Source organism: Stenotrophomonas sp. Y6, assembly GCF_022436665.1.
GTDB classification, from domain to species: Bacteria; Pseudomonadota; Gammaproteobacteria; order Xanthomonadales; family Xanthomonadaceae; genus Stenotrophomonas; species Stenotrophomonas acidaminiphila_A.
This window is the reverse complement of record NZ_JAKUKB010000008.1, coordinates 55,358-277,561: the sequence shown is the minus strand read 5'-3', so window position 1 is coordinate 277,561 and position 222,204 is coordinate 55,358. Positions and strand designations below refer to the sequence as shown.

General features: G+C 69.7%; 208 protein-coding genes, 6 tRNA genes and 2 pseudogenes (2 of these 216 only partly in view). 101 read left to right on the top strand and 115 right to left on the bottom strand.

What is annotated here, in order from left to right; all coding sequences use genetic code 11:
• Together MKP15_RS11055 and MKP15_RS11050 are read left to right on the top strand one after the other, a co-directional pair.
• Nucleotides 1-261, top strand: the 3' portion of a protein-coding gene (locus MKP15_RS11055; protein ID WP_161614401.1) for a cytochrome c. Its footprint begins 171 nt before the window's first position; 261 of the gene's 432 nt are visible here — the last part of the coding sequence; its start codon lies off the left edge, out of view; the stop codon is at nt 259-261.
• Between the two features lie 109 nt (nt 262-370).
• Nucleotides 371-859 carry a glycine zipper 2TM domain-containing protein gene (locus MKP15_RS11050; protein ID WP_104938746.1) on the top strand — a complete coding sequence of 163 codons (489 nt, stop codon included), beginning with the start codon at nt 371-373 and terminating at the stop codon, nt 857-859.
• A gap of 79 nt (nt 860-938) precedes the next feature.
• Here the strand turns inward: MKP15_RS11050 and MKP15_RS11045 are convergent, their stop codons facing one another.
• Nucleotides 939-1,148: a cold-shock protein gene (locus tag MKP15_RS11045; RefSeq protein ID WP_054665365.1), complete on the bottom strand. Its 210-nt coding sequence runs from the start codon at nt 1,146-1,148 to the stop codon at nt 939-941.
• Between the two features lie 232 nt (nt 1,149-1,380).
• Here MKP15_RS11045 and MKP15_RS11040 point away from each other — a divergent pair, with 232 nt between their 5' ends.
• From MKP15_RS11040 to MKP15_RS11025, 4 genes are all read left to right on the top strand, one after another.
• Nucleotides 1,381-1,866 (top strand): DUF456 domain-containing protein, encoded by a 486-nt coding sequence (locus MKP15_RS11040; protein WP_240212731.1) that lies wholly within the window; start codon nt 1,381-1,383, stop codon nt 1,864-1,866.
• A gap of 113 nt (nt 1,867-1,979) precedes the next feature.
• Nucleotides 1,980-3,119 (top strand): phospholipase A, encoded by a 1,140-nt coding sequence (locus MKP15_RS11035; RefSeq protein WP_104940185.1) that lies wholly within the window; start codon nt 1,980-1,982, stop codon nt 3,117-3,119.
• 5 nt (nt 3,120-3,124) lie between these two features.
• The gene (arsC, locus tag MKP15_RS11030) at nt 3,125-3,472 is read left to right on the top strand and encodes an arsenate reductase (glutaredoxin) (RefSeq protein WP_104938745.1); all 348 of its coding nucleotides are present in this window, start codon (nt 3,125-3,127) and stop codon (nt 3,470-3,472) included.
• A gap of 158 nt (nt 3,473-3,630) precedes the next feature.
• On the top strand, nt 3,631-4,740 hold the full coding sequence (locus tag MKP15_RS11025; protein ID WP_161614399.1) for a sterol desaturase family protein: 1,110 nt from the start codon (nt 3,631-3,633) through the stop codon (nt 4,738-4,740).
• 66 nt (nt 4,741-4,806) lie between these two features.
• Here MKP15_RS11025 and MKP15_RS11020 read toward each other — a convergent pair whose 3' ends face one another.
• From MKP15_RS11020 to MKP15_RS11010, 3 genes are all read right to left on the bottom strand, one after another.
• Nucleotides 4,807-5,442, bottom strand: coding sequence for a glutathione S-transferase family protein (locus MKP15_RS11020; RefSeq protein ID WP_104938743.1), 636 nt, complete (start codon nt 5,440-5,442; stop codon nt 4,807-4,809).
• 99 nt (nt 5,443-5,541) lie between these two features.
• On the bottom strand, nt 5,542-5,862 hold the full coding sequence (locus MKP15_RS11015) for a hypothetical protein (protein ID WP_240212730.1): 321 nt from the start codon (nt 5,860-5,862) through the stop codon (nt 5,542-5,544).
• 76 nt (nt 5,863-5,938) lie between these two features.
• Nucleotides 5,939-7,456 carry a fumarate hydratase gene (locus MKP15_RS11010; RefSeq protein ID WP_240212729.1) on the bottom strand — a complete coding sequence of 506 codons (1,518 nt, stop codon included), beginning with the start codon at nt 7,454-7,456 and terminating at the stop codon, nt 5,939-5,941.
• Nucleotides 7,457-7,688: 232 nt separating this feature from the next.
• Here MKP15_RS11010 and MKP15_RS11005 point away from each other — a divergent pair, with 232 nt between their 5' ends.
• The 7 genes from MKP15_RS11005 to MKP15_RS10975 all read left to right on the top strand — a co-directional run bounded on the left by MKP15_RS11005 (nt 7,689) and on the right by MKP15_RS10975 (nt 15,544).
• Nucleotides 7,689-8,588, top strand: coding sequence for an RNA polymerase sigma-70 factor (locus tag MKP15_RS11005; protein WP_240212728.1), 900 nt, complete (start codon nt 7,689-7,691; stop codon nt 8,586-8,588).
• A 38-nt stretch (nt 8,589-8,626) separates the two neighbouring features.
• Nucleotides 8,627-9,073, top strand: a complete 447-nt coding sequence (locus MKP15_RS11000; RefSeq protein WP_240212727.1) for a carboxymuconolactone decarboxylase family protein — start codon at nt 8,627-8,629, stop codon at nt 9,071-9,073.
• Nucleotides 9,074-9,166: 93 nt separating this feature from the next.
• Nucleotides 9,167-9,811, top strand: coding sequence for a trimeric intracellular cation channel family protein (locus MKP15_RS10995; RefSeq protein ID WP_240212726.1), 645 nt, complete (start codon nt 9,167-9,169; stop codon nt 9,809-9,811).
• Nucleotides 9,812-9,872: 61 nt separating this feature from the next.
• Nucleotides 9,873-10,190 carry a BON domain-containing protein gene (locus MKP15_RS10990; RefSeq protein ID WP_240212725.1) on the top strand — a complete coding sequence of 106 codons (318 nt, stop codon included), beginning with the start codon at nt 9,873-9,875 and terminating at the stop codon, nt 10,188-10,190.
• 50 nt (nt 10,191-10,240) lie between these two features.
• The gene (locus MKP15_RS10985; RefSeq protein ID WP_240212724.1) at nt 10,241-12,106 is read left to right on the top strand and encodes an ABC transporter ATP-binding protein; all 1,866 of its coding nucleotides are present in this window, start codon (nt 10,241-10,243) and stop codon (nt 12,104-12,106) included.
• A gap of 134 nt (nt 12,107-12,240) precedes the next feature.
• A complete protein-coding gene (locus tag MKP15_RS10980; protein ID WP_161614391.1) occupies nt 12,241-13,023 on the top strand; it encodes a ferredoxin--NADP reductase in 783 nt (260 codons plus the stop codon).
• 109 nt (nt 13,024-13,132) lie between these two features.
• The gene (locus MKP15_RS10975) at nt 13,133-15,544 is read left to right on the top strand and encodes an ATP-binding protein (RefSeq protein WP_240212723.1); all 2,412 of its coding nucleotides are present in this window, start codon (nt 13,133-13,135) and stop codon (nt 15,542-15,544) included.
• Nucleotides 15,545-15,556: 12 nt separating this feature from the next.
• Here MKP15_RS10975 and MKP15_RS10970 read toward each other — a convergent pair whose 3' ends face one another.
• A complete protein-coding gene (locus MKP15_RS10970; RefSeq protein ID WP_345778731.1) occupies nt 15,557-16,039 on the bottom strand; it encodes a glutathione peroxidase in 483 nt (160 codons plus the stop codon).
• Between the two features lie 151 nt (nt 16,040-16,190).
• Between MKP15_RS10970 and MKP15_RS10965 the strand changes: the two genes are divergently transcribed.
• Nucleotides 16,191-18,359 (top strand): M3 family metallopeptidase, encoded by a 2,169-nt coding sequence (locus MKP15_RS10965; protein ID WP_240212722.1) that lies wholly within the window; start codon nt 16,191-16,193, stop codon nt 18,357-18,359.
• A 110-nt stretch (nt 18,360-18,469) separates the two neighbouring features.
• Here the strand turns inward: MKP15_RS10965 and cfa are convergent, their stop codons facing one another.
• Genes cfa through MKP15_RS10950 form a run of 3 tightly spaced genes read right to left on the bottom strand, consistent with a single transcriptional unit; the run spans nt 18,470 to nt 20,786 of the window.
• Nucleotides 18,470-19,585: a cyclopropane fatty acyl phospholipid synthase gene (cfa, locus tag MKP15_RS10960; RefSeq protein WP_240212721.1), complete on the bottom strand. Its 1,116-nt coding sequence runs from the start codon at nt 19,583-19,585 to the stop codon at nt 18,470-18,472.
• 16 nt (nt 19,586-19,601) lie between these two features.
• Nucleotides 19,602-20,435: a DUF3298 and DUF4163 domain-containing protein gene (locus MKP15_RS10955; RefSeq protein WP_104938731.1), complete on the bottom strand. Its 834-nt coding sequence runs from the start codon at nt 20,433-20,435 to the stop codon at nt 19,602-19,604.
• Between the two features lie 57 nt (nt 20,436-20,492).
• The gene (locus MKP15_RS10950) at nt 20,493-20,786 is read right to left on the bottom strand and encodes a GNAT family N-acetyltransferase (RefSeq protein ID WP_240212720.1); all 294 of its coding nucleotides are present in this window, start codon (nt 20,784-20,786) and stop codon (nt 20,493-20,495) included.
• Nucleotides 20,787-20,988: 202 nt separating this feature from the next.
• Between MKP15_RS10950 and MKP15_RS10945 the strand changes: the two genes are divergently transcribed.
• Complete coding sequence (locus MKP15_RS10945) at nt 20,989-21,156, top strand: hypothetical protein (protein ID WP_202626399.1); 168 nt, start codon at nt 20,989-20,991, stop codon at nt 21,154-21,156.
• Between the two features lie 92 nt (nt 21,157-21,248).
• Here MKP15_RS10945 and MKP15_RS10940 read toward each other — a convergent pair whose 3' ends face one another.
• Nucleotides 21,249-21,869 carry a rhomboid family intramembrane serine protease gene (locus tag MKP15_RS10940; RefSeq protein WP_104938730.1) on the bottom strand — a complete coding sequence of 207 codons (621 nt, stop codon included), beginning with the start codon at nt 21,867-21,869 and terminating at the stop codon, nt 21,249-21,251.
• Nucleotides 21,870-21,871: 2 nt separating this feature from the next.
• A complete protein-coding gene (locus tag MKP15_RS10935) occupies nt 21,872-23,467 on the bottom strand; it encodes an oligopeptide:H+ symporter (RefSeq protein WP_104938729.1) in 1,596 nt (531 codons plus the stop codon).
• A gap of 147 nt (nt 23,468-23,614) precedes the next feature.
• Between MKP15_RS10935 and MKP15_RS10930 the strand changes: the two genes are divergently transcribed.
• Nucleotides 23,615-24,424: an endonuclease/exonuclease/phosphatase family protein gene (locus tag MKP15_RS10930; RefSeq protein WP_240212719.1), complete on the top strand. Its 810-nt coding sequence runs from the start codon at nt 23,615-23,617 to the stop codon at nt 24,422-24,424.
• Between the two features lie 90 nt (nt 24,425-24,514).
• Here MKP15_RS10930 and MKP15_RS10925 read toward each other — a convergent pair whose 3' ends face one another.
• A complete protein-coding gene (locus tag MKP15_RS10925) occupies nt 24,515-25,126 on the bottom strand; it encodes a superoxide dismutase (protein WP_161614384.1) in 612 nt (203 codons plus the stop codon).
• Nucleotides 25,127-25,402: 276 nt separating this feature from the next.
• Here MKP15_RS10925 and MKP15_RS10920 point away from each other — a divergent pair, with 276 nt between their 5' ends.
• Together MKP15_RS10920 and MKP15_RS10915 are read left to right on the top strand one after the other, a co-directional pair.
• A complete protein-coding gene (locus MKP15_RS10920) occupies nt 25,403-25,861 on the top strand; it encodes a ribonuclease domain-containing protein (RefSeq protein ID WP_240212718.1) in 459 nt (152 codons plus the stop codon).
• Complete coding sequence (locus MKP15_RS10915; RefSeq protein WP_104938726.1) at nt 25,858-26,301, top strand: barstar family protein; 444 nt, start codon at nt 25,858-25,860, stop codon at nt 26,299-26,301. The genes MKP15_RS10920 and MKP15_RS10915 overlap by 4 nt, the downstream gene beginning before the upstream one ends.
• A 10-nt stretch (nt 26,302-26,311) precedes the next feature.
• Here the strand turns inward: MKP15_RS10915 and MKP15_RS10910 are convergent, their stop codons facing one another.
• From MKP15_RS10910 to MKP15_RS10900, 3 genes are all read right to left on the bottom strand, one after another.
• A complete protein-coding gene (locus tag MKP15_RS10910) occupies nt 26,312-26,737 on the bottom strand; it encodes a VOC family protein (RefSeq protein WP_104940184.1) in 426 nt (141 codons plus the stop codon).
• A 157-nt stretch (nt 26,738-26,894) separates the two neighbouring features.
• The gene (locus MKP15_RS10905) at nt 26,895-28,796 is read right to left on the bottom strand and encodes an ATP-binding cassette domain-containing protein (RefSeq protein ID WP_240212717.1); all 1,902 of its coding nucleotides are present in this window, start codon (nt 28,794-28,796) and stop codon (nt 26,895-26,897) included.
• Nucleotides 28,797-28,820: 24 nt separating this feature from the next.
• Entirely contained in the window at nt 28,821-29,726 is a 906-nt protein-coding gene (locus MKP15_RS10900) for a LysR family transcriptional regulator (RefSeq protein ID WP_104938725.1), read from the bottom strand.
• Between the two features lie 97 nt (nt 29,727-29,823).
• Between MKP15_RS10900 and MKP15_RS10895 the strand changes: the two genes are divergently transcribed.
• The gene (locus tag MKP15_RS10895) at nt 29,824-30,879 is read left to right on the top strand and encodes a YeiH family protein (protein WP_104938724.1); all 1,056 of its coding nucleotides are present in this window, start codon (nt 29,824-29,826) and stop codon (nt 30,877-30,879) included.
• 62 nt (nt 30,880-30,941) lie between these two features.
• On the top strand, nt 30,942-32,318 hold the full coding sequence (gene dbpA, locus MKP15_RS10890; RefSeq protein ID WP_240212716.1) for an ATP-dependent RNA helicase DbpA: 1,377 nt from the start codon (nt 30,942-30,944) through the stop codon (nt 32,316-32,318).
• A gap of 143 nt (nt 32,319-32,461) precedes the next feature.
• On the opposite strand, the gene MKP15_RS10885 is transcribed toward dbpA, so the two are convergent.
• The 3 genes from MKP15_RS10885 to MKP15_RS10875 form a co-directional block, all read right to left on the bottom strand.
• On the bottom strand, nt 32,462-32,992 hold the full coding sequence (locus MKP15_RS10885) for an adenine phosphoribosyltransferase (protein ID WP_161614376.1): 531 nt from the start codon (nt 32,990-32,992) through the stop codon (nt 32,462-32,464).
• A 23-nt stretch (nt 32,993-33,015) separates the two neighbouring features.
• Nucleotides 33,016-34,575 (bottom strand): protein adenylyltransferase SelO, encoded by a 1,560-nt coding sequence (locus tag MKP15_RS10880; protein ID WP_240212715.1) that lies wholly within the window; start codon nt 34,573-34,575, stop codon nt 33,016-33,018.
• A gap of 201 nt (nt 34,576-34,776) precedes the next feature.
• A complete protein-coding gene (locus MKP15_RS10875) occupies nt 34,777-34,986 on the bottom strand; it encodes a cold-shock protein (RefSeq protein ID WP_054665293.1) in 210 nt (69 codons plus the stop codon).
• A gap of 316 nt (nt 34,987-35,302) precedes the next feature.
• Here MKP15_RS10875 and MKP15_RS10870 point away from each other — a divergent pair, with 316 nt between their 5' ends.
• The 4 genes from MKP15_RS10870 to MKP15_RS10855 all read left to right on the top strand — a co-directional run bounded on the left by MKP15_RS10870 (nt 35,303) and on the right by MKP15_RS10855 (nt 39,765).
• Nucleotides 35,303-35,776, top strand: a complete 474-nt coding sequence (locus tag MKP15_RS10870) for a YaiI/YqxD family protein (protein WP_240212714.1) — start codon at nt 35,303-35,305, stop codon at nt 35,774-35,776.
• Between the two features lie 60 nt (nt 35,777-35,836).
• Nucleotides 35,837-36,385, top strand: coding sequence for a YaeQ family protein (locus MKP15_RS10865; RefSeq protein ID WP_104938722.1), 549 nt, complete (start codon nt 35,837-35,839; stop codon nt 36,383-36,385).
• 14 nt (nt 36,386-36,399) lie between these two features.
• The gene (locus MKP15_RS10860; protein ID WP_240212713.1) at nt 36,400-37,596 is read left to right on the top strand and encodes an NAD(P)/FAD-dependent oxidoreductase; all 1,197 of its coding nucleotides are present in this window, start codon (nt 36,400-36,402) and stop codon (nt 37,594-37,596) included.
• Nucleotides 37,597-37,689: 93 nt separating this feature from the next.
• Nucleotides 37,690-39,765, top strand: a complete 2,076-nt coding sequence (locus tag MKP15_RS10855) for an EAL domain-containing protein (protein ID WP_240212712.1) — start codon at nt 37,690-37,692, stop codon at nt 39,763-39,765.
• Nucleotides 39,766-39,835: 70 nt separating this feature from the next.
• On the opposite strand, the gene fabV is transcribed toward MKP15_RS10855, so the two are convergent.
• The 7 genes from fabV to MKP15_RS10820 form a co-directional block, all read right to left on the bottom strand.
• Complete coding sequence (gene fabV, locus MKP15_RS10850; protein ID WP_104938720.1) at nt 39,836-41,098, bottom strand: enoyl-ACP reductase FabV; 1,263 nt, start codon at nt 41,096-41,098, stop codon at nt 39,836-39,838.
• A gap of 205 nt (nt 41,099-41,303) precedes the next feature.
• Nucleotides 41,304-42,272: a protein translocase subunit SecF gene (secF, locus tag MKP15_RS10845; protein ID WP_240212711.1), complete on the bottom strand. Its 969-nt coding sequence runs from the start codon at nt 42,270-42,272 to the stop codon at nt 41,304-41,306.
• 61 nt (nt 42,273-42,333) lie between these two features.
• Nucleotides 42,334-44,175, bottom strand: a complete 1,842-nt coding sequence (secD, locus tag MKP15_RS10840) for a protein translocase subunit SecD (protein WP_104938718.1) — start codon at nt 44,173-44,175, stop codon at nt 42,334-42,336.
• A gap of 60 nt (nt 44,176-44,235) precedes the next feature.
• A complete protein-coding gene (gene yajC / locus MKP15_RS10835; RefSeq protein WP_104938717.1) occupies nt 44,236-44,565 on the bottom strand; it encodes a preprotein translocase subunit YajC in 330 nt (109 codons plus the stop codon).
• A gap of 265 nt (nt 44,566-44,830) precedes the next feature.
• Nucleotides 44,831-45,961, bottom strand: coding sequence for a tRNA guanosine(34) transglycosylase Tgt (gene tgt, locus MKP15_RS10830; RefSeq protein WP_240212710.1), 1,131 nt, complete (start codon nt 45,959-45,961; stop codon nt 44,831-44,833).
• A 67-nt stretch (nt 45,962-46,028) separates the two neighbouring features.
• The gene (queA, locus tag MKP15_RS10825) at nt 46,029-47,063 is read right to left on the bottom strand and encodes a tRNA preQ1(34) S-adenosylmethionine ribosyltransferase-isomerase QueA (protein WP_240212709.1); all 1,035 of its coding nucleotides are present in this window, start codon (nt 47,061-47,063) and stop codon (nt 46,029-46,031) included.
• A 102-nt stretch (nt 47,064-47,165) separates the two neighbouring features.
• A complete protein-coding gene (locus MKP15_RS10820) occupies nt 47,166-47,597 on the bottom strand; it encodes an Lrp/AsnC family transcriptional regulator (RefSeq protein WP_054665268.1) in 432 nt (143 codons plus the stop codon).
• A 116-nt stretch (nt 47,598-47,713) separates the two neighbouring features.
• Here MKP15_RS10820 and MKP15_RS10815 point away from each other — a divergent pair, with 116 nt between their 5' ends.
• Nucleotides 47,714-49,210 (top strand): aminotransferase class III-fold pyridoxal phosphate-dependent enzyme, encoded by a 1,497-nt coding sequence (locus tag MKP15_RS10815; protein ID WP_240212708.1) that lies wholly within the window; start codon nt 47,714-47,716, stop codon nt 49,208-49,210.
• Nucleotides 49,211-49,923: 713 nt separating this feature from the next.
• On the opposite strand, the gene MKP15_RS10810 is transcribed toward MKP15_RS10815, so the two are convergent.
• The 5 genes from MKP15_RS10810 to MKP15_RS10790 form a co-directional block, all read right to left on the bottom strand.
• Nucleotides 49,924-51,354, bottom strand: coding sequence for an efflux transporter outer membrane subunit (locus MKP15_RS10810; RefSeq protein ID WP_240212707.1), 1,431 nt, complete (start codon nt 51,352-51,354; stop codon nt 49,924-49,926).
• Entirely contained in the window at nt 51,348-52,085 is a 738-nt protein-coding gene (locus tag MKP15_RS10805) for an SDR family oxidoreductase (RefSeq protein WP_240212706.1), read from the bottom strand. Before MKP15_RS10805 ends, MKP15_RS10810 begins: the two co-directional genes overlap by 7 nt.
• 63 nt (nt 52,086-52,148) lie before the next feature.
• Nucleotides 52,149-55,319: a multidrug efflux RND transporter permease subunit gene (locus MKP15_RS10800; RefSeq protein ID WP_240212705.1), complete on the bottom strand. Its 3,171-nt coding sequence runs from the start codon at nt 55,317-55,319 to the stop codon at nt 52,149-52,151.
• A 111-nt stretch (nt 55,320-55,430) separates the two neighbouring features.
• On the bottom strand, nt 55,431-56,645 hold the full coding sequence (locus MKP15_RS10795) for an efflux RND transporter periplasmic adaptor subunit (protein WP_240212704.1): 1,215 nt from the start codon (nt 56,643-56,645) through the stop codon (nt 55,431-55,433).
• Between the two features lie 213 nt (nt 56,646-56,858).
• Nucleotides 56,859-57,086 (bottom strand): hypothetical protein, encoded by a 228-nt coding sequence (locus MKP15_RS10790; RefSeq protein ID WP_240212703.1) that lies wholly within the window; start codon nt 57,084-57,086, stop codon nt 56,859-56,861.
• A gap of 125 nt (nt 57,087-57,211) precedes the next feature.
• Between MKP15_RS10790 and MKP15_RS10785 the strand changes: the two are divergent.
• Nucleotides 57,212-58,141 (top strand): annotated as a pseudogene (locus MKP15_RS10785) (LysR substrate-binding domain-containing protein); the annotation flags it as partial.
• 166 nt (nt 58,142-58,307) lie between these two features.
• On the opposite strand, the gene MKP15_RS10780 reads toward MKP15_RS10785, so the two are convergent.
• From MKP15_RS10780 to MKP15_RS10760, 5 genes are all read right to left on the bottom strand, one after another.
• The gene (locus MKP15_RS10780; RefSeq protein ID WP_233996336.1) at nt 58,308-58,769 is read right to left on the bottom strand and encodes a hypothetical protein; all 462 of its coding nucleotides are present in this window, start codon (nt 58,767-58,769) and stop codon (nt 58,308-58,310) included.
• Between the two features lie 447 nt (nt 58,770-59,216).
• The gene (locus MKP15_RS10775; protein ID WP_240212702.1) at nt 59,217-59,831 is read right to left on the bottom strand and encodes an inorganic diphosphatase; all 615 of its coding nucleotides are present in this window, start codon (nt 59,829-59,831) and stop codon (nt 59,217-59,219) included.
• A 10-nt stretch (nt 59,832-59,841) separates the two neighbouring features.
• A complete protein-coding gene (locus MKP15_RS10770) occupies nt 59,842-61,191 on the bottom strand; it encodes a metallophosphoesterase family protein (RefSeq protein ID WP_240212801.1) in 1,350 nt (449 codons plus the stop codon).
• Nucleotides 61,192-61,205: 14 nt separating this feature from the next.
• A complete protein-coding gene (locus MKP15_RS10765; RefSeq protein ID WP_240212701.1) occupies nt 61,206-62,321 on the bottom strand; it encodes a phytase in 1,116 nt (371 codons plus the stop codon).
• Nucleotides 62,321-64,882, bottom strand: a complete 2,562-nt coding sequence (locus MKP15_RS10760; protein WP_240212700.1) for a TonB-dependent receptor — start codon at nt 64,880-64,882, stop codon at nt 62,321-62,323. Before MKP15_RS10760 ends, MKP15_RS10765 begins: the two co-directional genes overlap by 1 nt.
• Nucleotides 64,883-65,032: 150 nt before the next feature.
• Between MKP15_RS10760 and upp the strand changes: the two genes are divergently transcribed.
• Together upp and MKP15_RS10750 are read left to right on the top strand one after the other, a co-directional pair.
• Nucleotides 65,033-65,665 carry a uracil phosphoribosyltransferase gene (gene upp / locus MKP15_RS10755; RefSeq protein WP_240212699.1) on the top strand — a complete coding sequence of 211 codons (633 nt, stop codon included), beginning with the start codon at nt 65,033-65,035 and terminating at the stop codon, nt 65,663-65,665.
• Nucleotides 65,666-65,746: 81 nt separating this feature from the next.
• On the top strand, nt 65,747-66,049 hold the full coding sequence (locus MKP15_RS10750) for a PsiF family protein (RefSeq protein WP_240212698.1): 303 nt from the start codon (nt 65,747-65,749) through the stop codon (nt 66,047-66,049).
• A gap of 59 nt (nt 66,050-66,108) precedes the next feature.
• Here MKP15_RS10750 and MKP15_RS10745 read toward each other — a convergent pair whose 3' ends face one another.
• From MKP15_RS10745 to MKP15_RS10725, 5 genes are all read right to left on the bottom strand, one after another.
• A complete protein-coding gene (locus MKP15_RS10745) occupies nt 66,109-66,954 on the bottom strand; it encodes a lysophospholipase (protein WP_240212697.1) in 846 nt (281 codons plus the stop codon).
• Between the two features lie 165 nt (nt 66,955-67,119).
• Nucleotides 67,120-68,010, bottom strand: coding sequence for an MBL fold metallo-hydrolase (locus tag MKP15_RS10740; protein WP_240212696.1), 891 nt, complete (start codon nt 68,008-68,010; stop codon nt 67,120-67,122).
• A 96-nt stretch (nt 68,011-68,106) separates the two neighbouring features.
• Nucleotides 68,107-69,372 (bottom strand): serine hydroxymethyltransferase, encoded by a 1,266-nt coding sequence (glyA, locus tag MKP15_RS10735; RefSeq protein ID WP_240212695.1) that lies wholly within the window; start codon nt 69,370-69,372, stop codon nt 68,107-68,109.
• Nucleotides 69,373-69,440: 68 nt separating this feature from the next.
• Nucleotides 69,441-70,232 (bottom strand): YggS family pyridoxal phosphate-dependent enzyme, encoded by a 792-nt coding sequence (locus tag MKP15_RS10730; protein ID WP_240212694.1) that lies wholly within the window; start codon nt 70,230-70,232, stop codon nt 69,441-69,443.
• Nucleotides 70,229-71,458: a benzoate/H(+) symporter BenE family transporter gene (locus MKP15_RS10725; RefSeq protein WP_240212693.1), complete on the bottom strand. Its 1,230-nt coding sequence runs from the start codon at nt 71,456-71,458 to the stop codon at nt 70,229-70,231. The genes MKP15_RS10730 and MKP15_RS10725 overlap by 4 nt, the downstream gene beginning before the upstream one ends.
• A 107-nt stretch (nt 71,459-71,565) precedes the next feature.
• Between MKP15_RS10725 and MKP15_RS10720 the strand changes: the two genes are divergently transcribed.
• Nucleotides 71,566-73,041, top strand: a complete 1,476-nt coding sequence (locus MKP15_RS10720) for a PLP-dependent aminotransferase family protein (protein ID WP_240212692.1) — start codon at nt 71,566-71,568, stop codon at nt 73,039-73,041.
• A 75-nt stretch (nt 73,042-73,116) separates the two neighbouring features.
• Here the strand turns inward: MKP15_RS10720 and ggt are convergent, their stop codons facing one another.
• The 5 genes from ggt to rsmD all read right to left on the bottom strand — a co-directional run bounded on the left by ggt (nt 73,117) and on the right by rsmD (nt 76,953).
• Nucleotides 73,117-74,862 (bottom strand): gamma-glutamyltransferase, encoded by a 1,746-nt coding sequence (gene ggt, locus MKP15_RS10715; protein WP_240212691.1) that lies wholly within the window; start codon nt 74,860-74,862, stop codon nt 73,117-73,119.
• Nucleotides 74,859-75,143, bottom strand: coding sequence for a YfhL family 4Fe-4S dicluster ferredoxin (locus tag MKP15_RS10710; RefSeq protein WP_104938690.1), 285 nt, complete (start codon nt 75,141-75,143; stop codon nt 74,859-74,861). The genes ggt and MKP15_RS10710 overlap by 4 nt, the downstream gene beginning before the upstream one ends.
• A gap of 126 nt (nt 75,144-75,269) precedes the next feature.
• Complete coding sequence (locus tag MKP15_RS10705) at nt 75,270-75,761, bottom strand: hypothetical protein (RefSeq protein WP_104938689.1); 492 nt, start codon at nt 75,759-75,761, stop codon at nt 75,270-75,272.
• Between the two features lie 44 nt (nt 75,762-75,805).
• The gene (gene coaD, locus MKP15_RS10700; protein ID WP_104938688.1) at nt 75,806-76,312 is read right to left on the bottom strand and encodes a pantetheine-phosphate adenylyltransferase; all 507 of its coding nucleotides are present in this window, start codon (nt 76,310-76,312) and stop codon (nt 75,806-75,808) included.
• Nucleotides 76,309-76,953, bottom strand: coding sequence for a 16S rRNA (guanine(966)-N(2))-methyltransferase RsmD (gene rsmD, locus MKP15_RS10695; protein ID WP_240212690.1), 645 nt, complete (start codon nt 76,951-76,953; stop codon nt 76,309-76,311). The genes coaD and rsmD overlap by 4 nt, the downstream gene beginning before the upstream one ends.
• A 146-nt stretch (nt 76,954-77,099) precedes the next feature.
• Here rsmD and htpG point away from each other — a divergent pair, with 146 nt between their 5' ends.
• Nucleotides 77,100-78,998, top strand: a complete 1,899-nt coding sequence (htpG, locus tag MKP15_RS10690) for a molecular chaperone HtpG (RefSeq protein WP_104938686.1) — start codon at nt 77,100-77,102, stop codon at nt 78,996-78,998.
• A 114-nt stretch (nt 78,999-79,112) separates the two neighbouring features.
• Here htpG and MKP15_RS10685 read toward each other — a convergent pair whose 3' ends face one another.
• Nucleotides 79,113-79,412, bottom strand: coding sequence for a hypothetical protein (locus MKP15_RS10685; protein ID WP_104938685.1), 300 nt, complete (start codon nt 79,410-79,412; stop codon nt 79,113-79,115).
• Nucleotides 79,413-79,523: 111 nt separating this feature from the next.
• Here MKP15_RS10685 and ftsY point away from each other — a divergent pair, with 111 nt between their 5' ends.
• From ftsY to MKP15_RS10670, 3 genes are all read left to right on the top strand, one after another.
• A complete protein-coding gene (gene ftsY, locus MKP15_RS10680) occupies nt 79,524-80,750 on the top strand; it encodes a signal recognition particle-docking protein FtsY (RefSeq protein ID WP_240212689.1) in 1,227 nt (408 codons plus the stop codon).
• 77 nt (nt 80,751-80,827) lie between these two features.
• Nucleotides 80,828-81,886 (top strand): A/G-specific adenine glycosylase, encoded by a 1,059-nt coding sequence (gene mutY / locus MKP15_RS10675; protein WP_240212688.1) that lies wholly within the window; start codon nt 80,828-80,830, stop codon nt 81,884-81,886.
• Between the two features lie 30 nt (nt 81,887-81,916).
• Nucleotides 81,917-82,192: an oxidative damage protection protein gene (locus tag MKP15_RS10670; protein WP_161615142.1), complete on the top strand. Its 276-nt coding sequence runs from the start codon at nt 81,917-81,919 to the stop codon at nt 82,190-82,192.
• A 50-nt stretch (nt 82,193-82,242) separates the two neighbouring features.
• Here MKP15_RS10670 and MKP15_RS10665 read toward each other — a convergent pair whose 3' ends face one another.
• The 10 genes from MKP15_RS10665 to MKP15_RS10620 form a co-directional block, all read right to left on the bottom strand.
• The gene (locus MKP15_RS10665) at nt 82,243-82,701 is read right to left on the bottom strand and encodes a DUF6491 family protein (RefSeq protein ID WP_161615143.1); all 459 of its coding nucleotides are present in this window, start codon (nt 82,699-82,701) and stop codon (nt 82,243-82,245) included.
• Nucleotides 82,702-82,841: 140 nt separating this feature from the next.
• Nucleotides 82,842-83,552, bottom strand: a complete 711-nt coding sequence (lolD, locus tag MKP15_RS10660; RefSeq protein ID WP_240212687.1) for a lipoprotein-releasing ABC transporter ATP-binding protein LolD — start codon at nt 83,550-83,552, stop codon at nt 82,842-82,844.
• A complete protein-coding gene (locus tag MKP15_RS10655) occupies nt 83,545-84,786 on the bottom strand; it encodes a lipoprotein-releasing ABC transporter permease subunit (RefSeq protein ID WP_161615145.1) in 1,242 nt (413 codons plus the stop codon). Before MKP15_RS10655 ends, lolD begins: the two co-directional genes overlap by 8 nt.
• 44 nt (nt 84,787-84,830) lie before the next feature.
• Complete coding sequence (locus MKP15_RS10650; RefSeq protein ID WP_240212686.1) at nt 84,831-85,259, bottom strand: hypothetical protein; 429 nt, start codon at nt 85,257-85,259, stop codon at nt 84,831-84,833.
• Nucleotides 85,210-85,464, bottom strand: a complete 255-nt coding sequence (locus tag MKP15_RS10645; protein WP_104938677.1) for a succinate dehydrogenase assembly factor 2 — start codon at nt 85,462-85,464, stop codon at nt 85,210-85,212. The genes MKP15_RS10650 and MKP15_RS10645 overlap by 50 nt, the downstream gene beginning before the upstream one ends.
• Nucleotides 85,465-85,576: 112 nt before the next feature.
• Nucleotides 85,577-86,362, bottom strand: coding sequence for a succinate dehydrogenase iron-sulfur subunit (locus tag MKP15_RS10640; RefSeq protein ID WP_104938676.1), 786 nt, complete (start codon nt 86,360-86,362; stop codon nt 85,577-85,579).
• Nucleotides 86,363-86,380: 18 nt separating this feature from the next.
• Nucleotides 86,381-88,171, bottom strand: a complete 1,791-nt coding sequence (gene sdhA / locus MKP15_RS10635; protein WP_104938675.1) for a succinate dehydrogenase flavoprotein subunit — start codon at nt 88,169-88,171, stop codon at nt 86,381-86,383.
• Nucleotides 88,172-88,174: 3 nt separating this feature from the next.
• A complete protein-coding gene (gene sdhD / locus MKP15_RS10630) occupies nt 88,175-88,558 on the bottom strand; it encodes a succinate dehydrogenase, hydrophobic membrane anchor protein (RefSeq protein WP_104938674.1) in 384 nt (127 codons plus the stop codon).
• The gene (sdhC, locus tag MKP15_RS10625) at nt 88,555-88,947 is read right to left on the bottom strand and encodes a succinate dehydrogenase, cytochrome b556 subunit (protein WP_054665183.1); all 393 of its coding nucleotides are present in this window, start codon (nt 88,945-88,947) and stop codon (nt 88,555-88,557) included. Before sdhC ends, sdhD begins: the two co-directional genes overlap by 4 nt.
• A gap of 53 nt (nt 88,948-89,000) precedes the next feature.
• A complete protein-coding gene (locus MKP15_RS10620; protein WP_104938673.1) occupies nt 89,001-89,174 on the bottom strand; it encodes a DUF1674 domain-containing protein in 174 nt (57 codons plus the stop codon).
• Between the two features lie 39 nt (nt 89,175-89,213).
• Between MKP15_RS10620 and MKP15_RS10615 the strand changes: the two genes are divergently transcribed.
• The gene (locus MKP15_RS10615; RefSeq protein ID WP_240212685.1) at nt 89,214-90,074 is read left to right on the top strand and encodes a folate-binding protein; all 861 of its coding nucleotides are present in this window, start codon (nt 89,214-89,216) and stop codon (nt 90,072-90,074) included.
• Here MKP15_RS10615 and ugpC read toward each other — a convergent pair whose 3' ends face one another.
• A complete protein-coding gene (gene ugpC, locus MKP15_RS10610; RefSeq protein WP_240212684.1) occupies nt 90,075-91,175 on the bottom strand; it encodes a sn-glycerol-3-phosphate ABC transporter ATP-binding protein UgpC in 1,101 nt (366 codons plus the stop codon).
• Between the two features lie 348 nt (nt 91,176-91,523).
• Between ugpC and zwf the strand changes: the two genes are divergently transcribed.
• The 6 genes from zwf (at nt 91,524) to MKP15_RS10580 (ending at nt 97,878) form a co-directional block, all read left to right on the top strand.
• Complete coding sequence (gene zwf, locus MKP15_RS10605) at nt 91,524-92,963, top strand: glucose-6-phosphate dehydrogenase (RefSeq protein WP_104938671.1); 1,440 nt, start codon at nt 91,524-91,526, stop codon at nt 92,961-92,963.
• Nucleotides 92,960-93,967 carry a glucokinase gene (gene glk, locus MKP15_RS10600; protein ID WP_240212683.1) on the top strand — a complete coding sequence of 336 codons (1,008 nt, stop codon included), beginning with the start codon at nt 92,960-92,962 and terminating at the stop codon, nt 93,965-93,967. Before zwf ends, glk begins: the two co-directional genes overlap by 4 nt.
• On the top strand, nt 93,964-94,680 hold the full coding sequence (pgl, locus tag MKP15_RS10595) for a 6-phosphogluconolactonase (RefSeq protein WP_240212682.1): 717 nt from the start codon (nt 93,964-93,966) through the stop codon (nt 94,678-94,680). Before glk ends, pgl begins: the two co-directional genes overlap by 4 nt.
• Nucleotides 94,681-94,834: 154 nt before the next feature.
• Nucleotides 94,835-96,751 carry a phosphogluconate dehydratase gene (gene edd, locus MKP15_RS10590; protein ID WP_161615150.1) on the top strand — a complete coding sequence of 639 codons (1,917 nt, stop codon included), beginning with the start codon at nt 94,835-94,837 and terminating at the stop codon, nt 96,749-96,751.
• 42 nt (nt 96,752-96,793) lie between these two features.
• Entirely contained in the window at nt 96,794-97,453 is a 660-nt protein-coding gene (eda, locus tag MKP15_RS10585) for a bifunctional 4-hydroxy-2-oxoglutarate aldolase/2-dehydro-3-deoxy-phosphogluconate aldolase (RefSeq protein ID WP_104938669.1), read from the top strand.
• 167 nt (nt 97,454-97,620) lie between these two features.
• Entirely contained in the window at nt 97,621-97,878 is a 258-nt protein-coding gene (locus MKP15_RS10580) for a DUF2789 domain-containing protein (protein WP_161615152.1), read from the top strand.
• A 48-nt stretch (nt 97,879-97,926) separates the two neighbouring features.
• On the opposite strand, the gene MKP15_RS10575 is transcribed toward MKP15_RS10580, so the two are convergent.
• From MKP15_RS10575 to MKP15_RS10535, 9 genes are all read right to left on the bottom strand, one after another.
• A complete protein-coding gene (locus MKP15_RS10575; protein ID WP_240212681.1) occupies nt 97,927-101,094 on the bottom strand; it encodes a discoidin domain-containing protein in 3,168 nt (1,055 codons plus the stop codon).
• A 191-nt stretch (nt 101,095-101,285) separates the two neighbouring features.
• Nucleotides 101,286-102,122, bottom strand: a complete 837-nt coding sequence (locus tag MKP15_RS10570; protein WP_240212680.1) for a carbohydrate ABC transporter permease — start codon at nt 102,120-102,122, stop codon at nt 101,286-101,288.
• Complete coding sequence (locus MKP15_RS10565; RefSeq protein WP_240212679.1) at nt 102,119-103,000, bottom strand: sugar ABC transporter permease; 882 nt, start codon at nt 102,998-103,000, stop codon at nt 102,119-102,121. Before MKP15_RS10565 ends, MKP15_RS10570 begins: the two co-directional genes overlap by 4 nt.
• A complete protein-coding gene (locus MKP15_RS10560) occupies nt 102,997-104,259 on the bottom strand; it encodes a sugar ABC transporter substrate-binding protein (protein WP_240212800.1) in 1,263 nt (420 codons plus the stop codon). Before MKP15_RS10560 ends, MKP15_RS10565 begins: the two co-directional genes overlap by 4 nt.
• A 21-nt stretch (nt 104,260-104,280) precedes the next feature.
• The gene (locus MKP15_RS10555; protein ID WP_233996367.1) at nt 104,281-105,843 is read right to left on the bottom strand and encodes a glucoamylase family protein; all 1,563 of its coding nucleotides are present in this window, start codon (nt 105,841-105,843) and stop codon (nt 104,281-104,283) included.
• Nucleotides 105,844-105,981: 138 nt separating this feature from the next.
• Nucleotides 105,982-108,945, bottom strand: coding sequence for a TonB-dependent receptor (locus MKP15_RS10550; RefSeq protein WP_240212678.1), 2,964 nt, complete (start codon nt 108,943-108,945; stop codon nt 105,982-105,984).
• An 81-nt stretch (nt 108,946-109,026) separates the two neighbouring features.
• The gene (locus tag MKP15_RS10545) at nt 109,027-110,049 is read right to left on the bottom strand and encodes a LacI family DNA-binding transcriptional regulator (protein WP_240212799.1); all 1,023 of its coding nucleotides are present in this window, start codon (nt 110,047-110,049) and stop codon (nt 109,027-109,029) included.
• Between the two features lie 158 nt (nt 110,050-110,207).
• On the bottom strand, nt 110,208-110,480 hold the full coding sequence (locus MKP15_RS10540) for a BolA family protein (RefSeq protein WP_104938660.1): 273 nt from the start codon (nt 110,478-110,480) through the stop codon (nt 110,208-110,210).
• Entirely contained in the window at nt 110,477-110,776 is a 300-nt protein-coding gene (locus tag MKP15_RS10535) for a YciI family protein (RefSeq protein WP_240212677.1), read from the bottom strand. Before MKP15_RS10535 ends, MKP15_RS10540 begins: the two co-directional genes overlap by 4 nt.
• A 347-nt stretch (nt 110,777-111,123) precedes the next feature.
• Between MKP15_RS10535 and MKP15_RS10530 the strand changes: the two genes are divergently transcribed.
• From MKP15_RS10530 to MKP15_RS10510, 5 genes are all read left to right on the top strand, one after another.
• Nucleotides 111,124-112,038: a ScpA family protein gene (locus MKP15_RS10530; RefSeq protein WP_240212676.1), complete on the top strand. Its 915-nt coding sequence runs from the start codon at nt 111,124-111,126 to the stop codon at nt 112,036-112,038.
• Nucleotides 112,039-112,054: 16 nt separating this feature from the next.
• On the top strand, nt 112,055-112,894 hold the full coding sequence (gene scpB / locus MKP15_RS10525) for an SMC-Scp complex subunit ScpB (protein WP_240212675.1): 840 nt from the start codon (nt 112,055-112,057) through the stop codon (nt 112,892-112,894).
• Nucleotides 112,891-114,477 carry a pseudouridine synthase gene (locus MKP15_RS10520; protein ID WP_240212674.1) on the top strand — a complete coding sequence of 529 codons (1,587 nt, stop codon included), beginning with the start codon at nt 112,891-112,893 and terminating at the stop codon, nt 114,475-114,477. The genes scpB and MKP15_RS10520 overlap by 4 nt, the downstream gene beginning before the upstream one ends.
• Nucleotides 114,478-114,614: 137 nt before the next feature.
• Nucleotides 114,615-114,956: a type II toxin-antitoxin system prevent-host-death family antitoxin gene (locus tag MKP15_RS10515; RefSeq protein ID WP_240212798.1), complete on the top strand. Its 342-nt coding sequence runs from the start codon at nt 114,615-114,617 to the stop codon at nt 114,954-114,956.
• Nucleotides 114,957-114,959: 3 nt separating this feature from the next.
• Nucleotides 114,960-115,610 carry a hypothetical protein gene (locus MKP15_RS10510; RefSeq protein WP_240212673.1) on the top strand — a complete coding sequence of 217 codons (651 nt, stop codon included), beginning with the start codon at nt 114,960-114,962 and terminating at the stop codon, nt 115,608-115,610.
• A 42-nt stretch (nt 115,611-115,652) separates the two neighbouring features.
• On the opposite strand, the gene MKP15_RS10505 is transcribed toward MKP15_RS10510, so the two are convergent.
• The 5 genes from MKP15_RS10505 to MKP15_RS10485 form a co-directional block, all read right to left on the bottom strand.
• The gene (locus MKP15_RS10505; protein WP_240212672.1) at nt 115,653-116,084 is read right to left on the bottom strand and encodes a hypothetical protein; all 432 of its coding nucleotides are present in this window, start codon (nt 116,082-116,084) and stop codon (nt 115,653-115,655) included.
• 106 nt (nt 116,085-116,190) lie between these two features.
• Nucleotides 116,191-116,988 carry an amidohydrolase gene (locus MKP15_RS10500; RefSeq protein WP_240212671.1) on the bottom strand — a complete coding sequence of 266 codons (798 nt, stop codon included), beginning with the start codon at nt 116,986-116,988 and terminating at the stop codon, nt 116,191-116,193.
• On the bottom strand, nt 116,981-117,166 hold the full coding sequence (locus MKP15_RS10495; RefSeq protein ID WP_240212670.1) for a hypothetical protein: 186 nt from the start codon (nt 117,164-117,166) through the stop codon (nt 116,981-116,983). Before MKP15_RS10495 ends, MKP15_RS10500 begins: the two co-directional genes overlap by 8 nt.
• A 5-nt stretch (nt 117,167-117,171) precedes the next feature.
• Nucleotides 117,172-117,318, bottom strand: a complete 147-nt coding sequence (locus MKP15_RS10490) for a hypothetical protein (RefSeq protein WP_240212669.1) — start codon at nt 117,316-117,318, stop codon at nt 117,172-117,174.
• A complete protein-coding gene (locus MKP15_RS10485) occupies nt 117,315-118,463 on the bottom strand; it encodes a pyridoxal phosphate-dependent aminotransferase (protein ID WP_240212668.1) in 1,149 nt (382 codons plus the stop codon). The genes MKP15_RS10490 and MKP15_RS10485 overlap by 4 nt, the downstream gene beginning before the upstream one ends.
• A gap of 161 nt (nt 118,464-118,624) precedes the next feature.
• On the opposite strand from MKP15_RS10485, the gene ccmA reads away from it, so the two are divergent.
• From ccmA to MKP15_RS10395, 17 genes and pseudogenes are all read left to right on the top strand, one after another.
• Nucleotides 118,625-119,281, top strand: a complete 657-nt coding sequence (gene ccmA, locus MKP15_RS10480; RefSeq protein ID WP_104938650.1) for a heme ABC exporter ATP-binding protein CcmA — start codon at nt 118,625-118,627, stop codon at nt 119,279-119,281.
• A complete protein-coding gene (gene ccmB, locus MKP15_RS10475) occupies nt 119,278-119,973 on the top strand; it encodes a heme exporter protein CcmB (RefSeq protein ID WP_104938649.1) in 696 nt (231 codons plus the stop codon). The genes ccmA and ccmB overlap by 4 nt, the downstream gene beginning before the upstream one ends.
• 104 nt (nt 119,974-120,077) lie before the next feature.
• On the top strand, nt 120,078-120,692 hold the full coding sequence (locus tag MKP15_RS10470; protein WP_240212667.1) for a TetR/AcrR family transcriptional regulator: 615 nt from the start codon (nt 120,078-120,080) through the stop codon (nt 120,690-120,692).
• 113 nt (nt 120,693-120,805) lie between these two features.
• Nucleotides 120,806-121,849 carry a DmsE family decaheme c-type cytochrome gene (locus tag MKP15_RS10465; protein ID WP_240212666.1) on the top strand — a complete coding sequence of 348 codons (1,044 nt, stop codon included), beginning with the start codon at nt 120,806-120,808 and terminating at the stop codon, nt 121,847-121,849.
• A gap of 18 nt (nt 121,850-121,867) precedes the next feature.
• Entirely contained in the window at nt 121,868-124,393 is a 2,526-nt protein-coding gene (locus MKP15_RS10460) for an MtrB/PioB family outer membrane beta-barrel protein (protein ID WP_240212665.1), read from the top strand.
• Entirely contained in the window at nt 124,390-125,142 is a 753-nt protein-coding gene (locus MKP15_RS10455) for a c-type cytochrome (RefSeq protein WP_240212664.1), read from the top strand. The genes MKP15_RS10460 and MKP15_RS10455 overlap by 4 nt, the downstream gene beginning before the upstream one ends.
• 131 nt (nt 125,143-125,273) lie before the next feature.
• Nucleotides 125,274-125,729, top strand: coding sequence for an azurin (azu, locus tag MKP15_RS10450; RefSeq protein ID WP_104938644.1), 456 nt, complete (start codon nt 125,274-125,276; stop codon nt 125,727-125,729).
• A gap of 141 nt (nt 125,730-125,870) precedes the next feature.
• Entirely contained in the window at nt 125,871-126,623 is a 753-nt protein-coding gene (locus MKP15_RS10445) for a heme ABC transporter permease (protein WP_240212663.1), read from the top strand.
• 59 nt (nt 126,624-126,682) lie between these two features.
• Nucleotides 126,683-126,799 (top strand): annotated as a pseudogene (locus MKP15_RS10435) (hypothetical protein); the annotation flags it as partial.
• Nucleotides 126,796-127,263, top strand: coding sequence for a cytochrome c maturation protein CcmE (gene ccmE, locus MKP15_RS10430; protein WP_240212662.1), 468 nt, complete (start codon nt 126,796-126,798; stop codon nt 127,261-127,263). The pseudogene MKP15_RS10435 and the gene ccmE, both read left to right, overlap by 4 nt.
• Nucleotides 127,264-129,192, top strand: coding sequence for a heme lyase CcmF/NrfE family subunit (locus MKP15_RS10425; RefSeq protein WP_240212661.1), 1,929 nt, complete (start codon nt 127,264-127,266; stop codon nt 129,190-129,192).
• Nucleotides 129,192-129,794 (top strand): DsbE family thiol:disulfide interchange protein, encoded by a 603-nt coding sequence (locus MKP15_RS10420; RefSeq protein ID WP_240212660.1) that lies wholly within the window; start codon nt 129,192-129,194, stop codon nt 129,792-129,794. The genes MKP15_RS10425 and MKP15_RS10420 overlap by 1 nt, the downstream gene beginning before the upstream one ends.
• Nucleotides 129,791-130,243 carry a cytochrome c-type biogenesis protein gene (locus MKP15_RS10415; RefSeq protein WP_240212659.1) on the top strand — a complete coding sequence of 151 codons (453 nt, stop codon included), beginning with the start codon at nt 129,791-129,793 and terminating at the stop codon, nt 130,241-130,243. The genes MKP15_RS10420 and MKP15_RS10415 overlap by 4 nt, the downstream gene beginning before the upstream one ends.
• Nucleotides 130,237-131,250, top strand: a complete 1,014-nt coding sequence (locus tag MKP15_RS10410; RefSeq protein ID WP_240212658.1) for a tetratricopeptide repeat protein — start codon at nt 130,237-130,239, stop codon at nt 131,248-131,250. Before MKP15_RS10415 ends, MKP15_RS10410 begins: the two co-directional genes overlap by 7 nt.
• A gap of 22 nt (nt 131,251-131,272) precedes the next feature.
• Nucleotides 131,273-131,980, top strand: a complete 708-nt coding sequence (locus tag MKP15_RS10405; RefSeq protein ID WP_104938636.1) for a class I SAM-dependent methyltransferase — start codon at nt 131,273-131,275, stop codon at nt 131,978-131,980.
• A gap of 188 nt (nt 131,981-132,168) precedes the next feature.
• Complete coding sequence (locus tag MKP15_RS10400; protein WP_240212657.1) at nt 132,169-133,290, top strand: homoserine O-acetyltransferase; 1,122 nt, start codon at nt 132,169-132,171, stop codon at nt 133,288-133,290.
• Between the two features lie 107 nt (nt 133,291-133,397).
• Nucleotides 133,398-134,303, top strand: coding sequence for a DNA ligase (locus MKP15_RS10395; RefSeq protein WP_240212656.1), 906 nt, complete (start codon nt 133,398-133,400; stop codon nt 134,301-134,303).
• A 150-nt stretch (nt 134,304-134,453) separates the two neighbouring features.
• Here MKP15_RS10395 and cydC read toward each other — a convergent pair whose 3' ends face one another.
• A complete protein-coding gene (cydC, locus tag MKP15_RS10390; protein WP_240212655.1) occupies nt 134,454-136,142 on the bottom strand; it encodes a thiol reductant ABC exporter subunit CydC in 1,689 nt (562 codons plus the stop codon).
• Nucleotides 136,139-137,854, bottom strand: coding sequence for a thiol reductant ABC exporter subunit CydD (gene cydD / locus MKP15_RS10385; protein ID WP_240212654.1), 1,716 nt, complete (start codon nt 137,852-137,854; stop codon nt 136,139-136,141). The genes cydC and cydD overlap by 4 nt, the downstream gene beginning before the upstream one ends.
• A 186-nt stretch (nt 137,855-138,040) precedes the next feature.
• On the opposite strand from cydD, the gene MKP15_RS10380 reads away from it, so the two are divergent.
• The 6 genes from MKP15_RS10380 (at nt 138,041) to MKP15_RS10355 (ending at nt 142,658) form a co-directional block, all read left to right on the top strand.
• Nucleotides 138,041-139,609 (top strand): cytochrome ubiquinol oxidase subunit I, encoded by a 1,569-nt coding sequence (locus tag MKP15_RS10380; protein ID WP_240212653.1) that lies wholly within the window; start codon nt 138,041-138,043, stop codon nt 139,607-139,609.
• A gap of 15 nt (nt 139,610-139,624) precedes the next feature.
• Nucleotides 139,625-140,776 carry a cytochrome d ubiquinol oxidase subunit II gene (gene cydB / locus MKP15_RS10375; protein ID WP_161614791.1) on the top strand — a complete coding sequence of 384 codons (1,152 nt, stop codon included), beginning with the start codon at nt 139,625-139,627 and terminating at the stop codon, nt 140,774-140,776.
• 25 nt (nt 140,777-140,801) lie between these two features.
• Nucleotides 140,802-140,912 carry a cytochrome bd-I oxidase subunit CydX gene (gene cydX, locus MKP15_RS10370; RefSeq protein ID WP_104938631.1) on the top strand — a complete coding sequence of 37 codons (111 nt, stop codon included), beginning with the start codon at nt 140,802-140,804 and terminating at the stop codon, nt 140,910-140,912.
• A 60-nt stretch (nt 140,913-140,972) separates the two neighbouring features.
• Nucleotides 140,973-141,049 (top strand) — tRNA-Pro (locus MKP15_RS10365).
• 163 nt (nt 141,050-141,212) lie between these two features.
• Nucleotides 141,213-141,289: transfer RNA gene (locus MKP15_RS10360), tRNA-Pro, on the top strand.
• A gap of 154 nt (nt 141,290-141,443) precedes the next feature.
• A complete protein-coding gene (locus MKP15_RS10355) occupies nt 141,444-142,658 on the top strand; it encodes an MFS transporter (protein WP_240212652.1) in 1,215 nt (404 codons plus the stop codon).
• 90 nt (nt 142,659-142,748) lie between these two features.
• Here the strand turns inward: MKP15_RS10355 and MKP15_RS10350 are convergent, their stop codons facing one another.
• From MKP15_RS10350 to MKP15_RS10295, 12 genes are all read right to left on the bottom strand, one after another.
• On the bottom strand, nt 142,749-143,996 hold the full coding sequence (locus tag MKP15_RS10350) for a glutamate-5-semialdehyde dehydrogenase (RefSeq protein WP_240212651.1): 1,248 nt from the start codon (nt 143,994-143,996) through the stop codon (nt 142,749-142,751).
• Nucleotides 143,997-144,057: 61 nt separating this feature from the next.
• Complete coding sequence (proB, locus tag MKP15_RS10345) at nt 144,058-145,209, bottom strand: glutamate 5-kinase (RefSeq protein ID WP_240212650.1); 1,152 nt, start codon at nt 145,207-145,209, stop codon at nt 144,058-144,060.
• Between the two features lie 4 nt (nt 145,210-145,213).
• Nucleotides 145,214-145,483 carry a YciI family protein gene (locus MKP15_RS10340; RefSeq protein WP_240212649.1) on the bottom strand — a complete coding sequence of 90 codons (270 nt, stop codon included), beginning with the start codon at nt 145,481-145,483 and terminating at the stop codon, nt 145,214-145,216.
• Between the two features lie 620 nt (nt 145,484-146,103).
• Nucleotides 146,104-147,402: an argininosuccinate lyase gene (gene argH, locus MKP15_RS10335; protein WP_240212648.1), complete on the bottom strand. Its 1,299-nt coding sequence runs from the start codon at nt 147,400-147,402 to the stop codon at nt 146,104-146,106.
• Nucleotides 147,403-147,433: 31 nt separating this feature from the next.
• Nucleotides 147,434-148,387 carry an N-acetyl-gamma-glutamyl-phosphate reductase gene (gene argC, locus MKP15_RS10330; protein ID WP_161614786.1) on the bottom strand — a complete coding sequence of 318 codons (954 nt, stop codon included), beginning with the start codon at nt 148,385-148,387 and terminating at the stop codon, nt 147,434-147,436.
• Nucleotides 148,384-148,995, bottom strand: coding sequence for a GNAT family protein (locus MKP15_RS10325; protein WP_240212647.1), 612 nt, complete (start codon nt 148,993-148,995; stop codon nt 148,384-148,386). The genes argC and MKP15_RS10325 overlap by 4 nt, the downstream gene beginning before the upstream one ends.
• A 4-nt stretch (nt 148,996-148,999) precedes the next feature.
• Nucleotides 149,000-150,316, bottom strand: a complete 1,317-nt coding sequence (locus MKP15_RS10320; RefSeq protein WP_240212646.1) for an acetylglutamate kinase — start codon at nt 150,314-150,316, stop codon at nt 149,000-149,002.
• Nucleotides 150,317-150,356: 40 nt separating this feature from the next.
• Entirely contained in the window at nt 150,357-151,454 is a 1,098-nt protein-coding gene (locus MKP15_RS10315) for an acetylornithine deacetylase (RefSeq protein WP_240212645.1), read from the bottom strand.
• Nucleotides 151,455-151,496: 42 nt separating this feature from the next.
• Complete coding sequence (locus tag MKP15_RS10310) at nt 151,497-151,916, bottom strand: GNAT family N-acetyltransferase (RefSeq protein ID WP_240212644.1); 420 nt, start codon at nt 151,914-151,916, stop codon at nt 151,497-151,499.
• A gap of 10 nt (nt 151,917-151,926) precedes the next feature.
• Complete coding sequence (locus tag MKP15_RS10305; protein WP_161614783.1) at nt 151,927-153,135, bottom strand: argininosuccinate synthase; 1,209 nt, start codon at nt 153,133-153,135, stop codon at nt 151,927-151,929.
• A gap of 70 nt (nt 153,136-153,205) precedes the next feature.
• A complete protein-coding gene (locus MKP15_RS10300) occupies nt 153,206-154,213 on the bottom strand; it encodes an N-acetylornithine carbamoyltransferase (protein WP_161614782.1) in 1,008 nt (335 codons plus the stop codon).
• A 307-nt stretch (nt 154,214-154,520) separates the two neighbouring features.
• Nucleotides 154,521-155,078 carry a hypothetical protein gene (locus MKP15_RS10295; RefSeq protein ID WP_240212643.1) on the bottom strand — a complete coding sequence of 186 codons (558 nt, stop codon included), beginning with the start codon at nt 155,076-155,078 and terminating at the stop codon, nt 154,521-154,523.
• Nucleotides 155,079-155,248: 170 nt separating this feature from the next.
• Here MKP15_RS10295 and cysS point away from each other — a divergent pair, with 170 nt between their 5' ends.
• The 3 genes from cysS (at nt 155,249) to MKP15_RS10280 (ending at nt 158,419) form a co-directional block, all read left to right on the top strand.
• The gene (cysS, locus tag MKP15_RS10290; RefSeq protein ID WP_240212642.1) at nt 155,249-156,616 is read left to right on the top strand and encodes a cysteine--tRNA ligase; all 1,368 of its coding nucleotides are present in this window, start codon (nt 155,249-155,251) and stop codon (nt 156,614-156,616) included.
• 121 nt (nt 156,617-156,737) lie between these two features.
• Nucleotides 156,738-157,178 (top strand): SufE family protein, encoded by a 441-nt coding sequence (locus MKP15_RS10285; RefSeq protein WP_240212641.1) that lies wholly within the window; start codon nt 156,738-156,740, stop codon nt 157,176-157,178.
• Between the two features lie 23 nt (nt 157,179-157,201).
• The gene (locus MKP15_RS10280) at nt 157,202-158,419 is read left to right on the top strand and encodes an MFS transporter (protein ID WP_240212797.1); all 1,218 of its coding nucleotides are present in this window, start codon (nt 157,202-157,204) and stop codon (nt 158,417-158,419) included.
• A 148-nt stretch (nt 158,420-158,567) separates the two neighbouring features.
• Here MKP15_RS10280 and dksA read toward each other — a convergent pair whose 3' ends face one another.
• Nucleotides 158,568-159,719: an RNA polymerase-binding protein DksA gene (dksA, locus tag MKP15_RS10275; protein ID WP_240212640.1), complete on the bottom strand. Its 1,152-nt coding sequence runs from the start codon at nt 159,717-159,719 to the stop codon at nt 158,568-158,570.
• Nucleotides 159,720-159,979: 260 nt separating this feature from the next.
• Here dksA and yidD point away from each other — a divergent pair, with 260 nt between their 5' ends.
• The 4 genes from yidD to MKP15_RS10255 all read left to right on the top strand — a co-directional run bounded on the left by yidD (nt 159,980) and on the right by MKP15_RS10255 (nt 163,264).
• Nucleotides 159,980-160,252 carry a membrane protein insertion efficiency factor YidD gene (gene yidD / locus MKP15_RS10270; RefSeq protein WP_202626443.1) on the top strand — a complete coding sequence of 91 codons (273 nt, stop codon included), beginning with the start codon at nt 159,980-159,982 and terminating at the stop codon, nt 160,250-160,252.
• A 1-nt stretch (nt 160,253) separates the two neighbouring features.
• Entirely contained in the window at nt 160,254-161,600 is a 1,347-nt protein-coding gene (locus MKP15_RS10265) for a dihydroorotase (protein WP_240212639.1), read from the top strand.
• A complete protein-coding gene (locus MKP15_RS10260) occupies nt 161,600-162,451 on the top strand; it encodes a M23 family metallopeptidase (protein WP_240212638.1) in 852 nt (283 codons plus the stop codon). Before MKP15_RS10265 ends, MKP15_RS10260 begins: the two co-directional genes overlap by 1 nt.
• Nucleotides 162,452-162,715: 264 nt before the next feature.
• Nucleotides 162,716-163,264 (top strand): DUF805 domain-containing protein, encoded by a 549-nt coding sequence (locus MKP15_RS10255; RefSeq protein ID WP_161614775.1) that lies wholly within the window; start codon nt 162,716-162,718, stop codon nt 163,262-163,264.
• An 83-nt stretch (nt 163,265-163,347) separates the two neighbouring features.
• On the opposite strand, the gene MKP15_RS10250 is transcribed toward MKP15_RS10255, so the two are convergent.
• Together MKP15_RS10250 and MKP15_RS10245 are read right to left on the bottom strand one after the other, a co-directional pair.
• Nucleotides 163,348-164,037: a phytoene/squalene synthase family protein gene (locus MKP15_RS10250; protein WP_240212637.1), complete on the bottom strand. Its 690-nt coding sequence runs from the start codon at nt 164,035-164,037 to the stop codon at nt 163,348-163,350.
• Nucleotides 164,038-164,107: 70 nt separating this feature from the next.
• The gene (locus MKP15_RS10245; RefSeq protein ID WP_240212636.1) at nt 164,108-165,007 is read right to left on the bottom strand and encodes an AraC family transcriptional regulator; all 900 of its coding nucleotides are present in this window, start codon (nt 165,005-165,007) and stop codon (nt 164,108-164,110) included.
• Nucleotides 165,008-165,095: 88 nt separating this feature from the next.
• On the opposite strand from MKP15_RS10245, the gene MKP15_RS10240 reads away from it, so the two are divergent.
• Nucleotides 165,096-165,548: a DUF6265 family protein gene (locus tag MKP15_RS10240; RefSeq protein ID WP_240212635.1), complete on the top strand. Its 453-nt coding sequence runs from the start codon at nt 165,096-165,098 to the stop codon at nt 165,546-165,548.
• A gap of 19 nt (nt 165,549-165,567) precedes the next feature.
• On the opposite strand, the gene MKP15_RS10235 is transcribed toward MKP15_RS10240, so the two are convergent.
• From MKP15_RS10235 to efp, 5 genes are read right to left on the bottom strand one after another with little or no spacing between them, the layout of a single operon-like run.
• Nucleotides 165,568-166,254, bottom strand: coding sequence for a phosphoglycolate phosphatase (locus tag MKP15_RS10235; protein ID WP_240212796.1), 687 nt, complete (start codon nt 166,252-166,254; stop codon nt 165,568-165,570).
• The gene (gene ubiG / locus MKP15_RS10230) at nt 166,251-166,973 is read right to left on the bottom strand and encodes a bifunctional 2-polyprenyl-6-hydroxyphenol methylase/3-demethylubiquinol 3-O-methyltransferase UbiG (RefSeq protein ID WP_104938610.1); all 723 of its coding nucleotides are present in this window, start codon (nt 166,971-166,973) and stop codon (nt 166,251-166,253) included. The genes MKP15_RS10235 and ubiG overlap by 4 nt, the downstream gene beginning before the upstream one ends.
• A 27-nt stretch (nt 166,974-167,000) precedes the next feature.
• Nucleotides 167,001-168,344, bottom strand: coding sequence for a TRZ/ATZ family hydrolase (locus tag MKP15_RS10225; RefSeq protein WP_240212634.1), 1,344 nt, complete (start codon nt 168,342-168,344; stop codon nt 167,001-167,003).
• 39 nt (nt 168,345-168,383) lie between these two features.
• Nucleotides 168,384-169,022: a TMEM175 family protein gene (locus tag MKP15_RS10220; protein ID WP_240212633.1), complete on the bottom strand. Its 639-nt coding sequence runs from the start codon at nt 169,020-169,022 to the stop codon at nt 168,384-168,386.
• Between the two features lie 4 nt (nt 169,023-169,026).
• The gene (gene efp / locus MKP15_RS10215) at nt 169,027-169,593 is read right to left on the bottom strand and encodes an elongation factor P (protein WP_054665025.1); all 567 of its coding nucleotides are present in this window, start codon (nt 169,591-169,593) and stop codon (nt 169,027-169,029) included.
• Between the two features lie 101 nt (nt 169,594-169,694).
• On the opposite strand from efp, the gene epmB reads away from it, so the two are divergent.
• Nucleotides 169,695-170,732 carry an EF-P beta-lysylation protein EpmB gene (epmB, locus tag MKP15_RS10210; protein WP_240212632.1) on the top strand — a complete coding sequence of 346 codons (1,038 nt, stop codon included), beginning with the start codon at nt 169,695-169,697 and terminating at the stop codon, nt 170,730-170,732.
• A 660-nt stretch (nt 170,733-171,392) separates the two neighbouring features.
• Here the strand turns inward: epmB and MKP15_RS10205 are convergent.
• The 3 genes from MKP15_RS10205 to MKP15_RS10195 form a co-directional block, all read right to left on the bottom strand.
• A complete protein-coding gene (locus MKP15_RS10205) occupies nt 171,393-173,537 on the bottom strand; it encodes an EAL domain-containing protein (RefSeq protein WP_240212631.1) in 2,145 nt (714 codons plus the stop codon).
• Nucleotides 173,534-174,391: a phosphate/phosphite/phosphonate ABC transporter substrate-binding protein gene (locus MKP15_RS10200; protein WP_240212630.1), complete on the bottom strand. Its 858-nt coding sequence runs from the start codon at nt 174,389-174,391 to the stop codon at nt 173,534-173,536. Before MKP15_RS10200 ends, MKP15_RS10205 begins: the two co-directional genes overlap by 4 nt.
• Before the next feature lie 122 nt (nt 174,392-174,513).
• Nucleotides 174,514-175,269 carry an RNA methyltransferase gene (locus MKP15_RS10195; RefSeq protein ID WP_240212629.1) on the bottom strand — a complete coding sequence of 252 codons (756 nt, stop codon included), beginning with the start codon at nt 175,267-175,269 and terminating at the stop codon, nt 174,514-174,516.
• Between the two features lie 120 nt (nt 175,270-175,389).
• On the opposite strand from MKP15_RS10195, the gene MKP15_RS10190 reads away from it, so the two are divergent.
• Nucleotides 175,390-176,217, top strand: coding sequence for an inositol monophosphatase family protein (locus MKP15_RS10190; RefSeq protein ID WP_104938605.1), 828 nt, complete (start codon nt 175,390-175,392; stop codon nt 176,215-176,217).
• 920 nt (nt 176,218-177,137) lie between these two features.
• Here the strand turns inward: MKP15_RS10190 and htpX are convergent.
• Entirely contained in the window at nt 177,138-178,001 is an 864-nt protein-coding gene (htpX, locus tag MKP15_RS10185) for a protease HtpX (protein ID WP_104938604.1), read from the bottom strand.
• Between the two features lie 94 nt (nt 178,002-178,095).
• Between htpX and gluQRS the strand changes: the two genes are divergently transcribed.
• The 3 genes from gluQRS to phaR all read left to right on the top strand — a co-directional run bounded on the left by gluQRS (nt 178,096) and on the right by phaR (nt 180,481).
• Nucleotides 178,096-178,980: a tRNA glutamyl-Q(34) synthetase GluQRS gene (gene gluQRS / locus MKP15_RS10180; protein WP_240212628.1), complete on the top strand. Its 885-nt coding sequence runs from the start codon at nt 178,096-178,098 to the stop codon at nt 178,978-178,980.
• Nucleotides 178,981-179,039: 59 nt separating this feature from the next.
• Entirely contained in the window at nt 179,040-179,783 is a 744-nt protein-coding gene (locus MKP15_RS10175; RefSeq protein ID WP_104938602.1) for a beta-ketoacyl-ACP reductase, read from the top strand.
• A 176-nt stretch (nt 179,784-179,959) separates the two neighbouring features.
• Nucleotides 179,960-180,481, top strand: coding sequence for a polyhydroxyalkanoate synthesis repressor PhaR (gene phaR, locus MKP15_RS10170; protein WP_054664996.1), 522 nt, complete (start codon nt 179,960-179,962; stop codon nt 180,479-180,481).
• A 78-nt stretch (nt 180,482-180,559) separates the two neighbouring features.
• On the opposite strand, the gene MKP15_RS10165 is transcribed toward phaR, so the two are convergent.
• The 6 genes from MKP15_RS10165 to MKP15_RS10140 form a co-directional block, all read right to left on the bottom strand.
• Nucleotides 180,560-181,522 (bottom strand): TraB/GumN family protein, encoded by a 963-nt coding sequence (locus tag MKP15_RS10165; protein WP_240212795.1) that lies wholly within the window; start codon nt 181,520-181,522, stop codon nt 180,560-180,562.
• Between the two features lie 41 nt (nt 181,523-181,563).
• Nucleotides 181,564-182,505 (bottom strand): DUF1684 domain-containing protein, encoded by a 942-nt coding sequence (locus MKP15_RS10160; protein WP_240212627.1) that lies wholly within the window; start codon nt 182,503-182,505, stop codon nt 181,564-181,566.
• Between the two features lie 2 nt (nt 182,506-182,507).
• Nucleotides 182,508-184,358, bottom strand: coding sequence for a DNA mismatch repair endonuclease MutL (gene mutL / locus MKP15_RS10155; protein ID WP_240212626.1), 1,851 nt, complete (start codon nt 184,356-184,358; stop codon nt 182,508-182,510).
• Between the two features lie 223 nt (nt 184,359-184,581).
• Complete coding sequence (locus MKP15_RS10150) at nt 184,582-186,126, bottom strand: N-acetylmuramoyl-L-alanine amidase (RefSeq protein WP_240212625.1); 1,545 nt, start codon at nt 186,124-186,126, stop codon at nt 184,582-184,584.
• A gap of 80 nt (nt 186,127-186,206) precedes the next feature.
• Nucleotides 186,207-186,686 carry a tRNA (adenosine(37)-N6)-threonylcarbamoyltransferase complex ATPase subunit type 1 TsaE gene (gene tsaE, locus MKP15_RS10145; protein ID WP_104940177.1) on the bottom strand — a complete coding sequence of 160 codons (480 nt, stop codon included), beginning with the start codon at nt 186,684-186,686 and terminating at the stop codon, nt 186,207-186,209.
• An 8-nt stretch (nt 186,687-186,694) separates the two neighbouring features.
• A complete protein-coding gene (locus MKP15_RS10140; protein WP_240212624.1) occupies nt 186,695-188,167 on the bottom strand; it encodes an NAD(P)H-hydrate dehydratase in 1,473 nt (490 codons plus the stop codon).
• Nucleotides 188,168-188,190: 23 nt separating this feature from the next.
• On the opposite strand from MKP15_RS10140, the gene queG reads away from it, so the two are divergent.
• Nucleotides 188,191-189,273 (top strand): tRNA epoxyqueuosine(34) reductase QueG, encoded by a 1,083-nt coding sequence (gene queG / locus MKP15_RS10135; protein WP_240212623.1) that lies wholly within the window; start codon nt 188,191-188,193, stop codon nt 189,271-189,273.
• Nucleotides 189,274-189,354: 81 nt separating this feature from the next.
• Nucleotides 189,355-190,692: an exodeoxyribonuclease VII large subunit gene (gene xseA / locus MKP15_RS10130; protein ID WP_240212622.1), complete on the top strand. Its 1,338-nt coding sequence runs from the start codon at nt 189,355-189,357 to the stop codon at nt 190,690-190,692.
• A gap of 378 nt (nt 190,693-191,070) precedes the next feature.
• Here the strand turns inward: xseA and MKP15_RS10125 are convergent, their stop codons facing one another.
• On the bottom strand, nt 191,071-191,970 hold the full coding sequence (locus MKP15_RS10125) for a M48 family metallopeptidase (RefSeq protein WP_240212621.1): 900 nt from the start codon (nt 191,968-191,970) through the stop codon (nt 191,071-191,073).
• A gap of 386 nt (nt 191,971-192,356) precedes the next feature.
• Nucleotides 192,357-194,213 (bottom strand): formylglycine-generating enzyme family protein, encoded by a 1,857-nt coding sequence (locus tag MKP15_RS10120; protein WP_240212620.1) that lies wholly within the window; start codon nt 194,211-194,213, stop codon nt 192,357-192,359.
• A gap of 94 nt (nt 194,214-194,307) precedes the next feature.
• On the opposite strand from MKP15_RS10120, the gene rnd reads away from it, so the two are divergent.
• Together rnd and MKP15_RS10110 are read left to right on the top strand one after the other, a co-directional pair.
• The gene (rnd, locus tag MKP15_RS10115; protein ID WP_240212619.1) at nt 194,308-195,402 is read left to right on the top strand and encodes a ribonuclease D; all 1,095 of its coding nucleotides are present in this window, start codon (nt 194,308-194,310) and stop codon (nt 195,400-195,402) included.
• Nucleotides 195,403-195,482: 80 nt separating this feature from the next.
• A tRNA-Ala gene (locus MKP15_RS10110) sits at nt 195,483-195,558 on the top strand.
• A 72-nt stretch (nt 195,559-195,630) separates the two neighbouring features.
• On the opposite strand, the gene MKP15_RS10105 is transcribed toward MKP15_RS10110, so the two are convergent.
• A complete protein-coding gene (locus MKP15_RS10105; RefSeq protein WP_240212618.1) occupies nt 195,631-197,181 on the bottom strand; it encodes a sensor domain-containing diguanylate cyclase in 1,551 nt (516 codons plus the stop codon).
• A 151-nt stretch (nt 197,182-197,332) separates the two neighbouring features.
• Nucleotides 197,333-197,408: transfer RNA gene (locus MKP15_RS10100), tRNA-Phe, on the bottom strand.
• Between the two features lie 262 nt (nt 197,409-197,670).
• Between MKP15_RS10100 and MKP15_RS10095 the strand changes: the two genes are divergently transcribed.
• Nucleotides 197,671-198,210: a lipocalin family protein gene (locus tag MKP15_RS10095; protein WP_104938591.1), complete on the top strand. Its 540-nt coding sequence runs from the start codon at nt 197,671-197,673 to the stop codon at nt 198,208-198,210.
• Nucleotides 198,211-198,220: 10 nt separating this feature from the next.
• On the opposite strand, the gene MKP15_RS10090 is transcribed toward MKP15_RS10095, so the two are convergent.
• The 5 genes from MKP15_RS10090 to MKP15_RS10070 form a co-directional block, all read right to left on the bottom strand.
• Nucleotides 198,221-199,675: an amidohydrolase gene (locus tag MKP15_RS10090; RefSeq protein ID WP_240212617.1), complete on the bottom strand. Its 1,455-nt coding sequence runs from the start codon at nt 199,673-199,675 to the stop codon at nt 198,221-198,223.
• Nucleotides 199,676-199,692: 17 nt separating this feature from the next.
• Entirely contained in the window at nt 199,693-201,513 is a 1,821-nt protein-coding gene (locus tag MKP15_RS10085; RefSeq protein ID WP_240212616.1) for an amidohydrolase family protein, read from the bottom strand.
• A gap of 15 nt (nt 201,514-201,528) precedes the next feature.
• The gene (locus tag MKP15_RS10080; RefSeq protein WP_104938590.1) at nt 201,529-202,539 is read right to left on the bottom strand and encodes a FecR domain-containing protein; all 1,011 of its coding nucleotides are present in this window, start codon (nt 202,537-202,539) and stop codon (nt 201,529-201,531) included.
• Nucleotides 202,523-203,110 carry an RNA polymerase sigma factor gene (locus tag MKP15_RS10075; protein WP_104938589.1) on the bottom strand — a complete coding sequence of 196 codons (588 nt, stop codon included), beginning with the start codon at nt 203,108-203,110 and terminating at the stop codon, nt 202,523-202,525. Before MKP15_RS10075 ends, MKP15_RS10080 begins: the two co-directional genes overlap by 17 nt.
• A 61-nt stretch (nt 203,111-203,171) precedes the next feature.
• Complete coding sequence (locus MKP15_RS10070) at nt 203,172-206,531, bottom strand: TonB-dependent receptor (protein WP_240212615.1); 3,360 nt, start codon at nt 206,529-206,531, stop codon at nt 203,172-203,174.
• Nucleotides 206,532-206,705: 174 nt separating this feature from the next.
• Here MKP15_RS10070 and MKP15_RS10065 point away from each other — a divergent pair, with 174 nt between their 5' ends.
• The 4 genes from MKP15_RS10065 to dxs all read left to right on the top strand — a co-directional run bounded on the left by MKP15_RS10065 (nt 206,706) and on the right by dxs (nt 212,203).
• Complete coding sequence (locus tag MKP15_RS10065) at nt 206,706-207,182, top strand: LEA type 2 family protein (RefSeq protein ID WP_104938588.1); 477 nt, start codon at nt 206,706-206,708, stop codon at nt 207,180-207,182.
• Nucleotides 207,183-207,219: 37 nt separating this feature from the next.
• Nucleotides 207,220-209,010, top strand: coding sequence for an acyl-CoA dehydrogenase C-terminal domain-containing protein (locus MKP15_RS10060; RefSeq protein ID WP_240212614.1), 1,791 nt, complete (start codon nt 207,220-207,222; stop codon nt 209,008-209,010).
• 77 nt (nt 209,011-209,087) lie between these two features.
• Nucleotides 209,088-209,753, top strand: coding sequence for an HNH endonuclease (locus MKP15_RS10055; RefSeq protein WP_161614748.1), 666 nt, complete (start codon nt 209,088-209,090; stop codon nt 209,751-209,753).
• Between the two features lie 539 nt (nt 209,754-210,292).
• Complete coding sequence (gene dxs, locus MKP15_RS10050) at nt 210,293-212,203, top strand: 1-deoxy-D-xylulose-5-phosphate synthase (protein WP_240212613.1); 1,911 nt, start codon at nt 210,293-210,295, stop codon at nt 212,201-212,203.
• A 251-nt stretch (nt 212,204-212,454) separates the two neighbouring features.
• On the opposite strand, the gene MKP15_RS10045 is transcribed toward dxs, so the two are convergent.
• The 4 genes from MKP15_RS10045 to MKP15_RS10030 all read right to left on the bottom strand — a co-directional run bounded on the left by MKP15_RS10045 (nt 212,455) and on the right by MKP15_RS10030 (nt 214,154).
• Complete coding sequence (locus tag MKP15_RS10045) at nt 212,455-212,598, bottom strand: hypothetical protein (protein ID WP_158681832.1); 144 nt, start codon at nt 212,596-212,598, stop codon at nt 212,455-212,457.
• Between the two features lie 448 nt (nt 212,599-213,046).
• Nucleotides 213,047-213,120, bottom strand: a tRNA-Cys gene (locus MKP15_RS10040).
• Nucleotides 213,121-213,198: 78 nt separating this feature from the next.
• Nucleotides 213,199-213,274 (bottom strand) — tRNA-Gly (locus MKP15_RS10035).
• A 721-nt stretch (nt 213,275-213,995) separates the two neighbouring features.
• Nucleotides 213,996-214,154: a hypothetical protein gene (locus tag MKP15_RS10030; RefSeq protein WP_167310314.1), complete on the bottom strand. Its 159-nt coding sequence runs from the start codon at nt 214,152-214,154 to the stop codon at nt 213,996-213,998.
• 29 nt (nt 214,155-214,183) lie between these two features.
• Between MKP15_RS10030 and MKP15_RS10025 the strand changes: the two genes are divergently transcribed.
• From MKP15_RS10025 to MKP15_RS09975, 11 genes are all read left to right on the top strand, one after another.
• Entirely contained in the window at nt 214,184-214,939 is a 756-nt protein-coding gene (locus MKP15_RS10025) for a hypothetical protein (RefSeq protein ID WP_011347601.1), read from the top strand.
• A gap of 118 nt (nt 214,940-215,057) precedes the next feature.
• Nucleotides 215,058-215,270, top strand: a complete 213-nt coding sequence (locus MKP15_RS10020; RefSeq protein ID WP_011347600.1) for an AlpA family transcriptional regulator — start codon at nt 215,058-215,060, stop codon at nt 215,268-215,270.
• Nucleotides 215,271-215,312: 42 nt separating this feature from the next.
• Nucleotides 215,313-216,188: a ParA family protein gene (locus tag MKP15_RS10015; protein ID WP_240212612.1), complete on the top strand. Its 876-nt coding sequence runs from the start codon at nt 215,313-215,315 to the stop codon at nt 216,186-216,188.
• Nucleotides 216,172-216,420 (top strand): hypothetical protein, encoded by a 249-nt coding sequence (locus MKP15_RS10010; RefSeq protein ID WP_011347598.1) that lies wholly within the window; start codon nt 216,172-216,174, stop codon nt 216,418-216,420. Before MKP15_RS10015 ends, MKP15_RS10010 begins: the two co-directional genes overlap by 17 nt.
• Nucleotides 216,413-218,068, top strand: coding sequence for a ParB family protein (locus MKP15_RS10005; RefSeq protein ID WP_240212611.1), 1,656 nt, complete (start codon nt 216,413-216,415; stop codon nt 218,066-218,068). Before MKP15_RS10010 ends, MKP15_RS10005 begins: the two co-directional genes overlap by 8 nt.
• Nucleotides 218,069-218,083: 15 nt before the next feature.
• On the top strand, nt 218,084-218,644 hold the full coding sequence (locus MKP15_RS10000) for a DUF2857 domain-containing protein (protein ID WP_240212610.1): 561 nt from the start codon (nt 218,084-218,086) through the stop codon (nt 218,642-218,644).
• A gap of 3 nt (nt 218,645-218,647) precedes the next feature.
• On the top strand, nt 218,648-219,898 hold the full coding sequence (locus MKP15_RS09995; protein WP_240212609.1) for an STY4528 family pathogenicity island replication protein: 1,251 nt from the start codon (nt 218,648-218,650) through the stop codon (nt 219,896-219,898).
• A 184-nt stretch (nt 219,899-220,082) separates the two neighbouring features.
• Nucleotides 220,083-220,865, top strand: coding sequence for a PFL_4669 family integrating conjugative element protein (locus MKP15_RS09990; protein ID WP_011347594.1), 783 nt, complete (start codon nt 220,083-220,085; stop codon nt 220,863-220,865).
• On the top strand, nt 220,862-221,389 hold the full coding sequence (locus tag MKP15_RS09985; RefSeq protein WP_240212608.1) for a DUF3158 family protein: 528 nt from the start codon (nt 220,862-220,864) through the stop codon (nt 221,387-221,389). Before MKP15_RS09990 ends, MKP15_RS09985 begins: the two co-directional genes overlap by 4 nt.
• A 73-nt stretch (nt 221,390-221,462) precedes the next feature.
• A complete protein-coding gene (locus tag MKP15_RS09980) occupies nt 221,463-221,915 on the top strand; it encodes a single-stranded DNA-binding protein (RefSeq protein ID WP_240212607.1) in 453 nt (150 codons plus the stop codon).
• Between the two features lie 273 nt (nt 221,916-222,188).
• Nucleotides 222,189-222,204, top strand: partial view of a DNA topoisomerase III gene (locus tag MKP15_RS09975; RefSeq protein WP_240212606.1) — the beginning only. The gene runs 1,997 nt beyond the window's last position; 16 of the gene's 2,013 nt are visible here — the first part of the coding sequence; its start codon is at nt 222,189-222,191; its stop codon lies beyond the right edge, outside the window.

Below are 222,204 nucleotides of genomic sequence, written 5' to 3'. Positions count from 1 at the left end.
CTGGGCGACAGCCGCAAGCAGAACCGCTGCACGATCAACGACTCGACCCCGCGCCTGCAGACCCTGCGCCTGCTGACCAACGACCTGGACCTGGCCTTCCCCGGCCTGCGCGACGATGCGCGCTTCCAGCAGCATGCAAGCCGCTTCCGCGCGACCTTGAACGACGCCCTGGCCGCGCCCCCGGCCGACTGCACCGCACTGGCCGCGGTCACTGAACAGCTTGGAAACGACTGCAAGGCCTGCCACCAGGATTTCAGGTGATTCGACCCGGGTTTCACGCGTGGTTGGCTCGCCATTCACGCGTGAAAAGGGAGGATTCACCGTGCCGGGTATGGCCATACCCGCTACCCATCTGGCAAGGAGAATCACCATGAAGATCCAGTTGATCGCTGCGGGCGCCATCGCCAGCCTGGCCTTGGCCGGCTGCGCGACCTCCCCGGGCTATGGCGGCAGCTATGGCGGTGGCTACAACAATGGCGGCTACAACAACGGCGGTTACAACACCACCCGCTGCGCCGATTGCGGCATCGTCACCCGCATCGACACGGTGGCCTCGGGCCGCACCGCACCCTCGGCCACCGGCGCCATCCTCGGCGGCATCGTCGGCGCCGTGGCCGGCCATGAAATCTCCAGCCACACCGGCGGCAGCAAGGGCAACCAGAACATCTCCGCGGCGGCCGGCGCGGCGGCCGGTGCGCTGGCCGGCAACAAGATCCAGCAGAACGTCACCGGCAATTCCTACGACATCCAGGTGCGGATGGACGACGGCCGGGTGATCGTGGTCAACCAGAAGGACCTGGGCGGCATCCGCGAGAACACCTACGTGCGCGTGGTCAACGGCCGCGTGGTGCTGCGCTGAGCCCGGCCCACCCGCATGGAGCGCACGGAAAAGGCCCGCATCCGCGGGCCTTTTCCTTTCTGCGGTACCGCGTGTGGTATCAGACCGGCTGCACGGCGTCAGCCTGCAGGCCCTTCTGCCCCTGCACCACGGTGAAGGTGACCTTCTGGCCTTCCTTCAGGCTCTTGAAGCCCTGGGTCTGGATGGCGCGGAAGTGCACAAACACGTCTTCGCCATTCTCGCGGCTGATGAAGCCGAAGCCCTTGGCGTCATTGAACCACTTGACAATGCCGGTTTCGCGATCGGACATCTCGACTGACTCCCTGTTGCTCTCTCGTTTGATGGATACGCCCCGGAAGGCGGCTGACTGCAAGGAGGAAGCGAGGTGCAACGATGCAGCAAATCATGCGATCTACCCATCAGGCCACGATTCACGGTGACCTTGCCAAGCTCAGCGGCTGAAACTTAACCCGACCATAACCAAAAATCAATCGGGGAAAGACAATCTTGTCAACCCCTTTTGGTCCTCCCCCGGAACCTGCATGGACTATTCATTCATATTGTATCTGCTAGCGGCCGTGCTCGTTCTCGTCGGCCTGGCCGGCGTGATCCTGCCCGCGCTGCCCGGGCTGCCGCTGGTTTTCGCCGGCCTGCTGGTGGCGGCCTGGACCGACGGGTTTGCCCACGTCGGCTGGCTGCCGCTGGTGGTGCTGGGCGCCCTGACCGCACTGTCCATCGTGATCGACGTACTCGCCACCACCCTGGGGGCGCAACGGCTCGGCGCCAGCCGGCTGGCGCTGGCCGGGTCGGTGCTGGGCACCGTCGTCGGGCTGTTCTTCATGCCGGTCGGGCTGTTCGCCGGCCCCTTCGTGGGCGCCCTGCTCGGCGAATACCTGCATGGCCGCCGGCTGGGCCAGGCTGCCCGGGTGGGCCTGGGCACCTGGCTGGGCATCGTGCTGGGCGTCGCGCTCAAGCTCGGGCTGGCGGTGGCCATGCTCGGGGTATTCGCCGTCGCCTGGTTCGTCTGAACCGCGGGTACGGCGCCCATGACTCCCGCTGCACACGGGGATGACCGACAATCCCCCTGGATCACGCCCTGGCCGCAGGGCGCCTGCCCTTTGTACCGATGGACCGTTCCCGCATGCACATCTCCCGCGCCCGCCCCGCCCTGCTGCTGGCCCTGTCGGGCTGCTCCGCCGCCGTCCTGGCGCAGGAGTCGATCACCACGCCCGCTTCGCCGCAGGCCTGTTTCGCCCTGGATTCGGACGCTGCCCGCCTGAGCTGCTACGACAGCGCGCTCGGCCGCACCCCGGCCGATACCCGGGCCGCGGACGCCGCGGCCAGCGCCGCGCAGCAGACGCTCAAGGAGGCCAAGGCCAGCGCCCGCGAGGCCGAGCAGCCGCTGCCACGACGCAACGAGCTGTTCGCCCATGACGACCTGGCCTCGGCCGTGGCCAACGCTGGCCGGGGGTCGATGCTGGACAGCCGCTGGGAGCTGGCGAAAGACTCCAAGCTCGGCCTGTTCCAGCTGCGCGCCTACAAGCCGGTGTACCTGCTGCCCGCGTTCTGGAGCAGCAAGCCGAACCGGTTGCCGCACTCGCCCAACCCGGCCAACACCGCGACCGAGGCCGAGGACCTGGACGCCACCGAACTGAAGTTCCAGCTCAGCTTCAAGACCAAGGTCGCCGAGAACCTGTTCGGCGACAACGGCGACATCTGGGTCGGCTATACCCAGAGTTCGCGCTGGCAGGCCTACAACAGCGAGATCTCGCGCCCGTTCCGCGAGACCAACTACGAGCCCGAGGCCATGCTGGTGTTCCGCAACGGCTATTCGCTGTTCGGCTGGAACGGGCGCATGACCGGCATCAGCCTCAACCACCAGTCCAATGGCCGCAGCGACCCGCTGTCGCGCAGCTGGAACCGGGTGATCCTGAACGTCGGCCTGGACCGTGACAACTGGGCGATCATGCTGCGGCCCTGGTATCGCATCCCGGAGAACGGCCGCGACGACAACAACCCGGACATCGAGGATTACATCGGCCGCGGCGACGCCACCGTGGTCTACAACCGCAACGGCCACGAGTTCTCGGTGACCGCGCGCCATTCGCTGCGCGGTGGCGACCGCTCGCACGGTTCGGTACAGCTGGACTATGGCTTCCCGCTCAGCCGGCTGCTGCGCGGCCACGTCCAGGTGTTCGACGGCTATGGCGAAAGCATGATCGACTACAACCACCGCGCCACCTATGTCGGCGTTGGCGTCTCGCTGTTGGAATGGTTCTGAAGGCAATGAAAGCAACGATCTGGCACAACAACCGCTGTTCGAATTCGCGCGGCGCGCTGGCCCTGCTGCAGCAGGCCGGCGCCGACATCGAGGTCATCGACTACCTGGCCACGCCGCCCGACCCGGCCACCCTGCGCCAGCTGCTCGATGAGATGGGCATCCCCGCGCGCGCGCTGCTGCGCAGCAAGGAGCCCGCCTATGCCGAACTGGGGCTGGCCGACCGGCTCGACGACGAGGCGGCGCTGGTCGAGGCGATGGCGATGCACCCGGCGCTGATCAACCGGCCGATCGTGCGCACGCCCAAGGGCACCGCGCTGTGCCGCCCGCCGGAGACGGTGCGCACGCTGCTGTAGTCCTCGCGGGCACGCGCCGGCAACGGCGCAGGCCTCCGCGGCGGCGGGCAATGCCGCCGCCTGCCGCCAGCGCGCGCCCTGCACCCGGCAGGGCCGGGCTTGTGGCCCTTCGCCGGATACAGGCAGAATCGCGCGGCCCCTCGACAGGAAGTCCGCGCATGGCCCGACCGCACCGCTCCTTCTTCGCCCACGCGTCCGCGCTGCTGGGGCTGCTGAGCCTGATGGCGGTGGCCTGCTTCCACTTTCCCGAACTGCTGACCAGCCGCGAGTTCCGCGCCGTCTACAACGAACAGTTCGCCCGCCACCTGCTGCTGGTCGGCCTGGCCGCCGCGTTCGTGCTGGGCACGCTGGCCATCCTGCGCGACCGCAACAAGCGCATCGCCACGATCGGCGTCGGCAGCGCGACCCTCGCGGTGTTGCTGGGCGGCACCAACGTGCAGTTCGACGCGATCGGACAAACCCCTTATTCGCTGGGACTGGACTGGTTCGTGCTGTCGCTGTTCTTCTCGGCGCTGGTGTTCGTGCCGCTGGAGCGTTACCTGGGCAAGCGCATGCTGTCGCCGCTGCGCCCGGGCTGGCGCACCGACGTGGCCTATTTCTTCATGAGCCACGTGCTGGTGCAGTTCATCCTGATCTTGGTCACCGCCTCCACCTCCACCCTCGCCGGGCTGGCCGCGTTCCCGGCGCTGAAGGCGGCGATCCAGTCGCTGCCGGTCTGGGCACAGTTCCTGATCGCGGTGTTCGTGGCCGACATGGCGCAGGCGCTGCTGCACCGCGCGTACCACAACATCCCGTGGCTATGGCGCTTCCACGCCGTGCACCATTCCAGCCGGCACATGGACTGGCTGGCCGGCTCGCGCATCCATATCGTCGAGATCGTGATGACCCGCAGCGCGGTGCTGCTGCCACTGCTGGTGCTGGGCTTCTCGACCCCGGCGGTGAACGCCTACGTGATCCTGGTCGGGCTGCAGGCGGTGCTGGCCCATGCCAACCTCGGGCTCCGCTTCGGCTGGCTGGAATACCTGGTGGTGCTGCCGCGCTATCACCACTGGCACCACGCCCGGCAGCGGGAATACGTGGACGTGAACTACGCCATCCACCTGCCGCTGGTGGACATGCTGATGGGCACCTTCAAGCTGCCGCGCGACCCGGCGCAGTGGCCGCAGGAGTACGGCGTGATGAAACTGGAAACGGTGCCCAAGGGCATCGTGCGCCAGCACCTGATGCCGTTCCAGGGCGGCCGCAAATTCGACGACTACGTGGATTGAGCCGCTCCCGGCAGGCCCGTGCCCGGCAGCGCGCCCACATGGGCGGGCAACGGCCGCGGCGCGGGTTCAGGTCCAGTCGCTGATACCCTCGCGGCGGTAGACCTCGGCCAGCGCGGGGCGGTCCTTCATCCGCCGCGCATGCGCGGCCAGCACCGGCCAGGCGTCGCTCGGGCACGGCATGTTGCGCGACCAGCGCATCAGCATGGTCATCATGAAGTCCACCACCGAGAGCTGCGCGCCGAGCATGTACGGCCCCTCGTCCTGCAGGTGATCGGCCACCTGCTGCCAGGCCGCCTCCAGCTGCACCCGGGCACGCCCCTTCACCGCGTCGATGTTGCCCTCGCCGGCCGGTTCATGCGGATAGAACCACGCCCGGTAGGCCGGCATCAGGGTGTAGACGCAGAAACACATCCAGCGGTAGTACGCGCCGCGCGCCGCGGTGCCGGGGGCCGGCGCCAGGCCCGCCTGCGGGTGCAGGTCGGCCAGGTGCATGGCGATGGCGGCCGACTCGGTCAGCACCTGGCCATCAATCAGCAGCGTCGGCACCCGGCCGGCCGGATTGATCGCCAGGTAACCGGGCGACTTCTGCTCGCGCCGCTCGAAATCGAGCTGGTGCAGCTCATGCTCGATGCCCAGTTCGATCAACAACCAGTGCACCACCAGTGAAGCGGTACTTTGCGATCCATACAGGACGACGGACATGCGGCTCTCCCTGGCAGTGGTGCGCCATCTTAGCGTCGCCGCGGCCGCCGCGCCGCGACTGCCCCCCGCCCGCCCAGGCCCGCGGCGGCGGGTGGCCGCTCAGTTGCAGCCGGCCATGCAGCTGTTCAGCCGCTCGCCGCAGACCGCGGCCGCCGAGCGGTTCTGGCAGAACGCCTGCGAGGTCTGGCAGGCGCCGCGCAGTTCGGGGTTGGTGATCGTGTCGCACTGGTTGTCGCGGCTGGCCTGGCCGCAATCGCCGTAGCCGCGTGGATTGGCGTTGCAGCGCTGATAGGCGCTCTGGCAGTGGTTCACGCATGCGGCCGGGTCGTCGCGCGGTGGATCGCGCCACCCGCCGTCACTGGAGCACCCCGCCATCAGCAGGGTGACGCCCACCCGCACCGCCCACAGCCCTTTACGCATGTCTGCACGCCTCAAAGAGAAACGGCCCGAGCATACGCCCGGGCCGCTTCGAAGACACCGCCGGGGCGGCCGCGCCTTACTCCACGACCACCGGGATCTTGCCGATGCGGGCCTGCCATTCGCGCGGGCCGGTGGTGTGCACCGACTCGCCGGTGGAATCGACCGCCACCGTCACCGGCATGTCCTGCACGGTGAACTCGTAGATCGCCTCCATGCCCAGGTCGGCGAACCCGACCACCTTCGAGGCCTTGATCGCCTTGGACACCAGGTAGGCCGAGCCGCCGACCGCCATCAGGTACGCCGACTTGTTGTCGCGGATCGCGTCGATCGCGGCCGGGCCGCGCTCGGCCTTGCCGACCATGCCCAGCAGGCCGGTCTGCTCCAGGATCTGGCGGGTGAACTTGTCCATGCGGGTCGCCGTGGTCGGGCCGGCCGGGCCCACCACCTCGTCGCGCACCGGATCGACCGGGCCGACGTAGTAGATGAAGCGGCCCTTCAGGTCCACCGGCAGCGGCTCGCCCCTGTTGAGCATGTCGACCATGCGCTTGTGCGCGGCGTCGCGGCCGGTCAGCAATTTGCCATTGAGCAGCAGGGTCTGGCCCGGCTTCCAGCTGGCCACTTCTTCCGCGGTGATGGTGTCCAGGTCGACGCGGGTGCCCTTGGAGGCGTCGTAGGTGATCTGCGGCCAGTCTTCCAGCGACGGCGGATCCAGCATCACCGGGCCGCTGCCGTCCAGGGTGAAGTGCGCGTGGCGGGTGGCGGCGCAGTTCGGGATCATCGCCACCGGCAGGTTGGCGGCGTGGGTCGGGTAGTCCTTGACCTTGATGTCCAGCACCGTGGTCAGGCCGCCCAGGCCCTGCGCGCCAATGCCCAGCGCGTTGACCTTGTCGTACAGCTCCAGGCGCAGCTCCTCGGCACGGTTGGACGGGCCGCGGGCCTTGAGCTCGTTGATGTCGATCGGCTCCATCAGCGCCTCCTTGGCCAGCAGCATCGCCTTCTCGGCGGTGCCGCCGATGCCGATGCCGAGCATGCCCGGCGGGCACCAGCCCGCGCCCATGGTCGGCACGGTCTTGAGCACCCAGTCGACGATGGAGTCGGACGGGTTGAGCATGGCGAACTTGCTCTTGGCCTCCGAACCGCCGCCCTTGGCCGCGACGATCACCTCCACGGTGTCACCAGGCACGACCTTGACGTTGACCACGCCCGGGGTGTTGTCCTTCGTATTGGTGCGCTTGCCGGCCGGGTCGGCCAGCACCGAAGCGCGCAGCTTGTTGTCCGGGTAGGCGTAGGCGCGGCGGATGCCCTCGTTGGCCATGTCCTCCACACCCATGGTGGCGTCGTCCCAGCGCACGTTCATGCCGATTTCCAGGAACACGGTGACGATGCCGGTGTCCTGGCAGATCGGGCGGTGGCCCTCGGCGCACATGCGCGAGTTGATCAGGATCTGCGCCATCGCCTCCTTCGCCGCCGGCGACTCCTCGCGCTCGTAGGCCGCGGCCAGGTTCTTGATGTAGTCGACCGGGTGGTAGTACGAGATGTACTGCAGCGCGTCGGCGATGGACTGGATGAGGTCTTCCTGCTTGATCGATGTCACGGCTTGCTCGAGGCTGGCGGGGGTTGAGCCGGGCATTTTACGCCCTGCCATCCATGGCGGGCGCCCTGCGGGCCATCGCCGCGCGATGTTGGAAACCGCTCCCGGCGGTTTCCTGTCCGCCCTGCGGGCCATGGCGGCTCTGCAACGCACCGTCCGCGGCCGCCGGCCGGCCGGTGAGGCAAAGTAACCGCTCCCGCTGTCACGCCGGCGCGCGCTGCCGCGTCCTTGCCGCATGGACATGACCGACACCTTCCAGCACCACCGCCCGCGCCTGCTGGCGCTGGCCTACCGCCTGCTCGGCAGCCGCGCCGACGCCGAGGACGTGGTCCAGGACGCCTGGCTGCGCTGGGCCGGGGCCGATGCCACCGCCATCGCTGATCCGCAGGCCTGGCTGGTCACCGCCACCACCCGGCTCGGCCTGGACCGGCTGCGCGCGGCCACGCGCCAGCGCCTGGACTACGTGGGGCCCTGGCTTCCCGAACCGCTGCACATCGCCGCCGACCTTCCACCCGCACCCGATCCCGCCCAGGTCCACGCCCTGGCCGAGGACGTGTCGCTGGCCTTCCTGGCCCTGCTCGAGCAGCTTGGCCCGGAGGAGCGCGCTGCCTTCCTGCTCAAGGAGGCGTTCGACCACGACTATGCGGTCATCGCCGGCCTGCTCGGCCACAGCGAAGCCAACTGCCGCCAGTTGGTGCACCGCGCGCGCAGGCGCCTGCAGGAAGGGCGGCCGCGCTTCTGCGCCGATGCCGGCCAGCACCGGCGGCTGCTGGCGCGGTTCATGGAGGCCTCGCAGCAGGGCGACAACGCCGCCATCCAGGCCCTGCTGCACGCCAACGCGCAGCTGATCTCCGACGGCGGCGGGGTGGTCACCGCGGCGATCCGGCCGCTGCTCGGCGCCGAGCGCATCGGCCAGCTGTTCTGGGCCATCGCGCGCCGCGGCAGCGCCCATCCGGCGCGTCTGGGCAGCGTCAACGGCGAGCCGGCGATCCTGCGTTTCGAGGGCGACCACCTGCATTCGGTCACCACCATCGTGGTCGATGGCGACCGCATCGCGCGCATCTACAGCGTGCTCAACCCGCACAAACTGCGCGCCCTTGTCACGGCCGGCGACGCGGGCGCGTCCTTGCAATGAAGGCGGCCACTGCCGACCGCCAACTGGAACCCCTCACGATGAGCAGCACTTCCCCCCGCGTTCCCTACACCCGCCTGGCCGCCGATGCGTTCAAGGCCCTGCTGGCGACCAGCCAGGCCGTGCACTCGGCGTCGCTGGAGCACGACCTGCTGGAACTGGTGTTCCTGCGCGTCTCGCAGATCAACGGCTGCGGCTACTGCATGGACATGCACGCCACCTCGCTGCGCAAGGCCGGGATCGAGCCGCGCAAGCTGGACACCCTGCCGGCCTGGCACGAAAGCCGCTTCTTCGACGAACGCGAGCGCGCCGCGCTGGGCTGGGCCGAAGCCCTGACCCGCCTGCCCGACGGCGCACCGTCGCAGGCTGCGTTCGACGCGCTGGCGCCGCATTTCGATGCCAAGGGCATCAGCGACCTGAGCATGGCCGTGGCCGTCATCAATGCCTGGAACCGTCTCGGCGCCGGCCTGCTGCCGCCGCTGCCCTGACCGGCCCCGGCCGCTTCCCGCGGAGGGGCGGCGCTTCCGCCCGCGCCCCCTGCCGATGGCCGCCGCCGGCGGCAGGCCGCACAATACCGCCGCATGGGAACCCTGGTACTGATCCTCGACCTCATCGGCACCTTCGTCTTCGCCCTGTCCGGGGCGACGATGGGGGTACGCCGGCGGCTGGACATCTTCGGCGTGCTGGTGCTGTCGTTCGCTGCTGCATTGGCCGGTGGCATCACCCGTGACCTGCTGATCGGCGCCACCCCGGTGGCGGCGATCAGCGACTGGCGCTACCCGGCCATCACCCTGGCCGCTGGCATCGTGACCTTTTTCTGGGCGCCGTTGATCGAACGCCTGCAGTACCCGGTGCGCATGTTCGACGCGATGGGCCTGGCGCTGTTCGCGGTGGCCGGCACGCAGAAGGCGCTGGCCTTCGGCATCGCCCCGCCGATGGCCGCAGCGCTGGGCATGCTCACCGGCATCGGCGGCGGCATCGCCCGCGACGTGCTGCTGGCGCAGGTACCGCTGGTGCTGCAGGCCGAGCTGTACGCCGTGGCCGCGCTGGCCGGCGCCGCGGTGGTGGCGCTCGGCTACTGGCTCGGGCTGCCGCCGCTGCCGTGTGCGCTGGCCGGCGCCGGCCTGTGCTTCGGGCTGCGGATGATGGCCATGCACTATGGCTGGCACCTGCCGGTCGCGCTGCAGTCCTCCGACCCGCCGCCGCCGGAAGGCCCACGCCGCTGAGGTGACGGCGCGCTCACGCCGCCTGCGCCATGGTGGAACCCCCTTCCCGCAGGAGACGGCCATGGCCGCGGAACGTTCCGATACGCTGATCGGTGACGAAGTAGTGCGCACGCTGGGTGCCCAGGGCCGTTTTTCGCAGGTGCTGGTACAGGTCAGCGAGGGCCACGTCACGCTCTCCGGCGACGTACCCGACGCGGCGACCAGGCGGCAGGTGGAAGCCACGGTGGCGGCGATCGACGGCGTCCGCGGCGTACGCAGCCACCTCAACATCGACAGCGGCAGCCATTCCTTCGGCCCGCACGGCCGTGCGGTGCGCGACGACCCGGACGGCGATGGTGCCGCGCACGGCGGCGCCACCGGCCAGGACGGGAACGGCTGAACCCCGGCGGCAACGGTTAACCTGAGCCGGCCCCCTCGCACGAGCCCCGCATGCCGCCCGCGTCGCCCGCTTCCGCCTCCGGCAAACGCCCCAGTTTCCGCGAGCGCATGAACGCCATGCGCAACCTGCCGCCGTTCCTGCGGCAGGTATGGCAGACCAGCCCGGGGTTGACCCTGGCCAGCCTGTGCCTGCGCCTGCTGCGCGCGCTGCTGCCGGTGGCGATGCTGTACGTCGGCAAGCTGATCATCGACGAGGCGGTGCGCCTGGCCGGCGCCGGTGCCATGCCGCCACTGGGCGAGGCGCTGGCCAGCGGCCAGCTGGACACGCTGCTGGAGCTGCTGGCACTGGAGCTGGGCATCGCCATCGCCTCGGACCTGTTGGGGCGGGTGGTCAGCTATGCCGACACCCTGTTGTCGGAGCTGTTCACCAACGCCACCAGCGTGCGCCTGATGGAACACGCCGCCGAACTGGACCTGGAGGATTTCGAGGACCCGGAGCTGCAGGACAAGCTCGACCGCGCCCGGCGCCAGACCATGGGCCGCATGAACCTGATGAGCCAGTTGCTCGGGCAGGCGCAGGACATGGTCACCGTGATCAGCTTCGCCGCCGGCCTGGTCGCCTATGCGCCGTGGCTGATCGCCCTGCTGGCGCTGGGGCTGGTGCCGGCGTTCCTGGGCGAGTCGCACTTCAACACGCTGGGCTATTCGCTCAACTACAGCTGGACCCCGGAGCGGCGCCAGCTCGACTACCTGCGCCAGGTCGGCGCCAGCGTGGAAACCGCCAAGGAGGTGAAGATCTTCAACCTCCACCGGTTCCTGATCGACCGCTACAAACTGCTGGCCGGGCGCTTCTACCAGGCCAACCGCAGGCTGGCGCGCAAGCGTGCGCTCTGGGGCACGGTGCTGGCGGCGCTGGGCACGCTGGGCTACTACGCCGCCTATGCCTACATCGCCTGGCGCACGATCCGCGGCGATTTCAGCATCGGCGACCTGACCTTCCTGTCCGGCAGCTTCCTGCGCCTGCGGCAGCTGCTGGAAGGCCTGTTGACCGGCTTTTCGCAGGTCGCCGGGCAGGCGCTGTACCTGGACGACCTGTTCTCGTTCTTCGCCATCGAGCCGGAAATCCGCTCACGCCCGGATGCGCTGCCGGTGCCGCGCCCGATCCGCCAGGGATTCGTGTTCGAGAACGTGGGCTTCCGCTATCCCGATGCCGAGCGCTGGGCGGTGCGGCATCTCGATTTCCAGCTCAGGGCCGGCGAGGTGATCGCCCTGGTCGGCGAGAACGGCGCCGGCAAGACCACCCTGGTCAAGCTGCTGGCACGGCTCTACGACCCGGACGAAGGCCGCATCCTGCTCGACGGGCGCGACCTGCGCGACTACGACCTGGACGACCTGCGCGCCAACATGGGGGTGATCTTCCAGGATTTCGTGCGCTACCACCTGACGGCGGGCGAGAACATCGGCGTCGGCCAGGTCGATGCGATGCCGGACACGGCGCGCATCCGCGATGCCGCGCGGCGGGCGCTGGCCGACGAGGTGATCGATGCCCTGCCCGAAGGGTATGGGCAGTTGATCGGCCGCCGCTTCAAGAACGGCGTGGACCTGTCCGGCGGCCAATGGCAGAAGATCGCCATCGCCCGCGCCTACATGCGCGACGCGCAGGTGATGATCCTGGACGAACCCACCGCGGCGCTGGACGCGCGCGCCGAGTTCGAGGTGTTCCAGCGCTTCAAGGAGCTATCCGAACAGCGCACCGCGGTGCTGATCTCGCACCGCTTTTCCTCCGTGCGCATGGTCGACCGGATCCTGGTGCTGGCCGACGGCCGCATCGAGGCCAGCGGCACCCATGCCGAACTGATGGCCCAGGGCGGGCGCTACGCCGAACTGTTCGAGCTGCAGGCCGCCGGTTACCGCTGAGCGCGCGCAGCGCGCCGGCGCCCCTGCCGGCAGCAGCGCCCCCCGCCGGCAGGGGCGACAAACGGTCGCATTACGGCCGCCCGGGGGCGGTTTGCTAGAATGTGCAGGTTTACATCCCCCCGAAGAATCCCGGCATGTCTTCCGCTTACGGCACCGAAACGGTGCTTGAAGTCCGTCATTGGACGGACGCCTACTTCAGCTTTTCCACCACCCGTGACAATGGCTTCCGCTTCGAGAACGGCCAGTTCGTGATGATCGGCCTGGAAAACGAGGGCGGCCGGCCGTTGATGCGCGCCTACTCCATCGCCAGCGCCAACTGGGAAGAGCAACTGCACTTCTTCAGCATCAAGGTGCAGGACGGCCCGCTCACCTCGCGGCTGCAGCACCTCAAGCCCGGCGACACCATCCTGGTCGGCAAGAAGCCCACCGGCACCCTGCTGATCTCCGACCTGCACCCCGGCAAGCACCTGTACCTGCTGGGTACCGGCACCGGCCTGGCGCCGTGGCTGAGCATCGTCAAGGACCCGGAGACCTACGAGCGCTTCGAGAAGGTCATCGTCTGCCATGGCGTGCGTTACGAGCGCGACCTGGCCTACCGCGAGTACTTCGAGAAGGCGCTGTTCGAGGACGAGATCCTCGGCGACATCGTCCGCGACAAACTGCTGTACTACCCGGCGGTCACGCGCGAGCCGTTCCGCAACCAGGGCCGCCTGACCACGCTGATCGAAACCGGCGAGATGCCGCGCACGCTGGGCCTGCCGGCGTTCGACCCGGCCAACGACCGCTTCATGATCTGCGGCAGCCCGCAGATGCTGGCCGACCTGCGCACGGTGCTGGACGCACGCGGCTTCGAGGTCTCGCCGCGGATCGGTTCGCCGGGGCACTACGTGTTCGAGCGCGCGTTCGTGGAGAAGTGAGGCTGTAGGGAATTCACCGACAGCCGGCGCCTTTGAAGCGTCCTGTCGATCGTTTAACGTACCGGCCGGATCACGAAGATCCGGCCGTTTTCTTTACAGGACACAGTTCATGGATCCAGTCGCTTCACGCAGCAGCTTCATCGACCGACAGCGCACCGTGCTGCTTGAAGAACTGGCCCAGTGCCGGCAACGCCTCGACAGCGCCAAGCAGGCGCTCGGCACTGCCTACCCTGCCGCCTGCCAGGCCGCCCAGGCCATGCGCCCGGCATTCGAGCAGGGCCTGGCGCAGGCCCGCCGCGACGCGCTGCAGGCTGCGCGCAAGGGCACTCTGGGCCCGGCGCTGAGCCTGAAGGCGGCGCTGGGCACCGGTGGCTTCCGGCTGCTGGTTTGGCTGGGCCTGCTCGGCAGCCTGCTGCTGTACTTCCAGCTCAGCCAGATCTTCACTTTGTACAGCTATCGCTTCCCGTTCCCGGTGAGCCTGCTGTTCGGCCTGTGCGCCGTGGTGCCGCCGGCGCTGCCGCTGTACGCCGCGCTGGTGTGGCTGGGCCGGCGCCGGCTGGTACGACGCAACGCCGCCCCGGTGCTGGCCTCGATCGACGAACTGGGCAAGCGCCAGCTGCAGCTGAACGCCTTCGGCAGGAAGCATGAGGACGGCCGCGCGCATCCCTACCCGGTGGTGCGCGCACCGGCACCGTCGGCGGAGAAGCTGGGCATCAGCTGGCAGCTGGCCGACAAGCACGACAATTCCCACGCGGTGATGGTCGGCCTGGGTACCGACATCGCCGCCGACAAGGACCCGGACATCTTCATCCGGTTGCCGCTCAACGGCCATCCGGGCGGTTTCGTACGGGTCCGTGCCGAAGTCGACGGCCACCGTGCCGTCTGGGAGCCGCTGGCCGCCACGCTGGCGCCGCTGCTGGCGCCGTTCGCCCCGGCCATCGTCGAGCTGCAGCAGCTCAGCGCGCCGCACGAACGCGAGCAGCAGGTGCTGCAGTCGCTGCTCACCCGCCTGGGTTCGCTGGACAAGATGGAAGCCAACTGGCAGGACGTGGCCATTCCCGAGGCGACCCTGGAGCAGGTGGTCAAGCTGGTGGACCGGTTCGCCGCCGGCCAGCCGCCGCTGCCCAAGGGCATGCTGCTGTGGGGCCCGCCGGGTACCGGCAAGACCCTGATCGCGCGCAAGCTGGCCCGGCACGTGGACTGCAACTTCGTCGCCGTCACCATCGCCGACCTGAAGGGCGAGCACATCGGCCACACCGGCCCCAAGGTCAAGAAGCTGTGGGAGCAGGCGCGCGCCAAGGGGCCGACGATCCTGTTCGTGGACGAGTGCGAAAGCGCGTTCGCGCGCCGCGGCAGCCGCGACACCGACAATTTCGGCAACGAGCTGGTGCAGACCTTCATCGCCGAATGGGACGGTTTCAACCAGGGCGGTGGCAACGTGCTGGTGATCGGCGCCACCAATCGCCGCGAACTGATCGACGATGCGGTGCTGTCGCGCTTCACCGTGTCCATCGAGCTGCCGGCCCCGGACGCGACCGCGCGCGAGCGCATCCTGCAGGCGGAGTTCGGCAAGGCGCAGCTGGCGCTGCCGGTGACCGAGGCGCTGGTGCGCGAGACCAGCGGCATGTCGGGGCGCGACCTGTCCACGCTGGTGACCAGCGTGGTCTCCACCCACCCGGCCGGGCGCCCGACGGCGGAGGATTTCAGTGCCGCCATCGCGCGCCTGCGCGGCAAGAATTCGACCTCGGTGCAGGCGCTGGGCTGGGACGACGTGATCCTGCCCGCCTCCACCCGCGCCGAGTTCGAAAGCCTGGGCAAGGAGCTGCTGCACGCCGAGGAACTGGCGCGGATGAACATCCCGGTGCCGCGCGGCATCCTGCTCTATGGCCCGCCGGGCACCGGCAAGACCCAGATCGCACGCGTGCTGGCCAGCCAGTCCGGGCTGTCGTTCATCGCCGCGTCCTCCACCGAGGTGAAGGGCCAGTTCCTCGGCGACGGCGGCGCACGGGTCAAGCAGCTGTTCGAGAAAGCGCGCGCGCAGGCACCGTGCATCGTGTTCCTGGACGAAATCGACACCATCGCCCCGCCACGCGGCGGCGAAGGTTCGGACAAGCTCAACGCCGAGATCGTCGCACAGCTGCTGCAGGAGCTGGATGGCGTGGGCACCCGCCAGGGCCAGGTGTTCCTGCTGGCCGCCAGCAACCACCCCGATGCCATCGACAGCGCGCTGCTCTCGCGCCTGGAGCGGAAGATCCGGATCGGCCTGCCCGACGCCGGGGCGCGTGCCGCCATCCTGCGCCTGCAGCTGGCCGGCAAACCGCTGGACTTCGCCGTCGACGAGGTGGTGGATGCGCTGGCCGCGGCCACCGAAGGCCGCTCCGGGCGCGACCTGCAATCGCTGGTCACCGCCGCCACCCGTCGCGCCCTGCAACGGGCGATGGCGCAGGATGGCGACCCGACCCGCACCCGGCTGCAGCACCAGGACCTGCTGGAAGCCGCCGGCGACGCGACGCCGGCCTGAGCGGCCGGCGGCTCAGCCCAGCGCCGCCCGGACATCGCCTTCCAGCGACTCCGGGCGCGCGGTGGGCGCATAGCGGGCGATCACCCGGCCGTCGCGCCCGACCAGGAACTTGCTGAAATTCCACTTGATCGCGGCGATTCCCAGCGCGCCGCGCTTCTCGCGCTGCAGCCAGCGCCACAGCGGGTGCGCGCCGGCGCCGTTGACCTGCAGTTTGGCCGACATCGGGAAGCTGACCCCGTAATCGAGGCTGCAGAACGCCTGGATCGCGGCCGCGTCGCCCGGCTCCTGGTGGCCGAACTGGTCGCAGGGGCAGCCCAGCACCACCAGCCCCTGCGCCGCGTACTGGCGCCACAGCCGCTCCAGCCCCGCGTACTGCGGGGTGAAGCCGCAGCGCGAGGCGGTATTGACCACCAGCAGCACCTTGCCGGCGTAGGCAGACAGCGGCAACGGCGTGCCGTCCAGGGCGGTGAGTTCGAAATCGGTGACAACGGTCACGGCAGGCTCCAGGCGGAGCTCCAGCGTACGCCATTCGCCGGCATGGCTTTGCAGCAGCAGGCATTCCGCCGCAACCCTGCCATTCGACACACCCGCCGGCGGGGCCGCCGGGTTACCCTGAAGGTTCAGCATTTTTCCGGAGTTTCCGACCTTGAACACCCGTCTTGCCCTCGCCCTGGCCGTGTCCCTGGGCGTCGCCCTGCCGGCCTACAGCCTGGCCGCGAACGCCGCCACCGGGCAAACCGCCCAGCAGGCCAACCCGTTCTTCGCCGAGAGTCCGCTGCCCCTGCACTACCCGCAGTTCGACAAGATCAAGGACGCCGATTTCGCCCCCGCCTTCGACGCCGGCATGAAGCAGCAGCTCGAGGAAGTGGAGGCCATCGCCAACAACCCGGCGCCGCCGACCTTCGACAACACCCTGATCGCGCTGGAAAAGAGCGGCGCCATCCTCGACCGCGCCACCACCGTGTTCTTCTCGCTGATCGGCGCCGACACCAATGACGCGCGCAAGCAGCTGCAGGCCGACTACTCGGCCCGCTTCGCCGCCCACAGCGACGCGATCAACCTCAACGGCAAGCTGTTCGCGCGCATCGAGACCCTCTACAACAACCGCGCCAAGCTCGGCCTGGACGCCGAAGGCCTGCGCCTGGTCGAGAAGTACCACGACAACTTCGTGCGTGCCGGCGCCAAGCTGTCCGACGCGGACAAGGCCAAGCTCAAGGACATGAACGCCGAGCTGGCGCGGCTGGGCACCAAGTTCAGCCAGAACGTGCTGGCCGAGGTCAACGCCTCCTACATCGTGGTCGACGATGCCAAGCAGCTCGATGGCCTGTCGGCCGAGCAGATCGCCGCCGCCGCCGAAGCCGCCAAGGCGCGCAAGCTCGACGGCAAGTACGTCATCGCCCTGCTCAACACCACCGGGCAGCCGGCGCTGACCAACCTGACCAACCGCGACCTGCGCCGCCGCATCTACGAGGCGTCGGTGTCGCGCGGCAGCAAGGGCGGCGAATACGACAACACCGCGCTGGTCTCGCGGATCATGACCCTGCGCGCGCAGAAGGCCGCGCTGATGGGCTTCGCCAACTACGCCGCCTATGGCCTGGGCAACCAGACCGCCAAGACCCCGGAAGCGGTCAACGCCATGCTCGGCCAGCTGGCCCCGGCCGCCGTGGCCAACGCCAAGCGCGAAGCCGCCGACCTGCAGGCGATGATCGACGCCGAGCAGAAGGCCGCCGGCAAGCCGGGCTTCGAGCTGCAGCCGTGGGACTGGGCCTTCTACAGCGAGAAGGTGCGCCAGGCCAAGTACAACTTCGACGAATCCCAGCTCAAGCCCTATTTCGAGCTGAAGAACGTGCTGGAGAACGGCGTGTTCTTCGCCGCCGGCAAGGAGTTCGGGCTGAGCTTCAAGCAGCGCACCGACCTGCCGGTGTACCACGACGACGTCACCGTCTATGACGTGTTCGACGCCGACGGCAGCCAGCTGGCGATCTTCATCTTCGACCCATACGCGCGCGAGTCCAAGCGCGGCGGTGCGTGGATGAACGCCTACGTATCGCAGTCGGGCCTGACCGGCGACAAGCCGGTGGTGGCCAACCACCTGAACATCCCCAAGCCGCCGGCCGGCAAGCCCACGCTGCTGACCTGGGACGAGGTGACCACCACGTTCCATGAGTTCGGCCACGCCCTGCACGGCATGTTCTCCAACGTGAAGTACCCCTACTTCTCGGGCACCGCGGTGCCGCGCGACTTCGTCGAGTTCCCGTCGCAGGTGAACGAGATGTGGGCCGACGAACCGACCATCCTGGCCAACTACGCCAAGCACTACCAGAACGGCTCGGCGATGCCGCAGGCGCTTCTGGACAAGGTGATCGCCGCGTCCAAGTTCAACCAGGGCTTCGCCACCACCGAGTACCTCGGCGCGGCCATGCTGGACCAGAGCTGGCACCAGATCGGCGTCGACCAGGTCCCGGCCCCGCAGGACGTGGTCAAGTTCGAGCACGAGGCGCTGGTCAAGGACGGCATCTACTACGCGCCGGTGCCGCCGCGCTACCGCACCACGTACTTCAGCCACATCATGGGCGGCTATTCGGCCGGCTACTACGCCTACATCTGGTCCGAGGTGCTCGACGCCAACACCCAGAAGTGGTTCCGCGACAACGGCGGCCTGTCGCGCGCCAACGGCGATCATTTCCGCAAGACCCTGCTGTCGCGCGGTGGCAGCGTCGATGCGATGGAACTGTTCCGCAACTTCGCCGGCCACGAGCCGCAGATCGGGCCGCTGCTGGAGAAGCGTGGCCTGACCGGCGCCGAAGGCAAGTAAGCCCTCCTGCCGCGCTCCGCGCAAAGCCGCCCGGTCCGCCGGGCGGCTTTGTTTTTGCCGCGCTGCTGGCACGCCGATGACCGCGGCGGCGGGGAGCGCGCCGGGGGCGGCTAGCGTGGGGCGACGTACCCGCCCGCCACCCCGCGCGGCGACAGCACCAGCTGCCACAGCTGCGCATGGCGGGTCCGGAAGCTCGCCATCGAGGCCGCCAGGTAGAAGCGCCACATGCGCCGGAAACGCTCGTCATAGCGCGGATCCAGCTGCTCCCACGCCGCCTCCACGTTGTCCCGCCATGCCTGCAGCGTACGGTCGTAGTCGGTGCCGAAGTTGTGCCAGTCCTCGAGCACGAACAGCCCTTCCATCGCCGCGGTGATCTGCGCGGCCGAGGGCAGCATCGAGTTGGGAAAGATGTAGCGCGCGATCCACGGGTCGGTGCGCTCGCGGCTGACATTGCTGCCGATGCTGTGCAGCAGGAACAGCCCGTCCTCGCGCAGGCAGCGTTGCGCCACCTCGAAGTAGCCGCGGTAGTTCTTGACCCCGACATGCTCGAACATGCCCACCGACAGGATCGCGTCGAACGGTTCGTCCAGCTCGTGGTAGTCCTGCAGGCGGATCTCCAGCGGCAGGCCGGCGCACAGTCCGCGGGCGAACTCGGCCTGTTCCCGGGAGATGGTGATGCCCACGCCTTCCACGCCATGGTGCTGCGCGGCGTATTTCAGCGCTTCGCCCCAGCCGCAGCCGATGTCCAGCACGCGCATCCCGGGGCGCAGGCCGAGCTTGCGGCAGATCAGGTCGAGCTTGGCCGCCTGCGCGTCATCGAGGTTGCCGGCGTCGCGCCAGTAGCCGCAGCTGTAGACCAGGCGCTTGCCGAGCATGGCCCGGTACAGGTCGTTGCCGAGGTCGTAGTGGCGCTTGCCGACCTCATAGCTGCCCTGCCCGGCCTGCAGGTTGAACAGCCGTGCCTTGAGTGCGTCCCAGACCTCGCCGCCACCATGCACGCGCTCGTCCAGCCGCGCCTCCAGCAGGTGGGCCAGGAACGCGTCGAGCGAACGCGCCCGCCACCAGCCGTCCATGTAGCTCTCGCCCAGGCCCAGCGAGCCGTCGGCCAGCACTCGCGCGTGGAAGCGCGGGTCGAGGATGTCGATGTCCTGCGGGCGTCCCCCGCCGGGGGTGATGCCCGCCTCGTGCAGCAGTGCCTCGACGCGTCGTTGCAGCCCTGCATCCATCGCTGGCCTCCACGGTTCAGGGGTGTGCGAACAGCTCCCGGTAACCGGCGGCCACGTGCGGCAACAGCACGGACGCCGGAACGTCCACGGTCTGGGTGCCGTCCGAGTATGGACCGACCTGGTAGGGAGGGAACACGAAGCGCAGCGCGGCGATGCGCCCGGCGGCGTCCATCACCGGTTCGAACTGCGCGAAGTTGGCGGCATCGGCGGTGGTGCCCTGGTCGATCATCTTGGACAGGTTGCGCACCTGCGCCTGCTGCTCTTCCGGGGTCATGTCCTCGCCCTGGGCGCGGACCATCGCCTGCTCCAGCAGCTTGTCGCGGGTGTAGTCGCTGACCGCCTGCCAGCCCCTGGGCGAATCGACCAGCGCCTGCGCGGTCAGCAGTTCCTGCCGTTCCGGCAGCCAGACGAAGCGCGCCACCAGCGGCTGCCCGTGCGCGCCGCCGGTATAGCTGCTGCCTTCGGCCGACACCGCCACCACCTTCGGGGTGTTCACGGCCATATCGAAGGCCAGCGACAGTTCGTAGGGCGCGGTAGGGGTGTCGTTGCCAAGCTCGTCCACCGCCTTGAGCAGCTCGGACCGGGCATGCTCGGCATAGTCGGACAGGGCCTTGGCAAGACCGGGGTAGGCGTTGGCGGCAGGCGGGTAGCTGATGCCCAGCACGTAGCGGGCATTGGTGTCGATCACGTCATGCAGCTCCACCGCCACCGGCGCGGCATCGGCAGGTGCCTCCGCCACCGGCGCCGCGTCCGGCGCGGCCACCGGTGCCTGCGCCTCGTGTTTCCCGCATCCTGCCATCGCCAGTGCGATCAATGCCGCCGCACAGGCTCCCTGTCCCGACCTTTTCATGTCCTTTCCCTTGTGGATGGATCGCGCGGCTCCACCCGGAGCCGCGTCCGCCGCGGATTATCCCAGCAGGTCCGCATATTCTCCATGACGCTGCATGAAGGCCACCGCATAGCTGCACTCGGGGATCACCTTGAGGCCGGCCGCGCGCGCATGCGCCAGTGCCGCCCGGGTCAACCACGCGGCGATGCCGCGGCCGCCGATGGCGCCGGGCACGCCGGTATGGGTGATCACCATCGCGACGCCGCGCCGCAGGTAATCGAGTACCGCCGGGTGGCCGTCGACGACCACGCTGAAGCGGTACGCGGCGGCATCGTGCGCCACCGGCGGAAGCGCGGTGTCATCATGGCTCATGGCAGGGCTCGCTGGACGGGGTAGCCCATTGTGCCGCGGTCACGCGCCGGTGTGACGTGAAAGGCGCGGCGCACCGCCGCGGGACGTCACTTTCCGACCGGCCACCCGGCGCCCAGCGGCCGGTCGCCCTTCGCCACGCGCGGGCGGAGCGGCTGGCACGCGGTTTGCTGCGGGACGTGGACGTTTTTCCGCTCGCCGTCCCATGCCCGTACCGTTCGACGCTTCGCACCCGCTGCCCCCCGACGACCCCGATGCACTGCTGCTTGAAGGCCTGTTCCAACTGGCTTTCAACGGCGAGACCCAGGGCTGGGAGTTCAAGAAGATCGACGAGGAAGTGCACGCCCGCCTGCTGGCGGCCTACGCCGCCTAGTACGGCCGGCCGCGGCCGGTGCTGGCCACGGCCCCGCCTGGGCCCTGCCCCGGTGACGGCGCCGCACCGTCCCGGGCCGGTGGCGCTGCGCGTCAGCGCCCGAAGCGCGGGTTCATCAGCTGCTCCAGGAACACCTGCAGCACCTGCGGTTCCATGAACAGCATGAACATCACCCCGAACGCGGCACCGGCCAGGTGCGCGCTGTGGTTGACGTTGTCGTTGCCGCGCTTGTCCATCCAGATGCTGTAACCGACGTAGAACACCCCGTAGAGGATGGCCGGCGCCGGAATGAAGAACACGAAGATCAGCGACCACGGGGAAATCAGGATGAAGGCGAACAGCACCGCCGACACCGCGCCGGACGCGCCCAGGCTCAGGTAGTTCGGGTTCTTCTGGTTCTTCAGGTAGCTGGGCAGGATCGAGACCACCAGCGCCGCCACGTAGAACAGCGGGTAGGTCCACCAGTTGCCGGTGACGCGCAGCATGATCTGTTCGATCAGCCGCCCGAAGAAGAACAGCGTGACCATGTTGAACAGCAGGTGGGCGAAATCGGCATGGATGAAGCCGTAGGTCACCAGCCGGTCGTACTGGCGATGGCGGTCCACCGCCGGCGGCCACAGGATCAGCCGGTCGGCGAGCTTGCGGTTGCTGAAGGCCAGCCACGAGACCAGGCTGGTGACGGCGATCAGCAACAGGGTTATCGGTCCTTGCATGGTCAGGCTGCCCGGTAGTTGTCGACCATCCTGTAGCGGCGTGCGTACAGGCCGAACGCCAGGGCCGCGACGAACGCGAAGCCGGCGAAGAAGAACATCAGGAACGCCGCCTCGCTCAACCCGGTGCCGGCGATGCGCGCGGTCACCGTGTCGTTGCGCACCGCCGCGTTGGACAGCAGCACCCACAGGTTGCCGATGGTGGTGGTCAGGTTCCAGAAGCTCATGACCACGCCCTTCATCGACGCCGGGGCCTGGCTGTAGGCGAACTCCAGGCCGGTGGCCGACACCAGCACCTCGCCGAAGGTCAGCAGCGCATAGGGCAGGATCTGCCAGAAGATGGACAACGCGTCGCCGCCGTCCATCGCCACCTGCAGGCCGCCCACCACCACCCAGGCCAGGCCGCTGAAGGCGATGCCGGCGGTCATGCGCCGCAGCGCGGTCGGCTCGAAGCCGAAGCGACGCAGCATCGGGTACAGCACCAGGTTGTTGAACGGAATCAGGATCATCACCAGCAGCGGGTTGATCGCCTGCATCTGCGAGGCGGTGAACCAGGCCGGCATGGTCATCTGCTGGCCCTGCAGCACCCAGGTCGAGGCCTTCTGGTCGAACAGCGAGAAGAACGGTGTGGTCAGGGCGAAGATCACCAGCACCTTGAGCACCGAGCGCACGCCTTCCACCGCGCTGTCCGGATGCGCGCCGCGGGCGCGGTCCAGCTGCAGCATGGTGCCGCCGCCGATGCCGGCCAGCAGTGCCACCAGCGCCAGGCACAGGTAGATCACCACGCCCAGCCCGCCTTCATGCAGCCCGCCCAGGGTCAGCGCCGCCAGCACCAGCGCCCACAACGCCAGCGCGATGCCGGCCAGCGCCACCAGCAGCCCGGCATTGCCCTGCCCCGGTGCGCGCGCCAGCAGCGCGGTGCGCACCACGTTGGCGAACGAATGCGGGTCCTTCGGCGGCAACGGCACCAGCACGTAGCGCCTGCGCCCCAGCCAGAACACGAACGTGGCGATGAACATCAGGATGCCGGGGATGCCGAACGCCCACTGCGGACCCAGGTTCTTCAGCGCCAGCGGGATCAGCAGCGAGGCGAACAGCGAACCGAAGTTGATGATCCAGTAGAAGGCATCGAAGACGATCTTGGCCAGGTGCTTGTTGCCCTGGTCGAACTGGTCGCCCATGAACGAGGCCACCAGCGGCTTGATGCCGCCGGCACCGAGCGCGATCAGGCCCAAGCCGAGGAAAAAGCCCTCGCGGCTGTTCTCGAACAGCGCCAGGCACAGGTGGCCGGCGCAGTAGACCAGGCTGAACCAGAGGATGGTGCGGTACTTGCCGAAGAAGCGGTCGGCCAGCCAGCCACCGAGCAGCGGGAAGAAATACACGCCGATCATGAAGCTGTGCATGATGTCCTTGGCCTCGCCGGCACGGCCGTCGGCGGTCAACTCCTGCAGCAGCAGCGAGGTGATCAGGAACTGCACCAGGATGTTGCGCATCCCGTAGAAGCTGAAGCGCTCGCAGGCTTCATTGCCGATGATGTAGGGAATCTGGCGGGGCATGCCGGCCTTGCCGGCGGGGGCTGCTGCCACGTCGTTGCTCGTCATCTGTAAGGCGATCCTGCGAATGCAAAGGGGGCAAGGGTAACGCAAGCGGCCGCCCGCGCGCGCGCGGCAGCGCACGACGCCGCGCCTGCACGGGCCCTCGACAGCGCCGCGCGCTAGCATGGCCGCCAGTCCGTACTGGTCGTCGCAATGAAGCACTGGGGCTGTCTGGCGCTGCTCGCCTTGTCTTTCGCCGTGGCCGCCGAGCCCGCCCCGCCGGTGCTGCGGATCGCCAGCCTGCGGCTGCCCCAGGACAGCGCGCAGTGGGAGCGCCAGCGCGGGCGGATCCTGGACCTGCTGGCGGACCTGCGCGCGGACGTGATCGCGGTGCAGGACGTGCGGCAGTCGCCGGGCGCACCCAACGCCGCCTGTTGGCTGGCCACCCGGCTCAGCTACAGCTGCGACTTCATCACCGCCGACCCGCCCAGCCATGCGCAGCGCCGCGGCAGCGCGCTGCTGGCCGGACTGGACGTGATCGAGGACGGGCTGACCCTGCTGCATGGCCCGGGGCAGCTCACCGCCGCCGGCATGCAGCGTGCGCGCCTGCAGCGGCAGGCGGTCAACATCTACGTCGCGCGCATCGCCCCGGAGGGCAACGACCCGGAGGTGCGGGCGCGGCAGGCGGCGGACCTGCTCGCCTGGATCGGCGCGACCGACGCGGACCAGCCATCGCTGGTCGTGGGCGAGTTCTCCGCGCCCACCGACGAACTGGTCCGGCAACTGCCGGGCTTCCAGCCGGCACGGCGGAACCCGTCGGCGCGGCAGCCGGCCGCCGGCGGCACGTCCGGGGGCCGCCCGCATGGCCTGGACGTGCTCTACCAGGTGCGCAGCTTCGCCGACGTGGCCCAGCAGGCAGTGGCGCTGGCACCCACCGGCGAGGAACCGGCGCCGCTGGTGCTGGGGGTGATGACCACCCTGCGCCTGATCGGCGAAACGCCGGCCGATCCATCGGCGCCGTGAACGGCGAAGCCGGACGTTTCCGCCCGGCTTCGTTGGTCATCCGTGCGCGGGACGGGGCACTGCCCCGCCCGCGTCGATCACCGCAAGCGGTCAGGCCACGGCTTCCTCGTAGCGGCGTTCCACTTCCTTCCAGTTGATCAGGCTGTAGAAGGTCTCGATGAACTCGGCGCGGCGGTTCTGGAACTTCAGGTAGTAGGCGTGTTCCCACACGTCGATGGTCAGCACCGGGGTACGGCCCTCCATCAGCGGGCTTTCCTGGTTGCCGGTCTTCTCCACCACCAGCTTCTTGTCGGCGGTCACGCTCAGCCAGGCCCAACCCGAACCGAACTGGGTCAGCGCGGCCTTGGTGAAGGCCTCCTTGAACTTGTCGAAACCGCCGAGCTGCTCGTCGATCGCCTTGCCCAGCGCGCCACCCGGGGTGCCACCGGCGTTCGGGCCGATCACGTCCCAGAACAGCGAGTGGTTGCCGTGGCCGCCGCCCTGGTTGCGGACGCCCTGCTGCAGGTTCTCCGGCAGGGTCTTGACCTTGCGCAGCAGGTCGTCGATGGGCAGGTCGGCGTACTCGGTGCCCTCGACCAGCGCATTCAGGTTGTTGACGTAGGTCTGGTGGTGCTTGGAGTAGTGGATCTCCACCGTGGCCGCATCCATGTACGGTTCCAGCGCGTCGTAAGCGTAGGGCAGCTTGGGCAGGGTGTAGGCCATGAGGATTCTCCTTGGGTGTGATGCCTGGGTTCGGGGGCCCGGCGCATGCCGGGCAGTGCACCGGCAATGGTAGGCAGGAAGCGGCAACTTACCAAGGTCGATGTAAAGGAAACTTCGTCCTGCCGTGGGTACAAACCTCACGCGCGCCGCGAAATCCGCGTGTTCCACGCGCCGGCACGGCACAGCGCCCGCCGCCGCCGGCCGATGGCCCGCGTTCAAGAAAAAACGCGCGCAGGCGCGATAATCGCCCTTTGCACGCGACACAGGCCCCGCTCCATGCGCAAACCGTTGCTTCTGCTCACCGCCGTGGTCGTGCTGGTGGCCGGCCTGTGGGCCATGCGCACGCTGCAGCAGCCAGCGCCCCCGCAGTTCGCGCCGGCGCTGGGCCAGGCCGTGGCGTCGGAGCGCGCTGGCGAGCCGCGCCGGTCCGGCGCGGGCGACGCACTGCCGGCCTTCCTGCCAGCGGAGGCGCACGACACCATCGCGCTGATCCTGCGCGGCGGCCCGTTCCCGCACCGCCAGGACGGCAGCGTGTTCGGCAACCGCGAACGGCGCCTGCCGCAGCGCCCGCGCGGCTACTACCGCGAGTACACCGTGCGCACGCCCGACCTCGGCCACCGCGGCGCGCGGCGGATCGTCACCGGCGGCGATCCGCCCGACGTCTGGTACTACACCGACGACCACTACGAGACCTTCCGTGATTTCCAGGTCCCGGCCAACGGAGGCGCGCAATGAGCGACAGCGGATTCGACATGGGCCTGGAGGACGTGGGCCAGGCCGGGGTCTATGGCGTGGCCCACGGCGATCTCGGCGGGCTGGCGGCGGCCGCGCGCGATGCCGGGCTCAAGGTGCTGCGCGTGGACCTGGAATCATGCACCGACAAGCGCACCCTGCTGCTGCGCATCGGCACCCAACTGGATTTCCCGGCGGGCCGCGGCCGCAACTGGGATGCGTTGTCCGATGCGCTGCGCGACCTGTCCTGGCTGCCGGCCAGGGGGTATGCGCTGTTGTTCGGCGATGCCGGCGACCTGCGCGACGCCAGCCCGGCGGATTTCGACACCCTGCTGGACGTCCTCTCCGAAGCCGCGGCCAGCTGGGCCGCGGACAACGTGCCGTTCTGGGCGTTCTTCGAATTGCCGCACGGCGGCGAGGCCGCAGCAACGGACGACCTCTGAGCCGGCGCCGTCAGCCCGGCGGCCGCGCGGGGCCCTTGAGCTCGATCACGTTGCCGTCCGGATCACTGAAATACAGCGACAGTCCGTCGCCCTCGGCGCCGAAGTTGACCTCCGCCGCGGCCGGCACGGCGACCCCATGGCGCCCCAGGTGGGCGACGATGCCCGCCTCGTCGAATGGTTCGACCCGCAGGCACAGGTGATCCACGTTGCGCGCGCCCTGCCCCGGCGCGGCACCGCCACGGGCGCCCAGGGCGCCGTCCACGCTGACCAGGTCGATCATCGACGCGCCGGCGCGCAGGTGTACCAGGCCCAGGTGCGCGCGCCGCCTGACCACCTCGCAGCCGAGCACGGCCTGGTAGAAGGCGGTGCTGCGCGACAGGTCGCGCACGCGGAACACCACATGGTCGATGCGCTGCACCGAAAACGGCATTTCCATCGCATGCTCCATGCAGAAACCCGGGAAGCGGGGTCGATGACCGGCGCCCGTGCACGGCGATTGTCACACGGCCGCAACCGCGGTTGGCGCGGCGCTGGAGGAACGCCGCGGCGCTGCGCCCACCCGTGAGCACCGGTGGGCCGGGCGGCAGCCAGGCTCAGCCGTCGAGTTCTTCCCAGCGCGCGTAGGCCGCATCCAGTTCCGCCTGCACCCGGGCCAACTGCTGGGTGTGCGCGCTGACCTCGGCGCTGGAACGGGTGTAGAACGCCGGGTCGTTCATCGCGCCGGTCAGGCCTTCCACGTCGCGCTCCAGCTGTTCGATCTTCGCCGGCAGCTGTTCCAGTTCGCGCGCGTCCTTGAAACTGAGCTTGCGCCTGGCCGGCGCCGGCTCGGCAGCGGCCGCCGGCGTGGTCGCCGGCTTCGCGGCCGGTACCGCCGTGGCCGAGGCCCTGGCCACGGCCATGCCGCTCTGCGCCGGCGCCGGGCGCTGGCGCAGCGAGTCGGTATAGCCGCCGACGTAATCGCCGACCCTGCCCTCGCCTTCCAGCACCAGGGTGGAGGTGACCACGTTGTCGAGGAAATCGCGGTCGTGGCTGACCAGCAGCAGGGTGCCGGTGTAGTCGCCCAGCAGCTCCTCCAGCAGCTCCAGGGTCTCCACGTCCAGGTCGTTGGTCGGTTCGTCCATCACCAGCAGGTTGGACGGCTGCGCGAACAGCTTGGCCAGCAGCAGGCGGTTGCGCTCGCCGCCGGACAGGCGGGTGATCGGCGCCCGCGCGCGCTCGGGGGTGAACAGGAAGTCCTGCAGGTAGGCGTGCACGTGCTTGCGCTTGCCGTTGAGGTCGATGAAGTCCGCGCCCTCGGCCACGTTCTCGATCGCGCTCCAGTCCTCGCGCAGGGTGGCGCGGTACTGGTCGAAATAGGCGATCTGCAGGTTGGTGCCCTGGCGCACCTCGCCGGCATCCGGCTGCAGTTCGCCCAGCAGCAGCTTGAGCAGGGTGGTCTTGCCGCTGCCGTTGGGGCCGATCAGGCCGATGCGGTCGCCGCGCAGGATCGTGGTCGAGAAATCCTTGATCATCACCCGCTCGCCGAACGCGAAGCTGACGTCCCTGACGTCGATGACCTTCTTGCCGGAGTTCTCGCCCGAGGCCGCTTCCAGGCGGACGTTGCCGCCCAGCTCGCGGCGCTGGCTGCGTTCCACGCGCATGGCCTTGAGCCGGCGCACGCGGCCTTCGTCACGGGTGCGGCGCGCCTTGATGCCCTGCCGGATCCACACTTCCTCCTGCGCCAGCAGCTTGTCGAAGCGTGCGTTCTCCTGCGCCTGCGCGTTGAGCCGTTCCTCGCGGCGGCGCGCGTAGTTGTCCCAGTCACCCGGCCAGCTGGTCACCTGGCCGCGGTCGATCTCGACGATGCGGGTGGCCAGCGCACGCAGGAAGCGGCGGTCATGGGTGACGAACACCACGCAGCCGTTCCAGCCCTTGAGGAAGCCTTCCAGCCAGTCGATGGCCTCGATGTCCAGGTGGTTGGTCGGCTCGTCCAGCAGCAGTACGTCGGGCCCGGCGACCAGCGCGCGCGCCAGCAGCACGCGGCGCTTCATGCCGCCGGACAGGCGCCCGAACTCGGCATCGCCGTCCAGCTCCAGCTTGGTCAGGGTTTCGGACACGCGCTGGTCCAGCGCCCAGCCATCGGCGGCGTCGATCCTGGCCTGCACCTTGCCCATGGCATCGCCATCGAACACGTCGGCATGGCTCAGCCGGTGGAACTCGGCCAGCCAGTGGCCGAGTTCACCCAGGCCATCGGCGACCACGTCGAACACGCTGCCGGCGGCGCCATGCGGTACCTCCTGCTCCAGGCGGGTGACGCGCACGCCCTGCTGGACGCGCACTTCGCCGTCGTCCGGCTTCAGTTCGCCGGCCATCAGCTTCATCAGGGTGGATTTGCCGGCGCCGTTGCGGCCGATCAGGGCGATGCGCTCGCCACTTTCGATCGACAGTTCGGCTTTCTCCAGCAACAACGGGCCGCCGACGCTGTAGTCGACGTTCTGCAGGGTGATCAAAGGCATGCGCGCATTGTACGGGAGCCGCGCTCAGGCGTCGGCGAACGTGCCCGGATCCAGCGCCAGCAGCCGCCGCAGGCTGGCCGCCACCGGCCTGCCCGGGTGCCGCAGCACCCACAGCTGCCGCCGCAGCGGCGGCAACGGCGTGGCCAGCACGTGCAGCCGGCCCAGTGCGATGAGATCGGCCACCGCGTGCCGCGACAGGCAGGCCAGGCCCAGCCCGGCGACGGCGCCCTGCTTGATCGCCTCGGTACCGCCGAGCTGCAGTACCTCGGCGAACCGGTGCAGGTGCGGCAGCAGCGCCTGCTCGGCCGCCTCGCGGGTGCCCGAGCCCGGCTCGCGCAGCAACCAGCAGGCACCGCGCAGCCGCGCCATGTCCGCACCGGCCCGCAGTGCCGCCGCGTGCGGGTGGCGATCGCCGAACACGACGACCAGTTCGTCCTCGCGCCAGGGCGCCACGTCCAGCCCCGGCTCGTGACACGGGCCCTCGATCAGGCCGATGTCCACCTCCAGCCGCTGCACCGCAGCGGCGACTTCGCGGGTATTGCCGATCACCAGGTCGACCCGGGCCTGGTCGTTGCGCTCGCGCAGGTCGGCGATGCGCGACGGCATCAGGTAGTTGCCGATGGTAGTGCTGGCGCCGACCCGCCAGCGCACCGGCGCGGCGGCCTCCCCGGCCCGGCCGTAGCGGCGCTCGATATCGTCCACGGCCGCCAGCAGCGCCCGTGCCTCGGGCAGCAGCGCACGGCCGTGGCCGTTGAGCACCAGCCGGCGTCCGACGCGGTCGAACACGGCCAGCCCGAGCAGGCTCTCCAGCTCGCCCAGGGCCGCACTTACCGCCGACTGCGACAGGCCGATGGCCTCGCCCGCGGCGGTGGTCGTGCCGGTCTCGGCGACGGCGGAGAAAATCTGCAGCTGGCGCAGGGAGAGATGCATTACTTACCTGAAATATTGTTTATCCATACGAATATTATCTGTTTTACAGATTATTGGCGCGACGGCAGGATGGGCCATCTCCTCATAACCGTCCGTCATGAACACCGCCCTCCAGGGCCACGCCCCGGCCCACCCACATCGCCTCCCCGGCCTGCTGTTGACCGCCGCCATCGCCATGCTTTCCCTGTGGCTGGGTACCCTGCCGTGGCTGCAGGCCCATGGCATCAGTGCGCTGACGCTGGCGATCCTGCTCGGTATCGCCCTGGGCAACACCGCCTACGGCAGGCTGGCGCCGCGCGCGGCGGCAGGCGTGGGCTTCTCCAAGGCGACCCTGCTGCGTGCCGGCATCGTCCTCTACGGCCTGCGCCTGACCGTGCAGGACATCGGCCAGGTCGGCGTCGCCGGGGTGCTGATCGACGCGCTGGTGCTGTGCTCCACCTTCGCCCTGGCGTGGTGGCTGGGCACCCGCGTGCTTGGGCTGGAGCGCAACACCGCGCTGCTGATCGGCGCCGGCAGCTCCATCTGCGGCGCCGCGGCGGTGATGGCCGCCGAGCCGGTGGTCAAGGGCCGCGCCGAGCAGGTTGCCATCGCCGTGGCCACGGTGGTCGTGTTCGGTACCCTGGCGATGTTCCTGTACCCGCTGCTGTACCAGTGGGGCCTGCATGCCGGCTGGATGCCGCTGGACGAAACCGGCTACGGCGTATTCACCGGCTCCACCGTGCATGAGGTGGCCCAGGTGGTCGCCGCCGGCCGCGCGGTCAGCCAGCCGGCCGCCGACGCGGCGGTCATCGCCAAGATGGTGCGGGTGATGATGCTGGCGCCGTTCCTGGTGTGCCTGTCGGCACTGCTGGCACGCGGCCGCCGCGACCGCCAGGGCACGCGCTCCAGGATCGCCGTGCCCTGGTTCGCGTTCGGCTTCATCGGCATGGTCGGCTTCAACTCGCTGCAGTTGCTGCCCGCCGGGCTGGTCGCCGCCCTGGTCGAGCTGGACACCGCGCTGCTGGCGATGGCGATGGCCGCGCTGGGCCTGACCACCCATGTCTCGGCCCTGCGCCAGGCCGGTCCGCGGCCGATGCTGCTGGCCGCGCTGCTGGCCGCCTGGCTGCTCGGCGGCGGTCTGCTGATCAACCTCGCGGTACGTGCGCTGTCCTGAATCGGGCGCGCCGCGGCGGCCACCAGGGCGGCACGGCCCGCCGGCATCTGCGAAAATACGGCATGACCGATTTCTCCTCGTTGCCGCTGATCCCGGCCCTCGCACCCGGCATCGACGCGCTGGGCTATACCGCCATGACCCCGGTGCAGGCACAGAGCCTGCCGCCCATCCTGGACGGGCGCGACGTGATCGCCCAGGCTCCCACCGGCAGCGGCAAGACCGCCGCCTTCGGCCTGGGCCTGCTGAACCGGCTCGACCCGGCCACCCTGCGTACCCAGGCGCTGGTGCTGTGCCCTACCCGCGAACTGGCCGACCAGGTCGGCCGGCAGCTGCGCAAACTGGCCACCGGCATCCCCAACCTCAAGCTGCTGGTACTGACCGGCGGCGTGCCGCTGGGCCCGCAGCTGGCGTCGCTGGAGGCGCACGACCCGCAGGTGGTGGTGGGCACGCCCGGCCGCGTGCAGGAACTGGCGCGCAAGCGCGCGCTCAACCTCGGCCAGGTGCGCACGTTCGTGCTCGACGAAGCCGACCGCATGCTCGACATGGGCTTCGAGGAGCCCATCCGCGAGATCGCCGGGCGCACCCACAAGGAGCGGCAGAGCCTGCTGTTCTCGGCCACGTTCCCCGACGCCATCCGCGAACTGGCGCGCGCCCTGCTTGATGACCCGGTGGAAGTCACCATCGACGGCCAGCAGGAAGCCCCGGCGATCCAGCACCTGTTCTTCGAGGTCGAGCCGACGCACCGGCAGAAGGCGCTGGCCGGGCTGCTGCTCAGGTACACGCCCGAATCGGCGGTGGTGTTCTGCAACACCCGCAAGGACGTGGACGAGGTGGCCAATTCACTGCGCCAGTTCGGCTTCTCGGCGCTGGCCCTGCATGGCGACATGGAACAGCGCGACCGCGACGAGGTCCTGCTGCAGTTCGCCAACCGCAGCTGCAACGTGCTGGTCGCCAGCGACGTGGCCGCGCGCGGCCTGGACGTGGAAGAGCTCGCCGCGGTGGTCAACTACGAAATGCCCAGCGACCTGGACACCTACCGCCACCGCGTCGGCCGCACCGCCCGCGCCGGCCGCCGCGGCCTGGCGCTGAGCCTGGTCGCCGGCCGCGAGCGCCACCGCGCCGATGCACTGGAAGCCGACCAGGGCAGCGCGCTGGACTGGCAGAAGACCCCGCTGGCCACCGCACGCCCGGCACAGCTGCCACAGGCGGCGATGACCACGCTGCGGATCGATGGCGGCAAGACCGACAAGCTGCGCGCCGGGGACATCCTCGGCGCGCTCACCGGCGATGCCGGGTTGTCGGCCAAGACCATCGGCAAGATCGACATCTTCCCCACCCGCTCCTATGTGGCCATCGCCCGCGAGCACGCCGGCAAGGCGGTGGCACGACTGGAAGCGGGCAAGATCAAGGGCAGGCGCTTCCGCGTGCGCAAGCTGTAAGCCAGAACACGATCCTGCCCCTCCAGCGGACCCGGCTGGCATGAGGCCGCAGGTGCGGGGCTTGCCCCGCACCGAGGCTCCACCGGCAGGTTCCGTGCGGGGCAAGCCCCGCACCTACCGACGCCTCACCACGAAGCCGGGACTCAATACACCAGCGTGGCCTGCAGCGGCAGCCCTGCCGGCCAGCGCGGACGGCCGCCCAGCCCGTCCAGTTCCACCAGCACCGCCGCCCCGAGTACCTCGGCCTCCAGCCGCCGCGCCAGCAGCAGCGCCGCGGCCAGCGTACCGCCGGTGGCGAGCACGTCGTCGATCAGCAGCACCCTAGTGCCGGGGGCGATGGCACCGGCGCAGACCTCGATGCGGTCGCTGCCGTACTCCAGCGCGTACTCCTGGGCCAGGGTGGCGCCGGGCAGCTTGCCCGGCTTGCGCACCGGCACGAAGCCGGCGCCCAGTTCCAGCGCCAGCGCGGCGCCGAGGATGAAGCCGCGCGCCTCCACCCCCAGCACCGCCTGCACGCCGGCCGCGCGCCAGGGCTCGGCCATCGCCGCGATCGCCGCGCGGAAGCCATCGGCATCGGCCAGCAGTGGGGTGATGTCCTTGAAGCGGATACCGGGCCGCGGGAAGTCGGCCACGTCGCGGATCGTGCTGGACCAGTCGGGATAGGGGTTCGTCATCGGGTCATTCGGAAGGGAAGGAATCAGGAACTGCACGACAGCATGGCGCAGCCGGCGCGCGTACGCGCCCAGTCGGGACGCCGCCGGGCGAACGCTTCGCGGCCGGGCTGCTCGTCGCCGGGACGCCGCATCACCTCCAGCAGTTCATCGATGCCGCCGCTGTCGCCCTGCTCGGCGCGGTCGATGGCCTGCTGCACCAGCCAGTTGCGCAGTACGTATTTTGGATTGGCCACCTGCATGACCCGGCGCCGGGCGGCGGCATCCAGGCCGGCCCCGCGCACGCGCGCGGCGTGGCACTGCAGCCAGTCCAGCAGATCCGGCATCACCCGCTCGCGGCGCGCGGGCGAATAGAACGCACCCTCCAGCGCCGCCACGTCCGGCCGCTGCGGGTCGACGTCGAGCAGCGCCCTGAACGCCAGGGTCATGTCCATCTCGCCGGCGTGCAGCAGTGCCTGGAACCGGGCCATCAGCGCCTCGTCGCCCTCGCGGTAGTCGCCCAGGCCGAGCTTGGCGACCAGGTGGCCGCGGGCTTCGGCCGCGTAGCGCGCCTGGAACGCATCCAGCCCCGCCTGCAGCGGCGCCGCCTCCGCGAACAGCGGCGACAGCGCCTGCGCCAGCCGCACCAGGTTCCAGTACGCCACCTGCATCTGCGCACCGAAACGGTAGCGGCGGCCCTGCGCGTCGGTGGTGTTCGGCGTCCAGTCCGGGTCGTAATCCTCGATCCAGCCATACGGGCCGTAGTCCAGGGTCAGGCCCAGCACCGACATGTTGTCGGTGTTCATCACCCCGTGCACGAAGCCCACCCGCATCCACTGCGCCACCAGCACCGCGGTGCGCGTGCAGATCCCGGCGAACCAGTCGGCATGGCGCGAGGGCCCGGGCGGCAACTGCGGAAAGTCGCGGTCGATGCAGAAATCCACCAGCTGCCGCAGCAACGCCCGGTCGCCGCGTGCCGCCGGCAACTCGAAACTGCCGAAGCGCAGGAACGAAGGCGCCACCCGGCACACCACCGCGCCCGGCTCGCCGCGCGGATGGCCGTCGTAGAACATGTCGCGGACCACCGTCTCGCCGGTGGCGACCAGGCTCAGCGCACGCGTGGTCGGCACGCCCAGGTGATGCATGGCCTCCGAACACAGGAATTCGCGGATCGACGAGCGCAGCACCGCACGGCCGTCCGCGCCGCGCGAATAGGGCGTTGGCCCGGCCCCCTTGAGCTGCAGCTCCCAGCGCCGGCCATCGGCCAGCAGCTCGCCGAGCGAAATGGCGCGGCCATCACCCAGTTGCCCGGCCCAGTGCCCGAACTGGTGGCCGCCATAATTCGCCGCCCATGGCTGCATGCCGGGGTACAACGCATTGCCGGCGAACACCGCAGCGAACTCCGGCGCCTGCACGGCCGCGCGGTCGAAACCCAGCATCGCCGCCACCTCCGGCGCATGCGCCAACAGGCGCGGCGCCGCCACCGGAGTGGGCATGACCTGCGACCAGGCCGCGCCCGGCACCTCGCGCCGGCGCGATCCGGTTTCGGCGTCGCCGGGCAGTTCGCGCAGGAAACGGTTGTCGAAATGCAGCACCGGGGTAGTCATCGATAGCAGATGGGGGCTGGGCCCGAGGTCACAAGCACGGCGGCGATGGCAGCCCGGTTTCCGGCACCCCGGCCGAAGGCCCCGGAGAGGCCGCCGTGCAGGGCGGGCGCAAAAACCGGCGGGAGCGCTGGCGCCATAAACAAAAACGCCGGAAGCTTTCGCTTCCGGCGTCGTGGCGACCTTGCGGTTGCGGGGGCTGGATTACAGCGCCTGCACCTGGTCAGCCTGCATGCCCTTCTGGCCCTGCACGGCGACGAAGGTCACCTTCTGGCCTTCCTGCAGCGACTTGAAGCCGGTGCCCTGGATGGCACGGAAGTGCACGAACAGGTCGGGGCCGCTTTCCGGGGTGATGAAACCAAAACCCTTGGCATCGTTGAACCACTTCACCGTGCCGGTCTGACGCTCAGACATTACAAACTCCTGGAACTATTGATTGGAAATCGCAGCCGCCGGGGATCGGGGCCGAGACTGAGTTGCAGGCGTTGGTAAAACGGAACGATGAGCGGATCGGTGAGATCAGCTGCATCAGGCCACGATTCACGGTGACCCTTGCAAGCACAGTGGGGCGAAAGATACGCGGCTTTCCAGCAAAAAGCGACAAATACCGCATTCATCCGCACCGAAACCCCACCTCCCGGCAACAATCCCGCTAAATTCATTGGCTTGGCGCCCCGCATCGGGCGGCTCCGGCCCGTCCCGGGCCCGCGCAGCGGCTAGACTGCGCGCCATGGAATCCACCCTTGCCGCCCCCTCCCCCCGCATCTGGGTGGACGCCGACGCCTGCCCGGCGGTCATCCGCGACATCCTGTACCGCGCCGCCGAGCGCACCCGGATCGAGGTGATCCTGGTCGCCAACCGCTGGCTGCAGACGCCCCCCTCGCGTTTCATCCGCGCCATGCAGGTCGCCGGTGGCCCGGACGTGGCCGACGACGCCATCGCCGAACGCGTGGCCGCCGGCGACCTGGTCGTCACCCAGGACATTCCGCTGGCCGCACGGGTGCTGGCCAGGGGCGCGGCCGCCGTGGACCCGCGCGGCGTGCCGTTCAGCCCCGACAGCATCGCCCAGCGCCTGTCGATACGCGATTTCATGGCCGAACTGCGCGGCGCGGGCGTGCAGACCGGCGGCCCGCCCAGCCTGCACGCGCGCGACCGCCAGGCCTTCGCCGCGCGCCTGGACCAGTGGCTGGCGCGGCAGCGCTGAAGCGCGGCCCGCCGCGGCTGCGCCCGCGCAGTAGAATGGCGGTCTTTGCCCCGTGATCCCATGGCCCTTACCGCCACCATCCGCAAGGCCGAGCTGCAGATCAGCGACATGGACCGCGGCTACTACGCGACCCACCACCTGACCCTGGCCCAGCACCCCTCCGAGACCGACGAGCGCCTGATGGTGCGCCTGCTCGCCTTCGCGCTGAACGCCGACGACCGCCTGGAGTTCGGCCGCGGGCTGAGCACCGACGACGAACCGGACCTGTGGCAGCACGACTACACCGGCGACATCCTGCAGTGGATCGACCTGGGCCACCCCGACGAGTCGCGGGTGCGCAAGGCGTGCAACCGCAGCCGCCAGGTGCAGGTGATCAACTATGGCGGCAACGCCTCGGACATCTGGTGGCAGAAGCAGGGCAAGGGCCTGGCCCGCTTCGGCAACCTCTCGGTGGTGGACCTGGACGCCGGCTTCGTCGAGCGCTGGGGCCAGCAGATCCAGCGGGCGATGCGCTGGAGCGTGCTGATCCAGGACGGCGAGCTGCAGATCCTCAACGACCAGGTCCAGCTCGACGTCACCCCCGCCTGGCGCAAGCGCGCGGCGGCTTGAGTGGCGCGCTTGCGATGAGCCAGGGCACGGCTGCCCAGCACTGCGACGTGCTGGTGATCGGCGCCGGCGCGGCCGGCCTGATGTGCGCGCTTACCGCCGGCCAGCGCGGCCGCGTGGTGCAGGTGATCGACCACGCCAACAAGCCGGGCAAGAAGATCCTGATGTCCGGCGGCGGGCGCTGCAATTTCACCAACACCGGCACCACCGCCGCCAACTTCATTTCGGCCAACCCGCATTTCTGCAAATCGGCGCTGGCCCGCTACACCCCGGCCGATTTCATCGCCATGGTCGAGCGCCACCGCATCGCCTGGCACGAGAAGGAGCTGGGGCAGCTGTTCTGCGACATCTCCTCCAAGCTGATCGTGCGCATGCTGCTGGACGAATGCCAGCAGGCCGCGGTGCGGATCCGCACCGACTGCGCGGTGGAGGGCATCGAGCGTGGCGCCGACGGCTTCCGCGTGCGCACCGGCCACGGCCTGTTCCACTGCGCGTCGCTGGTGATCGCCAGCGGCGGCCTGTCCATTCCCAGCATGGGCGCCAGCGGCTTCGGCTACGAGGTCGCGCGCCAGTTCGGCCACGCGGTGCTGCCCACCCGCGCCGGGCTGGTGCCGCTGACCCTCAGCGGCAGGCACCAGGAACGGCTGGCCGACCTCAGCGGCGTGGCGCTGCCGGTGGAGGCGCGCTGCAACGGGCAGGCGTTCCGCAACTTCATGCTGCTCACCCACCGCGGGATCAGCGGCCCGGCGATCCTGCAGATTTCCTCCTACTGGCAGCCCGGTGACGACCTGCGCCTGGACCTGCTGCCGGACCAGGACGCACTGCAATGGCTGCGCGGCATGAAACGCGAGCGCGGCGCCTCCGAACTGCGCACGGTGCTGGCCGAGGTCATGCCCAAGCGGATGGCGCAGCGCCTGTGCGAGCACTGGCTGCCGGACCGGCCGGTGCGCCAGCTCGACGAGCCGCAGTTGAAACAGGCGGCGGCATTGCTGGCCGATTTCCCGCTGGTGGCCAGCGGCACCGAGGGCTACCGCACCGCGGAAGTGACCCTGGGCGGCGTGGACACGCGCCAGGTGTCGTCCTCCACCTTCGAATCGCGGCAGGTACCGGGGCTGTATTTCGTCGGCGAGGTGCTGGACGTGACCGGCTGGCTGGGGGGCTACAACTTCCAGTGGGCCTGGGCCTCCGGGCACGCGGCCGGCCAGGCGGCCTGAGCCCGGCACAGGAACCGCGTCACAGGCAAGCGATCGGCGCATGGACGGCACCGCGGCCATGTTGTATTAAACCCGGTCAGAGGGGAGTCCTGAATGCAGAACGGCAAAGAATCAACCCTGCGCCTGCTGATCGTCGATGACAGCGCCGAGAACGCAGAGGCGATCGTCAGCACCTTGCGTAACAGCGGCATCGCCGTCCGCCCATACCGGCCGCAGGCACCGGCGGAACTGGCGGACATCGTGTCCAGCCAGGCCATCGACCTGGTGCTGTGCGCGCCGTCGCAGGTGATCCCGCAGCTGCTGCTCAGCCAGCAGATCGCCGCCAGCGGCAAGGACATCCCGGTGATCGCGCTGGCCGAGCAGGTGGACGAGCGGACGCTGGTGGAATCGGGTGCCAATGGCATCCGCGCCATTGCCCTGCGCCACCGGCCCGAGCACCTGCTGGCCGTGGTGCGCGACGAATGGACCGACCTGCAGGCCCGCCGCGGCCTGCGCCGCATCGAGGCGCAGATGCGCGAGACCGAGCGCCGCTGCGACGCGCTGATCGCCTCTTCGCGCGACCCCATCGCCTACATCCACGAAGGCATGCACATCCGCGCCAACGAGGCCTACCTGGAGATGTTCGGCTACGACGCGTTCGAGGACGTGGAAGGCATTTCGCTGCTGGACATGGTCGCGCCGCAGCATGTGGAGGATTTCAAGCAGCTGCTCAAGGCGCTGGGCAAGGGCGAGCCGCCGCCGCCGCAGTACGAGGTGCATGCGCGCAACCAGGATGGCGAGAGCTTCCCGGCGACGATGGAGTTCACCGCCGCCACCTACGAGGGCGAGTCCTGCTTCCAGGTGGTGTTCCGCCGCCGCGAGGAGTTCGACCCCGAACTGGCGCGCGAGGTCGAGGCGCTGCGCCAGCGCGACCAGGTCACCGGCCTGCTCAACCGCCCGACCTTCATGGTGCACCTGGAAAACGCCGTGGCCCAGGTCAGCCGCAGCGACGGCCAGTACGGCTTCCTGCTGGTGGAGCCGGACCACTACGCGCGGCTGCTGCCCGACATCGGGCTGGACTCGGCCGACGCACTGGTTGCCGCGCTCGGCCAGCATCTGGCCGCAACGCTCGGCGACGGCCTGTCGCTGGCGCGTTTCGGCGAGCACAGCTTCGCCATCCTCGCCCAGGGCGACTACGCGCATACCATGGGGCTGGCCGAACGCGTGCGCGGCGCCTTCGCCTCGCATGTATTCAGCATCGGCGCACGCTCGGCGACGGTCACCGTCAGCATCGGCGGCGTGCAGGTCGGCGAGAAGATCGCCAGCGTCGGCCAGGTGCTGGCCCGCGCCAGCGACTGCACCCGCACCGCGACCGAACTGGGCGGCAACACGGTCAAGGTGTTCGACCCGGGGGCCGCCGACCGCGTCGAGGAAGAGCGCATCCAGCGCTGGGTGGAGCTGATGCGCGGCGCGCTCGAGGGCGAGGGCTTCCAGCTGCGCTTCCGCCCGGTCATCAACCTCATGGGCGAGGCGATCCAGCTGTACGACACCTCGCTGCAGCTGCGCAACAACAACGAGATGGTCGGGCCTTCGACCTTCCTGCCGATCGCCGAGGACCAGGGCCTGCTGGCGCCGATCAACCGCTGGGTGGTCGGGCATGCGATCCAGGCGCTGGGCGAACGCCGCCGCGCCGGCCATCGCACCTGCATGATGGTGCGGATCACGCCCGAATCGTTCTCCGATCCGCAGCTGCTGGCGGTGATCCGCGACGGCCTGCAGGCCGAGGGGGTGTCCGGCGACCAGCTGTGGCTGCAGGTCCCCGAGGCCAAGGTGTTCACCCACCTGCGCAATGCCCAGCAGTTCCTGGCCGCGGCCTCGGCGCTGGGTTGCAAGGTCGGGCTGGAGCAGTTCGGTTCCGGGCTCGATTCGTTCCAGCTGCTGGCCCACTTCCAGCCGGGTTTCCTCAAGCTGGACAGCAGCTTCACCGCGGACCCGGCACTGGCCCGCGAGCAGCTGCCCAAGATCCAGGAAATCACCACGCGCGCGCAGTCGCAGGACATCCGCACCATCGCCGAGTTCGTCTCCGATGCGGCGACGATGAGCCTGCTGTTCACCTCCGGCGTGGATTACGTGCAGGGCGACTTCGTCGGCCCCGCCGGCCCGGAGATGAACTTCGAGTTCAACGCGTAAGACCGCGCCGGCCAGCGGCCGGCCCGGGTCGCATGCGAAAAGGCCGGCGTGGACGCCGGCCTTTTGCGTATCAGGTCAGGTCAACCAGGTTCTCGATCTTCACGTCCGGGTTGACGTCGGCGTCATAGTCCACGCCGTCGATGCCGAAACCGAACAGGCGCAGGAAGTCCGCCTTGTAGCCGGCCAGGTCGCTGATCTCGTACAGGTTCTCGTTGGTCACCTGCGGCCACAGCGCGACCACCCTGCCCTGCACCTCCGGCGCCATTTCCTTGTAGTCGGCGCGCAGGCGGCCTTCCTCGTCCACCAGCGCGACGCTGCGGCCCTTGCCGTCGACCAGGTCGCGGCGGATGTGGTCGGCGGCGTTGGCGCCGCCCTGCGGCCCGTTGTAGAGAATGTCGTACAGGGTGTCGAGCTGCTCGATGCAGCCTTCGTGGGTGCCCTCGTCCTTCATCACCTTGAACAGCAGCGACAGGTACAGCGGCATGGTCGGGATCGCCGAGCTGGCCTGGGTGACCACCGCCTTGAGCACCGACACGCGGGCGTCGCCACCGATGCCCTGCAGGCGGGCGCGGATGTCCTTGACCTTGGCGTCCAGGTCCTTCTTGGCGGCGCCGATGGAGCCGTTCCAGTAGATCGCCTGGGTGATTTCCTCGCCGACGTAGGTGAACGCGGTGGTGGTCGCGCCCGGTGCCAGCACCCCGGCTTCCAGCAGCGCGTCGATCCACATCTGCCAGTCTTCGCCGCCCATCACCTGCACGGTGCCGGCGATTTCCTCGGCGCTGGCCGGCTGCAGGGTGGTCTCGGTCAGCACTTCCTTGTCGGTATCCAGGCCGCGCAGCGTGATCGGCGCGCCGATCGGCTTGAGCGTGGAGCTGATCACCTCGCCGGTCTTCGGGTGCTTGCGGCGCGGCGATGCCAGGCTGTAGACCACCTGGTCGACCTGGCCCAGGTCGGCCTTGATGATCTCGATGACCTTGGCCTTGACCTCGTCGGAGAATGCATCACCGTTGACGCTGCGCGCGTACAGGCCGGCCTGGTGCGCGTACTTCTCGAACGCAGCCGAGTTGTACCACCCCGCCGTGCCCGGCTTGCTTTCGCTGCCCGGCCGCTCGAAGAACACGCCCAGCGTGGCGGCGCCGCTGCCGAAGGCGGCCTTGATGCGCGCGGCCAGGCCGTAACCGGTGGACGCACCGATCACCAGCACCTTCTTCGGGCCATGGGCGAGCCTGGGCTGCGCCTTGATGTAGTCGATCTGTTCCTTGACCGCCGCGTCGCAGCCGGCCGGATGGGTGGTGACGCAGATGAAGCCGCGCACACGCGGTTTGATGACCATGGAAACCTCGGTTGGATACGGGAAAACAGCGCCGCGGCACACGCCGAGCAGGCGCCGAACCGCGAGGATCGTAGTGTGCGCCCGCAGCGAAAACAACCGACGCCACCGCATGGAACCGGCACCTCGGCGGCGTCATCGCGGGCAGGCCGCAAACGGAAAGAGCCGCGCGGTGCGCGGCTCTTTCGCGGTCGGGAGGTGGCGGGCCTTACGGGCGGCGCGCCAGTTCCTCGACGTCCTTGGCCTTGGGCAGCAGGTCCTGCTTGGAGACCTTGAACGGCCCGATGCTGAGCAGCGGGACGGCCACGATGACCGACGACACCACCACGATCACCGCGCCGACCATGTGGGTCTCGGCCAGGCCTTCCATCGACTCGCCACCGTACAGGTACAGCGCCAGCGCCGACAGGAAGAACAGCACCGCGGTGATCACCGTGCGCGACAGCGTCTGGTTGATCGAGCGGTTCAGCACTTCCAGCGGCTCCACGCGCAGGCTGCGGAAGTTCTCGCGCACGCGGTCGAACACCACGATGATGTCGTTGATGGCAAAGCCCATCACCGACAGCATGCCGGCCAGCACGGTCAGGTCGAACTCGCGGCCGAGCAGCGACATGTAGGCCACGGTCAGGATCAGGTCGAAGAACGCGGTGATGCTGGCCACCATCGCGAACTTCCACTCGAAGCGCGCGGCGATGTAGATCAGGAAGCCGATCACCATGAACAGCGTCGCGTAGATGCCGTTCATCACCAGGTCCTTGCCGACCTGCGGGCCGACGAACTCGCCCGGCTGCGCGGTAGCGGCGTTGCCGGGCAGGCTGATCGCGGCGCGGACCTTCTCGGCGACCTTCTGCGCGGCGTCGGCGGCGTTGTTGTGCTCGCCATCGGGCGGCAGGCGGATCATCAGGTCGTTGCCGCCGCCCACGCTCTGCACCTGGGCGTTCTCGAAGCCGGCCGCGGCCAGGCGCCCGCGCACCGCTTCGGCGTCGACGCTCTTCTCGAAGTGGGTACGCACCACCGTGCCGCCGGTGAACTCCAGCGCGTAGTTGAAGCCCTTGAAGCCGATGATCGCCAGCGACACCAGCAGCAGCACCACCATCAACGCGAGCACCGGCCTGCGGTGGCGCATGAAGTCGATGTTGGTGTCGTTCGGGACGATGTGGAGCGGGAATAGTTTCATGCAGGGATTTTCCTTAAAAAACCCGCACACGCATGTGCGGGCTTTCGCGAAGGGATTCGCGTCAGATCGCCACGGACTGGAGCTTGTTGCGACGGCCGTAGATCAGCACCGCCAGCGCACGCGACACGGTGATCGCGGTGAACATCGAGGCGAAGATGCCGATGATCATGGTCAGCGCGAAGCCCTTCAGCGGACCGGTGCCGAACGCATACAGCGCCACGCCCACGATCAGGCCGGTGAGGTTGGCGTCGAGGATGGTGCCCGAGGCCTTCTCGTAACCGGCGGCGATGGCGGCCTTGCCCGGCATGCCCAGCCGCAGTTCCTCGCGGATGCGCTCGTTGATCAGCACGTTGGCGTCCACCGACAGGCCGACCGACAGCGCCAGGCCGGCGAAGCCCGGCAGGGTCATGGTCGCGCCGAACAGCGACATCACCGCCACCACGATCAGCAGGTTGAACAGCAGCGCCACCGAGGTGATCGCGCCGAACATGCGGTAGTAGATGGTGAAGAACACCAGGGTGAACACGAACGAGAACACCACCGCCTTGACGCCGCGGGCCACGTTCTCCGCGCCCAGGCTGGGGCCGATCACGTATTCCTCGACGAAGTCCATCGGCGCGGCCAGCGAACCGGCGCGCAGCAGCTTGGCCAGGCTGTCGGCCTCGGTCTTCTCCAGGCCGGTGGTGATGAAGTTCTTGCCCAGCGGGCTGTTGATGTTGGCCACGGAAATGACTTCTTCCTTGACCCGGAAGCTGCGCACTTCCTTGCCATCGACCATGGTCACCTGCGGAATGCGCTCGGTGTAGACCACGGCCATCGGCTTGTTCACGTTGACGCTGGTGACGTCGAACATGCGCTGGCCGCCGACGCTGTTGAGCGTGACCGCGACCGCCGGCAGGCCGTTCTGGTCGGTGGAGACCTCGGCCTTGACCATCTGGTCGCCGGTGACGATGGTGCGCTTGTTCAGCAGCACCGGCATGCCACGACGGTCGCGGTACAGGCGCGCTTCCGGCGGGATGCGGCCGCTGGTCATGGCGTCCTGCGCGTTGCCGTCCACCACCAGGCGGTACTCCAAGGTGGCGGTGGCGCCGATCATGCGCTTGGCTTCGGCGGTGTCCTGCACGCCCGGCAGCTCGACCACGATGCGGTCGTCGCCCTGGCGCTGGATGATCGGCTCGGCCACGCCCAGTTCGTTGACGCGGTTGCGCAGGGTGGTCAGGTTCTGCTCGATGGCGCCGGAGGCGATCTGCAGCATCTCGGCCTGCGGCACGGTCACGGTGATGCGCTCGCCGCTGCCGGAGTAGGTCAGGGTCGGCTGCGCCTTGACCAGCGCGGCACGGGCCTTGTCGGCGTCGGCGGCATTGGCCAGCGTCACCTGGATGTCGCTCTCGCCGCGGCGCTCGACCGCGCGGTAGCCCACGCGGCTGTCGCGCAGCGTGGTGCGGATGTCCTCGGCGAACGCGTCGAAGCGCTTGTCCACCGCGGCCTTCTTGTCCACCTGCAGGGCGAAGTGCACGCCACCGACCAGGTCCAGGCCCAGCACCATCGGCTTGCCGCCGAGCCCGGCCAGCCAGTCCGGCACGGTCGAGGCCAGGTTCAGGGCGACGGTGTAGTTCTCGCCGGCCGTCTCGCGCAGCACGTCGTTGGCGCGGGTCTGGGCATCGAGCGAACCGAGGCGGACGATCAGGCTCTCGCCTTCCTTCTCCACCGACTTGGGCGTGACCCCGGCCTCGCCCAGCGCCGCGCTGACGCGCTGCTTGAGGGCATCGTCGATCTGCCCGCCGCGGTTGGCGGTGATCTGCACGGACGGGTCCTTCTGGTACACGTTGGGCAGCGCATACAGCGCGCTGACCGCCAGGACGACCAGGATCAGGAAGTACTTCCAGCGTGGGAATTCAAGCATTGCGGGTTCCTGCGCGACGCCGGTCCCGGCGCCGCGTCATGACGGAAGGGAAACTCGGGCTCAGGCCGCGGACTTCAGCGTGCCCTTGGGCAGCACGTTGCCGATGGCGCCCTTCTGCACGCGGATGCGGACGTTGTCGGCCACTTCGACGGTGATGAAGTTGTCGCCGATGTCGGTCACCACGCCGGCGATGCCGCCGTTGGTCAGCACCTCGTCGCCCCTGGCGATCTTCTCCAGCATCGCCTTGTGTTCCTTCTGGCGCTTCATCTGCGGGCGGATCATCAGGAAGTACATGACCGCGATCAGGGCGATCGGCAGCAGGAAAGTGCCCATGCCCGGGGCGGCCGGGGCGGCCTGGGCGACGGGAAGCAGGATAGCCATCGGGTTCATCGTGTGTCCTTAACTGTCGGGCGGTGCCTGCCGGGGCCGGCGCCGCGGAACGGATTCAAGCGTGGAAGTATGCCATAGAGGCGGGCCGGTCCAATTGCAAGGCGGAGCCTGCCGCTGACTGCCGAACAGCCCTCCTCCCGGGCGCGGGGAACGCCCGGCCAGCCGGGCGCCCGTGTCGTGCCTGTCCGCCCACCCTGCCCCTGCCGACGGCCTGCCGGCGCGGCGCGGCCCGGCGGCCACCCCCGCTGCGGGGGCAGAAAAAACGCTACAGCGCCGGCGCGCGCGCCCCGCGCGCCGCATAGAAGGACTCGCGGAAGGCCAGGAAGGTTCCCGCCTCGATGGCCGCGCGCATGTCGGCCATCAGCTTCTCGTAGTAATAGAGGTTGTGCAGGGTACCGAGCATCGGCGCCAGCATCTCGTTGCAGCGGTCCAGGTGGCGCAGGTAGGCGCGGGTGTAGCCACTGCTGCAGGCATGGCAGCCGCAGCCCGGCTCGATGGTGTCCATGTCGCGCTCGTAGCGGGCGTTGCGGATGCGCACCGTGCCGGTCGAGGTGAAGTAATGGCCGTTGCGCGCGTTGCGGGTCGGCATCACGCAGTCGAACATGTCCACACCGCGGGCCACGCCCTCGACCAGGTCCTCCGGGCGGCCCACGCCCATCAGGTAGCGCGGGCGGTCGGCCGGCAGGATCGGGTGCATGTGCTCGAGCATGGCGTTGCGCTCGTGCTCGGGCTCGCCCACCGCCAGCCCGCCGATGGCATAGCCGTCGAAGCCGATCTGCTGCAGGCCCTCGGCCGAGCGGCTGCGCAGGTCGGGGTGCACGCCGCCCTGGACGATGCCGAACAGCGCCGCGTCGTTGCCCAGCGCGTCATGCGCATCGCGCGAGCGCCGCGCCCAGCGCAGGCTCAGTTCCATCGAGCGCCGGGCCACGTCCTCGGTGGCCGGGTACGGGGTGCATTCGTCGAAGATCATCACCACGTCCGAATCGAGCACCTTCTGGATCTTCATGCTCTCCTCCGGCCCCAGGAACACGCGGGCGCCATCGGTCGGCGAGGCGAAGGTGACGCCCTGCTCGGTGATCTTGCGGCGGTGCGCCAGCGAGAACACCTGGAAGCCGCCCGAGTCGGTCAGGATCGGCCCGTTCCAGCGGCAGAAGCCGTGCAGGCCGCCATGGTCGCCGATCACCTCCAGACCCGGGCGCAGGTACAGGTGGAAGGTGTTGCCGAGGATGATCTCGGCGCCGAGCGCGCGGATCTGCTCGGGCAGCACGCCCTTCACCGAGCCGTAGGTGCCCACCGGCATGAACGCCGGGGTCTGCACGGTGCCGCGCGGGAAGCAAAGCTGGCCGCGGCGCGCGTTGCCGTCGGTGGCCTGGAGCGTGAACTGCAGTCTGGACATGGGTGTGCTTCGGTCGGTCTGCCGTCCATTGTCGCGGATCGGCGACGCTGGCGCAGGAAAGGCGGGATCAGGCGTCGGGCTGCGGGAACAGCAGCATCGCGTCGCCGTAGCTGAAGAACCGGTAACGCCTGGCGATGGCGTGGGCGTAGGCGTCGAACACCCGCTGCCTGCCGGCGAACGCCGAGATCATCATCAGCAGGGTGCTTTCGGGCAGGTGGAAGTTGGTGACCATCGCGTCCACGCTGCGGATGCGGTAGCCCGGGGTGATGAAGATCTGGGTTTCGCCGGCGAACGGCTGCAGCTCGCCCTCGCGCATCGCACTCTCCAGCGCCCGCACCACGGTGGTGCCGACCCCGATCACGCGGCCGCCAGCGGCGCGGGTCCGCCGCACCTGCTGCACCAGCCCGGCACCGACATTGAGCCATTCGCGATGCATCACGTGTTGCGACAGGTCGTCCACCCGCACCGGCTGGAAGGTGCCGGCACCCACGTGCAGGGTGATATGGCCGAACGCCACGCCGCGCGCACGCAGCCGCTGCAGCAGGGCGTCGTCGAAATGCAGGCCGGCGGTAGGCGCCGCCACCGCGCCCACTTCGCGCGCGAACACGGTCTGGTAGCGCTCGCGGTCGTCGGCGCCGGGCTCGCGCTGGATGTACGGCGGCAGCGGCAGCCGGCCGGCGTGCGCCAGCCAGGCTTCCAGCGGCTCGGGCAGGTCGAAGCGCAGCAGGTAGAACTCGCCGTCGCGGCCGAGCACCTCGGCCTCGCCACCGGCGTCGAGCTGGATGCGGCTGCCGGGCTTGGGCGACTTGCTGGCGCCGACCTGGGCACGGGCCTGCTGGCCACCGAGCAGGCGCTCGATCAGGATCTCCACCCGGCCACCGCTGGCCTTGTGCCCGAACAGCCGCGCCGGGATCACCCGGGTATCGTTGAACACCAGCAGGTCGCCGGGCTGCAGCAGCTCGGGCAGGTCGCGCACGTGGCGGTCGTCGTAGGCGGCCGGCGCCGGCGGCACCACCAGCAGGCGGCTGGCGGAGCGCTCGGCCAGCGGCGCCTGGGCGATCAGTTCCTCGGGCAGGTCGTAGTGGAAATCGGACTTCTTCAAGGCCGGAACATCGAACGGGGGAGCCGGCCATTGTACCGGGCGCGCGCCGCATACCCGTAGCTGCGGGGGCTTGCCCCGCACCTGCGTGGACGCCCGGATGCGTCAGCGCTCGAACTTGGTCGACAGGATGATGGCGCTGGTGGTGCGCTCGACCCCGTCGATCACGCCGATGGCGTCGGTGACCACGTCCATCTCGCCGACCCCGCCCACCACCACCATCGCCACCAGGTCATGGGCGCCGCTGACCGAATGCAGGCTGCGCACCTCGGCGATCTCGCGCAGCGCCTTGACCACCGCCGGCATCTTGCGCGGCGACACGGTGATCAGCACGTGCGCGCGTACCTGGCCCTGCTCGTAATCCTCGTGGGTACGCACCGTGTAGCCGGCGATCACCCCCTGCTGCTCGAGCCGGTCGATGCGGCTCTGCACGGTGGTGCGCGACAGCCCGAGCCGGCGCGCGATCTGCGCGGTGGATGCGCGCGCGTCCTCGCGCAGCACGGACAACAGGCGTTCGTCGGCGGGGGAAATCTTCACATCGCGGCCCGGTTTCGTCGATTCGACGAAATTAACCCGATTTTCGACGGAATGACAGCTGCCATATGACCAGAATCTCCAGATAATGGCTATACAAGACCTTTCTGGAGATGAGCATGACCGTACTCGGCCCCCTCGCCGCGCTCCGCGCGCACGCCGGCGCCCGCCTGACCACGGGGCTGGAGGATGCCGCCGTCGAACGCCTGGCCGCCGCCCATCCCGACCTGGTCGCGGCGATCGCCGCGGCCGCCAGCGAATACGCCCGCATCAAGGACGAGGCGGCCGACCTGCTGGACCTGGACGAGAAGGACCAGATCGCCGCGATGCAGTCCGGGTTCGTCAATTTCTACGCCGATGACGCGGTGGTGCCGTACATCGCGCTGGCCGCCTGCGGCCCGTGGGTGGTCTCGCTCAAGGGCGCGGTGCTGTACGACGCCGGCGGCTACGGCATGCTGGGCTTCGGCCACACCCCGCCCGAGGTGCTGGCCGCCGCGGCCAAGCCGCAGGTGATGGCCAACATCATGACCCCGAGCCTGTCCCAGCGCCGCTTCGTGCAGGCGCTGCGCAAGGAGATCGGCCATACCCGCGGCGGCTGCCCGTTCTCGCACTTCATGTGCCTGAACTCCGGCTCCGAGGCGGTCGGCCTGGCCGCGCGCATCGCCGACATCAATGCCAAGCTGCAGACCGACCCGGGCGCGCCGCACGCCGGCGCCACGATCAAGCGCGTGGTCATCAAGGGCAGCTTCCACGGCCGCACCGACCGCCCGGCGCTGTATTCGGACTCGACCCGCAAGACCTACGACCGCTTCCTGGCCAGCTACCGCGGCGAGGACAGCGTGATCGCGATCGCCCCGTACGACGAGGCGGCGCTGCGCAAGGTGTTCGACGACGCCAAGGCCCACAACTGGTTCATCGAAGCGGTGTTCCTGGAGCCGGTGATGGGTGAAGGCGACCCGGGCCGCGCGGTACCGGTGAGCTTCTACAAGCTGGCCCGCGAACTGACCCGCGCCCACGGCAGCCTGTTGCTGATCGACTCGATCCAGGCCGCGCTGCGCGCCCATGGCACCCTGTCCTTCGTCGATTACCCGGGTTACGAGACCCTGGACCCGCCGGACATGGAGACCTACTCCAAGGCCCTGAACGGCGCGCAGTTCCCGCTGTCGGTGCTGGCCGTCACCGAACACGCCGCGCACCTGTACCGCAAGGGCGTGTACGGCAACACCATGACCACCAACCCGCGCGCGCTGGACGTGGCCTGCGCCACCCTGGCCCGCCTGACCCCGGAGGTGCGCCGCAACATCCGCGAACGCGGCGAACAGGCGGTGCGCAAGCTCGAGGCGCTCAAGGCCAGGCTGGGCGGGCTGATCACCAAGGTCCAGGGCACCGGGCTGCTGTTCTCCTGCGAACTGGCCCCGCAGTTCAAGTGCTACGGCGCCAATTCCACCGAGGAATGGCTGCGCATGCACGGCGTCAACGTGATCCACGGCGGCGAGAACTCGCTGCGCTTCACCCCGCATTTCGGCATGGACGAGGCCGAGCTGGACCTGCTGGTGGACATGGTCGGCCGCGCCCTGGCCGAAGGCCCGCGCCGCGAGCAGGCCGACGCGGCCTGATTGCCGCAAGGGATGGAGAACGGAAAGAGGCGGCCACCTGGCCGCCTTTTCCCATATGGGGAAAGCCATGCGGGGCGAGCCCCGCATCTACGGAAACGCGAAGGCTGCAAGAGCCCACCCGTAGGTGCCGGGCTTGCCCGGCACGGCGCTGGGCCGGCGCCCCAGGCAGATGACAGGCGGAAAGCGGAAAGAGGCGGCCATCTGGCCGCCTCTTTCCATCCGAGGCAAGCCCCATGCGGGGCGAGCCCCGCATCCACGTAAACGCGAAGGCTGCAGGAACCCACCGTAGGTGCCGGGCTTGCCCGGCACGGCGCTCGGCCGACAAGACCTGCACTTACCGGGCAAATGACAGACGAAAAGCGGAAAGAGGCGGCCACCTGGCCGCCTCTTTTCATGGTGAAAGCCGCATGCGGGGCGAGCCCCGCATCCACGGAAACGCGAAGGCTGCTAGAACCTACCCGTAGGTGCCGGGCTTGCCCGGCACGGCGCTCGGCCGGCAAGACCTGCACGCCCCAGGCAGATGACAGGCGGAAAGCGGAAAGAGGCGGCCATCTGGCCGCCTCTTTCCATCCGGGGCAAGCCCATGCGAGGCGAGCCCCGCATCTACGGAAACGCGAAGGCTGCAGGAACCCACCCGTAGGTGCCGGGCTTGCCCGGCACGGCGCTCGGCCGGCAAGGCTTCATGCAGGCAAGCCGCGCATTTGCCGGGCGAGTCAACGCGCTTCGACCACCGCGACCGACGGTGCGGTGGCCGAGGCCTGGCCCCAGCCGCCGAGCGCCTTGTACACCGCCACCACGCTGACGTTGACCCCGGCTTCGGCGTCGGCCAGCGCATCGTCGGCCGCCAATTGGCTGCGCTGCGCGTCGAGCAGCGCCAGGAAATCGGCCGAGCCCTCGCGGTAACGGACCTGCGCCAGCGCCTGCGCGCGACGCGCGGCCTGGGCCTGTTCGGCCACGATCAGCAGTCGCGCCTGCTGCCTGGCGTAGCGTGCCAGCGCGTTCTCGGCATCCTCCAGCGCCAGCAGCACGGTCTTCTCGTACTCGGCCGCCGCGCCGTCGGCCTGGGCACGGCTGGCGCGCAGCCGCGCGCGCACGCTGCCGACGTCGAACGCGCTCCAGCGCAGCGATGGCGCCAGCGACCAGGCCTTGTTGGCGCCATTGACCAGGCCGCCGGCATCGCCGCCGAGGAAACCAACGAAGCCGGTCAGCGACAGCCGCGGAAACAGGTCGGCGGTGGCCACGCCGACCCGCGCGGTGGCCGCGGCCAGGCGGCGCTCGGCGGCGCGCACGTCGGCGCGCCGCTGCAGCAGCACGGTGGTATCGCCCAGCGGCAGCGGCCGGGCGAACGCCTGGACCGGGCGCGGCTGCAACAGCGTATCCAGGGTGCCGGGGCGCTGCCCCAGCAGCACCGCCAGCCGGTGCCGTGACTGGGTCTGCGCCAGTTCCAGCAGCGGGATGTCGGCCTCGATCGCCTTCAGCCGCGCACGGCTGCTCTGCACGTCGAGTTCGCTGCCCGCGCCCAGGGTCCAGCGGGTCTCGGTCAGTGCCTGGGTGTCGCGCAGGTTGACCAGGGTCTGTTCGGCCACCGCGATGCGCTTCTGCGTACCGCGCAGCTCGAAGTAATTGCGCGCGACCTCGGCGGCCACCAGCACCTGTGCGTCGACCAGGTTGGCCCATTCGGCGTCCAGGTCGGCCCGCGCCGCTTCGGCGGCGCGGCGCTGGCGTCCGAACAGGTCAAGCTCCCAGCCGGCATCGAAACCAAGCTGGTACTGCTCGCCGGACACGCGTGCGCCGCCCTGCGCCGGATCCCGTTGCCGATGGCGTTCCTGACTGGCGGCCGCGGTGACGTGCGGCGCCTGGTCGAGCTGGCGCTCGACGAACACCGCCCGCGCCTGCTGCACGCGCGCCAGTGCCAGCGTGAGGTCGAGGTTGTCGGACAACGCCGCATGCATCAGCTGCGCGAGCACCGGATCATCGAACTGCGCCCACCAGCCCGCCACCGGCGACTGCGCGCTGTATACCGGTGCGGCGGCGCCGCGCAGCACCACCGGCGGCTGCGCCGGGGCGTGGTAATCCGGGCCGACACTGACGCAGCCGGCCAGCAGCAGGCCGGACAGCGCCGCGGCCAGTGCCGCCCTCACCATGGCAGCACCTGCCCGAGATGGGTGAAGCTGCCGCTCGGCCCGTCCGCGCCGAGCAGCGCCATCTGCACGCTGGAGCGCGCGCCGTCGGCGACGTCGATCTCGCCCGCGCCCGCGTTCATGTCGGTCCGCACGTAGCCCGGGTGCACGGTGTTGACCTTGATCGGCGTGCCGCGCAGTTCGTACGCCAGCGACAGGGTCCAGTTGTTCACCGCCGCCTTGGACGCGTTGTAGGCCGGCACCTTGAAGTCGTAGATGGGCGAGCCGGGATCGGCATGCAGCGCCTGCGAACCGAGGATGCTCGACACGTTGACGATGCGCCCGGCCGTCGAGCGCCGCAGCAGCGGCAGGAACGCCTGGGTGACGGCCACCAGCGCATGCACGTTGGTGTCGAAGGTCCGGCGCCAGGTATCGAGCGGCTGCGCCGACGGTGGCAGCGACGGGTCTTCCAGCAGCACGCCGGCGTTGTTGACCAGGATGTCGAGCCGGCCGTGGTGCCGTTCGACCTCGCGCACCGCCGCGTCGATGCTGGCGGCATCGGTGACGTCCAGCTGCAGCGCCTCCACCGGCAGCCCTTCGGCCTGCAGTTGCAGTGCCAGCGCCTGCGCGGTGTCGCGCTGGCGGCCGGCGAGCAGCGTATGCACGCCGGCGCGGGCCAGCTGGCGCACCGTTTCCAGGCCGATGCCGCGGGTGGCGCCGGTGACCAGCGCGATCTTGTTGTGTTGGGTAGTCATGGATGCATGTCTCGGTTGGATGGGCCGTCGCCCGAGGATGTCAGGCGACGGCCGAAGGTCGGGTCAGTGGTGCAGGGTCGGTTCGCCATGCCGCACCAGCTGGCCGCCGCCGTTGCGGGTGACGAAGGTGCGCAGCGCGACGTAGAACACCGGGGTCAGGAACAGGCCGAACAGGGTCACCCCCAGCATGCCGGCGAACACGGTGATGCCGGTGACCGAGCGCACCTCGGCGCCCGCGCCATGCGACAGCACCAGCGGCACGGTGCCGGCGATGAAGGCGATGGAGGTCATCACGATCGGGCGCAGGCGCAGGCGGCACGCCTCCAGCGCGGCGTCGACGATGCGCTTGCCGCCCATTTCCAGCTCGCGGGCGAATTCGACGATCAGGATCGCGTTCTTGCACGCCAGGCCCATCAGCACCACCAGCCCGACCTGCACGAACACGTTGTTGTCGCCACCGCTCAGCCATACCCCGAACAGTGCCGACAGCAGCGTCATCGGCACGATCAGGATCACCGCCAGCGGCAGCGACCAGCTCTCGTACAGCGCGGCCAGCACCAGGAATGCGAGCAGGATCGCAACCGGGAACACGATGAAGGCGGCCTTGCCCTGGGTGGCCTGCTGGTAGCTCAGGTCGGTCCATTCGGTGGTCATGCCCACCGGCAGCACCTTGCCGGCGATCTCGGTCAGTCGGTTCATCGCCTCGGCCGAGGACAGCACGCGCGGGTCGGCCTCGCCGGCCAGGTCGGCGGCCGGGTAGCCGTTGAAGCGCAGCACCGGATCGGGGCCGTAGGTTTCCTTGATGGTCACCATCGAACCGATCGGCACCATCTCGCCACGGTCGTTGCGGGTACGCAGCCGGGCGATATCCTCCACGCTCTCGCGGAACGGGCCGTCGGCCTGGGCGATCACCTGCCAGGTGCGGCCGAACTGGTTGAAGTCGTTGACGTAGGCCGAGCCCAGGTAGGTCTGCAGGGTGTCGAACAGTTCGGTCAGCTGCACGCCCTGCGCCTTGGCCTTGACCCGGTCCACCTCCGCGTCCAGCTGCGGCACGTTGGCCTGGTAGCTGGTGATCGGGAAGGCCATGCCCGGGGTCTGCGCCACCGCGCCCTGCATCGCCTGCACCGCGTTCTGCAGCGCGCCGTAGCCCAGGTTGCCGCGGTCCTCGATGAACATCTGGTAGCCGTTGCCATTGCCCAGGCCCAGGATCGGCGGCGGCATCATCGAAAACGCGAAGCCTTCCTGCAGGCCGGCGATCTTCTGGTTGATCTCGGCATTGATCTGCGCGGCGCTGCGGCCGTTGCGTTCGTTGAACGGCTTGAGCGGGATGAACGCCACGCCGGTATTGGGGGTATTAGTGAACTGCAGCGCGTTCAGGCCCGGGAACGAGATGGTGTGGGCCACGCCGTCGGTTTCCTGGGCGATCTTCGCCACCTTGCGCAGCATGGCATCGGTACGCGCGATCGACGCGCCCTCCGGCAGCTTCACCCCGGCGATCAGGTACAGCTTGTCCTGGGTCGGGATGAAGCCCGGCGGCACCAGCTTGAAGATCACGCCGGTACCGACCAGCAGGATCGCGTAGACCACGAACACCGCGCCACGGCGGCCGAGGATGCGGGCCACGCCACGCTCGTACTTTTCCGAGCTGGACCTGAAGAAGCGGTTGAACGGGCGGAACACCCAGCCGAACAGGCGTTCGATCAACCGGCTCGGGCCATCCTTCGGCGCGCCGTGGGGCTTGAGCAGCCGCGCGGCCAGGGCCGGCGACAGGGTCAGCGAATTGATCGCCGAGATCACCGTGGAAATGGCGATGGTCACCGCGAACTGCTTGTAGAACTGGCCGGTGACGCCGGACAGGAAGGCCATCGGCACGAATACCGCGCACAGCACCAGGGCGATGGCGATGATCGGCCCGGACACTTCCTTCATCGCCTGGTGCGCGGCGGCGGTGGGCGACAGGCCCTCCTCGATGTTGCGCTCGACGTTCTCCACCACCACGATCGCGTCGTCGACCACGATGCCGATCGCCAGCACCAGGCCGAACAGGCTCAGCGTGTTGATCGAGAAGCCCAGCAGGTACAGCGCGGCGAACGTGCCCACCACCGACACCGGCACCGCGATCAGCGGGATGATCGAAGCGCGCCAGGTCTGCAGGAACAGGATCACCACCAGCACCACCAGCGCGATCGCCTCCAGCAGCGTGGACACCACCGCCTTGATCGAATCGCGCACGAAAATGGTGGTGTCGTACACCGCCTCGTACTTCACGTCGGCCGGAAAGGTCTTCTGCATGGCGTCCATGCTGGCGATGACCTGGTCGCGGATTTCCAGCGCGTTGGCGCCCGGCGCCTGGAAGATGCCGATGCCCACCGCGTTCTTGCCGTCCAGCTGCGAACGCAGGGTGTAGTCGCCGGCGCCCAGCTCCAGCCGGGCGACGTCGGACAGGCGCACGATCTCGCCGTCGCCGCCGCTCTTGAGCACGATGTCGCCGAACTCCTGCTCGCTCTTCAGCCGGCCCTGGGCGTTGATCAGGGTCAGGAAGCGGCTGTCCGGCAGCGGTTCGGCGCCGAGCTGGCCGGCTGAAACCTGCACGTTCTGTTCGCGCATCGCGCGCACCACGTCACTGGCGGTCAGGCCGCGCGAGGCCACCTTGCCCGGGTCCAGCCAGGCGCGCATGGCGTAGTCGCCGCCGCCGAAGACCTGCGCGTCGCCCACCCCCGGGATGCGCGCCAGCGCGTCCTTGACGTGCAGGCGCGCGTAGTTGCGCAGGTACAGGGTGTCGTACTTGCCGCCCGGCGAGGTCAGGTGCACCACCATCAGGAAGGTCGGCGACTGCTTCTGCGTGGTCACGCCCTGCCGGCGCACGTCCTCGGGCAGGCGCGCCTGCGCCTGCGCCACGCGGTTCTGCACCTTCACCGCGGCCGCATCCGGGTCGGTGCCCGGGCGGAAGGTGACGGTCATCTGCAGCACGCCATCCGAGCCGGCCACCGACTTGAGGTACATCATGCCCTCGACGCCGTTGATCGCCTCCTCCAGCGGGGTAGCGACGGTCTCGGCGATGACCTTGGGGTTGGCGCCCGGGTAGACCGTGCGCACCACCACCGACGGCGGCACCACTTCCGGGTATTCGCCGACCGGCAGGATCGGGATCGCGATCAGGCCGGCGGCGAAGATCACGATCGACAGCACCGCCGCGAAGATCGGCCTGTCGATGAAGAAACGGGAAAAATCCATCTGCGGAATCCTTGCAATGGCCGGGCGCCGGCATGCAGCCCGCCTGCCCCCGCCCATGCGGGCGAAGGCCAGGCGGCCGGCCGCCGGGCCGGCGTCAGGTTGAAACGGGGGTCAGTTCAGCGCGGTGGCGTCATGGCCCACGCCGGACGCCGGCGTGGGCTGCATCGCCACTGCCCTGGCCTGCACCGGCATGCCTGGCATGAACACCTTCTGCACGCCATCGACGATCACCTTGTCGCCCGGCGCCAGCCCGGCCTCGACGATGCGCAGGCCCTCCGCGCTGCGCCCCAGCTGGACATCGCGGCGCTGCGCCTTGCCCTCCTTGTCGACCACGTACACGTACTTGCGGTCCTGGTCGGTCAGCACCGCCCGGTCGTCGATCAGCATGGCCTCGAACGCACCGCTGCCGAGCAGCCGCACGCGCGCGAACAGGCCCGGGGTGAACTGGCGGTCGCGGTTGTCCAGCAGCGCGCGCACGCGGATGGTGCCGGTACTGCGGGTGACCTGGTTGTCGAGGAAATCCACCTTGCCCGCATGCGGGAAGCCCGCCTCGCCGCTCAGCGCCACCTTCACCGGCAGCGCCTGGTCGCGCTCGCTCGGACGCTCGCCACTGCGCGCCATCCGCGCGTAGCGCAGGAACGTGCCCTCGTCGGCGTCGAAGTACACGTGCACGGTGTCCAGCGACACCAGGGTGGTCAGCACGCTGGCGCTGTCGCCGGCGGTGACCAGGTTGCCGGCGGTGACCATGGCGCGGCCGGCGCGGCCATCGATCGGCGCGCGCACCTTGGTGAACTCCAGGTCGAGGCGCGCCGCGTCCACCGCGGCCTGCGCCGCCTGCACCGCGGCGCCGGCCTGCTCGGCGGCGGCACGGCGCTGCTCAGCGGTCTCCGCGGCGATGGCCTGCTGCTCGGCCAGGCGGCGCGCGCGCTCGGACTCGCTGCGCGCCAACGCGGCCTGGGTGCGGGCGCGGGCGAGCTCGGCGCGGGCGCGGTCGTACTCGGCCTGGTAGCTGCGCGCGTCGATGGTGAACAGCACGTCGCCCTTCTTCACCTCCTGGCCTTCGGTGTAGTTGACCCTATCGATGTAGCCGGACACGCGCGGGCGCAGTTCCACGCTCTGCACCGCTTCCACGCGGCCGCTGAATTCGTCCCACTGGCTGACCTGCCTGACCAGCACCGGCGCCGCGCTGACTTCCGGCGCCGGCGGCGCACCGGCTTGCTGGGCGTGGCCGCCGCTGCACGCGGCGAGAACGGCGATGGCCAGCGCCGTCATGCCCGCCAGGGCAATGCGTCGCGGGGTCCGGGAGGGGCTGGAGATACCTTTCATGTCATGCATCCTGGAGGGGGAAGAGGGGCCGCTGGGTGGCAGGGAACGGGGCCGTTGCCGGGTGCGCGGGACAGTGTGCGCAGGCGCTGCTGACAGCCGCTGTCAGCAGCCGCCGATGGCGGCGCGGGAAACCCGGGGTGGCGCGCGGCCTGCGCGCACGCAGCCGGTTGCCGCGCATGCCGGCGCTCGTCAGCGGCATTTCCACTGTCCCGCTCACGGAAATTTTTCTCCCGCTGGCGGGACAAACGCCGCCGCGAAGCATTCGGCCAGGCGCCGACCCAGCGTCCGCGACGGCGCCAAGGACGCCGGCGCGCGCATCCCGCGCAGCGCAGCGAAGTGCTGTGGATTCAAGCCGTTGTCCCGCCAGGCGCGGCGGTCGACCGTGGAAAACGCCGGCAGGCGGCGCGTCGGCTGGAAGGCAGGAAGGTGGCGCAGGCGCATGGCTGCAGGTCCGATCTGGGCGGAGGCCGCCAAGTTACGCCTCTAATTCATACTTGATTAGTACGGATTGAAGGGAATAATCGTCCCGTCGCCGGCACAATCCCGCTGCCGAAGGAACCTCTCCCATGGCCCACGATCTCAACGACACCCTGATCTTCGTCAAGGTGGTCGAACAGGGCAGCTTCACCGCCGCCGCGCGCCTGTTGGGGCAACCCAAGACCACCGTCAGCCGCAAGGTGCAGGAGCTGGAAGAGCGGCTCGGCGCGCGCCTGCTGCACCGGACCACGCGTCGCCTCGGCCTGACCGAGGCCGGCAGCGTCTACTACGAACACTGCCAGCGCATCGCGCGCGAGCTGGAACAGGCGCAGAGCGCGGTCAGCCAGCTGCAGTCCGGGCCGCGCGGCTGGCTGCGCTTCACCGTGCCGTACGCGGTCGGGGTCAACTGGATCGCCCCGCTGCTGGGGCAGTTCCAGGCGCAGTACCCGGAAATCCGCGTGGACATGCACCTGGGCAACGAGATGCTCGACCTGATCTCCGGCGAGACCGACCTGGCGCTGCGCGTCGGCCCGCTGCCCGACTCCAACCTGATCGCACGCAAGCTCGGCAGCCTGCGCACCCAGGTATTCGCCAGCCCCGCCTACCTCCGGCGTCACGGCGAACCGCGGCATCCGGACGAACTGCAGCATCACCGCACGCTGGCGCTGCGCAAGCACCAGCAGGGCCAGAACAACCGTTTCGCCTGGTCGTTGGCCGAAGATGGCGGGCAGATGCGCGAGTTCCCGGTCAATCCTCTGATGGTGGCCAACGACACCGCCGCGTTGAATTCGATGCTGGTCGGTGGCGAAGGGCTGATGCTCAGCAGCGACGTGATGGCCAAGCCATTCATCGAGTCGGGCATGTTGCGCCGGGTACTGGCCGGATGGACCGGCCCGGACTACGACTTCAGCGCGGTGTTCGCCGGCGGCGGCATGGTCTCGCCCAAGGTGCGCGCCTTCGTCGATTTCCTGGTGGAGAAGCTCAACCTGGACGCCAACTACATGTTGCTGCAGTGCCCCAACGCCAAGCACCTGGTCGACCGCGAGCCCGCGTACTGCCAGCGTGGACTGGAGCTACCGGAGCTGCGTGTGCTGGAGGCGCTCAGCGCCTGAGCCGCGCACGCGTCGCGGGACGGAAACGGAAACGGCGGCCGATGGCCGCCGTTGTTGCCTGCGCCAATTGGCGTCAATTGCCGCGGCCGTAGGGCCACAGCGGCACCACCTGCACTTCCTTGCAGCCGTCGTAGCGGCTGCAGCTGCCGAAGTAACCGGGGCCAGAGTAGCGCTGGCGCGCATCGCGGTTGTACGGGCTGTTGTAGAAATCCGGCCGGTACAGATGGCCGGCGCCGTGGTAGCGCATCGGCGTCTGCGGCGCCGCGAACGGCTGCGCGGCGGCGCTCGCCACGGCCGCGCCGTCGCCACCGGTCACATAGCCTTCCTGCGGGTCGTAGCGGACCATGCGGTAGTAAATGGTCTCCCCGTCCTGCCGGCGCGTGCGCAGCGCCTGCATCGCGCCGTCGGCGTACACGTACGGGCGGCCGTTCTCGAACACGACCTCGGACGGATTGACCTGCTCCTCCTCCAGCGGTGGCTGCTGCGCCAGCGCGCTCCCCGCCATGGCCGCCAGCAGCAGCGCTGTCCCTGTCACGATCCTGATCCTGCCTGCGCGCATGTCGTTCCTCCCTGGTGGTTGCGCCGCGCCACTGCGGTGCGGGCGGGCCGGGCCAAGTATAGGCAGCGCGGGCGGCAGCCACACCCGCCCGAACACGGAAAGCCGACGCCGTTCACCGCGCGGCCGTGCGCCCGTTCCCGACCCGCGCAGGCCCCAGCCAACCCGGCGAAGCCCCCGGCAGCCAGCGCAAAATAGATGACGCAAACGGCGCCGGTTCCGTGATTGCTCCCGTATGGGCGATGCATCCGCCCCTTTCCCCCGAACCGGAGTCCAGCGTGAACCATGATCCCTATGCCGCCCCCGCCGTCGACATCGACATCGACATCGACCTACTGGAAGTATCCGAGCGCTGGAAGCGCCATTTCGCGGGCATCCAGCGGTGTCCGGCAAGGCGGACGGGCCGGCCAGCCGCGCCTGCGGGGTCTATCTGCCGTAACGCCGCATCGCCTCGCTGATCAGCACCCGGGCGTCGGCGGCGTTGCCCCAGCCGTTGAGCTGCACCGGGTTGCGACCGGTCGGCAGGTCCTTGTAAACCCGGAAGAACGCCTCGATGCGCTGGCGCTCGACTTCCGGCAGATCCGCCAGGTCGCGGATGCTGGCGTAGGTCGGGTCGACCTTGTCGGTTGGCACGCCGATGATCTTCTCGTCGTGCTCGCCGCCATCAATCATCTTCAGGTAACCGATCGGCCGGAAGCGCACGATCACGCCGGGATGCAGCGGCTCGCGGGTCAGCACCAGCGCATCCAGCGGATCGTTGTCACCGGCCAGCGTGCGCGGCATCGAGCCGTAGTTGGCCGGATAGGCCACCGGCATCGACTGGAAGCGATCCACGTGGACCAGGCCGTCTTCCTTGATCTCGTACTTGGTGAAGCTGCCGGCCGGAATCTCCACCGCCAGATTCACCTCCTGCGGGGCCTGCTTCGGCTGGGCGACCAGGAACGGATGCAGCACGGTATCGGCGGCCGTCACCGCACTGGCCAGCAACAGCAGCGCGGCGCCGATGGCAGCGAGGGGAAGGACGCGTCGGGGCATGGTCATCTGCTTCTCCTCATTCCCAGCAGCGGTCGGCGCGACCCTTGGCGGTCTGCGCACGCGGGCAGTCGCGCGGTGCGATGCGGCCTTGGGTCAACTCCGTGCGTTGCTTCGCGCCCTTGGCATCGCGGCGCAGTTCGAAGGCGTCGTACAGACGACCGGTCACGGTGCGCGCTTCGTAGCGCAGGTGCTGCGGATCGATGTCCAGAACCTGGAACAGCTGGGTGTCCTCGGCTACCGGATCCATCGTCTTCCGTGCCTCGTCGGAAAGGCGATACTGCTTCGGCCCGGCCACGGTCACCACGTACTGCGGCGTCGCAGCCTGCCCTTCGCCACGACGGCCGTAGGTGTGATCGTGGCCCTGCAGCACCAGATCGACGTTGTGGCGGCGCACCACCGGCAGCAGCAGGTCACGCAGCGCGGCGTTCTCGCGCCCTTCGCGCGGCGAGTAGAACGGCTGGTGCAGCAGCACGATGGTCCATGGCTGCGGGTTGCCGGTCAGGACCTTGTCCAGCCACTGTGCCTGCGCCTTGGCCGTGCCGAGGTCGAGTGCGGAGGTACCATCGACCACGGCCACGCGCACGCCCTGTGCATCGAACCAGTAGCTGGCCTGCCGTGCGGCGGTGGCGCCATTGCCCGGCAGCGCGAAGGTCACGGGCCAGTGCCGGCCCAGCACGCGCCGCTCCTGCGGGGTGTCCTCGAATTCCTCGAAGTACTCATGGTTGCCGATCGCCGGGGCCACCAGCGTTTCCTGCGCCAACCAGCCGGTGGCGGCAAACCACTCGCCCCATTCGCTGTCGTCCATGTTGTCGCCGCCGCTGACCAGATCACCGGCGAACAGGCTCATGCGCGCCTGCGGCGCAGCCTTCTGCGCGGCACGCACCACGCGGCTGACATGGCTGACGTTCTTGTTCTGGGTATCACCGAAGTACAGCAGGGTCAGCGGCTGGTCGGCGCCGGCCAGCGTGCGCAGCTGGTTCCAGGCGCTCCAGCTGCCATTGCCCTGCACGCGGTAGACGTACAGGGTGTCCGGCTGCAGGCCACCGATGTCGGCACGATGGTGGTGCGACAGCCCGTTCTCGGTCTGCAGTGCGCGCGTCGTCGCACGCACCTGGCGGATGCCCTCGATGGCCGGCGAATCTGCGGCCAGCGCGATCTCCAGCAGTGGTGCCTGCACGCTGCCATCGGTACGCCAGGCCACGGCAAAACCGTGACTGGGATCCGTCGAGGGCGAGGCGACGATACGGTCCGGCACCGATGTCGCTGCATAGTGGCGGCTACCCTCCGGCACCTGGGTATTCGGTTCGGCCGCCGCGAACGACAGCGACGGCAGCGCCAGCAGAAGGCCCAGCGCCAACGTACGCATCACACACTGCCCACTCATGCGCCACACTCCAGCGGCAGCGCGAGCTGCCTGGCGATGCTCTCCCAGTCGAAGGCCACCACGCCCTGGTCGTCATGCACCGCATACAACGCACCGTGCGGGAAGCGCGCGCTGGGCTGCTGCATCATCCAGATGCCATCGGTGTTGGCCACGGTGTTGCCCTGGAACGCGCCGACCGGCTTCAGCGTGTGCCGGTCGAACAGGTGGAACACGCTGCGTTGCTTGCCCTGCTCGGTGGTGATCCACCAGCCGTCCTTGCCGCAGGTGCGCAGGGTCACGCCTTCGGCCTGGGCCTTGAACACGTCGCGGCCGAAGGTGGTGCCGGTGAAGCGTCCGGCCAGGGTGTAGACCTTGAACTCGCTGGCGTAGCTCTCGTCCTCTTCGGCAATCAGCAGGCGGTCGTTCCCGGGGTCGCCCCAGATCGACTCGACCACGCGCAGCGCTCCCGCCTCGGTGGTATCGCCGATGCTGGCCACCAGCTTCGCGTCGACCTTCTCACCATTGCGGGTCACCTGATACTGGCGCACGCGCTTGTCCAGCTCAGCCAGCGGCGGCAGGATGTCACGCCCCTGCGCATCCTCGCCGTTGTCCCAGGAGTCGGTGACGTAGACGCTGTAGCCATCGGCGCGGCGGTCCACCCACAGCCCGTACGGCTTGCGCAGGTCGTCCGCAGCGAACGTCGCCAGCGGCGTGAAGTCCGGCAGGGCCAGCACCTGCACGCGGTGGTTGTCGCGCTCGACGATCCACAGCAGGTCGTCGGTCACCGCGATGCCGTTTGGGCGGTCGAACTGCCCCGGTGCGGTGCCGCTGCTGCCGACGTCACGCAGATGCTGCCCAGTGCTGCCGTCGTAGACCACCAGTTTGTCGGTGGCCTTGGCGGTAGCGATCAGCCACAGCGCGCCGTCCGGCGCGCGCCAGGCCGCGGGCGAATCAATGTTGTCGGCCGGGGTCATCGGTGACAGGAAGGCTTCGGCGATGGTGGTCACCACGCGCTCGCCGCTGGCGGCCGGCGCGGACACTCCTGCGACCGGATCGTTGCCGGTGGCCGGCGTACAGCCGGCGACCAGCGTGGCCGCCAGCGCGGCGGCCAGGACAGTTACGCTACGCCCCATCACAGCGCCACCTTCAGGCCCAGCGCATAGGTGCGGCCGTACTCTTCCATCTGCAGCGTGCGCGAACGCGCGCCCTGGTACAGCTCCAGCGGCTTGTCCAGCAGGTTCTGCGCTTCGAAATACATGCTCACCCGCGGGCTGAACCGGTAGTCCAGCGAGAAGTCGAGCTGGGTATGCGGCGCCACGTAGATATCGAAGGCACCGCCCTTGCCGATGCTGTCCAGGTATTGGCTGCGGTACACCGCCGCCAGGCGCGTGCTTACACCGTATTTTTCATAGCCGATGTGCGCGCTGTAGACATGCTTGGAGGCGCGCGGCAGGGTGAAGTCCTCGCCCTCCCGATCCTTGATGCCGGCATCGAATTTGGTGTCCAGCCAGGTGCCACTGGCACCGACCAGCAGGCCATCCAGGCCGTCCGGCAGGAAGGCCAGCTGCTGCTGCCAGTTGAACTCGGCACCACGCACGGTGGCCTTGCGGCCATTGATCGGCTGGGTCACGTCGAAACCATCGTAGGCCGGATCATTGGTACGCACGGTTTCCACGATGTAGCCATCGATCGACTTGTGGAACAGGCCCAGCGAAACGATGCCGCTGCTGCCGATGTACTTTTCCACCGACAGGTCGATGTTCCTGGACTCGTACGGATCGAGTTCCGGATTGCCCAGGCGCACCTCCTCGTCACCCCGGCTGTAACCCACGCGCGGCGAGACGTCGCCGAACGAAGGGCGCGAGACGGTCTTGTTGGCCGAGGCGCGCAGCACCCAGTCGTCGGCCGCGTCATAGCGCAGGTGCAGGCCCGGCAGCACATTGGTGTAGCTGCTGTTGGCCGCGCGCGGGGTGACGGTGAAACTGCGGCCGTTCGCAGCCACGTCCACCTGGTTGCCGACCGCCTTGAAGCGGGTGTTCTCCACGCGCACGCCGCCGATGATGCGCAGTGCGCCCACGTCCCAGGTACCCATCGCATAACTGGCGAAGATGTCCTCGCTGGCCACGTAATCCTCTTCCAGCGAGGTCATCGCGTTGTCGCCCACATCCTGCGGGCGGGCGCCGTACTGGCCACCGTTGGCCGCCCAGTAGTCGCGCATCGCATCCGAATCCATGCCATCGCCCATGTTGCCGTGGCGGTGGTCGGGCGAGCCGGTGGTCCAGTCCGACAGCGCCACCTTTGGGCCGACGCGCAGCTCGCGCTCATCGACATTCACGTCGCGGTCGCGCCAGCGGCCCAGCAGGCCAAACTTGATGCTGCTGCCATCGCCATCGAAGCGCACGTTGACCTGTGCGCTGTGCTCCTTGTCGTTGACCTGCTTGGGCGAGATCACGAAACGATCGAAGGCGTAGTTGCCGTTGTCCAGCCACTGCGGGTTGTCGAAGCTGTAGGCCGGCAGGCGGCCGCGCTGGTCCAGCGTGCCGTTGAAATCGGCGCCATCCAGCTTGAAACGCGCCTCCATTTCATCGTTCACCCGCTCTTCGGTGCGGGTATAGCCGACCCTGTAGTCGACCACCGCGTTGGTCAGCCGGTTCTCGCCTCCCAGGCTGGCCGCGAAGGTGTTTTCCTTCTTGGTGCGGTAGCGCATGCGCTTGTCGATGGCATCGCCCGGCATGTCGTCCAGGCGGTACTGGTCGGTACCGGTGCTGACCATGTCCGCGTCGTCGAAGTTGAAGATCACGCGCTGCCGGGTCTCGGCATCGTCGAACTGGCTGTACAGCGTGCGCAGGTAGTACCTGTTGTCCTCGTCCGGGCGCCAGTCGAGGTTGAGGTTGGCACCGATGCGCTTGCGCTCGATCTCGTACTTGCGGTGCTGCAGGTTGATCGCAGTCACGTCACCGGGGGCGGCATCGTCCTCGCCATCGTACTCCACTTCGGTGTTGTCCGACTCGAACTTCCGCTTCTGGTAATTCACGCCCAGCGCTACGCCGAAGGTATCGTTGAACACCTCGCTGTAGTTGAAGGCGGCCTTGGGACTGGTCTGGCCGGACAGCTGCTGGTGGCTGCCCTCGATCTTGCCGCGCAGGCTGCGGCCCTCGCGGTCGAAGGCCGAGGCCGATTCCACCAGCACGGCACCGCCGATGGCATCACCGGGCATGTCCGGGGTCGGCGACTTGACCACGCGCAGGCGCTCGGTGGAGTCGGAGGGAATCACGTCCAGCGGCGCCGCGCGGCTGGAATCTTCCGGGGTACCCACGGCGATGCCATCCACGCTGACGCTGTTGAGGTTGGCATCCAGGCCACGAATGACCACGAACCGGCCCTCGCCCTGGTCGCGGGTCACGCTGACGCCGGGCAGGCGCTGCAGCGATTCGGCCACGTTCTTGTCCGGGTACTGGCCCAGGGCATCGGAGGACACCGCGTCCTCGATGGCATCGCTGCTGCGCTTGAGATCGACCGCGCGGACCTGCGATTCGAGCTGGGCGCGCACTTCGACGCGGTCCAGGTCGATCGCGTCGGCCGTCGCGGTGCCGGCAGCGGTGAGCGCCGGCTGTGCGGCCGCCTGCCGGGGTGCCGTCGCGCCCATCGCCAGGGTCAGGGTGATGGCAACGGCCAACGGAGTCTTGATATGCACTGGTAAGCCCCATTCCTGTTAAGAATGGGTCTGCACGGTATGTCCGTAAGGTTGCATGGCCGTGACACGCGTGCGGTTTCCCCGGCCCGGCTTGGGGTTCGGCCCGGCGATCCGGCAGAATGCGGGCCTCCCCTCTTTGCACGTCCGACCATGAAGATCGTCGAAGTACGCCACCCGCTGGTCCAGCACAAGATCGGCCTGATGCGCCAGGCCTCGCTCAGCACCAAGGAGTTCCGCGAGCTGACCGACGAGCTGGGCAGCCTGCTCGCCTACGAGGCCACCGCCGACCTGGAAACCGAACCCTGCACCATGCAGGGCTGGGCCGGCCCGGTCACGGTGCAGCGCATCGCCGGCGCCAAGATCACCCTGGTGCCGATCCTGCGCGCCGGGCTGGGCATGCTCAACGGCGTGCTGTCGCTGATCCCGGCCGCGCGCGTCAGCGTGGTCGGCCTGCAGCGCGACGAGGAAACCCTGCAGCCGGTGCCCTACTTCGAGCGCCTCACCGGGCGCCTGGAGGAACGCGACGCGCTGATCCTGGACCCGATGCTGGCCACCGGCGGCACCCTCATCGCCACCATCGACATGCTCAAGCGCGCCGGCGCCCGCCGCATCAAGGGTATTTTCCTGGTGGCCGCGCCCGAAGGCCTGCGCGCGGTCGAAGCGGCCCACCCGGACGTGGAGATCTACACCGCGGCCATCGACGAGCGGCTCAACGACAAGGGCTACATCCTGCCCGGCCTGGGCGATGCGGGCGACCGCATTTTCGGCACCCGGGTGCATTAAAAAAACTACATCGCGGCTTCACGACGGCTTGCTCCCCGGCGGGCGGATGCTTGCGCCCGTCACCCACCCCGGAGCCGCGCCATGTACCGTCCCGCCCTGCTTGCCTGCCTGCTGTTGGCCACTGCCGTGCCGTTCGTGGCCGGCGCCGGCACGCCCACCCCGCAACAACAGCGCATGGCCGAATGCTCGGCCAAGAACAAGGGCCTCAAGGGCGATGCCTACAAGGATGCCCAGCGCACCTGCCTCAGCGGCCATCCCGCCGCCGCCACGGCGGCGGTGACCCCGCAGCAGCGCATGACCCGGTGCAATGCCGATGCCTCGGCCAAACACCTGAGCGGGGATGCCCGCAAGACCTTCATGAGCGACTGCCTGCGCAGCCACTGACGACGGATGGGGGGTCGGCGGATCGTCGCCCGTCGTCGACGCCCCGGCAGCGGCGCGCGTCAGCGACGTACCCGCTGTTCGCCCGCCGCGGCCGGCGCCTCGAGCAGTTGCCGCGCCCGCGGGTCGTCCAGCAGCTCGGCCTGCAGGAATGCGGTGCCCAGCTGCAGGGCGCGCTCGAACAGCGCTTCCGGCTCGCCGCCGATGAGGTTGTGCCCGCCGCCGGCCAGTACCACCGCCTGCCTGTCGCCGGCCGGCGCGGTCTGCACCGGGTACAGGTGGTCGGCCGGGTCGCTGACGAAGCCCGGCACGCGGTCCTCGTCGCCGGTCACCAGCAGCAGCGGCACCGCCAGCGATGCATAGGAATCGGGCCCGATCAGCCCCGCGATGCGGCCCGGCGAGGAATAGCCCAGCACCGCCACCACCGTGGGATCGCGCAGCGGCCCGAGTCCGGCCAGAGCGCCGCCCAATACCGCCGAGATCAGCGTGCCCAGGCTGTGCCCGGCCGCGGCCACCGGCACATCCGGCCAATGCGCATGGGCGTAGGCGCTGGTCGCGCGCATGTCGGCCAGGCGCTCGCCGAACCCCTGCTGCAGCGAGAACGCTTCGCGCCCCGGGTACTTGAGCGAGTCCACGTGCAGCGGCGCCAGCACCACGAAACCGGCATCGGCCCAGGCCTGCAACAGGCGCTCGTAGCGTTCCGGCCAGGCACCATGCCCGCTGGAGAACACCACCACCCCGCGCACCTGCGCCGGCTCCCAGATCGCCAGCGTGGTGGCCCGCCCGGGCGACACCTGCAGGGGTCGCGTGGCAGTGGGCGCGGCGACGGCGTGCTGGGCCACGGCCAGCATGGCCAGCACCAGCGCGAGCAGGCCACCAAAGACATGGCGGGTGTTCAGGGCGCGCACCCGCCTGCGCCGGCCGCCGTCCGGCCGCACGGTGCAAGCCGGATGTCCCGCTGTTTCATTCTTCATGATGGATCCCGCGTTGGAAGACGCAGACCAGTGTGCGCAAGCCAGCTACCGGCGGCAGGAGCCGCCGGTCACCCGTGCGCGGTGCCGGAAGTCACTTTCTCACGCCACCAGCGAGCGAGCGCGCAGTTCGGCGACCTCGTGGGCGACGCCGAAGCGGCCCTTGTCGTCGCGGGTCACCCGGGCCATCGCGCACTGCGGGTCGTGGGTGAAGAACAGGTGCACGTTGCGTGCCAGCTTGTCCTCGAGGAAGGCGCGCTTCTCGTCGATCAGCAGTTCCGCGTTGCGGTCGTAGCCCATGGTGATCGGCACGTGCACCCAGGAACGGCCGGGGATCAGGTCGGCGCAGAACACCAGGCCGCCATGCGGCTGGCCGTCGATGCGCTCGGGGCCGACGATTTCGGCCAGCATCAACCCCGGCGTATGCCCGTCACTGAAGCTGAAACGCACCGACTCGCCCAGCGCCTGCGAATGCGCGCCGGAGACGATCTCCAGGCGTCCGCTGGCTTCCAGCAGCCCCGGCAGTTCCGGGATGAAACTGGCACGGTCGCGCGGATGCGGGTGCCGCGCCCGCTCCCAGTGGGTGGCACCGACCACGAAGGTCGCGTTGGGGAACAGCAGTTCCGGCCCGCGGCCTTCCGACCAGGGCGCCAGCAGGCCGCCGGCATGGTCGAAATGCAGGTGGCTGAGCACCACCACGTCGATGTCCTCGTGCTCGAAGCCGGCCTCGCGCAGCGAGTCGATCAGGACATGCCGCGGTTCCTGCACGCCATAGCGTTCGCGCAGCTTCGGCTCGAAGAACGCACCGATGCCGGTTTCGAACAGCACCGTCTTGCCACCCAGCGGGCTGGCCAGCAACGCGCGGCAGGCCAGCTCGATGCGGTTCAGGTCATCGGCCGGCGACCATTTTTCCCACACGGCCTTGGGCGCGTTGCCGAACATCGCGCCACCGTCCAGTTTCTGGCTGTTGCCACGGATCGACCATAGTTTCATATGAAAAATTCTACCGCCGCCGCGTTAAATATTCGCAAGGCGGGGCGCGCCCGCGCGCCGCCCGCGGGGGCCGCTTCCCGGGGCCCCGGGGGCGGCTCAGCGATACACCGGGTGCGCCCGGCACAAGGCCACCACCTGCTCGCGGACGCGTGCGCCGACCTGGGCCTGCGTGCCCTCGCCCAGCGCGTCGAGCACGTCGCACAGCCAGCCGGCCAGCTGCGTGCATTCGGCCACGCCGAAGCCGCGCGTGGTCAGCGCCGGGGTGCCGATGCGCAGGCCCGACGTGACCGACGGCGGGCGCGGATCGCCCGGCACCGTGTTCTTGTTGGTGGTGATGCCGGCCGCGTCCAGTGCCGCGTCGGCGTCCTTGCCGGTATAGCGGCGGTCGCGCAGGTCGATCAGCATCAGGTGGTTGTCGGTACCACCGGACACAATCCGGTAGCCGCGCTGCTGGATCGCCGCCGCCATCGCCCGCGCGTTGGCCAGTACCTGCCGCTGGTAGGCCCTGAACTCCGGCCGCAGGGCCTCCTTGAAGGCCACCGCCTTGGCCGCGATCACGTGCATCAGCGGGCCGCCCTGCACGCCGGGAAACACCGCCGAGTCGAGCTTGCGGTAGAAATCGGCCCCCTGCCCATGGGCCAGGATCAGGCCGCCGCGCGGGCCGCGCAGGGTCTTGTGCGTGGTGCTGGTGACCACGTGCGCATGCGGCAGCGGGTCCGGATACTCGCCCGCCGCGACCAGCCCGGCCACGTGCGCCATGTCCACCCAGAACAGCGCGCCGACGCGGTCGGCGATGGCCCGCATGCGCGCCCAGTCCTTGTGCCGCGAGTAGGCCGAGAAGCCACCGATCAGCAGCCGCGGCCGCGTCTCCAGCGCGATGCGCTCCATCGCGTCGTAGTCGACAAGCCCGGTCTGCGGATCCACCCCGTACGCCACGATGCGGTAATGCCGGCCGGAGAAGTTGGACGGATTGCCATGGGTCAGGTGCCCGCCCTGCGCCAGGTTCATGCCCATCACCGTATCGCCCGGGCTGGCCAGGGCCAGGAACACCGCGGCGTTGGCCTGCGCCCCGGCATGCGGCTGCACGTTGGCGTAGTCGCAGCCGAACAGCTGCCGCGCGCGTTCGATCGCCAGGCGCTCGGCCACATCCACGTTGCCGCAGCCGCTGTAGTAGCGGCGCCCGGGATAGCCCTCGGCGTACTTGTTGGTGAACACCGAATCCTGCACCGCGCGCACCCGCGGGCTGGCGTAGTTCTCCGAGGCGATCAGTTCGACATGGTCCTCCTGCCGGCATTCCTCGGCGTGGATGGCCGCGGCCAGTTCGGGATCGAAATCGGCAAGGCGCGACGATGGGTCATGCATGGGGGCGACTCCTGGGTGTGGATCGGGGCCGGGCCGGTAGGCCCGGCGGGGATTGGCAAACGTGTGGCTCACGGGCCGGCGGCCGGCCAGTAATGGTTGTCTGGCGTATCGCGCGCGCCGAAGATGGCCTGGCCGACGCGCACCACCGTGGCGCCTTCCTCGATGGCGATCTCGAAGTCGCCGGACATGCCCATCGACAGCTCGTCCAGGCCGATGCCGTCCGGCGCCTGCGGGCGCAGGCGGTCGCGCAGTTCGCGCAGGCGCACGAAGCAGGCGCGCACCCGCGCCGCGTCCTCGGAGAACAGCGCCAGGGTCATCAGCCCGCGCACGCGTAGATGCGTGAAGCGCGGCAGTGCGGCGATGAAACCAGCCACGTCGGCCGGCGCCAGCCCGTACTTGCTGTCCTCGCCGGAGGTGTTGACCTGCACAAACACGTCCAGCTGCCGGCCTTCCAGCTGCAGGCGGTGGTCCAGGGTCTGCGCCAGGCGCAGGCTGTCCAGTGCCTGGAACTCGCTGGCGAAACGCGCGACCAGCTTGGCCTTGTTGGTCTGCAGATGGCCGATCACCGACCAGCGCAGGTCGCCCAGGTCCTGCATCGCCTCCCATTTGTGGTGTGCCTCCTGCACCTTGTTCTCGCCCAGCAGGCGGCAGCCCGCGGCGTAGGCCAGGCGCAGGCTCGCCTCTGGCTTGGTCTTGCTCACCGGCAGCAGGCGCACGCCGGCCGGGTCGCGGCCGGCACGCTGGCAGGCGGCGGCGATGCGCGCCTGCACCGCGGCCAGGTTGCGGCGGACATCATCGAACGTGAGCGCCTGCGGGTAGCGGCCATGGCGGTCGTGCGAAGTCGGGGTGGCCGGGTTCATGGACGGGTTGCTCCGGCGTCGGTGACCGATGCCGGGCGCCCGTCCGGCAGCCGGCCGTTGAGCAGCAGGTGCGCCAGCAAGCCGATCACCAGCCCCCAGAATGCGCCGCCGATACCGAACAGCGTGATGTTGGCGGCCGCCGCCAGGAAGGTGATCAGCGCCGCCTCGCGGGTGCGCGCATCGGCTACCGCCGTGGCCAGGCTGCCGCCCAGGGTGCCCAGCAGGGCCAGCCCCGCCAGCGTGGTGATGAAGGTCGCCGGCAGCGCCAGGAACACCGCCGCCAGGGTTACCCCGAACACACCGACGAGGATGTAGAACACACCGGCGGCGATGCCGGCGATCCAGCGCCGGGACGGATCCTCGTGCGCCTCGGGTCCGGTGCAGATCGCCGCCGTGATCGCGGCGATGTTGAAGGCATGGGAACCGAACGGCGCCATCAGCAGCGAGCCGAGCCCGGTCGCGGTGACGATGGGATCGGCGGGTGTGCGGAAGCCGTCGTTGCGCAGCACCAGCATGCCCGGCATGTACTGCCCGGTCAGTGTGATCAGGAACAGCGGCAGCGCCACGCCCAGCAGGGCATTGAGAGTGAACACCGGCATCGTGAACACCGGCGTGGCCAGGCGCAGCTCCAGCCCGTGCAGGTCGAGGCGCCCCTGCACCAGCAGCAGGCCCAGCCCCGCCAGCAGGATGCCGACCACCGCATAGCGCGCGCTCACCCGCCGGAGCACCCCGTAGGCCAGGATCAGCGCCCCGGCCAACAGCGGGTCGACGTCCAGCCCCGCGAACGCCGTGATCCCGAACTGCAGCAGGATGCCCGCCAGCAGGCCGGCGGCCACGCCCGGCGGCACCCGCCGGATCACCCGTTCGAACCGCCCGGACAGGCCGAGCACGACGAAACCCGCGGCCGACAGCACGAACGCCCCGACCGCTTCGGCCCACGGCGTGGTCGCCAGCGCGGTGACCAGGAACGCGGCGGCCGGCGTCGACCACGCGGTGATGACCGGCGCACGGTAGCGCCAGCTCAGCAGCAGCCCGGTCAGGCCCACGCCGATGGACACCGACCAGACCCATGAGGCGGTCAGCTGCGGCCCGAGGCCGGCCACCTTGGCCGCCTGGAACACCAGGATGAAGGTGCCGCCGTAATTGACGATGACCGATACCAACCCGGCCAGGACCGGGTGCGGCAGGTCGCGCAGGCGCAGCGCGGGAACAGGGACCGATGGCATGGGCGGATGCGGGCTCCAGGCAGTTGACGGGGGCGACCCCGGGGCTGTTTTATAGCCGCGCAATGGACTGATTTACCCATCCACTTTCCACATCGGATACCGGCCAATTGTTCCGCCATGCCCAGCTCGAATCGGTAAAGGCCTGGCTGGTCGACCCGGCGCACGCCGGCCTGCCCCTGCACGCACGCATCCAGCGCGCCCTGCGCCAGCTGATCCTCGAGGGCGCGATCGACGTGGGCCGGCCATTGCCGGCGTCGCGCGCGCTGGCCCACTCGCTCGGGGTTTCCCGCGACACGGTGGAGGCCGCCTATGGCCAGTTGCATGCCGAGGGCTTCATCGAACGCCGCGTGGGCAGCGGCAGCTTCGTGTCAGAGCGCGTGCGGCGGCGGCGCAGCGCGGCGCGCCGGGCCGGCCCGGCACCGCTGGCCGCCGCGCTGAGCCGGCGTGGCGCGGCGTTGTTCCGCGACGGCGGGGTGCGCGATTTCCTTGCCCCGCGCGCGTTCGCGCCCGGCCTGCCCGAGACCCGCCATTTCCCGCTGCAGACCTGGGAGCGGCTGCAACGGCAGGTGCTCAGGCAACACGGCAGCGCCGCCCTGCTGCACAGTCCGCCGCAGGGCATGGAAGCGTTGCGCCAGGCCATCGCCGACTACGTCAACCTCGAACGCGGCGCCCGCGCCACGCCCGGGCGCGTGCTGGTGCTGACCAGCTCGCAACAGGCGCTGGCGCTGTGCGCCAGCGTGCTGCTCGACGCCGGCGACCGTATCTTCATCGAGGACCCGGCCTACCATGGCGCGCGGCGCGCGTTCGAGGCCGCCGGCCTGGACTGCGTGCCGGTGCCGGTGGACGCCCACGGCATGCGCGTGGAACGGCTGCACGACGCGGCGCCGGCGCGGGCGGTGTTCCTGACCCCCTCGCACCAGTTCCCGACCGGCGCCACGCTGGCGCTGGACCGGCGCCTGGCCGTGATCGAGTGGGCGCGGCGGCACGGCGCCTGGATCATCGAGGACGACTACGACAGCGAGTTCCACTACGCCGGCAAACCCACCGCCTGCGTGCAGGGACTGGACCCGCACGAGCGCACGATCTACATCGGCACCTTCACCAAGTCGCTGTTCCCGGGCCTGCGCATCGGCTACATGCTGCTGCCGCCGGCGCTGGTGGAACCGATGACCGTGGCGCGCACGCTGCTGGACGGGCACAGCGCACCGGTTCCGCAGCTGACCCTGGCGCGCTTCATCGAAGGCGGCCATTTCGGCGCCCACGTGCGCGCCATGCGCCAGCTCTACGGCGAGCGGCGCGACCTGCTGGCGCGGCTGGTACGGCGCCATCTGGGCGGTTACCTGCAGCCACGGGTGCCGGCCGGCGGCATGCAGATGCCCTGCCTGCTCACCCGCGACATCGCCGAGGCCCGCGCCGTGGACGCCGCACGGCGTGCGGGTATCGACCTGCTGGGGCTGGGCGGGCTTTACGCAGGGGAAGCGGACCAGGCCGGCTTCCTGATGGGTTTCGCCGCGCATGCGCCGGACGAACTGGAAGCGGCGGTACGCGGGCTGGCCAGCGTGCTGCGCAACCTCGAGCGCTGAGCGCGCGGCGGCCCCGAAAACGCGGAACCCCGCCATGCGGCGGGGTTCGGTGTGGCATCCGGATGCGTGGGCGGCTCAGTCGCCCTTGCCCATCCTGCGCACCTCGGCGCTGCCGACCGGGTTGCGCGGGTCGCTGCCACCGCTGAGGGTGTTGCTGCGGCGGTTCCATTCCACCGTCTGCAGGTTGCCCCACACGTGGCTGGAACCACGCCCGCCGTCGGCGTTGTCGCCGGGCAGGTCGACCTTGTGGCCCATGGCCTGCAGCTGCCGCGCCACGTCCGGGGTGAACGCGCCGCTCTCGGCCGAGATCTCGTCCGGCAGCCACTGGTGGTGGTAGCGCGGCAGCGCGGCGACCTGCTGCGCGTCCAGCCCGGCGTCGTAGCCGAGGATGCCCAGCAGCACCATGGTGATGATGCGGCTGCCGCCCGGGGTGCCGATCACGATCACTTTCTCGCCGTTCTCCATGAAGGTCGGCGTCATCGAACTGAGCATGCGCTTGCCCGGTTTCGGCGCGTTGGCCTCGTAGCCCATCACGCCGAACGCGTTGGGCGTACCCGGCTTGAGCGCGAAATCGTCCATCTCGTTGTTGAGCAGCACGCCGGTGCCGGCCGGGATGAAGCCCGAGCCGTACAGCAGGTTGACCGTCTGGGTGCCGCCGACGCGGTTGCCTTCGCCGTCGATGATCGAGAAATGGGTGGTCTCGTCATCCTCCAGCGGGGTCGGGTTGCCCGACAGCAGGTCGCTCGGGGTGGCCTTGTCCGGGTGGATGGTGGCGCGCAGGCCCTGGGCGTAGTCGCGGCTGGTGAGCACCTTCTGCGGGATCTGCACGAAATCCGGGTCGCCGAGGAAGAAGGTGCGGTCGCGGTAGGCACGGCGCATGGCCTCGACCACCAGGTGGGTGCGGTGCGCCTCGTCCAGGGCGGCCAGGTCCCAGCCTTCCAGGATCTGCAGCATCGACGCCAGCGCGATGCCGCCGGAGGACGGCGGCGGTGCGGTGGTGATCTTCCAGCCGCGGTAGTCGAACACGATCGGCTCGCGCGCCTTGACCGTGTAGCCGGCCAGCTCGGCGGCGGTCCATTGGCCACCGGCCTTCTTCACCCCGGCCAGCAGCTTGTTCGCGGTCTCGCCGCGGTAGAAGCCATCGAAGCCCCTGGCGGCCAGCAGCCGCAGGGTATGCGCCAGTTCCGGCTGCTTGAAGATGTCGCCCTCGGCGATGGGACGACCGTTGCGCAGGTACACCTCACGGGTGCCGGGATAGCGCTCCATCACCTCGCGCCGCGCGGCATAGCCACGCGCCATGCGCGCGTACACCGGGAAGCCTTCGCTGGCCACGCGGATCGCCGGCGCCAGCGATTCGGACAGCGGCAGCCGGCCGTGTTCGCGCGCGACCTGCACCAGCAGCGCCGGCAACCCGGGGATGCCGGCCGACCACGGGCCGTTGACCGAACGGTCGCGGTCCAGCTCGCCGTTGGCGTCCAGGAAGCGCTCCGGCGTGGCCGACGCCGGCGAGGTCTCGCGCGCGTCGAGCATCACGTCCTTGCCGGTGCGCGCGTCGTGCAGCATGAACAAGCCACCGCCGCCCAGGCCGGAACTGATCGGCTCGACCACCGCCAGCGTGGATGACACCGCCACCGCGGCGTCGAACGCATTGCCGCCCTTGGCCAGGATCTCCATGCCGGCCTTGGTCGCCAGTTCGTGGCCGCTGGCGATCGCCGCGCCGTCGGGGTGCGCGGCCAGCGCCTGCGGCGGCGTCGGTGCCGCCCACGCCGCCGGTGCCAGCACCAGCGCAAACAACAGGAAGGAACGCGCGAAACGTTTCATGCCGAGGGGGTCTCCGGTTCGTACAGTTCGGGGTGGTCGCGCTGCAGCGCATGCAGCTTGGCCAGCAGCTGGTCGTGGGTTTCGGGAATGTCCGGATCCGGGTCGATGCATTCGACCGGGCACACCACCACGCATTGCGGCTCATCGAAATGGCCCACGCATTCGGTGCAACGGGCCGGATCGATCACGTAGATCGTCTCGCCCATCGAAATGGCCTTGTTCGGGCAGGCTGGCTCGCAGACGTCGCAGTTGACGCAGAGCTCATTGATTTTCAGAGACATGGAACGGCTCCATGCCCGCGCCTGCCGGCGGCAGGCCGGCGGCGCGCGGCGCCACCGGCTCGATGCGGCCCGCTTCCGGGCCGGCAGCGGCCGGACATGCGCAAGGCACGTCCGGCCGGGCACGGGTCACTTGGCTTCAACGAAGATGTAATCGGCGCCGGTCGGCTGCACGATGGTCTGCACGCGGGCGTTGTCGGCGGCATCGCCGATGTACACCACGCGCACGCCCTTCATGGAATCGGCCTGCACGCCCTTGAACGCGGTCTCGATCAGATCGGCCATCTTCGACGAGGCCGACGAACCGAAGGCCAGCATGTTGCCCGGGGACACGCCGCGGCCGATGGCGGCGGTGGCGCTTTCGACCTGACGCTCGTACTTGGCGGCGAACTCCGGGTCGGACTCCGGCACCAGGTAGTACAGGTACGGGTTGTTGGTGATGTTGCCCATGTTCTGCACGGCCACGGCCTGCAGGTACTTGCGCCAGCCGGCATCGTCGTCCTTGGCCGGGGCCACCAGCGCCTGCTGCGCCTCGGCGGCCGGTGCGGCCTCTTCCTTCTTGCAGGCGGTGAAGCCCAGCACCAGCGAAGCGGCCAGCATCACGCGCATCGTGTTCTTCATGGATCGTCTCCCTCTATTGGATTCGTTACGGCTGTTGGGATGGGTCAGGCGCCAGCGCGGGATTCGCGGGCCCTGCGCAGCGCTTCGAGCACCGTGGCCGGCACGAAACCGGACACGTCGCCTCCCAGCCGGGCGATTTCGCGCACCAGCGAGGAAGAAATGAAGCTGTGCTGTTCGGACGGGGTCAGGAACAGGGTCTCGACCTCCGGGATCAGGTGGCGGTTCATGCTCGCCATCTGGAATTCATATTCGAAATCGGACACCGCGCGCAGGCCGCGCAGCAGCACCCCGGCATGCACCGAGCGCACGAAATGCGCCAGCAGGGTGTCGAAACCGACCACCTCGACGTTGTCATGGCGGGCCAGCGCCTCGCGCGCCAGCTCCACGCGCAGCGCCAGCGGCAGCGTCGGCCCCTTGGACGGGCTCTGCGCCACGCCGACCACGATCTTCTCGAACAGCGGCGCGGCCCGGTGCACCAGGTCGATGTGACCATTGGTGATCGGGTCGAACGTGCCCGGATAGACGGCAATGCGCGGGTTGGACGGGGTCATGCGGACGGAGTCGCGTTCAGGTCACCGCGGAGTGTAGCAGCGGCGCGAACGTACAGGGCATAGCCGACATCGCGGGTGGCGCCCTCGCGGTGCAGGCGCCAGTCCGCGGGCGGAAGCGGCGCCGCGGCCGCGGGCGCCTCCACGTACAGCCACGCATCCGCGGCCAGGTGCCGCGGCAGCCGCTCGAACACCTGCGCCCACAGGCCGGCGGCGAACGGCGGATCCATGAACACGATGTCGGCCTGCATCGGCGCGGCGGTTTCCAGCCAGCGCAGCGCATCGCCGGCGGCGACCTGCACCTGCGCAGCGGCGCCCAGCCGCTCGACCACGCCGCGCAGCGCCGCGGCCAGCGCGGGGTCGCGTTCCACCAGCTGCGCCGAAGCGGCGCCGCGCGACACCGCCTCGAGCCCCAGCGCGCCGCTGCCGGCGAACAGATCCAGTACGCGCGCACCGGGCAGTTTCGGCATCAGCCAGTTGAACAGGGTCTCGCGCACCCGGTCGCTGGTCGGGCGCAGGCCGTCCAGCGACGGCACCTGCAGCCGCGTATTGCGCCAGCGGCCGCCGATGATGCGCACCTGCCCGTCCCCGCCATGCGCGGGACGGCGGGAGGTCGGAGCGGGAGATCGCGGGGAACGGGGCATGCGAATGGCGGCGGAAACGGGCCCGCATGATAAGCCGAACCCGCCCTCTTCCCGCGCCCGCGGACTTGAAATCCGCCGCCCGGCCCACATCCGTGAGGCCATCGGCCGCCCGCGCGCGGCCTGGCAACCATGGAGCGAACCCGACGATGACCGCCGAAGCCCACAAGGAAACCCGCGGTTTCCAGACCGAGGTGAAGCAGCTGCTGCACCTGATGATCCACTCGCTGTACTCGAACAAGGAAATCTTCCTGCGCGAGCTGGTCTCCAACGCCGCCGATGCCGCCGACAAGCTGCGTTTCGAGGCGTTGACCCGGCCGGAACTGCTGGAAGGCGACGGCGCGCTGCGCATCCGCATCGAGGCCGACCCGGCCGCGCGCACCCTGACCATCGACGACAACGGCATCGGCCTGAGCCGCGACGAAGCCGTGGCGCACCTGGGCACCATCGCCAAGTCGGGCACCGCCGACTTCCTGAAGAACCTGTCCGGCGACCAGAAGAAGGACGCCAACCTGATCGGCCAGTTCGGCGTGGGCTTCTATTCGGCCTTCATCGTCGCCGACCAGGTCGACGTCTACAGCCGCCGCGCCGGGCTGCCGGCCAGCGAGGGCGTGCACTGGTCCTCGCGCGGCGAAGGCGAGTTCGAGGTCGCCACCATCGACAAGCCCGAACGCGGCACCCGCATCGTGCTGCACCTCAAGGACGGCGAGGAAGGCTTCGCCGATGGCTGGAAGCTGCGCAGCCTGGTCAAGAAGTACTCCGACCACATCGGCCTGCCGATCGAAATGCACAAGCAGGCCACTGGCGACGAGGCGCCGGCGGCGGCGGAGTGGGAAGCGGTCAACAAGGCCAACGCGCTGTGGACCCGGCCCAAGTCCGAGGTCAGCGACGCCGAGTACCAGGAGTTCTACAAGCACATCGCCCATGACTTCACCGACCCGCTGGCGTGGAGCCACAACCGGGTCGAGGGCAAGCTGGAATACACCTCGCTGCTGTACACCCCCGGCCGCGCGCCGTTCGACCTGTACCACCGCGACGCCGCCAAGGGCCTGAAGCTGTACGTGCAGCGCGTCTTCATCATGGACCAGGCCGAGCAGTTCCTGCCGCTGTACCTGCGCTTCATCAAGGGCGTGGTCGACTCCAGCGACCTGCCGCTGAACGTTTCGCGCGAGATCCTGCAGTCCGGGCCGGTGATCGACTCGATGAAGTCGGCGCTGACCAGGCGCGCACTGGACATGCTGGAGAAGCTGGCCAAGGACGCCCCGGCCGATTACCAGCGCTTCTGGAAGGAATTCGGCCAGGTGCTGAAGGAAGGCCCCGCCGAGGACTTCAACAACCGCGAGAAGATCGCCGGGCTGCTGCGCTTCGCCTCCACCCATGGCAGCGACGGCGCGCAGGACGTGGCGCTGGCCGACTACGTCGGCCGCATGGTCCAGGGCCAGGACAAGATCTACTACCTCACCGGCGAGAGCTACCTGCAGGTCAAGGACAGCCCGCACCTGGAGGTGTTCCGCAAGAAGGGCATCGAGGTGCTGTTGATGACCGACCGCATCGACGAGTGGCTGATGAACTACCTGCACGAATTCGACGGCAAGTCGTTCGTGGACGTGGCCCGTGGCGACCTGGACCTGGGCACGCTGGACTCGGAGGAAGAGAAGAAGGCGCAGGAGGAAGCCGCCAAGGCCAAGGAAGGGCTGGCCACGCGCATCAAGACCGCGCTGGGCGAGGACGTGGCCGAGGTGCGCGTCTCCCACCGCCTGACCGATTCGCCGGCGATCCTGGCCATCGGCGAGCAGGACCTGGGCCTGCAGATGCGGCAGATCCTGGAAGCCAGCGGGCAGAAGGTGCCCGAGAGCAGGCCGGTGTTCGAGTTCAACCCGGCGCACCCGCTGATCGAGAAGCTGGACGCCGAGCCGGACATGGACCGCTTCAGCGACCTGGCGCGGGTGCTGTTCGACCAGGCCGCGCTGGCCGCCGGCGACGGCCTGAAGGACCCGGCCGCTTACGTGCGCCGGCTCAACAAGCTGCTGCTGGAACTGTCGGCCTGAGGCCGGGCGCCCCCTCCGCGGCGGAGGGGGCCGGTCGCGGCAGGGCGTCCATCCGCGCCCTGCCCGCGGGCGTGACGCCGGCCGCGCCACCCGCACGCGGCGCAAGCCGGGTGGTCAGGCGAACGCGTCGAACAGCGTCCCCAGCATTTCGCTGTTGCGCCGGATCACCACCGCGTTGGCGGCAAAGGCCACTTCATAGGTCCTGGCCGCCAGCAGGTCGGCGGCCAGGTCCGGCGCCCCCTCGCCCGCGGACACCCGCGCGCTGGCGCCGCCACCGGCAAGGGTCTGCACCGCCAGCACCTGCCGCGGCCCCACCGGCTGCACCGGTTGCACGGCGATATTCTGCGCCGCCACGCGCACGCCCATCACGGCCACGCGCATGCCGGAGGCGGCAATCGAGGGAATCGCGTTCATGCCTTGTCATCGGCCTGCCAGGCGCCGACTTTAGCCCGTTTTCCGCCGCTGCGGACCGGCCGCCGCCAGCGCCGGTGGTAGCATGTGGCCCTGCCCCGGTTTTTCTCATCCATGCTCAGTTTTTTCCGTCGCAAGAAGCCGCAGGACGCCCCCGCGGTCGGCAAGCCCCCGCAATTCAGCGCCGAGGAGCTGGCCTCCGCCCTGCCCGCGCCGGCGGCCGACCCCGCCGACGCGGCGCCCGCCGCTGACCCGGCGCCGGCCCTGGACCCCGTGGCGCCCGCGCCCGCCATCACCGCGCCCGCGCCTGTCGCAGACAGCACCGCACCCTCCGCGGCGGCCGGGACCGCTGCAGCGACGACGGCCGTGGATGCCACCGACGCGGGCCTGATCCCGGCCAACGCCGCCCCGGCCGCCCCGGCGGGCAAGCCCGGCTGGCGTGACCGCCTGCGCAACAGCGCCTTCGCCCGCAGCTTTGGCGGCCTGTTCTCGCGCAACCCGCGGCTGGACGACGACCTGCTCGACGAGATCGAGACCGCGCTGCTGACCGCCGACGTCGGCGTGCCAGCCACCACCGCGCTGGTCGAAGACCTGCGCCGGCGCATGAAATCGCGCGAGTTCGCCGACGCCAACGCGCTGCTCGCCGCGCTGCGCGCCGACCTGATCGCGCTGCTGCAGCCCGTGGCCCGGCCACTGGTCATCGACCGCGACGCCAGGCCGTTCGTGATCCTCACCGTGGGCGTCAACGGCGTCGGCAAGACCACCACCATCGGCAAGCTGGCCAAGCGCTTCAAGGACGAGGGCCACAGCCTGATGCTGGCCGCCGGCGATACCTTCCGCGCCGCCGCGGTGGCGCAGTTGCAGGTGTGGGGCGAGCGCAACGGCGTGGCGGTGATCGCCCAGGGCCAGAACGCCGACGCGGCATCGGTGGCGTTCGACGCACTGCAGGCCGGCAAGGCCCGCGGCACCAGCGTGCTGATCGCCGACACCGCCGGCCGCCTGCACACCCAGGCCGGGCTGATGAACGAGCTGAGCAAGATCCGCCGCGTACTGGGCAAGATCGACCCCAGCGCGCCGCATGAGGTGCTGATGGTGATCGACGGCACCACCGGCCAGAACGCGCTGAACCAGTTGCGCCAGTTCCATGCCGCCGCTGGCGTCACCGGGCTGGTGGTGACCAAGCTCGACGGCACCGCCAAGGGCGGCGTGGTGTTCGCGCTGGCGCGCGAGTTCGGCATTCCGATCCGCTTCGCCGGCATCGGCGAGCGCCCGGAAGACCTGCGCGTATTCGACCCGGAAGCCTTCGTCGATGCACTGCTGCCGGAGGCGCTGGGCAACTGATGGCCCGCGCAGGAGCGGCGTCGGGCATCGTGGCCGGCGCCACCGATGCAACTCCCGGCACGGGTGCGGGTGCGCGCATGCGCCCGTCCACCGATGCCTTTTCCCCGCGCCTGCTCGACTGGTTCGACCGCCACGGCCGCCATGACCTGCCCTGGCAGCATCCGCGCACGCCCTACCGGGTGTGGCTGTCGGAAATCATGCTGCAGCAGACCCAGGTGGCCACGGTCATTCCGTATTTCCAGCGCTTCGTGCAGTCGTTCCCGTCCCTGCCCGACCTCGCCGCGGCGGACGACGACGCGGTGATGGCGCACTGGGCCGGGCTGGGCTACTACGCCCGCGCCCGCAACCTGCACGCCGCGGCCCTTCGCTGCGTGGAGCTGCATGGCGGCGACCTGCCGCGCGATCCGCAAGCGCTGCTGGCGCTGCCGGGCATCGGCCGCAGCACCGCCGGCGCCATCCTCAGCCAGGCCTGGAACGACCCGTTTCCCATCCTCGACGGCAACGTCAAACGCGCGCTCACCCGCTACCACGGCATCGCCGGCCACCCCGGCCTGCCCGCCGTCGAAAAGCAGTTGTGGGTACTGGCCGCGCAGCACGTGGCGCAGGTGCCGCCGGGACGCATGGCCGACTGGACCCAGGCGCAGATGGACTTCGGTGCCACCCTGTGCAGCCGCGCCAACCCCGCCTGCAGCCTGTGCCCGGTGCGGGATGGCTGCGCGGCACATGCGCAGGGACAGGTGGATTCACTGCCGACGCCAAAGCCCGGCAAGGTGTTGCCCGAGCGCGAGGCCAGCGCGCTGCTGCTGGAGGACAGCCAGGGCCGCATCCTGTTGTGCAAGCGGCCGCCCACCGGCATCTGGGCCTCGTTGTGGACGCTGCCGCAGGCCGACACCGATGCCGCGCTGCGCGCCTGGTTCGCCAGCCACATCGACGGCGACTACGACGCCGCCGACGAGCTGCCGCTGATCGTCCATACCTTCAGCCACTACCGGCTGCACCTGCAGCCGCTGCACCTGCGCAGGGTCGCCCCGCGCCCGCGCGTGGGCGACAATGCCGACCTGCGCTGGGTCGCCCGCGCCGAGCTGCCCTCGCTGGGGCTGCCGGCGCCCATCCGCAAGCTGCTCGACCGCCACTGAGGCGGCCCGCTCCACCGACAGGAACCCCGCATGCCACGCTCCGTCTTCTGCCAGTACGAACAACGCGAAACCGAAGGCCTGGACTTCGTGCCCTACCCCGGCGAACTGGGCCAGCGCATCTTCGCCAACGTCGGCAAGCAGGCCTGGGCGGCGTGGCTGGCGCACCAGACCATGCTGATCAACGAGAACCGGCTGTCGCCACGCGACCCGAAGCACCGCGCGTTCCTGGAGGAAGAGCTGGTCAAGTTCCTGTTCGGCGGCGGCGCGGAAAAGCCCGCTGGCTACGTCGCCCCGGACGCCCCCTGATACTGCCCGAGGGGGCTGCTGCCAGCCCCCTCGCTGCTGCCACGGCCGGCTCAGTCGCGGGACGGGTCCTCGGCACGCGCCTCGATCTTGGCCTCGCGCAGCTCCTTCTCCGACGTGCGCAGCGCCTTCACGTCGAGCGGCTGGATGGTATCGATCCGGCACGGCATGCGCGTCAGGCCCGGGCCACCGCCGAGCACGATCACGCGGTCGAACTTGGCCGATACCCGGCCCATCATGTTGGTGACGCTGATCGCCGGGGCATAGGACAGGTCCATGCACGGGCCGCTCAGGTTCAACAGCCAGGCCTCGTTGGGCTTGGTCCATACCGCCAGCGCGCTGTCGCCGAGCTCGGTCCAGCCGTTGAGCGACCCGAAGTACTGGAAATCCTTCACCGGCGCGCCGGCATGGGCGCGGTACAGCTGCAGCCGCTCGCTGCTGGACAGCTTGCCGGTGGTGGCGCAGCCGGCCAGCGCGGCGACGGCGAACAAGACCATTGCCAGACGTTTCATGACACACCTCCTGTTCGGGAATACCTTCGCCATCTTGCACCGCAGCCGGTGACGCGCAAGCGAGCCGACGCGGCCTGTTCAGCCGGCGGCCGGATCAGGCGGCCCGCCCCGCCGCCGGAGGGGGGCGGGCGGGATGGGCCTCAGACGTCGCTGTGCGCCAGCGGATGGAGCCGCGCCTGGCGCAGTTCGAGTACCCGGTCCAGGCGCCGCGCCAGGCCGCGGTCATGGGTGACCAGGACCAGGCTGGTGCGCTGGGCGCGGTTCAATTCCAGCATCAGGTCGAACACCGTGGCCGCGGTCTTGTCGTCCAGGTTGCCGGTGGGCTCGTCGCCGAGCACGCAGGCGGGCCGGTTCACCAGGGCCCGCGCCACCGCCGCGCGCTGGCGTTCGCCGCCGGACAGCTCGCCGGGCTTGTGCTCCAGCCGGTGCCCCAGCCCGACCGATTCCAGCAGTGCACGCGCGCGCTGCTGGGCATCGGCAATATCGGCACCGCCGAGCACCACCGGCATCATCACGTTCTCCAGCGCGGTGAACTCCGGCAGCAGGTGGTGGAACTGGTAGACGAAGCCCAGCGAAGTGTTGCGCAGGCGCCCGCGCTGCGCGTCGGACAGGGCCGACATGCGCTGGCCGGCCACGTACACCTCGCCGGCGGTCGGCACGTCGAGCCCGCCGAGCAGGTGCAGCAGGGTGCTCTTGCCGGCGCCGGAGGCACCGACGATGGCCACCGTCTCGCCCGGCGCCACGTCCAGTTCGAGCCCGTCGAACACCGGCGTGCGCATGCGCCCTTCGGCGTAGGTCTTGGCCAGCCCCTCGGCACGTATCACCGATTCCATGGTCGCGTTCTCATTCATAGCGCAGCGCCTCCGCCGGCTGGGTGCGCGCCGCGCGCCAGGCCGGGTACAGCGTTGCCAGGAAACTCATCAGCAGCGCCACCGCGGTGATCACCACGATGTCGCCGGTCTGCATGTCGGTCGGCAGGCCGGTGATGTAGTACACGTCCTCGGGCAGCAGCTTGATGTCGAAGGTCGATTCGATCAGGCCGAGGATGCGCTCCAGGTTGAGCGTCAGGGTGATGCCGCCGATCACGCCGGCCACCGTGCCCATCAGCCCGATCAGGCTGCCCTGCACCATGAACACCTGCATCACCCCGCGCGGGGTCAGCCCCAGCGTGCGCAGGATCGCGATGTCGGCCTGCTTGTCGGTCACCAGCATCACCTGCGAGGACACCAGGTTGAACGCGCCCATCGCCACGATCAGCGACAGCAGGATGCCCATCACCGTCTTTTCCATGCGCAGCGAGTGGTAGAGGTTGGCGTTCTCCTGGGTCCAGTCGCTGACCCGGTACATGCCCTCCAGGTTCAGCGCCAGGTCGCGCGCCACGGTATAGGCCTGGTCCATGTCGTGCAGCTTCAGGCGCACGCCGGTGACCCCGTCCACCCGCAGCACCCGTTCCAGGTCCTGCATGTTGACGAACGCCACGCCGCGGTCGATCTCGTTGGAGCCGGCCTCGAAGATGCCGCTGACCTTGAAGCGCTTGGTCCGCGCCATCGCCCCGACCGGGGTGCCCTGGATCTCGGCCAGCGTCGCCACCACGCTGTCGCCCACGTCCACGCCCAGCCACAACGCCAGCTCCTTGCCGAGCAGGATGTTGAACCCGCCCGGCTGCAGGCTGTCCAGCGCGCCCTTCTGCATCTTTTCGCCCAGCACCGATACCTTCGGTTCGAGCGCCGGGTCCACGCCCTGCACGATCGCGCCCTGCACCCGCGGGCCGGCCAGCATGCCCTGGATCTCGATGTAGGGCGCGGCACCGGCCACGCGCGGGTCGCGGCTGGCCACGTCCACCGCGTGCTGCCAGTTGCGCATCGGCGCGCCATCGGCGCTGACCGTGGCGTGGGCGGACATCTGCAGCAGACGGTCGCGGATTTCCTTCTGGAAACCGCTCATCACCGCCAGCGTGGTGATCAGCACGGTGACCCCGAGCGCGATGCCGAGGATCGAGGCCATGGAGATGAAGGAGATGAAGCCGTTGCGGCGCTTGGCCCGCAGATAGCGCAATCCGATTGCGACGGGTAAGGGTCTGAACATGCGCGTGTGCCGATGGAGTGGCGCCATGTTGCCATTCCCGCCGGCTAACGGGAAACGGCATGGGCGCGCACGGCCAGTCGCAGTTCACGTCGACCGGCGCGGGGCAGCGTGTCCGGCCAGAACAGCAGCTGCCCGCGTCGCCCGCCACTGCGCCAGCGCAGCACCAGCAGCGGGCCGCGCTCGAGCAGCTCAAGCGCCTGGACCGCGCCGCCGTCGACCTCGGCCGCAGCCGGCGCGAGCGGCACCCGCAGCCGCCGCACCGGCTGGCGCAGCCCGCGCCGCGCCATGCCCAGCCCGTGGCCTACGGCCAGCAGCGCCGCCGGCCATGCAACGGCCCGCGCGAGCCCGCAGTTCAACAGCGCGATGGCGCCCAGCAGGCCCAGCAGGCACATCGCGCCGGCCTGCCAGCGCGAGGGCCGCCACTCACAGCGGAAGGGTGCGGATATAGTCCAGCAGGGCCGCCTGCTGCGCATCGGGACAGGCCTCGTAGCCCATGGACCAGCGCCACAGTTTGTCGTCTTCGGTTTCCAGCAACTGCAGGAAAACAGCGCGCTCGGCTGTCGGCGCCTGCCCCCAGCGCTGGTCAAGATAGCGCCCGAACAGCTGGTCCAGCTCGCGCATGCCGCGTCGGCAGCGCCAGCGCAGCTTCTTCAGTTCGATCTCGTCTTCAGGGCTCATCGCTCACCTGCCGATGCCACGGCCGGACCGTGGCGTAAACGAAGACGGCACCGGCCAGAGGGACCGGTGCCGCCATGGCCGCGATGCGCGGGGCATCGCGCGGGCCGGCGCATCAGGCGCGGCGCGCCATCATCAACTTCTTGATCTCGGCGATCGCCAGCGCCGGGTTCAGCCCCTTCGGGCAGGTCCGGGCGCAGTTCATGATGGTGTGGCAGCGGTACAGCTTGAACGGATCCTCCAGATCGTCCAGGCGTGCACCGGTGTCCTCGTCGCGCGAATCGATGATCCAGCGGTAGGCCTGCAGCAGGATCGCCGGGCCCAGGTAGCGCTCGCCGTTCCACCAGTAGCTCGGGCAGCTGGTCGAGCAGCAGGCGCACAGGATGCACTCGTACAGGCCGTCGAGCTTCTTGCGGTCTTCCGGCGACTGCAGCCGCTCGCGGTCCGACGGCGCCGGGGTCTGGGTGCGGATCCACGGCTTGATCGACGCGTACTGCGCGTAGAAGTGGGTCAGGTCCGGCACCAGGTCCTTGACCACGTCCATGTGCGGCAGCGGGTAGATCGGCACCTCGGCCTTGGTGCAGTCGGCGATGGCGCGGGTGCAGGCCAGCGTGTTGGTGCCGTCGATGTTCATCGCGCACGAACCGCAGATGCCCTCGCGGCAGGACCGGCGGAAGGTCAGGGTCGGGTCGATCTCGTTCTTGATCTTGATCAGCGCGTCCAGGACCATCGGGCCGCACGCGTCGAGGTCGACCTCGTAGGTGTCGGTACGCGGGTTCTGGTCGTCGTCCGGACTCCAGCGGTAGATCTTGAAGGTGCGCACGTTCTTGCCGCCGCTCTTGGCGGGGAAGTGCTTGCCCTGGGTGATCCGGGAGTTCTTCGGGAGTGCAAATTCAGCCATGTTCGTAGGTTCCCCGGATCAGTAGACGCGCGGCTTCGGCGGCACGACGGCGACGTCGTCGGTGAGCGTGTACATGTGCACCGGACGGTAGTCGAAGCTGCACTTGCCCTTCTCGTCGACGGTGACCAGCGTGTGCTTCATCCAGTTGGCGTCGTCGCGCTCCGGATAGTCCTCGTGCGCGTGCGCGCCGCGGCTTTCCTTGCGCTGCTCGGCCGAATTGATGGTGGCCACGGCGTTGAGCAGCAGGTTGTTGAGCTCGTAGGTCTCGATCAGGTCCGAGTTCCAGACCAGCGAGCGGTCGGAAACCTTGACGTCCTGGAACGAATCGAACACCTCGGCCATCTTCGCGCAGCCTTCGGCCAGCGTCTTGCTGGTGCGGAACACCGCGGCGTCGGCCTGCATGGTGCGCTGCATGCGGTCGCGGATCACGGCGGTCGGGGTGTCGCCATTGGCGTGGCGCAGCTTGTCCAGCAGGCCCAGCGCCTTGTCGCAGGCATCCGAACCCAGGGTCTTGTGCGGCGCGCCCGGCTTGATCGTCTCGGCGCAGCGGTTGGCCACCGCGCGGCCGAACACCACCAGGTCCAGCAGCGAGTTGGAGCCCAGGCGGTTGGCGCCGTGCACCGACACGCAGGCCGCCTCGCCGATGGCGTACAGGCCCGGCACCACCGCATCCGGGTTGTCGCCGACCTTGCGCACCACTTCGCCGTGGTAGTTGGTCGGGATGCCACCCATGTTGTAGTGCACGGTCGGGATCACCGGGATCGGCTGCTTGTGCACGTCGACGCCGGCGAAGATCCGCGCGCTCTCGGCGATGCCCGGCAGCTTCTCGTCGATCACGCCCGGGCCCAGGTGGGTCAGGTCGAGCAGGATGTGGTCCTTGTGCTCGCCGACGCCGCGGCCTTCGCGGATCTCGATGGTCATCGAACGGCTGACCACGTCGCGCGAGGCCAGGTCCTTGTAATGCGGTGCGTAGCGTTCCATGAAGCGCTCGCCGCTGCTGTTGCGCAGGATGCCGCCTTCGCCGCGCACGCCCTCGGTGATCAGGCAGCCGGCGCCGTAGATGCCGGTCGGGTGGAACTGCACGAACTCCATGTCCTGCAGCGGCAGCCCGGCACGGGCCACCAGGCCGCCGCCGTCACCGGTACAGGTGTGCGCCGAGGTGGCGCTGAAATAGGCGCGGCCGTAGCCGCCGGTGGCCAGCACCACGCCATGGGCGCGGAACAGGTGCAGGGTGCCCTCGGCCATGTCCAGCGCCAGCACGCCGCGGCACACACCCTCTTCGTCGAAAATCAGGTCGAGCGCGAAGTACTCGATCATGAAGCGCGCGTTGTGCGCCAGCGACTGCTGGTACAGGGTGTGCAGCATGGCGTGGCCGGTACGGTCGGCGGCGGCGCAGGTGCGCTGCGCGGACGGGCCTTCGCCGTACTTGGTGGTCATGCCGCCGAACGGGCGCTGGTAGATCTTGCCGTCCTCGGTGCGGCTGAACGGAACGCCGTAGTGTTCCAGCTCGATGATCGCCGGGATCGCCTCGCGCACCATGTACTCGATCGCATCCTGGTCGCCCAGCCAGTCCGAGCCCTTGATGGTGTCGTAGAAGTGGTAGCGCCAGTCGTCCTCGCCCATGTTGCCCAGCGCGGCGGAAATGCCACCCTGCGCCGCCACGGTGTGCGAGCGGGTCGGGAAGACCTTGGTGATGCACACGGTCTGCAGGCCCTTCTGGGCCAGGCCGAAGGTCGCGCGCAGGCCGGCGCCGCCGGCGCCGACGACCACCATGTCGACCTTGTGTTCAGTGATGTTGTAAGCGGACATGTATCAGTTCCCAAGCGCGACGCGGGCGACCGCGAAGATGCTGACGATCGCGCCGAGCACGGCGACGAACTTGACCGAGGTCTGCAGGGCCAGGGCCAGCAGCGAATTGTGGATGTAGTCTTCGAGCACGACCTGCAGGCCGAGCTGGGCGTGCCAGAACATGGCCACCAGGAAGCCGACCAGGGCGATCGCGTTCCACGGCTTGGCCACGGCGGTGACGGCGGTGACGTAGTCGGCGCCGATCAGGCTCAGCACGAAGCACAGGAACCACAGGGTCAGCGCCACCAGCGCGGTGGCGGTCAGGCGCTGGTGGATGAAGTGCATGGTGCCGGACTTGGCGCTGCCGAGGCCGCGCGCGTTCTTCAGCGGGGTGCGGAAATTGTTCATGCGGCGCCTCCGAAGCAGACGTAGGCCCAGACCAGCGCGGTGATGACCAGCGAGCCGATCACCGACAGCCAGCTGCTGCGGATGAAGGTCGGCTTGCTGTAGCCGATGGCGAAGTCCTGGACGATGTGGCGGATGCCATTGCACAGGTGATAGGCGAAGCACCAGGTCCAGCCGAACAGGATCACCTTGCCGTACCAGGCGCTGGCATGGGTGGTGAAGCAGTTCCAGGACTCGGGGCCCATCATCAGGGCGAGCAGGCCGCCGGCAATGATCAGGGCTCCGACGGACAGAACGATGCCGGTGGCTCGATGCAGGATCGAGGTGGCCATCTGGATCTGCCAGCGATACACCTGCAGGTGCGGAGAAAGGGGGCGGGGTCTGTTCGCCATTCGCTGACTCGTTATCTCGGCTGGGCGGCGGATGCCGCGTTGGCTGACGCTGCTCAGAAATCGATGCAGCGACCGTTTTTCTCCCAATCGCCGTAACGCACCGGATCAAGTCCGCCGCGTCCGCCGATTTCCTGCGGTACCGTTCCGGCATCGGCAAGCGGCTGCTTCTCCGGTTCCGGCGGGGCTGGGGTTCCGTCCTCGGGAGTGGGGGTTGTTTGGCCTATCATGGTCGGTCTCGCAACGCACAAATTTTAGTCCCCGTTCACGTGTCTGACAACCTCGCCCCCCTCTTCAGCGGTACGCGCGCACTGCGCCGGCCCCAGGTGCTGGCCCTTTCCGGCCCGGACGCGGTCGCCTTCGCCCAGGCCCAGTTCGCCAACGACGTACCGTCGCTGGCCGACGGCCACTGGCAGTGGAATGCGTGGCTGACCGCCAAGGGCCGCGTCCTGGCGGTGTTCCAGCTGCTGCGGCTCGATGCCGGACAACTCCTGCTGCTCTGCCACGACGGCGGCGTCGAGGCCATGGCCGAACAGCTGCGGCGCTTCGTATTCAGGCGCAAGGTCACCCTTGCCCACGCCGATGCCTTCGCCGTCGAAGCCGCGTTCCAGGCGCCTGCCCGCGCCCATGGCGCCGCATTCGCCCACCTCGACGGTGGCGCCATCGAACTGGACCTGGGGACCGCGGCCCACCCGCGCACCCTGCGCCTGGTGCCGGCGGGCACCGCCGCGTACGTCGATGCCGCGGAGCTGGCCTGGCGCCAGTGGGACCTGCGCTTCGGGCTGCCACGGCTGGAGGCCTCGCAGCAGGAACAGTGGACGCCGCAGCAACTGGGGCTGGACCGGCTTGCGGCCTACAGCGTGAAGAAGGGCTGCTACCCGGGCCAGGAAATCGTGGCGCGCACCCATTTCCTGGGCAAGGCCAAGCGCTCGCTGGCCCTGCTGCATGGCGACCTCGCCAGCACGCCCGGCGACGCGGTCACCCAGGCGGGCGCGACCATCGGCACCGTCGCCAGCAGCGCCGGCACGCTGGCACTGGCGGTGCTGCCGCTGGACCTGCCGGCGGGCGGCCTGGAGGTGGCGGGCGCGGCGGTCGAGCGCCTGGAGCTGCTCGACGGCCTGGCGCGCTGATCAGGCCGCCTGCGCCGCGTCCAGGCGCAGGCCGCTGTCCACGTCGAAGAAATGCAGCGCCGCCGGAACGACGGCCACGTCGATCCGCGCGCCCGCGGCGGGCAGCACCTGCGGCGGTACCCGCATCACCAGCGGCCGGCCGGCATGGCGCAGGTTGACGAACATTTCGTTGCCGACCGGCTCGATGCCATCGATCAGCGCCGGGAAGGCCGCGTCGCCGCCGCCCGGCTGCAGGTGCTCCGGGCGCACGCCGACCACCACTTCGCGCCCGGACCAGGCAGCCGGCACCGGTGCGCGGCCGAGTGGAATGCGACCGTCCTGGCCCATGTCCAGCGCCACGTCCCCGCCCGCCAGCGCCTGCAACCGCCCCTTGAGCGTGTTCATGGCCGGGCTGCCGAGGAAGCCGGCGACGAACAGGTTGGCCGGGCGCTGGTACAGCGCCATCGGCGTGTCGATCTGCTGCACCATGCCATCGTTGAGCACCACGATGCGCTGGCCCAGGGTCATCGCCTCGACCTGGTCGTGGGTGACGTAGATCATCGTGGTGCCGAGCTTGCGGTGCAGCTGCGCGATCTCGGTGCGCACCGAGTGGCGCAGCTTGGCATCGAGATTGGACAACGGCTCGTCCAGCAGGAACACCGCCGGCTCGCGCACCAGCGCCCGCCCCAGCGCCACGCGCTGGCGCTGCCCGCCGGACATCGCCCGCGGCAGCTTGTCCAGCATTCCGCCCAGGCCCAGCATGTCGGCCGCACCCTGCACCCGGCGCGCGATCTCGGCCTTGTCGTGCCCGCGCAGCTTCAGCCCGAAGGCGAGGTTTTCGGCTACGGTCATGTGCGGGTACAACGCGTAGTTCTGGAACACCATGGCGATGTCGCGGTCCTTGGGCGCGACGTCGTTGACCACGCGCCCGCCGATGGACAGCGTGCCGGCGCTGATCTCTTCCAGCCCCGCGACCATCCGCAACAAGGTCGACTTGCCGCAGCCCGACGGCCCCACCAGCACCATCAGCTCGCCGTCGGCGATGTCGAAACTGGCCCCATGCACGGCGACCTGGCCGTTGTCGTAGACCTTGCGCACTCCGTCAAACCGCACGTCCGCCATCGCCTGCCTCATTCAGTCCGGCCGCGCGCACGGCGACCGGCGAAGTGGATGGCGACGCGCGTCGCCAATGCGGTCGGGGCGACCGCGTTCGAATACGAATACAGTGGAAACATTCTGCCACGCAAGCGTTCTCCCATGGCACCATCCATGGTTCGCGGCGGCGCTGGCGGACGCCCGCACCGGCCGGTTTCGACACCCGCGGACCGCTCCCCCTCCCAGCGCGCTCGCCGCACCCACCCGGACACGGCGCAGGGGCGGCCGACGGCTGCGGGACCCCCACTGGAACAGCAACCAGAACATAGCGAAGGGCGATTGACAACGATGTCACCAGAACACGAAACTCGAGCCATGCACGACACCCTCCTCCTGTTCGGTGCCACAGGCGACCTGGCCCAGCGCTATCTGTTCCCTTCCCTGCTGCGGCTGCTCGGCGATGGCCTGCTCCCCGAGGATTTCCGGGTGCGCGCGATGGCGCTCTCGCCGCACGACACCGACAAGTTCCGCGACATCCTGCGGCCACGCCTGGAACAGGCCCTGCCGCAGGCCAGCCAGGACGACATCAACAACCTGCTGCGGCGCATCGACTACCGCTCGGTCGACCTGCGCGACCCCGGCTCGATCGCCGACGCGGTGCGTGAGTTCAACGACCGCCACTGCGTCAGCTACCTGTCGATCCCGCCCGGGCTGTACATCTCCACCTGCGAGGGCCTGGCCCTGGGCGGCGCGCTGTCCGCGCCGCACCGGCTGATGCTGGAAAAGCCGATCGGCTCGGACAGCGACAGCGCCGAGCAGATCCTGCGGTCGATCGGCGCGCTGATCGACGAGGACCGGGTGTTCCGCATCGACCATTACCTGGGCAAGGCCGCGGTGCAGAACCTGATGGCGCTGCGCTTCGGCAACACCCTGCTGGAAGCGGTGTGGAACCGCAATTACATCGAATCGGTACACATCATGGTGGCCGAGAGCGACGGCGTCGACGGCCGCGACTCGTACTACTCGCGCTCCGGCGCGATGCGCGACATGGTGCAGAGCCACATCCTGCAGCTGCTGTGCCTGGTGGCCATGGAACCGCCGGCCTCGCTGGAAGCGGACCGGATCCGCGACGAGAAGGTCAAGGTGCTGCGCGCACTGCGCCCGCTCGACGCGCGCCATGCGGCCAAGGACAGCGTGCGCGGCCGCTACACCGCCGGCACCATCAATGGCCAGCCGGCACAGGCCTATCAGCCGCCGGAAGGCAGCGAGGCCGAGACCTTCGTCGGCGTCACCGCGCATATCGACAACTGGCGCTGGGCCGGGGTGCCGTTCCACCTGGTCACCGGCAAGCGACTGCCCGAGCGCACCACCCGCATCGAGGTCAACCTCAAGCCGGTCACCCACTGGCTGTTCGAACGCCCCGACCGCCGCCATGCCCAGCCCAACCGGCTGACCTTCCAGCTGCAGCCGCAGGAGAACATCCAGCTGGGGCTGATGAGTTCGCTGGCGGGCCCGGAATGGGGCGCGCTGGAACTGCAGCCGCTGGAGCTGGAACTGTCCGTGCCCACCGGCCTGCATCGCCGCATCGCCTACGAGCGCCTGTTCCTGGATGCCTTCAACGGCAACCACGCGCTGTTCGTGCGCGATGACGAAGTGCGCGCGGCGTGGGCCTGGATCGACAGCGTCGCCGACGCCTGGAAGGCCGCCGACCTGCCGATGGAGCCGTATCCGGCCGGCAGCTGGGGCCCGGCGCAGGCGCACCTGTTCCTGCCCGCGGCGATCGTCGCCGACAACCGCGCGGACGACGCGCTGTGAGCGGCCCGGCCGGACACGTGCTGGTCGCCGACATCGGCGGCACCAACGCGCGCTTCGCGCTGGCCGACACCTCCACCGCCGCCCCGCTGGACCCGGGCAGCATCGGCGAATACCCGGTGGCGCGTTTCGCGTCGCTGGCCGATGCCGCTGCCTGCTACCTGCGCGAGCGCGGTGCCCGGGCCCACAGCGGGGTGTTCGCCGTGGCCGGGCGGGTGGACGGCGACGAGGCGCGCATCACCAACCATCCATGGGTGATCTCGCGCTCGCGCACCGCCGCGCAACTGGGCCTGTCGCGGCTGCACCTGATCAACGACTTCGTCGCCCAGGCGATGTCGGTGGCGCTGCTGCAACCGGCCGACGTGGTCCAAACCGGCGGTGCGCCCTGGCAGCCGGCCGCGCCGTCGCAGCCACGCAACTACTGCGTGATCGGCCCTGGCACCGGCCTGGGGGTGGGCGGGCTGGTGGTCCGTGATGGTCGCTATTACCCGCTGGCGACCGAGGGCGGCCATGCCAGTTTCGCGCCGACCACCCCCGAGCAGATCCGCATCCTGCAGATCCTGGGCCAGCAGTTCGGGCGCGTCTCCAACGAGCGGTTGATCTGCGGCCCGGGCCTGGTCAACCTGCACCGCGCGCTGAGCGAGATCGCCGGCCAGGACCCGGGCCAGCCGCAGCCGGCGCAGGTCAGCGAGCGCGCCGCCGCCGGCGACCCGGTCGCCATGCGCGCGATCGAGGTGTTCATGGACATCTTCGGCGCGGTCGCCGGCGACGCGGTGCTGGTCCAGGGCGCCTGGGACGGCGTGTTCCTTACCGGCGGCCTGGTGCCGCGGCTGCTCGAGTCCCTGCGCCATTCCGGCTTCCGCAGCCATTTCGAGAACAAGGGGCGTTTCAGCGCGACCCTGTCGCAGGTACCGTCGCTGGCCATCGTCCACCCCTGCCCGGGCCTGCTCGGCGCGGCCGCGTACGCGCTGGACCTGGAGCAGGCCCCATCCGGAGCACCCGCATGAGCGCACTCGCCGAACGCCTCACCCTGGTCCGCCACTCCGACGAGGAGGCCTGGACCGAGAACGTCGCCCGCGAGATGGCGACGATCCTCGGCCATGAGATCGGCCAGCGCGGCCGCGCGCGCATGCTGCTGTCCGGCGGCACCACGCCGGCCCCGGTCTACGAACTGCTGGCCGAGCAGCCGCTGGAATGGGCGCGGGTGGAAGTGGGCCTGGCGGACGAGCGCTGGCTGTCGCCGCAGGACCGCGACAGCAACGCCTGGCTGGTGCGCCACAGCTTCCTCAACCGGGTCGAGGGCGCGCATTTCGACCCCCTGGTGCGGGTGGGCAAATCGCTGGCCGAATGCGTCCATGACGCCAACCTGCAGGCCGAGTACTCGCAGCCGGCCTGCCTGGTCGTGCTGGGCATGGGCAACGATGGCCACACCGCCTCGCTGTTCCCGGGCTCGCGCGACCTCGAACGCGCCCTGCAGGGCAGCAAGCCGTATGCGGCGCTGGACGCCAGCGGTTGCCCGGTCGCCCGCGACTGGCACCTGCGCATCACCCTGACCCCGCGCGGGCTGGCGTCCGTCGGCAACCGCCTGCTGTTGCTGCGCGGCAAGCAGAAGCTCGAGGTACTGGAGGCGGCGCTCGCCTCGGGAGACGTGCATCGCTATCCGGTGCTGGCCGCCATCGACGCGCCCGGCCCGAAGCTGCGCGTGCACTGGTGCGGGTGAAGGCGAACCGGGAAAGAACCGGCGGGCGTGCGGGATCACGCGCCCTGCCGCGTGCCGGGGCGATGATCCGGCATGGGCCGCGCCCTCCACTTTCCGCCTTCCGCAGCCTCCTCCCTCCCGCTTCCCCCTCCCCCTTTCCCTGCGTGTAAAAGCCATGAGCCTGCATCCGAAAATCCACGCCATCACCGAACGCATCCGCCAGCGCAGCGCGCCGTCGCGCGCGGCGTACCTGGCGGGCATCGAGGCCGCGCTGCGCTCTGGCCCGTTCCGCTCGCGCCTGAGCTGCGGCAACCTCGCCCATGCCTTCGCCGCCTGCGGCCCGACCGACAAGGGCCGGCTGCGCGGCGACGTGACCCCCAACCTGGGCATAATCACCGCCTACAACGACATGCTGTCGGCGCACCAGCCGTTCGAGCACTACCCGCAGCTGATCCGCGACGCCGCGCGCGAACTCGGCGCCACCGCGCAGGTCGCCGGCGGCGTACCGGCGATGTGCGACGGCGTCACCCAGGGCCGCGGCGGCATGGAACTGTCGCTGTTCTCGCGCGACGTCATCGCCCAGGCCACCGCCGTCGGCCTGAGCCACGACATGTTCGACACCACCGTGCACCTGGGCGTGTGCGACAAGATCGTCCCGGGCCTGCTGATCGGCGCGCTGGCGTTCGGCCACCTGCCGGCGGTGTTCGTGCCGGCCGGGCCGATGACGCCGGGCATCCCCAACAAGAAGAAGGCCGAAGTGCGCGAGCGCTATGCCGCCGGCGAAGCGACCCGCGAGGAACTGCTGCAGGCCGAGGCCGACTCCTATCACGCGCCGGGCACCTGCACGTTCTACGGCACCGCCAATTCCAACCAGGTGCTGCTCGAGGCGATGGGCGTGCAGTTGCCGGGCGCCTCGTTCGTCAACCCGGAACTGCCGCTGCGCGATGCGCTGACCCGTGCCGCCACCGCCCGCGCGCTGGAGATCTGCGCGCTCGGCAGCGATTTCCGGCCGCTGGGGCGGCTGATCGACGAGCGCGCCATCGTCAACGCCATCGTCGCGCTGATGGCCACCGGCGGCTCCACCAACCACACCATCCACTGGATCGCGGTGGCCCGCGCGGCCGGCATCGTGCTGACCTGGGACGACATGGACCAGCTGTCGCAGATCGTGCCGCTGCTGGCGCGCGTCTACCCCAATGGCGAGGCCGACGTGAACCGCTTCGCCGCGGCCGGCGGGCCGGCCTTCGTGTTCCGCGAACTGATGGACGCCGGGCTGATGCATGACGACCTGCCGACCATCGCCGAAGGCGGGATGCGCGCCTATGCGCAGGAACCGCGGCTGATCGACGGCAAGGTCGTCTACGCGCCGGCCGTCGCGCACAGCGCCGATACCGAGGTGGTACGCGCGGCCGCCGCGCCGTTCGAGGCCCAGGGCGGACTGCGCCTGCTGCGCGGCAACATCGGCCGTTCGCTGATCAAGCTGTCGGCGGTGAAGCCGCAGTACCGCACGATCGAGGCGCCGGCGGTGGTGGTGGACGCGCCGCAGGCACTGAACAAGCTGCATGCCGCCGGCGCCCTGCCGCAGGATTTCGTGGCCGTGGTGCGCTACCAGGGACCGCGCGCCAACGGCATGCCGGAGCTGCATTCGCTGGCGCCGCTGCTGGGGCTGCTGCAGAACCAGGGCCGGCGCGTGGCGCTGGTCACCGACGGGCGCCTGTCCGGCGCCTCGGGCAAGATTCCCGCCGCCATCCACGTCACCCCCGAAGCCGCCCGCGGCGGCCCGATCGCGCGCATCCGCGAAGGCGACATCATCCGCCTGGATGGCGAGGCCGGCATCCTGGAAGTACGGGTGGACCCTGCCGAATGGGCGGCGCGCCCGCTTGCCGCCAACACCGCACCGGCCGGCCACGACCTTGGCCGCAACCTGTTCGCGATGAACCGCAGCGTGGTCGGCCCGGCCGACCAGGGCGCCGTTTCCATTTCCTGCGGCCCGGCACGCGCCGACGGCAGCGTGTGGGAGTACGACGCCGAGTACGAACTGGGCCACGATGCCGCCGCGGCTGCCGCCCCGCACGAAGCCAAGGACGCCTGACCCTAACGGGACGCGCCGCGTCCCGCCCCACCGGAACCCGCCATGACCATCGCCCAGCACCAGGACCGCGCCGAACACCTGCTCACCGCCGCCGGCATCCTGCCCGTCGTCACCGTCCACACCCTCGACCAGGCGCGCGCGGTCAGCGCCGCACTGCTCGAAGGCGGCCTGCCCGCCATCGAGCTGACCCTGCGCACGCCGGTGGCGATGGACGCGCTGTCCATGCTCAAGCGCGAGTTGCCCGACGTGGTGGTCGGCGCCGGCACCGTGCTGACCGTCGAACAGATGCGCCAGGCCATCGACGTCGGCGCCGATTTCCTGGTGACCCCGGGCACGCCGGCGCACATGGCCGATGCGCTGGCCAGGGCGCCGCTGCCGGTGGTCCCGGGCGCGGCCTCGCCCACCGAACTGCTGGCGCTGCTGGCGCGCGGCTTCCGCGTCTGCAAGCTGTTCCCGGCCACCGCCGTGGGCGGACTGGCGATGATCAAGGGCGTGGCCGGGCCGATGCCCGAACTGAAGCTGTGCCCCACCGGCGGCATCACCGAGGCCACCGCGGCCGACTACCTCGGCCAGAAGAACGTGGTCTGCATCGGCGGCTCGTGGATGGTGCAGGACGCCTGGATCCGCAGCGGGCAGTGGGACGCGGTGAGGAAATCGGCCGCGGCCGCCGCCGCCATCGTGCGCGCGGTCCGCGCCGGCTGAGCGCACGCCGCGGCGCCGGCGCCGGCCGACGCATGGCACCCGCTCGCTTCGTTGCGATGGGGCCTGCGTGCCTGCACGATGCCGCCCGCATCCATCCGGCCTTGGCGCGGGCAACACAGGGTTGCGGTCATGATGGCGCACGACCTTTCCCCGGAGCCGAGTGATCGATGGACGAAACCACCCCGCGCATGCGCAACCTCTTCCTCCAGCTGGGCCTGGACGCTGGCGAACAGGCCATCGCCGGGTTCATCCGCGACCACCAGCTGCCGCTGGAAACCGGCATCGGCGAGGCGCCCTTCTGGAACGCGGGGCAGCGCCAGTTCCTGCGCGAGAAGCTTGCCAGCGACGATGCCTGGGCGATCGTGGTCGACCAGTTGAACGAGGCGCTGCACGAGGACGCGAGCCGCGCCCGCAACCCCGGCTGAGCGACGGCGCCCCGGCCACGCCGTCGCCAGCCAGCGCTGGCGGCGGCCTCAGCGCCGGCCGCGCTCGCTGCGCCGCAGGTCGGCGGGGATCTCGATCTCGACTTTCGCCGGCAACGTGGTGATGCGCAGTTCGGTCCCCGACCACGCCGCCGGTTCGCCGTTGATCCGGGCCGCGCCCGGCTCGCCCGCGTAGGGCCACGGCAGCACCAGCCCGCCGCCGGGCAGGCGCAGGCCGTCGGCGACCGTCAGGGTCAGCTGCCGCTCGTCGCGCACCAGCGAATAACGCAGCGGGCCATGCGCGGTGCGCAGGCCCTCGATGGCGACGCCCTTGCCCGCCAGCAAGGGCGCCGGCACGCCGGCGGCCAGCACGATGGCGTCGTCGATCTCGCGTTCGTACGCGAACATGTCCAGCGCCGAACGCACGAAATCCGATGCGACCCAGGCATGCGGCAGGTCGCCGACGAAGAACGGCGTGCGCGGCGTCGAGGACACCACCTCGGCCCACTGGTTCCAGGCCGGCGGCGCGCGGTCGCGGAAGAAGAACTCGCTGGCCTCCCAGGCCCGCTCGCGCCAGCCCAGGCGCACGAACGCGCCGACGTTGCGCCATTCGTACGGGGTGTAGTCCTTCCACGGGCGCTTGCCGTCGCGGCGCTCGACGAACTGCTGCCAGTAGCGCTCGAACGTGTTGTCCAGCGCCGGTTGCGGCAGCCGGCCCTGCTCGCCGCCCGGGGCCAGCGCGATGGTGGTCGAGGTGGCGTCGAAATCGCCCAGCTCCACCGAGCCCGGCAGGTAGTCGATGCGGTGCGCGGCCATGCTCGCGCGCAGCGAGGCGTCCAGGTCCTGGCGGAACTGGTCGCGCGAAGCGGCCATCGCTTCGGCCTCGGTGGCCAGGCCCAGCGCCATGGCCATGTCGGCCGCGTCCTTGTACCCGCGCAGCGCCCAGAAATCGTCCCAGTACGAATGCACCGGCTTGGCCGAATAGCCCTCGTGGCTGATCGAGGCCGGCATCATCCCGTAGAACCCCGGGTGGCGCGCGCGGTTGTCCTCGCTGCGCTCGCTCAGCCGCAGGTCTTCCATGTAGCCCCACGCGGCCAGCACGTGCGGCCACATGCGCTGCAGGAACTGCATGTCGCCGGTGTGGCGCCAGTACCCGGCGATGGCATGGATCAGCTCGCCGTGGCTGTCGTTCTCCGGCACCGGGTCGCTGCCGCGCGCGTCCACGCAGCACGGCACCATGCCGCTGTCGAACTGGTACGGCGCATACCATTCCAGGTATTGCCGCACCGCGTCCTCGCGACCCAGCCGCAGCAGCCCTTCGGAGATCATCGCGCCGTCGCGGATCCAGCTGCGCGCATACGAACGCGTGCCCGGCTGCAGGCTCGGCCCGACCCGTGAGATCAGCATGTGCGCCAGCGCGGTGCGCAGCGTGTCGGCCAGCGGCTGGCCGGCCTCGGGCAACTGCAGCCGCACCTGGTCCAGTGTCTGCCGCCACATCGCCGCGACCTGCTGCTGCGCCTTGTCCGCATCGAAACGGCCGGGCATCGGCCAGGCGCCGGTCTGCGGCAGCACCAGCGCGACCTCGCGGCTCTGCCCCGGTTCCAGCGTCCAGGTGTAGAGCATCGCGCCGGACGCCAGCCCGGTCGGGTCGCTGACCTCGCGCGTGCCCGGCAGGGTGCGGTCGGCCAGGTGGGTGACGTCGAGCTTGCTGTCGAACGCACTGGCGAAACCGGCATCGGGCGGTGTCATCGCGAACACCCGCGGCTGGCCGTTGACCGCCACCTGCGCGCCCTGGATCGCCAGGCGCTCGATCCGGCTCACGCCACCGACGGTATTAAGGAACTGGCTGGGCGGGTTGACCTGGAACGGCCGTACCGCGAGCGCCAGCCGATACTCGTGCGCCACCTTGTCCGGGTTGTGCAGGCGGTAGCGCGCCACCAGCTGCGCCTGCCCGGGCCGGCCCTGGACGAAGCCGGTCACCTGCAGGCCGAACCGGTCGTGCTTCCATTCCACCGAGGGAATCGGCAGGTAGCCATCCTGCAGGCGCTGGCTGGCGCTGACGTCGGCCCAGCCCAGCACCTTGCCATCGAGCACCACGAACGGCTCGATGCTGAAACCGGCGCGCACCGCCTCCAGGGTGCCGTCCTCGCCCATCAACGCCTGCTCGCTGCCGCCGTCCAGGCCCAGCAGGGTCCAGTACGGCTGTTCGCCGGAAAAGCCGCGCGGCAGCGACCCGCGCGGCAGGTCGCGCGCGACCGAGCGGACGAAGTCATTGGGCGTGGCGGCGAACGCCAGCGGCTTCAGGCTGATGTCGCGGATGCCGTAGCGCCAGCTGGGGCCGTCGATGAGGTCGAAACGCAGGTAGCGTGCCTCGGTCTCGGGCAACGCCAGCCAGTCGCGGCCGCCACCGCCGGCGCTCACCTCGCGCAGCCTGCGCCAGTCGCGCCCGTCGACCGAGGCCTGCACCACGTAGCGCGACGCCTCCAGCCCCGGCACCCACTGGATCACCGCGCCGCCGAACTCGCGCACCTTGCCCAGGTCCAGGCTGACGGTCTGCTGCTTGACCCCGCCGCTGATCCATACCGTGTCCGGCCGGCCGTCGGCAATGCGCTGCTGCAGCGCGGTCGCGGTATCGGCGATGACGCTGGCGGTCAGCGCCGAGCCGTCCTCCTTGGGCAGCGGCTGCAGCGTGAGCTGGTCGAAGCACACCGTGCCCTTGCCGCCCACCTTGCTGTAAATGGTGAACTCCACCGCGGCGCTGCGCCGCAGGACCGGGTCCTGGCCCGGCCCCCAGGCCTTGTCGATGTGGCGCTTGCGGTAGCTCACCCGGGTCCAGTCCTTGGGAAAGCGGTAACCGCTGCGGTTGACCCACCACACGTTGTCACCGCTGGCGTCGATCAGCTTGAACTGCAGGTCGTTGGCCGGCGAGTCGCCACGCAGGCCGAAGCTCACCTGGTAGTTGTCCGGCCAGGTGACATCCAGCCGGCGACGGATGCCGGCGTAGCCGGAGACCTCGTGGAAGTCATAGTCCAAGCACAGCGCGCGGCCGCCATTGCCGTTCACCGGCCGCAGCGAACCGCTGACCTGCGGCGAGGTGATCAGCTGCCAGGCACCGATATCGTCGAACTTCGCCAGCACCCGGCTGCCGCCCTCGGCCGCGCCGCCGTTGCCGGCCATCGTCACGGTGCAGAACAGCAGGAGGGCAAGGAACCTTCTCATCGCGGTGGATCTCGGTACGGGGGCGGCGGCCATGGTGTGATTTTCCCAGAACTGGAAGCGGGTGCAGGCCCTGCTGCGGCGTCGGGCCGTCCGCCCCAGCGGGACGCCGCCGGCGCCGGAACGCCCCGCGCGGCCGGGGCACGGCCCGGCATCCGCCGACGCGCCGGGCACGCCGTGGCAGGCGTGCCCGCTCACCCCTTCACGCTGCCCAGCAGTAGCCCCTGGATGTAGTAACGCTGCAGCAGCAGGAACAGCGCCAGCACCGGCACCACGGTGACCACCGCGCCGGCCATCATCATTTCCACGTCCATGATGTGCTCGCGCGAAAGCGAGGCCAACGCCACCGGCAGGGTGTAGTGCTCCTGGTCGGTGAGCACGATCAACGGCCACATGAAGTCGTTCCATGCGCCCATGAAGGTGAAGATCGCCAGCGTCACCAGCACCGGCTTGAGCATGGGCAGCACGATCTGGAAGAAGATGCGGGCCTCGCTGGCGCCGTCGATGCGCGCCGCCTCCAGCAACTCGTCGGGGATCGAGCGTGCGTACTGCCGCACCAGGAAGATGCCGAACACGCTGGCCAGCGCCGGCACCACCACCCCGCCCCAGGTATTGACCAGCCCCAGCTGCTTCATCAGCAGGAACAGCGGCAGCATCGCCACCTGCGCCGGGATCACCAGCGCCGCCAGCAGCACCTGGAACACCCGCTCGCGGCCGGCAAAGCGCAGCTTGGCGAAGGCATAACCGGCCAGGGTGTTGAACAGCAGCGAGCCCACGGTGATGCCCGCCGACATGCCCAGGCTGTTGAGAAAGTTGCCGGCCATGCCGGTGCGCGCGAACAGCTGCCGGTAGTTGTCGATGGTGGCCTGCGCCGGCAGCAGCGGCGGCGGGAACTGCGAGGCCTGCCCGCTGGGCATGAACGACACCGACACCATCCACGCCAGCGGCGCCAGGCTGACAAAGGCCAGCAGCAGCAGGGCCGCATTGACCCACGCGCCCCAGGCACGCGATTGGCCGATTTCGCGACTCATACCAGCTCCCTGCGCCTGCCGTAGCGCAACATCAGCGTGGTCACGCCCAGGATGATCAGGAACAGCAGGAACGCAACGGCCGAAGCACGCCCCAGGTTCCACCACTTGAAGCCTTCCTCGAACATGTAATACAGCACGCTCACCGTGCTCTGCAGCGGATCGCCGCGGGTCATCACGTAGGGCTCGGCGAACAGCTGGAAATAGCCCGAGACGGTGATCACCCCGACCACCAGCAGCACCGGCCCGAGCATGGGCAGGGTGATGTGCAGGAACTGCTTCCAGCGCGAGGCGCCGTCGATCCGCGCGGCCTCGTACAGGTCGCGCGGGATGGCCTGCAGCCCGGCCAGGAAGATCACCATGTTGTAGCCGAAGTTCTTCCACACCGCGAACAGGATGATGGTCGGCATCGCCCAGTGCGGATCGCCGAGCCAGTCCACCGGGTTGACGCCGACCTGCCCCAGCGCCCAGTTCACCAACCCGTAGCGGGTGTGGAACAGGTAGCGCCAGATCACCGCCACCGCCACCAGGGTGGTCACCACCGGCGCGAACAGCGCGGTGCGGAACAGCGCCTTGAAGCGCGCCACCGGCGCATTGATCAGCATCGCCGCGCCCAGCGACAGGGCGATCGACAACGGCACGCCAAGCACCACGAAATACGCGGTGTTGCCCAGCGACTTCCAGAACATCGGCGTGCGCAGCAGGTCCAGGTAGTTGTGCAGGCCGACGAAGCGCAGGTTGTGCGGGTCGGCCAGCGCGTACAGGTCGAAATCGGTCAGGCTCAGCGCCAGCGCCGACAGTACCGGCAGCCCGAAGAACACGCCGATCACGATCAGCGCCGGCGCGGCGAACACCCAGCCGGCGAGCGCGCCCCGCTTCATCGCGCGGCCTCCTGCGTCGCCTGCCGCTGGATGATCCAGCGGCGCTTGGCTAGGATCTCGTCCACCCGCGCGTCCAGCCGCCTGACCGCGGCGTCCTGGTCCAACCCGCCGCGTACCACCTGCTCGCTGACGATGCGCATTTCCTGGGCGATGCGCTCCCACTCCAGCACCTTGGGCGTGGGCCTGACCCGCTCCAGCTGCTGGCCGAACGCGGCCGCCAGCGGGTCCTCGTGCAGCGATGCCTGCCGCCACACGCTGCGCCGCGGCGGCAGGTCGCCGATGAGGGCGTGGAACCGCTGCTGCACCGCCGGTCGCGACAGGAACTCGATCAGTTTCCATGCGGCCTGCTTGTGCGGCGACGACTGCATCACCACCAGGCTGGTGCCACCGGCGATGCCGCCGCCCGGGCCATGCGGACCCGGTAGCGGCGCGGTGCCCCACTCGCCCTCCAGCGAGGCCGGCTGGCGTTGCCGGAACTCGCGGATGTTCCAGGGCCCGGACAGGTAGAACACGGTGAAGCCGCGGAAGAACTCGTCCCACACATTGGAGATCTGGGTCTCGGACATCTTCGGCGCCCAGCCCTGCTCGAACATGTTGGCGTAGAAGCCCAGCGCGCGGCGGAACCCCGGACTGGCGAAATTGCCGCGGGTGTCGTGGTCGCGCAGCAGCGGGTCGTCCTGCTGCAGCGCCAGCGACAGCTGCGGCTCGAACTCGTTGAGCGGCATCAGCACCGGGTAGCGGTCGGGCCCGAGCACCTGCTTCAGCGCCCGGTTCATGCGCTCCCACTCGGCCCAGTCGCGCGGCGGGTGGTCATAGCCGGCCTTGCGCAGCAGGTCCTTGCGGTAGAACAGCAGCCGCGTATCCACGTACCAGGGGATGCCGACCAGTCGGCCCTCGACCACGTTGGTGTCCCAGATGCCCGGGAAATAGTCCGCCGGCACGACCTCGCGCGAAGCGTCCACGTAGGGCTGCAGCGGGGTCAGCGCACCGAGGGTGGCGAACTCGGGTATCCAGGTATTGCCGAGCTGGCAGATGTCCGGCAGGCCGTCCGCGGCATAGGCGGTCAGCAGCTTTTCGTGCGCCGCGGTCCAGGGGATGTTCTGCACCTCGACGCGGATGCCGGGGTTCTCGGCCTCGAACTCGCGGACCAGCTCGCCGACCACTTCGGCTTCGCGCCCCATCGCCCAGAAGCGAAGGGTGATGCCCTGCTGCGGCCGCGCGCAGGCGGCCAGCAGGACCAGGCACAACAGCACGGGCAGGCGCAGCGTCACCGGCCCGACCTATTGCGGCCGGGGCGCGGGCTTGCCCGCCGCCTTCTGCTCCTGCGCGGCGGCGGCGCGCGACTCGGCAATGCCCACCGCGCGCGCGGCGGCAGCCTTGTCGTCCTTCTGCAGCGGCTGCCACTCCTCCCCTTCCGGCAGCAGCCAGCCACCGGCAAAGCCGGCGCGCTCCAGGCCCTTGCGGATATAGGGGTTCTTCTTCATCACGTTCCAGACGAACTCGTCGCGGTAGTTGGCGATGCCCGCCAGGATCGGCCCCTGGTCGATGGCGATGTAATCACTGGCCACCCAGCCGCGGTCGGGAATCAGGCGCCCGGTCTTGAGCGGGATGTCGTAGTCGAAACTGGGGTTGAACGAGTCCAGGAAGCCGTAGCTGGAGTACAGGTAGTCACCGTAGCGCCGGTGCATTTCCTGGGTGGCGGGAATCACCACCTCCGGCGCGAACGGCAGCGAGGAGATCGCCGCCGACGGCACGATGGTGCCGTCGTCGAAATTCTCACGCAGGCCGGCACCGCGCGCGGAATAATGGCGGAACTGGCGCTGTTCGCCCTTGTATTCCTGGGTGGTGTTCTGGGGCCCGTCGCCGGCGGTCAGCCCCCATACGTTCTCGCCATAGTCCTTCCATTGCATCGGGTTGGCGATGGCGTACTCGCGCTGGGCCAGCGTGGCACGGCGGCTGTTGAGGAAGTAGTCGATGCCGCGCTCGCGCATGTAGGCGTCCTGGATGTCGCGGAAGTCGATCCAGACGTGGCTGTACTGGTGGCCGAACAGCGGCCCGAACGACAGGTACTCCTGCCCCTGGAACACGCCCCAGTCGTTGTCGTAGGTGCGCGTCCACACGGTCCACGCATCGGGCTCGACCGGATGCGTCGGCGAGCCCAGCGCCAGCACGTAGAGCATCATCGCCTCGTTGTAGCCCATCCAGTCGTGCTGGATGAAACCGCTCTCGGGGAACCAGCCCATCGACACCAGCGGCTTGTTGCGCTGCAGCCACTGCCAGTCCACGCGGCGGTAGAGCGTATCGGCGATCCTGCGGATCTCCTTCTCACGCGCGTCGTCGCCATCGTAGTAGGACTGCGCGAACAGCACGCCCATCAACAGCAGCGCGGTATCCACGCTGGACAGCTCCACCCAGCTGTCGTATCGGCGGCCGTCGTGCATGTCCAGGAAGTGGTAATAAAAGCCCTTGTAGCCGGCCTTGCCGGTGCGCTGCGGGCCGGTGGGCACGTCGCGCAGGAAGCGCAGCGTGGTCAGGGTGCGGTCCACCGCCTGGGTACGGCTGACCCAGCCCTTCTCGATGCCGATCGGATAGGCGGTCAGGGCGAAGCCGACCGAAGCGATGCTGGCGAACGGACGCGACGGATAGCGGTCCGGGGTGAGCCCGTTGCGCTCGTTGGTGGTGTCCCAGAAAAACTGGAAGGTGCGCCGCTCGATGTCGTCGAACAGCGGCGGAAGTTCGGGTTTCATCGGCCGCGGCGGCAGGTCCGCTTCGATCAGGATCACCTGGGGCACCACTTTCGGTGTCGGCTCGGGCGCCTTGCCGCACCCGGCCACCAGGCCCAGCGCGAGTCCGGCGGCGGTGCACAGCAACAGCTTGGTGGTACGCGGGATGCTCAAGACGCTTTCCGTTGGGGGAACCAGGGGGTGGGCCGTGGCCGGTGGCTGGCCCGGCCGCCATTGCCGGCGGCCGGGCGCAGCGGCTTACCAGTCCAGACCGAAGGACAGCTTGAAGGTACGGGTGGCGTACTGGTCCCAGCTGTTGATCACACCGGTGTTCCAGTTGATGCCGTACCCACCCCAGTTGGTCCAGTTGAACACGTTGATCACGTCGGCACGGACCTTGAGCTTCAGGTCGGTGCCGGTGTCCCAGGTCTTGGTCAGCGACATGTCGAACTGCTTGAAGCCATAGGTGCCGTCCGGCTCCCAGCTGCGGGGGCGCTCATAGCCGCTGGTGCCATCGATGTCCCAGCGCTTGACCTTGCTGGCCAGGGTCAGCTTGCCGGCCACGCTCATGCCCCAGGGCAGGTCGGTGAAGCCGCTGACCACCAGGCGGTGGCGCGGGGTCCAGGCGCCGTCGTACCAGCCGCCACCGGGGAAGTACCAGCCGTATACCGGATCTTTCTCGTGGATGTTCTGCTTGGCGTCGGTGAAGGTATAGGCGAAGTTGAGGTTCCACGGGCTCTCGGCCGTGTAAGGCTTGTCGGCACTGAGCAGCAACGCGTTGCTGCGTGACTGGAAACCGTTGGTGGCCAGGATCAGCCCGCCCAGCCCCGGCAGCCCGCCGCCGCTCCACGGACTACCCGATGCGTTGTAGTAGCTGCCATCGCCGCGGCGGTTGCCGCGCATGATCAGCAGGCCATCCTTGTAACGGATGTGCTGCAGGGTGGCCGAGGTATTCCAGTCATGGCCCATAACGGCGAACGTGTTGCGGATGCCCAGGCTGATCTGGTCCGAATACGGGGTCTTCAGGTCGTTGTCGAACATCCATACTTCGCGGCCGGCCTGGGACGAATTGGCCAGCGACATCAGGTATTCGCGATCGAGCAGCTGCGGGTTCCAGGCCAGGCAGTTGGATGCGGCCGGGTCGCAGGCATGGCCCGGCGAGTTGATCATGAACTCGCGGGTCGGGAATGTGGCCTTGGTCAGCTCCAGCTGCAGGTAATCGAACAGGTTGCGGTCGTAGGAGCGGCCGATGCCGCCGAACAGCACATGGCGCTCGTCGCCGCTGAGGTCATACGAGAACCCGATGCGCGGCTGGATGGCGTTCTTGAACGCCTTGCGGTTGTTGCCGGTGCTGATGAAACGGTTGATGTCGATGCCGCCCAGCGCCAGCGTCTGCGCATAGGTCTGGCCCACCGCGGCGCCGGCCTGCGGATCCTGGGCATTGAGCGAGGCCAGCACGTCGGCGCTGGTCGCGTAGTCCAGGTAGGAGGGGGTTTTCTCGTAGTCCCAGCGCAGGCCGAGGTTCAGGATCAGGCGATCGGTGACGTCCCAGTCATCCTGGATGTAGAGACCGAACTGCTTGTTCTTCGAGGTGACCGTACCGCCACTGGTGCCGATGGCCGGGCTGCCGAAGCGCACGAAGTACGGCACCATGCCGCCCTGGTTGATGTCGTAGTAGAACTGCGGGTTGTACGGCTGCTGCTCGGTGGTCTCCAGATCCACCTGCTTGTACTTGATGCCGAATTTGACGGTATGGCCTTCCCAGCCGAAGAACGTGGTGTCGTTCTGCAACGACCAGCCCTTCTGCCCCTTGTTCTGCAGACCACCGTTACCGGCGCCGATGCGGAAGATCTGCCGGCCGTCGTTGGACGAGCCATCGGTGAGCACCATGCCGTTGCCGTAGTTGGCCGGCTCCATGCTCCAGAACGCCTTTTCGTAGGTCAGGTGGGCGTCGTTGAGCCAGTTGCTGTTGGAGAACTGCCAGTGCAGGTCGTAGCGGTCCTCGTTGACGCCGACGTCGGTGCCGTAGCTGCGCGCGCTCTGCCCGCCGACATTGCTGATGTCGCTTTCCTCGCGACGCTTGTAGCTCAGGTCGACCAGGTTCTCGTCGTTGATCGACCAGTCGAGTTTGCCGAAGTACAGGTCTTCCTTGAACGGCGTGCTGGCCGCGCCCAGCTGGTCGCGCCAGGCCTGCGGCAGGTCCGCGGCGGTGCGTCCCTCGCCCGGGGTCAGGTCCTGCGGGGCGTTGTATTCCTTGGCCTCGTAGGTAACGAAGAAGTGCGCCTTGTCCTTGACGATCGGGCCACCGAACGCCGCGCCATACTGTTTTTCGCCCGAACGGGTCTTGCCGGCGCCGTTCTTCTCGCTCTCCCGCGGCTCGCGCCAGTTCTGGTTGGTGTAATCCCAGAAGAACGAGCCGGAGAAATCGTTGGTGCCCGACCGGGTCGCCGCGGTCACCGCCGCCGAACTGATCTGGTCGTACTCGGCCTTGTAGTTGGAGGTGATGACCTTGTACTCGCCGATCGCCAGCTGCGGGAACGGGTTGCCGCGGCTGGAATCCTGGCCGGTCAGGCCGCCCTGGGTGACGTAGTTCTTCTGGCCGATGCCGTCGATGTAGACATTGACGTTGTTGGCGCTCTGCACGCCGCCGCGCAGCTTGGTGGAGCCGTTGGCCGGGTTCTGCTCGAAGCTCATGCCCGGCACGGTGTCGGCGAAGGCCAGGAAGTTGCGCGTGGTCTGGGGCAGGGCCTGGATCTGCTGGGGGGTGATGTAGGTCGCGATCTCCGACGTCATCGTCTCCACCGGCGCCTGTGCCGTCACCTGCACGGCGTCCAGCGTGGTGGCGTTGCCGCCGGCCGTCTCGGCCACGCCGCCGACGCCGAGGTTGACGGTCGCGGTCTGCCCGACCTGCACGGTGATGTTCTGGCTGCTGGTCTTGCCGCCGGCGGTGACGTCCACCCGGTAGGTGCCCGGCGGCAGGCCGGCCAGCGAATAACTGCCGGTGGCGCTGCTCTGCACGCTGCGGCTCAGGCCGGTGGCCAGGTTGGTCGCGGTCACCTGCGCCTGCCCGGCCGGGGCCGAATCGGCCATCACCTGGCCACGGATGGTGGCACCGGTGCTCTGCGCGAACGCCGGCGCGGCGCCCAGCAGGAGGCAGCTGGCCAGCGCGCAGCTGAGCAGCCTGCGGGCGGGGTACGTGTTGCGGTTGGCGGAATGGTTCATGGGGCTCTCCGGGTGCGGCAGCGCGGCTGCCATTCGGTTCGTTAGTGACCTTGCCGGGGATTCCGGCACATGGGCGGTGGATCAGGGAAGCTCTCGTCGGGACGTCGAATCACGCACGATCAGGGTGGGTACGAGCGTCGTTCCAGCGCCCCCTTCCGACGCGTCGTCGCGCTCCATCAGGTGCAGCAGGTGCGATGTCGCCCGCCCCCCGAGGTCGGCGATGCTGACCTGCATCGTGGTCAAGGACGGGTGAACGAAACGTGCCAGCGGGATATCGTCGAACCCGGCCAGCGCGACCTGTTGCGGCACGCGGACGCCGGCCTGGCTGAAGGCGTACAGGCAACCCAGCGCCATCATGTCGTTCGCCGCGAACACCGCATCGGGCAGGTGCGCTTCGCGCAGCAGCGCCTTTCCGGCCGCGTACCCGGACGCCTCGTCGAAACCGCCGGCCAGCACGCGGCCTTCGGCGGGCGCGCCGGCCGCGGCCATCGCGTCCTGGAAGCCGCGCAGGCGCTCGCGGGCATCATGGTTGCCGTCGGGACCGGCGATGAAGGCGATGCGGCGGTGCCCGGCCTCCAGCAGATAGCGGGTCATGGCCAGGGCGCCGGCATGGTCGTCGATGCCGAAGGCCGGGTACTGGCCATCCGCCACCGGGGTGTTGATCAGGACGGTGGGCAGTGCCGGCGGCAGGTTGTCCATCAGGAAACCCGCGTCTGCCGCATAGGGCGACATGACCAGCAGGCCGTCGACGCGGCCGCGCATGGCCTGCAGCGCGACGCCCTGCTGTTCCTGGTCGCCGTGGTAGCTGGAGACCAGCAGGTGCCAGCGGTGCATGCGCGCGACCCCGTCGATGCCACGCATCAGTTCGGAAAAGAACTCGCCGTGCAGGTCGGGCAGCACCAGGCCGATGGTCTGCGTGCTGCGGCTGCTCAGGCTGCGCGCGGCGGCATGCGGGGCGTAGCGGAGCCGGCGGGCGACTTCCAGCACCTGCTTGCGCACCGGCTCGGCGACGTTCTCGTGACCGTTGAGGGCACGCGACACGGTGGCGACGGAGACCTTCGCCTCACGGGCAACATCCTTGATGGTGATCGCCTGCTTCGCCACCGCCATACCCTCCGCAGACAGGGGTCGCGGCGACTGTAAGCGTTTCCATGTCGATTTGTAAACAATTTGTTACAGGCGAGGCCGGCGCCGGGTACGCCTTGCCCCGCGCGGCCGCGACCGGAAGCGCGCAGGGCGCGCGGCCCGGTCCGCGGCCGGGATCAGGCGCCGGCCTCGGCCGGGGTCCGCGCCTGGATCGACAGCGCGTGGATATCGGTCTGCATCATGTCGCCAAGTGCCGCGTAAACCGCCCGATGGCGCGCCAGCGGTGCCTTTCCGGCGAATGCCGGGCTGACAATCAGCACATTGAAGTGACCGCGCCCGTCGCGCGCGCCGGCATGGCCGGCGTGGCGGTGGCTGTCGTCCTCCACTTCCAGCCGGCTGGGCGCGAAGGCAGCCTCCAGGGCGGCGCGGATCCGCTCGACCCGGGTCAAGGCAACACCTTGCGGAACGGCCGCACGTCGACCCGCTGGTAGACACCGGCGGCCACATAGGGGTCGGCGTCGGCCCAGGCGCGGGCGGCCTCCAGGTCGTCGAAGCTGGCGATCACCACGCTGCCGCTGAAACCGGCCGCGCCCGGGTCCTCGGCGTCGATCGCCGGACAGGGGCCGGCCAGCAGCAGCCGCCCCTGCGCCTGCAGTGCCTGCAGCCGCGCCAGGTGCGCTGCCCGCGCGGCCAGGCGCGCGCCCAGCACATCCTGCCCGTCGTAGCCTTCGATCACATACCACACGGCTCGCCGCTCCTTGTCCGCTGAATGATGGCCGGCAAGTCTAGCGCCTGGACGCTGGACACCGCCCGGCCGGGGCGATTACTCTTTACGCCATTGCACGCAGCCGGCCTGTAACGGCCCGGAGCGGCGGCAGGCAAGGCCACCGCCGTCCGACCGATCCGCGATTCCTTCCCGGACTGTGTAGACGACCTCCTCGCGATGACGTTGCCGCATGACAGCGCGGCATGTCGCGTTGTTGATGTGCACGCACGCCGGACAGGCGCGCATGGCTTTCAATCCAGAAGGCAGGACCCTGTCCCGGGCGGGAACCCGGAACGTAAAGGCTCGCAACACCCGATGTAGCCCTGATGACTTCAGAACTCGCGCACGCCGCGAACCCGCCAGCGCCGCCCACCATTCCGCAGCAGCAGGAAATGCCGCTGGCGGTGGTGCATGGGCAGCCGGTCCTGCAGATCCCGCAGGACCTGTACATCCCGCCGGATGCGCTGGAAGTCATCCTCGACGCCTTCGAGGGCCCGCTGGACCTGCTGCTGTACCTGATCCGCCGGCAGAACCTGGACATCCTGGACATCCCGGTCGCCGAGATCACCCGGCAGTACGTCGAGTACATCAACGTCATGCAGGAGCTGCGCTTCGAGCTGGCGGCCGAGTACCTGGTGATGGCCGCGATGCTGGCCGAGATCAAGTCGCGCATGCTGCTGCCGCGCCCGCCCAGCGACGAAGGCGAGGAAGCCGACCCGCGCGCCGAGCTGGTGCGCCGGCTGCAGGAGTACGAACGCTTCAAGCAGGCCGCCGAGGACATCGACGCCCTGCCCCGGCAGGACCGCGACACCACCCCGGCGCATGCCTTCGTGCCGGACCGGACCACGGTCAAGGTACCGCCGCCGGTGGACCTGAAGGAAATGCTGCTGGCGCTGCACGACGTGCTCAAGCGCGCCGAGCTGTTCAGCGGCCACGCGATCAAGCGCGAGGCACTGAGCGTGCGCCAGCGCATGGGCGACGTGCTGGAACAGCTCGAGGACGGCAGGTTCTACCGCTTCGAGACGCTGTTCACCGCCGAGGAAGGCAAGCTCGGCGTGCTGGTCACCTTCCTGGCGCTGCTGGAACTGGCCAAGGAACAGCTGCTGGACATCGTCCAGGAAGCGCCGCTGGCGCCGATCTACGTGAAATCGCTGGCCGCCGGCAACACCAACGCGCCGCTGCAGTTCTCCAGCGAATTCGACGATGGCGACTTCAACGACGCCCACTCCCCCAACGCCTGAGCCCGATTCCCGCCCCATGGATCAACCGCTGATCAACCGCATCGTCGAAGGCGCGCTGCTGGCCTCCAGCCAGCCGCTGACCCTGGCGCAGCTGCAGGAGCTGTTCCCCGAGGATCAGCCGGCGCCGCCGGGCAGCGTCGAACGCGCGCTGGAGCTGCTGCGCGAAGACTGCCAGGGGCGCGGGGTGGAGCTGGTCGAGGTCGCCTCCGGCTTCCGTTACCAGATCACCCGCGAGGTGCACGGCTGGGTCTCGCGGCTGTGGACCGAACGCAAGACCCGCTACACCCGCGCCACCCTGGAGACCCTGGCCCTGATCGCCTACCGCCAGCCGATCACCCGCGGCGAGATCGAGCAGGTGCGTGGCGTGGCGGTGAGCAGCAACATCATCCAGGCGCTGGAAGAGCGCGAATGGATCCGCGTGGTCGGCCACCGCGACGTGCCCGGCAAGCCGGCGCTGTTCGGCACCACCCGCGCGTTCCTGGACTACTTCGGCCTCAAGCGCCTGGACGAACTGCCGCCGCTGTCCGAACTGCGCGACATCGGCGAGCTGGAGCCGCAGCTGCCGCTGGGCGACGACGGCCAGCTGGCCGCGCCGCTCGCCGCCGCCGCGGCCAGCCCCGCAGCGGACGACGCTGCCGGGCGCGGCGACACCGACACCGCGGCAGCCCCTGACGACCGGGATGCCGCACCCGACACCGCCCCCACGGGCGAACCCGACGCCGCGCCGGGAGAGCGCGCGGCGGAAGTGGAAGACACCGGAAACAACGCCGTCGCGACGACGACCGTGGCTGTTGACGAAGCCGATCCCGAACCTGAGGCCGACGAAGAAAACGCCGGCCGGAGCCAAACAGAATGAGTGACACCCCCCGCAAGCCGTCGTTGAACAAGCTCTCGCTCAAGCGCGAAGCCGCTGTCGAGCAGCCCCGGCTGGAAGAACGCCTGCACAAGGTCCTGGCCCAGGCCGGCCTCGGCTCGCGCCGCGCGCTGGAACAGCGCATCGCCGACGGCCTGGTCAAGGTCAACGGCGAGACCGCGCAGACCGGCATGTCGGTCAAGAGCGGCGACAAGATCGACCTCGACGGCCGCAGCTTCGTCGCCAGCGCGCTGACCGACCCGTCGCGCGTGCTGGTCTACAACAAGCCCGAAGGCGAAGTGACCACCCGCGAGGACCCCGAAGGCCGCCCGACCGTGTTCGAGTCGCTGCCGCCGCTCAAGGGCGCGCGCTGGATCGCCATCGGCCGCCTGGACATCAACACCACCGGCCTGCTGCTGCTCACCACCGACGGCGAACTGGCCAACGCCATGATGCACCCGTCGTTCGAGGTCGAGCGCGAGTACGTGGTGCGCGTGCGTGCCCCGGAAGGCCAGGAAAAGGTGCCGGACAACGTCGTCGACCGCCTCGCCCGCGGCGTCGCGCTGGAAGACGGCCCGGCCAAGTTCGACGAGATCGAACGCATCGGCGGCACCGACTCGCACGACTGGTTCCGGGTGGTGGTCAAGGAAGGCCGCAACCGCGAGGTGCGCCGCCTGTGGGAATCGCAGGGCTGCCAGGTCAGCCGCCTCAAGCGCACCCGCTACGGCAAGGTCGAACTGCCGCGCGAACTGCTGCGCGGGCAGTCGGTGGAACTGCCCCAGGCCCAGGTCGAGGCGCTGCGCGCCGAACTGAAGCTGGAAGAAGGCGCGCCCTCGGCGCTGACCCTGCAGCCGGTGATCGGCCAGCGCAAGGCGGCCAAGACCACCGTGCGCGTGCGCGAAGGCGGCCGCGGCAATGCCTACGTCAACGGCCACAACACCGCCGACGAAGGCCGCGAACTGCGCCGCTTCGACACCCTGCGCGAAGACCGCGGCCGTGGCCGCGGCGGCAAGGGCGGCGGCTTCAAGGGCGGCCTGACCGTCAGCGGCGAAGCGGCGGCCAAGCAGTCGCAGAAGCCGTTCAAGCAGCGCAAGCCCAAGGGCGACCGTAGCCTGCCGGAAGGCAACCCCGCCGCGTTCCGCACCTGGTACGTGCCCGAAGGCGTGAGCACCGGGCCCAGCGGCCACCGCAACGCCGGTCCGTCCGGCAGCCGCGGTCCCGGCCGTGGCCCGGCCGGCGACGGCCAGGGCCGCCCGTACGGCAAGCCGCGCCCGGGTGCCGGCGGCGCCGCACGCAGCGGCAGTGGCCAGGGGCGTCCGCAGGGCGGCGGCCAGGGCGCCGGCCAGAGCCAGGGCCAGCGCAAGCATCCCTACGGTCATCCGGGTAATGCCCCGAGCTTCCCGTCCGACCACGCCACCCCGGGCTTCAGCCCGTACGGCGCGCGTCCGGCCGGCAACCGTCCTTCCGGCGCACCGCGCGGCGGCAACCGTCCCGGCGGCAGTGGCCGTCCGGCGGGCCGCCCGGGCGGCGGCCGCCCCGGTGGTGGTCGTCCCGGCGGGGGCGGTCGCGGACCGCGCGGCGGCTGAGGCGCAGGCCGGCCGTCACGGCCCGCCTGCCCGTGCATGACATGAACGCCCGGCCCAGCGCCGGGCGTTCTGCTTTACGGTTCCCCGCTCCGCCGTGGACCGGCCATGCGAAATTTACCCAAAAGCTGCACAACCCCATGGATTTCACCCGGAACCTGTCCGATCTGGAAAAGACGCCCGCCAGCGACGTCAAGGCCAAAGGCTGGCCCGAACTGATGCGCAAGGTGCTCAGGAATGGCGCGGTGGTCGTCACCCATCACAATCATCCACAGGCGGTGGTGGTCTCAGCCGAGGCGTACCAGCGCCTGGTTGACCAGGCCAACGGCCGTTCCGCCGCGGCGCAGCGCGCACAGTCGCTGCAGGCCCTCCAGGCCGAGTTCGACGCCCACCTGGCGACGCTGCAGGCGGGCAGCCTGGCAAACGCCCTGGCCCGCCCCGCCCGCCGCGGACGCACGATCGTCCTGGGCAAGTCGTCGTAAGCGATGGCGAAGATCCTGGTGCTTGCCGGCGTCAATGGCGCAGGCAGGAGTTCACTGCTGGGCGCGATGCTGGCCGAGGATGGCACGGTATGGTTCGACCCGGACGCATTTACCCGCCGGCTGGTCGAATGCGGCTGGCCGCAGGATGAGGCCAATGCGACCGCCTGGCAGGAAGGCGTACGCCGGCTGCGCGCAGCCATGGCCAACGACGTCGATTACGCCTTTGAGACCACGCTGGGCGCGAACACCATCCCTGCCCTGTTGCGCGAAGCCTGTGCGCGGCAGCACGAGGTCAGCCTCTGGTTCTGCGGGCTGGAAAGCATCGAACTGCACCTGCAGCGCGTCGCCGGACGCGTCGCCGGACGCGTCGCCAACGGCGGCCACGACATACCCGAAGGCAAGATCCGCCAGCGCTTCGACAGTTCGCGATTGAACCTGATCGCGCTGTTGCCGCACCTCACCGCCTTGCATCTCTACGACAACAGCCGGGCGGCCGACGCCGATGGCAGGGTCGAGCCGCTGCTGGTACTGGAAGTGGAACGCGGACGGATCCTCTGCCCCACGACGCGGGAGGAATTCACCCAGGTACCCGGATGGGCCAAGCCCATCGTGTGGGCAGCGCTGAAGGCGTTCCCGGTGACCACGGACGACTGAACCCGATGCCCGGCAGGCGACCGGGCATCGGGCAGCGGAAATTCAGCGCCGTTCGATCACGAACTTGCCGAAACCCACGCCCAGGTCCCAGCCACGACCGGTTCCGGCCAGGGCCAGCGAGATGTCGCCCTTGGTCACCACCTGGGCGTTGCTGGAACGGGATGCGCCGGCATGGACCTCGGCCCCGCCGTAGGTGCCGATCAGGTCGTTGACGCTGTAGGCACCGGTGAACTTGCCGCGGCCATCACTGACCGTGGACTTGCCGACCGTCAGGCCGCCCCCCTTGGCGCTGATCTTCACCGGGATGCTGGCGCCGTTGTCGCAGGTGATGGTGCCGGTGCCGGTGGCGGTCTTGTAGAAGATCGACCAGCCGGACAGGTTGAAACGCAGTTCGCAGTCGATGTTGCCGGCCGCGTGGGCGGACGGCGCGACAACCGCAGCCGCCAGCAGCAGGGCTCCCGCCAGGATCTTCATGGTTCGCTCTCCACTCGCAAGGGGACGCGGCGAGCCTAGCAGCGCGCCCGCGTCCGCAGACAGGTACCGGCCGCGCCATCCGGCCGGCGTTCAGCGTCGCCCCGGGTCAGCCCAGGGTGAAGGCATCGGCGTCCAGCATCGCCGGGAACCGCTCGCGGTGCTCGGCCAGTGCCTGCGCCGAGACCACGGTGGTCACCACCTGCTCGCGCTCGCGGATTTCCACCTGCGGCTGGCCGAGGAAGTCGATCACCGCACTGTCGCCGGCGTAATGCAGGCCGTTGCCGTCCACGCCCACGCGGTTGACCACCGCCACGTAGCACAGGTTCTCGATCGCCCGCGCGCGCGCCAGCGTGCGCCAGGCATGGGCGCGCGCCGACGGCCAGTTGGCGACGAAGATCTGCAGGTCGAAATCCATCTGCCCGGGGCGCTCGACGTCGAAGCGGTTGCGGCAGAACACCGGGAAACGCAGGTCGTAGCAGATCTGCGGATTGATCCGCCAACCCTTCAGCTCCACGCACAGGCGCTCGCGCCCGGCCGCATAGCGCTTGTGCTCGCCGGCATAGCGGAACAGGTGGCGCTTGTCGTAGTGCCACAGCCCGCCATCAGGCGTGGCCCACAGCAGGCGGTTGAAGACCCCGCCATCGACGCGCAGCTGCACGCTGCCGGTGACCGCCGCGCCCAGCGCGCGCGCCTGTTCGCGGATCCAGGCCACGGTCGGGCCGTCCATGTCCTCGGCCTTGTCGATGGCGTCGTTGGAGAAGCCGCTGGTGAAGGTCTCCGGCAGGATCACCAGATCGGTGGTGCCGGCCAGCGGCGCCAGCAGCGCGCCGTAATGCGCGCGATTGCCCGCCGGGTCGTGCCAGCGGGTGTCGCCCTGCACGAGGGAAATGCGGAGGTCATTCATCGGTATCACCGTCATAAGGCACGAAACAGATGTCATAGCCGAAAGGATTTTCGCGCGGCGGTTGGTCCGGCGGCGTCTCGTGGATTTCAACCCGCCCCGCCATCTCGAAGCCGATCCTGCCGCTGGTGAAACGGCGCATGTCCGCGGCGGCGTCGGCATCCGTTGCCCATCCCTTCATCGCCATCACCGCCGGCCCAGGACGGCATCAAAGCCGTCCCCAAGCGCCCCGGCAAGGCCATCGGCGATGAGCGCGTAGTGCTGGAATGGCGTGGTGGCGCGCCCGTAGCGCAACGTCAGTTTCCAGTCGTTGCCGGGCGCTTCGTCCGTCACAGTTTCACCAGGCGCTCGATCGCCGCATCCAGCGTGGCGTCGTTCTTGGCGAAGCACAGCCGCACCAGGCGCTGCCCGGCCGGCGCGGTTTCGTAGAACGGCGACAGCGGGATGGCGGTGACGCCCTTGTCGATGGTCAGCCACCTCACGAACTCGTGGTCCGGCAGGTCGCTGATGGCCGAATAATCCACCAGCTGGAAGTAACCGCCCGGCACCGGCAGCGGCTGCAGCCGCGTGGTCAGCAGCTGTTCGCGGAAGCGGTCGCGCTTGGCCTGGTAGAACGCGCCCAGTTCCAGGTGGTGCTCCGGTTCGTCGCGGATCATCGCCGCAAAGCCGTACTGCGCCGGGCCGTAGGTAGTGAAGGTGTTGTACTGGTGCACCTTGCGGAACTCGGCGCTCAACGCCGGCGGGGCGATGGCGTAGCCGATCTTCCAGCCGGTGCAGTGGTAGGTCTTGCCGAAGCTGGAGATCACGAACGCGCGCTCGCGCAGCTCCGGGTAGCGCAGCGCCGATTCGTGGCGGGCGCCGTCGTAGACGATGTGCTCGTAGACCTCGTCGGAGATCAGGTAGATGCCGGTGCCGCGCAGCACGTCGGCCAGCGCCTGCATGTCGGCGGCCGAGAGCATCGCGCCGGACGGGTTGTGCGGCGTGTTGACCATCAGCATGCGCGTCCTGGGGGTGATCGCCGCGCGCACCTTGTCCCAGTCCACGGCGAAGGTGCGCGGGTCCAGCGCCACATGCACCGCGCGCGCGCCGGCCAGGTCGATGGCCGGCTCGTAGCAGTCGTAGGCCGGGTCGAGCACGATGACCTCGTCGCCGGCGCGCACCACCGCATGGATGGCATTGAAGATCGCTTCGGTGCCGCCGGAGGTCACCGTGATCTCGGTATCCGGGTCGACCTGCGCGCCGTAGCAGTCCAATGCCTTCTGCGCGATGGCCTGGCGCAGCGGCGCCACGCCGGTCATCGGCGCGTACTGGTTCAGGCCCTCGCGCATGGCCCGGGCGGTCTCGTCGATCAGCCGCTGCGGCGCCGGGAAGTCCGGGAAGCCCTGGCCCAGGTTGACCGCGCCGTGCTCGGCGGCCAGCTGCGACATCACGGTGAAGATGGTGGTGCCCACCTTGGGCAGCTTGGTCTGCGGTTGCATCGATGCGTCGGCGTCGGGGAAGGGAAACGACGAGTTTACGCAATGCCGGCGGCAACGGCCGCCCTCGCCCGCGCTGCGGCACCGGCGGCAATGCCTATAATGTCGCGCCCGATGCGCCAGCCTGGCTGCGCTCCCACCCAAGGACGGAAGCGCCCGATCCGATGACCGCTACCCTGAACACCCCGCCGCTGCTCGACGCGCGCGGACTGCGCTTCACCCGCAACGACGACCCGGTGTTCGGGCCCCTGGACCTGCACGTGGATGCCGGCGAGGCGCTGCTGGTACAGGGCGGCAACGGCGCCGGCAAGACCACCCTGCTGCGCGTGCTCGCCGGGCTGCTGCGCGCCGACGACGGCACGATCCAGATCGACGGCCGCACCGCCGGCGCCGGCGACCGCTCGCGCTACATCGCCTACCTGGGCCACCTGCCCGCGCTCAAGCAGGACCTGGGCACGCTGGAGAACCTGCACGTGCTGTGCGGCCTGCAGGGCCGCCGGGTGCGGCAGATGCCCGGCAACGCCCTGGCCATCGTCGGCCTGGCCGGCTACGAGGACACCCTGGTGCGGCAGCTGTCGGCCGGCCAGAAGAAGCGCCTGTCGCTGGCCCGGCTGTGGCTGTCGCCGGCACCGGTATGGCTGCTGGACGAGCCCTACGCCAATCTCGACCTGGACGGCATCAACCTGGTCAACCGCATGATTTCCGCGCACCTGCGCAGCGGCGGCGCCGCGCTGGTCACCACCCACGGCGCCTATGCCGCGCCACCGGTGCGCAACCGCACGCTCACCCTCGGCCCTGCCGCGGTGGAGGCCGCCGCATGAGCCTGCCCGGACCGCAGCCCACCCTGCTCGACGCCGCCCGGGCGCTGCTCGCGCGCGACCTGAAACTGCTGTGGCGGCGTCGCGGCGACGCCGCGCAGCCGATCCTGTTCGCGCTGCTGGTGGTGGCGCTGTTCGCCCTGGCCCTGGGCGGCAATCCGGAGTTGCTGCAGCGGGTGGCCGCGGCCGTGCTGTGGCTGTCGGTGCTGCTGGCCGGGCTGCTGTCGCTGGACACCCTGTTCCGTGGCGATGCCGAGGACGGCTCGCTGGAGCAGTGGCTGCTGTCGCCGGTGCCGTTGCCATGGCTGGTCGCGGTGCGGGTGTTCTCGCACTGGCTGACCACCGCCTTCCCGCTGGTGCTGGTCAGTCCGCTGCTGGCCGAACTGATGCAGCTGCCACGCGCGCAGCTGCCGGTACTGGTGGCGTCGCTGGCGCTGGGCACGCCCCTGCTGAGCCTGCTCGGCGCGGTGGTCGCCGCGCTCACCGTGGGCATGCGCCGCTCCGGCATCCTGCTGGCGCTGCTGGTGCTGCCGCTGTACGTGCCGGTGCTGGTGTTCGGCGCCGGCGCGGTGGCGGCGGCGGCACAGGGCTTCGATGCCAGCGGCGCGCTGCTGCTGCTCGGTGCGGGCCTGGTGGTGAGCCTGCTGCTGGCGCCGCTGACTGCCGCGGCAGCGATCCGCATCGCCAGCTCCTGAGCAGCGCAGGCGCTATCCTTGGCGCCGGGCTCCACCCGCACCCCCGCATGCGCCAGCCACCGCCCCCGCCCCCGGAAAAACCCACGCTTCCGCCACGCCCGGCAGTGGAACTGCAACGTCGCGGCGAACGGCGCGTGGAGCGGTTCCTGGACGTCGCCATCGAAGTATTCAACGAGAAGGGCTACCAGGGCGCGCGCCTGGCGGACATCGTCAAGCGCGCCGGCGGTTCGCTGTCCACGCTGTACCGCGCCTTCGGCGACAAGGAAGGCCTGGTCCACGCGCTGATGGAGCGCAGCATCCGTGACTTCGGCAAGGAGGTGGAGGACCTGCTGGATTCGCCGTTGCCACCCGGGCAGGCGCTGGAGGAGGCGGCCTGCCACATGGTCGAGGAGATCCTCAGTCCCGCGCGCATCGCCTGCCACCGCATCATCACCGCCGAAGGCATCAGCCAACCGGCCCTGCGCGACTGGTTCCGCGCCCATGGCATCCAGCCGATGGAACGGCTGTTGAGCCAGTATTTCGCCCGCGAAGCGCGCGCCGGCCGCCTGCGCATCGAGGACCCGGACATGGCCGCCGACCACTTCTACATGCTGGTCTTCGGCGGGCTGATCATCCAGTCCGTCAGCGGCTGGGTCGACGCCACCCATCTGCCGCGGATCCAGGCCCGTACCCGCTCGGCGGTACGGTTGTTCCTGCAGGGCGCCATCCCCCGTTCCTGAACGCTGGCTTGCTGCGTTGCAGCTTGACCTGAACGCTCGCTTTCTCAAAATCGCACCGTAATCGCAATTACGCTGTTGCCATCCCCCTTGGCAGGGGCAACAAGGAGAAGAACGTGCGGTTCTATCTCGCCTTCGTATTGCTGCTTGCCGCCGCGCTGCTGGTGTCCGCGGCATGGCTGGCCCCGGTCCAGGCCGGCGCCCCGGCACAGGCGGTCAAGCTCCCCGAGACCCGCTTCGCCTCCTCCGTTTCCGGGCATGGCTTCAACGCCCCGCCCGGCTTCGCCGACGCGGTGCCCGCGCGCAACACGGCGCACCCCGAGGCCAAGCCGGTCGGCGAACAGGTCTGCACGGCCTGCCATGCCAAGGAGAGCGACAACTTCGCGCACACCGCGCATGCGCTGGGCATGCAGGTGGCGCTGGCCGCCAATCCGGCCACCGCCACCTGCGAGGCCTGCCATGGCCCCGGCTCGGTGCATGCGGCCAACCCGACCGCCAAGGGCGCGATCATCGCCTTCACCCATGAGGGCGGCACGCCCGTGGCCAACCAGACCGAAAGCTGCCTGGGCTGCCATTCCGGCGGCCCGCGCGACACATGGCTGGGCTCGATCCACCAGCGCAACGAGCTGTCGTGCAGCGACTGCCACAATCCCATGCAGAAATTCTCCGCCGAAGGCCTGACCGCCAAGCAGTCGGTGAGCGAGACCTGCGCCACCTGCCACAAGGACATCCGCCAGCAGTTCAACCGCCGCTCGCACATGCCGCTGCCGGAAGGCCAGATCAGCTGCGTGGATTGCCACAACCCGCACGGCACGCTCAACGCCACCCTGCTCAAGACCGACACGGTCAACGAGACCTGCTACCAGTGCCACGCCGAAAAACGCGGGCCGTTCCTGTTCGAACACGCGCCGGTGCGCGAGAGCTGCCTCAACTGCCACCAGGTGCATGGCTCCAACCAGCACGCCCTGCTGGTCGCTCCGATCCCGATGCTGTGCCAGCAGTGCCATTCGCACACCCGTCACCCCAATGACCTGCAGACGGCGTTGTCGCTCGGCAATGGCGTGACCCCGGACGAACGCCTGATGGGCCGCGGCTGCATCACCTGCCACGCGCAGGTCCACGGCTCCAATCACCCCTCCGGCCCACGCCTGCACAAGTAACGGGAGGACGCCATGCACATGTGGAAACGCCCCCATGCCTGCCGCTGGCCGCTGCTGCCCCTCGCCCTCCTGGCCGCGCTGGCACGGGCACAGGACAGTGGCGCCGGCATCGACCTGCAGTTCGGCAACTGGCTGGACCCGTCCGGCCGCGTCGGTTGGCGCGGCTGCGACCCGGACGGCACCAGCTGGCTGACGGCGACCCCCAAGCGCACGCCAACCGGCTTCCTGTATGGCTGCAACCCGCAGGTGCCGGCGTTGAAGCCGGCCGGCGATGGTGGCTGGCAGTGGTCGGGCGACGTCGCACTGGGCTACCTGCACGTCAGCGGCGACACCGCCAATACCAACTGGCGGCGGTTCCGCAACCCGGACGACGGTCTGCTGCTGCAGGCCGACTTCAGCCTGCGCCGCGCCAGCGACGGCCGTTATGCCGACCTGCGCCTGAGCCGGCTGGACCGGGACAACCAGTATTACCGCGCGTTGTTCGGCCAGGCCGGGCGCTACCGGGTGCAGGCCTTCATGCGCAGCTCGCCCAACGTGCTCAGTGGCAACGCGCGCTCGATCTGGGACGGCGTGGGCAGCGACCGGCTCACGCTCAAGCCGGGGCTCGCCGCGGCCGGCAGCAGTCCGGCGCAGGTCGCGGCCGTTTCCGCCGCGCAGCCGCCGATCACCCTGGCCGTGGTGCGCGACAAGCAGGGCGTCAGCATCAACTACCTGCTCAATCCGCGCTGGACCACCTATGCGAGCCTCACCCACGAGCAGCGCAAGGGCGCGCGCCCGTTCGGCGGCCCGTTCTTCTTCAACTACCCGTTCGCCAACAACGGCGGCATCTACGAGATCCCGCGCCCGATCGACGACAGCACGCTCAACTTCAGCGGCGGCTTCCGCTTCGTCGGCAACCTGTGGCGCAGCGAATTCAGCTACACCGGCTCGCTGTTCCGCCATGCCCAGCGCAGTTTCAGCTACGCGGTGCCGTTCGCGGTCGGCTCGGTGGCCGGGGCCAACTCGCCCCCGCTGTACCAGGGCTCGTTCGCCTACGAGCCCGACAACGACTACCACCGGTTTGGTGCCAGCGTGAGCCGCCGGCTGCCGGCGTGGAAGGGCGATTTCACCCTCGCCGCGTCACTGAGCACGATGCGCCAGAACGACCGCCTGCTGCCACCGATGGATTGCCAGGGGCAGTTCGGCCAGGACCTGGCGCCGCCGTTCCTGGCCAACTGCGCCGACTGGAACACCACCGCCGCGCTGTCGCGCGACCGCGCCGACATGGCGATCAACAACCAGAAGCTCGACGCGCGCCTGGTGCTGCAGCCGCTGGACGGCCTGACCTGGCGCAGCACCGCGCGCTACCTGCGCGAGGACTACGCCGGCACCTACTGGTCGTACAACCCGCTGACCGACCAATGGGGCTACATCGCCGAGAACGGCGCCCAGGGCTCGGTGGTGCCCGGCGAGATGGGCCTGTGGGACCCCGGCGCCAACCGCTCGGTACTCACCCGCATCCGCAACCTGCCGCTGGACAAGGAAACCCGCGAGCTCTCCACCGGCCTGGACTGGCGCCCGTCGCCACGCAACACGCTCGGCGCCACCTACACCTTCACCTGGATCGAGCGTGCGCACCGCGAGGTCGCCACCACCCGCGACAACATGCTCAGGCTGAGCTGGAACAACCGCACCGCCGACTGGCTCACCCTGCGCGCCAACTACAGCTGGCTGGACCGTGGTGGCAGCCGCTATTACTACAACCCATACGAGTTCACCTTCTCCAGTTCGCTGCCGGGCTTCGTCGAACCGGCCGCGGGGCTGCCGCCGCACACGGTCGCGGCGCTGCGCAAATACGACATCGCCTCGCGTACCCAGCACAAGCTGGACCTGATGGCGACCTTCATCCTGCCGAGCGACATGACCGTCTACGTCTCCGCGCGCGCGGACCGCAACCACTACGATGCACGGATCGGGCGTCAGAAGCTGGACAGCTACGCCACCAGCGTGCAGTGGGAATGGCAGCCGGACCCGGACACCACCGCCAGCGCCTGGTACGGCCACGACCGCTCCGAGCTGGTGTTCGCCAATGTCAACGAGGCCGCCGGCAGCGACCCGCAACTCGGCGGCCCCACCTATCCCGAGGCCAACCGCTGGTGGATGGACGATACCCAGCGCAACCACTATGCCGGGCTGAACCTCAGCCGCCGGCTCGGCCGCGCCAGCCTGGACCTGGCCTGGAACTGGACGTCCTCGCGCGGGCGCACCGGCTACCGCATGAATTCGCCCGGCGCGCTCACCGTGCCGGCCAACGCGGCGCTGGCCAGCGGCAGCTACCCGGTGATGGTCTACCGGGTCAACTCGCTCACCGCAGGGCTGTCGATGCCGCTGGGCCAGCGCGTGCGGCTGCGCGTGTTCGACACCTGGGAGCGCGGCAACCTCTCGGACTGGCACTACTTCGGTTTCGAGGACACGCTGGTCTACGACCACCGCGTGTACGTCGATGGCGGCCCGTCAAGCTACCGCGTCAACCTGCTGGGAATGATGCTGGAGGTGGCGCTATGAAATGCCCCCTGCTCCCGCTGGTGCTTGCCGGCGGCCTGGCCGGCCTGGCCCCTGTCGCCAGCGGCGCGGACGGCGACGCGCCTGCGGCCACGCTGCATCCGCGCTACCTCGACCTGCGCGCGGTCCCGCGCATCAGCGGCGACGCGGCCGCCGGCAAGCGGAAATCGCAGGTCTGCGGCGCCTGCCACGGCGACGACGGCGGCGGCACCGCGCCGCCGTTCCCCAATATCGGCGGGCAGCGCGCCGACTTCGCCTACTGGCAACTGGTCGAGCTGAAGCGCGGGCGCCATCTGTCACCGATGACGCCCCTGGTCAGTACCCTCGACGACCAGGACATGCGCGACCTGGCGGCCTATTACGCCAGCCTGCCGCTGCCCGCGGCGCGGGCCGGCACCGGCAACACGCCCGCCGAACCGGTGGACGCCGCGCTGCTCGAACGCGGCCGGGCGCTCTATCTGCACGGTGATGCCGCCAAGGGCATCCCCCCGTGCCAGGGCTGCCACGGCGCCGATGCCCGCGGCATGCGCGATGCCGATGTCGCCGACCGCAACGGGCGCACGCCGTACGCCACCTTCCCGGTCCTGCGCGGCCAGCAGGCGGCCTACCTGCAGAGCAAGCTGGCTGAATACCGCGAAGGCGACCTGCACGACTCCACCAGCGACTTCATCATGGGCGGCATCGGCCGGCGGCTGGACGCGGACAGCATCCAGGCCGTCTCGTCCTGGCTTTCCGGCCTGGGTGAGGACTGAGCATGCACGACGCGGCGCAGGCCGCCCCCCCCTGCGACATCACGTCGCTTGTCAACCCGAAACGCCGGCGACAGCATGGCCGGCCATCCGCCCGTAGCGGCGGCCCCTCCCCGTAGACAGGAGCTTTGACGATGTTCCGCAAACTGATCCTCGCTTCCACCCTGGCCCTCGGCGCCGCCGGTGCCGCCCAGGCCGCCGGCAGCTGCTCGGTGAACCTGGAAGGCAACGACGCCATGCGCTACAACATGGCCAACATCGACGTGCCCAAGAGCTGCGCCAGTTTCACCGTCAACCTCAAGCACACCGGCAAAATGGCCAAGAACGTGATGGGCCACAACGTGGTCGTCGCCAAGACCGCCGACATGGCCGGCATCGACGCCGACGGCATCAAGGCCGGGCTGGCCGCCGACTACATCAAGGCCGGGGACACCCGGGTCATCGCCCACAGCAAGGTGGTCGGCGGCGGCGAAAGCACCTCGTTCAGCATTCCGGTGGCCAAGCTCACCGCGGCCGGCGCGCCGCTGTCGTTCTTCTGCAGCTTCCCCGGCCACGCGGCGCTGATGAAGGGCACGCTCACCCTGAAGTGACCGCCACGGCGCGGGCTGGCCGTGCCAACCGCGCCGTCTTGGGCTAATCTTCACGAGCCGCCGGGCGCACGTGCTTCGCGGTGCCCGGCAACGGGGTGGATGGGGTCCACCCCGCCATCGTTTTCCTCGACGAGCGAGCGGATGTTCAAAGGTTTGCCAGGTTGGTTCCATCGGCTGGGGTCCCCTGCCTATTTCGACGCTTTCGCCGCCCGTTGGTCGCCATGGTGTTACGTGGCCTCGCTGCCGTTGTTCGCCTTCGGCCTGTGGCAGGCGCTGGCGGTGGTGCCGGCCGACTACCAGCAGGGCGACAGCTTCCGCATCCTCTATATCCACGTGCCCTCGGCCTGGATGAGCCTGTTCGTGTTCGGGCTGATGGCGCTCTACAGCACCATCGCCCTGGTCTGGCGGGTCAAGCTGTGCGAGATCCTGGCCATGGCCTGCGCGCCGATCGGCGCCGCCTTCACCCTCATCACCCTGCTCACCGGCAGCATCTGGGGCAAGCCGATGTGGGGCACCTGGTGGGACTGGGACCCGCGCCTGACCACCGAGCTGATCCTGCTGTTCCTGTACCTGGGGGTGATGGGCCTGTACGGCGCCATCGACGACCGCCGCACCGCCGCGCGCGCCGCCGGGCTGCTGTCCATCGTCGGCGTGGTGCTGCTGCCGGTCATCCGCTATTCGGTGGTGTGGTGGAACTCGCTGCACCAGGGCCAGACCATCCGCATGTTCGGCGAATCCAGCATGGACGGCAGCATGATCCTGCCGCTGTGGCTGATGGTGCTGGCCACCAAGTTCTGGTTCGCCGGCTCGCTGCTTGCCCGCGCCCGTGCCGACAACCTGCGCCGCGAGGCCGGCAAGGCCTGGGTACGCGAGCGCGTGGAGAAACTGACATGACCTATTTCCAGTACGTCGCCTTGGCCTACGCGGTGTTCTTCGTGGTGCTGGCCTGGGACTTCGCCATCCCGCGCCTGCAGGTGCGGCGGCAACTGCGCGAGGTACGCAACCGCCTGGCGCGCGCCAGCCGCACTGCCGCGGCCGCCGCGCCCGGCGACCAGGAACTGAGCCGATGAGTCCGGTCCAACGCCGCCGCCTGCTGCTGGTGCTGCTGGTGCTTGCCGTGGCCGGCATCGCCGCCGCGCTGGTGGCCACCGCCCTGCAGCGCAATATCGCTTACCTGTACACCCCGGCCGAAGTGAAGGCCGGCAAGGTTGTGCCCGACGCCCGCTTCCGGCTCGGCGGCATGGTCGCCAAGGGCTCGTTCCAGCGCGCCCCGGGCGCACTGCTGGCGCGCTTCGAGGTGACCGACGGCGACGCGCAGCTGCCGGTGACCTACGACAAGATCCTGCCGGACCTGTTCCGCGAGGGCCAGGCGGTGGTCGCCACCGGGCGCATGGCTGGCGGCGTGTTCGTGGCCGAGGAGGTCCTGGCCAAGCACGACGAGACCTACATGCCCAAGGAACTGGCCGACAAGATGGGCGTGGCCCATGACAAGCACCAGGTCCCGGCCACGGCCACTCCGGCGGAGTCGCGCTGAGTGCTCGCCGAGATCGGACAGGTCCTGCTGATCCTCGCGCTGCTGGCGGCACTGCTGCAGAGCGTCCTGCCACTGGTCGGCGCGCAGCGCGGCATCGCCCCGTTCGTCGCCATCGCCCGCCCCGCCGCCCTGCTGCAGCTGACCGCGGTGCTGGGCGCGTTCGTGGTGCTGACCCTGGCCTTCGTGCGCCAGGATTTCTCGCTGCGCTACGTGGCCGAGAACTCCAATTCGCTGCTGCCGGTGATCTACCGTTATTCGGCGGTGTGGGGCGCGCACGAGGGCTCGCTGCTGCTGTGGACCCTGGTGCTGGCGCTGTGGACCGCGGCGGTGGCCGGGTTCTCGCGGCGCCTGCCGCCGGTGGTGATGGCGCGGGTGCTGGCGGTGATGGGCCTGATCAGCGTGGGCTTCCTGGCCTTCCTGCTGTTCACCTCCAACCCGTTCGAGCGGCTGCTGCCGGCGCCGGTCGAGGGCCGCGACCTGAACCCGCTGCTGCAGGACCCCGGCCTGATCATCCACCCGCCGATGCTCTACCTGGGCTATGTCGGGTTCGCGGTACCGTTCGCCTTCGCCGTCGCCGCCCTGCTCGATGGCCACATCGACGTGCGCTGGCTGCGCTGGACCCGGCCGTGGACCAACGTGGCCTGGGCCTTCCTCACCCTGGGCATCGCCCTGGGCAGCTGGTGGGCGTACTACGAACTGGGCTGGGGCGGCTGGTGGTTCTGGGACCCGGTGGAGAACGCCAGCTTCATGCCCTGGCTGGCCGGCGCGGCGCTGCTGCATTCGCAGGCCGCCACGGAAAAGCGCGGCGTGTTCATCGGCTGGACCCTGCTGCTGGCCATCACCGCGTTCGCACTGTCGCTGCTCGGCACCTTCCTGGTGCGTTCGGGCGTGCTCACCAGCGTGCACTCGTTCGCCGCCGACCCCGCGCGCGGCCTGTTCATCCTGGTGTTCCTGGCGCTGGTGATCGGCGGCGCGCTGCTGCTCTACGCGCTGCGGGCCCCGGCCATGGGCGGGCCGGCCGATCCGCGCCGCGCCTACGCGCTCAATTCGCGCGAAGGCCTGCTGCTGGCCAACAACCTGCTGCTCAGCTGCGCCTGCGCCATGGTGCTGCTGGGCACGCTGTATCCGTTGCTGGCCGACGCGCTGGACCTGGGCAAGGTCTCGGTGGGACCGCCCTACTTCGGCACGCTGTTCCTGCTGCTGATGGCGCCGCTGGTGCTGCTGCTGCCGTTCGGCCCGCTGACCCGCTGGCAGCGCGAGCAGGGGCTGCGGCCGCTTGCGCTGCTGGCGCCCTGGGCGGTGCTGGCGCTGCTGCTGGGCGTGGTGGGCTGGTTCATGGCACCGCAGGGCAAGCTCAAGACCGCCGCCGGTATCGCCGCCGCGGCGTGGGTGGCGGCCGGCACCGGGTACGTGCTGTGGCAGCGCCTGCGCGGTGGCGGACGCCCCAACGCCGAAACCTGGGGCATGCTGATCGCCCATGCCGGCATCGCCGTGTTCCTGGTCGGCGCGCTGCTGGTGGAGGCGCTGAGCATCCAGCATGAGGTGGCGCTGGCGCCGGGCGGCACGGTCGAGGCCGGCGGCTACCGCCTGGCATTCGAGGGCGTGGATGCCAGCGACGGCCCCAATTACCACTCCGACCGCGGCCACGTGCGTGTGTTCCGCGGCGACCGCGAGGTCGCGCTGCTGCACCCGGAAAAACGCATGTACGCCAGCGGCGGCATGCCGATGACCGAGGCCGGCATCCATCCGGCGCTGGGCGGCGATGTGTATGTTGCGCTCGGCGAGTCGCTGGGCGATGGTGCCTGGGCGGTCCGCGTGCAGGTCAAGCCCTTCGTCCGCTGGATCTGGCTGGGCGCGCTGCTGATGGCCCTGGGCGGCTTCGTCACCGCCGTCGACCGCCGCTTCCGCCGGCTGCCCGAGAAACCCTGATGTCCGACACGCCTTCCAATCCGAATCCCCACCGCCTGCCGCCGGTCGCGCTGATCATCGGCGCGCTGTTCTTCCTCGGCCTGGTCGGGTTGATGCTCTATGGCGTCAGCCGTTCCGACCGGCCCGACCGCGACACCCTGCCGTCGGCGCTGATCGGCAAGCCGGCACCGGATTTCTCGCTGCCGGTGCTGCACGACCCGACCGTCAAGGTCAGCGGCCACGACCTGCGTGGCGCGCCGTACCTGCTCAACGTGTGGGGCAGCTGGTGCCCGACCTGCCGTGACGAACACCCGATCCTCACCCGCTTCGCCGAGACCAAGCGCGTGCGCGTGATCGGCTACAACTGGAAGGACGCACCCGCCGACGCCCTGCGCTGGCTGGAGCAGCTGGGCAACCCGTACATGGTGGTGTTGGCCGACGAGGAAGGCCGCACCGCGCTGGACTGGGGCATCGCCGCCGCGCCGGAAACCTTCCTGGTGGACGGCAGCGGCATCGTGCGCTGGAAGTACAGCGGCGCCATCACCCAGGACGTACTCGACCGGCAGCTGATCCCGGCGCTGGAGAAGATCGAGGCCGGGGCTGGCGGGAAGCGCGCGCGATGACGCGGCTGCTGGCCATGCTGCTGGCGCTGTGCCTGCCGTGGCTGGCGATGGCGCAGCCGATGGGCGACCCGGCCCCGCTGCAGTACCGTGACCGCGCCGAGGAGGCGCGCTTCCACGCGCTGGCCGCCGAGCTGCGCTGCGTGCAGTGCCAGAACCAGTCGCTGGCCGACTCCAACGCGCAGATCGCCCACGACCTGCGCCGCGAAGTACTGAACCTGATGCGCGAAGGCCGCAGCGATGCGCAGATCAAGCAGTTCCTGGTCGAACGCTACGGCGAATTCGTGCTCTATCGCCCGCGCATGGAAGGCAGCACCCTGCTGTTGTGGCTGGGCCCGGGCGTGTTGCTGCTGGCTGGCGCGGGGCTGCTCTACGCGCATGTGAAGCGGCGCGGCCGCGCCCTGCCCGCGCCCGCGGCCGACGATGCGAACCAGGACGAACGCGAATGGTGAAAGCGGTATTTCTGTCGCTGGCCGCACTGCTGGCCGCCGTCGCCGGCGGCGCCATGCTGTGGCCGCTGCTGCGCGCCGGCAAGCGCGCGATCTGGGGCACCCTGGCCGGCGCCATGGCGGTGGCCACCGTGGGCCTGTACCTGTGGCTGGGCACGCCGGCGGCGCTGCAGGCGCCGGATACCGCGCCACCGCAGACCCTCGAGCAGGCGGTCGCCCAGTTGCGCACGGTGCTGGAAGCGCACCCCGAGCGCGCCGAAGGCTGGGTCCTGCTGGCACGTTCGGAGCTCGAACTCGGGCGCGTGGCCGAGGCCGCCGCCTCGTTCGAGCGCGCGTTGAAGCTGGATCCCGACCAGCCGGAACTGCTGGTCGAAGCCGCGCAGGCGCGCGCCCGCGCGCATCCGAAGATGCTGTTCGACGACACCGGCGTGGCATGGCTGCAACGTGCCCGCAAGGTGGCGCCGGACAACCAGCGCGCGCTCTGGCTCACCGGCATCGTGCAGCGCCAGCGTGGCGACAACGAAGCCGCCGTGCGCACCTGGGAAAGCCTGCTGCCGCGGCTGGATCCCAACGCCGCCGCCGCGTTGCGCGAACAGATCGACGCCGCCCGCGCCGACGCCGGCATGCCGCCGTCCACGCCCGCCGCGGCCAGCGGTGCCGCCGGCGCCCATGCGATCACCGTCGAGGTCACGCTGTCGCCGTCGCTGCAGGCCCGCGCCGCCACCGGCAAGGACACCGTGTTCGTCATCGCCCGGGTCCCCGGTGGCCCGCCGATGCCGGTCGCGGTCGAGCGGCATCCGGCGCAGACCGGGCCGCTCACCGTCACCCTGGACGACGCCGACAGCCCGATGCCCACGCAGAAGCTTTCCGCGCTGGGCGAGGTCGAGGTGTTCGCGCGGCTGTCCGCCAGCGGCACCGCGATGCGCCAGGACGGTGACGTGGAGTCGCTACCGGTCAAGGTCGCCCTGCCCGCGAGCGAACCGCTGCGGATCACGCTCGGCCAACCGTGACCCGGCCGCAGGCGCGCAGGCCGTGAACCAGGACGAGATCACGCGACTGTTCGACCAGCAGGCAGCCGGCTACGACGCGCAGTGGGCCAGGACCCACCCGATCCGCGATTGCCTGCACCTGCTGCTGGATTCGGCCTTCGCCGCCCTGCCCGCGGATGCCCGCATCCTCTGTGTCGGGGCCGGTACCGGCGCGGAACTGCTGCATTTGGCCCGCAACCACCCCGGCTGGCAGTTCACCGCGGTGGAACCGTCCGGCGCGATGCTCGCCCTGTGCCGCCAGGCCGCCGCGAGGGAGAACCTGTCGGCGCGCTGCCACTTCCATGAAGGCTACCTGGAATCACTGCCCGACAGCGGCCGCTTCGACGCGGCCACCTGCTTCCTGGTCTCCCAGTTCATTCTCGATACGACGGTCCGCACCGGCTTCTTCCGGGAAATCGCGCACCGGCTCGCGCCAGGTGCAATCCTCGCCAGCTCCGACCTGGCCGCGGACGTGCAGTCGCCCGCCTACGACGTGCTCCTGCGCGCATGGATGAACATGATGGCCGCGGCCGAGGTTTCCGCCGACGCCATGCAACGCATGCGCGATGCCTATGCCCGGGACGTCGGGATACTGCCGCCGGAGCAGATCGCCGCGCTCATCGCCGCGGGTGGTTTCCAGCCCCCGGTGCGGTTCTTCCAGGCCGGGCTGATCCACGGCTGGCTGTCCAGGCGCGACGATCACGGCCGCTGAGCCCGGCCTGGCCCGCCCCGGCAGCCGACGCCCCGCGGCGCCCCCTGTCGATCCGGCTGCTGGCCCCGCCCCGTGGCGGTTGCAGCGGCGGCATTGCCCACGGCCGTGGTAACCACGGCGCATGCCCTGATAACGCCGGGGCATCGCGTGCCATCCCCGTATCGGCGCACGGCCGGTAGAATCGGCCGATGACCGAGTTCATCCCCGAAGGCAGCCGCTTCCACGCTCTGGCCTCGCCGTTCCCGATGAAGCGCGGCGGCCAGTTGCACGGCGCGCGCATCGCCTACGAAACCTGGGGCACGCTGGCCGCCGATGCCGGCAACGCCATCCTGATCGTCACCGGGCTGTCGCCCGATGCCCACGCCGCCAGCCATCCCGGCAACCCCGCGCCCGGCTGGTGGGAGCCCATGCTCGGCCCCGGCAAGCCGATCGATACCGAGCGCTGGTTCGTGGTCTGCGTCAACTCGCTGGGCAGCTGCAAGGGCTCCACCGGCCCGGCGTCGCTGGACCCGGCGACCGGCCGGCCCTACCGGCTGTCGTTCCCGGAGTTGTCGGTGGAGGACATCGCCAACGCCGCGGCCGAGGTGGTGCGCGCGCTCGGGATCCAACAGCTGGCCTGCCTGGTCGGCAACTCGATGGGCGGCATGACCGCGCTGGCGCTGTTGCTGCAGCATCCGGGCATCGCCCGCACCCATATCAACATTTCCGGCAGCGCGCAGGCGCTGCCCTTCTCCATCGCGATCCGCTCGCTGCAGCGCGAGGCCATCCGCCTGGACCCGGCCTGGAACGGCGGCGATTACGACGACGCCCATTACCCGGAATCGGGCATGCGCATGGCGCGCAAGCTGGGCGTCATCACCTATCGCTCGGCGCTGGAATGGGACGGGCGTTTCGGCCGGGTGCGGCTGGATTCGGAGCAGGGCGACGACGATCCGTTCGGCCTCGAGTTCCAGGTGGAAAGCTACCTCGAAGGCCACGCGCGCCGCTTCGTGCGCCGTTTCGACCCCAACTGCTACCTGTACCTGGGCCGCGCGATGGACTGGTTCGACCTGGCCGAGTACGGCGCCGGCGACGTCATGGCCGGGCTGGCGAAGATCCACGTGCAGCGCGCACTGGCCATCGGCGCCAACACCGACATCCTGTTTCCGGTCGAGCAGCAGCAGCAGATCGCCGACGGCCTGCGCGCCGGTGGCGCCGACGCCCAGTTCATCGGCATGGACTCGCCGCAGGGCCATGATGCGTTCCTGGTGGACTACGACCGCTACGGCCCAGCCGTGCGCGGTTTCCTGGACACCCTGCGCGGTTCCTGACCCACGCTGCGGCGTGGCAGGTCCCTACACCCTGCCGGCGCCGCGCCCGATCGAACCATCCCCTGCGCCGCGCGCACGCTGTTACTCCAGTCATTCCTGGAGCCAGCATGCGCCGCCTGTGGACCCTGCTGCTGTACCTGTTGCTGCTGCCCCGCACCGAGGCAGCGGCGGTGCCTTCACCGATGCTGGCCAGCCAGTGGCGCGACGGGCCGGACGTCTCCCGCTACTGGGTCAGCGAGAAGCTCGACGGTGTCCGCGCGCGCTGGGACGGGCACGCGTTGTGGACCCGCGCCGGCCACCGCATCGACGCCCCCGACGGATTCACCCGCGGCTGGCCGCCGCAGCCCCTGGACGGCGAGTTGTGGGCAGGGCGCGGCCGCTTCGAACACGCCAGCAGCAGCGTGCGCCGCTATCCGCCCGACGCGGATGACTGGCGAAGCCTGCGGCTGATGGTCTTCGACCTGCCCGGGCACGGCGGCACCTTCAGCCAGCGCCTGGCGGCGCTGCGCGTGCTCGTCGAAAAGGCCGCCTCGCCGACCCTGGCGCTGGTTCCGCAACAGCGCATCGCCGATACCGGCACGCTGCATCGCCATCTGACCGCCATCGTGGCGGCCGGCGGCGAAGGGCTGATGCTGCATCACCAGGACAACCACTACATCGCCGGCCGCAGTAGCGGCCTGCTCAAGCTCAAATCCTGGAACGACGCCGACGCGCGGGTGGTCGCGCACCTGCCCGGCAAGGGCAAGTACGCCGGTCTGCTCGGCGCGCTGCTGGTGGAGCGCGCCGATGGCGCCCGCTTCCGCATCGGCAGCGGCTTCAAGGATGCCCAGCGCATGGCGCCGCCGGCGATCGGCAGCCTGGTCACCTACCGCTACAACGGCTTGACCCGCAACGGCCTGCCGCGCTTCGCGCGCTTCCTGCGCGTACGCGAACCCGCCGCCGCCAGCACCGCGCCCCACGACCGGCGGCCGCCACTCCCGCCGCCGACGGTCGACGGCACGCGCTATCGATGACCACAGCCAGGTCCCCGCATGCGCAGAGCACCGGTCATCACCCCCGCGCTGCGTGCCGCGCAAGACCGCCACGGCATGCCCCGGAGCGAGATATCGCGCGCGCGCCGCGGCGCGCCGGCGGTACTGGCCGGCGCGATCCCTGCGCCGGCCTCAGCCCTGCGCCCCGCCGTCCACGGGCAACAGGCGCCCGCGCTGCAACCGGTACTGGCGGTGCACTACCCCATCGGGCAGATACCCGTGGGTGATCATCAGCAGGCTGCGCGGGCCCAGGGCGGCCGCCATGTCGACCAGCAGCGCGTCGGCGGTATCCACGTCCAGGCCTTCGGTCGGCTCGTCCAGCACCATCAACGGCGCGTCGCGCAGCAGCGCACGCGCCAACGCCAGGCGCCGCGCCTGGCCCGCGGACAGGGTGGCGCCGTTCTCGCCGACCCACGCCGCCAACCCGCCCTGGCGGCGCGCCCAGTCGCCCAGCCGTACCTGTTCGAGCACCGCCCACAGCCGTGCGTCGTCGGCCAGCGGCTGGCCCAGCCGCAGGTTGTCGGCGATGCTGCCGGCGAACACCGGCGCGCCCTGCGGCAGCCAGGCGACATGCCGATGCCAATCGGCCTGGGCGACGTCGCGCAGGTCGACCCCGCCCCAGCGCACCGCGCCCGCCTGCGGATCCCACAGGCGCAGCAACAGCGCCGACAACGTGGTCTTGCCGCAACCGCTGTCACCACCGATGGCGATGCGTTCGCCGGGCCGCAGTTGCAGGTCGATGCCATCGAGCAGGCGCCGGGACTCGCCAGGCCAGGCGAACACCACCTGCTCGAACGACAGCGTGGCCGGCGGTGCCGGCAGCGGGCGCGGCCGCGCCGGGTCGGATACCGAGGACGGCTGGTCGACGATGGCCTGCAGCCGTCCGGCCGATACGCGCGCCGACTGCAGCGCCTGCCAGGCCAGCCCGCAGCCGGCGGCGACTTCCAGCAGTGCCACGGTCAGGAACACCAGCGTGGCGGCCAGCGGCGCCGTCACCTTGCCGTCCTGGAAGGCGGAAAGCGCCAGCCACAGCATCGCCAGCAGGCCCAGCCCGGCGCAGGCCGAGTGCAGCATGTTGCCGGCGATCAGCCGGCCGCGGCGGCGGTGGTCGTCGCCGCCAAGCTGGCGCGCGGCGGCGTCGACGCGCGCGCACCAGGCGTCGCGCGCCTCCAGCGCGGCAAGGTCGGCCGCGCCCTCCAGGCCTTCGTAGGCGAGCGTACGCAGCCGCGCACGATGCCGCGCGCGCGCGGCCTCACCGGCATCGCCGCGGCGCACGGCCAGCAACGGCACGCCGATGCCGACCAGCAGCGACAGCAGCAGCAACAGCGCGGCCGCGGGCCAATGGATGCTGGCGGCCACGGCGATGCAGGCCAGCGCGATGCCGGCCAGCGCCAGCAGCGGCCCCACCGCCCGCACCAGCAGGCCATCCACTTCGCCGATGTCGGACATCAACCGCGCCAGCAGTTCGCCGGTGCGCGTGCCCCCCAGGCGCGCCGGCGCCAGCGGCAACGCGCGCCGGAAGAACCAGACCCGCAGGTCGCGGGCGATGCGCAGGGTCGCGTCGTGGCCGACCAGCTTCTCGAAGTAACGCGAGACGATGCGCACGAAGGTCAATGCGCGAATCCCCGCCGACGGCGAGAAGAAGTTGAAGGTGGCGCCGGCGCCCAGCGCCCCGGCCAGCGCCGCGGCGGTCAGGAACCCGCCGGACAGCCCCAGCAGGCCGACGCCGGCCAGCATCGTCACCAGCAGCAGCATCACCGCCAGCAACAGGCGGCCGCGATGCCGGGCGAACACCGCGCGCAGGGAATCGCCGCCGCTCATGCGCGCACCGCCTCATCCAGCCGTACCACCCGATCGGCCCATTGCATCGCCGCTGCGCTGTGGGTGGCCATCAGCACCGCACGGCCACGGGTGAAGCAGGCCAGCGACTGCAGCAGGTCGGCCTCGGTCCGCGGATCCAGGAAAGCGGTGGGCTCGTCGAGCAGCAGCAGGTCGGGATCACGCAGCAGCAGCCGCGCCAGCCCGATGCGGCGGGCCTCGCCGCCGGACAGGCCGAAACCGCGCTCGCCGATCACCGTATCCAGCCCCTGCGGCAACTGTGCGGCGAAGCGCATCACCTGCGCGGCCTCGGCCACCGCGCGCAGCCGCGCGTCGCTGGCGCCCGGGTCGGCCAGGCGCAGGTTGTCGGCGATGGAACCGTGGAACAAGTACGGGCGCTGCCCGGCGTAACCCACGCGCGCGCCGTCACGCAGCACGATGCGCCCCCCCCGCGGCGGCAGCCAGCCCGCCAGCGCCTCCAGCACGGTGCTCTTGCCGCTGCCGCTGGGCCCGACCAGGGCCAGGCGCTGCCCGCCATCGATGTCCAGCGAGAAATCCGCCACCACGTCATGACCCGCGCCGATGGGACGCAGCACCAGCGACGACGCGACCAGCAGCGGCGCCCGCGCCTGCGCCGGTTCCGGCACCCGCGCGGGCGGCGCGGGCACGCTGGCATCCGCCGCCGTCGGGTCGCCGCCGTCGAGCAGGCGCTCGACCTCGCTAGCGGCCGCCAGCGCGTTGGCGCGGTCATGGTAATGCGCGGCCAACCGCCGCAGCGGCGCATAGAACTCCGGCGCCAGCAGCAGGCAGAACACGCCCGCGCCCAGCGTCGGCACCGTGGCATGCAGCGACAGCATCCCCAGGTAGCTCAGCCCCAGGTACAGCGCCACCATCGCCACGCTCACCGAGGCGAAGAACTCGAGCACGGTGGAGGACAGGAAAGCGATGCGCAGCACCTTCATCGTGCGCACGCGCACGCCCTCGGCCGCGGTGGCGATGCCGGCCAGCTCGTCCTCGCCGCGCCCATACAGGCGCAACAGGCCAAGCCCCTTGATGCGGTCGGCGAAGTGCCCGCCCATGCGCGCCAGCTCCTGCAACTGCTCGCGGCCGGCGGCTTCGGCGCCCAGCCCCACCAGCATCATGAACACCGGCACCAACGGCCCGGTGCACAGCAGGATCAGCGCCACCGTCCAGTCGACCCAGGCCACGGCCGCCACGATCAGCAGCGGCACCACCATCACTTCGGCCCGGACCGGCTGGAACCCGGCGTAGTAGCCCTCGATGGCATCGCCATGGGCGAGCAGCAGCTCGCCCAGCTCGCCGCTGCGCTGGCGCCGCAGCCACAGCGGCCCGCGGCCGAGCAGGCGCCGGTAGACCTGCTCGCGCAACGCCAGCCGCGCGGCGTCGGCCACTTCGCCGGCCGCTTTCTGCGCCAGCCCGCCCAGCGCGCTGCGCAGCAGCAGGACCAGCGCCAGCGCGGCGAACACCTGCGCAAGCGATGCCAGCGGACGGTGTTCGACCAGCACGGCCTGGATCAGCCAGGCGATCGCCCCGGCCTGCGCCACCAGCAGGGCGCCGGACAGGCAGGCGGCCAGCGCCGCGACCCGCTGCTGCCCGCGCGCCGCACCGGCCAGCGCGGTCAGCCATTGCTGGTGCCGGCGGCGCCGTTGGCGGGCGGCGTCGGCCGGGGGGGAAACTTCACTCAAGACGGGCAACCTGCAGGAGGGAATCGATTCGCCGGAACGTGCATGATCGCATCCGCGCGCGCGGCACGTTCACCGCTGCGACGCCATGTCGCATTGATCCAGGTCAAGGGCGGGATCACCATTCATTATTGAAAATTCACGACCACTCCCCCTTCACTCCCCCATGATGCACGCAATCCGCAAGGTAGCCAGGCCATGATCGATACGACCGTCGTAGAACTGTCGCGGCTGCAGTTCGCGCTCACCGCGATGTACCACTTCCTCTTCGTCCCGCTCACGCTGGGGCTTTCGTTCCTGATCGCGATCATGGAAAGCGTCTATGTCATGACCGGCAAGGACGTCTGGCGCCGGATGACGCTGTTCTGGGGCGTGCTGTTCGGCATCAACTTCGCCATGGGCGTGGGTACCGGCATCGTGATGGAGTTCCAGTTCGGCATGAACTGGTCCTACTACAGCCATTACGTGGGCGACATCTTCGGTGCGCCGCTGGCCATCGAAGGGTTGATGGCGTTCTTCCTGGAAGCCACCTTCATCGGCCTGTTCTTCTTCGGCTGGGGTCGCCTGAGCAGGGTCCAGCACCTGACCGTGACCTGGCTGATGGCACTGGGCACCAACCTGTCGGCGCTGTGGATCCTGATCGCCAACGGCTGGATGCAGAACCCGGTCGGGGCGGTGTTCAACCCCGAAACCATGCGCATGGAAGTCGTGGACTTCATGGCGGTGCTGTTCAACCCGGTGGCGCAGGCCAAGTTCGTGCACACGGTGTCGGCCGGCTATGTCACCGGCGCGGTGTTCGTCATGTCGATCAGCGCCTTCTACCTGCTGCGCAACCGCCACCATGACGTCGCCCGCCGCTCGTTCGCGGTGGCCGCCGCGTTCGGCCTGCTGTCCTCGCTGTCGGTGGTGGTGCTTGGCGACGAGAGCGGCTATGCCGCCAACGAGCACCAGAAGATGAAGCTGGCCGCCATCGAGGCGATGTGGGAGACCGAGCGCGCCCCGGCCGACTTCACCGCCTTCGGCATTCCCAACCAGCAGACCCACCAGAACGACTACGCGATCAAGATTCCCTACCTGATGGGGCTGATCGCCACCCGCTCGCTGGACCAGCCGATCCCCGGCATCCTGGAGCTGGTCGAGCGCGCCGAACACCGCATCCGCGGCGGCCAGCTGGCCTACGGCGCGCTGGAACGCATCCGCGCCAACAAGAACGACCGCGAGGCGCGGGAAATGTTCGACCGGCACTGGCAGGACCTGGGCCATGGCCTGCTGCTCAAGCGCTACCGCGACGACATCCTCAACGCCACGCCGCAGGAAATCTCGCAGGCGGCCATGGATACCGTGCCGCGGGTCCTGCCGCTGTTCTGGACGTTCCGGGTGATGGCCGGCCTGGGCTTCTACCTGATCGCCTTCTTCGCGGTGGCGTTCTACTACTCCTGCCGCCACAACTTCCAGGACAAGCGCACCTTCCTGAAGACCGCGCTGTGGACGTTGCCGGCGCCGTGGATCGCGATCGAATGCGGCTGGTTCATCGCCGAGTACGGGCGCCAGCCGTGGGCGGTGGAAGGCGTGCTGCCCACCTTCTACGCCGCCTCGGGCCTGGCCCTGCACCAGATCGTGCTGACCCTGGCCGGGTTCGTGGCCCTGTACACGGTACTGATGATCATCGAGATCAAGCTGATGCTGAAGGCCATCCGCAAGGGCCCGGGCGACGCCCTGCCCGCGCCGCAGCCGTCCGTTTCCCACCATGCCGCCGGCCAGGCCTGAGGCAGGAGCACACTCATGGATTTCATTCTTCTGGACTACACCACGCTGCGCGTGATCTGGTGGCTGCTGCTGGGCGTGCTGCTGGTCGGTTTCGCGGTGATGGACGGTTTCGACCTGGGCGTGGGCACGCTGCTGCCGTTCGTGGCCAGGACCGACGAGGAACGCCGGCTGGTGATCAACACGGTGGGCCCGGTATGGGAAGGCAACCAGGTGTGGCTGATCCTGGGCGGCGGCGCGATCTTCGCCGCGTGGCCGCCGCTGTACGCGGTCAGCTTCTCCGGCTTCTACCTGGCGATGTTCGTGATCCTGTTCGCGCTGATCCTGCGCCCGGTCGGCTTCAAGTACCGCGGCAAGCTGCAGAGCCAGGCATGGCGCGACAACTGGGACCGCGCGCTGTTCATCGGCGGCTTCGTGCCGGCGCTGATCATGGGCGTGGCCGTGGGCAACGTGCTGCTCGGCGTGCCGTTCCACTTCGACGACAGCCAGCGCGTGTTCTACACCGGCAGCTTCTTCGGCCTGCTGACCCCGTTCGCACTGCTGGCCGGCCTGCTCAGCGTGGCCATGCTGGTCGCCCACGGCGCGTCGATGCTGGTGCTCAAGACCGACGGCCCGGTGGCCGAACGCTCCGCGCGCCTGGGCAGCATCGCCGCGTTGGTCAGCTTCGCGCTGTTCGCCGCCGGCGGCGCGTGGGTGGCGCTGGGCCTGCCCGGCTATGCGATCACCTCGCCGCTGGTCACCGACGGCGCCAGCAACCCGCTGCTCAAGAGCGTGGAGATCACCGCCGCCGGTGGCTGGCTGCACAATTACTCCAGCATGCCGGCCACGCTGCTGGCGCCGGCGGCCGGCCTGCTCGGCGCGCTCGCCGCGGCGGTGTTGCTGCGCAGGCGTCGCGGTGGACTTGCGTTCATCGCCTCGGGTACGTCGATCGCCGGCATCATCCTCACCGTGGGCTTCGCGGCCTTCCCGTTCCTGCTGCCGTCCTCCAGCCAGCCCGGCTCCAGCCTGGTTGCCTGGGATGCCTCGTCCAGCCACCTGACCCTGTGGATCATGCTGCTGGCCACGGTGCTGCTGCTGCCCATCGTCATCGCCTACACCATCTGGGTGTACCGCGTGCTCAAGGGCAAGACCACGCTGCAGGAAATGGGCGACAACCCCAACGCCTACTGACAACGACACACCAAGGAGTTCCCCCATGTGGTATTTCGCCTGGATTCTCGGCGTCGGCCTGGCCTCCACCGCCGCCATCCTCAACGGCATGTGGTTCGAAGCCCGCGAACAGCGCAGGATCGAAGAAAAGCGATAGGAAAACACGCCCGCGGTATTGCAAGAATGCGTGCCGGGGAGTATCTTTCCGCCTCCTTCGCGGGGTGTAGCTCAGTCTGGTAGAGCGCTACGTTCGGGACGTAGAGGTCGCAGGTTCGAATCCTGTCTCCCCGACCAAAGGTCGAAACACGCAAGCCCGGCCGACGGCAACGTCGGCCGGGCTTTTTCGTGGGCCAAGCACCGCCGCCGGGCACGGTGCCGGACGCCTGGCGACAGCCCCGCGGCGGCAATGAAAACAGTTGCACGCACCCTGCCTCGCCGCTATCATAGGCGGCTCCTTCGGGGTGTAGCTCAGTCTGGTAGAGCGCTACGTTCGGGACGTAGAGGTCGCAGGTTCGAATCCTGTCTCCCCGACCAGTTCGACAGAAGCCGGCCTTGTGCCGGCTTTCGTCTTTTCGCCCTTGCGAACCCGCCGCGCCATCGCGCGGCGACGCCGGGAATCACTCCCGGCGGTTCCTTTCGTCATTCCGCGGACCGCGCGGTCGCGTCCTGTCCGCGCCGGAGCCACGCAATGTCCAATCCCACGTCCACGGCACCACGGCCTTCGCTGCTGAAGGGCCGCCTGCTCGCCTTCGCCGCCATCATCCTGGTGGCGGCCAACCTGCGCAGCGCGGTCACTTCGCTGACGCCACTGCTGGACCGCCTGGGCCACCTGTTCGATTTCGGCAGCACCATGACCGGGGTGCTCGGCATGATGCCCACGGCCGCGTTCGCCGCGTTCGCCCTGGGCACGCCGCGCCTGATCCGCCGGATCGGACTGGAACGCACCGCGGTACTGACCATGCTGCTGGCCACCGCCGGCCTGCTGCTGCGCGCCAGCGCCGGCGGCGTCGGCATGTTGCTGGCCGGCTCGGCGGTGGCACTGGCCGGCATGGGCATCGGCAACGTGGTGGTGCCGCCGCTGGTCAAGCGTTACTTCGCCGACCGCGTCGGCACCTTGAGCACGCTCTACATCACCGTGCTGCAGGCCGGCACGATGGTCCCCGCACTGCTCGCGGTGCCGGTGGCCGACCGTTTCGACTGGCGCGTCTCGCTGGGCATGTGGTCGCTGCTGTCGCTGGCCGCGCTGTTGCCCTGGGTGTTGCTGGCGCGGCGCACGCCGCGGCCCCGGCACACCGCGGACGCCGCCGTGGCGCACGCGCCGGGGCGGGTGTGGAAGACCCCGCTGGGCTGGGGCATGGCACTGATGTTCGGCATGACGTCGCTGGGCACCTATTCGCTGTTCACCTGGCTGCCCAAGGTGATGGTCGAGGCCGGCGCGAGCGAGGCCTTTGGCGGGGTCATGGTCGCGCTGTATTCGGCCATCGGCCTGCTGCCGTCGCTGCTGGTGCCGGCGCTGGCGGTGCGCATGCGCAATCCGTTCCCGATCGCGATGCTGGTGGTCGGCCTCAATGCCGTCGCCTTCGCCGGCCTGCTGTGGGCGCCAATGCAGGCACCGTGGCTGTGGGTGGTGATCGCCGGACTGGGCCCGTCGACGTTCCCGCTGGGGCTGACCCTGATCAACCTGCGCACGCGCACCCCCGCCGGCTCGGCCGCGTTGTCGGGCTTCATGCAGGGCGTGGGCTACAGCCTGGCCTGCCTCGGGCCACTGCTGTTCGGCTGGCTGCATGGCCTCAGCGGCGGCTGGGCCGGGTCGTTCGCCTTCCTGATGCTGTGTTCACTGGTGCTGCTGGTCGCGGCATGGTTCGCGTGCAAGCCACAGCAGCTCGAGGACCATTGGAGCTAGGAACCGGTTGGGGGAACAGGGAACGAGAGGACGCAGAAGCAGGGACGGACCCTGCCTCGTTCCTGGCTGCGCCTCACGGGTTCCTGGCTTTCATCCCCTGACCTGGCCGTCGCCACGCACCACGAAACGCTCCACGGTAAGTGCCTCCAGGCCCATCGGGCCGTAGGCGTGCAGGCGTGTGGTGGAGATGCCGATTTCCGCGCCCAGCCCCAGTTCGCCGCCGTCGGAGAAGCGCGACGAAGCGTTGACCATCACCACCGCCGAGCGCAGGGCGTGCACGAAGGCGTCGGCGTGGGCCGGGTCGCCGGTGGCGATGACTTCGGTGTGGTCGGAAGTATGCCGGCGGACATGGGCGATCGCCGCATCCAGCGAATCGACCACCCGTATCGCCAGGATCAGGTCCAGGTACTCGGCCGCGTAGTCGGCCTCGTCCGCCGGCGCCACGCCGGCGACCAGCGCGCGGGTGGCGGCATCGCCGCGCAGTTCGACCCCGCGTGCGCGCAGCGCGTCGGCCGCCAGCGGCAGGAAGCGCGGCGCGATGTCGGCATGCACCAGCAGGGTCTCCAGCGAATTGCACGCCGCCGGACGCGATACCTTGCCGTCGACCAGCAGGCCCAGCGCCAGTTGCAGGTCGGCGCTGTCGTCCACGTACAGGTGGCACACGCCCTTGTAGTGCTTGATCACCGGTACCCGCGCATGTTCGGCGACGAAGCGGATCAGGCCCTCGCCACCGCGCGGGATCGCCAGGTCGACGATGTCGTTGAGCTGCAGCAGTTCCAACATGGTCTCGCGGCGCAGGTCCTCCACCAGGGTCAGCGCGGCATCGGGTACCCCGGCCCCGCGCAGCGCACGCTTGAGCGCGGCGGCGATCGCGGTATTGGAATGGATCGCCTCCGAGCCGCCGCGCAGGATCACGCCGTTGCCGGCCTTGATGCACAGCGCCGCGGCGTCGGCGGTCACGTTCGGGCGCGCCTCGTAGATCATCGCGATCACCCCCAGCGGCACGCGCACCTTCTGCACGCGGATGCCGTTGGGCCGCGTGTCGTCGCGGGTCACCTGGCCGACCGGATCCGGCAGCGCGGCAACCTCGCGCAGGGCGTTGGCCACGCCGGCCAGGCGCTGCCGGTCCAGGGCGAGCCGGTCGAGCATCGCCGTGCCCACGCCCTTGTCGCGCGCGGCCTGCAGGTCGCGCGCATTGGCGGCGAGGATGGCGCCGGCATCGGCATCGAGCGCATCGGCCATCGACGCCAGCAGTGCGCGCCGTGCATCGCTGGAAAGGCGCGCCAGCACCTGCGAGGCGTCGCGGCACTGCTCGGCGAGGGTCTTGATGTCGGTCATGCGTACTGCTCCCGGGAGGATGCGGACCGGTGCCGGCTGCCGCGGGCGTAGGCCGGCGCGGTCATGGCAGCAGCACCAGGTCGTCGCGGTGGATCACGTTGTCGCCATAGGTGTAGCCGAGGATGGCCTCGATCTCGCGGGTGTGGCGGCGGCCGATGCGGCGCAGGTCCAGTGCCGAGTACTGGCTGATGCCACGCGCCACGCAGGACGCACCGCCCTCGCCGTCCACCCGTACTTCGATCATGTCGCCGCGGCGGAACTCGCCCAGCGCATCGACCACGCCGCCGGGCAGCAGCGAGGCGCCGTTCTCGCGCAGCGCACGCGCCGCACCCGCGTCGACCAGGATCGCCCCCGGCTCGACCGGCGCATGCCGCAGCCAGTACTTGCGCGCGGCGATACGCGAGCGCCCCGCGTGCAGCCGGGTGCCGCGCAGCCGGCCCTGCGCGAGGCCGCGTACCACCTCGCCACTGCGGCCGTTGAACAGGAGGGTATCGATGCCGGCGGCGCCGGCCTTGGCCGCGGCCTGCAGCTTGGTCAACATGCCGCCGGTGCCGACCGCGCTGCCGCTGCCGCCGGCCATCGCCATCACCGCGGCGTTCAGTTCGACGACCTCGTCGATTGGCTGCGCCTGCGGGTCGCGGCGCGGATCGGCGGTGTACAGCCCGTCGATATCGGTGGCGATGAACAGCGCGTCGGCATCGACCAGCGCGGCGACGATGGCCGCCAGGTTGTCGTTGTCGCCCAGCTTCAGCTCGTCCACCGAAACGGTGTCGTTCTCGTTGACCACCGGCAACGCGCCCAGCGCCAGCAGCTCGTTGAGGGTGGCGCGCGCGTTGAGGTAGCGGCGGCGGTTGCGCAGGTCGTCGTGGGTGAGCAGCACCTGCGCCACCGGGCGCTCGAAGAAGCGTTGCCACAGCGCGATCAGCTGCGCCTGGCCGAGCGCGGCAAGCGCCTGCCGCGCGGCCATGGTCGCGCCGGCCTCGGCCACCTTCGGCACGATCGCGCGGCCGGCGGCGACCGCGCCCGAGGAGACGATGACCACCTCGCGGCCGGCCACCAGGTTGGCCGAGACGAACTGCGCCAGCCCCAGCGCGAAGCGCGGGGTCAGGCCGCCGCCATCGGCGGCCAGCAGACTGCTGCCGACCTTGAGCACCGCGCGCCGCCACGGCGGCAGCGGCTGCTCGGCGAACGGCGAAGGCGCGGTGTCGTTCATGGGCTCAACGCGTGTTCCATTCATGGACGGTCAGGTCCGAGCAGTCCTGCAGGACCAGCGGATCGGTGGCGACGATGGCACGTGCCTGCGCCAGGTCGTCGACGTTGCACAACACGTAGGCGCCGCCACTGCCGTCGCCGAAGCCGCCGGTCAGGTGCAGCCGCCCCTGCGCGCGCAGCGCATCGAGGAACGCCCTGTGCGGTTCGATCACGCCCGCGTCGAACGTCGGCTTGCGCAGGGCCATCACCAGGTACAGCTTCACGTTGTTCTCCATGACACGAAGTCCCGTCGCGGATGTTGCACTGCCGCGCGGCAGATGTGGGGGATGCTTTCGTTTCCAACCAACCGGCAATCGCATGTGGATGCGGGTCTGCCCCGCATGCGGCCTTTCCGGCCAAACCCCGTGCCGGGCGAGCCCGGCACCTACGCGGCAACGTAGATGCGGGGCTTGCCCCGCATGCAGCCTTCCCGGCGATGCCCCGTGCCGGGCAAGCCCAGCACCTGCGCGGCACCTGTAGATGCGGGGCTTGCCCCGCATGCGGCTCTCCCGGCCAAACCCCGTGCCGGGCGAGCCCGGCACCTGCGCGGCACCTGTAGATGCGGGGCTTGCCCCGCATGCAGCCTTCCCGGCAAAACCGCGTGCCAGGCAAGCCCGGCACCTGCGCGGCAACGTAGATGCGGGGCTTGCCCCGCATGCGGCCTTCCCGGCGATGCCCCGTGCCGGGCAAGCCCGGCACCTACGCGGCACCTGTAGATGCGGGGCTTGCCCCGCATGCGGACCTCCCGGCCAAACCCCGTGCCGGGCGAGCCCGGCACCTGCGCGGCACCTGTAGATGCGGGGCTTGCCCCGCATGCGGACCTCCGGCCAGGCCCCGTGCCGGGCGAGCCCGGCACCTACGGTTGCAATGCCGCCCAGCGCGCCTGCAGTTCGTCCAGCCGCAGGTCGGCGGCCGCGCCCGGCGACACCCGCGCGGCAAGGCTGCCTTCGGGCGTGCGCCCCTGCCCGGCCGTGTCCGCCGCCGCGGCCGCGGCCTTGTAGGCGTCACGGAACGGTACGCCGGCCAGTGCCGCCTCGACCGCCACGTCGGTGGCATACATGCCCGAATCGATGGCGGCGCGGATGTTGTCGTCGCGCCAGTCCAGGTTGGACAACAGTGCCGGCAGCAGCTCCAGCGCCGACAGCCCGCGGCCGAAGCCATGGAAAATCGCGCCCTTGGACGCCTGCAGGTCGCGGTGGTAGCCCGACGGCAGCGACAGCAGCTGCTCGATCTCGGTACGCGCGGCGGCGACGCTGGCGTGGGTGGCGCGCATCAGCTCGATCACGTCCGGGTTGCGCTTGTTGGGCATGATCGAACTGCCGGTGGTGTACTGCGCCGGCAGCGCCACGAAGGCGAACTCGCCGGTGGTGAACAGCGACAGGTCCCAGGCGATGCGGCGCAGGTCCAGGGTCGCCCCGCCCAGCGCCTCCAGCGCGGCCAGCTCGAACTTGCCGCGCGACAGCTGCGCGTAGATCGGGCTGACCTGCATGCGCGCGAACCCAAGGGCACGCGTGGTGTGCTCGCGGTCCAGCGGCAGGTTGACGCCGTAACCGGCCGCCGTGCCCAGCGGATTGCAGTCGAGCAACCGGCGCGTATCGGCGGCGCGCACCGCGTTGTCGATGAAGGCCTCGGCCCAGCCCGCCCACCACATGCCGGCCGAGGACACCACGGCGCGCTGGATGTGGGTGTAACCGGGCAGCGGCTGCTGCTGTTCGGCGACGGCGCGGTCCAGCGCCACTTTCGCCACCTCGCGGCTGATCTCCGCCACCCGTGCCAGCTTTTCCTTGAGCCACAGCCGGGTGGCGACCAGGATCTGGTCGTTGCGGCTGCGGCCGGTGTGGATCTTGCGCCCGGCATCGCCCAGGCGCTCAGTCAGGCGCGCCTCGATCGCCGAGTGGCAATCCTCGTACTGCTCATCCAGCACGAACGCACCGCTGCGGAAATCCTCGGCCAGCGTGGCCAGTTCGCGCTTGAGCGCGGCCAGCTCGTCGGCCGACAGGATGCCGATGTGCTGCAGGCCTTCGGCATGCGCGGTGCTTGCCTGGATGTCGTGCAGGAAGAACTCGCGGTCCAGGATCACGTCGTCGCCGGCAAGGAAGGCCTGGATCTTCGCGTCCACCGCGACGCCGGGTTTCTGCCACAACAGGTTGGTCATCGGAAATCTCTCGGAATGGGCGTGGGATGGGTCAATGCGGGATCGCGGCCAGCTCGGGCAGGCCCAACGCCAGGTTGAGGTTCTGCAGCGCCTGCGTCGCCGCGCCCTTGAGCAGGTTGTCCAGGGTCGCCACCACCACCACGCGCTTGTTGCCCGGGGCCAGGGTGAAGCCGCCGATCTGCACGCCATGGCGGCCGGCGATGCGGCTGACCCATGGCGCGTCGTCCACCACCTCCACCAGCGGCTCGCCGGCATAACGCTGCCGGTAAAGCGCCATCACCTGTTCGCGCGTGAGCGGCTGCTGCAGCCACAGGTTGACGGTCATGGTGATGCCGCGGAAGTGCGGGGCGACGTGCGGCATGAACTCCACCGGCACGCCGAGCCGGGTGGAGACCTCGCGCTCGTGCACGTGGTTGGTCAGCGCGTACGGCATCAGGTTGTCGCGCAGCAGCTCGGTGTTGTTCTTGTCCGAGGGCGTGGTACCGGCACCGGAATACCCCGACACACCGAAACAGGCCGGCGGCCCGGCCAGCTGCGACAGCAGCGGCGTGATCGCCAGCTGCATGGCGGTGGCGTAGCAGCCCGGGTTGCTGATGCGCTTCTGCCCGGCGTACGTATCGCGGGTCAGCTCCGGCAGGCCGTAATACCAGGCATTGTCGAAGCGGTAGTCGGCCGAGAGATCCACGATCACCGTCTCCGGCCGGGCGGCATCCAGCGCGGCCACGAAGGGCCCGGCCTTGCCATTGGGCAGGGCCAGGATCACCGCATCGGCGCCCTTGGCGGCCACCGCCTGCGGGTCGAGGCTCTCGTAGCGCAGTTCGCCGCGGTAGCCGTCGTTGTGGTCGGCCACGCGCTGGCCGTCCAGCTCGCGCGAGGAAACGAAGGCCAGTTCGATCCGCGGGTGCGCGGCGATCAGCCGGATCAGCTCGGCGCCGGTATGGCCGCGGGCACCGACGATGCCCAGCGAGAATTTGCTGTCGGTCATGAATGCGAATCCAGTAGGGACCGCAGATGGCGGCGTACCGCCGGCCATTCGCTGTCGAGGATGGAGAACACCACGGTGTCGCGCGGCGTGCCGTCGGCGTGGCGCTTGTGGTTGCGCAGCACGCCGTCCTGCCTCGCGCCGAGCCGGGCAATGGCGGTACGCGAGGCATGGTTGAACCAGCTGGTCTCGAAGCCGACGCCGATGCAGCCCAGCGCCTCGAAGGCATGCCGCAGCAACAGCAGCTTGGCTTCGGTGTTCACGCCGGTGCGCTGCACCCGGGGGTGGTACCAGGTGTAGCCGATGTTCAGCCGCGGCACCCCGGCGTCCAGCGCGTAACAACGGGTGCAGCCGACCACTTCGCCGCGGCTGTCGCGGACCGCGAACGGCAGCGCCTCGCCCCGTGCCTGCGCGTCCAGCGCCGCCGCGACGTAGTGCTCCACCGCCTCCGGCGCCGGCACGTTGGCGTACCACAGGCGCGACAGCTCACCCCCGCCCAGCGCCTGCCGCAGCGCGGGCACGTGTTCAATGCGCAGCGGTTCCAGCGCGACATGCGCGCCGCGCAGCTCCGGCACGCTGTTCCAGCAGGCGTTGGCCGTGGCCCCGGTCATGGCGTCATCCCTGCAGGCTGGCCTTGCGCCGGCCGCAGTGCTCGACGAAGCCGCGGATGCGGTCGAAGTCGCTGGCGCCGAACCAGAACACCTTCCAGTGGTCGAGCTTGTAGCAGCCGTCGGACTCGGCGTAGTAGAAGTGGTTGACCGGGTTGCCGTTGCGCGAGCGCCAGAACAGCTGCGGGGTTTCCTCCAGCATCACGTTCCATACCGCGCGACCCAGGCCTTCGCCCTGCGCGTCATCGAGCACGGCGAACTTGTCCAGGTACACGCCCTCGGCCTCGTCGGTGAGGATCACCGCGGTACGGTAGTTCTCGCTGACATAGGCGCGCAGCAGCCGGGTCTTCTCGAAATAGTCGGGTACCAGCCTGCGGCCGAAGCTGGACTCGATCAGCGCCTTCAGCCGCGCGGTGTCCAGCTGCTCCCAGGACGTGGCCTTGAGCACCTTCTCGCCGCGCCGGACCAGGGTGCCGGAGCCTTTGTGGGTGAAAAGTTCCTTGGCCAGGTCGGCCGGGCGCGTGATCGAGACCGAGGATTCCTCCGGCAGCCTGTCCAGCAGGTCCTTGATCTGCTCGATCTTGACCTTCATGCCACCGTGCAGCCACGGCTGCTGGATCAGGTGCTCGTACTCGGTGGACAGGTTGATCGAATCGATCAGCCTGCCCTCGGCATCGAGCAGGCCGCCGGTGCCGGTGAGGAAGATGATCTTGTACGGCTGCAGCTCCTGCACCAGTTCGTTGGCGGCGAAGTCGGCGTTGACGTTGAGGATCTGCCCGCTCGGGGTCTCGCCCAGCGAGGTGATGACCGGGATCGAGCCGGCGCGCAGGCTGGCCTCGATCGGCGCCAGGTTGACCCGCTTCACCTCGCCGACCAGCCCATAGGTATCGCGGTCCAGGTACTCGGCCTCGAACACGCCGCCGGTGATGGAGGTGGCGCGGGCGCCGTTCTGCTGCAGTGCCTCGACCAGCTGCAGGTTGGACTGCTGGAACACCTTGCGCACGATCGCCAGCGCTTCGGGGGTGGTCACGCGCAGGCCGTTGACGGTGTGCTTCTCGATGCCGGCGGCCGCCAGCTCGGCATCGAGCTGCGGGCCGGCGCCGTGCAGCACGATCGGGGTCAGCCCGACTTCCTGCAGGAACGACAGCGAGGACGTCAGCGCCTCCAGGTCGTCGCGCAGCACCGCGCCGCCGACCTTGACCACGGCGAAGCGCTTGGCGTCCAGCTGCGAGAAGCGCTTGAGGTACTGGCTGATCTCCTTCGCGCTGGCCATGCTCGAGAGCAGGCGCACGATGGTCTGGCGGGTCTGGCGGTGGGGTTGCATGGTGGGCAGTTCGTCTGTCTTGGGGGGTGGAACGCGGCGATCAGGCGCCGCGCTGCAGAATGGCGAGGACCGAACCGGCGTAGCGCTGCAGCTGCTCCAGCGTCACGAACTCGTCGGCGGTGTGGGCCTGGGCGATGTCGCCGGGGCCGTAGACCATCGTGGTGTAGCCGGCGGCCGAGAACAGCGAGGCCTCGGTCCAGAAATCGACCGCGTTGCCGATCGGCAGGCCCAGCTCCTCGGCGATGTCGCGCGCGGCCAGGCGGCGTTCCTCGGCGCGGGCGATGTCGCCGGACGGCAGGCTCGGACCGCGGAAGGTCTCCTCGAAGTGCGCGGCCGCCGGCTCGGCGAAAGCGGCGAAGGTGGCCAGCAGCTGGTCGATATCCATCGACGGCAGCGGGCGGAAGCCGAAGCGCAGCTCGGCCTCGGGCGCGATCATGTTGGCCTTGATGCCGCCTTCGACGCGGCCGATGTTGAAGCGCAGCCCGGTCAGCCCGCCGAAGCGGGCATGCGCCAGCGACTGCACATGGTCCAGCGCGCGGCCGCCCCAGCGCATGGCCTGGTGCAGCGCGCTGGCCGCGGCGTCCTGCTGGCCGGAGGCATGGCCGGCGCGGCCGCTGAACTTCATCAGCACCGAACTGATGCCACGGTGCGCCAGCACCGCCTCGCCCAGGGTCGGCTCGGCCACCAGCACCGCCTCATACGGGATGCCACGGGCCAGGAAGGCCGCGATGCAGCGCGGGTCGTTGGCTTCCTCGTCCGAGGAGAACAGGAAGGCCGCATCGCCGTCGCTGAGGTTGGCGGCCGCCACCAGCGCGGCCGCGGCGCCCTTGATGTCGCATACGCCGAGGCCGACCACGCGGTCGTCCAGGCGCCGCATCACGTGCGGATCGGCACTCCAGTGTGGCGAATCCGGCACCGTGTCCAGGTGCACGTTGAACAGGTATCTGGGCGTGCCACGCACCGCGTACAGGCTGACCGCGCCCGCGCCGTGGTCGGTCACCTCCACCTGGAACCCGGGCAGGTTCGCGCGCAGGTAATCGAAAATGCCGCCGGTGGTGATCGCGCGCGGCGGGTTGCGGGTGTCGAAGGACACCAGCTTTTCCAGGTGCGCCAGGGTGTTGTCGAGCAGGTCGGTCATCGGAATGGAAGTAGAGGTGGGAGCCGGTGGTATGCCCACCGGTCAGGTGGCGGCGCTGACGATTTCCATCAGCCGTTCGGGCCGGGCCGGCGCGACGAAGCCGTAGCGCGCGTACAGGCCATGCGCGTCGAGCGTGGCCAGCATGAAGCGGCGCAGTCCCTGCAGCTGCGGATGGGCCACGACCGCGTCCATCAGCTGCACGGCATGCCCGCGCCCGCGATGCGCCGGCAGGACGAACACGTCGGCCAGGTAGGCGAACGTGGCCGCGTCGGTGATGACCCACGCGAACGCCACCTGCCCGGCACCATCAAGGTAGCCGCCGAAGCACAGCGAGCCGGCGATCGCACGCTCCACCGTTTCCCTCGCAACGCCGGGGCTCCAGTAGGCCCCGGTCGAGAGGAAGCGGTGGATCAGGGGAACGTCGAGTTCCCCCTTGTCGGTGCTGATGCGCAGCCCACCCATGCCGTCGCGCTCAGCCGTGGTTGACCTGTGCGTACAGCGTGGAGCTCATGCCGAACAGCTTGATGAAACCCTCGGCCTCCTCCACGCCCCAGTCGGCCGACTGCGCGTACGTCGCGCCCTTGGCGTTGAGGATGTGCGGCGAGCGCACCGCCACCGCATCGACGCGGGCGCCACGGGTCTCCAGCACCACTTCGCCGTTGACCTTGCCCTGCGAGGACCGCAGGAACGCCTCCAGGTCGGTCTTCAGCGGGTCGTGGTAGAAGCCTTCGTAGACCAGCTCAACCCACTTGCGCGCCACGTCCGGCTTGAAGCGGTTCTGCTGCTTGGTCAGCACCGCGTCTTCCAGCGCGCGGTGCGCGGCCAGCAGCGCGGTCAGGCCCGGCGCCTCGAACACGATCCGACCCTTCAGCCCGATCACGGTGTCGCCGGTGTACACGCCGCGACCGACGCCGTACGGGGCGAACAGCTTGTTGAGCCTGGCCAGGATCTGCTCGCCCGGCAGCGCCTTGCCGTCCAGTTCCACCGCTTCGCCATGGACGAACTTCAGGGTCACGGTCAGCGGCTCGATCGGCCACGCGCTGCGCGGCGCGCACCAGCCGCGCGCGCCCTCGCCCGGCGCCTCCCACTTGTCGATCTCGCCGCCGGACATGGTCACGCCCAGCAGATTCTCGTTGATGGTGTAGGCCTTCTGCTTGGCACGCACGCCGAAGCCACGCTCTTCCAGGTAGGCCTGCTCGTAGGCACGGGTCTGGGTGTGCTCCTTCTGGATCTCGCGGATCGGGGCGAGGATGCGGTAATCGCCCTGCGCCTTGACCGCCAGGTCGAAGCGCACCTGGTCGTTGCCCATGCCGGTGCAGCCGTGGGCGATGGCGTTGGTGCCCAGCTCGGCGGCGCGCGCGAGGGCGGCATCGACGATCAGGTAACGGTCGGACACCAGCAGCGGGTACTGGCCCTGGTAGCCCTCGCCGGCCCACACGAACGGCTTGACGAAGCCTGCCCAGATCGCCGGGCCACCATCGACGGTGACGTGGCTGGCCACGCCCAGTTCGGCGGCGCGCTTCTCGATCGTCTCGCGCTCTTCGGCGTCCACGCCGCCGGTGTCGGCGAACACGGTGTGCACGTTCCAGCCGCGCTCCTTCAGGTAGGGCACGCAGAAGCTGGTGTCCAGGCCGCCGGAGAAGGCCAGGACGATGTCGCGGGATTCGTTGGGAGTAGTCATGTGCGGATCTCGTGGGGCGGCGCGTGGGCCGCCGTTGTTGAATCGGGGGAAGGGAAAGCGGCGGGACGGATCAGCGGACCAGCGCGGCCATGATCGCCTTCTGCACATGCAGGCGGTTCTCGGCCTCGTCGATGGCGATGCACTGCGGCGAATCCATCACCGCGTCGGTGGCCTTGACGTTGCGGCGCAGCGGCAGGCAATGGCTGAACACGCCGTTGTTGGTGAGCGCCATCTTGGCCTCGTCGACGATGAAGTGCTTGTACTGGTCGCGGATGGGCTTTTCCGGCGCCCAGTTGCCGAAGTACGGCAGTGCGCCCCAGCTCTTGGCATAGACCACGTCGGCACCGCGGTAGGCGCTTTCGATGTCATGGCTGACGCGCAGCGAGCCGCCGCTCTCGGCCACGTTCTGCGCGGCCCAGCCCATGTAACGCTCGTCGAGGATGTATTGCTCGTTGGGGCACAGCAGGGTCACGTCCATGCCCAGGCGGGTGGCAATGGTCAACGCCGAGTTCGCTACCGCGGTGTTCAGCGGCTTGGGATGGTAGGTCCAGGTCAGCACGTACTTCTTGCCGCGCAGGTCACTGGTGCCGAAGTGCTCCTGCAGCGCCAGCGCATGCGCCAGTTCCTGGCAGGGATGGGTGATGGTCTCCATGTTGATGACCGGCACCGGCGAGTACTTCGCGAACGCCTTGAGCACGATGTCCTGGCGGTCGTACTGCCAGTCCACGAACTTCGGGAAGGCGCGCACGCCGATGAGGTCGACGTAGCGCCCCAGCACCTTCGCCACTTCGGCGATGTGCTCTTCGGTGTCGCCATCCATCACCGTGCCCAGGTCGAACTCGATCGGCCACGCGTCCTTGCCCGGCTGCAGCACGATGGCATGGCCGCCGAGCTGGAACGCGCCCAGCTCGAAGCTGGTGCGGGTACGCATGGACGGATTGAAGAACACCAGCGCGATGGACCTGCCCTTCAGGTCGTCGCCCAGCTTGTTGCGCTTGAACAGGGCCGCCTGGGTCAGCAGCGCGTCGAGTTCGGCGCGGCTCCAGTCCTGGGTGTTCAAGAAGTGCTTCACAGACATCGATCCATCCTTTGCTGGTGCGGGGGACCACCGTTGCCGGCGGCAGGATGCGCGGACGCGCGGCTCATTGCAGTTGAAACTTTCGTGGAGCAGAAACGAAAAAACCCAGCCGGGGGCTGGGTTTTCCGAACAGACAGCACAAGGCTCCGGTTTACCCAGCGAATATGTGGGGTTCCGGTCGGCGGGCACGCGAGGTCATGCCGGAGGCCATCCGGGCGGTGCTGGTTTCGTGCTGGAAGCTGTTCGCCTTCATCGTCGCGCATGGTCGCACGCGTTCCGGCACCACGCAAGTGCCGCGATGCAACAATCAGGGATTCGCCGGCCCCTGCTCCAGGCCCTCGCCCAGCTCGGGGGTGATCGACACCCGCAGCTTCAGGCGGTTGCCCGGATCCTCGGGCAGGCGCGAGCGGAACTTGACGCCCTTGTAGACGTAATCCACGTCATAGGCGATGGGCCGGCGGAACTCGCGGCCGACCTCGATGATCCGGCACTCGGGGGTGAGCAGCGCGCCATTGTTGCCGGCGCCCACGGCACGCACCTCCCTCTCGGCCTCGTCCTCGCCGTCCTGGTGGCTGAAAATGCCCTTGACCGAATCCCAGAAACGACGGAACCCGCCCTTCTGCTCCTCGCCCTTGACCTCCACCGGCGCCAGCGTCAGCGTGGACACCGGCTCGCAGTGTTCCTCGGTGCGGGTCGCACGCAGGGTCTGGAACACCGGCTCGACGTTCAATACCTGCGCATAGTCGTAGCGCACGTTTTCGACTATCACCACGCGATTGCGCAGGTCGGTGTTCTGGGCCGCGGCCGGCATGGCGGACGCGGCCAGCAGGCAGGCCATGGACAGCGACACGGGAGCGCGCTTCATCGACACGTCAACGGGGATGGATGAGGGATGACCACCGATATAGTGTAGGCGCGGCAGGGGATGGAGGCTGAACATTACCCGTCCATCGCGCCGCTGCCCAGCCCGGGCGTGCCCGCCCGGCCCCGGCCCGCTAGAATTGCCGGCTCTGTTTTCGCTCCCACGGCACGCCCATGGCCCTGCACCTGTACAACACCCTGACCCGGCAGCTGGAGCGGTTCGCCCCGCTGGACCCGGCCGCCCCGACCATGTACGTGTGCGGCCCGACCGTCTACAACTACGTGCACATCGGCAACGCCCGCGGCCCGGTGGTGTTCGGGGTGCTCGCGGCCCTGCTGCGGCGCCGTTTCGGCGGCCTGCGCTACGCCCGCAACATCACCGACGTCGACGACAAGATCAACGCCGCGGCGCGCGACCAGGGCGTGCAGATCGCGGCCATCACCGACCGCTTCGCCGCCGCCTACCGCGAGGACATGGCCGCCCTGGGCGTGGCGCCGCCGGACATCGAGCCGGAAGCCACCGCCCACATCCCGCAGATCATCGCCATGATCGAGCGGCTAATCGAAGCCGGGCACGCCTATGCCGCCGAGGGCCACGTGCTGTTCGCGGTCGCCACCTTCGACGGCTACGGCAGACTGTCGCGGCGCGACCCGGACGAAATGCTGGCCGGCGCCCGCGTCGAAGTGGCCCCGTACAAGCGCGACGCCGGCGACTTCGTGCTGTGGAAGCCGTCCAGCGACGACCTGCCCGGCTGGGAATCGCCATGGGGCCGCGGCCGCCCGGGCTGGCACATCGAATGTTCGGCGATGGCCGCCGCCCACCTGGGCGACACCATCGACATCCACGCCGGCGGCGTGGACCTGCAGTTCCCGCACCACGAAAACGAGATCGCGCAGAGCGAATGCGCCCACGGCGGCCGCACCTTCGCCCGCTTCTGGCTGCACAACGGCATGCTCAACTTCGGCGGCGCCAAGATGAGCAAGTCGCTGGGCAACATCGAGCGGGTGCACGACCTGGTGCGCCAGCATCCGCCCGAGGCGCTGCGCTATGCGCTGCTGTCGGCTCACTACCGGCAGCCGCTGGACTGGTCCGACGCGCTGATCGAGCAGTCCGTGCGCACCCTGGACCGGCTGTACGGCACCCTGCGCGACCTGGCCGATGTCGACGCCACCGCCGTGATTCCGGCCGCAGTCGAGGCGGCGCTGGACGACGATCTCAACACGCCGCTGGCACTGGCCGAGGTGGCGCGCATCGCCAGCGAGGCACGCAAGGCGGAAGGCGTGGTCGAGAAGGCGCGCCTGAAGGGCGAACTGCTCGGCGCCGGGCTGGCGCTGGGGCTGCTGCAGCAGGCGCCGGCGGCATGGTTCGGGCGTGGCGCGGACGCCGGCGACGATGCCCGCATCCAGGCCCTGATCGACGCACGCATCGCCGCCAAGCAGGCGCGCGATTTCGCCCGCGCCGATGCCATCCGCGACCAGCTGGCCGCCGAGAACATCGTCCTGGAGGACACGCCGCAGGGCGTGCGCTGGAAACGTGGCTGAGCCATTGCCGTGAGCCGTGGCCGGGACAGGCGCGCACCGCCCCCTGCCCTGGCCCGCGTCCTTCTTCCCCCTCGTCCTCCCCTTCCTCCCGCCGTGGAAAGGGCCCATGGCAGGAACCCTGATGACCGACTCCCCCTTCCCGCTCGAAGCCACCGCCGCCGAAGCCCAGGCCGCGATCGCCGACGAATTCTCCTTCTTCGCTGACTGGTCCGAGCGCTACCAGTACCTGATCGACCTCGGCCGCAAGCTGCCCCCCTTCCCGGAGGCGTGGAAGACCGAGGAACACCGGCTGCACGGCTGCCAGTCGATGGTGTGGATCGTGCCCGAAGGCAACGCCGACCGGCTGGTGTTCCACGCGGTCAGCGACTCGGCCATCGTTTCCGGGTTGATCTATCTGGCGCTGCGCGTCTACTCCGGCCGCCCGGCGGCCGAGATCCTGGCCACCGAGCCGGACTACGTGGCCGCCATCGGCCTGGCCCGGCACCTGTCGCCGACCCGCAGCAACGGGCTGGCGGCGATGCTCTCCTTCATCCGCGACACCGCGCGGTCGCAAGCGCAGTGACCACCGGCAGTTCCGATGCCGGCCTGGGCGCGCTGCTGCGCCAGGCCGGCTTCGTGCACCTGCTGGCCTATCGCATCACCGCGATGCTGTCCTACCAGATCGTCGCGGTCACGGTGGGCTGGCATATCTACGAGATCACCCGCAACCCGTTCTCGCTGGGCCTGGTCGGGCTGGCCGAAGTGCTGCCCTATTTCTGCGTGGCGCCGTTCGCCGGCTACCTGGTGGACCATCTGCCACGGCGCCGCCTGGGCATGGTGGCCAGTCTCGGGCTGGTGGCCACCGCGGCCATCCTCTGCGCGGTCGCGCTGGGCGCAGTGCCATTCCAGGGCACGTGGCCGATCTACCTGGCCATCGCCCTGACCGGCATGGTCCGCGCCTTCCTGTCGCCGGTCTACAACGCGCTGTTCGCGCGCGTCCTGGCGCGCGATCAGTACGCGCGTGGCGCCGGCTTCGGCAGCGTGGTGTTCCAGGCCGGCATGGTGCTCGGCCCGGCGCTGGGCGGCGTGCTGGTCGGCTGGGGCGGCAAAGGGCTGGCCTACGCCGTGGCCGCGGCAATGGCAGTGCTGGCCGTGGCCGCATTGTCCCTGCTGCGGGCGCAGGAAGCGCCGCCGCCGGCCACCCGCGCGCCGATCTTCGCCAGCATCGCCGAAGGCGCACGCTTCGTGCTGTCCACCCCGGTGATGCTCGGCGCGATGGCGCTGGACATGTTCTCGGTGCTGCTGGGCGGCGTGGTGGCGATGCTGCCGGCCTTCATCCAGGAAATCCTGCACTACGGGCCGGAAGGGCTCGGCATCCTGCGCGCGGCGCCGGCGCTGGGCTCGGTCTGCGTGGGCCTGTGGCTGGCCCGGCATCCGCTGCACCGCAACGCCGGCCGCGTGCTGCTGTACGCGGTGGCCGGCTTCGGCCTGTGCGTGATCGGCTTCGGCCTGTCGCGCAGCTTCTGGCTGTCGGCGGCGATCCTGCTGTTCTACGGTGCGTTCGACGGCGTGTCGGTGGTGGTACGCTCGACCATCCTGCAGCTGGCCACGCCGGATGAGATGCGCGGGCGGGTATCGTCGATCAACGGCATCTTCATCAGTTCGTCCAATGAACTGGGCGCGTTCTACGCCGGCACCATGGCGCGGCTGCTGGGACTGGTGCCGGCGGTGGTGGTGGGTGGCTGCGCGGTGTTGGGCGTTGCGGGCCTCACCGCCTGGAAGAACCCGACGCTGCGGCGGTTGAACCTGCGCGACCTGCAATAGCCCGGGGCGGCGACGTGAGCACGCGCGACTGCCGCGCGCCGCTGCGGTGTACGCGCCGGCAACCGCCCACCTGCGGCGCGCGCGGACAGGGCAAACAAAAAGCCCCGCACGCGGCGGGGCTTTTGGTTGACGGCGGGGGGACCGGGAATCAGTCGCCCTGCTGCTTCTGCATGTGCTCCCAGCGCTCCTGGGCATCGATGGTGCGCTCGGCGGTGAGACGTGCTTCCAAGCGCTCCAGGCCGATTTCCTCGCCGGTGTCCACGCAGTAACCGTAGTCGCCCGACTCCAGCCGCTTGAGCGTGCTGTCGATCTTGCCGATCAGCTTGCGGTAGCGGTCGCGGGTACGCAGTTCCAGCGAATTCTCGGTCTCGCGGGTGGCCCGTTCGGCCTCGTCGCCGATGTCGCGTACTTCCTCGCGCAGGTTCTCGATGGTCTGCTTGGATTCCTCCACCAGGTCGGCGCGCCAGTCCTGCAGGCGCTGGCGGAAGTACTCCTGCTGCAGCGGGCTCATGTATTCCTCGTCCGCCGAGGGCTTGTAGCCTGCCGGCAGGATCGGGCGGCCGGTCGCCTCGTCGGTCTTGTACTCGACCACTTTGTGCTTGCTGCGCGGGGCCGGGGCGGCCGAGCGTGCGGTGACGGCAACGGCGACCTTGCCGACCGGACGGACGGCGGCGGGTGCGGCGGATTTGACGGCGGTCTTTGCGGGGGATTTCGAAACAGGCACGGGATTCTTGGATTGCGGGGCCTTGGCTGCCGGAGCCGGTGCCTTGGCCACCGGCGCGGGGGCCGGGGCGGGTACCGTCTTGGCGACTGCGGCCGGGACAGGCTTGGCCGGCACCGGCTTGGCAGCCGGCTTCGGTACGGACTTCACGATGGGTTTGCTGAGCGGGGACTTGGAGGCCTTGGCCGCGGTCTTGGCGGGGGTCTTGCCGGGCACCGGCTTGGCGGGCTGGGGGGCCTTGGCCAACGGGGCTGCCGCCTTCCTGGCCGGAGCCTTGCTGGCAGCCACCTTCTTCGCCGGGGCCTTGCTGGCGGCCACCTTCTTGCTGGCGGCCACCTTCTTGGCGGGGGCTTTCTTGACCACGGCCTTTTTGACCGCGACCTTCTTGGCGGGCGCTGCCTGCTTGGCCGGGGCCTTCTTGGCCACCACCTTCTTGGCAGGCGCCTTCTTCGCAGCCGGCTTGGCGGTCTTGGCGGCCGGTTTCTTGACTACCGGCTTGGACGCCGCCTTCTTGACTGCAGGTTTGGCGGTTTTCTTGGCGACCTTGACGGCCTTTTTTGCAGGTTTTTTAGCAGCCACGAAACGCTCTTCCTTGTTTCCCCCGGGGCCCGGGAAAGCGGGCCTTTATAGCCTACCCGACCAGCAGCGGCAACCGCGCCGACCGCCCCGACATGAACGGATGCCCGAGCCGCCCGGGAGCGCCACCGGCGGCATCGCCGGACCCTCCCGCACGGTTCGGAACGTGACCGGGCACGAGCGGCGTACCCGGTGGGCGCCAGGTGCTGGAGCCTGCCTGCCACCTGTCCGGCATCGTGCGACAAATCCTTGGGCAATGCCAGCTGGCTTATCATCGCGGGGTGATCGGCCGACTCCTCATTGCCCTGCTGCGCTTCTACAAGCGCTTCATCAGCCCCCTGCTGGGGCCGCGCTGCCGCTTTGTCCCCAGCTGCTCCGAATATTCGATGGACGCGATCCGCCTGCACGGCCCGCTGCGGGGCTGCTGGCTTACGCTGCGCCGGCTGGGCCGCTGCCATCCGCTGCACCCGGGCGGCTTCGACCCGGTCCCGGACAAGGCCCATCCCCCCTCTTGCCGCTGCACAGGAAAACACTGACATGTCCTCCACGCTCATCACCAATGCCCGCATGGTCAACGAAGGCCGCACCTTCGACGGCGACCTGCGCATCGAGGACGGCCGCATCGCCCGGATCGGCAGCGGGCTGGCGCCACGCGCCGGCGAGGAAGTGGTCGATGCCGGCGGCCGCTGGCTGCTGCCGGGCATGATCGATGACCAGGTGCATTTCCGCGAACCGGGCCTGACCCACAAGGGCGACATCGCCAGTGAATCGGCGGCGGCGGTGGCCGGTGGCCTGACCAGCTTCATGGACATGCCCAACACCAACCCGCCGACGCTGGATTCGACCATCCTGGAAGCCAAGTACGAGCTCGCGCGCGGCCGCGCCTGGGCCAACTACGGCTTCTACCACGGCGCCAGCAACGACAACCTCGAAGCGATCCGCGCGCTCGACCCGAAGAAGGCCCCCGGGGTGAAGGTGTTCATGGGTGCGTCCACCGGCAACATGCTGGTCGACGACCCGGACACGCTGGACGCGATCTTCCGCGAGTGCCCGACCCCGATCATCACGCACTGCGAAGACACGCCGATGATCGACGCCAACCTGAAGGCGTTCCAGGATAAGTACGGCGATGCGCTGACCGCGGAGATGCACCCGGACATCCGCTCGCGCGAAGCCTGCATCAAGTCGACCCGGCTGGCGATGTCGCTGGCACGCAGGCACGGCACCCGCCTGCACGTGCTGCACATCTCCACCGCCGATGAGCTGGCGTTGTTCGAGAAAGGCCCGCTGATCCGCGCCGACGGCAGCCGCAAGCAGATCACCGCCGAAACCTGCGTGCACTTCCTGCACTTCGCCCGCCCGGACTATGCGACCAAGGGCAACCTGATCAAGTGCAACCCGGCGATCAAGGACGTGGCCGACCGCGAGGCGATCATCGCCGCGCTGGCCGACGATGTACTCGACGTGCTGGCCACCGACCACGCCCCGCACACCTGGGAAGAGAAGCAGAAGCCCTACGCGCAGGCGCCGTCGGGCCTGCCGCTGGTGCAGTACGCGCTGGTCGCCGCGCTGGAGCGGGTGCACGAAGGCAAGCTGACCCGCGAGCAGGTGGTGCAGAAATTCGCCCATGCGCCGGCGCAGTTGTTCGACGTGGAAGAACGCGGCTTCCTGCGCGAGGGCTATTTCGCCGACCTGGTGCTGGTGGAGGACGTACCGTTCACGGTCAGGCGCGAGGACGTGCTGTCCAAGTGCGGCTGGTCGCCATTCGAAGGCACCACTTTCCGTTCGCGCATCGCCTCCACCTGGGTCAATGGCCAACGGGTGTGGGATGGTCGCAGGCTGGTGGGCCAGCCCGCCGGCCAGCGCATGACCTACGCCCGCTGATGCGTCGCTCGCTCCTGTGGGGCGCGCTGCTGCTCGCCGCGCCGCTGTCCCCTGCCCCGTCCGCGCTGGCCCAGGACGGCATCGCCGACCTGGTCGACAACCGCGTGGTGTTCCCGGCCAGCGCCTCGCAGGGCGCGCTGGTGATCGGCAAGGTGCCGGCCGGCAGCACGGTACGCTACGCCGGCCGCGACCTGCGGGTCAGTGGCTACGGCAGCGTGGTGTTCGGCATCGGCCGCGACGAGAAGGGTCCGCTGCAGGTGCAGGTGCGCCGCCCGGACGGCGGCAGCGAGACCGCGGCGATCGCGGTGACGCCGCGCGACTGGCCGCTGGAACGGGTCAACGGCGTGCCGCCGAAGACGGTGAACCCGCCGCCGGCCATCGCCGAGCGCATTGCCCGCGAACAGGCCCGGGTCACCGAGGCGCGCCAGCGCGACGACGACCGCACCGATTTCACCCAGACCTTCCAGTGGCCGCTGCAGGGGCGCATCAGCGGCCGCTTCGGCAACGCCCGCATCTACAACGGCCAGCCCGGCGCCGGGCACTCGGGGATGGATATCGCCGCGCCGACCGGCACTCCGGTGAAGGCACCGGCCGCGGGCATCGTCACCTTCGCCGACCCGGACCTGTACCTGACCGGCGGCACCCTGGTGCTGGACCACGGGTTCGGCATCAGCTCCAACTTCCTGCACCTGTCGCGCATCGACGTGAAGGTCGGCGAGCGCATCGCGCAGGGCCAGGTGATCGCCGCGGTCGGCACCACCGGGCGCGCGACGGGGCCGCACCTGCATTGGGGAATGAACTGGTTCGACACCCGCATCGACCCGCTGCTGGTGCTCGAGCGCGGCAAGTAGCCGTCCGCGCCCGGCACGCACGCGGGGCGCCCGGTTTCTCGTACCCCGCCATTCCCGTCACCCGAAGCGGTGCCCAGGCGTGGCGAACAGCCACCACGTTACTCCCGGGTCCGGGCCCGGGGCCGCCCTGTCGGCGGTTCCGGGCCCCGTGCGGCCGCGCCGTCGGGGCCGTGTCGGGTCCATGTCGGGGCCGTGTCCTCACCACGGCTGGGCGCCTGGCAGGATGATGGCGACAACCCGAGCCCACTGCCCCGAGGAATCTGCATGCACGCCAACGGCCCCCGACTTCGCGAACTGCGCATCGCCCGCCAGTGGTCGCAGGAACAACTGGCCGCGCTGAGTGGCCTGAACCTGCGCACCATCCAGCGCCTGGAATCGGGCGCGAAGATCTCCACCGAATCGCTGCGGGCCCTGGCCGCGGTGTTCGAAGTAGCGCCGGCGAGCCTGCTGCTGGGCGAGCCCGCGCCCAGCCAGCCGGCACTGCAGGCGATGCGCGAAGGCGTCCTGCGTGGGCTGGAGTTCAACGGCACCACGCCCCGCGCGGATTTCTGGTGGTTCGCACTGGCCGTGGCCATGCTGCTGGCCTTCGCCCGATTACTTGCCGAGGCTGTCGGCCCGCTGCCGCTGCAGCTGGCTGCGCTGCTGGTGCTGTTGCCGTGGCTGGCGGCCTGCACGCGGCGCCTGCGCGACGCTGGCTTCAATCCCTGGTGGCAGCTGATCAGCCTGGCGCCGGTGGCCGGCATTCTGGTGCTGCTCTACCTGCTCACCTATCCGACCCGGGCACCGGCGCCACTTGCGGCGCCGCCGGCCTGAGAGCGCCGCTTCCGGCGAGGGTTGTCGGCCCGTGCGCAGGCGCCGTGCAATCGACGGGCATCGCCCCCGGACGCCCCGGCGGGTCAGCCGCGCGCCGCCCACCAGCCACGCCACAGCAGCGCCGCCGGGCGCGGCTGGTAGGCGCCGCCACGGATGCGGGCCTGCAGGCGCCCGCGCGCCAGCGCGGCATACAGCCGGCGCGGTCGCGGCCCGGCGACCCGCGCCGGCCAGCGCGCCAGCAACGCCTGCTGCCAGGCGGCTTCGCCGCCCGCGGCAGCGGGCACCGCGGCCGCGCCCAGGTCCTGCACCCGCTGCGCCAGCAGTTGGGTCAGCACCGCATCGCCGGCGGCGGGCTGCAGCGGCGCATCGAACACCGCCGCCTCCACCGCCGCCACCGCAGCGGCGAAGCGCTGCAGCGCACCCCGCGCCTGCGCCGGGTCGGCCATGCATTCACGGGCCTCGACCAGGTCCGGCAAGGCCTCGGCCAGTTGTGCCCAGGGCGCCCGCACCGGTTCCAGCACCCGCCCCAGCGGATGCCGCGAGCGCTGCCCGGCCCAGCTGCGCAGTTCCTCGCCCCACCAGCCGAGCTTGGCATTGGCCGGCAACGGATCGCCGGCGATGTTGAGCATGTCGTCGAATTCCTGCAGCAGCGCGAACCACGCCAGCGTGCGGCGATGCAGCTCCGGTGCGACGAAACGGTCGACCAGCGACCATTCGGGCCAGCGCTCGCGCCACTTGTCCAGGAAACCGTCCAGCGAATCAGATCCAGTCATGCGCCTATTGTAAGAACCTGTCCGGGCGCCGTCTGCGGCTTTGCGCGGGCGCCGCACGGCAGGCTGCGCATCAGGCCGTGGCCGGCCGCCAGCGTGTTCCCGGCGAACGCGCGCCACGCGCCGGCACCGCGGGCGTGGCGCTGGTGCCACGCACGAAGGCCGCCGCCAGCCGCAGCGCGTCGTCGCCTTCCCGGTTGCCGCGCAGGGCACGCATCAACCGGGCCGGTGTGGCCCCGGTCCAGCCGACCAGCTCGCGGGTGGCGTGCGCCTGGTCGCTGTAACCGTGGCGCGCGGCCGCCGCGGCAATGTCCGCGTCCGCGGCATCCAGCGTGCGCAGCAGGGCCTGCAGCCGGCGCACGCGCGCGTATTCCTTCGGCGTCATGCCGACCGCGGCGAGAAACCGCGGCTGCAGGGTCCGCAGGCCGACTCCCAGCCGCTGCGCCAGCTCGGCGATGCGCAGGTCGCCGTCGGCCGCGTCGAGCAGGGCAACGGCGCGCACGATGAGCGCATCGGGCACGAACCCGGCCGCCCGTTCCCGCAGCAGCCGCCACAACGGTTGCGGCGACCGCGCGGCGACGTAGCCGCGCGCGGCCCCGGCGAAGCGCGCGGCGAACGCGGGATCGAGGGTGAACAGGTCGGGGGCCTGGTCACGCAACCCGGGCAGGCGCGCGCCGGCCACCAGCGAACTGCTCGCCGGCGTCAGCCGCACGCCGATGCAGAACACCGCACCGGCCGCCTGCAGCCGCACCGGGCCGCGCTGCTGGGCGGCAAAACAGAACGGCTGGTCGGCGCGGACCTGCCCGTCCGCGCCGTGGAAACGCAGCGGCACGCCCAGTTCGGCCAGCAGTTCGCAGCAGCCGTCCGGGTAGATCACCTGCACCTCGCCGTCCGGGGCGTCGTCGCGCAACACCCACAGGCAGCGCACGTGGCGCTGCAGGTCGGGCGGCGGCGGGTACTCGCGGTAGTCCATGCGCCATCGAACCCGGTGCTGCGCGTTTTTACAAGCGTGGCCGCCGCGGCCCGGCTAGCCTGCGGCCATCCATCGAGGAGGCGGGAACATGGCAAAGGCGGCAATCGTGCTGGGGGTGGGCATGGCATTGGCGGGCGGGACCGCCGTGGCCGGCGAGTTCGACTGGCTCGCGGGCCAATGGTGCGGCGGCAGCGCGGAACGGAAGATCGAGGAGGCCTGGCTGCCGGAAGCCGGCGGTGCACTGCTGGGCATGTCGCGCACGCTGCGCGGCGGCGCCACCGAATCGTTCGAATTCATGCGCCTGGTGCCTGCCGGCAGCGATGCGGGTTTCCATGTCCAGCCCAATGGCGTGGCGCCCACGGTGTTCGCCATCGCCGGCCACGGCGAGGGCTGGGTGGTGTTCGCGAACCCCGGACACGACTTCCCCCAGCGCATCGAGTACCGGCGCGACGGCACCGGGTTGCAGGCCTCCATCTCCGGACCGGGGCCAGACGGCAAGAGCCTGGAAATCCCGTTCGCGTACCGCCGCTGCGGCGGTTGAGGCGCCAGGCGCCGCGGCTTCAGCGCAGGCCGCGCGGCCACGGCCAGGCGGCCGGCTCCAGCAGCGCGGCCGGGGTCGGCGCCATCACGTCGGCCTGCCACAGCGCCGGGTCGTCGCCGTCCGGGCGGTAGCCCCACAGCGCGGCGACCGAGGGCATCGCGGCCGCGGATGCGGCCTGGATGTCGCGCGCGTCGTCGCCGACGTAGACGCAGTGCTGCGGCGCCCACCCGATCCGCTGCGCCGCCACCTGCAGCGGCAGCGGGTGCGGCTTGCGTTCGGCCAGGGTGTCGCCACCGATGAGTACCGCGCAGCGCTGTTCCCAGCCCAGCTGCGGCAGGATCAGCCGCGCCAGGTATTCGGGCTTGTTGGTGACGATGCCCCAGCGGCTGCCCGCCTGCTCCAGCGCATGCAACATGCTGGCGACGCCGTCGAACAGCCGCGCGTGGCGGCCGATCAGCGACTGGTAGACGTCCAGGAACTCGGGCACCAGCGCCTGTCGTTCGCTTTCGGCCATCTGCGGGAAGGCCACCGCCAGCATCGCCCGCGAGCCCTTGGACACCACCGGGCGCAGGCGCTCGGCGGCCAGCGCCTGCATGCCGCGCGCCTGGCGCATGGCATTGGCGGTGACCACGAAATCCGGCGCGGTGTCGAGCAGCGTGCCGTCCAGGTCGAACAGCACCACCGGCGGGAACGCGGGCACGGTCAGGCCTGCTCGGGCTTGACCGCGAAGGCCAGGTAGTTGATGTCGGTGCGCCGGCTCAGGCGCGCGCGGTTGCGCCACGGCTCGTAGGCCATGCCGCTGACGTCCTGCAGCTGCAGCCCGGACTGACGCAGCCAGGCGCCCAGCTCGGCCGGCTTGATGAATTCCTGGTAGTGGTGGGTGCCGCGCGGCAGCAGCCGGGCGATGTACTCGGCGCCGACCACCGCCACCGCGAACGCGGCCGGGGTGCGGTTGATCGTGGACAGGAACAGCTTGCCGCCGGGACGCAGCAGGCGCTGGCAGGCGGCGATGATCGCGCCCGGGTCCGGCACATGCTCGAGCATCTCCATGCAGGTCACCACGTCGAACGCTCCGGCCTGCTCGGCGGCCAGATCCTCGGCCGCCTGCACCCGGTAATCGACCTGCACCCCGGATTCCAGTCCGTGCAGGCGCGCGACCTTCACCAGCTCCGGCGCCAGGTCGATGGCAGTGACCTGCGCGCCCTCCTTCGCCAGCGCTTCGCTGAGCAGGCCGCCGCCGCAGCCGATGTCGAGCACCCGCGCGCCGCGCAGCGTGGCGCGCTCGGCCACGTACCGCAGCCGCACCGGGTTGAGCGCGTGCAGCGGCTTCTGCGGGCCGTCGGCGTCCCACCAGCGGTTGGCCAGCGCGGCGAACTTGTCCAGCTCGGCCTGATCGAAATTGTTGGACGTCGGTGCTGCGGTCATGTCGGAATCCTCGTGGAGCCGCCGCGCTCAGGCGCGGCTGGAACGGATGCGGTCGCGCCACTGGCGGGCATTGGCGGTAATCGCCGCCACGTCCATGCCGACCAGTTCGCGCTGCACCAGCTTGGGCTGGCCGGCGATCCACACGTCGCTGACCTGGTGGCGGCCGGCGGCATAGACCAGCTGCGACAGCACGTGGTGCAGCGGCTGGGTCTCCAGCGCCGACAGGTCCACGCACGCCAGGTCGGCCTGCTTGCCGACCTCGATCGAGCCGATCCTGTCACCGAACCCCAGCGCGCGCGCGCCGCCCAGGGTGGCCGCGCGCAGCGTGGTGGCCGCGTCCAGCGCGGTGGCGTCGTTGGCCACGGCCTTGGCCAGGATCGCCGCGGTGCGGTTCTCGCTGAACATGTCCAGGTCGTTGTTGCTGGCGCAGCCGTCGGTGCCGATGGCCAGGTTCACCCCCGCGCGCACCAGCGCGCAGGCCGGGCAGAAGCCCGAGGCCAGCTTCAGGTTCGATTCCGGGCAATGCACCACGTGCACGCCGCGTTCGGCGCACAGGTGGATCTCGGCGTCGGTGAGCTGGGTCATGTGCACCGCGATCAGGCGGTCGTTGACCAGCCCCAGCCGGTCCAGCCGTGCCAGCGGACGCTGGCCGTGCAGTTTCAGCGAATCGCTGATTTCCTGCGCGGTCTCGTGGGTATGCAGGTGCACCGGGATGTCGAGCTGGTCGGACAGCATCCGCACCCGCTCGAAGTTGGCGTCGTTGACCGTGTACGGCGCGTGTGGCGCGAACGCGGTGCCGATCAGTGGATCACCGCGCCACTGGTCGTGCAGTTCGCCGGCGCGGGCGAAGTATTCGTCGTCGCTCTTCGCCCAGGCGCTGGGGAAATCGATGATCACCGCGCCAACCAGCGCGCGGAAGCCGTGCTTCTTGTACACGGCGGCCTGCACGTCGGCGAAGAAGTAGTTCTCGTTGGCGCAGGTGGTGCCGCCGCGCAGCATCTCGGCGATGGCCAACGTGGTGCCGTCGGCGACGAACTCCGGGCCGATCACCGCGGCCTCCACCGGCCAGATGTGCTCGCGCAGCCAGGTCATCAGCGGCAGGTCGTCGGCGATCCCGCGCAGCAGGGTCATCGGGTTGTGGGTGTGGGCGTTGACCAGCCCCGGGATCAGCGCTGCCTGCGGCCGCGACACCACCTCGGCGGGCTGGAAGCGCGCGCGTGCCTCGGTGCGCGGCAGCACCGCCACGATCCGGCCACCGCTCACCGCCACCGCATGGTCTTCCAGCACCACCGCATGCGGCTCGACCGGCACCACGTAGCCGGCTTCGATCAGGAGGTCGCAGCGGGACGCCGCGGTTTCATGGATTGTCATTGCAAAGCTTCCTTCCGGGACCGGGCCTGCGGCGCGCGCTCAATCGCCACGGACGAGGATGCGCCGGCGGGCGAGCATGGACAGCGGGGAAATCAGCGCGAACACCAGCGCCGCCCATTTCCCCGGGACGAACACGCCCAGCGGGATGGCGCAGGAAAACACCAGCAGCGGGATCAGCCCGCGCACCAGCAGCAGGCGGGCCTGCGCCGGGCCGAGCCGCGCATGCAGGTCCTCCTGTGCCACCACCGTGCGCCGCAGCAGCCAGGAAAACAGCGAAATGCCGGTGAGCACCAGCGCGTAGACCACGAAATGTTCGGACACCTGGCGGGTCGCGAACGGCATCAGCACGACGAAGAACAGCTGCAGCAGGGCCAGCCACACCAGCCTGGCATTGACCCGTCGCACGTGTTTCCAGGTGAGCATGTGCCCGACCCAGAACAGCCCGGTCACGAAGAAGCTGATGACATAGGCCAGCAGCACGCTGAAGGTCTCGCCCCAGGCCTGGTCGGCGCCCACCCGTTCGATCAGTTCGCTGCCCGGCAGGCGCAGTTCGATCGCCAGCAGGGTGATGACGATGGCGAACACCGCATCGCAGAAGTTCACCACCCGCTCATGCGGAAACCGGTCCTCGCGGACCGGTTCCTCGACAGCCTGCTCGACGCCGGCGGGTTCGCGCATGGGCTTACTTGACGCGCGCGGAGTATTCGCCGGAGCGGGTATCGACGCGGATCACCTCGTCCTGGCCGACGAACAGCGGCACGCGCACCACCGCACCGGTCTCCAGGGTGGCCGGCTTGCCGCCGCCGCCGGAGGTATCGCCGCGCACGCCCGGGTCGGTCTCGGTGATCTTCAGTTCGACGAAGTTCGGCGGCTGCACCGCGATCGGCTCGCCGTTCCACAGGGTCACCACGCAGGATTCCTCGCCCTTGAGCCACTTCTCGGCGCCGCCCATGCCGGCCTTGGTCGCCTGCACCTGCTCGAAGGTTTCCGGGTCCATGAAATGCCAGTACTCGCCGTCGCTGTACATGTAGTTCATGTCGGTGTCGACGACGTCGGCCGCATCCAGCGAGTCGGTCGACTTCATGGTGATTTCCTGGGTACGGCCGTCCTTGATCAGGCGGTACTTCACGCGGGTGAACGCCTGGCCCTTGCCCGGCTTGACGTACTCGGTGTCGATGATGACAGCCGGTTGGTTGTTGACCAGGATTTTCATCCCGTTCTTCACGTCGTTCATGCCGTAGCTGGCCATGCTGGAACTCCTGATAAGTGGCAAAACCGGCGCGCGCCTGGCGGCCGGATTAGAATGGAACGCCCGCCATCGAAGGCGGGCATCTGTTTTTCTGGTCGCCCATGATAACCGCAGCCCTCGCCCCCGCTCCACAGGAATCCCCCGCCCCCCTGCCGGCCGGCCGCTGGCAGGCGCTCTGGCGGCAGGCGATCCGCGACCCGGCCGAACTGCTGGCCGGGCTCGGGCTGGACGCCGCCGACCTGGGCGTGTCGGCGCAGGCGCTGGCGCAGTTCCCGCTGCGGGTGCCGCGCGGCTTCGCCGCGCGCATGCGCCGCGGCGACCCGGCCGACCCGCTGCTGCGCCAGGTGCTGCCGGTCGACGCCGAGATGCGGGTGGTCCCCGGGTTCAGCTTCGACGCGGTCGGCGATGGCGCGGCCAAGAAGGCCACCGGGGTCATCCAGAAATACCGCGGGCGCGCCCTGCTGGTGGCCACCGGCAGCTGCGCGATCAACTGCCGCTATTGTTTCCGCCGCCATTTCGACTATGCGAGCGAAAATGCCGCCCGCGGCGGCTGGGAAGCGGCGCTGGCGGCCATTGCCGCCGACCCGACGATCGACGAAGTGATCCTGTCCGGCGGCGACCCGCTGTCGCTGGCCACCGCCAAGCTGGCGGAGCTGACCACGGCGCTGGCGGCGATCCCCCACATCCGCCGCCTGCGCATCCACAGCCGGCTGCCGGTAGTGCTGCCCGAACGGGTGGACGATGAACTGGTGCAGTGGCTGGCCGGCCTGCCCTGGCCGCTGGCTTTCGTGATCCATGCCAACCACGCCAACGAGTTCGACGCCGGCGTCGATGCCGCGCTCGCCCGCCTGCGCGGCGCCGGCGCGCAGCTGCTCAACCAGGCGGTGCTGCTGCGCGGGGTCAACGACGACCTGGATGCACTGGCCGCGCTGAGCGAGCGCAGCTTCGCCGCCGGCGTGCTGCCCTATTACCTGCACCAGCTGGACCGGGTGCAGGGCGTGGCCCATTTCGAGGTCGACGACGCCCGCGCACTTGAGCTGCACGCCGCGCTGCGGGCGCACCTGTCCGGCTACCTGGTGCCGAAACTGGTGCGCGAGATCGCCGGCGACAGCGGCAAGCGGCCGCTACACGCCGGGTAACGGCGGGGCTCGCCCCCGCCGGGGCTTTGTCGGTACGTCCCCGTGTGGGGCAAGCCCCACACCTACGTGGGTGGATCGCCGGCAATACGCACGAGGCCGCCACCTACGTCGTGGCGGCGGGGCTCGCCCCGTCCACGGGCCTTACCGGTACGTCCCCGTGTGGGGCAAGCCCCACACCTACGTGGGTGGGTCGCCGGCAATATGCATGAAGCCGCCACCTACGTCGTGGGGGCGAGGCTCGCCCCGCCCGGGGCTTTACCGGTACGTCCCCGTGTGGGGCAAGCCCCACACCTACGTGGGTGGATCGTCGGCAATACGCATGAAGCCGCCACCTACGTCGTTGGGGGCGGGGCTCGCCCCGCCTGGGGCTTTATCGGTACGTCTCCGTGTGGGGCAAGCCCCACACCTACGTGGGTGGATCGCCGGCAATATGCACGAGGCCGCCACCTACGTCGTGGGGGCGGGGCTCGCCCCCGCCCAGGCTTTATCGGTACGTCCGCGTGTGGGGCAAGCCCCACACCTACGTGGGTGGGTCGCCGGCAGTACACACGAAGCCGCCACCTACCTTGTAGGGGCGGGGCTCGCCCCGCCCGGGGCTTTCTCGGTATGTCCCGGTGTGGGGCAAGCCCCACACCTACGTGTGGCGCGACGGCCGATGTATCAGGCCGCCGGGCTCGGCGCGGCGTCCAGCAGCCGCACCAGGTCGTCCGAGTCCAGCGGACGCGCCAACCAGTAGCCCTGTACCAGGTCGCATCCGCGCTCGTTGAGCAGCTCGAACTGGGCCTGGTGCTCGATGCCTTCGGCGACCACGGTGATGCCCAGCGCGTGAGCCATGGCGATGATCGCGCTGGTCAGGGCCAGGTCGTCCGGGTCGCGCTGCAGGTCGGCGACGAAGCTCTTGTCGATCTTGACCCCGTCCACCGGCACCTGGCGCAGGTGGCTCAGCCCGGAGAAGCCGGTACCGAAGTCGTCCAGCCACACCTTGACCCCGGTGCGGTGCAGCTTCTCCAGCAGCGAGGCGGCCAGCATCTCGTCGCCGATCACCGCGGTTTCGGTCAGCTCCAGGTGCAGGCGCGAGGCGGCCAGCCCGGAGACATGCAGGCACTGCTCCACCGCCGCGGCCAGGTCGCCGCTGCGCAGTTGCCGCGGCGATACGTTGACCGAGACGAACAACTCCTCGCCGGCGCCGTTGCACGGCCACTGCCGCGCCCGCAGGCACGCGGCATGCAGCACCTTGGGCCCCAGCGTCTGGATCAGCCCGCTCTGCTCGGCGATGTCGATGAACATCGACGGCGGGATCGCGCCCAGCACCGGGTGCTGCCAGCGCAGCAGTGCCTCCACGCCGATCAGCATGCGGTCGGCGGTGCGGAAGATCGGCTGGTAGACCAGGTGCAGTTCGCCCCGCTCCCAGGCGCCGCGCAGCTCCTGCTCCAGGTGCAGGCGCCGCTCGACCGCATGGTCCAGCGCGCGGCTGTAGTAGCGGAAGCAGCTCTTGCCGGCCAGCTTGGCCTGGTACATGGCGATGTCGCCGTTCTTGAGCAGCCCGGTGGCGTCGGTGGCGTCCTCCGGGAACAGGGTGATGCCGATGGAGCTGCCCAGGAATATCTCCCGCCCCTGCACCTGCAGCGGCGAACCCAGGTCGGCCACCAACCGCTTGGCCAGGGACGTGGCCATGTTCTCCACCCGGCCCGCCTCGTTGCCGATCAGGATCACGAACTCGTCGCCGCCGAAGCGCGCCAGCAGCGCATCGTCGTCACCATCCTGCTGCACCGCCGCGGCGATGCGCTGGGCGAACTGCAGCAGCGCCTCGTCGCCGGCCTCGTGGCCGAGGGTGTCGTTGACCCGCTTGAACTCGTCGATGTCGATGAACAGCAGCGCCAGCCCCTGGCCCGAGGCCCGCGCGCCCAGCAACCGGTGGTCCAGCGCCTCGCGGAACGCCAGGCGGTTGGTCAGGCCGGTGAGCGAGTCGGTATAGGCCATCTGCCGCACTTCGCGGTCGTGACGGGCGATGCTCTGGCCCATCCGCCCGAAGGTGCGCAGCAGTTCGCCGATCTCGTCGCCGCGGCGGGTGTCCTGCTGCTCGATCTGGTAGTCGCCCGCCTCGATCCGGCGCGCGGTCGCGCCGAGCCAGCGCACCGGCTGCACCAGCGTGCGCTGCACGTACAGCGCCACCAGGCACGCCAGCCCGACCAGCGCCACCATCATCAGCATCACCCAGGCCAGCTGGCGGCGGTTGGCCAGCCCCATGCGCTGCTCCAGCGCGGCCTTGGCCTCGGCCTCCTGCGCCCGTACCGGGGCCAGGTCCATGCCCAGCCGCAGCCCGCCGATGCGCTGCTCGCCGATGCGCAGCGGCAGGTCCACCTCCAGCACCATCGGCGACTCCTGCATCCGCAGCTGCTGGGCGTTGATCGCGCCCTGCGCCAGCGGGTCCTGCATCTGCCGGCCGTAGCCGGCGACCTCGACCGAGCCGTCGTGGATCAGCCGGCCCTCGGCGTCATGTACCAGCACGTAGCTGACCGACTTCTGGCTGGCGGTACTGCGCACCAGCGCGCCGATCGCGTCCAGGTCGGAGAAGTACAGCGGGTTGACCAGCGCGTCGGCCAGCGAGGTCGCCAGCGACGTCCCCTGCTCGCGCACGCTGTCGTCGAACACCTGGCTGACCACGCTGCTGCTGGCCTGCAGCAGTTCGCGCTGGGCCGCCGCCTGCCGCGCCAGCAGCACCGCGACGATCGCGATCACCACCAGCACCGCAGCGGCGGCCACGCACAGGAAGCGGGCCTGCAGCCCGAAGCGCGGCCGCTTCATTCGACCTCCATGCGTACCCGCGCCAGGCCGGCGCGCAAGCGGTCGAGCGCGCGCTGGCTGGCCGGGTCCAGGCGGTGGAACGCCGAGGTACCGAAGAACTTGCGCAGCGCCGGGCCGGCCGCCGGGTCGCTGCTGGCCTCCAGCAGCACTTCCTGCAACCGCCTGCGCACCGCCGGATCCATGCCCGGCCGCACCATTTCCACCGCGCGCGGCACGTCCTGGGTCTCGTACAGCACGCGCATGTCGCGCCGGAACACCGCCGGCACCCGGCGCTCGTCGAGCCAGTCGATATTGCTGACCACCCCGGCATCGACCACGCGCTTGTGCACGAAGGTGGAGATGTTCAGCTCCGACCGCGCGAACACGTAGCCCACGGTGTCGGCGGTGGGGGTGTCCTGCGGGGTCAGCAGGATTTCCGGGCGCACCCCGTGGGCCAGCAGCTCCATCACCGGCACCAGGTAGGAACTGGTGGACCACGCGCTCTGCATCGCCAGCGAGCGCCCCTTCAGTTCGTCCAGGGTGTTGATCGGGCTGTCGCGGCGGACGAAGAACACACTATGGTAGGCGGCCACGCCGCCGCGCTCGGTCAGCAGCAGCGGCTCGGCGCCGCTGCGCTGGCGCAGCGCCATGGCGGTCCCGGAAGTCTCCGTCACCCAGTCCACCCGCCCCCGCCGCAGGTAACTGGCCATCTGCTGCATGTCCTTGGCCATCAGGATGCGGCCCTCGACGATCCCCACGTCGCGCATCCTTGGAATCACGTAGTCCAGCAGGGGCTTGAGCTGTTCGTAATGCGACTTCGGATCATCGCTCAGACGCCCCAGCACCAGCACCGAACGCTCCGCTGCCGACGCCATGGCGGGCACCGCCACGGACAACACCAGCGCGGCTCCCCAGAGCCATCTTGAAACACGCAAACCGGCGCTCCCCCAAGAGTGTGCGCACAGACTATCCGAAAAAAACCCGAATGACGGATGTCTCAGTTCTGGCGCGCGTTGGCCAGCCGCGCCATGCGCTGGGCGTCGGACAGTATGCCGCGCAGCAGCCGGACCTCCTGCTCGGACAGGTCGGCCTTCATGAACAGGCGGCGCAGCTTGCGCATGGCCGATTCCGGGGCACGGCCCTTGTGGAAATCGATCTGGTCCAGGGTATCGCCGAGCTGCCCGAACAACCCCTCCAGCTGGGCGTGGCTGGCCGGCGCCTCGCCGTACCCCGGCTCCGGCGGCGGGGCGGCCTGCCCTTCCAGCTGCGCCATGCGCACCTCGTAGGCCAGTACCTGGACCGCCGCGGCCAGGTTCAAGGAGCTGAACTCCGGATCGGAGGGGATGTGCACGGCGGCGTGGCACAGCTGCAGTTCGTCGTTGCTCAGGCCGGTACGCTCGCGCCCGAACACGAACGCCACCTCCGCCGGTTCGGCCGCCCGCGCCACGGCGCGCTGGCCGGCCACCTCCGGCAGCAACTCCTCCAACTGCACCCGGCGCGCGCGCGCGGTGCAGCCCAGCACCAGCCGGCAATCGGCCACCGCGTCGGCCAGGGTGGCGAACACCGGGGCATCGCCCAGTACGTCCTCGGCGCCGGCCGAGCGGCGGAAAGCGACCTCGTCCAGCGGCTGCTCCGGGGCCACCAGCACCAGCCGCGACAGCCCCATGGTCTTCATCGCCCGCGCCGCCGCGCCGATGTTGCCGGGATGCTGGGTGCCGACGAGGACGAAACGGATATGGGCGGAAGCGGACATGGCGAAAAAAGTCAGGAGCGGGACAGCCGCAGATGGTAAACTGCGCGGCCGGCCCGTGCGCCGGGACCGCTCTTTTCCTCCGCCAGTCCGACCCATTCGCCTTCACGGGAGCCCTTCGCCATGCAGAAACCCGCCGTCACCGTCATGGTCAAGGCCGCACGCCTCGCCGGCAACGTCCTGTTGCGCAACATCAACAAGCTCGAAGCGCTGAACGTGGTGCAGAAGGGCCGGATGGACTACGCCAGCGAAGTCGATGGCGACGCCGAGAAGGTGATCGTCAAGGAACTCAAGCGCGCCTACCCGGACTACGGCATCTACGGCGAGGAAGGCGGCCTGCAGGGCAACGGCCGGCAGATGTGGGTCATCGACCCGCTGGACGGCACCAGCAACTACCTGCGCGGCTTCCCCCACTACTGCGTGTCGATCGCCCTGGTCGAGAATGGCGAACCCACCGACGCGGTGATCTTCGACCCGCTGCGCAACGAACTGTTCACCGCCTCCAAGGGCGCCGGCGCGGTGCTCAACGACCGCCGCATCCGCGTGGCCGAGCGCAAGGACCTCGACGGCACCATGATCCACACCGGCTTCGCCCCGCGCGAGCGCACCCGTGCCGGCAGCCAGCTCAAGACCGTGGATACCCTGCTGGTGCAGGCCGAGGACATCCGCCGTACCGGTTCGGCGGCGCTGGACCTGGCCTACGTGGCCTGCGGCCGTGCCGACGCCTACTTCGAGGCCGGGGTGAAGGCGTGGGACATCGCCGCCGGCGTGCTGCTGGTGCGCGAGGCCGGCGGCAAGGTCTGCAATTACCGCGGCGCCACCCTGGCGCGCATGGACGACAAGGGCCCGGAAACCCAGCAGGTGGTGGCCGGCAACCTGAAGGTGTGCGAGGCGCTGCAGAAGGTGATCGTCAACACCGGCCACGCTGCCGAGTTCGATCCGAAGTTCTGATCCGCCTTTCCCGCGATCCCGGACGGCGCCTGCGAGGGCGCCGTTTCTGTTTCTGGCGTGGCGCCCGCCGCGGCAGCCGCGAACTGGCGGCCCGCGCGGCTGCGCCCCCATTCAATGTCACCAGATGAAGGCTTTGGCTTTGGCTTTGGCTGTTGCTGGTGCTGGTGCCGGTGCTGGTGCTTTTGCTTTTGACTTCCGGGTCCCCTTCCGCAGCGACGGAGCCGACGGGAAAAACCCGAAGGGCGACGCGCATGGACGCGCGTCGTTTTTCGACGAGACATGGATGTCTCGTCGAAAAATCCCGCCGGCGCAGTGGACCCAGCCCGCGCAGCGGGCTGGGCGCGTAGGCAGGGCGTGCTTTCTTTGGGCCACGTTTCTTTGCACGAGCAAAGAAGAGCTCTTCAACAGCCGAATGGCTGGTCAAGGTGGCTCGCGCCCCGAAGGGGAGCGAAAGCCTTTGATCCTGTTCCCGCCCTTGCTCTGGCTTCTCCTAAATGGTTGTGCCAAAGCGATAGGCAAAGGGCCAAGGCAGAGACCAAGCATGAAAGCCGAAGATTGAAAGCAGAGCTTTCGCCCCTGCTTCGCAGGAGCGAGTTACTTCTCTTTGCTCGTGCAAAGAGAAGTAACCAAGAGAAAGCACGCCCTGCCTACGCGCCCACGGCACTGCGTGCCGCGGGTCCACTCCGCCGGTGGGATTTTTCTACGCGACATCCCTGTCGCGTAGAAAAACGACGCGCGTCCCTGCACGCCGCCCTTCGGGTTTTTCCCGTCGGCTCCGTCGCTGCGGAAGGGGATCTGAAGTCAAAAGCGCAGGAGCCAAGGCACAAGCAAGAGCGAGAGCGTGAGCGGAAACGCTGCTCCAATGAAAAACGCCCGGCATCCGCCAGGCGTCCTTGGGGTACCGCGGGTTGTCGAACCGGTTACGCCACCGTCGAAGAACGCAGCGCGGCGATGCGCTCCTCCAGCGGCGGATGGCTCAGGAACAGCTTCTTCGCCGTCGACCCGGCGATGCCGAACGCCGCGATCTGGGTCGGCAGCGTGCTCTGGCCGTGGTTGAGCTTCAACCGCTCCAGCGCGGCGATCATCTTCTGGCGGCCGGCCAGGCTGGCGCCACCGGCGTCGGCGCGGAACTCGCGGCGGCGCGAGAACCACATCGCGATCATCGTCGCGAACAGGCCGAACACCATCTCCAGCACGAACACGATGATGTAGTAGGCGAAACCACGGCCGCCGTCGCGGTTGCCCGACAGCGCGCTGTCGATGATGCCGCCGACCACGCGCGCCAGCACGATCACGAAGGTGTTGAGCACGCCCTGCAGCAGCGCCATGGTGATCATGTCGCCGTTGGCGACGTGCGCGATCTCATGCCCCAGCACCGCTTCGGCCTCGTCCTCGCTCATGTTGTGCAGCAGGCCGGTGGACACCGCCACCAGCGCGTTGTTGCGGTTGGCGCCGGTGGCGAAGGCGTTGATCTCGGGGCCGTCGTACACCGCCACCTCCGGCATGCCGATGCCGGCCGCCTTGGCCTGCCGCGCCACGGTGTCCAGCAGCCAGCGCTCGGTCGCGTTGCGCGGCTCGGTGATCACCACCGCGCCGGTGCCGCGCTTGGCCATGAACTTGGACAGCAGCAGGGAGATGATGGAGCCGCCGAAGCCGAAGATCGCGGCCATGACCAGCAGGCCGCTCATCTGCGCCGGGTTGACGCGCAGCACCGACATCACGATGCCTGCGAGGACCAGCACGGCAAGGTTGGTCAACAGGAACAGGCCAATACGGGTAAACATGCGGAAGGATCCGGTTGGGGTTGGATGAACGCGCTAAATCTGCGGTGCGGACAGGTTGAATTCAAGCGCGATTCTGACCGACGATTCAGCTTCGATGTACACCTCCCCCTACCGCGGCCGCTTCGCCCCCTCGCCCACCGGGCCCCTGCACCTGGGGTCGCTGCTGGCCGCCTTCGGCAGCTGGCTGCTGGCGCGGCAGGCCGGCGGCCGCTGGCTGGTGCGCATCGAGGACGTGGACCCGCCACGCGAGGTGGCCGGTGCCGCCGCATCGCAGCTGGCGACGCTGGCCGCGTTCGGCCTGCAGCCGGACGAACCGGTGCAGTACCAGAGTCGCCGCCACGGCCTTTACCGCGCCGCCCTCGAACGCCTGCTGGCCGATGGCAAAGCCTTCCCCTGCCACTGCAGCCGCAGCGACCTGGCCGGCCAGCAGGGCGTGCATCGCCACTGTGTCGCCGGCCGCCAGCGGCCGCACCCGGCGATCCGCCTGCGGGTGGCCGACGACAGCCTCGTCGGCTTCGATGACGCGCTCCAGGGGCGCTTCGAACAATGGGTGGATCGCACGGTCGGCGATGTCGTGCTGCTGCGTGCGGACGGTTGCTGGGCCTACCAGCTGGCGGTGGTGGTGGACGACGCCGCGCAGGGCATCACCGACGTGGTGCGCGGCGCCGACCTGCTCGACTCCACGCCGCGCCAGATCCTGCTGCAACGGGCGCTGGGCCTGCCCACGCCGCGCTACCTGCACCTGCCGCTGCTGCTCGACGCGCACGGCGCCAAGCTGTCCAAGTCGCTGGCCGCGCGGCCGGTGGAGGCCGCCGACCCGGTGCCGACGCTGCGCTGGCTGTGGGCCGCGCTCGGCCAGGAGCCCGCCGAACTGACGGGCATCGACGCGCTGCCGGCGCTGCTGCAGCGCGCGGTGGCCGCGTTCCAGCCGGGCCGGCTGCGCCGCGATCCCATCCCCGCCTCGCCGCCGTTGCCGTGATCGCGCCCGGTTCACATAGAATCGAAGGTTCCCCAGCGCCTGCGCCTGGAGCGCACCCCATGACGACATCCCGTATTGCACTGGTCACCGGCGGCACCGGCGGTATCGGCACCGCGATCTGCCAGCGCCTGGCCGACCAGGGCCATCGTGTCGCCACCAATTTCCGCAACGCCGACAAGGCCGCGCTGTGGCAGGAGCGGATGCGCGCCCGCGGCTACGACATCGCCCTGTTCCGCGGCGACGTCTCCAGCCCCGACGGCGGCCGCGAACTGGTGCAGGCGGTCGAGGCCGGCATGGGACCGGTGGAGATCCTGGTCAACAACGCCGGCATCACCCGCGACACCACCTTCCACCGCATGAGCGCGGAGCAGTGGCACGAGGTGATCAACACCAACCTCAACTCGGTGTTCAACGTGACCCGCCCGGTCATCGAAGGCATGCGCCGGCGTGGCTGGGGCCGGGTGATCCAGATCAGCTCGATCAACGGCCTCAAGGGCCAGTACGGCCAGGCCAACTACGCCGCGGCCAAGGCCGGCATGCACGGTTTCACCATCTCCCTGGCACGCGAGAACGCCGGCTTCGGCATCACCGTCAACACCATTTCCCCGGGCTATGTCGCCACCGACATGGTGATGGCGGTGCCGGAGGAAGTACGCGCCAAGATCATTGCCGACATCCCCACTGGGCGCCTCGGCAAGCCCGAGGAGATCGCCTACGCGGTGGCCTTCCTGGTGGCCGAGGAAGCCGCCTGGATCACCGGCTCCAACCTGGACATCAACGGCGGCCACCACATGGGCTGGTGAGCCCGCCGCGCCCGCCACGGCCCGGCCGGCGGCCCATGCTGCGCAGCATCGCAGCGATGCTGCACGCCGCCGCGGACGCTCCCCGGGGCATGCCCCCCCCTGTACTTTTAGCGGTTGCAAGGCCTGTTGCACTGCGCCATGCTGCGCCCCTACCGTGAAGGAAGAGTGACTGCTTAATGGCTGCGACCCGCATCATCAAGAAGTATCCCAACCGGCGGCTCTACGACACCGAGATCTCCAGCTACATCACCATCGAGGACGTCCGCCAGCTGATCCTGGACGGGGAGGACTTCGAGGTCCGCGACGCCAAGAGCGGCGAGGACCTGACCCGCTCGGTGCTGCTGCAGATCATTGCCGACAAGGAGCAGGACGGCGAGCCGATGCTGTCCACCCAGCTGCTGAGCCAGTTGATCCGTTTCTACGGCGATTCGCTGCAGGGCTTCATGGGCAACTACCTGGAGCGCAGCATGCAGGTGTTCCTGGACCAGCAGCAGCAGTTCCGCCAGCAGATGGGCAACCTGCTCGGGCAGACGCCGTGGGCGATGATGAACCAGCTCACCGAGCGCAACCTGGAGCTGTGGCAGGAATTCCAGCGCAGCATGGGCGCCGGCTTCGGCCGCCCGCCGGCTGCCGGCGGCAAGACCCCCGAGCCGCCGCCCGCGCCACCGCCGGCCGGCAAGACCCGCGGCAACCGCTGAAAGCACGAAGGCCGACGCAAGCGTCGGCCTTCGCATTTGGGTGGCCGCGGCCGCACCCCCGGCCTGGCAGCGCGCGCCTCAGTTGCGGCTGCGGGCCGCTGGCGCCGTTGCCGCCGGAGCACGCCGCGCCGGATGCGTGGACGGTGTGCAGGCCGAACAGATCCGCTCGACCCTGTAGCCGCGCGCGCGCAGCTTCTCGACCACGCCGTCGCTGCCGAGCAGGTGCAGCGCGCCGACCACCACCAGGGTCGCGCCCGGCCCGGCCTGCAGGCGCTCCTGCAGCGGCGCCAGCCAGGCATCGTTGCGCTCGGTGTTGATGCGCCGGTACAGCGCCGGATAGTCGCGTTTCATCTGCGCGGCCATGTCGCGCCACAGGGTCACGTCATCGCCACGCCGCCAGGCGTCGTGCAGGCGCCGGCTCTGTTCGTCGCCCTTGTCCACCTGCTCCAGCGCCTCGCGCAGCAGCTGCCGCTGCTCCTCGCCACTCATGCCGTCGAGCATGGCGATCTGCGCCGCCGCGCTTTCCAGCCCCTGCGCCGGCTTGCCGGCGGTGGCCGCGCGCGCCATCAGGTGCCGGTCCAGCCCCGCCTGCGCATCCAGCCCCTGCCGTGCCATCTGCCCCAGGCTGATGGTCAACCCGACGAACCAGGGCTTGAGCCCGGCCAGGCGATCGATCGGCAGCCCGTTGGCGGCGGCGTAGTCCTGCAGCCGCCGCCAGGTATCGGCATCCAGTTCGTCCTTGAGCAGGCGGCCATCGCGGCGCAGTGCGGCCTGCGCCATCTGCGTGGCCAGCGCCGGCGAGTTCATTTCTTCCGGCGCCAGTTCGAACAGCAGCTGGCTCGATGCGTCGAAAGCCGCGTCCACGTCCGCCGACAGCGGGTAATCGTCGGCCCTGAGCAGGTGGAACGACCCCAGCAGGTAGAGTTCGGCGCCCCTGGGGCCGCTCGCCTTCCACAACAGCGGCACCGGCGGTGCCTTGGCCGGGTTGGCGGCCGCCGGCGCCTGCCGCGCCAGCGACGGCGCCGGCGCGCCCAGCAGCATCACCGATCCCAGCAGCAGCGCCGCGGCGCGGGCCATCCATTTCATGTCGCGTGTTCCTGTGCGGGTTTGACGTAGGTTTTCTCGCCGGCCTCGACCGGCAGGTCTAGCCGGTTCTCCGGCGGCGGCAACGGGCAGGTGGCGAACGGGGTGAACGCGCACGGCGGGTTGTAGGCGCGGTTGAAATCGATCACCACCTGGCTGTCGCCGTCGGGCGCGGCCAGGTCGATGTAGCGGCCGGCGGCATAGCTGCCGCGGCCGCTGGTGCGGTCGGCGAAGATCACGAACAGCGCCCCGCCCGGCTCGCCCAGCGCCTGCAGCCGCCAGCTGCGGCCATCGCGCTCGAACTCGATGGCGCCGGCATTGGGCTGTTCGGTGGTCAGGCCGGTGATGTCGACCACCGGCAGGGTCTTGCCGGCGGCGTGCGGCACGAAGCGCGCGGTGATGCGCCAGGACGCATCGGCCGGCCAGTACTCCAGGTGGCCGAAACCGGTGCGGGCCGGGGCGTCGGCGTGCCGTACCCGCAGCGCGTGGCGCGGCCCGCGATGGATCAGGCTCAGCGTGCCCTTGCCACCGTCGAAGGTGATCGTGGTGGGGCTGGGCGCGTCGTCGGCATGGAACGGGATGCGGCCTTTCACCGGCTTGCCGTCGACCTGTACCGCGACGCCGCGCTCGGGCGTGAACCAGTAGCGCCCCGCCTCGTGCGTCACCATGCCCAGCCGCGGTGGCCCCATCGCCAAGCGGATGCCGCTGGTGCTGCCGCTGCCGATGTAGTGGGCCTTCAGTTCCAGCCAGTGCAGTCCGACCAGGCTGGTCCAGCCATCGGGCTGCAGCAGTTCGGCCTGGCGCTGTTCGCGCCAGATGTCGTTGTTCATCAGGAACGCCGGATCGAAGCGCGGCGCGTCGGGAGCCGGTGCCGGCCGGTCGCCGCCACCGCAACCGGCCATCGCCACCAGCAGCAGCGCCATGCCCGCCCATCGTTTCATCGTCAACGCCCCCGCAGGAACCAGCGGTCGATCTCCGCCAGCGAAAAGCGCGCCCAGGTCGGGCGGCCGTGGTTGCATTGCCCGGAGCGCTCGGTGGCTTCCATGTCGCGCAGCAGGGCATTCATTTCCGGAACCGTCAACCGCCGGTTGGCGCGCACCGCGCCATGGCAGGCCATGGTCGAAAGCAGTTCGTCGCGCGCGCTGGCCACGCGCCGGCTCTGGCCGTGTTCGCGCAGGTCGGTGAGCACGTCGCGCAGCAGCCCTTCCGGTTCGGCGTTGGCCAGCAGTGCCGGAATGCTGCGCACGTGCAGCGAACCGGGGCCGGAGCGGGTCACCTCGAAGCCGAGTTCGGCCAGCGTCGCCGCCTCGCGCTCGGCGGTGTCGGCGTCGCGTTCGCCCACCGCCAGGGTGATCGGCACCAGCAGCGGCTGCGCATGCAGGCCGATGCCATCGTGCGCGGTCTTCAGGCGCTCGTAGCCGATGCGCTCGTGCGCGGCATGCATGTCCACCACGATCAGGCCGTCGGCGTTCTCGGCCAGGATGTAGATGCCATGCAGCTGCGCGATGGCGTAGCCCAACGGCGGCACGCCGCTGTCGGCGGCGGTCGCCGGCAGCCCCGAAGCGCCGCCGGCAGGCGTACCCGGCGGCGTGGCATCGGCCGGCGTTGCATACAACGCGGCATAGGCCGACGGCGCCTCGGCCACCTGCAGTCCCAGCGGCGACTGCCGCGGTGCCCAGCCGCCACCACCACCGGCGCCGCCCGACGGCCGCGACAGCAGGTAGCCGGCGGCCTGCCCGCCCGCCGCCTGCGGCGGCAGGGCCGGTGCAGCCGCCAGCCCGGCCGCCGGCTCCAGGCCCGCGCGGGTTTCGGCCAGCGCATCCTTGAGCGTGCGGTAGACGAAATCATGGATCAGCCGCGCATCGCGGAAACGCACTTCGTGCTTGGCCGGATGCACGTTGACGTCCACCCGCGCCGGGTCCAGTTCCAGGAACAGCACGTAGGCCGGCTGGCGGCCGTGGTAGAGCACGTCGCCGTAAGCCATCTTCACCGCATGCGCGACGCTGCGGTCGCGTACCGAGCGGCCATTGACGTACAGGTACTGCTGGTCGGCGCTGGCGCGCGAGTACTGCGGCTGCGCGATCCACCCGTGCAGGCGCAGGCCGGCCGCGCTGTGGTCCACGCGCAGCGATTGCCGCGCGAAGTCCTCGCCCAGGGTTTCGCCCAGGCGCGCATCGGAGTACAGGTCGCCGGGCTTGTAGCGGCGCGACGGCTTGCCGTTGTGCGACACCCGCAGTTCCACGTCCGGACGCGCCAGCGCCAGTGAACGCAGCCATTCCTCGATATGGCCCAGTTCGGTGCGCTCGGCACGCAGGAACTTGCGCCGCGCCGGCACGTTGTAGAACAGCTCGCGCACTTCCACGGTGGTGCCCGGCGCATGCGCACGCGGCGTGACTTCACCGATCTTGCCGCCCTCGATCTGCAGCGCGGCGCCGTGTTCGTCCTGCGGCTGGCGCGACGCCAGGGTGAAGCGGCTGACCGAGGCGATCGACGGCAGCGCCTCGCCGCGGAAGCCCAGCGTGGCGACCGACTCCAGGTCGTCGAGCGAGGCGATCTTGCTGGTGGCATGGCGCGACACCGCCAGCGGCAACTGCGCCGCGGCGATGCCGCCGCCATTGTCGCGGATGCGGATCAGGCGCACGCCGCCTTCCTCGAGGTCGATGTCGACACGGGTGGCGCCGGCATCGAGTGCGTTCTCGACCAGTTCCTTGACCACCGACGCGGGGCGCTCGACCACTTCGCCGGCGGCGATCTGGTTGATCAGTATCTCGGGGAGCGGACGGATGGTGCTCATGCCGCGCGTTCCGGGAAACCAGCGGGGCGCAGCAGGGGAATGAAATCGCTATCTCGCATCGCTAGATGATAGCCGCCCCGCCACCGTGTGTAGCAGCCAGTCGCCCCTCACCCCGCCAGTGGCGGCACTGCGCCCGGGGCACGGGAGGGGCGGGTCGATGACGGATGCGATCCGAATGACTGCAGCCGCCGGACAGGATGCGCAGCGCTGGCGCGCGCCGTGCTTACTTGCTGCCTCCGGCCACGGTGCCCGCGGCGGCTTCCATCTCGGCCTGCGCGCGCGCGGCGAACAGCGTGCCCGGCGGCGGCTGCCGGCTGAAATAGGTGTGCACGCCGTCGAGCACGGCACCGGCGACGCGGCGCTGGTAGGCCGGGTCGGTAAGGCGGCGCTCCTCGTCCGGGTTGGAGATGAAGGCGGTCTCCACCAGCATCGCCGGCATGTCCGAGGTGCGCAGCACCGCGAAGTTCGCCCGCTCCAGGTTGGGCTTGTGGTTGTTGCCGATCCGCTTCAGCCCACCCAGCACGTGGCTGGCGGCATCTTCGGAGGCCTTCATGTTGCCGCTCTGGGCCAGGTCCAGCAGCACGTTGGCCAGGGTGCCCTCGGTCCGCTGCAGGCTGACGCCGCCGATCAGGTCGGCCGCGTTTTCCTTGTCCGCCAGCCAGCGCGCGCGCTGCGAGGACGCGCCCTTGGTGGAAAGCACGTACACCGACGAGCCGGTGGCGGCGCGGTTCTCCGCCGCGTCGGCATGGATCGAAATGAAAATGTCGGCCTTGGCCGCGCGCGCGCGCTGGGCACGCTGCGGCAGCGGGATGAACACGTCGGTGTCACGGGTCAGGTAGGCGCGCAGGCCGGGCGTGGCATTGACCTGCCGCGCCAGCTCACGCGCCACCGCCAGGGTGACGTCCTTCTCGCGCTTGCCGGTCGGGCCGATCGCCCCCGGGTCCTGGCCGCCATGGCCGGGATCGATGGCGACCACCAGCGTGCGCATGCCCGGCTGCATGCGGATGCGCGAAGCATCGCTGGGCATGACCGGACGCGGGGCCGGCTGTTCGTCGGCCGGTACCGGTGCAGGCGCGGGTGCCGGGGTCGGCGCAGTCGCCGAGGCGACCACGGCCGGCGCGGTCGCCTGTCCGTTGAGGATGGCAGCCGGCGACGGCGTGTTCGTGGTGGCCACCGCCGTCGTGGTGGGCACAGGGGTGTTGACGACGGCAGCCGGCGGGGCAGGCGCGGCGGACGCCTGCTGCACCACCGCCGCGGTCAGTGCCGCCGTGGCACGGGCGGCCTCGCGGCGCGCCTCGGCGCTGCCGGGCTGCGCCGGCAGCGGGGGCGCGGACGCATTCGCCGCCACCGGCCGGGTACTGGTGCCGCTGGTCTCGCCGGGCCATTCGATCAGCAGCCGCGACTCGGCGCCCTGCCCCTGCAGCTGCGGCTTGAACGCCACCACCGACTCGGCCAGGTCGAACACCACCCGGAACGTGCCCGGCGCCGGGGTCCCGGTGCGCACGGCGGTGACGACACCGGCGGCGGGCGGCAACTTGAGCCCGCGCACGGCGGTCGAATCCGGGAAATCCACCACCAGGCGGTTCGGCCCGGCCAGCGACAGGGTCTTGTAGCTGCCACCGCCGGCCAGCTGGATCTCGGCACGGGTACCGGTGCTCCCGGCCTGCACGGCGACGCTGCGGATCTCACCCGCCCACGCCGAAGCGCCAGCCAGGCAGAGACCGGCGACACAGGCAGACAGGGCGATCAGGCGGCTTCCCTTGAGCATGGGCGGATTCAATCACCGGAATTGCGTAATTGCAACACCTTTTCCCTTAATAATCCGCAACCTGCCACACTTTCCTTCCATCAGGCGGCAGGAAACCCCTGCAAGTGGCCCGATTGCCCCAGGCGCGACAGCCATGCCTGGCCGGCCGGGGAGCAGGCCTGCAGCCGCGCCCGGCGGCCCGCACCGTGCATGTCCAGCGCCACCCGCAGGTCCAGGGGCGGCAGTGCCGCGCCGCCCCGCTCCGGCCATTCGACCAGCCACAGGTCGGCCTCGGCCTCGTCCAGGCCCAGGAAATCCAGTTCGCCGGCATCGCCGATCCGGTACAGGTCCAGGTGCCAGGCCTCGCCGGCCGGCAGCGGGTAACGTTCGACCAGGGTATAGGTGGGGCTGCGGATCGCCCCCTGCACGCCGAGCGCCCGCAGCAGCGCGCGCGCCAGGGTCGATTTGCCGGCACCCAGGTCGCCGTGCAGGTGGACCACCGCCGGCGTCGGCCGGGTCGCCGCCAGGGCCGCGCCCAGCTGGTCGGTGGCCGCGGCATCGGGAAGGAACAGTTCGATCATGGCCGTCATTATGGATTGGCACGGGCGCGCAGGTGCGGCAGCAGGTCACGCGGCAGGAGCCCGCGCTGGCCCTCCGCGGCCGCCGCGTCACCCGCCAGCCCATGCAGCAGCGCGCCGGTGCTGGCTGCGTCCAATGGCGACAGACCCTGCGCCAGCAGCGCGGCGATCACCCCGGTCAGCAGGTCGCCCATGCCGCCCACCGCCATGCCCGGATTGCCCGCCGCGATCACCCGCGGCCGCTGCCCCGGCGCGGCGACCACGGTGCCGGCGCCCTTGAGCACGACCACCGCCGAAAAACGCTCCACCAGTGTCTGGGCGGCAGCGAAACGGTCGCGCTGGATGGCCGCGGCATCGACGCCGAGCAGGCGCGCCGCTTCGCCCGGATGCGGTGTGAGCACCGCTGCGGCGAGCGGCTGCGGCTGCTGCGCCAGGAGGTTCAGCGCGTCGGCATCCACCACCAGCGGCCTGCCGCTGTCCAGCGCTGCCGCCCACAGCCGTCGCGCCCAGTCATCCTGGCCGAGCCCTGGCCCCAGCGCGACGACGCCGGCGCGCGCCAGTAGCGGTGCCAGGTCGAAGGCATCCTCCACCGCATGCGCCATCGCCTCGGGGCAGCGCGCCAGCAGTGGCGCCACGTGCGCCGCACGGGTGGCGGCGCTGGCCAGGCCCGCACCGCTGCGCAGCGCGGCCTCCGCGCACAGCATCAGCGCACCGCCGCTGCCATGGTTGCCGCCCAGGCACAGGACATGGCCGGACTCGCCCTTGTGGGTGTTGATGCGCCGCGGCGGCAACTGCGCCGGCAGCAGCGCCGCGCTCCAGCGCGTCGCGACCGGCGCCACGCCGTCGAACGCCTGCGCGGGAACATCCAGCGTGGCCAGCAGCCGCTGCCCGGCGTGCTCCAGCGCGGCGCCGGTGTGCAGGCCGCGGTGCGGCACGATGAACTGCAGCACGCGCGCGGCATGGATCGCCGCACCCGGCACCGCGCCGCTGTCGGCGTCGATGCCGCTGGGAACGTCCAGCGCCAGCACCGGCGCCGCCGCGGCGTTGACCGCGGCGATCAGCCGCGCGGCCTCCGCATCGGGCGCGCGGTCCAGGCCGATCCCGAACAGCGCATCGACGACCAGGTCGGCCTCGCGCAGGCAATCGGGAGCAAGCTCCACCTGGCCGCCAACGGCCAGGTAGTCGGTACAGGCACGCTGCGCCAGCGGGGTGCGTGGCGCGTGCCCGGGCAGGTGCAGCACGCACACCGCGCGCCCGGACTGGCGCGCCAGCCGCGCCAGCACATAGCCGTCGCCGCCGTTGTTGCCCGGGCCGCACACCACCACGATGCGCCGCGCCTGCGGCCAGTACTGCAGCGCGCACTGCCAGGCGGCCTGGCCGGCGCGCTGCATCAACAGGTAGCCGTCGCCACCGAGCGCGGCGGTGGCCTGCGCGTCGATGCGGCGCGCGGCGGCGATATCGAACAGTCCATCGGGCTGGCTCATGCCCGCGATTCTATACTTGCGCCATGCCTGGAGCCGTTGCCACCGCCGACATGGCGCAGCTGTCGCTGCGCATCCGCCAGCTCGCGCGCGAGGCCGGCTTCCAGCGCTGCGGCATCAGTGGCGTCGACCTGGGCGAGGACGCGGCGCACCTGGCCGACTGGCTGGGCAAGGGCCTGTACGGGACCATGGAATGGATGGCGCGGCACGGCGCGATGCGCGCGCGGCCGCAGGAGCTGTTGCCGGGCACGGTGCGGGTGATCTCGGTGGGACTGGACTATGGCCACAAGGACGATGCCGCGGCCTGGGCCACCCTGGACGACGCCGAGCGCGCCTACGTGGCGCGTTACGCGCTGGGCCGCGATTACCACAAGCTCATGCGCAACCGCCTGCAGAAGCTGGCCGCGCGCATCGCCACCGAGATCGGCCCCTTCGGGTACCGCGTGTTCGTCGATTCGGCGCCGGTGCTCGAACGCGCGCTGGCGCGCAACGCCGGGCTGGGCTGGATCGGCAAGCACACCTGCCTGATCGACAAGGACGGCGGCTCGTGGTTTTTCCTCGGCGAGATCTACATCGACCTGCCGTTGCCGGTGGACGCCCCGGCCAGCGCGCACTGCGGCAGCTGCACGCGCTGCATCGACATCTGCCCGACCGCGGCGATCATCGCCCCGCACCGGCTCGACGCGCGCCGCTGCATTTCCTACCTGACCATCGAGCACGAGGGCGCCATCCCGCTGGTAATGCGCCCACTGATGGGCAACCGCATCTACGGCTGCGACGACTGCCAGCTGGTGTGCCCCTGGAACAAGTTCGCGCGGCGCACCGACGAGCCGGACTTCCGCGCACGCAACGCCCTGGACACGGCCACCCTGCCGGAGCTGTTCGCGTGGGACGAAGACGAGTTCCTGCGCCGCACCGAGGGCAGCCCGATCCGCCGCAGCGGCCACGAACGCTGGCTGCGCAACATCGCCGTGGCGCTGGGTAACGCGGCGCCCTCGCCTGCCGCGCGGCAGGCGTTGCTCAGCCGCCTGGACCACCCGTCCGAACTGGTGCGCGAACATGTCGCCTGGGCGCTGCGGCGCCACGATCCGCGGCAGGATCCCGGCTAGCGGCGCAGGCACCGGCCTCGGCGACATTGGCTTTAGCGCCCGCGCGCGGGAACAATAGCGTCCCGTTCCCCCGCGCCTGCCATGGACAACGTCCTCAGCCCCAGCCAGCTCAACACGCTCGCCCGCGACCTGCTCGAGGGCGCGTTCCCGCTGGTGTGGGTGGAAGGCGAACTCGGCAGTGTCAGCCGCCCCGCATCCGGGCACCTGTACTTCACCCTGAAGGACGCGCGCGCGCAGGTGCGCGCGGCGATGTTCAGGCCCAAGAGCCAGTGGCTGAAGTTCGTCCCGCGCGAGGGCCTGCGCGTGCTGGCGCGCGGCCGCCTGACCCTGTACGAGGCGCGCGGCGAGTACCAGCTGGTGCTGGACCACATGGAGGAAGCCGGCGAAGGCGCGCTGCGCCGGGCGTTCGAGGCACTGCGGGCGCGGCTGCAGGCCGAAGGCCTGTTCGACCCGGCACGCAAGCGGCCGCTGCCGTCGCATGTACGCCGCCTGGCGGTGATCACCTCGCCCAGCGGCGCGGCGGTGCGCGACGTGCTCAGCGTGCTGGCGCGGCGCTTCCCGCTGCTCGAGGTGGAACTGCTGCCGACCCTGGTGCAGGGCGAGGCCGCGGCCGCGCAGATCACCGCGCTGCTGCGCCGTGCCGACGCCAGCGGCCGCTACGACGCGATCCTGCTGACCCGCGGCGGTGGTTCGCTGGAAGACCTGTGGGCGTTCAACGACGAACAACTGGCACGGGCCATCGCCGCCAGCACCACGCCGGTGGTCTCCGCGGTCGGCCACGAGACCGATTTCAGCCTGTCCGATTTCGCCGCCGACCTGCGCGCGCCGACGCCGTCGGTGGCCGCCGAGCTGCTGGTGCCGGACCGGCGCGACCTGGATGCGCGCCTGCGCAACCTGCAGCGGCGGCTGGCACAGCTGCAGGCGCACGCACTGGGCCAGGCGATGCAGCGCGCCGACCGCGCCGCGCTGCGGCTGCAGGCACAGGGCCCGCAGGCGCGGCTGGCGCTGCTGCGCCAGCGCCAGGAGGCGATGCATGCGCGGCTGCGCGCGGCGTGGCAACGGCAGCTGGAACAGCGCCGCGCGCGGCTGGCGCATGGCCATTCGGTACTGCGCGCGGTGCAGCCGGCGCAGCGGCTGGCGCTGTTGCGGCGGCGCCTGGACGCGCTCGCTCCGCGCGCGCAGGCGGCCATGGCCCGGCACCTGCAGCGCGATGCCCTGCACCTGCGCGGCATCGCCCGGTCGCTGGAAGCGGTGAGCCCACTGGCCACCGTGGCGCGCGGTTACGCGATCCTCACCCGCGCCGACGACGGCGCGCTGGTCCGCTCCACCGCACAGCTGCGTGAAGGCGACGCACTGCGCGCGCGCGTGGGCGACGGCGTGGTGGACGTACGGGTCGTTGCCACGGAGCAGACCCCGTAGATGCGGGGCTCGCCCCGCAGGGGCCTTGCCGATGAAGCCCGGTGCCGGGCAAGCCCGGCATCGACGAGCAGGCAGCCGACGCAACCATGCAGATGCCCGCATGAGCGTCGGCGACGGCGTGGTGGACGTGCGGGTCGTGGCCGCCGAGCAGAACCCGTAGATGCGGGGCTCGTCCCCCATGGGCCTTGCCGATGAAGCCCGGTGCCGGGCAAGCCCGGCATCGACGAGCAGGCAGCCGACGCAACCATGCAGATGCCCGCATGAGCGTCGGCGACGGCGTGGTGGACGTACGGGTCGTTGCCGCGGAGCAGACCCGTAGATGCGGGGCTCGCCCCGCAGGGGCCTTACCGGTGAAGCCGCGTGACAGGCAGGGGCCGCTCAGCGCGCCTGCGCGCTTTCGCAGAACCGCTGGCGGTATTCCATCGCCTTGGGCATCAACGCCTGCAGGTTCTGGATCCGGGTGCCGGGATTGGGATGGGTCGAGGCGAACTCCGGCGGCGCCTGGCCGCCGCTGGCCGCGCCCATGCGCTCCCACAGCGGCACCGCTTCCTGCGGGTTGAAGCAGGCCGCGGCGGCCAGCATCAGCCCGACTTCGTCGGCCTGGGTTTCGTGGCTGCGCGCGTACGGCAGCAGGTAGCCGTAGCCGAACGCCGACATCAGCATCTGTTGCTGCTGCGCGTCCATGCCACCGGCGGCACCGGCCATCTGCCCGATCTCGGTCAACTTCTGCTGGGCCATGCGCTGCGCACCGTGGCGCAGCAGCGCGTGGGCGATCTCATGGCCCATCACCACCGCCATCGCGTCGGCGTTGCGTGCCACCGGCACCAGCCCGGTATAGACCGCCATCTTGCCGCCCGGCAGGCAGAACGCATTGGCCTGGTCGGACTGCAGCACGTTCACTTCCCAGTCGAACGACCGCGAGAAGTGGTTCGGCGGCTGGCCGTGCTCGGTGGCCAGCGCGGTCTCCACCGCGTCGACCTTGGCGATCAGGCGCTGGGCGATCTCGCGGATCTGCCGCGCCACCTGCGTATTGGGATCGACCGGCCGCTCCTGCGCCAGGATCTGCTGGTAGGCCTGCAGGCCCAGTGCCTTCTCGCCCTCGGCGTCGAGCGTCTTGTCGATCAGCACCTTCTCGCCGGTATACGGGTCCACGGTGCGGTTGCCGAAGTAGTAGCAGCCGCCATAGACCGCGAAGCCGATCAGGATCAGCCAGCGCAGGCCGCCGCCGATGCCGCGCCGGCGCGGGTTGCCTTGGTTGCCCAGCGGATCCTGTCGCATTGCATGTCTCCATCGTCTGGAAGGGGCCGAGCGCGAAAGCGGGCCGGCCCGGACAGCACACCCCGGCGCCGACCGCAGCATGCCTGAAACACGCCGCCACGGTAACCGGACAAGACCATCGCACTGGTCACGGTGATGAACAGGCGAAATCGCTGCAGGCGGCCAACGCCACGGGGCTGCGGGAGAACGGCGGCACCGGGCGGCACGACCCGGCAGCCATCCCAACGTGCCCGCATACCCAGCACCGCCGCGAACAACAGGCGGCCCGCGCCACGCCGGGAAACCGCCGGGGCGACCCGCCGCCGGGCGAAGCCCCCCGCCCCGCGAGCCGCGGCTTTCGCGCCGGGAATCAACGTGGCACCGCCCGCCGTCCCGCGTGCGCCGCTTCAGATGCCGCGCACCAGGCGAAAGCCGATGCGCGCGCTGGTCACGTCCGAATCCTGCGACAGCCGCCACGCCGCGCGGGTCTGCTCCGGCGCGTTGGCCCAGTTGCCGCCGCGGACCACGCGCTGGCGGCAGCCCGGGTTGTACCAGGCGGCGCCATCCGGCGGCGCACGCCGGTAGCTGGCGTGCCAGCAGTCGGCGACCCATTCGCTGAGGTTGCCGGCCATGTCGTGCAGGCCCCAGGGGTTGGCGCGGAAACTGGCCGCCGGCGCCTCACCCCAGTAGCCGTCGCCGTACCCGAGGAACGCGTTCTTCCAGTGGCGGCCGCTGGGCGACACATCCAGGCTGCCGGTGAAGTTGCCACTGCCCTCCGGCGGCACCCCGGCGTCGCCCCAGGGATAACGGCCGGTGGTGCCGGCGCGCAGCGCGTATTCGAACTCGGCTTCGCTCGGCAGCCGGTAGTGGCGGCCGGTCTGCGCCGACAGCCAGGCCGCGTACGCCTCGGCGTCGCGCACGCTGACATGCATGACCGGGTTGTCCGGCGGTGCCTTGGCGCCGTTGTAGCCGGCCTGCCAGTCGGCGCCGTTGCGGCGGACGAAATTGCCGCTGCGCTCGTCATAGACGATCGAATGCCCGCGCCGGGTCGCGCGCGGGCGTGCCTTGGTCGCCGCCACGAAGCGGCCGAACTCGGCCACGGTGACCTCGGTGATGGACATGGCGAAGCCACGGTCGAAGCGCACGTAATGCTGCGGGCGTTCGGCATCGCTGGCGCCCGGCTCGGCATAGCCGGCGCCCATCTGGAAGCCGCCGTGCGGCACCACGATCATCTGCGGGCCGCGCCCGCCGTCCTGCAGGGCGTCGCTGAACACCTGGCCGGGGCGGAAACTGCCGTAATGGGCGACCAGGTCGATGCGCTGCCGCAGCACCGCCACCGCCGCGTCGCCGGGCACGGCGATCCGCAGCGCCTGCTCGAGCTTCTCGCGCGCCGCCTTCAGCCCGCTGGGCGTGGTCAGGTCGCGCAGGCCGCCGTCGCGCAGTGCGGCCAGTTGGGCCATGCGCATCGCCTCGATCCGCACCCGCGCGTCGGCCACGGTGGGCGCGTCCTCGCGGATGCGCGAAGCGCGTTGCAGCCACTCCAGCGCCTCATTGAAATCGGCATGCGCGGCAGCGTCCTCTGCCTGGCGGATCAATCCGCTCTCGACCGCGGCCAGGCCCTGGCAGGCACGGCGGTTGCCGGGGTCCAGTTCCAGTACCTGGGCAAATGCGCCGGCGGCCAGCGCCGGGCTACCCGTGCGCAGCGCCTCTTCGCCCGAGCGGTTCAATGCCAGCAGGCGCCGCGCCACCTGCACGCGCTGCTGCAGTTCGCGCTCCGCCTTGCCTTCCGGGGCCAGGTACGCGAGTACCGCGGCCTGGGTGGCCGCACTGGCCAGCGCCCGGCGCTGGTCGTCCGGCTGTTCCAGCAGCGCGCGGGCCGAAGCCAGCAGGCGCGCGCGGGCCTTGTCCAGGCCGCGCCGCGCCTCGCGCTGCTGCGGCTGCAGCGCCAGCACCGCCAGGTACAGGGGGATGGCATCGTCCGCTTCCTGGTACAGCCGGCCCCCGGCCAATGCCGCGCCCGCGCGCTTGAGCGCGTCGCGCACGCCTTCCGGCTGCAGCTCCACCGGTGGCGGTGTCCACGCCGGCAGCGGCAGCGTGGCCGGATCCGGCGCGGCCGCCAGGGGCAGCGCCTCCGCCGCGACCGCGGGCACCGGCTCGGCCTCGACCGGCTGTGGCGCGGTGGCCGCAGCCGGCTCCTGCCTGCAGGCGGCGCACGCCAGCGCGATGGACAGGGCCAGGCAGGCCAACGGGCCGGTTGTACGCAAACTTCCTCCCATACAGGCTCTGCGCGCTCGGGTGCGCTGCGACGTTAGGCTATTCTCGCCTGCCTGGGCAAACCCTGCAGTTGATGGATTGAACGTGGCTCACTGGATCAGACACCCCGCCGAACTTGAAGAACGCCTTCGCCAGCGCCCCGACCGCATCGGCCTGGACACCGAATTCATCCGCGAACGCACCTACTGGCCGCAGCTGGCGCTGGTGCAGATGGCGGTGGGCGACGAGATCCTGCTGATCGACCCGCTGGTACCCGGCATGACCCAGGCCCTGCGTCCGTGGCTGGAGGATGACTCCATCCTCAAGATCATGCACAGCGCCAGCGAGGACCTGGTGGCATTCAAGTGCGCCTGCGGCGTCCTGCCGCGGCCACTGTTCGATACCCAGATCGGCGCCGCGCTGGCCGGCATCGGCGGTGGCATGGGCTACCAGAAGCTGGTCGCGCAGGTCACCGGCGTGGTCCTGCCCAAGGGCGAGACCCGTTCTGACTGGATGCGCCGGCCGCTGTCCGATGCCCAGCTCGAGTACGCCGCCGACGACGTGGAGTACCTGTTCGCGCTGCACGACGCGATCGACGCGCGGCTGCGCGAACTCGGCCGCCGCGAGTGGCTGCAGGACGACGCCCGGCGCCTGCTGGCGTCGGTCGAACACGACGAAGGCGAGCGCTGGCCGCACCTGTCGATGCGCGCGACGCAGTTCCTCGAGGCCGACGCGCAGCGCCGCCTGCTGCGCCTGTTGCGCTGGCGCGACCAGCAGGCCCGGCAAAGTGACCGACCGCGCAGCTGGATCCTGGACAACGAACTGGCCACGTTGCTGGCACGCACGCCGCCGGCCGACTACGACGCGCTGCTGCGCCTGTTCGAGCGCTTCCCGAAGGCCCCGCGCAAGCTGGCCCAGGCCGTGTGGCAGGCGCTGCAGACGCCACTGGCCGACGAGGACCAGGCACCGCAGGCGCTGGCCGCCAGCGACGGCAACAAGGCCGCGCTCAAGCGCCTGCAGGACGCGGTGGCCCGCCGTAGCGCCGAGCTCGGCCTGCCCGACGGCCTGCTGGCCTCGCGACGCCACCTGGAAGCGCTGCTGGAAAGCGGCGACTGGCCCGCCGCGCTCGGCGGCTGGCGCCGCGACCAGTTGCAGGCGCTGTTGCTGCCCCTCTTGGCGGCGGCGCCGGCATCGCGTTAGAATTCACCGGCGATGTGGAGCAGTCACATGGCGGACGGGGTCCCTGCCCCCTCCAGCGCACTGCATCCACCAGGAAGTACGGGGCCATAGCTCAGCTGGGAGAGCGCGTCGTTCGCAATGACGAGGTCGGGAGTTCGATCCTCCCTGGCTCCACCAAAACAAAAACCCCGGGTATCCCCCGGGGTTTTTTCTTGCCTGGCGACCGGTGCGGCCCGGCGGCGGTGCCGCTCAGTTCCCCGGCACGTACACCTCCACCCGGTTGCGGCCGCCGCGCTTGGCTGCGTAGAGCATGTCATCGGCGTTCTTGAACACGGTGCCGACGTCGGCGTTGCTCTCCGGCCAGGCGGCCACGCCCAGCGAGACCGTGACCCGGTCGACCGGCGCCATGTTGGCCCGCTCGATCTGCAGCCGGAGCCGCTCGGCGACCTGCGCGGCACTGGCCATCGAGGCGCCCGGCAGCAGCAGCACGAACTCCTCGCCGCCCACGCGGCAGGGCGTGTCGTCCACCCGCGAGATGTCCTGCATGTGCATGGACAGCTGTTTCAGCACCAGGTCGCCGACATCGTGGCCCCAGGTGTCGTTGACCCGCTTGAAGTGGTCGATGTCCAGCGACACCACCGCGAACGGCGTGCCGCGCTCCTGCAGCTCCTGCACCCGCGCCTGCAGATGGCGGCGGTTGCCCAACCCGGTCAACGGGTCGGTGTTCACGTCCTCGCGCAGCTTGCTGATGCTCTTCTGGAACAGGCCGATGCCCAGCAGCATGGCCTTTTTCAGCTCGCGCGATTCGAAATACCAGGAGCGCACCGAACGGATGCGCTGCGGGGTGCCGGGCTGGTCCATGTCGCGCGCGCCGTCGGCCAGCATGCGCAGCGGGTGGGCGATGATGCGCGCGCACCACCACAGCAACAGCATGGTGGCGACGGCCAGCGGCAGCGTCTTGACGAACACCGTGCGCATCAGCGAGGCCAATGGCGCCAGGGTGACGTCGCGCGGGCGTTGTGCGATCACGCCCCAGCCGGTCGCCGCGACCGGCGCGTAGCCGGCCAACATGGTCGTGCCCTTGCTGTTGACGAGGGTGGCCGTGCCGCTGCCGCCGCGGGTCACCTCGTCGACCGCGGCGTTGCCGGTCACCACCTTGCCGATGCGGTCGGGATCGGGGTGGTAGATGATCCGCCGCTCGCCGTCGACCACGTACAGGTAGGAACCATCGCGGTAGAAATGCTGGCCCAGCAGCCGGTCGAGGATGTTTTCCTTCTGCAGGTGGATGGCGCCACCGATCGCGCCGAGGAAGCCGCCGCGCGGATCGCGGATCGGGCTGACCATGAGCACGATGAAATTGCCGGCTGCCGACAGATACGGCTTGCTGATCAGCGGCTGGCGCGACCGGATCGATTCACGGACCGCGGCGCTGGCGAGGGTCTTGCCCTGCAGCTGCAGCGTTTCCGGCGAGGTCGCCAGTACCTTGCCGGCATCGTCGAAGATGACGATGGAATTGAAGCTCTTGCTCATCAGCCGCAGGCGGGCGGCTTCCTTGTCGAGCCGGTCGGCATCGTCCATCTGCCCGGCCAGCAACTGGGCGGTGTAATCCAGCTGCAGCTGCGCGGACTGGACGAAGTCGTCGGTGCTCTTGGCGAGCTTGGTGGCGTACGCCAGGTTGCTTTCAAGGGTGCTGTCGATCAGCTGCTGCCGCTGCACCTGGTAGCTGGCATGCAGCGTCTTGGCGAACGGCAGGAAAGCACCCAGCAGGGCCAGGGCCAGTATCAGCTTGCGCAGGTCCATCGCCGTCGTTGCCCTCCCGCGCCGGGATGCCCGATCCACCGGACCGTCGCCTGCAGTGACGGTTCCGGCGCCGCATGCCGCCGCTTTCGCACAACCGGCGGCCATGCGTACAAAAAAAAAGACCTGCATTACTGCAGGCCTTTCGTATTCGTGGTGGCCGGGGAGGGAATCGAACCCCCGACACGGGGATTTTCAATCCCCTGCTCTACCAACTGAGCTACCCGGCCACTTTGTTTTCGCGACGTTCCCGCCGGCGAGGACGCGCATGATACGGAGGTCTTGCTGTTTCGGCAAGCGTTATCGGCAAGTTTTTTTCGATGCCGGCAACACGGCGGACCGAGCGCGGTCATCCACGCATGGCCGCATGCGTTCGCCGCCGATGCCCGGGCATGACACGCATCGGCCGCGCGGCATGCGCCCCAACAAAACCTTTACTTCGCCGCGCCCGGCTTTGCATAGCCTGCACTCCATCCCGGGAGGCCAGAAACCATGCACCCTCGCCTGCTGTTGTCGTTGCCGCTGTCGTTGCTGCTCGCCTGCACCGCACAGGCGGCGGCGCCGGTGGAATCGGTCGGACGTTTCGAGCTGGACCGCTACGCCGGCCAGTGGCACGAGATCGCGCACCTGCCGGTGTCGTTCCAGAAGAAGTGCGTGGCCGACATCACCGCCAGCTACCGGCTGCGCGCCGATGGCCGGATCAGCGTGCTCAACCGCTGCCGCACCGGCGATGGCGGCATGATCGAAGCCGAGGGGGTCGCACGCCCGGTCAGCGGCCACCCGGGGCGCCTGCAGGTGCGCTTCGCGCCGGACTGGCTGTCGTGGTTGCCCTGGGCGTGGGCCGACTACTGGGTGATCGCGCTGGATCCGGATTACCAGTGGGCGATGGTCGGCGAACCCGGGCGCAGATACCTGTGGATCCTGTCGCGCACGCCGTCGATGGACGCCGCCCTGCTCGAGCGGCTCAAGCGCCAGGCCGCCGACATGGGCTACGACCTGGCGCCACTGAAGGTGATGGCGCCGGTCGACTGAGCGCACGCGCTCATGGCGCGCCGGGCCCGCGCCGGTAATCCAGCGGCGGCGCGTCGCGCTGCAGCAGCGGCACGTAGCGGAAGTCCGCGCCGCGGCGCTGGCCGAATTCCTCCCTGGCCCTGCCGACGATGTCCGGCGACTGGAACAGCCGCACCGCCGCCAGCGCCAGCGCCTTGGCTGCATTGAGCGCGCCCTTGGCGCCCAGCGGGGCACCCGACGCGGCCACCGCCTGCCAGCTGTGCGCCGGCGTGCCCGGCACCCAGGTGGCGGTGCCCAGGCCGGCGGTCGGGACGTTCCAGCTGACGTCGCCGACATCGGTCGATGCGCTGCCGGCCAGGTCCGCGCGGTAGGGCTGCAGCTGCATCGCCACCGCCAGCGGCGGCCGCCGCTCCAGGCTCTGTTGCAGCGCTTCGGCGAAGGCCTGCTCGGCGGCGTCGTAGCGCACGCCGCCGACCTGCTCCAGCGCCGCCTGCATCACCTGGCCCAGGGTGTCATTGGGCAGCAGCGAGAACACCCCGCCGGTCTGCTCGAACTCGACCGTGGTACCGGTGCCCATGGCCGCGCCGTCGGCGGCCCTGCGCAGGCGCGCGAACACCTCGCGCACCACCGCCGGATCGACATGGCGCACGTAGTAGTAGGCCTCGGCGAAATCCGGCACCACGTTCGGCGCGCTGCCGCCGTTGCTGATCACGTAGTGGATGCGGGTGCCGTCGGGCACGTGTTCGCGCATCAGGTTGGCCATGTGGTTGAACGCCTCGACCGCGTCGAGCGCGGAGCGGCCGCGGTCCGGCGCGATGGCCGCGTGCGCGGCGACGCCGTGGAAGCGGAACTTGCCGCTGATGTTGGCCAGGCTGGTGCCCTGTGCGGCCGAGTTCTCGGCCGCCGGATGCCAGTGCAGCACCACGTCCACATCGTCGAACAGCCCGGCGCGGGTCATGTAGACCTTGCCGGAGCCGCCCTCTTCGGCCGGCGTACCGTACAGGCGTACTTCGCCCGGCGTGCCGCTGGCCTGCAGCCATTGCGCGATGGCGCGCGCGGCGCCCACCGACGCCGCGCCAAACAGGTTGTGGCCACAGGCCTGGCCCGCGTCCTGGCCGTCGATCGGCAGGCGCACCGGCCCGGCCGCCTGCGCCATGCCCGGCAGCGCGTCCATCTCGGCCAGCAGCGCGATCACCGGTCCGCTGCCGCGCGTGCCGTACGAGGCGACGAACGCGGTCGGCATGCCGGCCACGCCGGCTTCGATGCGGAAGCCGGCCTGGCGCAGTTCCTGCTGCAACAGGCGCGAGGAGCGCTCTTCCAGGTAGCCCAGCTCGGGCTGCCGCCACAGCGCCTGGGCGACCTGCGCCTGGCGTGGTGCATAGGCGTCCAACGCCGCCAGCACCCCGGGCTCGGTCGCCCAGGCCACACCGGCCGCGCAGGCCACCAGCCCGGCGCCCAGCCGGATCCCGAACCGCGCCCGCCGCATGCCCATCGCCCGCACCCTCAGTAGAAGCCCACGTTGTCGATCTCGAACCACACCTTGCCGCCGGCCTCGCCGCCGGCGGAGAACACCAGCTGCTGGACGTCATCGCCCTGCCATGCGGCCACCGGGCCCTTGCCGCGGTAGGGCGGCTGTCCCTGCAGCGCGGTGAACGGGATCTCCACGCTGCGCCACTGCGGCGCGGCCTGGACCGGGGCGATGAAACGGCGATCGCCCAGTGCCCGCACCTCCAGCCGCAGCGCCGGCGTGCCGCCGCGTACGTCGAAGCGGATGCCGCGGTAGCCGCGCAGGTCCACCGGCGCGACCGAACCGCGGCTCAGCGGCAGGATCGCCGCGGCATAGGCGTTGGGCTTGGTGGACAGCCGCGCCTGGACCGACAGCGCGTGGCCGCCGCTCTCGCGGGCGACGGTCTCGCTGACCTGCAGCGTGCGGTCGTTGCCACCATCGGCCTCGTCGATGCGCAGCGTATCCAGCGCGGTGCGCCCGTCGGCGCGCTCGAAGTCGTCGACCAGCGGCGCCACCGCCTGCGCCGGCAACGCCAGCGCGCGGTTGCCGGCCGGCAGCACCGTGCCCGGCCCGTGCACCTGGCGGCCGGCGACGTAGACCCGCTGGGTGTTGCGGATATCGGCGATGCGCTCCCAGGGCCGCCCCTTCACCAGCAGCAGGTCGGCACGCTTGCCGACCTCGACGGTGCCGCGGTCGTCCACGCCCAGCGCGCGGGCGCTGTTGGCGGTGCCGGCGACCAGCGCCTCGGCCGGGGTCAGCCCGGCGTCGACCAGCAGCTCCAGTTCACGCAGGGTCGAGGCTCCGTGCGGCGTGCCGGTCATGCCGGCGTCGGTGCCGACCACCACCGGGATGCCGGCATCGTGCAGCGTCTTCACGTTGCGCAGGGCATCGGCGAAATTGCGCTCGCGCTGCCGCAGCACCTCCGGGCGGGTACCGGCGGCACCGCTGCCATCCACGCGCGCGGGCAGGTACACCGCCAGCGACGGCGCGTAGGCGGTGCCATGCTCACGCATCAGCCGCACCAGTTCGGCGTCCACGGGCATGTCCTGCACGCTGTGCGCGATCACGTCCACGCCGGCGCGCGCGGCGACCTTGCCGCGTTTGACCATCACCGTGTGCGAGAACACCTTCAGCCCGTGCCGGTGCGCCTCGTCCACCAGCGCGGCCAGGGTCTCCTCGTCCATGCTGCTGTTGTCGGCAGCGTTGGAATAGCGCCAACCGTCGGTGAAGGCCTTGATGAAGTCCGGCTTGTAGGCCGCCACCGCACGCACGCCGGCGCGCGCGGCCTCCGGCGAATTCACCCAGCGGGTGGTGTTCTCATCGCCCCAGTCGGCACCGTGGCCGAGCGGCGTGCTCATGCGCGCGGCGAATTTCACGTCTGGCGCGGCGATGTCGGCCAGCCAGGCGCGGCGCGGCGCATAGGCCTCGGGCGGCTCGTGGAAATCGCTGACGGTGGTCACGCCGGCGGCCATGTACAGGTTGGCGATCTGCGGCAGCTCGGCCGGGCGCGCATTGGGCGTCCAGTGGGTGTGCAGGTCGAACAGCCCCGGCAGCAGCGCCTGGCCACGGGCGTCGATCACCCGCGCACCGCGGGGCGCGGCCAGGGCCTGGCCGGCACCGGCGACCGCCGCGATGCGGCCGTCCAGCACCAGCACGCTGCCCGGATACGCGGGGCGCCCGGTGCCATCGAACACCATGGCATCGCGGATCAGCAGCGCCGTATCGGCGGACGTGGCGGCCACGCTGGCCTGCCCGGAGGACAGCAGCAACGCGGTGAGCAGGGCGAGCGCGCGGGCGCGGCGGGGAGTGATGTTCATGTATTCAATCCAGAGTCATTGCATGGAATGCGCCGCCTGCGGCGCGCTCTGCGGGGTGCGCAGGCGCACCACCTTGCCCTGCTGTTCGACCACCAGCCCCAGGCTCAGGGCGACGCTGCGGGCGAAGCCCAGCGGATCGCTGGCCGAGTACAGGCCGACGATGCGGCGGCTGCCGACCAGCGGATCGTCGATGACGATGCGGGTGTCGCTGTAGCGCAGGAACTGCGCGGCCGCCACCGACAGCGTGTCGCCGTTGAACGACAGCATGCCCTCGCGCCAGGCCAGCTGCTGCTCCAGGTCTTCCGCAGGCACGGCCTCGATGCGGATGCCGTGGCTGCGGTTGGCCAGCGCGCGGTAGTTGGCCAGCAGGCGCGCCGGCGCCACCGCGCCCTGGGTGTCGGCCACGTCCACCACCCCTTCGCGCACCAGCACCTCGACACCGCCGCTGCGACGCTCGGTGAGGCTGACCGCGAAACTGGTGCCGACCGCGGTCACGTCGGTTTCCTGCGCACGCACCACGAACGGGCGGCCGGGGTTCTTGGCCACGTCGAACAGCGCCTCGCCCTGCAGCAGGGTGATGCTGCGGCGTGCGTCGTCGTAGCGCACGCGTACCTGCGAATCCGAGTCCAGGGTGATCGCCGAACCGTCCTCCAGCGGCACTCGCAGGATTTCGCCGCGGCGCGTGGCGTAGTACTCGGCATCATCCTGCTGGCGGTGCACGCCGATCACCAGCAGGCTCAGTGCCGCGGCCATGCCGGCCGCCCAGCGCAGCACCCGCCGCGACCGCCGGAAACGCGGCGGCACGGGAGCCGCGGCAATCGCGGCCGTGCCATTGGACAACGCGCGCGCACGCGCAGTGCGCGCCAGCACCGCATGCGCCCGCGCATAGGCGCCGAAGTGGCGCACATCGGCCTGCAGCCAGGCATCGCGCGCGACCGCGTCGGCGGCCGTCAGCGGGGCCCGGTCCTCGCGCGCGACCCAGGCCGCGGCGATATCGTCGATGCTGTGCTCATCGCGTGCGCGCATGGCGTGTTCCTCCTGCCGCAGGCCGTTCCCTGCCCTCGTCCGCGTCTTTCCCGTCACGCTTCATCGAATCCATCAATACCCGGATTCCCTTGCAGATGTGTTTCTCCACGGTGTTCTCGCTGATCTGCATCCGCTGGGCGATCTCGCGCTGCGAGTACCCCTCGATCCGGCGCAGGACGAAGGCCTGCCGGCACTTGTCCGGCAGGCTGTCGATCAACGCGCCGATCCGCGCCAGTTCCTGCCGCGAGGACGCGGTCCGCTCCGGACACGCCTCCTCGCCGCCGATGGCCACCCGCTCGATTTCGGCCACGGCCTCGATCGACACCACCTGCGCACGCCGCAGCTGCTGCAGCACCACCGACTGCGCCACCGAGTACACGTAGGCGCGCGGCTGGCGCACGTGGGACACGTCCGCCAGCGCCGCCAGGATGGCGTAGGTCTCCTGGATCACGTCATCCACGTCCTGGCGCACCGGCAGCCGCCGCTGCAGCCAGTCGCGCAGCGCCGGCTCGCACGGCAGCACGTGCTCGGCGAGCCACAACGCACGCGCCGCGCCCAGTGCCGCGCTCATCGCCGCACCCCCGCGGTGCCCGGCGCGTGCCGGGCGTTTTCACGGACAACGTCTGGAATCATCAGAACGCCTTGGTCACGTTGACGTACCAGTAGCGCGGATACGCCTGGTACACCGCCGAGGAATAGCCGAACGCGTCGCTGGACACCGGCGGCCGCTTGTCGGCCAGGTTGTTGGCGCCGACCTTCAGCGACAGTCCGTCCATCCAGCCGTCGCCGCGGAAGTCGTACTTGACGAAGGCATTGGCCAGGGTCTGCGACTTCACCGTCCACGGCGTGCCGTCGGCCAGCACCAGGCCGTTCTCGACGAACGCACTGCTGTAGCGCGCGCTGGCGCCGACCGACAGCTGCTGGTAACGCCAGGTGAGGGTGCCGGACCACTTCCACTGTGGGTTGCCGCCGTTGCCGATCAGGTTGCCGCCGCCGGTGACCCGGATCGACGGATCGACCAGGCCGCTGCCCTTGGCGTCTTCCAGCGCCTGCAGCGCCGGCGAGCGCTGGCGGTAGAACTCGATCAGGCGGGTGCCGTTGAGCGACACGTCGAAACGACCGGCGCGGGTTTCCGGCGAGGCCCAGCTGAAGCTGTAATCCACGCCGCGCACGGTCTGCGGTTCGAGGTTGACGTACTGGTCCTTGACATAGAGCACCTTGCCCGCGGCCTCCAGGCCGGTACCGGCGTAGCGCGCGATGTCGTCGGCGGTGGGGTCGGCGCGCACCACGTCGGCGTTGCTGCCGCCCTGCTGGCGCAGCACGTAGTCCAGGATCAGCGCGTTGCCCTCGCCGAACAGGCCGATGATGCCTTCCTGCGCGTACTTGTAGTAATCCACCGCGAAGGTGAAGCGGCCGAAGTCCTCGGGGATGAACTGCGGCTGGAACACGATGCCGGCACTGGTGTTGGTCGAGGTTTCCGGCTTCAGGTCCGGGTTGCCCGAACGGCGCGCGGTGGTCGAGGCGGTGTAGCCCTTGCAGGCCGCCATCGAGGCCTGCGCGCCGCTGCGCACGTCGGCCAGGCACTGGACCCAGTCGGTGCGGTTGTTGGAGCGGCTGACCATGGTGGCGTTGACCTGCTCCAGGTTGGGCGCGCGGAAGCCCTTGGCCCAGGACGAGCGCACGGTCAGGCCGTCGATGATCTGCCAGCCCAGCGCCAGCTTCGGCTTGGCCACGCTGCCGAAGTCGTTGTAGCGCTCGGCGCGGCCGGCCACCTGCAGGTCCAGCGAACGCACCAGCGGGATGTCCATCCCCGGCGCGACCAGCGGCACCGAGAACTCGGCGAACACACCGGCGACGGTGCGCGACCCGTAGGTGTCCGGGGTCGGGCTGACGCCATACATGTCGCTCGGGTACTGGACCCCGGTGATCGCGTCGGTGAAGGTCAACGAACCGTCGACGTGGGCGTCGCGGTCGTCGCGCTGGGTCTCATGGCGCACTTCCATGCCGGCCGCCATGCCGACGTCGCCGGCCCAGGTGCGGAACAGGTCCGGGCGCGACGCCTTGACGTCCCACAGGTACAGTTCGGTCTCGCTCTGGCGCTTGGCCTTGTAGAAGAACCGGTCGAGCTTGCTCCAGTCGTTGCAGCCGCCGCAGAACGGGTTGTAGGCCGCCGCGGTCGAATCGGCCAGCGCCTGCTGGAACAGGGTCATGCTCACCGCGTCCTGGGTGTCCTCGACCCTGGCCTTGGAGTACAGCGCCGCGCTTTCCCAGTCGAAACCGAAGTGGTAGCCGCGCAGGCCGGCCAGCGCGCGCACCTGGGTGTTCTTGACCTCGATCCGGGTCGGGCGCTCGAAGCGGTAGCTGGTGATCGTCACCGGCAGGCCGTTGGGACCGATGTTCAGGCCCTGCAGCCGGTTCGGGTTGAGCGTGCCGTCGGGCAGGTACATCGCGCCGAACGGGTTCCAGTAATTGCTGGCGGCGACCGTCATCGGCAGCGAGGAAATGGTGTTCACGCCATTCTGCAGGCTGTAGGCGCGCGAGTCGTACAGGCCGGCCTCGCTGAACAGCGAGATGCCGTTCTCGAAATCATGCTTGCCGGTGGCGAACAGGTTGATGCGGCGCACGTCCGGCGCGATCGACACCGGGTACAACGACTGGTGGTTGTCGCGCAGGTTGGCGTCGGCACCCGAGGTGGCCTTGCTGCCGGACTGCACGCACAGACCGTCGCCGAGGGTCGCGGCGCAGTTGCCGTTGCTGGTCGGCTTGACGTGGAAGGCGCCGGCGGCGGTGGTCAACCACTTGCCGTTCTGCGACACGCGCGCGCCATTGGCGGTGAAATTGCCCCACGGACTGTTGGTGTTGCGGTTGTCCACCCCGACCAGACCTGCGTACGGGGTACCGGCGAAGTCGTCGATGCGGTTGCCGCTGCGGGTCCAGTCCTGGTCCAGCGAATTCAGGCCGGTGGTGTTGTAGTAATTGAAGGCCACGGTGACGTTGGAGCGCAGGTCCTGCGAATTGCGGCCCCACATGCCGTTGACCGACACATCGCTCAGGTGGGTGCCCTCGCCCACGCCCTTCTGCACGCTCAGCGTGCCGCCGTCCATGTCGTCGCGCAGCACGTTGTTGACCACGCCGGCCACCGCGTCGGTGCCGTAGATCGCGGCGGCGCCGTCCAGCAGCACCTCGACCCGGCGCAGGTTGGCCACCGGCACGGTGTTGGCGTTGTAGGTCAGCACCGGCACCAGGTTGCCGTCGGCCTGGCTGGTCGGGTGCACCACGGTGCGGCGGCCGTTGATCAGCAGCAGCGTGTTGCCCACGCCGAGCCCGCGCAGGTTGACCGAGGCGATGTCGCCGCGCGCGTAGTTGGAGCTGTTGCCACCGTTGGTGCCGCTGAAGGAGACATTGCCCATCTGCGGGATGGAGCGGTACAGGTCATCGCCGGAGACCGCGCCGGTGGCCTCGATCTGCTCGGCCTGCAGCGTCGCCACCGGCAGGATCGCCGCCGACTTGCTGCCCTTGATCTGGCTGCCGACCACGGTGACCTGGTCCAGCGTATTGACCGGGCCGCTGGCCGGCGCCTGCTGCGGCGCCGGGGCCACCGGCTCGGGTTCGGCGGCCTGCGCCACCGCCAGCCCGCCCAGGCCACCGAGCGAGGCCAGCATCGGCGCGGCGGCGCGCAGGGTGATCGTACGGCCGTCGTCCGAGGCGATCGCCAGCCCGGTGCCATTGAGCAGGCGGTTCAACGCCTGCCGCGGGTCCATCTGCCCCTTCAGCTGCCCGACCTCGATCCGCCCCTCGTCGCCCATGGTGGCCGGCGCGATGATCTGCAGGCCTGCCTGGCGGGCGAATTCAGGCAGCACTTCCTCGATGCGACCGCCTTCGATATCGAACTGCGGTGGTGCGGCGAGCACCGGCATGGCCACGCACAGCGCCGCGGCGGCCAGGCCGCCACGGATGGCGCTGGCCAGCGGCAACAACTTGAATGAACGCATTGATGAACCCCTCTCCGGTATATGCGAATGCGGCGACGTTGTCGGTCTCCTCACCTGCCTAGATGAGCCTGCGCGGAAGTTCCGCCATCGGCCGCACCTTCGCCCCCCGGCCATGCCCGCCATACGGCGTAGTATCCTTTGGCCAACCCCTCCGGATCCCGAGGACCGAGCAGTATGCGTTTTCGTCCACAGTACGTCCTGACCGCAGTTCTCAGCCTCGCCCTGGCCGCGTGCGGCGGCGGCATGGTGAAGCGGGTTTCCGAACCCGCCGCCGGCATCCAGCAGCTCACCGTCGCCAACGACGGCAGCTGGGAAGTCGAGCTGCGGCTGCGCAACTACAGTTCGATGCCGATGCGCTTCGACGACGTCGCCCTGCGGATCAAGGTCGGTGACCAGGCCGCCGGCACCCTGGCCGCCACCCCGGGGCTGTCGATCGGCCCGGAATCGGCCGACGTGATCAAGGTCCGCCTGCAGCCGGCCTCGCCGGCGCGCATCGTCGTGGCCGACGCCCTGGCCGGCGGCCGCTCGCTGTTCTACGAGCTGGAGGGCACGGTCAAGGCCACCCCGGAAGAAAAAAAGCAGCGCAGCTTCGAGGTGAGCGCACGCAACACCCTGAACCAGGCGCCGGGCCTGCCCGGCGTGCTGCGCTGATCCGCCTCCCCTTTCCGTTTCATCCGAGATCGCACCGATGAGCAACTACAAGGCACCCGTTACCGACCTCCGCTTCGCCCTGCACGACGTGCTCAAGGCCGAGTCCCTGTTCGCCGCGATGGGCCACGCCGACGCCAGCGCCGACGTCATCGACGCCGTGCTGGAGGAAGCCGGCCGCTTCAGCGCCAGCGTGCTGGCGCCGCTCAACGCAGTGGGCGACCAGAACGGCTGCACGCTGGACAAGGCCACCGGCGAGGTCACCACCGCGCCCGGTTTCAAGGAAGCGTACGCGCAGTTCGTCGACGGCGGCTGGACCGGCCTGACCGCCGCGCCGGAGTTCGGCGGCCAGGGCATGCCCGAAACCCTGGGCATGGCGCTGAGCGAGATGGTGTCCTCGGCCAACCTGGCCTGGAGCCTGTTCCCGATGCTGTCGCACGGCGCGGTCGAGGCACTCAAGCACTACGGCGAGGACTGGCAGAAGGAAGCCTTCCTGAAGCCGCTGGTGGCCGGCAACTGGACCGGCACCATGTGCCTGACCGAGCCGCATGCCGGCACCGACCTGGGCCTGCTCAAGACCCGCGCCGAGCCCAATGCCGATGGCAGCCATGCCATCACCGGCACCAAGATCTTCATCACCGCCGGCGAGCACGACCTGAGCGAGAACATCGTCCACCTGGTGCTGGCCAAGCTGCCCGACGCCCCGCCCGGGCCGAAGGGCATCTCGCTGTTCGTCACCCCCAAGTACAAGGTCGGCCGCGACGGCACGATGGGCGAGCGCAATGCCCTGCGCTGCGGCGCGCTGGAACACAAGATGGGCATCCACGGCTCGTCCACCTGCGTGATGAACTTCGACGGCGCCCAGGGCTACCTCGTGGGCCAGCCGCACAAGGGCCTGCAGGCGATGTTCGTGATGATGAACTCCGCCCGCCTCGGCGTCGGCATCCAGGGCCTGGCGCAGTCCGAGCGCGCCTACCAGGGCGCCCTGGCCTACGCCCGCGAGCGCCTGCAGTCGCGCGCGCCGAAGGGCGCGCAGCTGGCCGACAAGCCGGCCGACCCGATCATCGCCCAGCCGGACGTGCGGCGCATGCTGCTGTCGATCAAGGCGCTGACCGAAGGCGGGCGGCTGCTGGCCGCGCACGCCTACACCCAGCTCGACGCCGCGCAGAGCGCCGGCGACGCACAGGTGCGCGCCGATGCCGAGACCCTGGTCAGTTTCCTCACGCCCATCGTCAAGGCCTGCCTGACCGAGTGGAGCATCGAGTGCACCTACAACGCCCAGCAGTGCTTCGGCGGCCACGGCTACATCGCCGAGCACGGCATGGAGCAGCTGGCCCGCGACGCCCGCATCACCACCCTGTACGAAGGCACCACCGGCATCCAGGCGCTGGACCTGATCGGGCGCAAGACCGCCCTGTCGCAGGGCGCGGGGCTGAAGCTGTTCCTGGCCGAGATCCAGGCGTTCATCGCCGCCAACGGCGACAATCCCGCCGTCGCCGAATTCCTGCCGGTGCTCGGCGCCCGGGCCAACGAATGGGGCACGCTGACCCGCAGCGTCCTGCAGCGCGCTGCGGCCAATCCCGAGGAGCTGGGCGCGGCCAGCTGGGACTATCTGTTCTACAGCGGCTACGTCGCCCTGGCCTACTGGTGGGCGCGCGCGGTAGCCGCGGCGCAGGCATCGGCCCATCCCGACGCCTTCAAGCAGGCCAAGCTGGAAACCGCGCGCTTCTACTACGCGCGCATCCTGCCGCGCACCCTGGCCCATGCCGCCAGCATGGAAAGCGGCGCCGCGCCGCTGATGACCATGGACGCCGCGCGCTTCGGCGAGTGAGCCCGGCCCGGCCGCCATCGTCGATGGCGGCCGGGTTTACACAAATTGTCACGCTTCGTGTATAAGCTGTTTTCCCGATGGAGACAGACACTACACCGCGTGGTCTGATCGATACCGGAGTCGCCGCATCCGCTCCGGACGTGGAGTTTTCGCTCCCGCCCTCCCTGCACCGCCTTGGTTCCGTGCGCCTGCTGTCGCTGGACGCGCACGGCCGCGTGCTCGACTGGATCAACTGGCAGGAAGCGTCCTGCCTCTACGCGCGCGGCGCGGTGGCCTGGACCCTGGGCGACCCCTGCCTGCATGTGCACGGCGCCATCAACCGCGCCAGCGGCCTGCGCAGCGGCCTGGACCTGCACCCGATCATCGCCTCGCGCGGCCATGCCCGTTCGCGCGCCATCGACCCGACCCCCAACCTCACCAACACCGCGCTGTTCGCCCGCGACGCGCAGCTGTGCCTGTACTGCGGCCAGCAGTTCAGCCGCCCGCACCTGACCCGCGACCACGTGATGCCGCTGTCCAAGGGTGGCCGCGACATATGGGAGAACGTGGTCAGCGCCTGCTTCCAGTGCAATTCGCGCAAGAGCAACCGCACCCCGCAGCAGGCCAACATGCCGCTGTTGGCGGTACCGTACCGGCCGAGCTGGATCGAGCACCTGATCCTGTCCAACCGCAACATCCTGGCCGACCAGATGGCATTCCTGCAGGCACAGCTGCCAAAGAAGGCCCCGCGCCGCAGCGCCTGAGCCGCCACGATGCCGGTGCGCGACTGCCGGGCACGCCCATCGTGCGGGCATTCATCGACGCGTTCGCCCGCCCGCGACGCGCGCCAGCGTCCGTTCACCCGCACCGCGCCCGAGGGCGTTGCCCCTGAGGCGCCCCGGGCAGGCACCGCGACGCAGCACCGGCGCCTTGCGCTCTGACTGGTGCGCGGCCCGCGTGTCGCGCGGGCATACATGGACGTGTGCTCCCGCCCGCGCATATCGCCACCGCACCCCGTTCCTGGCCGACCCGACGCCGTTGCCGCAGGCCCGGGTAGGCACCAACCGCATGCACCCATCGCGGTCCCGGCGCCTGAACCGGCCACCACCTGCGCACCCCGGGATGCCTTCACCAGGCCCAAGCACCCATCGGACGCATCGGGCGAGCGCCGCCACGGCGCAAGCTGAACCCCACCCGCACTCCTGCCGCGGAAGCCGTCATCGGCGGTCCACGCCACCGGTGGTTTGCTTGCCCCACCCCGGAATGGGGGCGAAAATACCGGTCCAGCTGAAACGCGAAGAACATGATCGACTCCGTCCGCTATCCGCGCCTGTCGCGCATCCAGACCCCGCACGATCTGCGCACGTTCGAGGAAACCGAACTGACCGCGGTCGCCGGCGAGCTGCGCGATTACCTGATCGAATCCGTGGGCCGGAGCGGCGGCCACTTCGCCGCCGGGCTGGGCGTGATCGAACTCACCGTCGCCCTGCACTACCTCTACGACACCCCGGTCGACCAGCTGGTGTGGGACGTCGGCCACCAGACCTACCCGCACAAGATCCTGACCGGCCGCCGCGACACCATCCACACGGTCAAGCAGAAGGACGGCGTGGCGCCGTTCCCCAAGCGCGAGGAAAGCGAGTACGACACGTTCGGCGTCGGCCATTCCTCGACCTCGATCTCGGCGGCGCTGGGCATGGCCATCGCGCGCCAGCGCCAGGGCGACGAGCGCCGCATGGTGGCGGTGATCGGCGACGGCGCGATGACCGCGGGCATGGCGTTCGAGGCGCTGGCGCATGCCGGCGGCATGGACGAGGAGCCCAACATCCTGGTCATCCTCAACGACAACAACATGTCCATCTCCGAGGCGGTGGGCGGGCTGACCAAGATGCTCGGCCGCGCCACCGCCAGCCGCACCCTCAACGCGCTGCGCGAGGGCGGCAAGAAGATCCTCGGCGACAAGCGCCACAGCCCGCCGGCGCGCTTCGTCAAGCGCTGGGAGGAGCAGTGGAAGGGCATGTTCGTGCCGTCCACCGCGTTCGAGCAGATGGGCTTCCACTACACCGGCCCGATCGACGGCCACGACCTGCCGCTGCTGCTGTCCACCCTCAAGACCCTCAAGGGCAAGAAGGGGCCGCACCTGCTGCACATCATGACCACCAAGGGCAAGGGCTACGAGCCGGCCGAGGGCGACCAGATCGGTTACCACGCCGTCGGCCCGTTCGACCCGAGCAAGGGCCTGCCGGCCAAGAGCGCGCCGAAGAAGCCGACCTACACCGACGTGTTCGGCGACTGGCTGTGCGATGCCGCCGCCGCCGAGCCGCAGCTGATGGGCATCACCCCGGCCATGCGCGAGGGCTCGGGCCTGGTGCGTTTCAGCAGGGAGTACCCGCAGCGCTACTTCGACGTGGCCATCGCCGAGCAGCACGCGGTGACCCTGGCCGCGGGCATGGCCACCCAGGGCGCAAAGCCGGTGGTGGCGATCTATTCCACCTTCCTGCAGCGCGCCTACGACCAGCTGGTGCACGACGTCGCCATCCAGAACCTGGACGTGCTGTTCGCCATCGACCGCGCCGGCGTGGTCGGCCCGGACGGCGCCACCCATGCCGGCAACCTGGACCTGAGCTTCCTGCGCTGCGTGCCGAACATGCTGGTGATGGCGCCGGCCGACGAGGCCGAGTGCCGGCAGATGCTCAGCACCGGCCTGCAGTACCGTGGACCGGCGGCGGTGCGCTACCCGCGTGGCACCGGTCCGGGGGTCGCGCCCGGCGTGGATCTGTCCACCCTGCCGATCGGCAAGGCGCAGCTGCGCGCACAGGGCCAGCGCCTGGCTATCCTGGCCTTCGGCTCCACCGTCGCGGCCGCCGAGCAGGTGGGACGCGAACTGGGCCTGAGCGTGGTCAACATGCGCTTCGTCAAACCGCTGGACCGCGCCCTGCTGCTCGACCTCGCCCGCACCCACCAGGGCTTCGTCACCGTCGAGGACAACGTGGTCGCCGGTGGTGCCGGCTCGGGCGTGTCCGAACTGCTCAACGCCGAGGCCGTGGTGCTGCCGGTGCTGCACCTGGGCCTGCCGGACAGCTTCCAGCACCATGCCAGCCGCGAAGACCTGCTGGCCGAAGCCGGCATCGATGCGGCCGGCATCCGCGACGCGATCCTGCGGCGCTGGCCGGACGTGCGCGGCACCACCGCGCCGCTGAGCGTAGCCGGCTGACTGACGGCCTCTGGATGCGTGCACCCGTTGCCCTGCCGGCAGCGGGACGACCCGGTGCATGCGCAGGCGGCGGCCCCCCGGCGTTCCGTCGCGGCCCTCCACGGGTGCGCGGGCACCGCCGTTTCCCGCGTTTCCCGATTGCCTCCTGCCGGCGCGCGTACCGGACTGGCGCCAAGCACACCCGCGAAAGGCCCGGCCATCAGGGTGATGGCCGGGCCTGGGCTGCATGCGCGCTGGCGCAACGCTGCGGCTTACTCTTCTTCGTCGTTGCCCTGGCCCGGCGCCTTGCGCTGCTGGCCCTGGTCCTGCTGCCCGGGTTGCTGTTTCTGGTTGGGGTTGTCCGGGTTCTGCTGCCCGACGTTCTGCTTCGGGTTCTGGTCGCGCTGCTGGGTCATGACGGTCTCCTGATTGCCGCGGCCGGTTGCCGTGGTGGGACGAGCATCCCGCCGGCACCGTTGGCACGTTGTGCGCGGCCGTCAACACCAGGATCACGACGCTGACTGTCGCCACGGGCGCAATCGCGGAGCGCGCGCGCCGCACTGAAACCACCGCGGCAAAGGCCGCGCTCACGTTCGTCGGGACGCATCCAGCAGGCGCTTCAGCGCATGCGCGGGCAGCCGGCGCCGCGCGGCGCCACAAGGGCCGCCTGGCGCCGCCCGCGCGCGATCCTGTGCGCCGTGGATGACGGCGGCACGCCGGCACGGCAAATGGCACTGATCGCGAGCTGCCGACCGCGCGCGCAACCTCCGCCCGACACGCGCGCCACCGGCGCAGCACACTCCGGCACCCGGCGCGCTGCGCAATCCAGAAAAAGAAAAAGCCCTGAATCATCAGGGCTTCAAATGGAGGCCTGGGTCGGAATCGAACCGGCGTACGCGGATTTGCAATCCGCTGCATAACCACTCTGCTACCAGGCCACAATCTTGTCGATCGTACAGGAAGAAAAACCTCTTCCCGATATGAAAAAACCCCGCTCGCGGGGCCTTTTCGTAATCTGGAGCGGGAAACGAGACTCGAACTCGCGACCTCAACCTTGGCAAGGTTGCGCTCTACCAACTGAGCTATTCCCGCTTGGGAGCCGTGCATTCTACAGACTTCGTAGGAATTGCGCCAGCCTTTTTAACAACTTTCTTCACGCTTCCGGGAAGCTTTCCGGCTTCCCCGCATACCGCCTGCAATCAGCTGATCGCGTCGATATACATGAGGTGAATTCCCTGATTCAGCTCCGTTGAAAACCCGGAAGCTTCATCGATCTGGAGCGGGAAACGAGACTTGCACTAGGCGCATAAGTCGTTGTTTCCCAAACCCTTTCTTCGCCGAGGTGGCCAGCGAAGACCTAAATTGTAGCCTAATTTTTCATCCTCGCCAACAAGATCTTCCAAAGAATTCCACTGACCTCTATAGACCTGCACGCAGCACACCCGCCCCACACTCGGCGCTACGTCGGCGGCGGCGGTCTCGAACTGGCCTCCTACCTCTCACTCTCTGCTTCCGCATCCCACGGCGATGAGGGCCAGGCCGATGTTCCGGTGCTGACCTAGTTCGGATGCCGTCAAGGAGCGGCACGCACCGCACGTTGCCTTTGTCGATATATCAGGATGCGGAAACAAGCATCACAGGCGCGGGTTTACTACGTCCGGCCGGACGTTCGGCGGCCACTGCCGCCCCCTCGCACCTCGTGAAACCGCTGGCATATCTAGTCATACCTAGTGGGTTTTGCAGGGGCCGCAATTTCTTACGACCCTGATAGCGTGCGCGTCGCTGTCGAACCCACCTTCCGGCGATTGACCTTCTAGCGATCAATGGATTTTTGCACACCGAGCATACGACGGCTACCAGCGGCGCGAACTGGTGAGAAGTACTCAAGCCCCATGACGAAGCGAGCCTCGGGACTCGTTTCCTGCACAGGTAACAGGCCGACCATGATGTCGGCGGCAAAGGAGTCGGCCATGTAGTTCTTCTCCTGGAAGGAGACCGAGCATGTACGAGAACAAGAATGATGCACCAACATCAAAGGTGTTCTACCTCCCGATCGAAGCGTCCATCCGCTGGGCCGGGCTGCTGCGGTACGAGCAGGTGATCCTGGCCTCGATTTCGTCGCCCCGGAACCTGCCACTTTCGCTGGACTGCCCACGCTGGGGCGAACTGCGGCTGTACACCGAACGCATCTATGACGGCATCCTCAATGGGGAGCTGCCCTTCGGGCGGGACGGCATCACGATGCACGACACCGAGCTGATCGACTCTCCCGACCTCACCGTCCGCCATGTCGATCTGAAGCGCTGGATGCGCCAGCACTACCCCGAACAGCGACCAGGCTTTCTCTTCTCCCGCAGCGAGCGCATCGCCCATCCCTTCATCTCGCTGGAGACTGGGCAAGCCATGCTGGTTGAGCAGCTCGCCCTGAAATCCGCCCTGGAACAGTCCAAGCGCCAACTTCGCGAGCTGCAGGACAAGCACGACGCGCTGCTCAAGCAGTCCACGGTGATTCCCGCCTGCGCGCAGTGCCCGATCAGCGATCGGGCCGAGGCCACCTACCTGAACATCATCGGGGGCATGCTGGAGCTGATGCTCGGCCAGTCGCCCTCGGGCACGCCGTACTCCAGCTTCAAGACGCAGGAGGCTGTGGTCAGCGCACTGGTCGCCCATCACCACGGCGTCATGGGGATCGCCGAGCGGACGCTGAACGGCAAGTTCGCCACGGCCAGGCGCCGGCTGCATAGCGCCACGCTCTGAGGATTGCCAGCTTGTATGTGCAGTCGCGGAGATTGCATTTGCAATGTCTTTCCGCAGCCGTGTCTATTGAATAGAGGTCACGCCAACAAACGCCACTGAGCGTTCAGGAGTGACCGCCATGTCGCAAACACCTGTACTGCCACCCAACGAGCGCCGCATTCTGCGTCTGGAAGAAGTCGAAGCGAAGTCCGGCTTCAAGCGTGCCCACATCTACAACCTGATGAAGAAGCGCCAGTTCCCGCAGGCGCTGCGCCTGGGTGTGCGCGCCGTCGGCTGGGATTCCATCGAAATCGATCAGTGGATCGCCGAGCGCGTCAACAACCGGGCCTGACCCGTTCTCCCGCGGACCTTCCATCCTCACACGGAGAACGCCATGCAGGTTGTATCCATCATTTCAACGAAAGGTGGCGTCGGCAAGACCACCACGGCCGCGAACCTGGGCGGGCTCGTCGCCGACGCGGGGCTGCGCGTGCTGCTGCTCGATCTCGACGTGCAGCCCACCTTGTCCTCGTACTACGAGCTGGCCCACCGCGCGCCCGGCGGCATCTATGAATTGCTGGCCTTCAACGAGCGCGACCTCGGCCAGCTCGTGTCCCGCACAATCATTTCGGGCCTGGACCTGGTGCTGTCCAACGACCACCGGGGCGAGTTGAACACCTTGCTGCTGCACGCGCCGGATGGGCGCCTGCGGCTACGGCACCTGCTGCCGGTCCTGGCTCCCCTCTATGACCTGGTGCTGATCGACACCCAGGGCGCGCGCTCGGTGCTGCTGGAGATGGCGGTGCTCGCCTCCGACGTTGCGCTGTCGCCCGTGACCCCGGAAATTCTCGCGGCGCGCGAGCTGCGGCGCGGCACCATACAGTTGCTCGAAGACATCGCGCCGTACCGGCACCTCGGCATCGAGCCGCCACCGCTGCACCTGCTCATCAACCGCGTCCACCCCGTGTCGGCAAACGCCCGGCTGATCCAGCAGGCCTTGCGCGACCTGTTCCAGGACCACGCCGGCATCCGCGTGCTGACCACCGACGTGCCGGCCATCGAAGCCTATCCGCGCGCCGCGACGCGCGGCCTGCCAGTCCATCGGGTCGAATACCGCCAGCCACCGGGCAGAGTCGCCCCCGCCGCGCTCGAAACCATGCGCAGCCTCGCCGGCGAGCTGTTCCCGCAGTGGCAACACCGATTTGCCGCGGTGTCCGGCCGTTCGCCAGTCCCTCTTGATACCGGGAGGCCACATGGCGAACGCACATGAACTGGCCCGAGGGCACAAACGGCTGCGCGCCCTGATCGAGTTCGCCGTCGGTGAAGGCTGGCACGTCAAGCGCACGCCGGGCGGCCACCTCAAATTCACCAAGACAGGCTGTGCCGCGATCTACACCAGTTCGACGGCCAGCGACCACCGGGCCGCCCTCAACGCCCGTGCGCAGATCCGCCGCGCCGAGCGCGAGGCCCGATCCCAGGCGCAGGGAGGCAGCCATGGCTGAGATCACCTCCCAGCAGATGGCCGGCAAGCTGCTCGCGGCCGGGTTCGAGCGCAGCGGCCCGGCCGCGTCGGCCTTGAGCGACCCGATCGCCGACACACCCATGGTCGTGACCCTGGACCAGTTACGCCCCTACGACCATGACCCGCGCAAGAAGCGCAATCCGGCCTATGAGGAAATCAAGGCATCCATCCGCGAGCGCGGCTTGGATGCGGCACCGGCCATCACCCGACGGCCTGGCGAGGACCACTACATCATCCGCAACGGCGGCAACACGCGGCTGGCGATCCTGCGCGAACTGTGGTCGGAGACCAAGGACGAGCAGTTTTTCCGCATATCGTGCCTGTTCCGGCCGTGGCCCAGCCGCGGCGAAGTCGTCATGCTGACCGGCCACCTGGCCGAGAACGAACTGCGCGGCGGCCTCACCTTCATCGAGCGCGCCCTCGGCGTCGAGAAGGCGCGCGAGTTCTACGAGCAGGAAAGCGGCGCCGCCCTGAGCCAGTCCGAACTGGCCCGCCGCTTGGCCGCCGATGGCTTCCCGGTCCAGCAGTCGCACATCAGCCGCATGAACGACGCGGTGCGCTACCTCCTGCCGGCGATCCCCGCCGTGCTCTATGGCGGCCTCGGCCGCCATCAGGTCGAACGCCTGTCGGTCATGCGCAAGGCCTGCATGTTCGCGTGGGAGCGCTACGCCAAGGGCCGCACGCTGGTCCAGGACTTCGACGAGTTCTTCCAGGAAGTCTTGTCGCAGTTTGATGTGCAGGCCAACGAGTTCTCCGCGCAGCGCGTACAGGACGAGCTGATCGGTCAGATGGCCGAGCTGCTGGGCGTCGACTACGACGTCCTCGCGCTGGACATGACCGAATCCGAGAGTCGCCAGCGCGCTCTGGTCAGCGATCCGACGCCATCCTCGACACCGCCCGCCTTGCCGGAGCCTGGGGCTATCGCGCGCCCACCTGCCAACGCCTCGCCGCCCACCACAGGGCCAGCACCGGCAGCGCAGCCTGCAAGCCCTGCGTCTCCCACCTCAACGCGCGAGAGCGACGCAGATGCCAACGAGGCGGGCACGGCCAGTCCGACAGCGGACGACCACCTGCTTCAGAAGCACGTCGTCTCACCGGCGCCAACGACCGAACGGCTCCAGTCCATCCAGCGCATGGTCGCCGACCAGTTGGGCGATGCGCTGCCGCCTGACTTCTCGGCGAACGTCTTGCAGTCCATCCCCGTGCAGGCCGGCGGGCTCTATCCGATCTCTGATGTCTGGTACATCGACGCGAGCCTGGACACGCCCGAGCGCCTGCGCATCCACGTCGCGCAGTTCGCCCGCGAGATCGCGGGCGAGGCTCGCCTGGACGAGTGCATCGATGACCGTCCAGACGGCATCGGTTTCGCCTGCCGTGCCCACGTCCAAGACCCGGAGCCGCTGGGCCGTGCCGTCCTGGCGCTGCTGGCATGCCTGGCCGGTCAGCAGCCCGCCGACGTCGGCTTGGATAACAGGCAATTCGTCATCGACCTGTCGGCGCTGCTGCACGGACAAGGCGACGCGACCCGGCGACTGAGCGACACCGCACTGGTCAAGCTGTTCCGGCTGCTGCGGCTGGCCCGCCGTCTGCTCGACCTGGACGCCGGCGCTGCGGACCCTGGAACGTGACCGAGGGAGGCCAGCATGTCCGCACCACACCCACTCAACCAGGCCGTCATCGCCCAGGCCCTCTATGACCTGCGCAATGGGCAACTGCGCCGCTGCAAGCTGATGGGGTTTGGCGAGGAAGAGCTGGACGCCCTCAAGCACCCCGCGCTGATCAGCGTGCTGGCCAACGCCAATGTCTCGTGGTGTTCCGTGACGGTCAACCGCGAAGTGCTCCGGCGTCTGCTCAGGCAAGCGCAGGACGTGGAGAAGGAAATCGCCACGGTCGATCGCATGCTCAGGCTGGGCGCGAGCACCGAGATGGTCAGCCGCTTCTACGGCCTGACCCACCAGGAAGTGGCGCTTCGCCGCGAAATCCTTAGCCTGCCCAAGCGCAAGGGCCGCCACCCCGTGCTGGACGAGAAGCAGGACACGGAGCTGTGGCGGCAATGGAAGGCCGTGACCAACAGCAGGAACGTCGATCTCGAAGACGAAACTTCCATCCTCGACGCCGCCATGGACTTGGCCGAAGGCATGTCGCTGCCTCTGTCGGTGGTCTGGGCCTCGATCAAGAGCTGGGTCGATCAGGGATTGGGTTGAGCCATGGCCGTGGACGACACCGCACCACGTCGTGGCCCCATCGCTCTCGCAGATCTGTTCGACGCTGCGCTGAAAGACCTTGCGCCCAAGCGCAATGCCGACGCGCCCCCGCCCACATCCACGCCTGTCCCGGTGCCCACGGCCCCGGCGTCTGGCGATGCTTTCCTGTTCAGCGGCAACCGGCACGAGACCGTACCGCGGCGGCTGTTCCTCGACCGTCGCCTGACGCCGTTGGAGCGCAACGCCTGGCAAGTCTTCCGACTGATGCTCAACGACGATGGCGTGACGGCATTCCCGACGTATGAGCAGCTTCGGCCCTGGCTGGCCTCGATGCCTTGCGCCGGGCAGGCATCGCATGAAACCGTGGCCCGAGCGCTGACGCTGTTGCGCCTCACCCGATGGTTGAGCCTGGTGCGGCGACGGCGCGACCCCAAGACCGGCCGCATCCTCGGCAACCTCTACGTTCTGCACGATGAACCCCTGACGCCCTTCGAGGCCATGCAGCTCGACGCCGACTACCTGGAGCTGGTCAGCCAGTCCCTCGGCCATTCGGCCAAGGCCGTCCAGATGGTCGGACTGAACACTCTACGAGAGATCGCGGAAGACCCGCTGCTGTCCGGCCGCACGCTGCCGTCGCGGCTGCAGGTCCTGGCCGAACGTCTCGCCAGCCAAGGCACTACGGCCACAGAGAGTTATCCACAGGAGGAAGCCACCCACGATTCCGAAGAAGGGGCATCGAGCCTTCTTCGGAATGCTGACGGCCCGTCTTCGGAATCCGAAGCAGGGCCGAAACCCGCGCCAGACGCCTCTCTTCGGAATCCGAAGCAGGCCCGTACAGTACGTAGTAGTCGTATTGATGAAGTACGTACTACCGCGCATGCGCGCGCGCTGGGCGATCTGCAATGGCCCAAGCGCTTCGCGGAACTGAAGGCAGAGCAGCAGACAGGTGCGCGGGTGGCACTACAGCAGGTCGATGCTGCGCTGAGGCAGGCGGTGCTGGACGAATGGGCTGCACGATGCAGCAACCATGGCATCCGCAATCCTGCAGGGTATCTGTTCGGCATCATCCAGCGGGCCATCCATGGCGAGTTCAACGCCTGGGCCAAGAAGGACGCGCCATCGGCGCCCGTTGCGCCGAACGAGCGGCCGCCATCACCAGCGCCGCCACCATCCCAGTCGCAGGGCAAGCCAGTGCCGCCAGAAGTCGCCAAGCAGCACATCGAGCGGCTGCGCAACCTGCTCGCCAGCAAGTGATCAGGTGTGCAAGGCGGTGAAGTGGATGCTGGTGGCTGTCAGCAGAACTATCCCCTGGGGATAGCTCGCGCCGCATGCACCCACCGCGCCCTGAACCGGGGACGGGCGGGTTTCGGTTTGTTGACTGACTGCCTTCCGCTTCCTGCCGAAGCTGGCCGCTCTTTTCCAACAACGAGCGGACACCATGGCAACTACCAACGAACCCTTGCAACTGAATCTCGGCTCCTTGCGCAGCGCGATGTCGCTGACGCTGCACACGCACCACGCCTCGCGCATCTGGCACGGCCGCGCCGCCGCCGAGGGGCGACCGGGCATCGTCGGCCTGAACGGCTACATCGCCCAGATGAACAAGATGCGGCGCGGCTCGGAGCAGGACGATCCGTACAGCGACTTCTGGATGCTGCGCATCGAGGACAAGCTCGACCAGACCAAGGCCACGCTGCAATCGCTGCGCGAACAGGTGGACCAGGCTCTCGCGAGCGTGCCGCCGGCACTCACCCTGGGCGAAAACCTCAACGTCCAGCCGGTCAAGCTGCCGCTGTTCGTCAATGCGCAGCTCGGCTTTGCCGCCGTGTACCTGCTCGCCGACTACGACGACATCGCCCGCAAGCTGATCCTCGCGCACCACACCGCGCTGATCGATCGCTCGACGCTCGAACGCTGGCTCAACGAAGGCGCGCATGCGCTGCGCAGTCTTTTCAGCCTGGCGCAGCAGTACCGCTACTCGGGCTGCACCCGCGACGACTTCGCCGCGAAGAATGCCGCAGCGCGGGCAGCACTGGAGAAGTTCGGCGAGCTGCCGCAGGACGTGCTGGAAGGCACGCGCCGCTCGAAGTTCGCGCCGCCCATCGTGCGTCGTGGCCTGCAGCAGCGTGGTGACGGTCCTGCCGCAGCACCATCCGCCAGTGACGAAGCCGCCGCCACCGAGGCCTCCGAAGCGACGGCCGGCGAGGACGAGCAGGCATGAGCGACCCGAATCGCGAAACCCGCTACTTCCGCCCGCTGCAACAGACCGCCTTCATGCGACTGGAACACGCAGGCTCTCAAAAAGGCCTTTTAAGGCCTTTTAAGGGTAAAGGGGACTTGGAGGCCTGGGCCAGCCAGTGCTTCGCCATGCGCGACGAGTTGATTGGCTTGGCGCAGCGACAGGTGCTGCAACAGGCAGCCGGGCATCCCTTCCATCTGCTGCCCGTGGAGCTGGCCCAGCAGGCAACCGGCGCGGGAACGACGTTCCTTCGCTGGCGCAAGCACGACAGGTCGGCCATGGGCGTGGCCCTGTGGCAGGAGCTGATGGCGAGCACCAGTACGCCGGTCAACCTGCTGGCCGACCTGCACGCCATCGAACTTCAGCGCATCACGCTGAACATGCAGATCAGCCTGTTGCACACCTTGGGCCGGCAGGCGCAGGAGTGCGCCAGCAAGGCCGCCGCGGCGGAAGACGCCTACCTGCGCCGGCTCAAGTCCACCCCACCCGCACTGCGCGATCGGTGATCGCGCCGAGCAACCCAGCACGCGCTCGTCACCGACCAGGTGCGGGTATTTCAACCACCACGGAGATTGCAACATGAGCACGCATTTTTCTGGCGAGGGCAACATCGGTTCGCCCCCCGAGTACCGGGAGTTCCCCAACGGCAACGACGAACCGCGGCGCTTGCTGCGGCTGAACGTGTATTTCGACAACCCCGTCCCCACCAAGGGCGGCGACTTCGAGGATCGCGGCGGCTTCTGGGCGCCGGTGGAAATCTGGCACCGCGATGCCGCGCACTGGAAGGACCTCTACCAGAAGGGCATGCGCGTGCTGGTCGTCGGCCGCATGGAGCGCGAGCCCTGGACGGACAACGAGGACCAGCCACGCGAGACCTGGCAGATCAACGCGCGCAGCGTCGGCATCCTGCCGTTCCGCATCGAATCCGTGACCCTCAGCCCCAGGCAGCAGGAGACCACGCAGGACGTGCAGCCGAACTCCCAGGCCGCCCAGGAATCGACCGCGCCGAAGGAGCCGAAGCGCAGGAAGTGACAGGCATGGGGCGGCGGCAGTTGTCCGTCGCCCCCATGCCCTCGCGAGCTATCCCCAGGGGATAGCTCCATCAACGTCCACCGGCGTCCGCGCGCTCCAAAAAATCGTGGCTCCCGGCCCGCACACCCCCGGCCGCACGCCACTTCCGTCCTCGCCATTCCATCCCGTGAAAGTGGTCGCCACCGCATGCGGCTTGTTTGCTGCCGCCCGTGGTGGTGCTCGGCATCCTCGATTCCAGCAACTCAATGAACCACGGAATTCGGATGGACGGACATGCGGCTGTTCTTGT

What these genes read in the sequence shown, in the direction of transcription:
- MKP15_RS11050 (WP_104938746.1), top strand. Translation starts at nt 371, where the DNA reads ATGAAGATCCAGTTGATCGCTGCGGGCGCCATCGCCAGCCTGGCCTTG.
- MKP15_RS11045 (WP_054665365.1), bottom strand. Translation starts at nt 1,148, where the DNA reads ATGTCCGATCGCGAAACCGGCATTGTCAAGTGGTTCAATGACGCCAAG.
- MKP15_RS11040 (WP_240212731.1), top strand. Translation starts at nt 1,381, where the DNA reads ATGGACTATTCATTCATATTGTATCTGCTAGCGGCCGTGCTCGTTCTC.
- MKP15_RS11035 (WP_104940185.1), top strand. Translation starts at nt 1,980, where the DNA reads ATGCACATCTCCCGCGCCCGCCCCGCCCTGCTGCTGGCCCTGTCGGGC.
- arsC (WP_104938745.1), top strand. Translation starts at nt 3,125, where the DNA reads ATGAAAGCAACGATCTGGCACAACAACCGCTGTTCGAATTCGCGCGGC.
- MKP15_RS11025 (WP_161614399.1), top strand. Translation starts at nt 3,631, where the DNA reads ATGGCCCGACCGCACCGCTCCTTCTTCGCCCACGCGTCCGCGCTGCTG.
- MKP15_RS11020 (WP_104938743.1), bottom strand. Translation starts at nt 5,442, where the DNA reads ATGTCCGTCGTCCTGTATGGATCGCAAAGTACCGCTTCACTGGTGGTG.
- MKP15_RS11015 (WP_240212730.1), bottom strand. Translation starts at nt 5,862, where the DNA reads ATGCGTAAAGGGCTGTGGGCGGTGCGGGTGGGCGTCACCCTGCTGATG.
- MKP15_RS11005 (WP_240212728.1), top strand. Translation starts at nt 7,689, where the DNA reads ATGGACATGACCGACACCTTCCAGCACCACCGCCCGCGCCTGCTGGCG.
- MKP15_RS11000 (WP_240212727.1), top strand. Translation starts at nt 8,627, where the DNA reads ATGAGCAGCACTTCCCCCCGCGTTCCCTACACCCGCCTGGCCGCCGAT.
- MKP15_RS10995 (WP_240212726.1), top strand. Translation starts at nt 9,167, where the DNA reads ATGGGAACCCTGGTACTGATCCTCGACCTCATCGGCACCTTCGTCTTC.
- MKP15_RS10990 (WP_240212725.1), top strand. Translation starts at nt 9,873, where the DNA reads ATGGCCGCGGAACGTTCCGATACGCTGATCGGTGACGAAGTAGTGCGC.
- MKP15_RS10985 (WP_240212724.1), top strand. Translation starts at nt 10,241, where the DNA reads ATGCCGCCCGCGTCGCCCGCTTCCGCCTCCGGCAAACGCCCCAGTTTC.
- MKP15_RS10980 (WP_161614391.1), top strand. Translation starts at nt 12,241, where the DNA reads ATGTCTTCCGCTTACGGCACCGAAACGGTGCTTGAAGTCCGTCATTGG.
- MKP15_RS10975 (WP_240212723.1), top strand. Translation starts at nt 13,133, where the DNA reads ATGGATCCAGTCGCTTCACGCAGCAGCTTCATCGACCGACAGCGCACC.
- cfa (WP_240212721.1), bottom strand. Translation starts at nt 19,585, where the DNA reads ATGGATGCAGGGCTGCAACGACGCGTCGAGGCACTGCTGCACGAGGCG.
- MKP15_RS10955 (WP_104938731.1), bottom strand. Translation starts at nt 20,435, where the DNA reads ATGAAAAGGTCGGGACAGGGAGCCTGTGCGGCGGCATTGATCGCACTG.
- MKP15_RS10950 (WP_240212720.1), bottom strand. Translation starts at nt 20,786, where the DNA reads ATGAGCCATGATGACACCGCGCTTCCGCCGGTGGCGCACGATGCCGCC.
- MKP15_RS10945 (WP_202626399.1), top strand. Translation starts at nt 20,989, where the DNA reads ATGCCCGTACCGTTCGACGCTTCGCACCCGCTGCCCCCCGACGACCCC.
- MKP15_RS10940 (WP_104938730.1), bottom strand. Translation starts at nt 21,869, where the DNA reads ATGCAAGGACCGATAACCCTGTTGCTGATCGCCGTCACCAGCCTGGTC.
- MKP15_RS10935 (WP_104938729.1), bottom strand. Translation starts at nt 23,467, where the DNA reads ATGACGAGCAACGACGTGGCAGCAGCCCCCGCCGGCAAGGCCGGCATG.
- MKP15_RS10930 (WP_240212719.1), top strand. Translation starts at nt 23,615, where the DNA reads ATGAAGCACTGGGGCTGTCTGGCGCTGCTCGCCTTGTCTTTCGCCGTG.
- MKP15_RS10925 (WP_161614384.1), bottom strand. Translation starts at nt 25,126, where the DNA reads ATGGCCTACACCCTGCCCAAGCTGCCCTACGCTTACGACGCGCTGGAA.
- MKP15_RS10920 (WP_240212718.1), top strand. Translation starts at nt 25,403, where the DNA reads ATGCGCAAACCGTTGCTTCTGCTCACCGCCGTGGTCGTGCTGGTGGCC.
- MKP15_RS10915 (WP_104938726.1), top strand. Translation starts at nt 25,858, where the DNA reads ATGAGCGACAGCGGATTCGACATGGGCCTGGAGGACGTGGGCCAGGCC.
- MKP15_RS10910 (WP_104940184.1), bottom strand. Translation starts at nt 26,737, where the DNA reads ATGGAAATGCCGTTTTCGGTGCAGCGCATCGACCATGTGGTGTTCCGC.
- MKP15_RS10905 (WP_240212717.1), bottom strand. Translation starts at nt 28,796, where the DNA reads ATGCCTTTGATCACCCTGCAGAACGTCGACTACAGCGTCGGCGGCCCG.
- MKP15_RS10900 (WP_104938725.1), bottom strand. Translation starts at nt 29,726, where the DNA reads ATGCATCTCTCCCTGCGCCAGCTGCAGATTTTCTCCGCCGTCGCCGAG.
- MKP15_RS10895 (WP_104938724.1), top strand. Translation starts at nt 29,824, where the DNA reads ATGAACACCGCCCTCCAGGGCCACGCCCCGGCCCACCCACATCGCCTC.
- dbpA (WP_240212716.1), top strand. Translation starts at nt 30,942, where the DNA reads ATGACCGATTTCTCCTCGTTGCCGCTGATCCCGGCCCTCGCACCCGGC.
- MKP15_RS10885 (WP_161614376.1), bottom strand. Translation starts at nt 32,992, where the DNA reads ATGACGAACCCCTATCCCGACTGGTCCAGCACGATCCGCGACGTGGCC.
- MKP15_RS10880 (WP_240212715.1), bottom strand. Translation starts at nt 34,575, where the DNA reads ATGACTACCCCGGTGCTGCATTTCGACAACCGTTTCCTGCGCGAACTG.
- MKP15_RS10875 (WP_054665293.1), bottom strand. Translation starts at nt 34,986, where the DNA reads ATGTCTGAGCGTCAGACCGGCACGGTGAAGTGGTTCAACGATGCCAAG.
- MKP15_RS10870 (WP_240212714.1), top strand. Translation starts at nt 35,303, where the DNA reads ATGGAATCCACCCTTGCCGCCCCCTCCCCCCGCATCTGGGTGGACGCC.
- MKP15_RS10865 (WP_104938722.1), top strand. Translation starts at nt 35,837, where the DNA reads ATGGCCCTTACCGCCACCATCCGCAAGGCCGAGCTGCAGATCAGCGAC.
- MKP15_RS10860 (WP_240212713.1), top strand. Translation starts at nt 36,400, where the DNA reads ATGAGCCAGGGCACGGCTGCCCAGCACTGCGACGTGCTGGTGATCGGC.
- MKP15_RS10855 (WP_240212712.1), top strand. Translation starts at nt 37,690, where the DNA reads ATGCAGAACGGCAAAGAATCAACCCTGCGCCTGCTGATCGTCGATGAC.
- fabV (WP_104938720.1), bottom strand. Translation starts at nt 41,098, where the DNA reads ATGGTCATCAAACCGCGTGTGCGCGGCTTCATCTGCGTCACCACCCAT.
- secF (WP_240212711.1), bottom strand. Translation starts at nt 42,272, where the DNA reads ATGAAACTATTCCCGCTCCACATCGTCCCGAACGACACCAACATCGAC.
- secD (WP_104938718.1), bottom strand. Translation starts at nt 44,175, where the DNA reads ATGCTTGAATTCCCACGCTGGAAGTACTTCCTGATCCTGGTCGTCCTG.
- yajC (WP_104938717.1), bottom strand. Translation starts at nt 44,565, where the DNA reads ATGAACCCGATGGCTATCCTGCTTCCCGTCGCCCAGGCCGCCCCGGCC.
- tgt (WP_240212710.1), bottom strand. Translation starts at nt 45,961, where the DNA reads ATGTCCAGACTGCAGTTCACGCTCCAGGCCACCGACGGCAACGCGCGC.
- MKP15_RS10815 (WP_240212708.1), top strand. Translation starts at nt 47,714, where the DNA reads ATGACCGTACTCGGCCCCCTCGCCGCGCTCCGCGCGCACGCCGGCGCC.
- MKP15_RS10810 (WP_240212707.1), bottom strand. Translation starts at nt 51,354, where the DNA reads ATGGTGAGGGCGGCACTGGCCGCGGCGCTGTCCGGCCTGCTGCTGGCC.
- MKP15_RS10805 (WP_240212706.1), bottom strand. Translation starts at nt 52,085, where the DNA reads ATGACTACCCAACACAACAAGATCGCGCTGGTCACCGGCGCCACCCGC.
- MKP15_RS10800 (WP_240212705.1), bottom strand. Translation starts at nt 55,319, where the DNA reads ATGGATTTTTCCCGTTTCTTCATCGACAGGCCGATCTTCGCGGCGGTG.
- MKP15_RS10795 (WP_240212704.1), bottom strand. Translation starts at nt 56,645, where the DNA reads ATGAAAGGTATCTCCAGCCCCTCCCGGACCCCGCGACGCATTGCCCTG.
- MKP15_RS10790 (WP_240212703.1), bottom strand. Translation starts at nt 57,086, where the DNA reads ATGCGCCTGCGCCACCTTCCTGCCTTCCAGCCGACGCGCCGCCTGCCG.
- MKP15_RS10775 (WP_240212702.1), bottom strand. Translation starts at nt 59,831, where the DNA reads ATGACCATGCCCCGACGCGTCCTTCCCCTCGCTGCCATCGGCGCCGCG.
- MKP15_RS10770 (WP_240212801.1), bottom strand. Translation starts at nt 61,191, where the DNA reads ATGCGTACGTTGGCGCTGGGCCTTCTGCTGGCGCTGCCGTCGCTGTCG.
- MKP15_RS10765 (WP_240212701.1), bottom strand. Translation starts at nt 62,321, where the DNA reads ATGGGGCGTAGCGTAACTGTCCTGGCCGCCGCGCTGGCGGCCACGCTG.
- upp (WP_240212699.1), top strand. Translation starts at nt 65,033, where the DNA reads ATGAAGATCGTCGAAGTACGCCACCCGCTGGTCCAGCACAAGATCGGC.
- MKP15_RS10750 (WP_240212698.1), top strand. Translation starts at nt 65,747, where the DNA reads ATGTACCGTCCCGCCCTGCTTGCCTGCCTGCTGTTGGCCACTGCCGTG.
- MKP15_RS10740 (WP_240212696.1), bottom strand. Translation starts at nt 68,010, where the DNA reads ATGAAACTATGGTCGATCCGTGGCAACAGCCAGAAACTGGACGGTGGC.
- glyA (WP_240212695.1), bottom strand. Translation starts at nt 69,372, where the DNA reads ATGCATGACCCATCGTCGCGCCTTGCCGATTTCGATCCCGAACTGGCC.
- MKP15_RS10730 (WP_240212694.1), bottom strand. Translation starts at nt 70,232, where the DNA reads ATGAACCCGGCCACCCCGACTTCGCACGACCGCCATGGCCGCTACCCG.
- MKP15_RS10725 (WP_240212693.1), bottom strand. Translation starts at nt 71,458, where the DNA reads ATGCCATCGGTCCCTGTTCCCGCGCTGCGCCTGCGCGACCTGCCGCAC.
- ggt (WP_240212691.1), bottom strand. Translation starts at nt 74,862, where the DNA reads ATGAAACGTTTCGCGCGTTCCTTCCTGTTGTTTGCGCTGGTGCTGGCA.
- MKP15_RS10710 (WP_104938690.1), bottom strand. Translation starts at nt 75,143, where the DNA reads ATGTCTCTGAAAATCAATGAGCTCTGCGTCAACTGCGACGTCTGCGAG.
- MKP15_RS10705 (WP_104938689.1), bottom strand. Translation starts at nt 75,761, where the DNA reads ATGAAGAACACGATGCGCGTGATGCTGGCCGCTTCGCTGGTGCTGGGC.
- coaD (WP_104938688.1), bottom strand. Translation starts at nt 76,312, where the DNA reads ATGACCCCGTCCAACCCGCGCATTGCCGTCTATCCGGGCACGTTCGAC.
- rsmD (WP_240212690.1), bottom strand. Translation starts at nt 76,953, where the DNA reads ATGCCCCGTTCCCCGCGATCTCCCGCTCCGACCTCCCGCCGTCCCGCG.
- htpG (WP_104938686.1), top strand. Translation starts at nt 77,100, where the DNA reads ATGACCGCCGAAGCCCACAAGGAAACCCGCGGTTTCCAGACCGAGGTG.
- MKP15_RS10685 (WP_104938685.1), bottom strand. Translation starts at nt 79,412, where the DNA reads ATGAACGCGATTCCCTCGATTGCCGCCTCCGGCATGCGCGTGGCCGTG.
- ftsY (WP_240212689.1), top strand. Translation starts at nt 79,524, where the DNA reads ATGCTCAGTTTTTTCCGTCGCAAGAAGCCGCAGGACGCCCCCGCGGTC.
- mutY (WP_240212688.1), top strand. Translation starts at nt 80,828, where the DNA reads ATGCGCCCGTCCACCGATGCCTTTTCCCCGCGCCTGCTCGACTGGTTC.
- MKP15_RS10670 (WP_161615142.1), top strand. Translation starts at nt 81,917, where the DNA reads ATGCCACGCTCCGTCTTCTGCCAGTACGAACAACGCGAAACCGAAGGC.
- MKP15_RS10665 (WP_161615143.1), bottom strand. Translation starts at nt 82,701, where the DNA reads ATGAAACGTCTGGCAATGGTCTTGTTCGCCGTCGCCGCGCTGGCCGGC.
- lolD (WP_240212687.1), bottom strand. Translation starts at nt 83,552, where the DNA reads ATGAATGAGAACGCGACCATGGAATCGGTGATACGTGCCGAGGGGCTG.
- MKP15_RS10655 (WP_161615145.1), bottom strand. Translation starts at nt 84,786, where the DNA reads ATGTTCAGACCCTTACCCGTCGCAATCGGATTGCGCTATCTGCGGGCC.
- MKP15_RS10650 (WP_240212686.1), bottom strand. Translation starts at nt 85,259, where the DNA reads ATGCGCAGCAGGCGGCCCTGCTGGACTATATCCGCACCCTTCCGCTGT.
- MKP15_RS10645 (WP_104938677.1), bottom strand. Translation starts at nt 85,464, where the DNA reads ATGAGCCCTGAAGACGAGATCGAACTGAAGAAGCTGCGCTGGCGCTGC.
- MKP15_RS10640 (WP_104938676.1), bottom strand. Translation starts at nt 86,362, where the DNA reads ATGGCTGAATTTGCACTCCCGAAGAACTCCCGGATCACCCAGGGCAAG.
- sdhA (WP_104938675.1), bottom strand. Translation starts at nt 88,171, where the DNA reads ATGTCCGCTTACAACATCACTGAACACAAGGTCGACATGGTGGTCGTC.
- sdhD (WP_104938674.1), bottom strand. Translation starts at nt 88,558, where the DNA reads ATGAACAATTTCCGCACCCCGCTGAAGAACGCGCGCGGCCTCGGCAGC.
- sdhC (WP_054665183.1), bottom strand. Translation starts at nt 88,947, where the DNA reads ATGGCGAACAGACCCCGCCCCCTTTCTCCGCACCTGCAGGTGTATCGC.
- MKP15_RS10620 (WP_104938673.1), bottom strand. Translation starts at nt 89,174, where the DNA reads ATGATAGGCCAAACAACCCCCACTCCCGAGGACGGAACCCCAGCCCCG.
- ugpC (WP_240212684.1), bottom strand. Translation starts at nt 91,175, where the DNA reads ATGGCGGACGTGCGGTTTGACGGAGTGCGCAAGGTCTACGACAACGGC.
- zwf (WP_104938671.1), top strand. Translation starts at nt 91,524, where the DNA reads ATGCACGACACCCTCCTCCTGTTCGGTGCCACAGGCGACCTGGCCCAG.
- pgl (WP_240212682.1), top strand. Translation starts at nt 93,964, where the DNA reads ATGAGCGCACTCGCCGAACGCCTCACCCTGGTCCGCCACTCCGACGAG.
- edd (WP_161615150.1), top strand. Translation starts at nt 94,835, where the DNA reads ATGAGCCTGCATCCGAAAATCCACGCCATCACCGAACGCATCCGCCAG.
- eda (WP_104938669.1), top strand. Translation starts at nt 96,794, where the DNA reads ATGACCATCGCCCAGCACCAGGACCGCGCCGAACACCTGCTCACCGCC.
- MKP15_RS10580 (WP_161615152.1), top strand. Translation starts at nt 97,621, where the DNA reads ATGGACGAAACCACCCCGCGCATGCGCAACCTCTTCCTCCAGCTGGGC.
- MKP15_RS10575 (WP_240212681.1), bottom strand. Translation starts at nt 101,094, where the DNA reads ATGAGAAGGTTCCTTGCCCTCCTGCTGTTCTGCACCGTGACGATGGCC.
- MKP15_RS10570 (WP_240212680.1), bottom strand. Translation starts at nt 102,122, where the DNA reads ATGAGTCGCGAAATCGGCCAATCGCGTGCCTGGGGCGCGTGGGTCAAT.
- MKP15_RS10565 (WP_240212679.1), bottom strand. Translation starts at nt 103,000, where the DNA reads ATGAAGCGGGGCGCGCTCGCCGGCTGGGTGTTCGCCGCGCCGGCGCTG.
- MKP15_RS10550 (WP_240212678.1), bottom strand. Translation starts at nt 108,945, where the DNA reads ATGAACCATTCCGCCAACCGCAACACGTACCCCGCCCGCAGGCTGCTC.
- MKP15_RS10530 (WP_240212676.1), top strand. Translation starts at nt 111,124, where the DNA reads ATGACTTCAGAACTCGCGCACGCCGCGAACCCGCCAGCGCCGCCCACC.
- scpB (WP_240212675.1), top strand. Translation starts at nt 112,055, where the DNA reads ATGGATCAACCGCTGATCAACCGCATCGTCGAAGGCGCGCTGCTGGCC.
- MKP15_RS10520 (WP_240212674.1), top strand. Translation starts at nt 112,891, where the DNA reads ATGAGTGACACCCCCCGCAAGCCGTCGTTGAACAAGCTCTCGCTCAAG.
- MKP15_RS10515 (WP_240212798.1), top strand. Translation starts at nt 114,615, where the DNA reads ATGGATTTCACCCGGAACCTGTCCGATCTGGAAAAGACGCCCGCCAGC.
- MKP15_RS10510 (WP_240212673.1), top strand. Translation starts at nt 114,960, where the DNA reads ATGGCGAAGATCCTGGTGCTTGCCGGCGTCAATGGCGCAGGCAGGAGT.
- MKP15_RS10505 (WP_240212672.1), bottom strand. Translation starts at nt 116,084, where the DNA reads ATGAAGATCCTGGCGGGAGCCCTGCTGCTGGCGGCTGCGGTTGTCGCG.
- MKP15_RS10500 (WP_240212671.1), bottom strand. Translation starts at nt 116,988, where the DNA reads ATGAATGACCTCCGCATTTCCCTCGTGCAGGGCGACACCCGCTGGCAC.
- MKP15_RS10495 (WP_240212670.1), bottom strand. Translation starts at nt 117,166, where the DNA reads ATGAAGGGATGGGCAACGGATGCCGACGCCGCCGCGGACATGCGCCGT.
- MKP15_RS10485 (WP_240212668.1), bottom strand. Translation starts at nt 118,463, where the DNA reads ATGCAACCGCAGACCAAGCTGCCCAAGGTGGGCACCACCATCTTCACC.
- ccmA (WP_104938650.1), top strand. Translation starts at nt 118,625, where the DNA reads ATGACCGCTACCCTGAACACCCCGCCGCTGCTCGACGCGCGCGGACTG.
- ccmB (WP_104938649.1), top strand. Translation starts at nt 119,278, where the DNA reads ATGAGCCTGCCCGGACCGCAGCCCACCCTGCTCGACGCCGCCCGGGCG.
- MKP15_RS10460 (WP_240212665.1), top strand. Translation starts at nt 121,868, where the DNA reads ATGTGGAAACGCCCCCATGCCTGCCGCTGGCCGCTGCTGCCCCTCGCC.
- MKP15_RS10455 (WP_240212664.1), top strand. Translation starts at nt 124,390, where the DNA reads ATGAAATGCCCCCTGCTCCCGCTGGTGCTTGCCGGCGGCCTGGCCGGC.
- azu (WP_104938644.1), top strand. Translation starts at nt 125,274, where the DNA reads ATGTTCCGCAAACTGATCCTCGCTTCCACCCTGGCCCTCGGCGCCGCC.
- MKP15_RS10445 (WP_240212663.1), top strand. Translation starts at nt 125,871, where the DNA reads ATGTTCAAAGGTTTGCCAGGTTGGTTCCATCGGCTGGGGTCCCCTGCC.
- ccmE (WP_240212662.1), top strand. Translation starts at nt 126,796, where the DNA reads ATGAGTCCGGTCCAACGCCGCCGCCTGCTGCTGGTGCTGCTGGTGCTT.
- MKP15_RS10420 (WP_240212660.1), top strand. Translation starts at nt 129,192, where the DNA reads ATGTCCGACACGCCTTCCAATCCGAATCCCCACCGCCTGCCGCCGGTC.
- MKP15_RS10415 (WP_240212659.1), top strand. Translation starts at nt 129,791, where the DNA reads ATGACGCGGCTGCTGGCCATGCTGCTGGCGCTGTGCCTGCCGTGGCTG.
- MKP15_RS10410 (WP_240212658.1), top strand. Translation starts at nt 130,237, where the DNA reads ATGGTGAAAGCGGTATTTCTGTCGCTGGCCGCACTGCTGGCCGCCGTC.
- MKP15_RS10400 (WP_240212657.1), top strand. Translation starts at nt 132,169, where the DNA reads ATGACCGAGTTCATCCCCGAAGGCAGCCGCTTCCACGCTCTGGCCTCG.
- MKP15_RS10395 (WP_240212656.1), top strand. Translation starts at nt 133,398, where the DNA reads ATGCGCCGCCTGTGGACCCTGCTGCTGTACCTGTTGCTGCTGCCCCGC.
- cydC (WP_240212655.1), bottom strand. Translation starts at nt 136,142, where the DNA reads ATGAGCGGCGGCGATTCCCTGCGCGCGGTGTTCGCCCGGCATCGCGGC.
- MKP15_RS10380 (WP_240212653.1), top strand. Translation starts at nt 138,041, where the DNA reads ATGATCGATACGACCGTCGTAGAACTGTCGCGGCTGCAGTTCGCGCTC.
- cydB (WP_161614791.1), top strand. Translation starts at nt 139,625, where the DNA reads ATGGATTTCATTCTTCTGGACTACACCACGCTGCGCGTGATCTGGTGG.
- cydX (WP_104938631.1), top strand. Translation starts at nt 140,802, where the DNA reads ATGTGGTATTTCGCCTGGATTCTCGGCGTCGGCCTGGCCTCCACCGCC.
- MKP15_RS10355 (WP_240212652.1), top strand. Translation starts at nt 141,444, where the DNA reads ATGTCCAATCCCACGTCCACGGCACCACGGCCTTCGCTGCTGAAGGGC.
- MKP15_RS10350 (WP_240212651.1), bottom strand. Translation starts at nt 143,996, where the DNA reads ATGACCGACATCAAGACCCTCGCCGAGCAGTGCCGCGACGCCTCGCAG.
- proB (WP_240212650.1), bottom strand. Translation starts at nt 145,209, where the DNA reads ATGAACGACACCGCGCCTTCGCCGTTCGCCGAGCAGCCGCTGCCGCCG.
- MKP15_RS10340 (WP_240212649.1), bottom strand. Translation starts at nt 145,483, where the DNA reads ATGGAGAACAACGTGAAGCTGTACCTGGTGATGGCCCTGCGCAAGCCG.
- argH (WP_240212648.1), bottom strand. Translation starts at nt 147,402, where the DNA reads ATGACCAACCTGTTGTGGCAGAAACCCGGCGTCGCGGTGGACGCGAAG.
- argC (WP_161614786.1), bottom strand. Translation starts at nt 148,387, where the DNA reads ATGACCGACAGCAAATTCTCGCTGGGCATCGTCGGTGCCCGCGGCCAT.
- MKP15_RS10325 (WP_240212647.1), bottom strand. Translation starts at nt 148,995, where the DNA reads ATGACCGGGGCCACGGCCAACGCCTGCTGGAACAGCGTGCCGGAGCTG.
- MKP15_RS10320 (WP_240212646.1), bottom strand. Translation starts at nt 150,316, where the DNA reads ATGCAACCCCACCGCCAGACCCGCCAGACCATCGTGCGCCTGCTCTCG.
- MKP15_RS10315 (WP_240212645.1), bottom strand. Translation starts at nt 151,454, where the DNA reads ATGACCGACCTGCTCGACAACACCCTGGCGCACCTGGAAAAGCTGGTG.
- MKP15_RS10310 (WP_240212644.1), bottom strand. Translation starts at nt 151,916, where the DNA reads ATGGGTGGGCTGCGCATCAGCACCGACAAGGGGGAACTCGACGTTCCC.
- MKP15_RS10305 (WP_161614783.1), bottom strand. Translation starts at nt 153,135, where the DNA reads ATGACTACTCCCAACGAATCCCGCGACATCGTCCTGGCCTTCTCCGGC.
- MKP15_RS10300 (WP_161614782.1), bottom strand. Translation starts at nt 154,213, where the DNA reads ATGTCTGTGAAGCACTTCTTGAACACCCAGGACTGGAGCCGCGCCGAA.
- MKP15_RS10295 (WP_240212643.1), bottom strand. Translation starts at nt 155,078, where the DNA reads ATGAAGCGCGCTCCCGTGTCGCTGTCCATGGCCTGCCTGCTGGCCGCG.
- cysS (WP_240212642.1), top strand. Translation starts at nt 155,249, where the DNA reads ATGGCCCTGCACCTGTACAACACCCTGACCCGGCAGCTGGAGCGGTTC.
- MKP15_RS10285 (WP_240212641.1), top strand. Translation starts at nt 156,738, where the DNA reads ATGACCGACTCCCCCTTCCCGCTCGAAGCCACCGCCGCCGAAGCCCAG.
- MKP15_RS10265 (WP_240212639.1), top strand. Translation starts at nt 160,254, where the DNA reads ATGTCCTCCACGCTCATCACCAATGCCCGCATGGTCAACGAAGGCCGC.
- MKP15_RS10260 (WP_240212638.1), top strand. Translation starts at nt 161,600, where the DNA reads ATGCGTCGCTCGCTCCTGTGGGGCGCGCTGCTGCTCGCCGCGCCGCTG.
- MKP15_RS10255 (WP_161614775.1), top strand. Translation starts at nt 162,716, where the DNA reads ATGCACGCCAACGGCCCCCGACTTCGCGAACTGCGCATCGCCCGCCAG.
- MKP15_RS10250 (WP_240212637.1), bottom strand. Translation starts at nt 164,037, where the DNA reads ATGACTGGATCTGATTCGCTGGACGGTTTCCTGGACAAGTGGCGCGAG.
- MKP15_RS10245 (WP_240212636.1), bottom strand. Translation starts at nt 165,007, where the DNA reads ATGGACTACCGCGAGTACCCGCCGCCGCCCGACCTGCAGCGCCACGTG.
- MKP15_RS10240 (WP_240212635.1), top strand. Translation starts at nt 165,096, where the DNA reads ATGGCAAAGGCGGCAATCGTGCTGGGGGTGGGCATGGCATTGGCGGGC.
- ubiG (WP_104938610.1), bottom strand. Translation starts at nt 166,973, where the DNA reads ATGACCGCAGCACCGACGTCCAACAATTTCGATCAGGCCGAGCTGGAC.
- MKP15_RS10225 (WP_240212634.1), bottom strand. Translation starts at nt 168,344, where the DNA reads ATGACAATCCATGAAACCGCGGCGTCCCGCTGCGACCTCCTGATCGAA.
- MKP15_RS10220 (WP_240212633.1), bottom strand. Translation starts at nt 169,022, where the DNA reads ATGCGCGAACCCGCCGGCGTCGAGCAGGCTGTCGAGGAACCGGTCCGC.
- efp (WP_054665025.1), bottom strand. Translation starts at nt 169,593, where the DNA reads ATGGCCAGCTACGGCATGAACGACGTGAAGAACGGGATGAAAATCCTG.
- epmB (WP_240212632.1), top strand. Translation starts at nt 169,695, where the DNA reads ATGATAACCGCAGCCCTCGCCCCCGCTCCACAGGAATCCCCCGCCCCC.
- MKP15_RS10205 (WP_240212631.1), bottom strand. Translation starts at nt 173,537, where the DNA reads ATGAAGCGGCCGCGCTTCGGGCTGCAGGCCCGCTTCCTGTGCGTGGCC.
- MKP15_RS10200 (WP_240212630.1), bottom strand. Translation starts at nt 174,391, where the DNA reads ATGGCGTCGGCAGCGGAGCGTTCGGTGCTGGTGCTGGGGCGTCTGAGC.
- MKP15_RS10195 (WP_240212629.1), bottom strand. Translation starts at nt 175,269, where the DNA reads ATGTCCGCTTCCGCCCATATCCGTTTCGTCCTCGTCGGCACCCAGCAT.
- MKP15_RS10190 (WP_104938605.1), top strand. Translation starts at nt 175,390, where the DNA reads ATGCAGAAACCCGCCGTCACCGTCATGGTCAAGGCCGCACGCCTCGCC.
- htpX (WP_104938604.1), bottom strand. Translation starts at nt 178,001, where the DNA reads ATGTTTACCCGTATTGGCCTGTTCCTGTTGACCAACCTTGCCGTGCTG.
- gluQRS (WP_240212628.1), top strand. Translation starts at nt 178,096, where the DNA reads ATGTACACCTCCCCCTACCGCGGCCGCTTCGCCCCCTCGCCCACCGGG.
- MKP15_RS10175 (WP_104938602.1), top strand. Translation starts at nt 179,040, where the DNA reads ATGACGACATCCCGTATTGCACTGGTCACCGGCGGCACCGGCGGTATC.
- phaR (WP_054664996.1), top strand. Translation starts at nt 179,960, where the DNA reads ATGGCTGCGACCCGCATCATCAAGAAGTATCCCAACCGGCGGCTCTAC.
- MKP15_RS10165 (WP_240212795.1), bottom strand. Translation starts at nt 181,522, where the DNA reads ATGCTGCTGGGCGCGCCGGCGCCGTCGCTGGCGCGGCAGGCGCCGGCG.
- MKP15_RS10160 (WP_240212627.1), bottom strand. Translation starts at nt 182,505, where the DNA reads ATGAAACGATGGGCGGGCATGGCGCTGCTGCTGGTGGCGATGGCCGGT.
- mutL (WP_240212626.1), bottom strand. Translation starts at nt 184,358, where the DNA reads ATGAGCACCATCCGTCCGCTCCCCGAGATACTGATCAACCAGATCGCC.
- MKP15_RS10150 (WP_240212625.1), bottom strand. Translation starts at nt 186,126, where the DNA reads ATGCTCAAGGGAAGCCGCCTGATCGCCCTGTCTGCCTGTGTCGCCGGT.
- tsaE (WP_104940177.1), bottom strand. Translation starts at nt 186,686, where the DNA reads ATGATCGAACTGTTCCTTCCCGATGCCGCGGCCACCGACCAGCTGGGC.
- MKP15_RS10140 (WP_240212624.1), bottom strand. Translation starts at nt 188,167, where the DNA reads ATGAGCCAGCCCGATGGACTGTTCGATATCGCCGCCGCGCGCCGCATC.
- queG (WP_240212623.1), top strand. Translation starts at nt 188,191, where the DNA reads ATGCCTGGAGCCGTTGCCACCGCCGACATGGCGCAGCTGTCGCTGCGC.
- xseA (WP_240212622.1), top strand. Translation starts at nt 189,355, where the DNA reads ATGGACAACGTCCTCAGCCCCAGCCAGCTCAACACGCTCGCCCGCGAC.
- MKP15_RS10125 (WP_240212621.1), bottom strand. Translation starts at nt 191,970, where the DNA reads ATGCGACAGGATCCGCTGGGCAACCAAGGCAACCCGCGCCGGCGCGGC.
- MKP15_RS10105 (WP_240212618.1), bottom strand. Translation starts at nt 197,181, where the DNA reads ATGGACCTGCGCAAGCTGATACTGGCCCTGGCCCTGCTGGGTGCTTTC.
- MKP15_RS10095 (WP_104938591.1), top strand. Translation starts at nt 197,671, where the DNA reads ATGCACCCTCGCCTGCTGTTGTCGTTGCCGCTGTCGTTGCTGCTCGCC.
- MKP15_RS10090 (WP_240212617.1), bottom strand. Translation starts at nt 199,675, where the DNA reads ATGCGGCGGGCGCGGTTCGGGATCCGGCTGGGCGCCGGGCTGGTGGCC.
- MKP15_RS10085 (WP_240212616.1), bottom strand. Translation starts at nt 201,513, where the DNA reads ATGAACATCACTCCCCGCCGCGCCCGCGCGCTCGCCCTGCTCACCGCG.
- MKP15_RS10080 (WP_104938590.1), bottom strand. Translation starts at nt 202,539, where the DNA reads ATGCGCGCACGCGATGAGCACAGCATCGACGATATCGCCGCGGCCTGG.
- MKP15_RS10075 (WP_104938589.1), bottom strand. Translation starts at nt 203,110, where the DNA reads ATGAGCGCGGCACTGGGCGCGGCGCGTGCGTTGTGGCTCGCCGAGCAC.
- MKP15_RS10070 (WP_240212615.1), bottom strand. Translation starts at nt 206,531, where the DNA reads ATGCGTTCATTCAAGTTGTTGCCGCTGGCCAGCGCCATCCGTGGCGGC.
- MKP15_RS10065 (WP_104938588.1), top strand. Translation starts at nt 206,706, where the DNA reads ATGCGTTTTCGTCCACAGTACGTCCTGACCGCAGTTCTCAGCCTCGCC.
- MKP15_RS10060 (WP_240212614.1), top strand. Translation starts at nt 207,220, where the DNA reads ATGAGCAACTACAAGGCACCCGTTACCGACCTCCGCTTCGCCCTGCAC.
- MKP15_RS10055 (WP_161614748.1), top strand. Translation starts at nt 209,088, where the DNA reads ATGGAGACAGACACTACACCGCGTGGTCTGATCGATACCGGAGTCGCC.
- dxs (WP_240212613.1), top strand. Translation starts at nt 210,293, where the DNA reads ATGATCGACTCCGTCCGCTATCCGCGCCTGTCGCGCATCCAGACCCCG.
- MKP15_RS10045 (WP_158681832.1), bottom strand. Translation starts at nt 212,598, where the DNA reads ATGACCCAGCAGCGCGACCAGAACCCGAAGCAGAACGTCGGGCAGCAG.
- MKP15_RS10030 (WP_167310314.1), bottom strand. Translation starts at nt 214,154, where the DNA reads ATGGCCGACTCCTTTGCCGCCGACATCATGGTCGGCCTGTTACCTGTG.
- MKP15_RS10025 (WP_011347601.1), top strand. Translation starts at nt 214,184, where the DNA reads ATGTACGAGAACAAGAATGATGCACCAACATCAAAGGTGTTCTACCTC.
- MKP15_RS10020 (WP_011347600.1), top strand. Translation starts at nt 215,058, where the DNA reads ATGTCGCAAACACCTGTACTGCCACCCAACGAGCGCCGCATTCTGCGT.
- MKP15_RS10015 (WP_240212612.1), top strand. Translation starts at nt 215,313, where the DNA reads ATGCAGGTTGTATCCATCATTTCAACGAAAGGTGGCGTCGGCAAGACC.
- MKP15_RS10010 (WP_011347598.1), top strand. Translation starts at nt 216,172, where the DNA reads ATGGCGAACGCACATGAACTGGCCCGAGGGCACAAACGGCTGCGCGCC.
- MKP15_RS10005 (WP_240212611.1), top strand. Translation starts at nt 216,413, where the DNA reads ATGGCTGAGATCACCTCCCAGCAGATGGCCGGCAAGCTGCTCGCGGCC.
- MKP15_RS10000 (WP_240212610.1), top strand. Translation starts at nt 218,084, where the DNA reads ATGTCCGCACCACACCCACTCAACCAGGCCGTCATCGCCCAGGCCCTC.
- MKP15_RS09995 (WP_240212609.1), top strand. Translation starts at nt 218,648, where the DNA reads ATGGCCGTGGACGACACCGCACCACGTCGTGGCCCCATCGCTCTCGCA.
- MKP15_RS09990 (WP_011347594.1), top strand. Translation starts at nt 220,083, where the DNA reads ATGGCAACTACCAACGAACCCTTGCAACTGAATCTCGGCTCCTTGCGC.
- MKP15_RS09985 (WP_240212608.1), top strand. Translation starts at nt 220,862, where the DNA reads ATGAGCGACCCGAATCGCGAAACCCGCTACTTCCGCCCGCTGCAACAG.
- MKP15_RS09980 (WP_240212607.1), top strand. Translation starts at nt 221,463, where the DNA reads ATGAGCACGCATTTTTCTGGCGAGGGCAACATCGGTTCGCCCCCCGAG.